Consider the following 221,881-nt stretch of genomic DNA (forward strand, 5'->3'; position numbering starts at 1 on the left):
AGAAGCGGTACTCCTCGAACTCGCCGGTCTCGGTGTAGATCACGGCGAGCGCCGAGGTGGGCGCGTCGGTCGAGGCGACCGAGGGCACGCTGACCCAGCGGATGCCCGCCCGGTGCCCCGCCGCCTTGACCGCGTCGATCGTGCTGCCGCCGCCGAGGCCGACCACCACATCCGAGGCCCGGGCCTTGATGACCTCGACGAGACGGTCGACCTCCTTGGCGGTCGGCATGCCGCCGAACTTCTCGCGCTCGATCGGCAGCCCGGCCGCGGTCAGCGACGCCTCGACGTCGTGGCCGAGGAAGCCCCAGACGACGTCGTCGCTGACGAGCAGCGGGGACGAGCCGATCGGCGCGACGAACTCGCCGATGCGGGCGATCGCGCCGCGCCCCTGCACATAGCGGGACGGACTGATGATGGTGCGCACGGGTAGCGCCTCGGACATGGTGGTACTCCTTCGATCCGCGTCACCGGGTGGGCGGGTCGACCACGCGGCCGCGGCGACTCCGACCGTACGCGCGGGGCGGGCGCGCGGGTCGGGCGTGTCTCACCAGTTGAGAATGCGTGCACGTACACGTCGCCGCCGGGGATGCGCGGCCCCGCGGTTCGCGCACCGCGAGAGTCGCCCCGCCCACCCCGAGGGTGGCCACGAATGCACGCGCACCACGGCGTGTCCCGTGCATCTCTGGCCACCCTCGACCAGCCCGGGCCCGAGGGTGGCCACGAATGAACGCCGCCCTCGGCGTGTCGCGTGCATCTCTGGCCACCCTCGAACGCGGCCTACACGAGCGCGAGGATCGCCCGGCGCCGCCGCGCGCGCACCGCGAGCGGCGTGAGCGCGACGCACAGCACCGTCAGCGCCGCGAGCACCGCGATCGCCCCCGCGATCGGCGCGACCGGTCCTCCGGCGATCGCCGACTGCAGCGCCATGACGGCCGAACTGAACGGCAGATACGGGCTGAGCGCCTGGAACGGCTGCCCGAGCGCCTGCACCGGCCAGAGCCCCGCGGTCGACGCCAGCTGGATCGCCAGCAGCACGAGCGACACGACCCCGCCCGCCCGGCCGAACCGCGCCGAGAGCAGCGTGTGCAGCGCTGTGAAGCCGACCGCGGCGACGAGCAGCAGCGGCAGCGTCGCGCCGATGCGATCCCACGCGACGCCGAATCCGGCGTGCAGCAGCAGCGTCACGGTCGCGCCCTGCAGCAACGCGATCACGAGCGGCTTCGACAGCAGCGCTCCCGCCACGCGCGTCGCCGGCGCCGAGGCGGCGAGCAGGCGGCGGCCGAGGCGCGGCCCGACGAGCAGCAGCACGAGCGCGCCCATCCACAGGGCGAGCGGGATGGCGGTGGTCGCGACGATCTGCGAGGCCGCGCTGACCTCGTGGTCGCGGGTGACCTCGACGCGCACCGGCTTGGCGGCGACCGCCGCGCTGTCCTTGGCCTGGTCGCTGTCGCTCGCCGGGATCTTGGCGGCGCCGTCGGCGAGACCGTCGCTGAGCTGCTGCGCGCCGGTCTGCAGCGAGCCGATGCCCGTCGCGATGCCGGTCGCGCCCGTGTTGAGGTCGGCGCCGCCGCCCGCGAGCTGCGCGGCTCCGCGCGCGCTCGACGCGACGCCCGACGACACCTGGGATGCGCCCGAGGCGAGCTGCGATCCGCCGCCCGCGACCTGCGCGAGCTGTCCGCTGAGCGCCTTCACGGTCGCGACCGCCTGCTGGTCGGCCGGGTTGAGCGGGTCGGCCGAGAGCTGCGCCGACGCGGCCGCGAGGGCCGAGGAGATCTGCGAGACGCCGCCCGTGTACTGCGCGACGCCCGACGAGACGCCCGAGGCGCCCGACTTCAGGCGGCCGAGGCCGGTGCTGAGCTGGCTGACGCCCGAGGTGTACTGCGCGAGCCCGGTCGCGAACTGGTCGGCGCCGCTCTTCGCCGCGCCCGCGCCGTCGGCGAGCTGCTTCGCCCCGTCGGCCGACTGCTGCAGCCCGTCGCCGAGCGAGCCGACGCTCGCGTAGAGCCCCTGGATGTACTGCTCGGTCAGCTGCGTGCCGATCGACGCGGCCAGGCCGTCACCGACCTGCGTCGCGAGGGTGCCCGCCAGGTAGGAGTGCGCGTCGTCGGTGCGCAGCTTCAGCGGCGCGGTCGTCGGAGTGCCGCTCGACAGCGACACGACCGCCTTCGAGAAGCCCTTCGGGATCGTCAGCACGGCCTGCACGTCGCCGTCGGCGAGCATCTGCTGCGCATCCTCGTCGTTCGTGATGGTCCAGCGGATGCCGCCGGCCGCATCCGAGTCGGGGTCGGTCAGCTCGGTGACGAGCAGGCGGCCCGCGAGCACCGGCTGCTCCTCGCCGTCGGCGGTGGTCGAGGTGACCATCTCGTCGTCGTTCACGATGGCGGCCGGGATGCGCGCACTCGAGCTCGTCGAGCCGCTGCCGCTCTTGCCGCCGTCGTCGCCGCCCGAGCCGGTGTCGACGCCCAGCGCCGACACGAACAGCGCCGTCAGCGCCACGGGGATGACCGTGGCCACCGCGAGCAGGGCGAGGCGCCGGCGGCCGCGCGCCTTGGCGGGGTCGCGCACGAGCAGGGGCGCGCGGAAGTCGGTGGCGCTCATCGGGTCGCTCCTTCCGGAGTCAGGTCGAGATCGACGACGGGCCGGGCCGTGCGGCCGAGCAGCGCGAGACGCACTCCCGGGCGCACGCCGAGCACGAGCGTGGTCGAGGGGTCGGCGAGGTCGGCGGCGAGCACGGCGACGCGCGTGGCGGCCGCCGCATCCAAGTCGCCGACGTCGAGCAGCACCACCGGGGTGCCCTCGGCGAGCGCCGCGGCGGCGAGCACGTCGGCCCGCTGCTCGGGGCTGAGTCCGCTGAGGCGGTCGGTCGCCGCGACGGTCGTTCCGGCGGCGGCGAGGCGGTCGAGCAGCTCGGCCGCGCGACGACGGATCGAGCCGGCGCCCGATCCACCCCGCCCGCGCCGCGGCGCGAACCGCATCCGCTCGGCGATCAGCTCGCCCGCGGTCGCGTCGGCCTCGACCCGGGATGCGGCGAGGTCGCCCAGCGCGACCCGTCGGGCCACGTCGGCGGCCTCGGTCGGCAGCGTCTTGCCGGCGACGAGCGCACGGCCCTCGAGCGCCGGAACGCGTCCGGCGACGGTCGCGGCGAGCAGGCGGCGGCGCGCATCCTCGCCCGCGACGACCGCGATCGCCCCGTGCGGCACCCGCAGCGACACCGGCGGCGTCAGCGGACGCGCGGACCCGCGGTCGCCGTGATCGCTCAGGTCGAGCGACCCGGTCACGACGTCGCGGCCGGCCTCGGGCTGCGACGCCGGGGCGGCGACCAGCGCATCCAGCTCGATGGCCGACTCGCGGCCCTCGGCCCAGCGCACGTCGGCGCGGTGCACGGCCAGTCCGGCGCCCTCGATGTCGACGTCGGGCAGGATGCGGTCGAGCCAGCGCGGCAGGTACCAGGCGCGGCGGTGGAACAGCGCCATCACGGCGGGCACGAGCGTCATGCGCACCAGGAAGGCGTCGACCGCGATGCCGACGGCGAGCCCGAGCGCGATGACCTTGATCACGCCCATGCCCTCGGGCACGAACGCGGCGAAGACGAAGAACATGATGAGCGCCGCCGCCGTCACCACGCGGGCCGCGCCGCGGAAGCCGGTCACGACCGCGCGCTTCGCGATCTGCTTGCGCTCGGAGTCGGGCTTGCCGACCGAGCCGTGCACGTAGTCCTCGCGCATGCCCGAGACGAGGAAGACCTCGTAGTCCATCGCGAGCCCGAACAGGATCGCCATGAGCAGCACGGGCATGAAGCTGAGGATCGGGCCCGGCTCGGCGTGCAGCAGCTCGGCGCCCCAGCCCCACTGGAACACGGCCACGACCACGCCGAACGCCGCCAGCACCGACAGCAGGAAGCCCACGGCCGCCTTGATCGGCACCACGATCGAGCGGAACACGAGCGCCAGCAGGATCACCGACAGGCCGACGACGAGGATGCCGAAGGGCAGCAGCGCGCTGTCGAGCCGGTTCGAGACGTCGATCTGCACGGCGGTAGCGCCGCTCACCTGCATCGGCGTGTCGAAGTCCTTCTCGATCTCGGGCGCCAGGCCGCGCAGGCGCTGCACGAGCTCCGAGGTGCGCTGGTCATCCGGAGCCGTCGTCGGCGTGAGCTGGATGATGCCGGTGTCGACGGTCTCGTTCGGCACGCCCGCACCGACCTCGGCGACGCCCTTCACGTCGGCCAGGCGGTCGCCGATCTTCTTCAGGTCGCCGAGCGGATCGGTCGTCTGGGTGATGTCGAGCACGACCACGAGCGGGCCGTTCTTGCCGGGGCCGAACTTGTCGGCGACCGTGTCGTAGGCCTGGCGGGCCGTCGTGTCCTTCGGATCGTGCCCCGCGTTCGGCAGAGCGAGCTGCAGGTCGGCGGCCGGGATCGCGGCCACGCCGAGGATGCCGACGACCAGCACGATCGCGAGCGCCGGCACCTTCGTGACCAGACGCACCCAGCGCTCGCCGAGCGGGATCGGGGCGGGCTTGGCCGGCTTCGCGTCGCCGGAGCTGGAGCCGGATGCGGATGCGGATGCGTCGTTGCCGACGGTCGCGGCGGGCTCGGCGAGGTGAGCGCCCTCGGGCGCGACCGGGGCGGCGTGCGCGGGCACGGCATCCCCCGGATTCGGCGGAGTCGTCGGCAGTGCCGACGGAAGCGCGGTCGTCGACGCCGTGTCGGGCGCGACCGGGGCGGCGTGCGCGGGCACGGCATCCCCCGGATTCGGCGCGGTCGTCGGCAGCGTCGACGAGAGCGCGGTCGTCGCGGTCGTGTCGGGCGCGACCGGCGCCTCGTGCGCGCCGTGGTGCTGGTCGGCGTCGTCCCCGTGCGCCGGGGCGCCGCCCGCGAGCCGGCGCGCCGTGCGCGACCCGGGCTTCGGGATGAGGCGGTGCTTCGCGAGACCGAGCACGGCGGGCAGCAGCGTCAGCGCCGCGAGCATCGCGAGCACGACCGCCGCGGCCGCCGCGATGCCCATGACCGCGAGGAACGGGATGCCCACCACGAGCAGTCCGGCGAGCGCGATCACGACCGTGACGCCCGCGAACACGACGGCGCTGCCCGCCGTGGCGACCGCGGTCGCCGCCGACTCCTCGGGATCCATCCCCCGCGCGAGCTGGGTTCGATGCCGCGACACGATGAACAGCGCGTAGTCGATGCCGACCGCGAGGCCGAGCATGAGCGCCAGCATCGGCCCCGCGCTCGACACGGGCGCGAACGCCGCGACCGCGAGCACGCCGCCCATCGAGACGCCGAGTCCGGCGAAGGCGGTGAGCAGCGGCAGCCCCGCCGCGAGGAACGAGCCGAAGGCCACGATCAGCACGAGCGCCGCGAACAGCACGCCGAGGCCCTCGGTCGGGCTGATCGAGACGGTCTGGTCCTGGAAGGCCTGCCCGCCGAAGTCGACCGTCAGACCGTCGCCCTCGGCCGCATCCCCCAGCTCGGTCAGCTTGTCGAGGGTCGCGTCGGTGACGTCGGCCTGCTGCCCGTCGAACTGCAGCTGGATGATCGCCGTCGTGCCGTCGTCGCTGATCGCCCCCGAGGCGTACTCGCTGTAGGGGCTCAGCGCCTGCGCGATGCCCTTCACGTCGCCGAGCTGCTTCGCCAGATCCTCGACCTGGGTCTTCGCGCTGCCCGACTCGATGCCGTCGGGGTCGCTCACCACGGCCTGGCCGCTCGCGCCGCCCGCCTGCGGGAACACCGCCGAGAGCCGGTCGATCGCGTTCTGCGCCTCGGTTCCGGGGATCGAGAACGACTCGTCGGTCTTGCCGCCGAGCCCGAGACCCGCGCCGAGCGCCGCGCCCATCGCGAGCAGCCAGATCAGCAGCACGAGCAGCGGGCGCCGGTAGGCGGCGCGTCCGAGACGGTAGAGGAGGGTGGCCATGATTCAGCTCCGTCGGGCGATCGAGGTGGGGGCGAGGATCTCGGTCATCACCTGGATGAGCGAGGTGCGCACGGCTTCACCCTCGAAGCCGGTGGATGAGATGAGAGCGGCGGATGCGGCGGTCGCCCCGTCGGGCTCGGGGCCGGTCGCGGCCTCGCTCGCGGGCGAGGATGCCGCATCCCCGTCGAAGGGCCCGTAGTCGCGCGAGGCGGCGATCGCGTAGGCCGAGCCGGCGAGCGCGATCGCGACGCGCACGCGGTCTTCGGGATCGTCGAGGCGCTCCTGGCAGTACTGCGCGATCCCGGTCATGAAGCTCTCGGCGCGCGCAATCGCGGGGATCTCGCGCAGCGAGCGCGACTGGTTGATGAACAGGTGCACCTCGAGCGGACGCCGCAGCAGGAAGTCGACGAACTCGGTGACGAAGGCGCGCACGCCCTCCTCGTCGCCCTGGTCGCCGGCGCGGTGCAGGCGCTCGAGCACGGTCTCGATCTCGTCGAGGGCCGGCTCGATCGCGGCGGTCAGCAGCTCCTCCTTCGACGAGAAGTGATAGAGCACGGCGGCTTTCGAGACGCCCGCCAGATCGGCGATGCGCTGGATGCTGGTGCCCGCGTATCCGGCGGAGGTGAACTCGCGCAGCGCGATGGTCTGCAGCTCGAGGGCGGTGGTCACCTGGCGAGGTTAGCTGACCGATCGGTCAGCTCCTGACCGTTCGGTCAGATTCGCAGGACGCTGCCAGCCTCGGGCTTGGCAGGATCGCCGCACGATCCGCCAGAACGCGTGCGGGACGACGTGTGATATTTCAGTATTGACTTTGAGTGACGTACTGATATTTTAGCTACGAGCCCGGATGGACCGGGCGGAGATGAGCAGCCACCATGTCGCCGAGCACCCGCCGCGCCGTCATCACGGTCGTGATCTCCGTCGTGCTCACGCTCGCCCTCGGTCTGCTGTTCGCGGCGCTCGAGACCGGCGGCGCGCACGCCGCCTCGTTCGGCTCCCTCGCCGATGGCGTCAGCGCGTCCGAGTCAGGGGATGCCGGCGCAGCCGGCGCCGGACTGACCACCCAGCTCGCCGGCATCGGCGCGCTGGCACTGGCCGCCGCATCCGCCCTGATCTACGGCGGCGCCGTCACCCCGCGCCACCGCCGCACGGGTCGCCGCCTCAGCCGCTGAGGCGCCGACCGCCGCTTCTCCACCACCAGCCCGCGTCGACGACGACGCCACCGGATCCCGGTCGCGTCGCGTCTCCCGCGTGCGCGATCGGGAATCGGGCCCGATCGCGAGCGCTTCTCCCGCGTCTCGCCGGGCCCGCCCGGGTCCGTGCCGCATCTCCCGCGGCGCGGGCTCGGGTCACTCGGGGATGCCGGGTCGCGACGGGGGTCGCGGCCCGGCACACGGCTCGCGCGCGTCCGTCCTGCTGAGGCCGCGCATCCATTGCCCTCGACGTGACGAGCATGCAGAATGCCGGAAGGTCAGCATTTCAGTCGACCGGTCTGGAGAACCGTGCCCGTTCCGAGCGAAGCCACCACCTCATCCGCCGAACGCCACCTGCTGCGCGACGTCGTGCTCGAACGACTGCGCGACGCCATCATGGACGGCACGCTGCAGCCCGGCGAATCGCTCAACGACAAGGAGCTGCAGGCCTGGCTCGGCGTCTCGCGCACGCCCATCCGCGACGCGATCAACGAGCTCACCCGCCGCGGCCTGATCGAGATGGAGCCGAACCGGTACACCCGCGTCGCCTCCCCCACTCAGGCCGATGCCCTCGACGCGATGCACACGCTCGGCACCATCTACGGCGGCGCCGTGCGCCTCGGGGCGCTGCATCTCAGCGATGAGGATGCGGCGCTCATCCAGAAGCAGATCGCCGAGATGATCGCGGCGATGGGCGCGCAGGACATCGAGACGCTGCGCTCGCTCGTCTTCCCGACCTTCGACCTGTTCGTGCGGCGCTCGCAGAGCCCGCTGCTCATCAAGCTCGCCGCCGACACGGTCGACGGTCTGGCCTTCCGGGTGCGGGTCGAGCGCGTGCTCGAGCTGGTCGACGTCGAGCAGGTCGCGGCCGACTTCCGCGCGCTGGGCGAGGCCGCCGTCGCGCGCGATGCGATCGCCGCCGAGCTCGCGACCGAGCGCATCTTCCAGCTGCCCGAGACGGCCTAGCCGCATCCACCCACCGCGGCCGTCCGGAGCCGGCGCTCCGAGGGTGGCCAGAAACGCACACCCCGCCCGGCGCGTCGCGGGCATTCGTGGCCACCCTCGCCGGATCACGTGCCGCGAGTGGCCATGAATGAACGGCCCGGTCCGCGTGTCGCGAGCATTCGCGGCCACCTTCGAGGGTGCGACACGGGATGCGTGCTCGAGGCTCCGCGGCGGATCAGCTCGCCGCGCCTAGCCTCGAGCCATGACCCTCGGCATCGACGAACCCGACGCCCGCGGCCGCACCGGCCTCGACCAGGTCGGCCGCGACCTGACCGGCAACCCCGACGTCGTGGTGCGCGACGTCGAGCTGCTGGCGAGCGCCTGGCACGTGCTGCGCCGCACCACGATCGACGTGCGCGACGCCGACGGCGCCTGGAGCACCCAGGTGCGCGAGACCTACGACCGCGGCGACGGCGCGACGATCCTGCTCTACGACGCCGAGCGCCGCACCGTGCTGCTGACGCGGCAGTTCCGCTACCCGGCCTACGTCAACGCGCATCCCGACGGCCTGCTGATCGAGGCGGTCGCCGGCCTGCTCGACGACGATGGCCCCGAGGATGCGATCCGCCGCGAGGCCGAGGAGGAGTCGGGCCACGCGGTCGGCTCGCCCGAGTTCCTGTGGTCGATCTACATGAGCCCCGGCTCGGTGACCGAACGCGTGCACTTCTTCGCCGCCCCGTACTCGGCGGCGACGCGGGTGAGCGCCGGCGGCGGGGTCGCCGAGGAGGGCGAGCGGATCGAGCTGGTCGAGCTCGACGTCGACGCCGCCGTCGCGGCGATCGGCACGAGCATCCTGGACGCGAAGACGATCATGCTGCTGCAGTGGGCCGTGCTGTCGGGCCCCTTCGCCCGCGGCTGATATCGGCGCTCGTCAGGCGCGGTCGCGCGGCCACCAGGTGGGCAGCTGGGCGAGCATGTCGCGCTGCGCCGCCGCGACGGCGGCCGGGTCGTCGGCGGCGTCGGCGGCCTCCGAGGCGAGCCAGGCGAGCGACGCCGCCGCGACCCCGCCCGAGAGCTGCGCGGCGGCGATGCCGGATGCGGCGCCCGGCACCTCGACGCCGGCGCGCCCGAGCGCGTCGATCGCCAGCTGGGCGCGGCGGCCGAGCGTCTCGCGCAGCTTGCGGCCGAACAGCGGCGACTGCGCCATGCTGCGGTACATCTCGCGATGCGCGGCGAGCTCGGCGAGCTGGTCGGCGAGCGCCGTCTCATAGAGCTCGGCGAGCCCGGCCGCGTCGTCGGCCTCGGTGATCGCGGCGTCGTCGACGGCCGCGATGCCGTCGATCACCTCGGCGAGCGCATCGGCGGCCGCCGCATCCACATCGGGCCAGTGCCCGTAGAACGTGACGCGGTGGATGCCCGCCCGGCGACAGATCTCGGCGACCGTGAGCTCGGACAGCGGCACCTCGGCGAGGGCGGTGCGCACCGCATCCAGCACGGCGACGCGGGTGCGCAGCGCGCGCGGCTCGGCACGGTCGGCCGCGTCGCTGCCCGAGCGGGCGGGGCGCGAAGAAGGGATGCTCACGTCGGACATGCTCCCACCGTCGGAGTCGAGACGCGCTCAGCCGCGCGATGCCCGGGCGCCGGGATGCCGTCCGGGGCGCAGGGCGCGGGGGTGCCGGGGGGGCGTGGCCATGCCGGCCCCTCGGGCGGGGATGCGCGCCGGGCGGTGCGCACGGAGTCCGCATCCGGCGTGCATCCTCGCCCGAGGGAGCCGACCGGGCCGGCGTGCCGGCCGGATAAGCGGCCGTGCGCGCCGCTCGGCGAGCCGGCGGGTGAGAGCACGAGGGTGGGGAGCGACGGCGGCACCTCCCAGTGACCGCCGCCGCACCCCGGTCTGGGGTCGGCGCAGGGCGCCGCAGCGCAGCGCGCGCCAGCGCCACGCGCCGCCGGGCGCGTCAGCGCACGGCCGCCTGTCCGCCGTCGACGGGCAGCAACTGGCCGGTGATGAAGCGCGAGGCCTCGCTGGCGAGGAACACCATGACGGGCCCGAGGTCGCGGTCGGGGTCGCCGTACTTCTGGCCGAGGGCGATCGACTGCTCGTTCTGCCAGAAGTTTGCGGTGCGGCCGGCCTCGTCGAGGCGGGCGATCGCCGCGTCGTACATCGGCGTCGCGATCGCGGGCAGGATCGCGTTGACGCGCACGCCATCCTTGCCGAACGCAGCGGCGGCGGTGCGGGTCCACGAGTGCACGGCGCCCTTGGCGGCCGAGTAGGCGGGGGCGACGGGCTCCTGGCGCAAGCCCGAGATCGAGCCGAAGTTGATGATCGAGCCGCGCTTCTGCGGGGCCATGTGCCGGTAGGCGGCCTGGTTGACGAGCATGGTGCCGCGCACGCAGACGGCGAACATGAGGTCCCAGTCCTCGACCGTGACCGAGGCGGCGTCGCCCGAGCGCTGGATCGCGGCGGGGTGCGCGACCGCATCCAGGCCGCCGAGCTGGATGACGGCGGCGTCGAAGGCGGCATCCACCGAGGCCTTGTCGCTGATGTCGACCTTCATGAAGGTCGCGGTGCCGGGGCCGGCGGCGGTCGCGGCCTCGGTGACCTCGAGCCCGGCCTGCTCGTTGACGTCCATGCTGACGACGTCGGCGCCGGCCGCGACGTAGGTGCGCACGGTCGCGGCGCCCATGCCGCTGGCGCCGCCGGTGACGATGATCTTGTAGTCGGAGATCTCCACGATCCCTGCTCCTTCGCTGGTTCCTGGCGGGAATCCCTCCCGTCGGCCATAAACATACGCCTGTAAATCAGCGCGCGTTGACGCGGCGACACGATGCGGCGCAGGCGGACAATGCGTCCAGCGGATGCCGAAACCAGGACAGAATGTCGCTCGCCCCGCGATTCCCCCGCTCGGTACTGTGCCCCGAGTCCGCGCACCGTCGCGCGGACCGGGCCCGGCCCGCATCCATCTCCCCCGCATCCGCCGCCTCGCCGCCCCCGCAGCACCGCGGCGGGCGCACCACCCCCGCACCGCATCCACTGGAGTGATAGCCCGACCTGAGAGGACCGCCGCATGAGCGACGCGCAGCCCACCTCCAGCCTGAAGCGCAACCTCGGCCTGTGGGCCATCGTCGGCCTCGGCCTCGGCTATATGACGCCGACCGTCGTCTTCGACACCTTCGGCATCGTCAGCGAGACCACGAGCGGGGCGGTGCCGTCGTCGTACGTGATCGCGCTGATCATCATGCTGCTCACGGCGATCAGCTACGGGAAGATGGTGCGCGTCTTCCCGAGCGCGGGCTCGGCGTTCACCTATGTGCGCGAGGCCATCCACCCGAACCTCGGCTTCATGGTCGGCTGGTCGTCGCTGCTCGACTACCTGCTGCTGCCGATGGTCAACGCGCTCATCATCCGGCTCTATGTCGAGCAGGTGTTCCCCGACTTCCCGTCGTGGCTCACCGTGCTGCTCTATGCGATCGTCGCCACTGCGATCATCGCCTACTCGATGCGCGGCACCTCGAACATCAACATGGTGCTGCTCATCGGCGCCGTCAGCGTGATCGTGATCTTCGTCGTGATCGTGATCGTGCAGCTCGTGAACGGCGAGGGCGCCGGCACGATCGCCAGCACCACGCCGTTCGCGCACGAGGGCGTCGCCCTGCCGGCGCTGCTGACCGGCGCGACCGTCGTCTGCTTCTCGTTCATCGGCTTCGACGCCGTCACGATGTACACCGAAGAGGCGAAGTCGACCAAGATCATGCCGCGCGCGATCATGCTCACGGTGCTGCTCGGCGGCCTGATCTTCCTGGTCGCGGCCTACTTCACGCAGCTGCGCTTCCCCGACAACAGCCAGTTCGGCGAGTTCACCGACGACCCACTGCCCCAGATCGGACTCATCGTCGGCGGACAGGTCTTCCAGGCCGTGTTCGTCGGGGCCGGCTTCGTCGCGGCGGTCGCCTCGGGTCTCGCCTCGCACGCGAGCGTCGCCCGCATGCTGCTCGTAATGGGCCGCAACAACGTGCTGCCGAAGGCCGTGTTCGGACGCGTGAACTCCACGACCCGCACCCCGATCTTCAACGTCGTGCTCGTCGGCGCCGTCTGCCTGCTGGCGACGTTCATGTCGCTCGAGCTCGTCTCGGCGTTCATCAACTTCGGCGCGCTCATCGCCTTCACGGCGGTGAACCTGTCGGTGATCTTCCAGTTCGCGATCCGCGGCCACCGTGTGCGCACCGCTCGCGAGGTGCTGAGCTACGTGATCATGCCGGGCGTCGCGATGCTGCTGACCGGCATCCTCTGGACCCAGCTGCACTCGGATGCCCTCATCGCCGGCGCGGTCTGGGCGGCCGTCGGGTTCATCTGGCTGCTCGTGATCACGCGCGGCTTCCGCCGCCAGCCGCAGGGCTTCGACGAGGCGCAGCCGGTCACCGGCTTCAACAAGCTCGCGGTGGAGGAGTCGGAGACCGAGTCGGAGGCGGAGTCGGAGTCGGAGGCGCCGCGCGGCTGAGACCGCCGCTGCGCGCGCCCCGCGTGTGCCGCTGCCCGGACCGTCTCAAGGAGTTGCTGTAACGGGAGTGGCCCGTGTTGCTCATCCGCCGCATCCGTTACAGCAACTCCTTGAGATGGTTCGATACGAGCATGAGCGAGCGCCTCTTCGACTACTTCGAGCACGTCGAGCTGGCGACGCCGACGATCGGCGCCGCCGAGGCCGAGCGGCTGCTGCGCAGCGAGTTCGGGCTGGATGCGCGGCTCGAGTCGCTCGGAAGCCAGCAGGACCAGAACTTCCTGGTGTGGGCCGCGGGCGCGGACGTCGTTGCGGATGGCGCGGACGCGGTTTCGGATGACAGGCGCCCCCAAGCCGCATTCGGCCCCGGCGACCCCGCCCATCCGAAACCCGAGACCGGCGGCGCGGCCGGCGACCCCGCCCATCCGAAGCCGGGCGCAGGTGCGCGGCCCGCCGAGCCGCTCGGCGTGCTCAAGCTCAGCAACCCCGTGTTCAGCGCCGCCGAGATCGACCTGCAGACGCGGGCCGCCGAGCGGGTCGCCGCCGCGTGGCCCGAGCTGTGCATCCCGAAGCTGGTGCACGGCGAGCGCGGTGCGTGCACCGGATGGTGGGAGACCTCGCAGGGTCGGCTGAACGCCCGCGTGATCGAGTTCGTCGCGGGCAGCACGCTCACGGGCTCGCGCTACCTCGCTCCCGCGACCGCGGCGCGGATGGGCGAGCTCGCCGCGCAGGTGCAGCTCGCGCTGGCCGGCCTCGAGCATCCCGCCGGCGCCCGCACCCTGCAGTGGGATCTGCAGCACGCGAGCCGCGTGATCGCGACCCTCGCTCCCGACGAGCCCGACGCCGCCGTGCGCGACGAGGTGCTCGCCGCCGCCCGCGACGCCGAGGCCGCCCTCGCCCCGCTCGTCAATCGCCTGCCCCGCCAGCTCGGCCACTTCGACGTGACCGACGACAACATCCTGCGCCCCGACTCCCCCGGAGCCCTGCCCGACGCCGTGATCGACTTCGGCGACGTGCTCGAGTCGTGGGCCGTCGGCGAGCTCGCGGTGACCGTGTCGTCGCTGCTGCACCACGACGGGGCGACGCCGCTCTCGGCGCTGCCCGCGATCCGGGCGTTCCACGCGCGGCGTCCGCTGAGCTCCGACGAGGTGGATGCGCTGTGGCCGCTCGTCGTGCTGCGCGGCGCCGTGCTCGTGCTCAGCGGGCGCGCGCAGGTGCGCCTCGACGACGACAACGCCTACGCGAGCAGCGCGCTCGAGCGCGAGCACCGCATCCTGTCGGTCGCGACGTCGGTGCCGCTCGCGGTCGCGACGCGGGCGATCCGGGATGCGCTGGGCCTGCCGCTCACGCCGGCCCCGACCTGGGGTGGCGGAGCGGTGCTGTCGCTCGACGGCGCGGTCGTGCTCGACGCCGGCACCATGGCGGAGCTCAACGACGAGGGGCGGTGGATGCGCGCCGACGCCCTGGCCGACGCCGCCCTCGGCGCGCTCGCGTCGGGAGCGCCCGCCGTGGTGCTGCCCGCCGGACGCGCGGTGCTGACCGGAGCTCCGATGCGCACGCCGGTCGCGCCGGCGACCGTGCCGACAGCGGCGACGCTGTGGCTCGCCGCGGCGAGGGAGGTGCGCGTCGGCGACGGCGACGCCTCCGCCGAGGTCGCGACGGTGCCGGGCGAGTTCACGCTCAGCCACGGCGGCGTGACCCTGCGCTTCGCCGCCGACGGGCCCGACGGCCTCGACGGTCTCGACGGCGCCACCCTCCCTGCCCGCACCCCGATCGCCGTGAGTCTCGTGCGGCCCGACGCCGGCTCGCGCATCCCGGAGCGCGTCGAAGCCGCATGGGCGACCGGCTGGGCAGCCCTCGTCGGCGACCCTTCTGAAGCGCTCGGGCTGGCCGCACCCGCGGCTTCCGCACCCGCGACCGCCCCCACCTCATCCACCCCCGCACCCGACCCCCTCGCCCGCCGCGAGCGCGTGCTCGCCGAGGTGCAGGAGCACTACTACGCGCGTCCGCCGCAGATCGAGCGCGGCTGGCGCGAGCACCTCGTCGACGTCGACGGACGCGTGTACCTCGACATGGTCAACAACGTGACGTCGGTCGGGCACGCGCATCCCCGCATCGCGGCGGCCGTGCATCGGCAGCTGCGGCTGCTCAACACGAACTCGCGCTTCCACTACGGCGCGATCGTCGACTATGCCGAGCGGCTGACCGCGTTGCTGCCCGGCGAGCTCGACACCGTCTTCTTCGTGAACTCCGGCTCGGAGGCGACCGACCTGGCGATCCGGCTGGCGATGGCCGCGACCGGGCGCACCGACATCGTGGCGATGCGCGAGGCCTATCACGGCTGGACCTACGCGAGCGATGCGGTGTCGACCTCGATCGCCGACAACCCGAACGCGCTCGCGACGCGCCCCGACTGGGTGCACACGGTGGATGCGGCGAACAGCTATCGGGGCAGGCACCGCGGCGACGACGCGGCCCGATACGCGCCGGAGGCGGCCGCGCGCATCCACGAGCTCGCCGCATCCGGACACGCCCCGGCCGGATTCATCGCCGAGACCTACTTCGGCAACGCCGGCGGCGTCGCCCTGCCCGAGGGCTACCTGCGCGAGGTCTACGCGGCCGTGCGCGCCGAGGGCGGGCTCGCGATCGCCGACGAGGTGCAGGTCGGCTTCGGCCGGCTCGGCGAGTGGTTCTGGGGCTTCGAGCAGCAGAATGCGGTGCCCGACGTCGTCGCCGTCGCCAAGTCGATCGGCAACGGTCATCCACTGGGCGCCGTCGTCACCCGCCGCGAGATCGCCGACCGCTACCGCGCGGGCGGCTACTTCTTCTCGTCGACGGGCGGATCCCCCGTGTCGTCGGTGGTCGGGTCGACCGTGCTCGACATCATCCGCGATGAGGGTCTGCAGGCCAACGCCCGCGAGGTCGGCGCGCACCTCGCCGCCCGGCTGCGCGCCCTCGGCGAGCGCCACGAGATCGTGGGCGCCGTGCACGGCTCGGGCCTCTACCTCGGCCTCGAGTTCGTGCGCTCGCGCGCGACGCTCGAGCCGGCCACCGAGGAGACCGCCGCGATCTGCGACCGCCTGCTCGAGCTCGGCGTCATCATGCAGCCGACCGGCGACTTCCAGAACGTGCTCAAGATCAAGCCGCCGCTGTGCCTCACGGCCGAGTCGGCCGACTACTTCGCCGACATGCTCGACCGGGTGCTGACGACGGGGTGGTGAGGGGGCGCAGGACCCCGTCAGTTCGCATCGGCGCGCTCCGCGCGGGTCGACACGCTCACGGTGAGGGGCGCGAGTCGATCCACGTCGCCGAGACGCGCGTAATTCGGGCCGCCGAGCCGCAGCAGCGGGTCGAGCTCGACCGTGTCGATCTTACCGTCGCGCAGCAGGCCGTCGCGCACGTGGAATCGCACGACCTCGCCGACCGTGAACTGGGCCCCGGCTCGACCGAACTCGATGCGTCGTGACAGGCGGCACTCGAGGCTGATCGGCGCCTGCTCGAGTCGCGGCGGCGCGACCAGGTCGCTCGGCACGGTGGCGAGGCCGAGGATGCGCGTCTCGTCTTCGTCGTAGGCGAACTCGCGGGCGCTCTCGTGCACGCGATCGCGCAGCGCCCAGTCGGCGATGTTGACCACGAACTCGCCGGTCTCGTCGATGTTGCGGCCGGTGTCCTTGGCGGCGCCACGTCGCAGTCCGATGTTGATGCCGACCATCGGCGGGTCGTTGGCGACCATCGTGAAGGCGCTGAACGGGGCCAGGTTCACGAGGCCCGCGCGGTCGGCGCCGCCCTCGTCGCGCGCGTCGCCGCGCTCGGCCGGGCCGGCGCCGACCGTGCTGATCCAGGCGATTGGGCGCGGTACGACGATGCCGGTCATCAGCTTGTAGATCGCGACGCTGTCGAAGTCCGCCGGATCCAGCGCGACGTGGCCGGCGGCGGGCGCGCTCACGCCCGCACCTCCTTGGCGCGCACCGGGATGTCGAGCAGCTCGCGCAGCGCATCCACCGTCGTCCCCCAGGTCTCGAGCACCACCGCTTCGCCGCCGCGCAGATCGAACACGGCCTGTTCGGTGAACACGCGAGTCACGCATCCCAGACCGGTGAGCGGATAGCTGCAGGTCGGCACCAGCTTCGGTGCGCCGTCGCGGGTGAGCAGGTTCATCATCACGAACACCTGCTTCGCTCCGATCGCGAGGTCCATCGCCCCGCCGACGGCCGGGATCGCATCCGGTTCACCGGTGTGCCAGTTGGCGAGGTCGCCGCCGACCGAGACCTGGAACGCGCCGAGCACGCAGACATCGAGGTGTCCGCCGCGCATCATCGCGAAGGAGTCGGCGTGGTGGAAGTACGCGGCGCCGGGGAGTTCGGTCACGGGGATCTTGCCCGCGTTGATGAGGTCGCTGTCGATCTCGTCTCCCACGGCCGCCCGGCCCATGCCGAGCATCCCGTTCTCGGTGTGCAGGGTCACCCGCTGATCCGGCGTGAGATGGTCGGCGACGAGCGTCGGCTGCCCGATGCCGAGGTTGACGTAGGCGCCGGTCGGGATGCTGCGGGCGACGACCGCCGCGAGCGCGGTGCGGTCCAGCGGGGCGGCGTCGGGGTGCTCGATGGTCATGCGGGGTCCTCGTCGTGGGTGGCGACGACACGATCGACGTAGATGCCGGGGGTGACGATGGCCTCGGGGTCGAGCGCACCGACCGGCACCACCGCATCCACCTGCACGATGGTGCGACGGGCGGCGGTCGCCATGACGGGCCCGAAGTTGCGGGCGGTCTTGCGGTACACGAGGTTCCCGGCCTCGTCGGCGGTGCGGGCCGCGATGAGGGCGACGTCGCCGTGGATGGGCCGCTCGAGCACCTGCAGACGCCCGTCGAACTCACGCTGCTCTTTGCCCTCGGCCAGCAGCGTGCCGGCGCCGGTGGGGGTGAAGAACGCCCCGATGCCCGCTCCCGCGGCGCGCAGCCGCTCGGCGAGGTTGCCCTGCGGCACCACCTCGAGCTCGATGCGCCCGCTGCGGTAGAGCTCATCGAAGACGTAGGAGTCGGTCTGTCGGGGGAAGGAGCACACGATGCGGCGGACGCGTCCGGCGGCGAGCAGTGCGGCCAGGCCGGTGTCGCCGTTGCCGGCGTTGTTGTTGACGACGGTGAGGTCGGTGGCGCCCTGACGCAGCAGCGCCTCGATCAGGGCGTAGGGCATGCCGGCGGTGCCGAAGCCGCCGATCAGCACGGTCGCGCCGTCGACGATGTCGGCGACGGCCTCGTCGGGGTTCGCGACGATGCGGCTCATGCCGCGACCTCCTCGGCGACGGCGACGTTCTCGAGCACGAGCGCGAGGCCCTGTCCGACGCCGATGCAGATCGCGGCGACGCCCCAGCGCACGCGCTCGGCGCGCATCCGGGCGGCGAGGGTGCCGATCACGCGGGCTCCGGAGGCGCCGAGCGGATGCCCGATCGCGATCGCTCCGCCCCAGGCGTTGACGATGCCCGGATCGATGCCCCAGGCGTCGATGCAGGCGAGGCTCTGCGCGGCGAAGGCCTCGTTGAGCTCGACCGCGCCGACATCGCTCCAGCGGATGCCCGCCCGAGCCAGCGCCCGATCGGCCGCGTCGACCGGTGCGAAGCCGAACCTGGTGGGATCGAGAGCGCTGACACCACGCCCCGCGATGCGGGCGAGCGGCGTCCGGCCGAGCGACGCGGCGGCCGACGCCGAGCCGAGCAGCAGCGCGGCGGCGCCGTCGCTGAGGGGAGAGGCGTTGCCGGCGGTGATGGTGCCATCGGGGCGGAACGCGGGCGCTAACGCGGCGAGCCGGTCGGCGCTCGTGTCGGGCCGGATGCTCTCGTCACGGTCGAGGTCGATGCCCGGCACCGGGGTCACCCCGTCGCTGAAGCGTCCCGCATCCCAGGCGGCGGCGGCACGGCGGTGGGATTCGAGGGCGAACGCATCCTGCCGCTCGCGATCGATGCCGCGCTCGGCGGCGAGCTGCTCGTTGCACTCGCCGAGCGACACCGTCCATTCGGCGGGCATTCGCGGATTCACCAGCCGCCAGCCGAGGGTCGTGGATGCGGCGGGCAGGTCGCCGGCGGGGAACGCGCGCGTCGGCTTCGGCAGCACCCACGGTGCACGGCTCATCGACTCGACGCCGCCCGCGATGATCAGCTCGGCGTCGCAGGTCTCGATCGCGCGGGAGGCGTCGATCGCGGCCTGCAGGCTGGAGCCGCACAGGCGATTGACGGTCGTGCCCGGCACGGTCGTGGGCAGCCCGGCGAGCAGCACCGCCATCCGCGCGACGTCGCGGTTGTCCTCGCCTGCGCCGTTGGCGTCGCCGAGCACGACGTCGTCGATGTCGACGGGATCGAGGTCGGCGCTGCGGTCGACGACAGCGCGCACCACGGTCGCGGCGAGATCGTCGGGACGCACCCCGGCGAGGGCTCCGCCGTAGCGACCGAAGGGGGTGCGAACGGCGTCGAGGAGATACGCCTCGCTCATGCGGCGCCCTCGACGTCGCTCGCGCTGTCGGACCGCATCGGCACCGCATCCAGGATGATCGTCTTGGTCTCGAGGTAGGCGGCGATGCCCTCGCGACCGCCCTCCCGGCCGACTCCCGACTGCTTCACGCCGCCGAAGGCGATGCCGTAGTCGGTGCGGTAGGCGTTGTGGCCGACCGTGCCCGAGCGCAGCCGCCGTGCGACCGCGAGCGCGCGGTCGGCGTCATTCGTGAACACGGACGCGTTGAGGCCGTAGATGGAGTCGTTCGCGATGCGCACGGCATCGTCTTCGCCGTCGGCCGGCAGCACGGTGAGCACGGGACCGAAGACCTCCTCGCGGGCGATCGTGGCCTGGCTGTCGACGCCGGCGAACACGGTCGGCTCGACGAACCAGCCGCGCTCCAGCCCCTCGGGCACGCCGCCGCCGGTCGCGAGACGCGAGCCCTCGGCTTTCGCCTGCGCGACCAGGTCGAGCACGCGGTCGCGCTGACGCTCGATCGCGAGCGGTCCCATTCCCACCCCGTCGGCGAAGGGGTCGCCGACGCGAACGGCGGCGAACTCGGCCGCGAGCGCGTCGACGAAGTCGTCATGCCGGGCTCGGTCGACCACGATGCGGGTGATCGACGAGCACACCTGGCCGCTGAGGAAGCACTCGGCGCCGGCGAGGGTCTTCGCCGCCTGGCCGAGGTCGAAGTCGTCGAGGATGACGGCCGCCGATTTGCCACCGAGCTCGAGCGTGTAGCGCGCGATGCGGTCGCCGGCGATGGCGGCGATGCGGCGCCCCGCCGCCGTCGATCCGGTGAAGGCGATCTTGTCGACGCGGGGGTCGCGCACGAGCCGCTCCGACACCTCCCGATCGGCGGTCACCACGTTGAGCACGCCGGCGGGGAGCCCGACCTGCTCCGCGATCTCGGCGAGCAGATAGGCGCTTCCGGGCGCTTCCGGCGAGGCCTTGAGCACGATCGCGCATCCCGCCAGCAGCGCCGGCGCGATCTTGTGCGCGGCCAGGCCGAGCGGCACGTTCCACGGCACGATCGCGGCGACGACGCCGACCGGCTCGCGCACCAGGAGCCCGTACTCCCCTCCCGCGGTGGGCGCGTGTCGCTCCTCGAAGGGATAGTCGTCGGCGAGGCGCGCGTGCCGGGCGAAGGTCTGCGGCACCCGTGCGACGCTCGCCTGCGCGGCGGCGTGCACGATCCCCGACTCGCGCACCCAGAGGCCCGCCGCATCGGCGAGCCGCGCCTCGAGCGCGTCGGCGATCGCCTGGAGGTATCCCGCGCGCTCGGCGTGGGTCAGCCGCGGCCAGGGCCCGAGATCGAACGCGGTGCGGGCGGCGGCGATCGCCGCATCCACGTCGGCCTCGCGCGCCTCCGCGACGCGCAGGAACACCTCCTCGGTCGTCGCGTCCTCGACCGCGATGGTGGAGTCCGTCGAGGGCACACGCCATTCGCCGTCGATGAAGAGGGCCTCGGGATGCGCGAGCGGCGCCGCGACGCGGGCGCCGCTCACAGCACGACCACCGATCGCACGACCTCGCCCGCTCGCATCCGATCGAAGGCGGCCTCGACGTCGTCGAGTCCGATCTCCTCGCTCACGAAGGCGTCGAGCGGGAGACGGCCCTGAAGATGCAGGTCGACGAGCATCGGGAAGTCGCGGCTCGGCAGGCACTGGCCGTACCGCGAGGAGGTGAGCGAGCCATCGCCCTTGAAGTAGTCGACGAGCGGGATCTCGGGCGCCATGACCCCCGGCGCCGGAACGCCGACGAGCACGACCGTGCCGCCCTGGTCGCGTGAGCGGAAGGCCTGCTCCCAGGTCTCGGCTCGGCCGACGGCGTCGATCACGACGTCGGCGCCGACGCCGTCGGTCGCGGTGCGGATCGCGGCCACGACGTCCTCCTTCGTGGCGTCGACGGTGTGGGTCGCGCCGAAGTCGCGAGCCCAGTCGAGCTTCTTCGCGTCGGTGTCGACGCCGATGATGGTCGTCGCACCGGCCAGGCGGGCGCCGGCGATGGCGGCGTCTCCCACGCCGCCGCACCCGATCACCGCGACGGAGTCGCCCCGGCTGACACGACCCGTGTTGATCGCGGCGCCCAGTCCGGTCATCACTCCGCAGCCGAGCAGGCCGGCCGCCTGCGGGCGGATGCGCGCATCCACCTTCGTGCACTGCCCCGCGGCCACCAGTGTCTTGTCGCTGAACGCGCCGATGCCCATCGCCGTCGACAGCTCGGTGCCGTCCTCGAGCGTCATCTTCCGGCTGGCGGTGCGGGTGTTCGTGCAGTATTCCGGTCGGCCTCGCCGGCAGTTGCGGCACTCGCTGCAGACGGCTCGCCAGTTGAGCACGACGTAGTCTCCGGGCTGCACCTCGGTCACGCCCTCGCCGACCTGCTCGACGATGCCGGCGGCCTCGTGCCCGAGCAGGAACGGGAATTCGCCCGCGATCCCGCCGTTGCGGAAGTGCAGGTCGGAGTGGCAGACGCCGCACGCCTGGATGCGCACGATCGCGTCGCCGGGTCCGGGATCGGGGATGACGATGGTCTCGAGAGTGGCGGGCTCGCCCTTCGTGCGGGCGATGATTCCGCGGACGGTCTGCGGCATGGGGGTGCTCCTCTGGTCGTGCGTGTCGTCGGCGTGGGAATCGGCGGGCGGGCCGGAGCCCGCCCGCCGCTCTCACTTGATCGCGGTGGCGTTCGCCGGGGATCCGGCTGCCCCGGCGAACGGCAGCGGCGAGGCGACGAGCAGGAACTCGTAGACGCCGTCGGCAGCGCAGTCGGCGGCGAGCTCGTCGAGGGCCCACAGCTCGCCGAACGCCATGCCGAGGCGGGCCAGCAGCGGTCGGTGGATCATGCCGTTGTGGTTCGGTCCGCGCTCGGGCGGCGGCAGGCTCGGATCGTAGAAGTCGGAGTCCTGCGCGGGGTAGCGCTCGACGCCGGTGTTGTCGGCGGCCACGAGGGCGACGCCGTGATCCCATAGCCAGCGCACGACCGACTCCTTCTGCGCGAGGCCCGGGGTCGAGCGGCCCTTGTTGAGCTCGCGCCGCTCGGGGTCGGTGAGCGCGAGGTAGCGCCCCGCCCATCCCGTGCGCACCAGCAGGAGGTCGCCCGCCTTCACCTCGACGCCCTGGGCTGCGGCGACCTCGTCGAGCAGCTCGGCGTCGAAGGCGGTGGGGTCGTTGACGCCGAGCGGACGTCCCGCCGCCGCGAGATGCCGGTCGACGTCGAGCAGCACACCGCGGCCGACGAGGCCCGCGTCGGCGTAGTTCTGCACGCCGAGCGTCGTCGTCTGGTCGGTGATCTGCTCTCGCGTGCGCCCGCCGTAGAAGCCGAACGCCGGGTCGCCCACGTGGCGCAGGGCGTCGATCTGCGACGACGACTGCGGGTAGTACGAGTCGACGTACTCGTCGCGGTGCCACGGGTTGTTGGCGAACATGTGGTGCTCGGCCGCGTGTCGGGTCCCGCTCGGGAAGGGCTCGAAGGCGTTGACGGCATGGTCGAGGCTGAAGCGCTTGCCGGTGCGCACCAGCGCGGCGGCCGCGACGATGCGTTCGGGCGTGAGCAGGTTCACCGTGCCGAGCTCGTCGTCGGCGCCCCAGAGTCCCCAGCTCGTCCCTGCTGGTCCGTCGGTTCGGGTGAGGAGGCTGTCGTAGTCGGGCAGGCCGGTGCCGGCGCCGATGACGGTGGATGCGTCGGTCATCGCTTCTCCTCTGCAGTTGCCTCGGCGGCCGCCGCGTCCGCGTCGCCGCTGACGACGTCGGGGTCGTTGCTGTCGGCCTGGATCGAGGTCTGCGTGGCCGCGCCCTCGGTCATGTCGACGCCGCGCGTCTCGGGCAGCAGGACCGCCGCGATCAGACCGAGCAGGCTGACGACGCTCATGACGCCGGCGAGCAGCCAGGGCTGGCCGCCGTTCGCGGTCACGAGCGCCAGTCCGGCGATCGGGGCGATCGACGTGAAGATCGCGGTGCAGAACTCCCGCGACATCGCCACTCCGGTGTAGCGGAACTCCGGCTTGAACAGCTCGGCGAGGAAGGCGGCCTGGGCCCCCGTGAGCGCCTGGGTGAACGGCGCCATGATGAATGCCTGCGCGATCCAGTAGGAGCCGTCGCTGCCGGCGCCGAGCAGCAGGAAGTACGGCAGCGTGCCGACGGCGCCGATGGCAGTCATGGTGATGAAGACGGCTCGGCGTCCGAAACGGTCGGAGAGCTTGCCTGCGATGAGCGTGCAGACGAGGGCCGCCATGGCGCCGAGCAGTGCACCGATGAGCACGCCGGTGGTGCTGACGCCGTGCTCGACGCCGTAGTTGAGGGCGTAGGTGCTCGACATGTAGGCGTTGAACGCGATCGGGGCGGTGAGGAAGATCGCGAGCACCAGGGTGAGGGGCGACTTCTTCAGCACGGCGAGGGCCGGCACGGTGTGGCGTGCCTTGCGCTCCTGGAACTGCTTGAAGACCGGCGACTCGGTGATGCGGAGCCGCATGATGATGCCGATCACGATGAGCACGAAGCTCACGAGGAACGGCAGGCGCCATCCCCAGCTGTAGAGCTGGTCGTCGGGAAGGCGGAACACGGTCAGACCGACCAGGGTGGCCAGGACGATGCCGCCGTAGACGCCGGTGCCGGGTACGGCCGTCCAGAATCCGCGGCTCTTCGGCGGGGTGATCTCGGCGATCATCACGAACGACCCGGAGTACTCCGCGCCCGAGCCGAGGCCCTGGGCGAGGCGCAGGATCACGAGCAGGATCGGCGCGACGAGTCCCGCGGTCGCGTAGGTCGGCAGCACGCCGATGAGCGTGGTCGCGACGCCCATGAGGATGAGGGTGGCGCTCAGCGCGACTTTGCGTCCGAAGCGGTCGCCGACGTAGCCGAACACGATAGCGCCGAGCGGGCGGGCGACGTAGCCGACGCCGAAGGTGGCGAGCGACGCGAGGGTGCCGAGCACCGGGTCGATGTCGGGGAAGAACAGCTTGGCGAAGATGAGCGACGCGGCCTGCGCGTAGACGAACATGTCGTACCACTCGAGCACGGTGCCGATCGTGGCGGCGGGAAGAAGGCGACGGCGCTGCGTGCGCCACGACGACTCTGTCGGGACGGCGGTCATGAGATTCTCCTGGTCGGTCGGATTTCGGATGTGGTGGGCGGGTGGTGCGGAGGACGATCAGCGGGTGGCGGGTCGCGCCGCGGCGATGAGCTCGATCGAGGCGGTGGCGAGCAGCGACGCGTCGTTGCCGGCGACGAAGAACGCGTCGCCGGCATCGAACGCCTGGTGTGCCGACATGGCGCTCGCGCCGGCTGAGCCGACGGGCGTGCCGGCGGCGAGCGCCGCGGCGCGCGCGGACGCCAGCAGTGCGGGGACGTCGGCTTCCGGGCCGACGTCGAGAGTGAGATCCGCCGCACCGAGGAACACGGCGTCGACACCGTCGACCGCGGCGATCTCGCCGGCTGCGGCGATGGCGGCGCCGCTCTCCAGCTGCGGGATGCACAAGACCTGCTCGTTGCCGAAGCGCAGATAGTCGGCACGCCGCAGGGTGCCCCAGCGGCCCGCCGAGCCGGTGGACCCGGCACCGCGGCTTCCCTTCGGCGGGAACCGACACGCCCGCACCGCGGCACGGGCGTCCTCGACGGAGTCGACGTGGGGCACGAGCACGCCCGCAGCGCCCGCATCCAGAACTCGCTGGATGGTCGCGGGCGCGCTGTCGGGCACCCGCACCAGCGGTGCGACACCGGCCGCGTCGGCGAGGGCGATCATGCCGGCCGCCGTCTCGAGCGAGAGCAGGGTGTGCTCGAGGTCGATGACGACGAAGTCGGCGCCCGCGTGGGCGAGGATCTCGATGCTCGCGATGGTCGGCAGCTTGACCCAGACGCCGAGGCTGGGCCCGTCGAGCAGCGCGGCGGTATCGGCGCTCATGACGGCATCGGATAGGTGTCGGCGTTGAGCACCCAGCCGGGCTTCTGCGAGAAGTCGACGCGCGGCGGGGCGAAGATGTCGATCAGCTGATTCGTGCCGGGGCCGACCGCCTCGCTGGTGTGGTCGGTGGGCGGCGGGATGATCGCGACCGAGGGGCTGCCGATGGCATGGTGCACATCGTCGACCCACTGCGAGCGCTTCGTCGTCCACGGGGTGCGGATGTGGTGGACGAACTCGCCCGACACCGCCAGGGAGACCTGCTCGAAGTCGTCGTGGAAGTGCGGCGACAGCTTCTCGGCGTCGCGCGGCCCCTCGTGGGGGAACAGGAAGTTGACCATGAAGCGACGGGTGCGCAGGATGCGCCCGAAGCGGTCGGGGTCGCGCTCGAGCTGACCGACGGGATAGACACGCAGCCGCGCGCCGTCGGCCGGCTCCGGCCAGGCCTCGACGATCGCGACCCGCGGGTGCGGCTCACGGTAGGACTCGGCGTTGGCGGCCTGCGCGGTGAGCGCCGAGCCGTCGGGGTGCACGAGACGTACGAGCTCGCCGTCGCCGCGGACCTCGATCTCGGCGGGCCCGGGCGGCACGACCACGAGACCCTGCCCGGTCAGCTCGACGCTCGTGCCGTCGGCGCGCACGGTGACGGCCGAGTCGGCGTGGGGCAGCAGAACGAGGTGCTCCTCGGGCTCGTCGACGTTCAGGACGGCGCCGAGCGGCGCCGTGACCCACGCGAGGACGACGTTCTGGGCGCGGCTGACCCAGGTGCGGGTCTCGCCGTCGATGATCTGCGGTGCCGTTCCGGCGAAGTCGGCGAACTCGACCGCCGCGATCGGGGCGTCCTTGTCGGGGGTGGCCGTGGTGGACGCGGCGAGCGTCGAACGCGGGTCAGATGCGGTGAACATGCGGTCCTCTCCGTCGAGGTGGATGGGCGTTGCGGATGGGTGCCGGCCGGCTCGAGCCCGGTCGGCACCGCGCTCAGTCGTCGAGGCCGAGCAGGTAGCCGGGGTTGTCGCGGGTCATGCGCTGCAGGTCGCGTTCGCTGACACCGAGGTCGAGCAGGATCTCGCCGACGCGGATGAAGGCGTCGACCGGCAGCGGCCGGTTCGGCTGGCCGAGGTCGGAGGCCAGAGTGGTGTGCTCGGGTCCGATCGTCTCGATCCAGTCGAGCAGGATCTTCGGGTCCCACTTCTTGGTCCCCTCGGGGTCGTACATCGACACCTCGTGCTCGACGTAGGCGCCGAGGTCGACGAGCCGCTGCGCCTGGGCGTAGTCGGCGTCGATGACGAAGTTCGGGTGCGCGACGATCATCCGCTCGACCCCGCGCTCCTTGGCGAGAGTGAAGGCCTCCTCGATCGTCGGGCCGTCCAGGTGGCCGCCCGAGAGCAGAGCACCGCTCTCGGCGACGAGGTCGACGACGCGGGTCATCTCGGGCAGCAGGGCGCCGTCGGCGCCGTGCACCGAGACCTCAGTGTTGCTCAGCTCGACCGATGCGGTCGGGAACCCGCCGCCCTCGGGGTGCGCGGCAATGTGCTGCGCCGACGAGAACGTCGGCAGCCAGACGGCCTTGCCGCCCATGCGCAGCGACATCTCGACGGCGTAGGGATTGATGCCGCCGACCTGGTTGTTCAGCGCGATCCCGCCAAAGGCCTTGGTTCCGATGCCCTCGAACTGCGGCTGCATGGCGAGCAGATCCATCACCGTGTTGTGGTGATGGGACTTGATCAGGATGGCCCGCATCCCGAGTCTCTCCGCGTCGCGCGCCGCCTCGACGTGGCTGAAGCGGCGGGGGAAGGGGCTGGGTCCGGAGTGGACGTGGAGGTCGACCGACCCCCAGAGGATGTCCGTGATCGCTGCCATTCGGTGGAACTCCCATCATCGTTGACGGGTCATTGCTACCACTTCGCGGTACGCGATTCCTCATTACGGGACAAAAAAGCGGCGGCACGCGGCGAGAAGTTGCTCCCTGTCCTGCGATACGGACAGTATGAGGCGCAACGCCCCACGATGAGGTCTGATTGAAGGAGACGACGATGCCTCCCGCATCCCCCGATGTCGCCGCTGGCGACATCCAGGTCATTGCCCGCTGCGTGCAGATCCTGCGCCTGTTCTCGGGGCGCCGACGATCGGTGCGCATCTCCGACGTGACCGCAGAGCTCGGCCTCAGCCGCACGACGATCCACCGGTATCTCTCGTCGATGGTGTCCGCCGGACTGCTCGAGCGCGATGGCACTCACGACTACCGCCTGGGGCCGTTCGCGTCGCAGCTCGGCACCTTGGCGATCAACGGGCTCGATGTCGTCGAGATCGCGGACCCGTATCTGCGCCACCTCGCGGATACGGCGGCCGAGACGAGCGTTCTCGCCGTGTGGGGCGGACGCAGTCCCGTCGTCGTGCGGAGCCACACGCCCAGCACACGCACGCTGACGATCGGCATCCGCGTCGGGCAGAGCCTCAATTTCGACGCAGCCCAATCTGCCGTGTTCTCCGCGTTCCGCGCCGATCGGGGCAACCTCGCCGACGAGGTGCTCGACCAGCTGGGCGAGGTGCAGGCCGGTCGAATCCGGGAGCGGATCGACAGCGCGCGCAAGACCGGCCTGGCGATCAGCGACACAGTCAATCTCGGCGCCCGGGCGGTCGCCGCTCCGATATTCGACCGCCAGGGGATGATCGTCGCCACGATGGGGATCATCGGCACCGTGCACACACTGCCCGCCGAGCCCGGTTCGCCCCAGCTGCGCACTCTCATCGACACCGCACGCGAACTCTCCGAGGCTCTCGGGTTCCGCGCACGCGAACGGGCGCCACGCCCCACCACCTGACGGGCCCCTCCGAGCTCTGCCCGTGGCGCGCATCAACCCGCCAGGATGGGCGCATGAAGACCCTCGACCTCCCGAACCTCGCACAGCCCGCCTCGACGGTGATCCTCGGGCTGATGCGCATCGCCGACCTCGATGACGAGCAGATCCGCACCCTGGTGCGCACCGCCATCGACCACGGGATCAACACCTTCGACCACGCGGACATCTACGGCGGCGAGCGCCACCGCTGCGAGGAGCGCTTCGGCGAGGCCGGCGCGATCAGCCCGGCCGAGCGGGAGTCGGTGATCATCCAGAGCAAGGTCGGCATCCGGCCCGGCATGTTCGACTTCTCGCGCGAGCACATCCTGCGCACGGTCGACGAGTCGCTCGCGGCGCTGCGCACCGACTACCTCGACACGCTGCTGCTGCACCGCCCCGACACCCTCGTCGAGCCCGACGAGGTCGCCGCCGCCTTCGACGAGCTGAAGGCCGCCGGCAAGGTGCGCAGCTTCGGCGTCTCGAACCACACGCCGTTGCAGATCGAGGTGCTGAAGCGCTCGCTGAACGTCTCGCTCGACTACAACCAGGTGCAGCTGAGCATCACGCACGCGCCGATCATCGCGTCGGGCATCGCCGCGAACATGGTGAAGCTCGACCAGTCGATCGACCGCGACAACGGGATGCTCGACTACGCCCGCCTCAACGACATCACCCTGCAGGCGTGGTCGCCGTTCCAGAAGGGCTTCTTCGACGGCGTCTTCGTCGGCGACCGCGACGACTACCCCGAGCTGAACGACGCGCTCGACGAGATCGCCGCCGCGCACGGCATCACCCCGACCGGCGTGGCCGTCGCGTGGATCAGCCGCCACCCGGCCGGCATCCAGACCGTGCTCGGCACCACGAACCCGCAGCGCGTGATCGACTCGGCCGCGGGCGGCGGCGTCGAGCTGAGCCGCGAGGAGTGGTACCGCCTCTTCACGGCGGCCGGGCACATCCTGCCCTGAGCACGAGGGCGGGTGGATGCGCGGCGCTCGTCGCGCCTCCACCCGCCGCCGCACGAGCCGCACGCCGACGGAGGACCTGATGGCCGACGGGACGTGGGCCGACCTGACCCGCGGACTCGATGACGACGACCTCGCGAAGCTCACCGCGTTCCGCGACTTCTGCCGGTCGCTCGGCAGCGGAGGCGGCGGGAGTGACGGCGGCGAGCTGGAGGAGCGCATCCACACGGCCGACATCACGTTCGCCCGCGCGCGCTCCTTCGCCTCGGCGTACATCAAGAGCCACTACCTCGAGCTCGGCATCGAGCTGCGCCGCGAGGTGCACGACCCGAAGCCGCGCACGGCGTTCGCGACGACGAAGGCGATCACGATGCACCGCTACTCGCTGCGCGAGCTCGACCAGTTCGACGACCGCATCCGCGACCTGATCCGCGAGGCGTTCGAGACGGTCGGTCCCGGCGGGCGCTGACGGCGACGCGACACCCCGTCGATTCGTGCGAGATGGTCGGAATGACGCCGTTACAGCGACCATTCGGCACGAATCGACGGCGCTCCTCGAGGGTGGCCACGAATGCACGCGACGCACCGTGCTAGGCGAGCATTGCTGGCCACCCACGAAGCAGCACGCCTCGTGGCTGGCCACGAATGCACGCGACGCGCCGTGCCGCGCGAGCATTCCTGGCCACCCTCGGAACGACGCGCGCCGAGCCGCGGGGCGCGGCTCCCGGCCGACCCTGGCGGCCGAGCCCGACCGCTCGTAAGCTGGGCGGGTCCGGCACGCCGGCGCCCCGGCGCCGCGAGCGGCCGGTGCTCGAAAAAGGGGCACGCGAGACACATACGGAATCTCTGTCCGTCGTCTCGAAGGATGACCATGCCCTCTGTCTCCGCCCACGTCGCCGCCACCCTGGCTCGCCGCATCCACCACGTCTTCGGCGTGATGGGCAACGGCAACGCGCACTTCCTGGATGCCGTGGAGCGCTCCGGCGAGATCCACTTCACCGCGGTGCGCCACGAGGCCGGCGGCGTCGTCGCGGCCGACGCCTTCCACCGCGCGGGCGGCGGCCTCGCGGCGGCGACGGCGACCTACGGCGCCGGCTTCACGAACACGCTGACCGCGCTGGCCGAGGCCGTGCAGGCGCACGTGCCGATGGTGCTCGTGGTCGGCGACGAGCCGACGTCGGGGCCGCGCCCGTGGGACGTCGACCAGATCGCCCTCGCCTCGGCGGTCGGCGCCCGCACCTACACGGTCGGACGCGCCGACGCCGCCGCGACCACGGCGATCGCGATCGAGCACGCGCTGTCGTACCGGGTGCCGACCGTGCTGGCGATCCCCTACGACGTCGCGCGCCGCGACGCCGGCCCGATCGCCGACACGCTCGATCCGGTCGTTCCGGCGCCGCTCGCCCCGGCGGGCGAGTTCGGGGCCGCGGCGCTGCGCGAGCTCGCGCGCGCCCTCGCGACGGCCGAGCGACCGCTGCTGCTGGCCGGCCGCGGTGCCTGGATCTCGGGCGCGGGCGCGGCGCTCGGCCGTCTCGCCGACGCGACCGGCGCGCTCACCGCATCCACGGCCCTGGGCCGCGGCGTCTTCCCGCGCAGCGAGTTCGACCTCGGCGTGACCGGCGGATTCGGCGCCGACCGGGCGATGGCGCTCGTGCGCGAGGCCGACGTCGCGGTCGTGTTCGGCGCCTCGCTGAACCAGTTCACGATGCGCTTCGGCGAGCTCTTCGCGCCCGGCGCCCGCGTCGTGCAGCTCGACGTCGCGCCCGCGGCGACCCACCCGCACGTGGGCGGGTTCATCCGGGCCGACGCGCGGCTCGCCGCCGAGGCGCTCGCCGACGCGCTGACCGACGTGGATGCGCGCCCCTCGGGCTGGCGCGAGAGCCTCGACCTGACCGGGGTGCGCGAGCAGCACCCCGGCGAGGGCACGGCCGCCGACGGCCGCCTCGACCCCCGCACGGTCGCCACCCGGATCGCCGAGCTGCTGCCCGAGGATCGCGTCGTCGTCTCCGACGGCGGGCACTTCATCGGCTGGGCGAACATGTACTGGCCGGTCGCCTCGCCCGACCGGATGCTCATGGTCGGCACCGCCTACCAGTCGATCGGCTTCGGCTTCCCCTCCGTTCCGGGCGCGGCGCTGGCGAAGCCCGACTCGACGATCGTGCTGACCAGCGGCGACGGCGGCGGACTCATGGCGATCGCCGACCTCGAGTCGGCCGTGCGGGTCGCCGGCGGGCGCGGCCTCGCCGTCGTCTGGAACGACGCGGCCTACGGCGCCGAGGTCAACCTCTACGGCCTGCAGGGTCTGGCCGAGGCGCCCATGCGCATCCCCGACGTCGACTTCGCCGGGCTCGCCCGCGCGGTCGGCGCCGAGGGCGTGACCGTGCGCACCCTCGACGACCTGGCGGCGCTCGAGCGCTGGGCGGCGACGCCCCCGACCGAGCGGCCGTTCCTGCTGCTCGACCTCAAGGTCTCGCCGACCGTGGTCGCGCCGTATCAGCGCGAGATCATCCGCGTGAACAGCTGACGCGCATCCCGCCGGCGCGCATCCCGCCGGCGCGCGCCGCATCCGACGCGATGCGCCGACGCGTCAGCCGACGGGATGCGCCGACGCGAGCAGCGGCGCGAAGAACGCGGCCAGCTCGTCGGTCGCGTCGAGCGGCAGCACGGCCGCCACGTACTGGTCGGGGCGCACGACGACCACGGCGCCGCCGGCGTCGATGCCGCGCTCGGCGAAGATGCTCTCGCCCGGCAGGGTCGCGAACACCTTCTCGTCGTCGATGAGCCCGAAGGGTCCCACCCGCGGACGGAACACGTCGGGCGCGTCCGGCATCTCGATCGCGGGGTGCGCCTCGGGGTAGATCACCTTCACGTCGAACCAGGCGTCGGGGTCGAGCCCGGCGGGGGTCGCGGCCAGCGGCGACGCCGGCGAGGTCGCGAGCCAGTCGGCGAGCGCGTCGAGCCCGGGATGCGCGACCCCGGCGCCGTCCGCACCCGCGCCGCCCGCCGCATCCGCACCCGCACCGGCCGCACCCGCATCCGCATCCGCATCCGCATCCGCATCCGCGAACACGTACACCCGCCACCGCCCGTCGGCCGTCGCGTGGTGCCCGAGGTGGATCGCGTTGCCGTCGCAGACGCGCGCGACCCGCGCCGAGCGGAACCGCTTGCCGAGCGGGAACCCCGTCGCGCGCCGCTGGTGCTCGGCCGAGCCGACGACGAGCGACGGCGCGTACTCGGTCATGAACCCGGCCGGGAACTCGGCCGTCGAGACGTAGAAGCGCTCGAGCTCGGCCGGGTCGGCGAACTCCTCGGGCCGCTTCGCCATCATCGATGACCACTCGCGGTCGAAGTCGATCAGGTTCTGCGCCACGACCTGCCGCTCGGCCGAGTAGGTCGACAGCAGCGCCTCGGGGCTGCGGCCCTCGAGCACGTGTCCGAGCTTCCAGGCCAGGTTGAAGCCGTCCTGCATCGACACGTTCATGCCCTGCCCGGCCTTCGCGCTGTGGATGTGGCAGGCGTCGCCCAGGATGAACACCCGCGGCGTACGCGTGCCGATCTCGTCGACCGGCACGTCGTCGAAGCGGTCGGTCACGCGGTGCCCCACCTCGTAGACGCTGTGCCAGGGCACATCTTTCACGTCGAGCGCGTAGGGCGCCAGGATCTGGTTCGCGCGGGCGATGATCTCGTCGAGCGAGGTCTGCCGCACGGCCGCGCCGCCGCCGGGAGCGACCTCGCCGAGGTCGACGTACATGCGGAACAGGTGCCCGCCCTCGCGCGGGATGAGCAGGATGCTGCCGCCGTCGGTCGACTGGATCGCGCACTTGGTGCGGATGTCGGGGAAGTCGGTGACGGCGAGGGTGTCCATCACGCCCCAGGCGTGGTTGGCGCGGTCGCCGGCCATGACGGCGCCGATCGACTCGCGCACCTTCGAGCGCGCCCCGTCGGCCCCGACCACGTAGCGTGCGCGCACCGTGCGGGTCGTGCCCTCCTGCGGTCCGGCCGTGCCGATGAGCGTGACGGTCACGGGATGCGAGGGGCCCGCATCCCCGTCACCGCCGGCCGCGGCGCCGTCGACCGCGGCGATCTCGAGCCCGTCGAACTCCCACCCGTAGTCGGGCCGCGAGCGCGTGGGCGCCTGCGCCATGACCTCGGCGAAGTAGTCGAGCACCCGCGCCTGGTTGACGATGAGGTGCGGGAACTCGCTCACGCCGATCTCGTCGTCGAGCGGACGCGCGGTGCGCACGATGCGCGTCGGGTCGGCGGGGTCGGGCTTCCAGAACGCCATCTCGGTGATGCGATACGCCTCGGCCGTGATGCGCTCGGCGAAGCCGAAGGCCTGGAAGGTCTCGACGCTGCGCGCCTGGATGCCGTCGGCCTGCCCGATCGCGAGGCGGCCGCCGCGCCGCTCGACGATGCGCGTCGTGATGCCGGGGAACTGCGCGAGCTGCGCCGCCGTGATCATGCCCGCCGGCCCGGTGCCGACGATGAGCACGTCGACCTCGTCGGGCAGCTCGTCGGGGCGGTCGACGCCGGTTCCGGCAACGGCCTGCACGCGCGGGTCGCCGGACACGTAGCCGTGGTGGTGGAACTGCATGTCAGCCTCGCGCTCCGTAGAGCGGCGACACCGCCTGCTCGGCCTCGTGGTCGGGGCCGAGCGGGATGCCGCTGCGGTCGCGCAGCAGGAGGGTCGCGAGGAGGCCGAGCACGGTCATGCCGGCCAGGTAGACCGTGACCGAGACGGTCGTGCCGGTCGCCTGCACGAGCGCCGTCGCGATGGTGGGGGCGAAGGCGCCACCGAGGATCGCGCCGATCGCGTAGGAGATCGAGACGCCCGAGAAGCGGATCGACGCGGGGAACAGCTCGGAGTAGAGCGCCGCCTGCGGTCCGTAGGTGAGGCCGAGGCCGAGCGTCAGCAGCACGAGACCGACCGTGAGCAGGCCGATGCTGCCGCTGTTGACGAGCGGGAACAGCGCGAAGACGCCCACGAGCTGCAGGATCCAGCCGGCGATGTAGGTCGTGCGGCGGCCGATGCGGTCGCTGATCCACCCGGCGAACCAGGTCGACAGCAGCCAGGTCACGGCCGAGCCGGCGACCGCCCACAGCACCGGTCCGCGCTCGAAGCCGAGCGGGCCATCCGGGTTCGTGGCGTAGTTCTGGATGTAGCCGCCGGTGGTCATGTAGCCGACGGCGTTGTTGCCGGCGAAGACGAACGCGGCGACGATCACGAGCACGATGTGCTTGCGGAACAGCTGCACGATCGGCATGCGCGTCTGCTCCTTGCGCTCGGCGATCTCCGCGAACACGGGGCTCTCCTCGACGCGGCGGCGCACGTAGTAGCCGATCAGGATGAGCACGACCGACAGCAGGAACGGCACCCGCCAGCCCCACACCAGGAAGGCGTCGCCGGGCGCGATGACCGACATGAGCGCCATGGTGCCCGAGGCGAGCAGCAGGCCGAGCGGCACGCCGATCTGGGGCGAGGCGCCGAAGAGTCCGCGCTTGGCCTTGGGGGCGTGCTCGACGGCCATCAGCACGGCGCCGCCCCACTCGCCGCCGGCCGAGATGCCCTGCACGATGCGCAGGAAGATCAGCAGCAGCGGCGCGCCGATCCCGATCGCGTCGTAGGTCGGCAGCAGTCCGACGAGCGCGGTCGCGAGGCCCATGAGGATGAGCGTGACCATGAGCACGACGCGGCGGCCGTGCTTGTCGCCGAAGTGGCCGGCGAGGAATGCGCCGAGCGGACGGAACAGGAAGCTGATGCCGACCGTCAGGAACGACAGCAGGGTGGCGACGCCGGGACCGGCGGGGCCGAAGAACAGCTGGCCGAACACGAGTCCGGCCGCCGAGGCGTAGATGAAGAAGTCGTACCACTCGACCGTGGTGCCGACCACGGTCGCGAAGACCACGCGGCGGCGATCGCTCGTGAAGGCGATCGTGCCCGTGGGCGTCAGGCTGCTCGAATCGGGGGTGCTCATCGTCGGGTCCCTCTCGTGACGTCGCTGTCATGGATGCGGCCCGTTCCGGGGTGCTGTCCGGTGGGGTGGTTCTGGGGTGGTGATGCAGGGTGTTGCCCGGCCGCATTCGGATCATATACGATTTCGAATACGACACAAGAGCGAGGGAGCTCATGAGCATCGATCCGAGCAGCGCCGCCGATCCGCGCTACGCCGCCCTTCCCGGCCGCCCCGGCACCGTGATCGCCGTGCACCTCTCCTACGCCTCGCGCGCCGCCCAGCGCGGCCGCCACCCCGCCGCCCCCTCCTACTTCGTCAAGCCGTCGAGCTCGGTGCAGGCCTCGGGCGGCACGATCGAGCGCCCCCTCGGCACCGAGCTGCTCGCCTTCGAGGGCGAGGTCGCGCTCGTGATCGGCGCCCCGGCGCACCGCGTCACCGCCGCCGACGCCTGGACCCACGTCGCCGCCGTCACCGCCGCCAACGACTTCGGCCTCTACGACCTGCGCGCCAACGACTCCGGCTCGAACCTGCGCTCGAAGGGCGGACCGGGCTTCACCCCGCTCGGCCCGTCGCGCATCCCGGCCGCCGGCCTCGACCCGGCCGCCCTGCGCGTGCGCACCTGGGTCGACGACGCACTGGTGCAAGACGACACGACGGCCGAGCTGATCTTCCCGCTCGCGCAGATCGTCGCCGACCTGTCGCAGCACCTCGTGCTCGAGCCCGGCGACGTCATCCTGACCGGCACTCCGGCCGGCTCCTCGGTCGTGCAGCCCGGCCAGGTCGTCGCCGTCGAGGTGGATGCGCCCACCGCCCCCGGAGCGCCGACCACGGGTCGTCTCGTCACCACCGTGACGCAGGGCGAGGTCCCGTTCGACGCGAGCCTCGGCTCGCTGCCGGCCGTCGACGACCGGCAACGCAGCGAGGCGTGGGGATCGCGGGAGGCCGCGGGGCTGCCGCCGGTCGAAGAGGCCGAGGGGACCGCCTCCACTGCTGAAGCCCGCGCGCTGGACGCTCCCCCGTCCCTCGCCCCCGAGCTGCGCGCCCTGCTCGAGTCCGTGCCGACCGCCGCGCTCTCGGGCCAGCTGCGCAAGCGCGGACTCGACAACGTCACGATCGAGGGCGTGCGCCCCACCCGCCCCGGCCAGAAGCTCGTCGGCGTCGCGACCACGCTGCGCTTCGTGCCGCTGCGCGAAGACCTGTTCGCGAGCCACGGCGGCGGGCAGAACGCGCAGAAGCAGGCCTTCGACGCCGTGCGCCCCGGCGAGGTCATCGTGATCGAGGCCCGCGGCGAGAGCGGCTCGGGCACCCTCGGCGACGTGCTCGCCCTGCGCGCGCACGCCCGCGGCGCCGCCGGCGTCGTGACCGACGGCGGGGTGCGCGACATCGACGCCGTCGCCGCCGTCGACCTGCCCGTCTTCGCCCGCGGCGGCCACCCCGCCGTGCTCGGCCGCAAGCACGTGCCCTGGGAGGTCGGCGGCACGATCGCCTGCGGCGGCACCACGGTGCAGCCCGGCGACGTCATCGTCGGCGACGCCGACGGCGTGCTCGTCGTTCCGGCCGCGCTCGTGCGCGAGGTTGCCGAGGCGGCCCGCGCGCAGGAGGACGAGGACGCCTGGGTCGCCGAGCAGGTCGAGGCCGGGCATCCCCTCGACGGGCTGTTCCCGATGAACACCGAGTGGCGCGCGAAGTACGAGGCGAGCCGATGAGCCGCCCCGACACCACCCCCGCCGAGGTCACCCTGAGCAAGTCGCAGCGCGCCTACCACTGGGTCAAGGAGCGCATCGCCTCGCAGGAGTTCACCCCCGGCTACCGGCTCGTGCTCGGCACGATCGCGACCGAGCTCGACATGAGCGTCGTGCCCGTGCGCGAGGCGATCCGGCAGCTCGAAGCCGAGGGTCTCGTGACCTTCGAGCGCAACGTCGGCGCGCGCGTCTCGATGGTCGACGACACGCAGTACCGCCACAGCATGCAGGCGCTGAGCATCCTCGAGGGCGGCGCCACCGCACTCGCCTCGCGCGCCCTCACCGCCGACGACATCGCCCACGCCCGGGAGATCAACGCGCAGATGATCGCCACGCTCGACCACTTCGACCCGCGCGCGTTCACGCGGCTGAACCAGCAGTTCCACTCGACGCTGTTCGCCAAGACCGCCAACCCGCGCATGCTCGAGCTCGTCGAGGCCGAGTGGGCCCGCCTCGGGCACCTGCGCGACTCGACCTTCAGCTTCGTTCCCGGCCGCGCCCACGAGTCGGTGCGCGAGCACGAGCAGATCCTGCAGCTCATCGAGCAGCGCGCCTCGCTGCTCGACATCGACACGGCCGCGCGCCGCCACCGCGCCGCGACCCTCGACGCCTACCTGATCCACGAGCACCCGGGCGAAGCGCTCGGCCTGCCCCGCGACTGACCGGATGCGCGGCGCCGACGCCGCGACTCCCCCGCCCCGCCTCCACCGATCCGATCGGAGAACCAGATGACCGACACCAGCACCGCCGCGCGACCGGCCCACGTGCCCGCCGACCTGCCCACGCGCATCCAGCACTACATCGACGGCGAGTTCGTCGACTCGGCCGACGGCGGCACCTTCGACGTGCTCGACCCGGTGTCGAACCAGACCTACCTGCAGGCCGCCGCCGGCAAGAAGGCCGACATCGACCGCGCCGTCGCGGCCGCCCGCCGCGCCTTCACCGAGGGCCCCTGGCCGCGCATGCTGCCGCGCGAGCGCTCGCGCGTGCTCAACCGCATCGCCGACATCGTCGAGTCACGGGATGCGCGGCTCGCCGAGCTCGAGAGCTTCGACTCCGGGCTGCCGATCACCCAGGCGCTGGGTCAGGCGCGGCGCGCGGCCGAGAACTTCCGCTTCTTCGCCGACCTGATCGTCGCGCAGGCCGATGACACCTACAAGGTGCCCGGTCGCCAGATCAACTACGTCAACCGCAAGCCGATCGGCGTCGCCGGGCTCATCACGCCGTGGAACACGCCCTTCATGCTCGAGTCGTGGAAGCTCGCCCCGGCGATCGCCACGGGCAACACGGTCGTGCTGAAGCCGGCCGAGTTCACGCCGCTGTCGGCCTCGCTCTGGGCGGGCATCTTCGAGGAGGCCGGGCTGCCGCAGGGCGTCTTCAACCTCGTCAACGGCCTCGGCGAGGATGCCGGCGACGCGCTCGTGAAGCACCCCGACGTGCCGCTCATCTCGTTCACGGGCGAGTCGAGCACCGGGCAGCTGATCTTCGGCAACGCCGCCCCGTTCCTCAAGGGCCTGTCGATGGAGCTCGGCGGCAAGAGCCCCGCCGTCGTCTTCGCCGACGCCGACCTCGACGCCGCGATCGACGCGACCATCTTCGGGGTGTTCTCGCTCAACGGCGAACGCTGCACCGCCGGCAGCCGCATCCTCGTCGAGCGCCCCGTCTACGACGAGTTCGTGCGCCGCTACGCCGCGCAGGCCGACCGGGTCGTCGTCGGGTACCCGCACGACCCCGCCACCGAGGTCGGCGCGCTCGTGCATCCCGAGCACTACGACAAGGTCATGAGCTACGTCGATCTCGGCAAGACCGAGGGCCGACTGGTCGCCGGCGGCGGCCGACCCGAGGGCTTCGAGACCGGCAACTTCGTGCGCCCCACCGTGTTCGCCGACGTACCCGCCGACGCCCGCATCTTCCAGGAGGAGATCTTCGGCCCCGTCGTCGCGATCACCCCCTTCGACACGGATGCGGAAGCGCTCGAGCTGGCCAACGGCGTCAAGTACGGCCTCGCCGCCTACATCTGGACCAACGACCTCAAGCGGGCGCACAACTTCTCGCAGGCCGTCGAGGCCGGGATGGTCTGGCTCAACTCGAACAACGTGCGCGACCTGCGCACCCCCTTCGGCGGCGTCAAGGCCTCGGGCCTCGGCCACGAGGGCGGCTACCGCTCGATCGACTTCTACACCGACCAGCAGGCCGTGCACATCACGCTCGGCGCTGTGCACAACCCCACCTTCGGCAAGGACGCCTGATGACCCACCACGACAAGACCCTCACCTCCTCCGGCTTCTACGTCAGCCAGGAGGCGCCCATCCACGCCGACGACCCGATCCCGACGCCGACCGCGCCGGCGCCCGACATCCTGCGCTGCGCCTACATGGAGCTCGTGGTCACCGACCTCGCCGCGTCGCGCGTGTTCTACGTCGACATCCTCGGCCTGCACGTCACCGAGGAGGACGACGAGACGATCTACCTGCGGTCGACGGAGGAGTTCATCCACCACAACCTGGTGCTGCGCAAGGGGCCGATCGCCGCGGTCGCCGCGTTCTCGTACCGGGTGCGCAGCGCCGACGACCTCGACAAGGCCGTCGCGTTCTACACCGAGCTGGGATGCCGGGTCGAGCGTCGCGAGGGCGGCTTCACGAAGGGCATCGGCGACTCGGTGCGGGTGACCGACCCGCTCGGATTCCCCTACGAGTTCTTCCACGCCACCGACCACGTCGAGCGCCTGTCGTGGCGCTACGACCTGCACACGCCCGGCGAGCTCGTGCGCCTCGACCACTTCAACCAGATCACGCCCGACGTGCCGCGCGCGGTCAACTTCATGCAGTCGCTCGGCTTCCGGGTGACCGAGGACATCCAAGACGACGAGGGCGTCGTCTACGCCGCGTGGATGCGCCGCAAGCCCACCGTGCACGACACCGCTATGACCGGCGGCGACGGGCCCCGCATGCACCACGTCTGCTTCGCGACGCACGAGAAGCACAACATCCTCGCCATCTGCGACAAGCTCGGGGCTCTGCGCCGCAGCGACGCGATCGAGCGCGGCCCCGGTCGCCACGGCGTCTCGAACGCCTTCTACCTCTACCTGCGCGACCCCGACGGGCACCGCGTCGAGGTCTACACGCAGGACTACTACACGGGCGACCCCGACAACCCCGTCGTCACCTGGGACGTGCACGACAACCAGCGCCGCGACTGGTGGGGCAACCCGGTCGTGCCCAGCTGGTACACCGACGGCTCGCTCGTGCTCGACCTCGACGGGAACCCCCAGCCGGTCGTCGCGCGCGAGCACTCCAGCGAGATGGCCGTCACGATCGGCGCCGACGGGTTCTCGTACACGCGCGCCGACGACGAGCGGGATGCGCTGCCCGAGTGGAAGCAGGGCGAGGCGGCCCCGGCCGCGCCGGCCGCGCCGTCGGAGTTCAAGCTCGGGAACCAGCTCTGACATGGCCGGCGCACTGAACTCCGAGACGATCGCGCTGATCGCCGAGGAGCTCGCGGTCGCCGATCGCGAGCACGCGGTCATGCCGCGCATCACCGCGCGCTGGCCGCAGGCGACCATCGACGACTCGTACGCGATCCAGGGAGTCTGGCGCGATCGCCAGGTCGCGGCCGGGCGCCGGCTCGTGGGGCGCAAGATCGGCCTCACCTCGAAGGCGATGCAGCAGGCCACCGGCATCACCGAGCCCGACTACGGCGTCATGTTCGACGACACCGTCTACGACAGCGGCGCCGACATCCCCGTCGACCACTTCTCGAACGTGCGCATCGAGGTCGAGCTGGCCTTCGTGCTGAAGTCGCCGCTCGAGGGGCCGGGATGCACGCGCGACGACGTGCTCGCCGCGACCGACTACGTCGTGCCCGCCCTCGAGGTGCTCAACTCGCACATCGAGCTCGAGGGCCGCACGATCGTCGACACGATCAGCGACAACGCCGCCTACGGCGCCATGGTGCTCGGCGAGGTGCGCAAGCGGCCCGACGAGATCGACCTGCGCTGGGTGCCGGGCCTGCTCTACAAGAACGGCGAGATCGAGGAGACCGGCGTCGCCGCCGGCGTTCTCGACCACCCCGCGACGGGCGTCGCCTGGCTGGCCGACAAGTTCCACCAGCACGGCGCGCGGCTCGAGGCCGGCGAGATCATCCTCGCCGGATCGTTCACCCGCCCGATGTGGGTCGGCCGCGGCGACGAGGTGCGGTGCGACTATGGCCCGATGGGAGAGATCCGATGCCGCTTCGTCTGACCCCGTCGCTCGGCGCCCGCCTCGTCGCGGAGCCGCAGCGTCCCGTCATCGGCATGTGGGTGTCGTCGGGCAGCCCGCTCGTCGCCGAGATCTGCGCCGGATCGGGACTCGACTGGCTGCTGATCGACATGGAGCACTCCCCCAACGGCCTCGAGGGCGTGCTCGCGCAGCTGCACGCCGTCGCGGGCTACGACGTCACGCCGGTCGTGCGGGTTCCCTCGGCCGACCCGGTCGTGCTCAAGCAGGTGCTCGACCTCGGCGCGCAGACCGTGCTCGTGCCGATGATCGACAGCGCCGCGGCGGCCCGGGATGCGGTGCGCGCCGTGCGCTATCCCCCGCACGGCATCCGCGGGGTCGGCAGCGCGCTCGCCCGCTCCGCGCGCTGGAACCGCGTCGACGGCTACCTCGCCGACGCCTCGTCGCACGTGTCGCTGCTCGTGCAGGTCGAGACGGCGGCCGCCGTCGCCGCGGCCGGCGAGATCGCCGCCGTCGACGGCATCGACGGCGTCTTCGTCGGACCCAGCGACCTGTCGGCATCGATGGGCCTGCTCGGCCAGCAGACGCATCCGGATGTCGTCGCCGCCGTGCAGACCGCGTTCGCCGCGATCCAGGATGCGGGCACCCCGGTCGGCGTGAACGCCTTCGACCCGGAGACCGCCGACGCCTACCTCGCCGCGGGTGCGCGCTTCGTGCTGGTCGGCGCCGACGTCGCCCTGCTCGCTCGCGGATCGGAGGCGCTGGCCGCGCGCTTCTCCGACGGCACCGCGGAGGACCGCGCGAGCTACTGAGCGCCGTCGCCGCCGCGCACGACGGAGGGCGCCCCGCACGATGCGGGGCGCCCTCCGTGGTGCCCTGAGGCGAGCGCTGCGCTCAGTCGGTGCCGAGGTCGAAGGCCGAGCCCTCGTTCGCGGCGTCGGCCGCCGCATCCCCCGTGCCGGAGCCCTCGAGGATGCCGAGCGACTCGCCCGGCTGCGGGTTGCCGACGAGCTCGGCGGTCGCGCCCGGGATGAGGCCGGCGGCGGCGTACTGCTCGAGGCGCTGACGCGAGTCGGCGATGTCGAGGTTGCGCATGGTCAGCTGTCCGACGCGGTCGGTCGGACCGAAGGCGGCATCGCCGACGCGCTCCATCGAGAGCTTGTCGGGCGAGTACGACAGCGACGGGCCCTCGGTGTTCAGGATCGTGTAGTCGTCACCGCGACGCAGACGCAGCGTGACCTCGCCGGTGACGGCCGAGCCGACCCAGCGCTGCAGCGACTCGCGCAGCATGAGCGACTGCGGGTCGAGCCAGCGGCCCTCGTACATCAGACGACCCAGGCGGCGGCCCTCGGCGTGGTAGTTCGCGACCGTGTCCTCGTTGTGGATCGCGTTGAGCAGGCGCTCGTAGACGATGTGCAGCAGGGCCATGCCCGGCGCCTCGTAGATGCCGCGGCTCTTCGCCTCGATGATGCGGTTCTCGATCTGGTCGCTCGCACCGAGACCGTGGCGTCCGCCGATCGCGTTCGCCTCGAGCACGAGGGCCACCGGGTCGTCGAACTCGACCCCGTTGATCGCGACCGGGCGACCGGCCTCGAAGCGCACCGAGACCTCCTCGGTGGCGACCACGACATCCTCCCGCCAGGAGGCGACGCCCATGATCGGGTCCACGATGTCGAGCCCCGAGCTCAGCTCCTCGAGGTTCTTCGCCTCGTGGGTGGCGCCCCAGATGTTGGCGTCGGTCGAGTAGGCCTTCTCCACCGGGTCGCGGTAGGGGTAGCCGCGCGAGACGAGCCATTCGCTCATCTCCTGGCGTCCGCCGAGCTCGCTGACGAAGGCGGCATCCAGCCACGGCTTGTAGATGCGCAGACGCGGGTTGGCCATGAGGCCGTAGCGGTAGAACCGCTCGATGTCGTTGCCCTTGTAGGTCGAGCCGTCGCCCCAGATGTCGACGCCGTCCTCCTTCATGGCCCGCACGAGCATCGTGCCGGTGACGACACGGCCGAGTGGCGTCGTGTTGAAGTAGGTCTTGCCGCCCGAGCGGATGTGGAATGCGCCGCACTGCAGCGCCACCAGACCCTCTTCGACCAGGGCGCGCTTCGCATCCACCAGGCGCGTGATCTCGGCGCCGTACTGGGTGGCGCGACCGGGCACCGCGTCGATGTCGGGCTCGTCGTACTGCCCGATGTCGGCCGTGTAGGTGCAGGGCACGGCGCCCTTCTCGCGCATCCAGGCCACCGCGCAGGAGGTGTCGAGACCTCCCGAGAACGCGATGCCGACACGCTCGCCGACGGGGATGCTGCTCAGTACCTTGGACACGCCTCCCAGGATAGAGGGGCGGGCGCGGGCGGCGTGACCGGGATGCGGGGCTACGTCGGTCGGGAAGCCGGGGCTCCGCGATCCGGCCGCGTCTACTCCAGCCGGCTGTCGACCGCGTCGAGCGACAGCTCCTCCGAGTCGAGGGCTGCGCGCATCACCTCGACCGCCTCGGAGGAGTACGCGCCGCGCTCGTAGGCGTCGCGCAGCGCGGCGCGCTCGGCCTCGAGCTGGATGCGTCGCAGCCGCTGGAACTGCTCCACCGGGTTGTCGGGCTGGGTGAGGTCGGTGCCCGCCCAGATCTCGACCCGGCCGAGCCAGGTCTCGGTCTGCGCGCCGACCTCGTCGATCACGCGCGGGCCGACCGGTCTGTCGACCGCAGCCGCGTCGGCCACCGCCTCGGTGACGGCCGCATCCCCCGCATCCTTCAGCAGTCGACGCAGCTCGAGCACCTCGCCGCGCTCGCCGCCGTCGGCATCCCCGACCGGGCGCAGCCGGCGCACGACGATCGGCAGCAGCAGGCCCTGCACGACGAGCGTGACGATCGCGACGGCGAAGGCGATGAGCACGAGCGCCTCGCGCATCGGCTGCTCGTCGGGGATCGTCTGCACGGCCGCGACCGTGACCACACCGCGCATGCCCGAGAGTCCGAGGATGACGCCGTCGCGCCAGCTGAGCGCCTGGTCGCGCTCGGCGCTGAGGTCGTTGTTCTGCTGCTCGAGCCGGCGGCGGAAGCCTTGGAAGCTGCGCGAGAAACGCGCCCGGGCGGTCTCGTCGAGCTCGACCGGCTCGGTCGGCGGGTTCGCCTCCAGCTCGGCGATGCGGGCGGCCACCCGGTCGCGCTGCTGACGGTCCTTCTCCGTGACGATCCCGAGGCTGGCCCGGATGCCGCGCAGCATGTTGCGCACCGGCGAGCCCTTGATGCCCAGCTGCTGGAAGTTGGCCGCACGCCGCTGGAAGTCCTCCTCGGTCATCCCCTCGAAGCGCTGGTTCACCGCATCCGCCTGGGCTGCCCGCTTGCGGTAGCGACGGCGGATCGTCCAGAGCAGCAGCGGCATCGAGGCGAAGCGGATGCCGACCAGCAGCACGATCACGAGACCCGCGAGCGCGAGCACGCCCGGCAGGTCGCCGTCGCCGGCGACCGATCCGATGACCGGCCACAGCTGGAACCCCATGAAGAGGAAGACGCCGTTCTCGACGATCATCGTGATCGCCCGCCAGGTGTTCGCCTCGGCGAGCCGGAACGAGGCTCGGATTCGGAACCCGCCTGTGTTGCCGACGACGATGCCCGCCACGACCACCGCGACGACGCCCGAGGAGTGCACCAGCTCCCCCGCGAGGAACGCGACGAACGGCACCACGAGCGAGACGGCGGTGTCGAGCACGCCGTCGGTGATGCGCTTGCGCAGCGCGACCGTCAGTCCGCCGAGCAGCACCCCGATGACGAGCGCGCCGACGACCGCCCAGAGGAACGTGAGCACGACCATCCCGCCGCTCGGGGTCTCGGCGTGCACGTCGACGATCGCGAGCATGGTCGACAGCAGCACGAGCGCGGTCGCGTCGTTGACGAGACCCTCGCCCTCGAGGATCGTGACGATGCGCGGCGGCAGTCCGAGGCGCTTGCCGAGGCTGGTCGCGGCTACCGCATCCGGGGGCGCGACGACCGCGCCGAGGGCGATGCCGAGCGCGAGCGGCAGCGCCCAGATCAGGCTCACGGCCGCACCGACCAGCAGCGCCGAGACGACGACCAGCACGATCGCGAGGAAGCCGATCACCCGGATGTTGCGGCGGAAGTCGACGAAGGGCACCTGCCGCGCGGCCGCGTAGAGCAGCGGCGGCAGGATCACCGTCAGCACCAGGTCGGGCTCGACCTCGAAATGCGGGATCGCGGGGATCGCACCCAGCCCCACGCCGACGACGGTCAGGGCGAGCGGGGCGGCGACGCCGATGCGCCCGGCGAAGAACGCGACCACCCCGATGACCAGGATGACCGCGACCGTGACGAGGACGACGAGCTCGATGCTCTCCATCGCCTCAGGCTATCGACGGGGCGGTCCGCTCAGCGCCCGGGCACCACCGCGACGGCCTTGACCTCGACCAGGAAGTCGGGCGAGTTGAGCTGCGCCACGCCGACGGCCGTCCAGGCCGGCAGGTGGGTGGGATCGCCGAAGTGGCGCCGCTTGATCGCCTGGAAGGTCGGCATCTGCGCGGGCACATCGGTGTGATAGCTGACGAGCTCGACGACGTCGTGCGCCGCGCATCCCGCCGCCGCGAGCACGGCCAGCAGGTTGTCGAAGACGGCCTCGATGTGCGCCTCGAGCGAGCTCGTGACCGGCACCAGCGCGCGGTCGCGGCCGACCTGGCCCGACACGTAGAGCAGGTCGCCGACGCGCACGGCCGGCGCGTAGTTGCCCGACTCGACCAGCGTGGCCATGAAGTCGGGCGCGACGATCTCGCGGTCGCGGCTCATCGGGCCGCCGCCTCGGTCGGCGCGGCGTCGCTCAGCGCGGCATCGGAGTGCGCGAGCGCGTCGTCGAGGGTGGATGCGATGCGCTCGAGCTCGGCATCCGTGGCGATCAGCGGCGGGGCGAGGAACAGCGAGGTGGGCTCGTCGCTCGTGCTGACCTTGACCCCGGCGGCCAGCATCGCGCGGGCGACCAGGTCGGAGGGCTGGGTCTCGGTCGAGGTCGACTCCCACTCGCGCCAGTCCATGCCGACGAGCTCGATCGTCCAGTGCAGGCCGTCACCCGCGACGCGCTGCACCGAGGGGTGGCGCTCGGCGATCTCGCGCAGGCGGGCGGCGAGCAGCTCGCCCCCGGCGGCAGCGCGGGCGACCAGACCCTCGTCGCGCACGACCCGCAGGTGGGCGCGCACGGCGTGCACCATCACGGGATGCCCGCGGAACGTCGAGTAGCTCTGCCACTTCACGCCGTCGAGCCGCTCGACGAGCTCCTTCGACAGCACGACCGCGCCGCCGGGCGCGGCGCCGCCCGCGATGGGCTTGCCGAGCGTGACGATGTCGGGTCGGCGCTCGCCCTTCTGGAACGCGAACCAGCTGCCGCCGCGGCCGAGGCCGGTGACGACCTCGTCGGCGATCCAGAGCGCTCCGGCGTCGGCGGCGGCGGTCGCGACCGCGTCCTGATAGGCGGCGTCGTGGTAGCGGCCGCCCTGCGTGTAGTCGACGATCACGGCGGCGGATCCGTCGAGCGCGGCGGCGAGCTGGGTCGGGTCGAGGGATGCGGCCGGCGCGGCCTCGCGCATCCAGATCGCCCCGTCGGGGGCGGCGATCGTGCGCACCTCGACGCCGGGCGCGGGCGCGCTGACGCCGGAGCCGTCGGTGTGCGAGAGCCCGCCGTGCCACTGCGGCTGCAGCGTCACGTCGCGGGCCAGGCCGACCAGCCCGTGGTACGCCCGCTCGCGCGCGACGACCGGCAGGCGGCCGGTCACCGACTGCGCGAGCGTGAGCGCGGTGTCGTTGACCTCGCTGCCCGAGAGCCCGAAGCGCAGGCCGCCGATCCAGTCGCCCTCGCCGGCGAAGGCGATGTCGATGAGCTCCTCGGCCGCAAGCTCGCGCTCGCGCCACGGCTGCGACTCGTTCGCGACCGGGAACCGCGCCGCCGTCACGATCGCCTCGACCATGGCCGGATGCGCGTGGCCCAGAGGCCCGCCGGTGTTCGATGCGTCGAGCAGCTGGCGGCCGTCGGAGGTGCGCAGGTAGGCGCCCTCGCCGCCGACGATCTCGAACGGCGGGGCGGCGAACGGGTCGGCTCCGTGCTGGATGAGGCGCATGCGGCGCTCCTTCGGTGGGTCGAGGTGGTGCGGGTGGGGCGGGTGGGTCACGTGCAAGTCGGTCGGGTGCGGATGGTGCGGGTCGCGTCGGGTGCGGCCGCGCGTCAGACGAAGGCGCTCACGCCGGTCGCCCCGCGCGCGGTCACGAGGGCCGAGATCTCGTTCGTGCCCTCGTAGGTGTAGACGGCCTCGGCGTCGGCGAAGAAGCGCATGACGCCGGTGCTGAGCAGGATGCCGTTGCCCCCGCACAGCTCGCGGGCGAGCGCGACGGTCTCGCGCATCCGGGCGCTGACGAAGTGCTTGGCCATGGCCGAGTCCTCGTCGCGATAGACGCCCTCCTCCTGCAGCTGGGCGAGGCGGGTGCACATGCCGAGGCAGGCGGTGATGTTGCCGAGCATGCGCGCGACCTTCTCCTGCACGAGCTGGAAGCCGGCGAGCGGCCGCCCGAATTGCTCGCGCTCGCGCACGTAGGCGAGCGCGGCCTCGTAGGCGCCGATCTGCACGCCGGTGGCGAGCCAGACGACGCTCGCGCGCATGTGGCGCAGCATCTCGGCCACGTCGCCGAAGCGCTCGACCCGGCCGAGCCGCAGTTCCTCGGGCACGCGCACGCCCTCGAGCGTGATGAGGGCGTTGTCGACGATGCGCAGGCTGCCCTTGCCGGCGATCTTCTCGATGCGCATCCCCGGGGTGCCGGTCGGCACGAGGAAGGCGCGCTGGCCGCGCCCGTCGGGCGAGTCGGCGTCGCGGGCGACGACGCAGACGTGGCTGGCGTAGGCCGCGCTGCCGATCCACATCTTCACGCCGTCGAGCACCCATTCGTCGCCGTCGCGGCGGGCGGTGGTCTGGATGCCGCGGGCCACGTCGCTGCCGTGGTCGGGCTCGGTGATCGCGAAGACGCCGGTCCACTCGTACGAGCGGATGCGGGGCATCCACTCGTCGCGCTGCTCGGGCGTCGCGCCGTGCAGCACGGCCGAGGTGATCATGGTCGCCTGGCCGCTGAAGTAGGTGGCGACCCCGGCATCCACGCGGGCGATCTCCATGATGCGGAAGCCCTCGAACATCGGCCGCGGCACCTCGACGCCGGCCTCGAGCAGCTCGCGCGGCTGCAGCAGGCCGAGCTCGGCGAACTGGGCGGGCAGTCCGGCGGGGAACTCGCCGCGCTCCCAGTGGTCGTCGACGATGGGCGCGACCTCGGTCTCGAGGTGGGCGCGCAGGCGGGCGAGGGCGGCGCGCTCGGGGTCGCTCAGGAGCGACTCGTAGTCGTACACGTCGGCGGTCTCATAGAGCCGGGTCACGGGATGCTCCGCTCGGGTTCGAGGAACAGGACGATGCTGGTGGCGACCGCGACGGGGCGGTCGGTGTCGGCGGCGAGGTCGGCGTGCAGCGCGATCTCGAGGTCGACGCGGGTGCCGCCATCGCGCGGGGTGATGGCGGCGACGCGGGCGGTCAGCGACAGGGCCGAGCCGACGGGGATGCGCTGGATGAAGCGCACCCGGTCGAGGCCGTAGTTGACGGCCTGGGCGACGCCGGTGACCTCGAGCAGCTCGCCCCAGAAGCGGGCGACGAGCGAGAGCGCGAGGAAGCCGTGCACGATCGTGCCGCCGACCGCGGCCGCGCGGGCGGGGTCGACGTGGATCCACTGCTCGTCGCCGGTGAGGCGGGCGAAGTCGTCGACCTGGGCCTGGTCGATCACGACCGCCGAGCTCGGGCCGAGCTCGCGGCCGAGCAGGGTCGGCAGGTCGGCGAGGTCGACGGTCAGGGGGCCGGATGCGGCGGCCCGGTCGGCGACGGTCGTCTCGCTCGCGTCGCCCGACTCACCCGCGCCGACCGAGCTCACAGGTCGAGCCCGCCGTCGACGTAGACGACCTGGCCGGTCACGAAGCCGGCCTCCTCGCTGGCGAGCCAGGCGATCGTCGCGGCGACGTCGGCGGGCTCGCCGACGCGGCGCACCGGCGTGATCGCGGCGGTCTGCGCACGGTACTCGTCAGGCTCCATGCCGACGCGGCGCGCGGTAGCATCCGTCATCTCGGTCGCGATGAACCCCGGGCCGACGGCGTTCGCGGTGATGCCGAAGGGCCCGAGCTCGATCGCGAGCGTCTTGGTGAAGCCCTGCAGTCCGGCCTTCGCGGCGGAGTAGTTCGCCTGCCCGCGGTTGCCGGTCGCGGCGACGCTCGTGAGCGACACGATGCGGCCGTAGCGCGCCGCCACCATGTGCCGCTGGGCGGCGCGCGCCATCAGGAAGGCGCCGCGCAGGTGCACGCCGATCACGGCATCCCAGTCGTCGTCGCCCATGCGGAACAGCAGGTTGTCGCGCGTGATGCCGGCGTTGTTGACGAGCACGTCGACCGAGCCGAGCTCGGCCGCGACCCCGTCGACGGCCGCGTCGACGCCGGCCGCGTCGGTCACGTCGACCGCGAAGCCGAGCGCCCCGGGCAGCTCGGCCGCGGCCGCCTCGGCCGCGTCGCCCGCGCGGTCGAGGATCGCGACCCGCGCGCCCTCGCCCGCCAGCCGCGCCGCGGTCGCCCGGCCGATGCCCCCCGCGCCGCCCGTGACGATCGCGACGCGGCCGTCGAAGCGACCGGTCACGCGATGGCCCCCGCCACCGCATCCACCGGCTCGCCGGCGCGCGTCGCGACGAGCTCGCCGTCCGGGCGCCCGGGCTCGGCGACGACGCTGACGCCGTAGTCGCGCTCGGCTGCCGCGGCGGTGATGTAGCCGTCGTCGAGGTCGGCCTGGATGCTCGCGAGCGAGCGCTGGGCCGGGTCGCCGTATCCGCCCGCCCCCGCGCAGCTCAGCGTGAGCCGCGAGCCGGCGCGGAACGAGGTCGGCGGCGTCTTGCTCGACAGCACCTCGACGCGCCCGTCGGGATGCGTGAGCTCGAAATGGGCGTTGCCGCCGGCCCCGCCGCCGAGCAGGCCGTAAGGCCGGCTGACGTCGCGGTCGGAGACGATCGTGACGGTGACGTCTTCGGTGAACTCGAGCCGGCGGGTGATGCCGCTGCCGCCGCGGGTGCGGCCCGCTCCCCCGCCGTCGGTCGTGATGCCGTAGCCGAGGATGCGCACCGGGTGCGTCGCCTCGAGCAGCTCGTTGGGCGTGTTGCCGGTGTTGCCGATGCTCGTGCGACGGGCGTGGGCGCCGTCGACGCCGAGGCTGGCGCCCTGGCCGGCGCCGTGCACCTCGTACATGATCGCGTCGTCGGCGACGTTCTCGCGGGCGACGAGCAGCACCGTCGCACTGCCGGTGCCGGCCGCGGGAACCCGGTCGGGCACGGCCTGCGCCAGGCAGCCGAGCACGACGTCGGCGATGCGGGCGCTCGTCTCGTGGTTGCCCGAGACGACCGGCGCGGGGGCGTGCGGGTTCACGATCGTGCCCTCGGGCGCGATGATCGTGACCGGCCGGTACGACCCCGAGTTGGAGGCGCTGTGCGGCTCGGCGAGCGCCTTCAGCGCGAAGAACGTGGCCGAGTGGGTGACGCCGAGCGGCGAGTTCATGCCGCCGATCGACTGCTTCGACGAGCCGCCGTAGTCGATCGTGACCTCGTCGTCGGCGACCGTGACGGTGCCGCGGATCGTGATCGGCGCGGGGTCGAAGCTGTCGCCGTCGCAGGTGTCCTCGAAGACGTAGACGCCGTCGGGGATCTCGCGGAACGCCGCGCGGGCGCGCTGCTCGCTCACGTCGAGCACCTGGGCCATGGCCTGCACGACCACGTCGGTGCCGTAGCGCTCGCAGTAGTCGACGAGGCGTCGCTCGGCGGCGAGGCATCCGGCATACTGCGAGCGCATGTCGCCGAGGCGCTCCTGCGGGTTGCGCACGTTGTGGGTGAGGATGTCGAGCACCTCGGTCACGACCTGGCCCTCGCGGTAGAGGCGCACCGGAGGGATGCGGATGCCCTCGCCGAAGATGTCCTTCGCGAGCGTGTAGTAGCTGCCCGGCGCCGGCCCGCCGATGTCGACGTAGTGGCCGCGCACGGCGGCGAAGGCGATGAGCTTCTCGTCGGCGAAGATCGGCTTCGCCATGAAGAAGTCGGGCATGTGGTTGTTGCCCTGATACGGGTCGTTCTGCAGCAGCACGTCGCCCGGACGGATCGTCTCGGCCGGGATGCGGGCGAGCATCCCGCGCAGCGACATCGGCATGCTGGCGAGGTGGATCGGGATGTCGCCGACGCCCTGCGCGACGATGTCGCCGTTCGCGTCAAGCAGCCCGCACGACAGATCGCCGGCCTCGCGCCACAGGTTCGAGTAGGCGGTGCGCAGCACGACGGCCTTCATCTCGGCGACGGCCGTGCGCAGGCCCGCGTCGAGCACCGACAGGGTGATGGGGTCGAGCGGCGCGCGGTGCTGTTCGTCCGTGGGCGCCGGGGCGGTGATGGTCATGCTCGTCCTTCCAGCTGCATCAGGAGGTTGCCGAAGCCGTCGACGCGGGTCACGGTGCGCGGCGGCACGACGACGGTGGTGTTGTCGGAGTCGACGATCGCGGCGCCGCGGATGACGTCGCCGGGGCGCAGGTCGGCGCGCTGGTAGCGCGGCACGGCCGCGGTCTCGGTGGCACTGACGACGAGGTCGCGCGTGCCGTCGGCGACGGGCGTGGTCTCGCCGGTGATCTCGACCGGCGGCACGTCGGTGCGGGTCAGCGTGCCGACACCGCTGACGCGGGCGACGACGACGTCGATCTGCTCGTCGTCGACGCGGAAGCCGTTGACCTGCTCGTGCATGCGGTGGAACCGCTCGGCGACCTCGGCCGACCATCCCGGCGTCAGGGCGCCCGAGACGGGCACCGTGATCGCCGAGTTCTGGCCGGAGTAGTGCAGGTCGAGCGCCTGCACGAACGACTGCGCGCTCACGCCCTCGGCGGTCAGCTCCTCGGCCGCCTTGCCCGCGAGCTCGGCGAAGGTCTGCGCGAGCGCCGACTCGATGCCGTCGCCGAGCGGCGCCATGAAGCTCGCGGCGTGGTTGTGCACGACATCCGAGACGACCAGGCCGACGGCCGAGAGCACGCCCGCGACGGGCGGCACGATGACGGTCGGGATGGCCAGCTCGAGCGCGATGTCGGCGGCGTGCATCGGGCCGGCGCCGCCGAAGGCGCTGAGCGCGAAGCGGCGCGGGTCGTGGCCGCGGCCGACCGAGACGGCGCGCACGGCGCCCGCCATGGCGGCGTTCGAGATGCGGCGGATGCCGAGCGCGGTCTCGACGGCGCTGAGCCCGAGCTCGCGGCCGAGCGTCTCGCAGGCGGCGAGCGCGGCGGCGCGGTCGATGCGCACGTCGTCGCCGAGCAGCGTGCCGTCGGCCAGGATGCCCAGCACGACGTTCGCGTCGGTGACGGTCGGCTGCGTTCCTCCGCGGCCGTAGGCGGCGGGGCCGGGGCGGGCGCCGGCCGACGCGGGGCCGACCAGGAACTGGCCGCCGCTGTCGACGTGGGCGATGCTGCCGCCGCCCGTGCCGATGGTCTCGATGTCGACGGTCGGCACCTGCACGGGCAGATCCATCGACATCGAGGTCGTGGTGAGCGGGATCTGCTGCTCGGCGACGAGGCAGACGTCGAAGCTGGTGCCGCCCATGTCGACGGTGATCGTGTTCGGGATGCCGGTCTGCTGCGAGATCAGACGGCCCGCGACGACGCCGCCGCTGGGGCCCGACAGGAGCAGGTTGACCGGGGTCTCGGCCGCGAGGCGGGTCGAGGTGACGCCGCCGTTCGACTGCATGATCCAGGTGCGCAGCTCGGAGTCGAACTCCTCGACGCGCGCCTCGAGCTCGTCGAGGTAGGGCGCGCAGACCGGCTTGAGGTAGGCGTTGAGCACGGTGGTCGAGGTGCGCTCGAACTCGCGCACCTGCGGCAGCACCTCGCTCGAGAGCGAGATCTGCAGCTCGGGCAGAACGGCGGAGAGGATCTCGGCCGTGCGCTGCTCGTGCCGCGCATCCCGGTAGGAGTAGAGGTAGCTGACGGCGACGCTCGTGATGCCGCGGCGGCGCAGCACCTCGGCGATCTCGGCCACGGCGGCCTCGTCGAGCGGCTCGACCTCGACGCCGTCGCCGTCGAGACGGCCGCCGACCTCGAAGCGGTCGCGGCGGGCGACGAGCGGCGCGCTGCCCGGGTCGAGGAGGTCGTAGAGCGCGTGTGCGGGGCGCGTGAGGCGGCCGATCTCGAGCACGTCGCGGAAGCCCTCGGTCGTGATGAGGGCGATGCGCGGCCCGTTGCGCTCGAGGCTGAGGTTGGTGCCGATCGTCGTGCCGTGCACGAGGTCGCGGATGCCGACGCGCTGCTCGGCGGCGGCCAGCTCGACCACGCGGCGCGCGGCGGCGACGACGGCGCCGGCCGGGTCGTGGGCTCGCGACGAGACCTTGGCGCTCGAGACCAGGCCGGTCTCCTCGTCCCAGAGCACGGCGTCGGTGAACGTCCCGCCCGCGTCGATGCCGATCCGCTTCACGCTGTCTCCCTGCTTGGCTGGCGATCTTCCCATCTAGTGGAAGTCGCGTTCACTCTATAGAATGACGATAGGCGTCGCGGTCTGCGAACGTCAACACCCGTCGCGAAGTCGGCGGCATCCGATCGAAGGAGCACCCGTGTCCGACCCGAACCCCGCCGCCCCGACCTCCCCCGCGACGACCGACGCGAGCCCTGCCGGCACCGTCGACGACCTCGCGGCCGAGACCTGGACCGCGAGCGGCGACTACCGCGACATCTCCTACCGCACGACCGCCGACGGCATCGCCCTCATCACGATCGAGCGGCCCGAGGTGCGCAACGCCTTCCGACCGCTCACGAGCGCCGAGCTCGTGCACGCCGTCGCGCGCGCCCGCCACGACCGCGCCGTGCGCGTCGTGCTGCTGCGCGGCGCCGGCGATCGCGCCTTCTGCTCGGGCGCCGACCTCTCGGCCCGCGCGCACGGCGAGGCGGATGCCGCATCCCCCATCGCCCCCGCCAGCGTGATCGACTTGCAGTTCGCGATCCGCCGCATCGAGAAGCCCGTGATCGCGCTCGTCGCCGGCTACGCGGTCGGCGGCGGCCAGGTGCTGCACCAGGTCTGCGACCTCAGCATCGCCGCCGACAACGCCGTGTTCGGCCAGGTCGGCCCCCGCGTCGGCAGCTTCGACGGCGGCTACGGCATCAACCTGCTCGCCAAGCAGGTCGGCCACAAGCGCGCCAAGGAGATCTGGTTCCTCTGCCGCCGCTACGACGCCGAGCGCGCGCTCGACTGGGGCCTGGTCAACACGGTCGTTCCCGTCGCCGACCTGCTCGCCGAGGGCGTCAGCTGGGCACGCGAGCTGATCGCGATGTCGCCCGCCGCGCTGCGCATGCTCAAGAGCAGCGTCAACGCCGAAGAGGATGGGCTGGGCGGCGTCGCGCAGCTCGCCAACGACGCCTGCACGCTCTACTACGGCACCGACGAGGCCGCCGAGGGCGCCGCCGCGTTCCTCGAGAAGCGGGCGCCCGAGTTCGACGATAAGTTCGCGTTCTGACCCCGCCCGACCGGCCCGACAGCGACGAGGACAGACATGGCTGAACAGCAGGGGATGCTCTCCAAGGGCCTCGCCATCCTGACCGTGCTCGGTGACCACCCGCGCGGGGCGAGCGTCACCGACATCGCCCGCGCGGCCGACCTGCCGATCAGCACCGTGCACCGGCTGCTGGCGCTCGAGATCGAGCACGGCTTCGTCGCCCTCGACCCGGCTACGAAGACCTACCGCCTCGGCGTGCGCGTGTTCGAGCTGGCCAACAAGGTCTCGGGCGTGCGCTCGATCGGCGAGATCGCGCGGCCGCTCATGAGCGAGCTCGCGCACCAGACCGGCGAGACCGTGCAGCTGTCGGTGCTCAGCGACGGCCGCGCCCTGTTCATCGAGAAGGTCGGAACCGAGCAGGCCGTCGGCATCCGCGGCTCGGTCGGCGAGAGCGAGCCGCTGCACGCCACCTCGACCGGCAAGATCCTGCTCGCCACACTGCCGGCCGTGCGTCTCGATGCGCTCGTCGACCAGCATCCGCTCGTCGCCTACACGCCCAACACGATCACCGACCGCGCCGCGCTGCTCGCCGAGATCGAGCGCGTGCGGGCCGACGACGTGTCGACCGCCGACGAGGAGTTCGACGCGGGCGTGCGCGCCATGGGCGTGCCCGTGCGCACGGGCCGCGGCGAGGTGCGCGCGGCGCTGTGCATCTCGGCGCCGGCGTTCCGCGTCTCGCTCGAGCAGCTGCGCTCGTGGCTGCCGCGCCTGCGCGAGACCGCCGCCGCGATCGGCGTGCAGCTGCCCGTCGCGGGCTGACGCGAGGGCAGGAGGGCGGGGCCGGCACCACGCGTGCCGGCCCCGCCCTCCTGCCACGGGCCTCAGGGCCGCCAGCGGGTGACCGCGTCGACGAGCGCGCCGAGCAGCTTCATCGTCAGCAGCGCGAGGGCCGAGAACACGACCGCGACCACGACCATCCGCTCGATGATCGAGAAGCGCAGGGTGTCGTTGAGCATGTAGCCCAGGCCCTCCTGCAGCCCGTACATCTCCGACGCCAGCACGCTCGCCCAGGCGACGATGCCGCCGAAGACCAGCGGCCCGCGGATCTCGGGCAGGATCGCCGGCAGCACCACGCGCGTCCACAGCCGCACGCCCCGCACGCCGAGCGTGCGCGGATACTCGGTGACCTCGGGCCGCAGGTTCGCGACCGCGTTCGAGGTCGCCAGCAGCACGATGAACGCGACGCTGAACACGACGAACACGACGGAGGCCAGCGAGGTCGCGCCGAACCAGATCGTGAACAGCGGCGCCATCGCCAGGGCCGGCAGCATGCGCAGCACCTCCGACACCCCCGACACCGACAGGCGCACGGGACGCACGGCCGCGACCAGCAGCCCGAGCACGATGCCCAGCGCGATCGCGAGCACGAGCCCCACTCCGACCCGCATCAGCGTGACCCCGGCGTTCTCGACCAGCGCGAGCGTCGACGCCAGAGCCGAGCCGTCGCCGCCGGCGGTCGCCACCGAGACGCCGAGCCCGCCCTTGTAGTAGTGGCCGAGGCCCAGGAAGCCGTCGGTCGCGACCTTCGTCAGCGACGGCAGCACCCGGTCGCCCTGCGCGGTCGTGGCGGCCAGGATGCGCGCCGCCACCTCCCACAGCACCAGCGCGACGGCCGTGCCGATCAGCACGCTGCGCACCGTACCGCGCGTGCGCAGCGACAGCACGCGGCCGCGGGTGACGGCGGCGCGGGCGCGACGCGAGCCGCGCATCCCGATCGCGGTCACGACTGCATCCGCGCCGGCGCCTGCAGCACCTCGAGAAGACCCTGGCGCAGCTCGTCGGCGCGCGGGTCCATGCGCAGCTCGTCGCCGCGCGGGCGGTCGAAGTCGACGCTCACATCGAGGCCGACGCGGCCGTCGGTCACGACGATGATGCGGTCGGCGAGCTTGATCGCCTCGTCGACGTCGTGGGTGACGAACACGGTCGTCTTCGCGGTCTCGGCCCACAGCTTCAGCAGCGTCTCGTGCAGGGCCGCGCGGGTGAAGTAGTCGAGCGAGCCGAAGGGCTCGTCCATGAGCAGGATGTCGGGGTCGTTCGCGAAGACGGCCGCGATCGCGACGCGCTTGCGCATGCCGCCCGACAGCTCCTTCGGCCAGGCGCGCTCGCGTCCGGCGAGTCCGACGGCCTCGATGAAGTGGTCGACGCGCGGCCCCCACTCGCTCGCGGGCACGCCGCGCATCCGCGGGCCGAACGAGACGTTGTCGCGCACGCGCAGCCACTGCGGGATCGCATCCTGCTGGAACACCATGCCGAGGTTCGCGTCGGGTCCGGTCACGGCGCGGCCCTCGGCCAGCACCTCGCCGGCGGTCGGCGGCTGCAGCCCGGCCATGACGCGCAGCAGCGTCGACTTGCCCTGCCCCGAGGGGCCGAGGATGCACAGGAACTGCCCGCGCGGCACGTCGAGGTCGAGCCCGCGCAGCGGGGTGACGGTGCGCTCGCGCGTGCGGAACGACACCTCGAGCCCGGTGATGTGGAACGCGGGCGTCGCGGCGGCGGACTCGACGGCGGAGGCGCCGGCGGCGGAGGTCGTGGAGGTCATGTCGATCCGATCTGCGGGGGTCGGGGCGCGGTGGTCAGGTCACTGCCAGCGGACGATGCCGCGGATGATCGCGCGCAGGAGCGCGTCGAGCGCCACGGCGATGGCGCCGAGCGCGAGCGAGAGGCCGATGATGCTCGACAGGTCGCCCTGCGAGGCACGCAGCGCGATGAGGCGGCCGGCGCCGAACTGCGAGCCGAGCAGCTCGATCGTGGTCTGCACGGCGATCGCCGTGGCGAGGGCGATGCGCAGCCCGGCGAGCACGACCGGCAGCGTGCCGGGAACCAGCACGTGCAGGAACCGCGCGCGGGCATCGAGGCCCTGCGTCGCCGCGTACTCCTCTGACGAGGGCGGGAACGCCTGCGCCGCCGACTGGGCGACCAGGCCGACCGAGACGAAGCAGTAGAAGGCGACGAGCACGAGCTTGTTCTCGAGTCCCTGGCCGAACCAGACCGAGAAGAAGGGCGCGAGCACGAGCGCCGGCACGGCGCCGAAGACGAAGAACAGCGGCTCGGAGACCGAGCGGAACAGCTGGATGCGCGCACTCAGCAGCCCGACGACCGCACCGAGCACGCTGCCGATGGCCCAGGCCAGCGCCGAGGCGCCGATCGTGTAGGCGAGGTTGGGCAGATAGCCCGGGGTCTTCACGCCGAGGTAGCGCAGGCCGGCGTCGTCGAAGAAGCTGAAGCCGAAGTCGCGGGCGACCTCGATCGGCGAGGGCAGGATGCCGCGCGAGTCGACGACGAGCGCCGCGAGCTGCCAGGCGACGAGCACCACGGCGATGCCGAGCAGGCGCCAGCCGAGGCCGACGCGCGGCAGCCGCCGCCGGCCCCCGGCCGTGCGCGCAGGCACGGCCGGGGACACGGCGGCGGTGTCGAGCTGGGTGGCGCTCATCAGCCCTGGGCCGCCTGGGCGGCGAAGCGGTAGGCGTCGAGGAAGTCGTACTGGTCGTACAGCGTCTTCGCCTTCGCGAGCAGGTCGGCGTCGCCGTCGCCCGCGTCGAGGAGCTTCTTGGCCTCGGAGCGGTACTTCGCGAGGTCGGCGTAGATCTTGCCGGCGATGCTCAGCTGCTCGGTCGTGTGCTCGCCCTTCAGCACGCCCTTCGCGGTGAGCTCGTCGATCTGCGCGCCGGCGACGGTGTCGAAGTGGAACGGGTCCTTCTTGTCGGTGTACATCGCCTTGGCGTCATCGAAGTCGCGCAGCGAGTAGAGGCCGTCGAAGGTGCCGGCCAGCTCGGCCGCGGTGAGCGACGAGCCGGTGTAGGAGTTGAGGTAGTCGACGTAGTCGGCGGCGGTCGCCTCGGGGTCGGCCTTCATGTCGGCGACGATGCGGTACATCACGCCCGTGAAGCGCAGCAGGGTGTCCCAGTTCTCGTCGGCGTACTTCGTGGTGGTGAGGTAGCCCGAGAAGGTCGCGCGCAGCGAGACCGTGTCCTCCGACGGCAGGTTCTCGATCACCTGGGGCAGCTCGACGAGCGACTCCCAGCCGTCCTGCAGCAGGCGGGTGATCTCGACGGCGCCGGTAGGCGAGACGAAGTCGGCCTGGCCGGCCTGCGCGGCGCGCACGATGTCGGCGTTGGGCAGGTAGGTCACATCCCAGTCGGCCGTGGTGGTTCCGGCCTCCTTGGTGATCAGGTCGTAGAAGGTCGGCACGACACCCTGACGCAGGATGACCTTCTCGCCCTTGATCTGCGCGAGCACGGTCTTGAGGGCCGCCGCGAACGACTTGCCCTTCTTCATCTCCTCGGCGACGGTCTTGTACTCGCCCTTCGGGGCGAGGATGCGGTAGCCGTAGAAGACGTCGCTGATCGCGAAGGCGGTGACGTCGTCGACGTTGTCGAGCTGCGAGACGACCGCCGGCGGGTAGCCGGAGCCGAGCTCGACCTGACCGTTCTGCAGGGGCGCGAGCGACGCGATCAGGTCGGTCTGCGCGCCGTACTCGTCGGGGCCGATCGTGATGCCGGCATCCGCGAAGTAGCCGCGCTTGATCGCCGCGGCGGCGAGCAGCTCGTCGCCGTAGGGCGAGAGCCCGGCCTTGATGGTGACCTCGGGGATGCTGTCGCCGGCGGCCGCGAGACCGGAGGGCGCGGAGGCGGGCTCGGCCGAGCCGGCGGCGCAGCCCGCGAGCAGCGCGGCGGCCGTGACGGTGGCGACCGTGACGCCGAGGAGGCGTCGGAGGCGGTGGGTCATGTGATTCTCCTGGGGAGCGGGTGACGGGTCGGGGTGGTGCGGGGCCGCGCGGGTCATGCTGTGGCGCGGAGTCGGGGAGGCCGGGCGACGATCTCGAGCACGCCCTCGGCGCGGTCGGCGTACACGGCGTCGATCAGGGCGGCGAAGCGGTCGAGAGCGGCGGACCGCACGACCTTGCCGCTCGCGGTGCGCTCGCCGGCGTCGACCGCGAGGCGGTCGGGCACGACGACGGCCCGGCGGATGCGCTCGGGCGGCGAGACGAGCTCGTTGTGCTCGCGCAGGGCGGCGACCAGGGCGTCGGGGTCGAGCATCCCGTCGGGGTCGGTGGCGATCGCGATCAGGTAGGGGCGGCGGTCGCCGACCACGAGCACGTCGTCGACGGCGCAGCGCGAGCGCACCAGGTTCTCGGCGGGCTCGGGCGCGACGTTCTTGCCGGTCGAGGTGACCAGCAGGTTCTTGGTGCGGCCCGTGACGACGAGGTGACCGGCCGCATCCAGCCGACCGAGGTCGCCGGTGCGGAACCAGCCGTCGACGAACGCGGCGGCGGTCGCCGCGGGAGCGTCGAGGTAGCCGGAGAAGACGTTGGCGCCGCGGGCGAGGATCTCGCCGTCGGCGGCGATGTCTCCGCCTCCGGCGATGCGGATCTCGACGCCCGGCAGCGGGCGGCCGACGGTGCCCGGGCGGGAGTCGTGCGGCGTGCCGATCGCGAGGGCGGTGGAGGTCTCGGTGAGCCCGTATCCGTTGACGAGCTCGATGCCGGCCGCGCGGTAGGCGTCGAGCATGCCCGCGTCGATCGGGGCGCCGCCGCTGAGGGCGTAGAGCAGACGGTCGCCGAAGATCGCCCGCAGCGCGGCCGGGTCGCCGCCGACTCGCGCGTGAGCGCTCTCGAACAGGCGCGGCACGCCGGGCACGTAGGTCGGGCGCACCTCGGCGATCTGGCGCAGGATGTCGGCGGTGTCGCCGGTTCCGTAGATGAGCTCGCCGCCCGCGGCGAGCGTCGTCAGCTGCTGCAGCCGGGCCGAGGCGTGGGCGAGCGGCAGGTAGACGAAGGCCGCCGCGCGATGTGCGAGGCCCCGCTCGGGGTGCGTCTCGGCGGCCAGGCACATCTCGAGCACGGCGACCCAGTTCGCGTGGGTGAGCAGGCATCCCTTCGGCTCGCCGGTCGAGCCCGACGAGAAGGCGATCGTGAAGAGGTCGGTCGCGGCAGGCGCCGGCGGGAGTGCGCGGAGTGCGGCGGCGGGTGCGGAGTCGGCGCCCGCCTGGCCGGCGCCCGCCTGGCCGGCGCCTGCCGGGTCGAGGTCGCCGAGGTCGCCGTCGGCGTCGCCGAGGCGCAGGATGCGAACCGCAGGATCGAGCGGCGGCAGCGGCATGCCGGTCGGAGCGATCAGGATGGCCGGGCTCGAGCGCCGCACGATGTCGGCGATCTGCGCGGGTGCGGCGGTCGGGTAGATCGGCACCAGCGGGGCGCCGAGGCGGGCGCAGGCGAGGTCGACGACGGTCCAGTCGGCGCGCGTCGGCGCGATGAGCGCGACGCGGGCTCCGGCCGCGGCGCCCGCGGAGAGCAGCACGCCGGCGACGCCGTCGACCAGGGCGCTCAGCTCGCCATAGCTGCGGCGCATCCACCCCTGCTCGGTGGGGAATCGCTGCGCGGGCGCGTCGGAGTCCGCCCGCAGGTGCGGGGCGAGGAGCTCGGTGACGTTCGCAACCATTCTTCCACCTGATGAAAAGGATGTTTACTGAGTGGTAGGAGGCTACGTCGCGACCCGGATGCCGACAAGAGCACCGCCCGATCCGTAACAGGGCGGAAACACGCGCCGGCCGCGCGCGACGGCATCCTCGCACCGCGGCGTTTCCAACACGTGTCGCCGGAGGCCCGTCGGACACCCGGGCGGGCCGGGCTCGCGACTGCGCGCGATATACCTGGGGGATGCCCGCCGCCGCGTCGTCCACCGCCTCGACCGCCCCCGCGCGCTCGATCTCGCTCAACGCCGACGTCGGCGAGGGCTTCGGCACCTGGACCTTCGGCGACGACGACGCCCTGCTCGCGCGGATCAGCGACGCGAACGTGGCCTGCGGCTTCCACGGCGGCGACCCCGGCACCATGCGCCGCGTCACGGCCGCGGCCGCCGCATCCGGCATCGGGATCGGCGCGCACGTCTCCTACCGCGACCTCGCCGGCTTCGGCCGCCGCCCGATGACCGTGTCGCCGCCGGAGCTGCGCGACGACGTGGTCGCGCAGATCGGCGCGCTGCAGGCGTTCGCGCGGCTGGCCGGTGCCGAGGTCGGCTACGTCAAGCCGCACGGCGCGCTCTACAACACGATCGCCGTCGACGAGGTGCAGGCCCGGGCCGTGATCGAGGCCGTCGCCGAGGCGCTGCCCGGCGCTCGCCTGCTCTGCCAGCCCGGCACGGTCGTGGCGCGCCTCGCGACCGAGGCCGGCATCCCGGTCGTCGCCGAGGTCTTCGCCGACCGCGGCTACCTCGCCGACGGACGCCTCGCCCCGCGTCGCGAGCCGGGCTCGCTCTTCACCGACCCCGAGCTCATCGCCGCCCGCGTCAGGCGCATGGTCGTATCCGGCGAGGTCGAGGCCGTCGACGGCACGGTGCACGTCTTCGCCGCACCGCCGCAGAGCGTGTGCGTGCACAGCGACACCCCGGGCGCCGGTGAGATCGCGGGCGTCGTGCGGTCCGCGCTCGAGGCGGCCGGGATGCGCGTCGACAGCCTGCTGCGGCGATGAGCGCGAGCGGCCCTCCGGCCTCGAGTGCGCCGGGAGCTCCGCGAGCTCCGGGATCGCCGGAGGTGCCGAATCCGCTGCGCCTGCTGCGCGCGGGTGAGCGCGGCGTGCTGATCGAGACCGAGGCGGCGCGGACTCACGACGTCGTGCGCCTGCTGTCGTCGAGCCCGTGGGATGCGCTGCTCGAGTCGACCGTGCCGACGCGCGCGACCGTGCTCGCCGTGCTGCGCCGCTCGGAGGACGTGCCGGCGCTCGTCGCATTCCTCGCGTCCAGCTCCGCGTCCGCATCCGCGCCGGTCTCGGCGGATGCGATTCGCGAGTTGCCCAGTTCTGCTGGGTTCGACGGCGCCAACCCGACCGAAATGGGCAACTCGCGACCTACGTCGAGCACGGGGAGCGGGGACTCAGCGCTGGGCGGGAGCGCCGCATCCACCGAACCCCTGCCGCGCGAGATCGAGGTCGTCTACGACGGACCCGATCTGGATGCGGTCGCCGAGCTCAGCGGACTCCCCCGTGACGAGGTCATCGCCGCGCACAGCGGGGCCGAGCACCGCGTCGGCTGGTTCGGGTTCGCGCCCGGCTTCGCCTACCTCGACACGGACTATCCCGACAGCGCGGCACCCGCCCTCGCGCTGCCGCGACGTGCATCGCCGCGCGTGCGCATCGACGCCGGCTCGGTCGCGATCGCCGGAGGGCAGACCGTGATCTACCCGGGCGGGACCCCGGGCGGCTGGCACCTCATCGGCCGGACGGATGCGCGGCTCTGGGATCTCGAGCGCGATCCGCCCGCGCTGCTCGACGTCGGCGAGCGCGTGCGCTTTGTTCCCGTCGAGCGTCTGACCGATCATCTGCAGCGCGCGGAAGCGACCCCGCCCGACGCGCGCGACTCGAGCGGGCCCGAGCTTCGTATCCTCGCCGCTCGTCCGGGTGCGACCGTGCAGGACGGCGGCCGCACCGGCTGGACCCGCTTCGGCGTCACGGTCTCGGGCCCGGCCGACCGCGCCGCGTTCGACCTCGCGAACCGCCTCGTCGGCAACCCGGCCGGGACCGCGGCGATCGAGGTCACGCTCGGCGGGCTCGCCGCCGTCGCCGACGCGGGCGCCGACGCGGGGCGGTGGATGTCGCTCACCGGCGCCCCGGCCCCGGTCACCCTCGACGATCACCCGGTCGCCGACACGGCGCTGTTCTGGGTTCCCGCCGGCGCGCGGCTCGAGCTCGGCACCCCGCCGATCGGCGTGCGCAGCTACCTCGCGGTCGCCGGCGGAGTCGTGACCGCCCGCGTGCTGGGCTCGATGAGCACCGACACGCTCGCCGGCCTCGGCCCGGCGCCGCTCGCGGCGGGCGCGTCGCTCGCCCTGGGCGATCCGAGCGGCGTCGACCCCGACTCGCCCGCCGCCAGCAGCGCGTCCGCCGCCGACAGCGCAGCCGCCGCCGCCGGCACCGCCAGCATCGCCACCGCGGCCGACTCCGCCGGCGCGGCCCGCCGCATCCCCGTCGGCCCGACGACCGTGCGCTTCACCTGGGGTCCGCGGGATGCGCTGCTCACGCCGCACGACCGGGCGACGCTCACCGCGTCGACGTGGCGGGTGAGCGCGCAGGCCGACCGGGTCGGGGTGCGGCTCGAGGGCGCGATCGTGGGCAGCGCATCCGGGGACCTGCCGAGCGAGGGGATCGCGGAGGGCGCGATCCAGCTGCCGCCGTCGGGTGAGCCGATCGTGTTCCTGGCCGATCATCCGGTGACCGGCGGCTACCCGGTGGTGGGCGTGGTGGTCGCCGCCGATCTCGGACTGCTGGCGCAGGCACGGCCGGGCGTCGAGGTGCGGCTGCGTCCGGTCGGCGGCGCGGGCCTGCTGCACGACGGGATGCGCGTCGCATGCTGACCGCCGCGCCGCGCCGCGCGGCCGGATGCCCGCGAGGGACACCCGGCCGCGCATCCACTCAGAGCGTGATCGTCTGCCCGTCGGCCAGGGTCACGAGCTCCTGCCCGGTGAGCTGCTGCGCGAACTGCGCGAACGAGCTCTTGCCGGCGTCGCTGAGCATGAGGTCGTGGATCTGGATCGCGCGGGCCGGCTTCACGGCGCGCACGAAGTCGACGAGCTCGCCGAGCTTCGTCCACGGGCCCGAGGTCGGCACGAGCAGCGTCGCGACCGACGCCTCGGGCACGAAGTAGGCGTCGCCGGGGTGGTAGACCTCGCCGGCGATGAGGTAGCCGACGTTGCTCATCTCGGGCACGTCGGCGTGGATGACGGCGTGGGATCCGCCGACGGCCTCGACCGGGAATCCGGCGGCCTCGAAGGTGTCGCCCGCGGCGACGGCGGTGACGCGCCCGTCGTGCGCGCCGAGTTCGGCGGCCACGTTCGCGGGGGCCCAGACGTGCAGCTCGGGCTGCGCATCCAGGGCGGCCGTGAGGATGCCGGCGTCGAAGTGGTCGGGGTGGTCGTGGGTGATGAGCACGGCGCTCGTGCCGGCGACGAGCTCGGCGGAGTTCGGCGTGTAGGCGCCCGGGTCGATGACGAGGGAGCGGTCGCCGTCGGTCAGCACGATGGTGGCGTGGGTGTGCTTGGTGAGTTCCATGCGCGCCACTATATACAGATTGACTGTATAGTTTCGGGATGCGCGAGGATGAGCCGATGCCCGACTTCACGCTCGACGACGCCAACGCCTTCCGCGCGGCGATCGGCGACAGCGTGCGGGCCATCCGCCGCACCGAGACAACCCCCGCGGGGCAGATCGAGGTGCTCGGCTATCTCGCCCGCGACGGAGCGCAGAGCATCGCGACGCTCGCCCGGCTGCGCCGGGTGCGGCACCAGACCATGAGCGCGACGGTCGCCGACCTCGAGCGAGCCGGACTCGTCTCACGCGCACCCGACCCCGCCGACGCGCGCGGCGTGCTCATCACGGCGACGGATGCGGGCCTCGCCACGATCGTCGAGCTGCGCCTCCGCCGCTCGACCGAGCTGCACGATGCGGCGCACGCGGTGCTCACGCAAGAGGAGCGCGCGGCGCTCGTCACCGCGACGACCGCGCTGCACAAGCTGACCGCGTCGCTGCACGCGCGCGCGGAGGAGTAGGGAAGGCCACTGAGCGGGAGATCTGGCGAGCGTCGTGCCCTCAGTCGCGAGAGCCGCGCTCTTCCAGCTCGTCGATGACGGCCTGCTCCGCGGCAGTGACGGAGCCGTCGATGTTGGCGATCAGCTCCGCAGCCTTCACCAGGTCGCTGAGATCACCGGTCTCGGCGTCGACTCGCGCCCACACCTCGTCTTCATCGACATCGATGACTCGAGCGAGCTGGTCGTCGGTCACTTCGTGCCGCTCCTTGACCAGGCGCGTGAGCTGGCGGAACAGCAGAGCCTCATCGTCGGCGATCTTCTCATCGGCCTGCACGACCAACCAGGCGATCCAGAGCAACAGCTGCGGGTGTGCCGTACGGTCAGCGATGCGTTCGGCGGCCTCGATCACGCGAGCCTGGTTGCGGTAGACCTGCCGCGCATGCCGACCGGCCATCCGGGTCGTCCAGAAGTTCAGTGCGGTCGCGAGTGGGATCCCGACGAGCGGGATGCCGATCTTGATCAGATTGCGCTGAAGCAGATAGGTGCCGAGCACCGGAATGCTCTGCACCGCCGCAAGCGTCGCGCCGGAGAAGATCTTCTTGATCGCCGGCCGGATCACGACCGGGACCGCCTTGAGCGCGCCCTCCCGCAGCAGCTCGCCGCCCTTGATGGAGAAGGCGACCTTCACGAGGTCCCAGAGATCATCGGGGTCATTGATGTCGATCGGGACCCGATAGAGCACCGCCAGATCATGCGCGAGTCGGATCTGCAGCTGAGTCGTGAACGCGAGGTCGATCACGAAGGTGACGCCGGCGGCGGGAAGCGTCAGAGGCGATGCCCCTCCCGCGGACCCGATCGTCGCGACGACAGCCGCCGAGTACGCTGCCGCCGATGCTGCCCCCTCGAGCGCCGCATAGCGCGCCGCCATCTTGATGCGCTGGTCGACGATCACATCCGCCGGAGCGCCTTCGTACTTCTCCTGGAACCATTCGTAGGTGGCTGTCTTCGTGTAGGTCTCGAGCGCGTGGGCAATCAGCTTGGAGAACCAGTTCCCTGACTTCAGGTCGTCGCCAGTGAGGCCCTTCACCCACTCACGAAGATCTTCGGTCTCCTCCTCGACCTCCGCCCGCTCGATATCCGTGAACTCGCGAGGGAGCTTCGGGTCATCGACAGCGTCGGCTTGGCTCTCGCTATCGGATTCCGGGTGCTGGGGCATGAGTCGTTCCTTCGTCGTTCGGGCTTGTTCGACAGACTCTCAGGTGCCAGCGACACCGACTGCTTCTCGCGTGCGCTTCACCCGCTTTTCACCCGCGGACTGGGGTACCGCCGGCGCCGCGTCAGCGGTGCGCCGCGTACTGCTCCCGGATGATCGGCTCGGCCGGCTCGTCGTAGGTCGCCTCGGCGGGCACGGTCCACTCGGGTCGAACGCCGGTGAGCGCCCAGGCGGCCTGCGCCGCCGCGCCCGCGGCGACGTACTCCCCCGGCGTCGGCACGATGACCGGCCGGCCGAAGACCTGCGCCGCGATCGTGGCGACGGCGGTGCTCTGGGCGGCGCCGCCGACGAGCAGGATGCGCCGCACATCCACCCCCTGGGCGAGCACGGCGTCGAGTCCCTCGGCCAGTCCGCACAGCATCCCCTCGATCGCGGCGCGGGCGAGGTTCTCGCGGGTCGTGCCGGCGAGGGTGAGGCCGAACAGGGATGCGGTGGCGTCGGGCAGGTTCGGAGTGCGCTCGCCCTCGAACCACGGCTGCAGCACCAGACCACCCGAGCCGGGTGCGGCGGCGAGCGCGAGGCGTCCGAGCTCGTCGTGGTCGACGCCCAGCAGGCGCGCGGTCGCGTCGAGCACCCGGGCCGCGTTGAGCGTCGCGACGAGCGGCAGGAACGCGCCGGAGGCATCGGCGAAGCCCGCGACCGTGCCCGTCTCGTCGGTCACGACCTGCTCGGTCACGGCGAAGACGGTGCCGCTCGTGCCGAGCGAGACGACCACGTCTCCTTCCCGCGCGCCGAGACCGAGGGCCGCCCCGGCGTTGTCGCCGGCACCCGGGCCGACGACAAGACCGGCCGGGATGCCGGGCAGCTGGGCGGTGACGCCCGCCGACTCCCCCGGGCCGAGCACGCGCGGCAGCACGACCTCGTCGTCAGCGGCTCCGCGGCCGAGCGCGGCGACCAGGAGTCCGCGATCCCACGCCTCGTCCGACGGCGACCAGTACCCGGTTCCGCTCGCGTCGGAGCGATCCGTCGTCAGCTCGGCGAGATCGCGCGAGCCGCGCAGCCGCCAGCTCAGCCAGTCGTGCGGCAGCGCGACCGCCGCGACGCGGCCCGCGTTCTCGGGCTCCGCATCCCGCAGCCAGCGCAGCTTCGTCGCCGTGAACGACGCCACCGGAACGCTGCCCGTGCGCCGCGCCAGCTCCGCCGCGCCGAGCTCGGCGATCAGGTCGGCCGCGGCGCCGGCCGAGCGGGTGTCGTTCCACAGCAGCGCCGGTCGGATCACGTCGCCCGCCGCATCCAGTACCACCATGCCGTGCTGCTGCGCCGCGACCGAGATCGCCGCCACGTCGTCGAGGCCGCCCGCGTCGGCGACCGCCGCCAGCAGCGCCTCCCACCAGGCATCGGGGTGCACCTCGGTGCCATCGGGATGCGCGGCGCGCCCCGAGCGCACGACCGCGCCGCTCGCGGCATCGCGCACGACGACCTTGCACGACTGGGTCGACGAGTCGACTCCGGCGACCAGGACAGCAGCGTCACTCACGCGGGACATCCTCTCGCGATCGCGCGTCAGCGTGCGCCGAGGAGGTGCTCGGTGGCGAGCTGCTGCAGGCGCACGAAGCCGAAGCCCTTGCCGCCGAGATAGGCGTCGGCGTCGAAGTCCTCGAACGCCGTGCGGTCGGCGAGCAGGTCGTCGTAGCTCTCACCGGCGCCGAGAGTCGGCGTCGACAAGGCTTCGACCTGGGCGGCCTCGAGCGCCTGCTGCACCTCGGGGTCGGCGCGGAAGGCGGCGGCGCGCTCCTTGAGCAGCAGGTAGGTGCGCATGTTGGCCGCGGCGGAGTCCCAGACTCCGCTCTCGTCTTCGGTGCGGCTGGGCTTGTAGTCGAAGTGGCGCGGACCGTCGTAGGCGGGCACACCCCCGGGGCCGCCGTTCTCGAGCAGGTCGACCAGCGAGAAGGCGTTGTGCAGGTCGCCGTGGCCGAAGACGAGGTCCTGGTCGTACTTGATTCCGCGCTGACCGTTCAGGTCGATGTGGAAGAGCTTTCCGTGGTAGAGCGCCTGGGCGATGCCGGCGGTGAAGTTGAGCCCGGCCATCTGCTCGTGCCCGACCTCGGGGTTCACGCCGACGAGCTCGGGGCGCTCGAGCGAGTCGATGAAGGCGATCGCGTGACCGAGGGTGGGCAGCAGGATGTCGCCGCGGGGCTCGTTCGGCTTCGGCTCGATGGCGAAGCGGATGTCGTATCCCTTGTCGGTGACGTAGTCGCCGAGCAGGTTCACGGCCTCGCGGTAGCGCTCGAGCGCCTGACGGATGTCTTTGGCCGTGTCGTATTCGGCACCCTCGCGACCGCCCCACATGACGAAGGTCTTCGCGCCGAGTTCGGCGGCGAGGTCGAGGTTGCGCAGCACCTTCCGCAGCGCGAAGCGTCGCACGGCCCGGTCGTTGGAGGTGAAGCCGCCGTCTTTGAAGACCGGCGCGCTGAACAGGTTGGTGGTGACCATGGGCACGACCATCCCGGTGTCGGCGAGGGCGCCCGTCAGCCGGTCGATCTGCGTCTGACGTTCGGCATCGCTGGAGCCGAACGCGAACAGGTCGTCGTCGTGGAAGGTCAGGCCGTAGGCGCCGAGTTCGCGGAGCTTCTCGACCGCGTGCACGACGTCGAGCGGCGGGCGCGTGGGGCCGCCGAAGGGGTCGGTGCCGTTGTAGCCGACGGTCCAGAGGCCGAAGGAGAACTTGTCGGCGGGGGTGGGCTGAGGCATCGGATGCTCCCGTATTCGTCATCGAACAATAAGTTGCGCTCGTCAACATATAGCGTCGGCGGCGGTTCCGCCACTCATTAGGGTGAAGCCGTGACGACCAGCGAGCGAGGAGCCGACAGCGTGCGGCGACGCAACCTCTCCCGGGTGCTCGCACTCGTGCACGAAGGCCGCGGCGTCGCACGATCGGGACTGACCGCGCAGACCGGACTGAACCGGTCGACCGTGGCCGCGCTCGTGGCCGAGCTGATCGATCTCGGCCTGCTGCGCGAGACCGATCCTGTGCCCGTCGGCCGCGTCGGACGACCTTCGCCGGCCGTGCAGCCGCATCCCGACGTCGTCGCCCTCGCGATCAACCCTGAGCTCGACGCGGTGACCGTCGGCGTGGTCGGCCTCGGCGCCCGCGTCGACGCCCGCGTTCGACATGCGGTCGGCCATCCGGTCACCGCCGACGAGACCGTGTCGATCGTGCGAGACGTGGTGGCGCGACTCCGGCGGGGTGCACTGCGAGGTCGACGGCTGATCGGCGCCGGGATCGCGGTCCCCGGTCTCGTGCGCGACGACGGCCTGGTGCGATGGGCACCCCACCTCGACTGGACCGACGAGCCCCTCTCCGATGCGATCGCCGCCGCCCTGGGCGTGCCGGCATTCGCCGCGAACGACGCCACCCTCGGCGCCCGCGCCGAGCACATCTTCGGCGCCGGGCGCGGACTCGAGCACCTCGTCTACCTCAACGGCGGAGCCAGCGGAATCGGCGGCGGCGTCGTGGCCGCCGGCCGTCTCCTCGTCGGCGCCCGCGGCTACGCCGGCGAGTTCGGCCGCAACCGGCCGGGACTCATCGACGAACGGGATCGGCGCACCGAGCAGGGGACGCTCGAAGACGAGGCGAGCAGGGCGCACCTGCTCCAGGCGACCGGGCTCGACGATGCCGACGAGCAGCAGCTCGCCGACGCGATCAGCTCGACCGATGATCGCGCCGTGCTCGACGAGGTCGCCCGCCAGCGCCGGGTCCTGGCCGTCGCGATCGGCGACGCCGTCAACGCGCTCGACCCCGAGGCCCTCGTGCTCGGCGGATTCCTGGCGGCGATCCTCGAATCCGACCCCGCCGACATGCACGCGCTGGTGCGCCGGCAGGTCAGCGGGCCCGCCGGCGAGCGGGTCGCGCTGCGGTCCGCGGCGCTGGGGCCGGAGCGACTGCTCATCGGCGCCGCCGAGCTCGCCTTCGCCCCGTTGCTCGCCGACCCCGCAGGCGCCTGACCGTTCAGGCCCGGCCCTCGACGCCGCACCCCGTCGTCACGGGTGAGATGCCGACCTCGCGGACCCCGCGGCGACCGGATACGACACGTAGGAGAAGCGCCGCGCATCCGGAGCCCAGCTGTTCACGTTGATCGTGCCCTGACCGCCCGGCACCGGGATGCGCGCCAGCGGCGCCGCCCAGTCGTCGGTCGCGACGACGACGAGGTGCACGGGAAGGTCGGCGGGATGCCCCTCCGTTCCCGGCGGGAACTCGAGGTAGACGGCGTACCGGCCGTCGGGTGCGAGGTGCGGGAACCAGTCGACGGTCTCGCTCTCGACGAGACGCTCGACCTCGGCGGCGGCGTCCCGCCCGGCGGCGTCACCGGTCGCCGCGGACTCGCCGGCCGCCGCGGACTCACCGGTCGCTACGTTGCCGCGGATCCGCGCGAGCTGCGCGTGCCCGGGTCGGGTCGCCCAGCGCTCGGTGTTGAACAGGATCCACTCGCCATCGGGCGACCACTCCGGCCCGTCGATGTGGCCGTCGCCGGTGTCGACGAACGTCGAGGGCCCGCCGGTCGCCGGCATGATCGCGAGCACGCCCGGATGCGCGAAGTCGGTCATGCGCACATAGGCGAGCCGTCGCCCGTCGGGACTCACCCCGTGCAGGAAGCGCCAGACGCCGTCGTCGCTCGTGACACGGCGCACGGCCCCGCCGCTCAGCGCGCCGCGATAGATGTGCCCGTCCTGAGCGGACATGAACACCTGGTCGCCGTCGGGGTCGAGCACGTGATCGTTGTTGATCGGCGGCAGGCCCTCGTGCGCGATGCGGCGCAGGGCCGGGCGATCGGCGTTCTCCGCGCCTGCATCGAGATCGAGCATCCACAGCGCGCCGTCGCCGTTGACCACGAGCCCGGCGCCGTCGAGGGTCCAGTTCGGCGCCTCGACGAGCATGTCGTCGCTCGCGAAGACGACCTCGTCGCGGCCGCTCTCGATGTCGTAGACGTGGATGCGCGCGGTCTGCCCGCGCGCGAGGACGCGGCCGGGCAGGTCCTCGTCGTCAGCCGCGTCGCTCATCACGCTCACGCTATCCGCGCCGCGCGCCGATCCCGAGAGTCGCCCTCAGCGCTCGTCGTCGGCGAGCACCTCGCGGGCGACGCCGATCGCCGTCATCGCCTTGGGCCAGCCGGTGTAGAACGCGAGGTGTGTGATCGCCTCGATCAGCTCGCTCGGCTCGACCCCGTTCTCGACGGCGCGCCCCAGATGGAACCGCAGCTGCTGCGCATCCCCGCCGGCGACGAGCGCCGCGACCGTGATCAGGCTGCGGTCGCGAGCGGCGAGACCCTCGCGGTTCCAGACGTCGGCGAACAGCACGTCGTCGGTGAGCTCGGCGAGCTTCGGGGCGACGTCGCCGATGCTCGTCCGGCCGCCGCCGACCTGCAGCGGCTGGTCCGGCCGCCCGGGCGCAGCCGGGGTCATCGCGCGCCGCCTTCGTACTCGGCATCCGTGATGTGCTCGGCCCAGATGGTGGTCGTCGCCGGATCGTCGCCGAGCTCGAGCAGGGCGAGGTGCTCCATGAAGGTGCCCTGGGCGGAGGCGTGCCAGTGCTCCTGCCCGGGCGGCGTGTAGAGCGTCTGCCCCGGGTGCAGCTCGAGGATCTCGCCGTCGCGCGTGCCGAAGCGGGCCACACCGGCGGTCACGTGGAGGTACTGCCCGCGGGCATGCGAGTGCCAGGCCGTGCGGGCGCCCGGCGCGAAGCGCACGCGCGCCATCGTGGCGCGCTGGTCGCCGTCGTGCGGTGCGACGATCGGGTCGACCCAGACGTCGCCGGCGAACTGCTCGGGCGGGTTCTTCGCGGTCGGCTGGGCGGGTTCGATGTTCATGTCGGTCGACTCCTCTGATCGGATGCGGCGGATGGGGGCGGTCGCGCGCGCGGCACGCGAGCGCAGCCGGACCATCGCATCCAGTCGAGCGCGGCCGCGCCCGGAAAGGGAGTCCCGGCCGAGACGTGTACTCCCGGGGTACCCCTACCCCGCGACCACGTCCGTGCTCGCGCTCAGCTCGCGCCACGCATCCACGTCGCCGTCGCGGGCCCCGCGCGCGGTCGCGTAGGCCTGCAGCGCATCGCTGCCGAGCAGCGCGAACGCGGGCGGCTCCTCCGCTTCGGCGAGCCGGATGAGCGCCACGGCGGCGCGGGCCGGGTCGCCGGGGGGTGCCGGCGGGCTCGGCGTCGTCGGCGAGAAGCCGCCGCCGGGAACGAGAGAAGCGGGCCACCCGAAGGTGACCCGCTTCTCTTCTGTCTCAACCAGAGTGCGCCCGGAGGGATTCGAACCCCCAACCTTCTGATCCGTAGTCAGATGCTCTATCCGTTGAGCTACGGGCGCATGTCGTCCGCCGGCCGAGGCCGCCGAAGCAACCTGACGACTATATCAGCGCGCGGAGGGTGCTCGTGACCACTCCTGACCGCCGACCTCGGCCGCGTCCCGCACCGACCCGGCCGCCGCGGGGTCCCCGCCGACCGCCGCGCCCGGTCCCACCGCCTCGACCGCATCCCGCGAGTGGCCACGAATGCACAGGACGCGCCGCTCGATCCGGACGTTTGTGGCCACCCTCGAACACCAGCGGGCCGAGGGTGGCCACGAATGCACGAAACACGCCGGGGGTCACGTGCACTTCTGGCCACCCTCGAGACGGCGCGAGGCGAAGGCGGTCACGAGACGCGTGGGTCCGCGACCGCGGCGCTCACACGTCGCCGACGCGCGCGCCCGACCAGAGGTCGACGCCGGCCGTGTCGCCGGCGAGCGTGTCGATCTCGGCGAGCTCAGCATCCGTGAACGTCAGGTTCGACAGGGCCGCCACGTTCTGCTCCAGCTGCTCGACGCGCGAGGCGCCGATCACGAGCGAGGTGACGCGCTCGTCGCGCAGCGCCCAGGCGAGGGCGAGCTGCGCGAGCGACTGGCCGCGGCGCTGGGCGACCGCATCCAGGCCGTTGAGGCGGGCGACGAGCTCGGGCGTGATCACGTCCGCATCCAGCGAGCTGCCGGCCGCGGCGCGCGAGTCGGCGGGAACGCCGTCGAGGTACTTGCCGGTGAGCAGACCCTGGGCGAGGGCGGTGAAGCCGATGACGCCCGCGCCGACCTCGGCGGCCGCATCCAGCAGCCCCTCGGTCTCGATCCAGCGGTTGAGCATCGAGTACGAGGGCTGGTGGATGAGCAGCGGGGTGCCCAGCTCGCGCAGGATCGCCGCCGCCTGCCGCGTGCGCTCGGCGTCGTACGACGAGATGCCGACGTAGAGCGCCTTGCCCTGCTGCACGGCCGTGTGCAGCGCGCCCATCGTCTCCTCCAGGGGCGTGGATGCGTCGAGCCGGTGCGAGTAGAAGATGTCGACGTAGTCGAGCCCCATGCGCTCGAGCGACTGGTCGAGCGAGGCGAGCACGTACTTGCGCGAGCCGCCGCCCTGACCGTAGGGGCCGGGCCACATGTCCCAGCCGGCCTTCGTCGAGATGACCATCTCGTCGCGGTAAGGCTTGAAGTCCTCCCGCATGAGGCGGCCGAAGTTGACCTCCGCGGCCCCGTAGGGCGGGCCGTAGTTGTTCGCCAGATCGTGGTGCGTGATGCCGAGGTCGAAGGCACGACGGCTGATCGCGCGCTGCATCTCGAAGGGGCGGTCGTCGCCGAAGTTGTGCCAGTAGCCGAGCGAGAGCAGCGGCAGGTCGAGGCCGGAGCGTCCGGTGCGGCGGTAGGGCATCGACGCGTAGCGGCCGGGATGAGCGACGTAGGTCATGACTCGACGCTAGCGCCGCGCATCCCGGGAGCGCACTGCACATCGGTCAGCGGGCACTCGACCACGGCGAGCAGACTCGACGCGGCCCGGCGCCCCGCGCGCCCGGCCGCACCGCCGAACGAAGGAGCACCATGCGCGCCGTCACCCACACCCGTTTCGCCGAGCCCGACGAGGTGCTCGAGGTCACCGAGGTGCCGACCGGCGAGCCGGGGCCGCGCGAGGTTCGCATCCGGATGCTGCTGTCGCCGATCCACAACCACGACCTGTGGACGGTGCGCGGCACCTACGGATTCAAGCCCGAACTCCCGGCGCGGGCCGGCACCGAGGCGGTCGGCGTGATCGAGGCGGTCGGCGACGAGGTCACCGGGCTCAGCGTCGGCCAGCGCGTCGCGACCGGCGGCAGCTTCGGCGCCTGGGCCGAGACCTTCGTCACCCGCGCGGGCGGGCTCATCCCGGTCGACGACGCGCTGCCCGACGAGGCCGCGGCGCAGCTGGTCGCGATGCCGTTCAGCGCGATCAGCCTGCTGCACTCGCTCGATCTCGCCCCGGGGTCGTGGCTCGTGCAGAACGCCGCCAACGGCGCGGTCGGGCGGATGGTCGCCCAGATCGCGGCCGCGCGCGGCGTCAACGTGATCGGACTCGTGCGGCGCACCGCGGCCGTCGCCGAGCTGGCCGAGCAGGGCATCCAGCGGATCGTCGCGACGAGAGACGACGACGGCACCGGCGGCGCCGACTGGCGCGACCGCGTCGCCGAGCTGACCGGCGGCGCCCCGATCGCGGCCGGCGTCGACTCCGTCGGCGGCCCCGCGACGGCCGACGTGGCGTCCGTGCTCGGCGACGACGCGCACCTCGTCATCTTCGGATCGATGGGCGCGCCCGAGATCTGCCTGCCCGCGGGCCCGGTGATCTTCCGCCAGCTGACGATCTCGGGATTCTGGGGCAGCCGGGTGAGCCGCGAGATGGATGCGACGACCCGCGGCGAGCTCTTCGCCGAGCTGGGCCGCCTGCTCGCCTCGGGTGAGCTGACGCTGCCGGTCGCGGCCATCCACCCCCTCGACGAGATCGTGGATGCGGTTCGCGCGAGCCAGACGCCGGGTCGCGTCGGCAAGGTGCTGCTGCGCCCCTGAGCGCGGGGGCTCGCGGCGAGCGCCGCGCATCCTGTGCGTACCAGGCCTGAACCGGCTCGCGCCACCCCCGGCCCGCCGCCCCGGCGGGAACACCCGCCCGTTCTAGGCTGTGCTCACCGACGACGGTGCCGGAAGGAGACCCCCGTGACCGCGCTGAACGCCGACGCCGCCCGCGACCTCGAGACGATCCGCGACGCGCTGCTCAGCGGCGACCGCGAGTTCGACCGCCGCCTCGACGAGCACTTCGCCCGCCTGCATGGCCTCTTCTTCCGCCTCTACGGCGAGCGCCTCGACGGGCTCGACGCCCTGCGCGACACGATCCTGGTCGCCGCCGACAGCTGGGATGCGCGCCCCACCGCACTGCGCAGCCGCGACGCCGAGCGCGAGCTGCCGAGCGAGACCCACGCCGACAGCGGCACCTCCGACACCCTCAGCGTCACCTCGGGCGCAGCGCGGCAGCCGTGGTTCGCCGACAACCGCCTGATCGGCGGCGTCGCCTACGTCGACCGCTACGCCGGCGACCTGGCGGGGCTGCGGGAGCGCATCCCCGACTTCCGCGAGCTCGGGCTGGGCTGGCTGCACCTCATGCCGCTGTTCCGCACGCCCGCGCCCGAGAGCGACGACGACGGCGGCTATGCGGTCAGCAGCTATCGCGAGGTGGATGCGCGGCTCGGCACGATCGACGACCTGCGCGCCGCGATCGCCGACCTGCACGAGAGCGGCATCTCGACCGTGCTCGACTTCGTCTTCAACCACACCTCGAACGAGCACGAGTGGGCGCAGAAGGCCGTCGCCGGCGAGCCCGGCTTCGAGGACTTCTACCTGATCTTCGACGACCGCGAGCTGCCCGACCGCTACGAGCAGACGGTGCGCGAGATCTTCCCCGACGACCACCCGGGCAGCTTCGTGCAGCTGCCCGACGGACGCTGGATCTGGTCGACGTTCCACCACTACCAGTGGGACCTCAACTACGCGAACCCCGCCGTGTTCCGCGCGATGGCGGGCGAGATGCTGTTCCTGGCGAACCTCGGCGTCGACGTGCTGCGCATGGATGCGGTGGCGTTCATCTGGAAGCGCCTCGGCACCCCGAGCGAGTCGCTGCCCGAGGCGCACCTGCTGCTGCAGGCGTTCAACGCGGTGCTGGCGATCGCGGCGCCGGGGGTGGTGTTCCTGTCGGAGGCGATCGTGCATCCCGACGAGGTCGTCGACTACGTCTCGACCGAGGAGTGCCGCCTCAGCTACAACCCGCTGCAGATGGCGCTGACCTGGGAGGCGCTGGCGACGCGCGACCCGCGGATGCTCGGCCAGGCGCTCGAGCGCCGGCACGCGCTCCCCGCCGGCACCGCGTGGGTGAACTACGTGCGCGGCCACGACGACATCGGCTGGACCTTCGACGACGCGGATGCGGCCGAGTTCGGCATCGACGGCCGCGAGCACCGGCGCTTCCTCAACGACTTCTACTCGGGCAGCTTCGAGGGCAGCTTCGCGCGCGGCGTGCTCTTCCAGGAGAACCCGCGCACCGGGGATGCCCGCGTCGCCGGCACCACCGCATCCCTCGCCGGCGTCGAGGCGCGCGACCCGGGCGGCGTCGAGCGCGTCGTGCTGGCGCACGCGATCGCCTTCAGCACCGGCGGCGTGCCGTTGATCTACCTGGGCGACGAGGTCGGGCAGCTCAACGACGCCTCCTACGCCGACGACCCGGCGCTCGCCGCGGATGCGCGCTGGATCCACCGCCCCGCCTACCCCGCGGAGGCTTACGCCACGCGCGACGACGACCGCACGGTCGCCGGCTGGATCAACCGGTGGATGCGCCGCCTGGTCGAGGTGCGCCAGACCACCCCCGAGCTGGCCGGCACCACGCTGCTGCCCTTCGACGCGCGCACCCCGCACGTGCTGGCGTTCCAGCGCACCTCCGACGACGCCCCCGAGACGACCGTGCTCGTGCTGGCGAATTTCGGCGACGAGGATGCCGTGATCGGCGCCGAGGTGCTGTCGGGCTTCGCCCCGATCGCGACCGAGCTCATCACCGGGCGCCTCGCGAACCTCGCCCAGGGCATCGCCCTCGCGCCGCGGCACTTCGCCTGGCTGCGCGTGCACCCGGCGTCGGCGGTCGGGCCGGAGCGCTTCTAGGTCGATCCTCTACGACGATTCGAGTCGCCATTAATCGCACTGACGGCTATTATTCTCGTCAGAGACCAAGGAGCGGATCGTGTCCAGTGACGTCAGCCCCGCCATCCAACGTTCCGCGACGCGGCTCGGCGACGACTTCGCCGGCTGGCGACGCGTCCTGGGTCTGACCGCGGCGCAGGTCGCCGAACGCGCGGGGGTGACGCGCGACACCCTGCGCAAGCTGGAGCACGGCGACCCGTCGGTCGGGTTCCACGTCGTGCTGCGCGTCGCGCGAGCCCTCGGGGTGCTCGACCAGCTGACGTCGTCGATCGATCCGCTCTCGACCGACTTGGGTCGAGCGCGGGCTGACATGCTGAACCGGCGGCGTGTGCGATGAGCCCGGTCGACCGGCTCGAGGTGCACATCGAGCTGACGAGCGGACTCACGATGGCGGGCGTCGCGCAGTTCCATCGGCGGCGCGGCCCACTCGACTCGACCACGTTCCAGTACAGCGGCGACTACCTCGCGCGACCCGACGCGTATGCGATCGACCCGGCCCTGCCGCTGGTCAGCGGAACGCAGCACAGCGGCGGCCTTCCCGGCGCCTTCAGCGACGCGGCACCGGATCGCTGGGGGCGCACGCTGATCCAGAAGCGCGAGCGAGCCGCAGCGCTCGAGGAAGGGCGCGCCCCGCGAGCGCTCGACGATGTCGACTTCCTGCTCGGCGTCAGCGACTCGACGAGGCAGGGCGCTCTGCGCTTCCGGGAGTCGCCGACCGGCTCATTCCTCGACCCGCGGTCGTCGATCCCGCGGCTCATCTCCCTGCCGACCCTTCTCCGCGCCGCCGATGCCGCCGACGGCGACGCCTCCGGGTTCGCCGCGGTGAAGGTGCTCCTGGATGCGGGGACCGGGTCGCTCGGCGGCGCACGGCCGAAGGCCTCGGTCGTCGACGCCGACGGGCGTCAGCTGATCGCCAAGTTCCCGCATCACTCCGACGCGTGGGACGTCATGGGCTGGGAGGCTACAGCCCTCGACCTGGCGTCGCGGTGCGGGATCGATGTGCCGGATCACCGGCTGACGCAGGTCGACGGCCGCGGCGTGCTGCTCGTGACCCGCTTCGACCGCGCACCGGACGGCGACGGGACGGCCCGCATCGGGTACGCCAGTGCGATGACGCAGCTCGAGCTGAGAGACGGCGAGCCAGCCGACTACGTCGACCTCGCCGAGACGCTGACGACTGTCGGCTCACGCGCGCGATCCGACGCCGTGCAGCTCTTCCGCCGCGCCGCGTTCGGGGTCGCGATCAACAACACGGATGACCACGCGCGGAACCACGGCTTCCTGCGGGAGCCGGGCGGATGGCGGCTGAGTCCGGCCTTCGACCTGAACCCGAATCCCCTCGCCGCCGCACGCCAGACCACGATCGGCGGCTCCGCGACCGCCGACGACGCCGCCGCGGGACTCAGGGAGCTGGCCCGCGCGTGCCGACTCACCCCGAGTGGCGCGACCGAGATCGCCTCCGACTGTGCCGATGCCACCGCCGGATGGCGCGAGGTCGCCACCTCGAACGGCATCCCCACGAGCGGGTTCGAACGATTCGCCGAGTCACTGCGTCGCGGCATCGAAGCCGTGCGCTCGGTCTGACGCCGCGACGCTCGCTCGGTCGCCGAGCTCGCGCGCGGCGTCGCGCAGCGCATCCGGGCCCTGGATGCGGAACCCCGCGTCGAACCCGGCGAACCGCGCCGCGAGTGCACCCCACGACCAGGAGCCGAGCGTGATGCGGCTCGTTTCGGCGTCGAGCTCCTCGATCTCGGCACCCGGGTCGAGGAACGGGGCGAGGCGACGGGCCGGCGCGGCGACGTCGGCCGTGCCGACGCAGGGCCAGCCGCCGGCGGCACCGCCCACGGCCCCGCTCGCGCTGCTCGCTCCCTTGAACCGCGCCTCCACGAACGCGACCGCGTCGCCGCCGGGGATCGGCCGCGGCGCGAAGCGCAGGCGCGTCGGCGGGCGCGGATGCATCCGGTCGAGCCGGAAGGTCGACCAGTCGTCGGCCTCGTCGTTCCAGGCGAGCAGGTACCACCGCCCGCCGCGGGCGATCACGGCGTGCGGCTCAACTCGTCGTGCCGGGCGGTCGACGGCCTCGCCCCAGGCGGGGTCGTAGTCGAAGCGCAGAACCTCGTGATTGCGAGCGGCCTCGCTGGCGGCGACGAGGACCTCGGGGTCGACGAGGGTCGCTGCGGCTCGGCCCGAGCCAGCGCCGGCACCGGAGCTGTCCGCGGTCGCGACGCGCACCGCATCCACGCGATGGCGCAGCCGCGACGGCATGACCTGACGCACGGCGGCGAGCGCCCGGGTCGACGCCTCGGCGATGTCGGCTCCGGATGCGGGGGCCACCGCCAGGGCGAGGGCGATCGCCACGGCCTGCTCGTCGTCGAAGAGGAGCGGCGGCAGGTCGGAGCCGGCTTCGAGGCGGTATCCGCCCGAGGGACCCTTCGCCGCGACGATGCGGTAGCCGAGCTCGCGCAGGCGGTCGACATCGCGGCGCACGGTGCGCGGGCTGACGTCGAGACGCTCGGCCAGCACCTCGCCGGCCCAGTCGCGGTGCACCTGCAGCAGCGAGAGCAGGGCGAGCATGCGCGACGAGGGGGTGGACATGGATCGATTCTCGTCGAAGAAGCGGCCATGATCTGACCGCTTCTATCGAGAGAGTGATCTCAGCGCGACCGACCGGGCCGCGCGGCGGCCGACCGGCCGCATCCCGCTCACCACCGAGCTCTCGACGCCAGGAGACGACATGACCATCGCCACGACCCCGCACCTGAACTTCGCCGGCCAGGCCCGCGAGGCCCTCGAGTTCTACGGCACCGCCCTCGGCGCGCAGCCGGTCATGATGACCTACGGCCAGATGGGCGCGGTCGACGACCCGGCGTGGGCCGACCGCATCGTCTGGGGTCAGGTCGAGACCGCCTCGGGCGTGCGCGTCATGGCCTTCGACGTGTGGCCGCACCAGACGTGGAACCAGGGCGAGAACGCCTTCTACGTCTACCTCAGCGGCGACGACGCCGACGAGATCACCGCGATCTGGGAGGGGCTGGTCGACGGCGCCGAGATCCGTCAGCCGCTCGGCGCCTCGGCCTGGTCGCCGCTCGCAGGCCAGCTGAAGGACCGCTTCGGCGTGATCTGGGCGCTCGACGTGCGGAGCGCATCCACCGAGGGCTGATCAGTCGGCAGGACGCCGCCCGGCGGGGAGGGCTACTCCTCCTCGCCGGCCTCCTCGGCCTCGTCGCGCGGCTCGGTGCGCAGGGTCTCGGCGACCATCTCGCGGTCGCTCGTGCCCTGCCCGGTGAGGCTGCTCTCGATGTCGTCCGACTGCCCCGAGTTCACCGAATCCCAGGTCTGAGCCGAGTCGCCGCTCTGGTTGCCGCTCGCGTTGTGTGCCATGAGCCCAGGGTGCTCCGCCTGCGCCGTCGACGGGTCCTCCTCACAGGGGACGTGCATCCGACCCCCGCCGAGTCCTACGCTCTTAGAGCGGACGCACGACGAGCGGACGCGACTCGATCAAAGGGGTTCCATGTTCCGCTCGCGACTGTCCGGAGTGCGCGCGTTCCTGTTCGACCTCGACGGCGTGCTCACCCCCACCGCCGAGGTGCATCGCCGCGCCTGGTCGCGCCTGTTCACCGAGTACCTGGATGCGCGCGGAGCCGAGCCCTACACCGAGGCCGATTACTTCCGGCACATCGACGGTAAGCCGCGTTTCGACGGCGTGCGCGACCTGCTGACCTCGCGCGGAATCCGCCTGCCCGAGGGCACGCACGATGACGCGCCCGAGCTCGACACGGTCGGCGGGCTCGGCAACCGCAAGAACGCCGCGTTCACGGCCGAGCTGACCGAGCACGGCGTCGCCGCCTACCCCGGATCGCTCGCCTTCCTCGACGCGGCCGAGGCCGCCGGCTACGGGATGGCCGTGGTGTCGAGCTCGCGCAACGCCCCCGCCGTGCTCGCCGCCGCCGGCATCGCCGACCGCTTCGAGATCGTCGTCGATGGCGTCGTCGCCGCCCGCGACGGCCTGCCGGGCAAGCCCGCCCCCGACACCTACCTCGCCGGCGCCGAGCGCCTCGGGCTCACCGCCGCCGACTGCGTCGTCGTCGAGGATGCCGAGTCGGGCGTGCAGGCCGGTCGCGCCGGCGACTTCGGGCTGGTGCTCGGCGTCGACCGCGGAGTCGGGGCCGACGCCCTGCTGCGGTTCGGCGCCGACCTGGTCGTGCCCGACCTCGGCGAGCTCGCGGCCGACGTCGCCTCCGTTCCGAACCCCCACCACAGCAGCACGAACATCCACGGAGAGAACGCCTGATGCAGCTCACCGACGCGCACGACCCGATCGACCGCGGCCGATTCCCCCTCGACGACTGGGCTCTGGTCGAGACCGGGTTCGACCCGCGCATCCAGGGCCGCACCGAGACCCTGTTCGCGGTCGGCAACGGCTACCTCGGGATGCGCGGCAACCTCGACGAGGGCCGCGACGCCGAGAGCCACGGCTCGTTCATCAACGGCTTCCACGAGACCTGGCCGATCCGTCACGCCGAGGAGGCCTACGGCTTCGCGCGCGTCGGGCAGACGATCGTCAACGTGCCCGACGCGAAGGTCGTGCGCCTCTACGTCGACGACGAGCCGTTCATCCTGACCGAGGCCGACCTCGACCGCTACACGCGCCGGCTCGACTTCCGCGCCGGGCGCCTCGAGCGCGAGGTCATCTGGCGCACCCCCACCGGCAAGCGGGTGCGCATCCGCTCGAAGCGCATGGTGTCGTTCACCGAGCGCCACCTCGCCGTCGTCGAGTACGAGGTGACGGTGCTGGATGCCGACGCCGCCGTGCTGCTGTCGAGCCAGCTGCTCAACCGGCAGGACGGCGTCGACGAGTTCCACAACGGCGGCACCGCGACCACCACCTTCGACCCGCGCAAGGGCGAGGCGTTCACCGACCGCGTGCTGCAGCCGCGGATGGCGCGCGAGCACGAGCACCGCTCGCTGCTCGGCTACCGCACCACCAACTCGGGCATGACGATCGCCGCCGCGATGGACCACCGCCTCGTCACCGACAACGACTGGGATCACTCCTCGTCGATCGGCGACGACATCGCCAAGCAGGTGTTCCGCATCCGGGCGAAGGCGAACGTGCCGATCCTGCTCGAGAAGCGCATCAGCTACCACTCCTCGCGCGGGGTGCCCGTGCGCGAGCTCGCCGACCGCTGCGACCGCACGATCGACCGCGCGAACGAGCTCACCCTCGCCCAGCACTACGAAGCCCAGGAGGGCTGGCTGGCCGACTTCTGGCAGAACTCCGACGTCGCGATCGAGGGCGCCCCCGAGGTGCAGCAGGCCGCGCGCTGGAACCTGTTCCAGCTCATCCAGGCCAGCGCCCGCACCGACGGCGGCGGCATCGCCGCCAAGGGCGTCAGCGGCTCCGGCTACGGCGGGCACTACTTCTGGGACACCGAGGTCTATGTGCTCCCGTTCCTCAGCTACACCCGCCCGATCGCGGCACGCAACGCGCTGCGCTTCCGCGAGGGGATGCTGGATGCGGCCCGCGACCGCGCCGCCGAGATGAACCAGCAGGGCGCGCTGTTCCCGTGGCGCACGATCAACGGGCTCGAGTCGAGCGCCTACTACGCCGCCGGCACCGCGCAGTATCACATCGACGCCGACATCGCGCATGCGCTGCAGCAGTACGTGTCGGCCACCGGCGACGAGGAGTTCCTCGCCGCGGGCGCCGTCGACATCCTCGTCGAGACCGCCCGGCTCTGGGCCGACCTCGGCTTCTGGCGCAGCAACGGCGACACCGCCTTCCACATCCACGGCGTCACCGGGCCCGACGAGTACACGACCGTCGTCAACGACAACCTCTATACGAACCTCATGGCCAAGGCGAACCTGCGGGATGCCGTCGCGGCCGTGCGCCGGCTGCAGGCGACCGACGTGCCCGCCTACGACCGCATGGTGTCGCGCCTCGGGCTCAGCGACGACGAGCTGCTCGAGTGGGCGGCGGCCGCCGACGCGATGCACATCCCCTATGACGCGGGGATGCGCATCCACCCCCAGGATCAGAACTTCCTCGAGAAGGAGGTCTGGGACCTCGACAACACCCCCGAGTCGCAGCGCCCGCTGCTGCTGCACTACCACCCGCTCGTGATCTACCGTCACCAGGTTCTGAAGCAGGCCGACGTCGTGCTGGCGCTGCTGCTGCAGGGCCACGAGTTCACGGCCGACGAGAAGCGCCGCGACTTCGAGTACTACGACGCGCTCACGACCGGCGACTCGACCCTGTCGGCGGTCGTGCAGTCGACGATCGCGGCCGAGGTCGGCTACTCGGCGCTCGCGCTGCGCTACTTCTACTCGGCGGCCTTCGTCGATCTGGCCGACCTGCACCGCAACACGAGCGACGGCATCCACGTCGCCTCGACCGGCGGCGTCTGGACGGCGCTCGTCTACGGCTTCGCCGGGATGCGCGACCACAGCGGCCGGATCACCTTCGACCCGCGTCTGCCGGCCGAGTGGGGCGCGCTCGAGTTCGCGCTGACGCTGCGCGGCTCGCGCATCCGCGTGCGGGTCGCGCGCGAGTCGATCACGTTCACGGTCGAGACCGGGCGCGGTGCCGACCTGCTCGTGCGCGGCACGGCCGTGTCGGTGCGTCCGGATGCGCCGGCCACCGTCGCGCTCGAGCACCACGGCGCCCTGCTCACGGGCGAGCCGTCGACGAGCGACCTCGAGGGCATGCAGCGCACCGACGGATCGCTCATCACGACGACCATGCCGACGCTCGTCGTCATGGAGCGCGACGACGAGGGTGAGACGCCGCTGCTGTAGGGCACGCGCCCCGTCCCGCTGTCAGATCCGAGAGGGGTCGCAAAGGCCCCGCCGACGACGCGAAATCCGCGTCTGACGGGGCCTTTGCGACCCTTCAGCAGACCTGACGGCGGATCCAGCGGGGCGCGCCGCTCAGAACTCCTCGTGCTCGTCGGGGTCCTGGCCCCAGATGCGGCCGCGGTCGAGCTCCGAGATCGCGGCGACCTCGTCGTCGCTCAGCGAGAACCCGCCGAGCTCGAGGTTGGCGGCGCGACGGGCCGGGTTCGACGACATCGGGATCGGCACGATGCCCTGCTGCACGTGCCAGCGCAGCACGACCTGGCCGGTCGTGACGCCGTTCTTCTCGGCGAGCTCACGGATGACCGGCTCGTCGAGCAGGCCGGTGCCGCGGCCGAGCGGGCTCCACGCCTCGGTCACGATGCCGAGCTCGTCATGGGCAGCGCGCAGCTCCGACTGGATGAACGCGGGATGCAGCTCGACCTGGTTGACCGCCGGCGTCACGCCGGTCGCGTCGATGATCTTCTCCAGGTTCTCGGGCGTGAAGTTCGAGACGCCGATCGAGCGCAGCAGACCCTCGTCGCGCAGCTCGACCAGGGTCTTCCAGGTGTCGACGTACTTGCCCTGCTTCGGCAGCGGCCAGTGGATGAGGAACAGGTCGATCTGCTCGAGACCGAGGTTCTTGAGCGACTGGGCGACGCCCTCGCGCGCCTCGGCGGCGCCGTGGTGGCGGCCGGCGAGCTTCGAGGTGACGACGATCTCCGAGCGCGGAACCGACGAGCGCCGCACGGCCGCGCCGACCTCGGCCTCGTTCTCGTAGCGCAGCGCGGTGTCGATCAGGCGGTAGCCCAGGTCGAGCGCGCTGGTCGTCATCTCGTCGGAGTCCTCGCCGTGGTGCGGGAAGCTGCCGAACCCGATGGGCGGGATGACGTTGCCGTCGTTCAGGGTGCGGGGCGCGAGCGCGTCGGTCATGCGGGGGTCCTCCTCGACTGTGGATGCGCGGCGCGAGGGGCACGGGATGCGGGCACCGCGCATCCACGCTAGCGACTTTGTACTGACATGCGCACGCCCTGCCGCTGAGATTCTCCGTCGCCGGGAGTCTTCGTCGCCGGGAGTTCAGTGCGCGGAGATCGCGAGGAAGGAGGCGATCCAGATCAGGGCGATCGCCGCAGCGAACCAGAGCGGCAGGAGCAGGATGCGACGACGCAGGCGCACGGGCGCGAGCGGCATGGGCGGAACGCGCGTCGCGTGGGGCGCGGCGTCGGGCATCCCGCGCGCATCGCCAGGGTCGGGCTCGGCGATCAGCGGGCCGGTGACGGGCTCGAGTTCGGACATCGGATCTCCTCGCGCGAAGTTCGGGTCGACGGCGGGCAGCACCCACACCGTAGAGCCGAGCGACGAAGGCTGACAATGAGTCGACTTCCCCCAGTTCGAGCGACATCCGTCGGATAGCGCCCAGCTCCGACGGCCCGAGCGAGGCCGGCTCGCCCCGGTCGGGCGACGAGCTCAGCGCGCCGCAGCGTGCGTCGACACCTCGCTCGCGCTCAGCGCGCGCGAGTAGATCGCGACCTCGTCGAGGTATCCGCGGTAGTAGTTCATGCCGGTCTGCAGTCGACCGAAGTCGATGTTCGTCGAGGCGGTGAGGGCGGCCGTGCTGCCGGTGACCGAGCCGCCCGTGGCCGTGCCGTCGACATAGAGGCGCACGACGCCCGAGGCGCGGGTCATGACCACGTGGTGCCACGCACCGTCATTGACCTTGACGGCGCTGGTGACCGAGACGTCGGGGTTGCCGGTGCCGGCGGCGACGTAGCCGCCGCCCATCAGCGCGATGCCGAAGTCGTTCTGCACACCGGGCGTCTCGGCGTCGACGAGCCCGAGACCGTTCCACCAGTTGCCGGTGCCGCGGCCGGCGGAGGTCGAGCTCATCCAGAACTCGATCGTGAAGTCGTTCTGGATGGTGCGGCTGACCCGCGCGAAGTCGTCGACGCCGTCGAAGAAGAGCGCCGTGTTCCCGTCGGCCGTCGCGCCGGCCGAGCCGGTCGTCGCACCCGAGATCGCGCCCGCGTTCGCTCCGGCGGCCGAGTCGGCCGCCGTGGTGCCGCTGTCGTCGAGTCGCCAGAGGCTCAGCAGCCCCGAGGTGCCGAGCACCGTGGCGGCGTAGCGGCCGACGGCCTTCACCGTCGCGCCGCTGGTCGTGATCGTCTGATTGCCCACCGCATCCTGGATCACGGCCCGGTACTGGGAGCAGCGGCCGGCGGTGATCGACGGCGAGTAGGAGAAGGCGTTGTCGCCCGAGTAGCCGACGACGTCGCCCCATGCACCGTAGGCGGCGCAGGTGGTTCCCGTGAGGGTCGCGGTGCGGCTCTGCAGGGTGCGCTTCGCCACACCGGAACCGCCGCCGTCGCCGACGGCGGCGATCGTGACGGCGACGGTGGAGGCGCTGGTGACGCCGTCCGCGTAGCCGATCGCGCCGCCGGTCGGCGCGGTCGAGTCGTTCGCGAACGTGAACGTCGCGGCGGCGCGGTTGCCCGCCTGGTCGAAGCCGTCGACGCCCCACATCGGGGTCGAGGTGGTGGCGGCGGTCCAGCTGACGGGCGCCGAGACGAAGGGCGGGCCGGCGGCCACGTTCGACTGCGCGTGGCTGAAGCCGGCGCCCAGGATCTCGCCCGTCGACATCGAGGCGGGCCCCGAGCCGGCGTCGGTCATCGCGTTCACCAGGGTGAACGAGCCGGCGGCGGAGCCACGATAGAAGATCGTCGAGCCGGCGAGGGCCGCGCCGGTCACGGAGCCGAGGCTGAAGCTGTTCGTCGGCGGCGTCGTGTCGGCGTTCGCGACGGCCACGGTCGCGCTCGCGGGCCCCTCGGTTCCGACCCAGCTCTTGTAGCGCGGGGTGATCGTGTAGCGCCAGGTGCCGACGGGAGTGGCGCCCTCGACGCAGGATGCGGCGGTGACGACCCCCGCGCATCCCCCGGTCGCGGCGACGGCCGTGCCGCCGCTCGCGCCCGCGTACCGGGTCACGACGTAGCCGTCGGCGGGGTCGGATGCCGCCCACGTCACGGTCACGCTCGTGCCGGCAGCGCTGACCGTCGGGCGGGCACCCGTGCCGAGCGTCGCCGCCGCGCCCGCGCCGCCCGCACCGCTCAGGGTCGTCGGGGTCCAGAACGCCCCGGCGACGCCGGGCACGACGACCGCGCCGGCGATCATCGTCAGCACCAGCGCGGCCGCGGCCGCGACGCCGCCGCCGGGCAGACGGCGGCTCACGATCCCACCGCCAGGGCGACCGTCGCGACCGCGCCCTGGCAGCCGCTCGGCGCCGAGGCCGAGAGGCCGAGAGCGCCCGGCAGCGTGATCGCGGTCGAGCCCGTCGCTGCGACATCCCAGCCGGTCGACGAGGGCGTGAAGGCGAAGTTCGAGGCGGGGCAGGCGGTGCGGTGCGCGGCATCGACCGTGATGCCGGCCGCACCGAGCTTCAGCGACGGGATGCGCACCGCACCCGAGCCGGAGGTCGCCGTCGCGCGCACCGAGGTGGTTCCCCCGGGGAGCAGGTCGGCGGTCGCCGTCGCCGGCGTCAGCTCGACCGTCGAGCCGGCCCCGCTCGAGGCGGCGCCGCCCGCCGATCCGCTCGTCGACCAGAACGCCCAGGCGCCCGAGCCCACGGCGAGCAGGGCCACGACGAGCGCCGCGGTCGCCAGTGCCCGGGTCGGGACGCGCCCCCGATCCGACGCGGTCGTCGCGCTCATCAGCGGACCTCCCCGTCGGCACGGTAGGCGAGGCTCAGCTCGACGCCGCGGCACGCCTCGGGAGCCCGGGTCGCCGACGCGAGCGCGATGCGCGGCCACTCGGCGGAGGGCACGGCGAGCTGCGACAGCGTGCGCGTCGCGCCCTCGGGCACCCGCACCTCGGCCGCGCTCTGCACGACCGTGAAGTCGTCGGCCGAGCAGCCCTCGACGGCGAGACCGCCCGACAGCACCGCGGTGACGTCGACCTGGATGCCCGTCACGCGCAGCTCGCCGGCATACGGGTTCTCGACCCGCACGTCGACCGGCGCATCCACGCCCGGCGCGACCGGAATGGCGACCGAGCCCGTCACGCGGAATCCGGCGAGGCCGTCGACCATGGCGCCGTCGCCCGTGCCCGACCCCGAGACCGCCCCGCGGTCGGCGTCGACCGGACCTCGCGCGCCCGTGAGCTGCAGCGCCGTGCACGACGCCAGCCACGCGAGCAGCACGACGCCGAGCAGCGCCAGCGGCACCACGACGCGGCGGCGTCGAAGGCGCGGCGCTGCCGTCGCGGACTCGGGTGAGGTCATCGGCTTTCCGTCGGGTCGGAGAGTGCGGATGCGGCACGCGGCGAGGCGGGGAGCTCTCGTGGCGTGATCAGAGCAGGAGCGATCGCCGAGGCGGAGCTCCTGCGGGGGCGCCCTCGACGGTCCGGCCGGGCCGGGTGGGCCCAGCCGGATCGTCGTCAGCGCTCAGCTGGCGGTGGCGGCTCAGCTGGCGGCGTAGCTGAAGTTGACCTTCGCGCCCTTGCAGGCGTCCTGGTTCGTTTCCTTGTTGTTGAAGCCGATCGTCGCGCCGGTGAAGGTCGCGCTCGCGCCCTTCGCGATGTCGGAGCCGACGCTCATGGCGGCGTTCGTCAGCGTGTAGTTGCTGGAGTCGCAGGTGGCCGAGGTGCCGGTCGTTCCGTCGGCGAGCGTGACCGAGCTGATCGACACGGTGACCTTGGCGACGTAGACCGACGAGCTCGCCGCGGCCGGGTTGCTCACCGTGCCGGAGATCGTCTGCGCGGCAGCGCCGGGCGCGAGGTTCGCGTGGGTGCTGGTCTGGGCGATGGTCACCGTTCCGCTGGTGCCGGTCGTCGCCGAGCCGGTGCCGGTGCCGGTGGTCGACCAGTAGGCGAACGCGGCGGTTCCGGTGCCGAGAACGAGGGCGGCGGCGACCGCGATGGCCGCGATCTTCTTCTTGTTGCGCATAGCGGAGGTCCTGTTCGGGTTCAGCTGCTCGGCGACGCGCGGAACGCGTGCGAACGGCCCGCGCCGGGCAGCGCGGAGGCCGGCCGCGACGGTGGCGGCGCGAGCGGATCGGGTGGTGGCCCGGGCCTCGGGAGCGCGGGCATGGCGCGGCTTTCGGGACCGCGCGCATCCACGGTAGGTCCGGCTCCGCGCTGTTGACAACAGGTCAGCTGGCCCCACTTCGGGCCACAGATGTCGGGTATCTCGCAGCGGCACGACCGCGCGCCGCCCCTGCGCAGCCGGCCGGCGTGCTCGGCCGCTCTGCCCACAGCAGATCTGCGCAGGGCAGATTCCGGCGACAGGATGCACCGCCGCGCGCGAGCGTGAGCACATGAGCGACAACAAGATCCCCGTGTTCGACATGGCGGTGCGGCGCGAGCTGTTCGAGCGGCGCGTGCTCGTGCTCGACGGCGTGCTCGACGACGACAACGGCACGCTGCTGGCGACCCAGATGATCGCGCTGGCGAGCGCCGACGAGAGCCGCGACATCGCCCTCTGGATCCACTCGCCGGGCGGCAGCGTTCCCGCGATGCTGGCGATCCGGGATGTGATGCGCACGATCCCGAACGACGTCTCGACCCTCGTGCTGGGCATCGCCTACAGCGCCGGGCAGTTCCTGCTCTCGGCCGGGACTCGCGGGAAGCGGAAGGCCCTGCCGCACGCCCGGGTGCTGCTGCACCAGGGCTCGTCGGGCATCGGCGGCTCGGCGGTCGACATCGAGCTGCAGGCCGACGACCTGCGCCACACTCGCGACACCGTGCTCGGTCTCATCAGCGACGACATCGGCCAGCCGCGCGAGCGCGTCTTCGACGACTCGCTGCACGACCACTGGTTCACCGCGCGGCAGGCGCTCGACTACGGCCTCGTGGATGCGATCGTCAGCTCCTTCGACGACTACCGGCCGGGCGAGCGGCTCGGTTCGGCGCCGGTCGGGTTCGCGCCGGCGGTCGCGCCGGCGTCGTCGGTCGTGGGCGCGGGATCCGGCGACGGGTCGGGCGCGAGTGCGGTCGTGTTCCGGCCCGCCACCGACGCGGCCCCGCGCATCCCGGCCACTGCGGAGCCGACCCGATGAGCACCTACACGATCCCGAACGTCATCGCCCGCGACCCCCGCGGTGACCGGGTCATGGACGTCTACTCGCACCTGCTCACCGAGCGCATCATCTACCTCGGCACCGGGGTGGATGCGGGCGTCGCCAACGCGCTCATCGCCCAGCTGCTGCACCTGGCCTCCGACAGCGGCGACAGCGACATCCAGCTCTACATCAACTGCGAGGGCGGCGACCCGAGCGCGATGCTGGCGATCTACGACACGATGCGCTTCATCCAGCCGGATGTCGTGACGACCTGCATCGGCCAGGCGGTCGGCGTGGGCGCGGCCCTGCTGGCGGCGGGTGCCGCGGGCAAGCGGGCGGCGCTGCCGCACGCGCGGGTCGTGCTGCACCAGCCGGCGGCGCAGGGGCGCGGGGCGATCCCCGAGCTGATCCTGCAGGCCGACGAGGTCGTGCGCATCCGCAGCGACATGGAGGGGATCCTGGCCGAGCACACCGGCCAGACGGTCGAGACGCTGCGCGCCGACACCGACCACGACCGCGTCTTCACGGCGCGCGCCGCCCGCGACTACGGCCTCGTCGACCACGTGCTCGCCCGCGCCCCGCGCTGATGCGCCATGAGGGGTCGCAAAGGCCCCGCCGGGCGCCCGAAACGGGGTCCGCGCGGGGCCTTTGCGACCCCTCACGAAAAGGGATGCGCGGCCCGAGCCTCCGAGGAGGTCGAGCCGCGCATCCACTCGGCCTCAGCCCTGCGCGGGGCCCGCCGGGGTCGGCACCGGAGCCGGCACGAGGGTCTCGCGCGGGTTCTCGATCGGGGCGACCGACTCGCGCACGCGGCGGCCGAGCTCGGGGTCGACCGAGTCCCAGTACTTGAACGCGCGCTCGCGGATCTCGGGGATCGCCGTCTTGCCGACGTGCCCGGCGATGTTGCCGACCAGACGCTCACGCGCGGCGTCGTCGAGCACCTCGTTGACGAGGGTGCGGGCCTGGCCGAAGTCGTCGTCCTCGGGGTGCAGCGTCGCGGCGGCGCGCACGAGCTCGCCGTCGTTCTGCCAGCCGCTGTCGTCACCGTGCGCGGCGGCGTCGGCGTGGGCTCCGCCGAAGCTGTTCGGCGCGTAGACCGGAACGTCCGGCGCCGAGAAGCCGAAGCGCGAGGCGCCGTCCTTCGAGTAGCTGTGCACCTCGTTTTTGGGCGCGTTCACCGGCAGCTGGGCGTGGTTCGTGCCGACACGGTAGCGGTGCGCATCCGCGTAGCTGAAGATGCGGGCCTGCAGCATCTTGTCGGGACTCGCGGCGATGCCGGGCACGAAGTTCGACGGCGCGAACGCGGCCTGCTCGATCTCGGCGAAGTAGTTGGCAGGGTTGCGGTTCAGCGTCATCGTGCCGACCGGGATGAGCGGGTAGTCGCTCTTGGGCCACACCTTCGTCAGGTCGAAGGGGTTGAAGCGGTACTCGGCCGCGTCGGCGTAGGGCATGACCTGCACGCTGAGATCCCACTTCGGGAAGTCGCCCCCGTCGATCGCCTCGTAGAGGTCGCGGATGTGCAGGTCGGCGTCCGAGCCGGCCAGACGGTCCGCCTCCTCCTGAGGCAGGAACTCGTTGCCCTGCTGCGTGCGGAAGTGATACTTGACCCAGAAGCGCTCGCCGGCGGCGTTGATCCACTGGTAGGTGTGCGAGCCGAAGCCGTCCATGTGGCGCCAGCTCTTCGGCAGGCCGCGGTCGCCCATGAGCCAGGTGACCTGGTGCGCGCTCTCGGGCTGCAGGGTCCAGAAGTCCCACTGCATGTCGTTGTCGCGCAGGTGGCTGCCGGGCAGGCGCTTCTGCGAGCGGATGAAGTCGGGGAACTTGATGCCGTCCTTGATGAAGAAGACGGGGGTGTTGTTGCCGACGAGGTCGTAGTTGCCCTCGCTCGTGTAGAACTTCACGGCGAAGCCGCGCGGATCGCGCCAGGTGTCGGGGCTGCCCTGCTCGCCGGCGACGGTCGAGAAGCGGATCAGCAGCTCGGTCTCGACGCCGGGCTGGAACAGCGCCGCGCGGGTGTACTGCGACACGTCGTGCGTGGTCTCGAAGGTGCCGAAGGCGCCGCCGCCCTTGGCGTGCACGACGCGCTCGGGAACGCGCTCGCGGTTGAACTGCGCGAGCTTCTCGACGAGGTAGTGGTCGGTCAGCGCGATGGCGCCGTCCGGGCCGACGGACTGGGAGTGCTGGTCGCTGGCGACGGGGGCGCCGGAGTTGGTCGTGGTCTTCGCGTCGGTCACGTTCATCCTCGTTTCATTCGGAGCAAGCCCTGCCAGCCGGACGTCGGCAGGGCGAGGGGATGCGCATCCCCTGTCGCGGACGCGGCCCGGGGCGGAGTCCCCGGCCGCGCGATCAGCGGCAGTTCGCGCACAGCCCCCAGAAGACGACCTCGGCGGTGTCGATCGCGAACCCGCCCACGTCGCTCGGCGTCAGGCACGGGGCGTGCCCGACGACGCAGTCGACGTCGGCGACGGCGCCGCACGAGCGACAGACCACGTGGTGGTGGTTGTCGCCGACGCGACGCTCGTAGGGGGCGGGTGAGCGCTCGGGCTCGATGCGCCGCAGCAGTCCGGCCCGCGTGAGGTCGGTCAGCACGTTGTGCATCGACTGCACCGAGAGCGTGGGCTCGTCGGTCACCGCGTGGCGGTGGAGGGTCTCGGCGTCGCTGTGCGGCATCCGCTGCAGCAGACGCAGGGCCGCCAGGCGACCTCGCGTGACCTTGAGTCCGGCGGATCGCAGAGCGGCCGTGTCGGCCTCCACCACGATGTCGTCCATGCGAGCGACGCTAGCAGTTGTTTTGAGGGATTCCGATTAACAGGATGCGAATCCCCGGTGAGCGGGCGTGTCGGCGACGGCCGGAGAGAGGCCCGCCTCAGACCACCCGCACCTCGAGCGACGCGACGCCCTCGATCGTCGCGCGCACCGCATCCCCGCGCTCGAGCGGGCCGACGCCCGCGGGCGTGCCCGTGAAGATCAGGTCGCCGGGGCGCAGGGCGATCTCGCGCGAGAGCTCGGCGACGATCTCGGGCACGCTCCAGATCTGCTGGTCGAGATCGCCGTCCTGGCGGGTCGCGCCGTTGACCTCGAGGTGGATGCGCGCCGCCGCCGGGTGCCCGAGGCGCTCCGCCGGCACGAGCGCGCCGACCGGGCCCGAGGCGTCGAAGCCCTTCGCGAGATCCCACGGTCGCCCGCTCGACTTCGCCACGGCCTGCCGGTCGCGGCGGGTCAGGTCGATGCCGACCGTGTAGCCCCACACCGCATCCAGCGCCGCGGCCGGGTCGAGGTCGACGAGCTCGCGGTCGCCGCCGATCGCGACGACCAGCTCGACCTCGTGGTGCAGCTCCTCGGTGCGCGGCGGGTAGGGCGTGGTGCCGGGCGCGACGCCCGTGGCGCCCGCGGCGCCGCTGCTCGCCGCGTCGCCGCCGCCGGCCGGGATGCCCTCCGACGCCGCATACACTGCATCCGCCGGCTTGCTGAAGAAGAACGGCGGCTCGCGGTCGGGGTCCGATCCCATCTCGCGCGCGTGGTCGGCGTAGTTGCGGCCGACGCAGTAGACGCGGCGGATCGGCCAGCGCTCGGCGCTCCCCTCGATCGGCAGGGTGGATGCGGCGACCGTGGGCAGGGCGAGCGACGTCATGTCTCGAGTGTGCCAGCCGGGCCGCCGAACGGTCCGCGCCCCGGGCCGGCGCCCGGCCCGCGCTCGGGCCCCGGCAGCGCCGTGCGCTCCCCCGCCGGGCCGGCCGCCACGCGCGGGATCACCGCCGCGAGCACGAGGCAGGCGAGCGACGCGACGAGTCCGATCACGAGCGTCGTGATGAACCCCTCGGCGCTCGGGCCGGTGCCCTCGCCGACCGCCGAGCGCGCCAGAACCGCGCCGATCACGGCGGCGGCCGAGCTCGTGCCGAGCGAGCGCATGAGGGCGTTGAGTCCGTTGGCGGCACCGGTCTCGTGCGGCGGCACCGCCTGCATGATGAGCGCCGGCATCGCCGCGTAGCCGAGGCCGATGCCCACGCCGATGATCGCGTTGACGAGCACGAGCTGCCACACCTCGTGATGCAGCACGAGGGCGACCGCATACGACACCGCGATGACCGCGGCCCCCGCGACCAGCAGCGGCTTCGGCCCCGACCGGCGTTCGAGCCGCCCGGCGAGCGGCGACATCGCCATCATCACGAGTCCGGCCGGCGCGAGCGCGAGCGACGAGGTGAGCAGCGACTGCCCCAGTCCGATGCCGGTGGATGCCGGCAGCTCGAGCAGCTGCGGGAAGACGACGTTCGACGCGAACAGCGCGAAGCCCATCGCGAGCGAGGCGAGGTTGGTCAGCAGCACCGCCGGGCGCGCGCTGACCCGCAGGTCGACGAGCGGGTCGCGCACGCGCAGCTCGAGCACGCCCCACGCGACGAGCACGGCCAGACCGCCGAGCCCGATGATCAGGATGCGCGGGTCGGTCCATCCCCATTCGCCCCCGCGCGACACCGCGATGAGCACGGCCAGGAGCCCGATCGCGAGGCCGGCGATGCCCGGCACGTCGAGCCGTGCGGCGACCCGCAGCGTGCTCGGCGGGACGATCATCCCGAACAGCCCGAGGGCGACGAGGGCGAGCGCGGCCGCGACCCAGAACACCGCACGCCAGTCGGCGTTCTCGGCGATGACGGCGCTGAGCGGCAGGCCGAGCGCGGCGCCGACGCCGAGGGTCGCGCTGACGAGCGCGATGCCCGTGCCGAGCCGGCGGGGCGGCAGCACGTCGCGCAGGATCGAGATGCCGAGCGGGATGACGCCCATCGCCATGCCCTGCAGTGCCCGCCCGACGATGAGCGGCACGAGGGAGTCCGAGAGCGCGGCGACGACCGCGCCCACGACCTGGATCATGAGCAGCGCCATCGCGATGCGGCGCTTGCCGTACATGTCGCCGAGGCGTCCGGCGATCGGCGTGGTCACCGCGCCGGCGACGAGCGTCGCCGTGATGACCCAGGCCGCGTCGTCACGGGTGACGCCGATCAGCTCGGGCAGCTGCGACTGGATGGGCAGCACGATCGTCTGCATGAACGAGGCCCCGAGGCCCGCGAAGGCGAGCACGGTGACGATCGCACCCGGGCTCGCCGGGCCACGCGGTCGGCGAGCGGCGCGGCCGGAGCCCGAGGCGCCGCCGGGACCACGGGGACGGGCGGGGCCGTCGCCGGCCCCGCCCTGTCTCCCGTCGCCCGGCACGCCCGAGCTCAGCGGGAGTACGGGCCGGCGGCGGTGGCCCCGGTCGCACCACCGGTGCGGAACGCCGTCGCGCCGGCGGCGGTGACGGCGCCGATGGTGCCGAGGTCACCGCCCTGCAGCACGAAGTCGAAGCCGAGGTCGATCATCTCTCGAGAGTAGCCGGGGTCCGCGGTGAAGATGCCCGCGCGCAGTCCATGGCGACCCGCCGCATCCAGCACCGTGCGGTAGTTCGCCAGCACGGCCTCGTCGCGGCTGTCGAACTGGAAGCCGAGGCCGTGCGTGCCCGCGAGATCGCTCGGACCGATCACGACGCCGGCGAGGTGCGGCACCGAGAAGATGTCGTCGAGGTTCGACATGCCCTCGACCGTCTCGATCATGACGAAGGGCAGGATCGTGTCGTTCGCGGTGCCGTGGAAGTCGTCGGTGGGGCCGTAGGCCCAGGGACGCGTCGGGCCGTTGCTGCGGCCGCCGAGCGGCGGGTAGAAGCAGGCGTCGACGAGCGCCTCGGCCTCGGCGCGCACGTTGACGAGCGGGCAGATGATGCCGAAGGCGCCCGCATCCAGGGCCTTCATCACGATCCACGGATCGGCCGAGGGCACGCGCACGAACGGAGTTCCGCCGAGGTTGCCGACCGTCTGGCACAGCCCGACGAGCGACTGCACGTCGATGTGCCCGTGCTGCATGTCGAACAGCACGCCGTCGACGCCGCTGCGCTGCAGCGTCTCGGCCACGAGCGTGCTCGGGATCATGGCCGTCGACAGCACGGCCGGCTCGCCGGCCTGCCAGCGGGTGGTCATCGGGTGGGATGCGGCGGTCATCGGGTTCCTGCCTTCCGGGCGCGCGGGCGCGCCGACGTGGTGATCGTGCTGGTGGTGCTGGTCGCGCTCGGCTCCGCGAGCGGAGCGGGGGTGGATGCGGACTCGGACGCGGTCGACGCCAGCCGCGTGTACCGCGACACGAGGGTCACGTGCTCGGGCCGCAGCTCGTCGATCGACGTGACCCCGAGCAGCGCCATGGTGGTGCGGATCTCGGCCCGCAGGATCTGCACGGCCCGGTCGACCCCGGCCTCGCCGCCCGCCATGAGCGCGTAGAGGTAGGCGCGGCCGAGCAGCACGAACTTCGCGCCGAGGGCGATCGCGGCCACGACGTCGGCGCCGGTGCGCACGCCGGTGTCGAGCATGACCTCGGTGGATGCGCCGACTCGCGCGGCGACGCTCGGCAGCAGGTGCAGCGGGGGGATCGCGCGGTCGAGCTGGCGCCCGCCGTGGTTCGAGAGCACGATGCCGTCGACACCGGAGTCGGCCGCGCGCACGGCGTCGTCGAGGGTCTGGATGCCCTTCAGCACGATCGGCCCCGACCAGGCCTCGCGCATCCACGCCAGGTCGTCGAAGGTGACCGAGCTGTCGGTGAAGCCCTTGACCGCGGTGAGCTGCGAGCGCGGCACGCCGGGCTCCTCGTAGGTGAAGCGGTAGGGCTCGGTGGTGAGCAGGTTCGTCCACCACTCGACCCGGTACGAGGCGTCGAGGAAGGTCTTCACGGTCAGCTGCGGCGGATACGACATGCCGTAGCGCGCATCCCTCAGCCGGTTGCCGACGACGGCCGAGTCGACCGTGACGACGAGGGTGTCGAAGCCGTTCGCCTGCGCCTCGGCGAGCATGCGCAGCGAGCGCTCGCGGTCGCTCAGCAGGTACATCTGGAACCAGTGCCGCGCGCCCGGCGCCGCCGCGGCGAAGTCGGCGATCGAGGTCGTGCCGACGGTCGACAGGCCGTACGGGATGCCCGCCCGCTCCGCCGCCCGCGCGACGGCGCTCTCGCCGGCCGCGTGCATCATCCGGGTGCCGCCCGTCGGGCCGAAGCCGAAGGGCAGCGCGCTCTGCTTGCCGAGCACGGTCGTGGTCGTGTCGACCTCGTGTACGTCGCGCAGGATCTCGGGGTTGAACTCGAGGTCGTCGAAGGCCTCGCGCGCCCGGCGCATGCTGATCTCGCTCTCGGCGCCGCCGTCGACGTAGTGGAACGGCCCGGCCGGGGTGCGGCGCTTCGCGAGCCGCCGCAGATCCTCGATCGTGTGCGCGTCGGCGACGCGGCGCTCGGCCCGGCTCAGGCCCGACCGCGACTTCAGGCGCAGGAACGGCGTGATGTCGCTCGGCTGCGGGATGCGCCGCGCGAGCGGCGGGTACTTCGCCATGTCGTTCCTCCTCAGGCCGCGGTCTCGCGCTCGATCTGGTTGACCGGGTTGCGCGGGTGCTCGCCGCGCAGGATGCGCGCCGCCTCCTCGAGCACCTTGCGACGGGTCTCGTTCCACGACTCCTCGCTCCAGTGCGCGGCGTGGGGGCTCAGGATGATGTTGTCGAGGTCGCGCAGGGGGCTCTCGGCCTCGAGCGGCTCGTTGCCGAAGGCGTCGATGCCCGCGCCGAACAGGTGCCCGCTGCGCAGCGCGTCGGCGAGCGCCGCCTCGTCGATCAGGCCGCCACGCGAGACGTTGATCAGCACGCTGCCCTTCTTCATGCGGGCGAGCGCGGCGGCGTCGATGATGTTCCGCGTCGACTCCATGAGCGGCACGTGGATCGAGACGATGTCCGCCCGCTCGAGCACCGCATCCTTCGACACCAGCTCGACGCCGAGGTCGGCGGCGTCGGCGGCCGAGACGACCGGGTCGAAGGCGATCACGGTGTAGCCGATCGCCTGCGCCATGGTCGCGACGCGGCGGCCGATGCGGCCGAGGCCGAGGAGTCCGAACACCTGGTCGTCGGGGCGGCGCACGCCGGGGAAGAACGACGACGCCCATCCCTCGGTGCGGATGCCCGCATCCAGCGCCGGCAGCCGCCGGGTCACCGACAGGGCGAGCGCGATCGCGTGCACGGCGACCTCGCGGTAGTTCGCGTCGGGCACGTTCGTGACCCAGATGCCGCGCTCGGTCGCGGCCGGCACGTCGATCGTGTCGTAGCCGATGCCGAAGCGCGTCAGCGAGCGGCAGTGCTCGAGGTTGTCGATCACGGTCTTCGTGAACTGCTCGGCCAGGATGATGACCGCGTCGGCGTCGCGGGTGCCGTCGAGCAGGGCCTGCTCGCTCGTGCCCTCGATGATCTGGAAGTCGACGTCGAGGCCGTCGAAGGCCTTCAGATCCTCGTCGGTGATCGGCACCATCGTGTTGGTCATGACGACCTTCATGGGGTCCTCCTCGTGGTTCGGGGTGTGTCGTATGCGGCTGCGTCGATCGGCAGCCGTCTCGGTTCGTTCCGTGGATGCGCGGCTCACGCGAGCGCGGCATCGCGGTGTCGTCGGGGTGACCGCGGGCCGGGCGACCGGTCGCCCGACCCGCAGAACGAGGTGCCGTTCAGTCCTCGCGCGGGGTGATGCCGGCGAGCGCGGGCGTCTCGGCCTTCTCGGCGGCGCTGACCCACGGCTTGGCGATGAGGACGCCGACGAGTGTCAGCAGCTGCGCGACGACGATCAGTCCGGCCGCGCCCCAGGGTGCGCCGCCGGTGGCGACGACGATCGCGGTCGCGATGAGCGGCGCCGGGCCGGCGACGAGCGCGCCCTGCAGCTCACGAGAGGAGAACAGGCCCGCCGAGCGGAACTCGGCCTTGAAGAACGCGGGCATGAGCACCGTGTGGGCGGCCGATCCCGCAGCCCAGCCGAGGGCGAGCATGACGCCGCTGGCGAGGATGATGAAGGCCAGGTTGCCCGTGTTGAGGATCAGGTAATAGGGAACGGCCCACACGATCGCGCCGATCACGCTGATGTAGATCACGCGCTTCGAGCCGATGCGGTCGCTGACCGCACCGAACACGGCGACGAAGATCAGCATCACGAGCGAGCACGACAGGCTCACGAACAGCGCCTGGTTCTGCGGCAGCCCGACGGTGCCGACGAGGTAGCTGATGCCGAAGGCGGTGACGATGTAGCCGGTCACGTTGAGTCCCGAGGGGATCAGGAAGCCGGCGATCCAGTTGCGGGGGCTGGCCTTGAACGCGCGGGCGAAGGCGATGAAGGGGTTTCGGCGGGCCTCGCGCACGAGCCCGGCCTTGCGCTCCTTCTCGACGGCCTCGAACTCGGGCGACTCGTGCAGCTTGCGCCGCAGCACGACGCCGATGATCGTCAGCACGGCGCTGAACAGGAACGGGATGCGCCATCCCCAGCTGCTGAACTCGTCGGGCCCGAGCATGGTGCTCGACGTCGTGAAGATGATGAGCGCGAGCAAGCCGCCCGCGCCGGCGCCGGCCATCGCGAGCGAGGAGAAGAAGCCCTTGCGCTTGAGCTGCGCGCTCTCGTTCACGAGCGTGATCGCTCCGGCGAGCTCGGCGCCGGCACCGAAGCCCTGGATGAGACGCAGGATCACGAGCAGGATCGGCGCGGTGACGCCGATGGCCGCGTAGGGCGGCAGGCAGCCGATGAGCGTGGTGGCGATGCCGATCATCAGGATCGAGAGCATCAGCACCGGACGGCGACCCCAGCGGTCAGCGAGGGCGCCGAGCACGAGTCCGCCGATCGGCCGGGCGACGAAGCCGACCGCGAAGGTGCCGAAGGAGGCGAGCAGACCGACGGCGCCGGTCGTGCCCGAGAAAAACAGGGGCGCGATGATCAGGCCGGCCACGAAGGCGTAGAGACCGTAGTCGTACCACTCGATCGCCGAGCCGAAGCCGACGGCGAGCGCGGCGCGGATCGACCCGCGGCGGGTGGGCTTGACGACCTCGGAGCCGGAATCGCTGCCGGCGCCGCTGGGGTTCGCGGTGCCGGGGGGCATCGTTTCAGTCACGGGAGCTCCTTTGCTCTCGGAAGATATTCCGCCGGGTGACGGACCGTCGACATCGGCGGCTGGCGAGACAGTAGCAGTGTCGATCGCATTCTGTCGACAGTCTTCAGAATGCGAGTCGTCGGCGTATGCTGACCGCATGGACGACGCGCTCACCGACGACGCCACGGCGCTTTTCGAGTCGATCACCACGACCTCGCTCGTCGACCGGGCCCACAGCCAGATCCGCGCGCTGATCATCGCCGGCCGCCTGGCGCCCGGCGAGCCGCTCAAGGACTCCGTGCTCGCCGAGCAGATGGGCATCAGCCGCTCCCCTGTGCGCGAGGCTCTGCGCCGGCTCGAGCAGTCGGGGCTCGTCGAGAAGTCGGCCAACCGCTCCTACCGCATCTCGCTGCTCGCGGCTGACGACATCCCCGAGCTCGCCGCCCTGCGTCTCGCCGACGAGACCCTCGCCGTGCGCACGATCGTGCATGGGCGCACTCCGCTCGAGCCGCTCGAGCCGTACATCGCGGCGCTCGTCGCGGCGATGGGCGACGCGCAGGCCGCCGCGGCGGCCGATGCCGCCTTCCACCGCGCCGTCGTCGGGCTGGCCGGACTCCCCCGGCTCACGGCCCGTTACGACGACCTCACCGACCAGATCCGCCTCGCCCTGCTCGCGAGCGACATCGAGACCTGGGGCCGCGGCGAGATGCTCGTCGAGAACCACACGATGCTGGTGGATGCGCTGCGCGAGGCCCTCGAGACCGGCGACGCCCGCCGCGTCGTGCGCATGTGGGAGGTGCACGTGCTGGCCGGCATGACGGCCGACGGCATCCTCGAGCCGCTCAGCTGAGTCGGGCCCATTCGAGGGGACTCCGGCCGCCCGACCCAGGAATCTTGTTCCGTCGCGTCAGCGCGCCGCGCGCATCTCCTCGCGCGCCCGCGTGACGATCTGCCCGCGCGCCGAGTCGGGGAAGCGCTCGAGCATCGCCCGCACCTCGGCGGCATCGACGTCGGCACCGAACAGCTCGGTGTGCGGCTCCATCCGCACGCCCTCCGCGAGCGGCCCGGCGACCACGGGATCGAAGCCGAGGTCGTCGACGACGCGGACCACCGCATCCACCTCGGGTTCGGGTCCGGCGATCGCGATCGCCTTGCGACCCGGTGCGCCGTGCGGCCGCGCCTCGTCCTCCAGGTCGTGGTAGCCCATGTGGTTGAAGGCCTTCACGACCGTCGAGTCGGGCAGGAAGGCCTGCACCAGCTCGCTCGTCGAGGTGCGCGGGTCGTCGAAGTCGTCGCGCACCCCGTCGACCTCCCACCAGTAGTTCATGGCGTCGATCACGGTCTTGCCGCCCAGGGCCGCGACCGGGATGCTCGGATGCTTGCCGAGCGGCAGCGCCAGGATCACGACCTCGGCGCGCTCGGCCGCGTCGGCCGCGGTCGTCGCCTCGGCACCCGGCGCCAGCACCTCGACGATGAGCTCGATGCGTGACGTCGCCCCCGAACCGGCGATCAGCACCGGGTAGCCGGCCGCACGCGCGAGCCGCGCGAGCACCGTGCCGACCTTCCCCGCTCCGAGGATGCCGAGCACCGGCTTGCCGTCGTCCATCGATTCCGCCTTGTCGTCCGGGTCGCCTCGGGCGCCGGTCTCGGTGCCCGAGTGCCTCAACCGTCGAGGGGGCGCATCCATGCCCGCGCCGTGTGATCGCGTCGCCCGACCCGCGCGGTCGCGTCGCGCGACCCGCGCGGTCGCGTCGCGCGACTGCGCTGACCGCGCTCAGCTCTCGGGGTCGAACATGAATTCGCGCAGCTCCTGATCGCAGCGACACGCGGCGGCGAAGCGTCGCGCCCACTCGAGGGCGGCGGCGCGATCGGGCAGCTCGAGCACGAGCAGCCCGCCGTCGAGCTCGCGGGTCTGCTCATAGGGCTCGGCACTCTGAGCGCCGTCGCCGGCGACGCGCACCGGCGCGACGGTCGCGTCGAGGCCGCCGCCGAAGACGTAGACGCCCGCCTCCTTCGCCGCACGGATCTCCGCGTGCGAATCGCGGCCCGCGGCCTCGAACTCCTCGGGCGTCAGCCGCATCGCCGCCGCCGGGAAGGTGAACAGGTACTTGGTCATCGCATCCTCGCTCTCTCGGCCGTCAGGGCCGTGTCTCGGCGGTGCGCCCGGCGCCGCATCACGCCCAGGTCACGAACCGGAATCGACTCCGGTTCCGGCCAGCGCCGCGCCACCCGACGGGTGTACTACAGACAGAGTGACCGACAAGCTGACGAAAGACGAGGTCTCCGGCGCCACCGCCGCCCCCGCCGCATCCACCACCCTCTCCGCCGACACCGTCTCCGACGACCTCATGCACCCCGAGGTCAACGTGCAGCGCATCATGTGGACGGGCACGATCTGGTTCGGCGTCATCGTCGGCGCGATCGCGCTCACCCTCGGGCCGCTGCTCTCGTCGGGCTGGCGGCCCGACCAGCTGCCGCCGGTGCTCGAGGCGATCTGGTGGATCGGCGCCGCCGTCATGACGCTCAGCGTCGGACTCGTCGGATGGTCGGGCTGCCCGATCCTCGAAGACAGCGTGCGCGTCGCCGATCACAACAAGTCGCGCACGATGCAGTTCGGCACGGCCCTCTTCATCGGCAGCGGTGCGATCACCCTCGCGGCGGTGCTGCTGGGCTGAGGCCGGCTCGCCGCCGCTTCGACCGGGTCGTCACCACGTCTCCGGTCGCAGGGGTGTGCCGTCTTCGTCGAGGACGAAGCCCCAGGGCCACTGCACCCAGCGACCGATCCCGACCTCCGGGCAGTTCTCGAGCATGGCGTCCCGGGTGACCGCGTAGTCGGCCGGTGCGCGTCGATACATCAGCGCTCCGAGATCGACATCGTGCTCGACGTGTCCGTCTGCCCACCTCGCATCGAAGCGCACGCGCCGCCGCGGCCTGCGCAGCCAGCGCGACGGTTCGATCGACGCCGTCGCGCGGAAGACCTCCGGATCGAAGCGGGTCACGAGCGCATCACCCTGCCGACGGTAGTCGGCGACGCAGCGGCACCTCGCGCTAGAGCAGGTTCGCGGCGGCCACGGCGGCGAGGAACAGGACAGCGACGATCGCGATGACGACCACATCGCTGCCGGGCCGCAGGCGCAGTCGGCGCCCCTCGAAGGGTGTCGGCCGTTCGGCGCCGTCGGGGGCCTCTGCTTCAGGCCCGGCAGCACCGGCCGTGGTCGGCATCCGGTCGTCACGCCACCGCGACCACCGCACGATGCGGTCGTCGAGCGCGTCGACGACATCGGCGATGGCGCGCCAGCGATCGACCGCGGTCGTGACGAGCACGCGCGGCGAGGCCAGGATCATCCACCTGTCGACGATCTCGACGTCGAGCCCACGTGCATGGTCCAGAAGACGGCTCATGACGTCGGGAGTGAAGAGGTAGAGCGCGTCGCGCTCGTACCCGGCCGGGCAGTGCAGGTGGAAATACGTGTCGAAGGCGCCCTCGAGCTCGAGCCGCTGCGTGCCGAGCGGAACCGCCGCAGAGCTGACCACGCGCCGCGGGCCGTCCTGCGCGCGCAGGATGAGGTGCGGCAGCGCGAGGGGAAGGCGGATCGCGATGTAGCCGCCGAACTGCGGCGCGGTGTTGCGGCGATTGCCCCTGATCTCGTAGTCGGCGATCTCGATGCGGTGATCGGGCAGCTGCTTCGCGCGCGTCCACGGATCGTCATCGTCGACGCGGCGGGAGCGCAGCACGCGATTCAGGTTGAGGGCGCCGCGACCGAGCCATGGGCCGTCCGGCTGCGGCCCGACCGGTCCGGCGAAGTAGTCGAGGCCGTTCGCGTCGGCGAAGGTCGCGAGTCGGTGGTGGGCCATCGGACTCGTGCGCCGCATCCAGAGCTTGACGGCCGTGCGCAGCAGCACCGCCGTCGCGACGGTCATGATCAGCGCGAACGACCCGATCCCGAAGAACTGCCCCAGCGACTCGCTCGTGCCCTCGCGCAGGAAGCCGATCGCCGTTGCGGCCATCGTCGGGAAGACCAGGAGCCCACCAGCGCCGGCGACCGTCATCACGACGCGGCGCACGGTGTCGATGAAGTCGCCGCCACGCTGCTCGGCCATCAGCGCCCGCCAGGTGCGCCGTGCCTCGCCGCGCCGCACCCGGGCTGTCAGCGGGGCGACGTCGAGCGGCGACGGGAGAAGCGGCGGATCAGGCGCCCAGGGCAGAGACACCCGCGTCATGCTACCCAGCGCTGGCGGCCCGTCGGCCTCACCCGTCTCGTCAGCGCGGGAGCCTGGCGATCGTGCGAGCCGTCCAGGTTGCGCCTTCGCTGAGTTCCGTCGGCAGCGGTGGACAGACGGGATGACGATGGTGCGAGCAGCCGGAGTGGAGGGCGTCGATGGCAGATCAGATCACTGTGGGCACGCGGGTGTCGTGGGCGACCTCGCAGGGCCGCACGCGCGGCCGGGTCGTGGAGCGCAAGACCGCCGACTTCCAGTTCGACGGGCAGAAGTTCACCGCGTCGCGCGACGAGCCGGCATTCATCGTCGAGTCGGAGAAGACCAACGCGCGGGCGGCCCACAAGGGGTCAGCCCTGCGGGCGCTGACGAGCTGACGGGCGACGCGACGCAGCAGGGCGCGGCCGCAGACGCTTCACCCCGATCCCGCGCCCGAGCCCGCGCTCAGCGCGCCGCGAGCAGCTTGTCGGCCGTGCGCAGCGCGAGCGCCATGATCGTGAGCGCGGGGTTCGCGATCAGCGAGCTCGGGAACACCGAGTTGTCGCAGATCCAGAGGTTCGGCACGTCCCACGAGCGCCCGTCCGGGTCGACGACCGAGTCGCTCGGATCCGAGCCCATGCGCGCCGTGCCGATCGTGTGGGCCGTGCGGGACAGCACGAGGGTCTCGCGCGCTCCCGCGGCTTCGACGATCGCCCGCATCGTGCGCACCGCGTGCGCCTCCATCCGCTTCTCGTTCTCGCCGGCGCTGAAGTCCACGCGCACGCGCGGCAGGCCGTCGGCGGCGATCTCGTCGGTCAGTGTGAGGCGGTTGGCGTCGGCGGGCAGGCATTCGCCGTTCATGCCGACGCCGGCGAGGTGACGGTAGTCGCGCATCCACCCGACTAGCTCGGCGCCGCGTAGCCCGCCGCCGCGCACGAGCGTGGTCGCGAGGGTCTGCGGCATCACGCCGAGGCTCTGGATGAGGTAGCCGCCCGCGAAGTCGGCATCGGCCGGGCGCACGGTGTCTTCGGTGATGATCGACGACGGGTAGCCGCGGTAGGCGCGCATGTCGTCGTCGAAGCGGCCCCAGACCTGGGTCGCGCCGTGGGCGAGGAAGTCGCGGCCGACGCGGCCGCTGCTGTTCGCGAGTCCCGTGTGCAGCAGCAGTCGCGGCGTCTCGACGCCGCCGGCGGCGAGCACGAGCGCGGACGTGCGCTGCCGGTGCGTCGCGCCGTCGCGACGGTAGACGACCGCCTCGACGTGGCCGCGCACATCCGTCTCGATGTCGACGACCATCGAGCCCGGCCGGATCTCGGCACCGCGGGCGACCGCGAGCGGCAGGTAGGTGGTGTCCATCGTGACCTTGGCGCCGGTACGGCAGCCCTGGTGACACGCTCCGCAGCTGACGCAGGCGTGGCGCAGGCCCCAATGCTCCTGCTCCCGATCGCGCGTGGCGACGGCGACGGGTCCGTCGGTCGCGCGGATGCCGAGCTCGGCGCAGCCGCGCAGCATCGCCTCCGACGAGGCGTTGCGAGCGACGGGCGGCATCGCGTACCGGCGGGAGGGATCCCACGGGTAGTGCTCGGGCCCGGCGACGCCGACGAAGGCCTCGACCTGCTGGATGCGCTGCACGAGCTCCGCGTGCGGGATCGGCCAGTCGCGGCCGAGGCCGGTCTCGGTGCGCAGCTGCAGATCGCGGGGGTCGGGTCGCGGCGCGAAGGCGCCCCAGTGCAGCATCGATCCCCCGACGCCGCGCCCGGAGTTGTTCGGGCCGAAGGCGGTCGGGTCGTCGCCGCCGCTGAGCCGGTCGTCCATCCAGTTGATCTGCTGCGCGGCGAGCATCTCGTCGGGCGTGTGATCGCGCGGCTCGGTGTTGTCGCCCGCCTCGAGCGCGACGACGCGCAGGCCGTGCCCCGCGAGCGAGGCGAGCAGGGGCGCTCCGCCGGCGCCGGTGCCGACCACCACGACGTCGACGACCTCGTCGTCGGAGTAGCGGCGCTGGTGGTCGAGCTTCACGAGCGAGCCTCCGCGTCGGTGTCGGCCGCCGGTCCCGCCCCGGCACCCGACTCGGGGCGCGCGGCCGTGCTCGGCGTCAGCGGCTCCCAGCTCTCGAGGCGGCCGGCCCGCAGCTCGACGAATCCCTGCTGCCGCTCGCCGTCGCCGCCGTTGGCGATGCCGTCGAAGCCGACCTCGGCCATGGTCGCCGGATGCGCGAGCCACTGCCGCGCCAGGTCGACGGCGACGTCCTCGAGCCAGGAGGCGAGCTCGCCCGAGCCGAGCCGGTCGAGCGCCTCGCCGCGCGCATCGGCGTCGGGGATGCGCGCCCACTCGGCGAGCGCGTCGAGCGCGCGCCGGTACGCCTCGGCGTCGGGCGGCGCGTCGGCCGGACGCCAGCCGTCGCCGACGCCGGTCGCGAGCTGCGCATCCACCCGGGCGGCCAGGTCGATCGCCGGACCGGTCTGCGGCACGAGGTGGTCGGCGAGCAGCCGCAGTCGATCGAGCTGGTCCCGGTCGAGCACGACCGGAGCGTAGTCGGGGTCGTCGGCGAGCGCGCGCTCGGCGAGCACCGCGCGCGTGCGGGCGCTCGTGCGGTCGGAGGCGAGTACGCGCGCGAAGTCGCGCGGCACCGCACGCCCGAGACCGGCGCGCTCGCGCCAGAAGCGCCGCACCGCGCCGGCGAGGGCCTCGGGACGCTCGGCGGGGATGAGGTGCGCGACGCGGTCGATCTCGGCCAGCTCCGGGTTCGCGAACGCGGGCGCGGTGAGGCGGCGCTGTGCATCGAGGTCGAGGTCGCCGTCCTCGGCTCCGGCGAGGATCAGCGCCGGAACCGGGAGCCCGGAGATCCGCTCCGACCAGTCCTCCTGACTGCCGCGCTCGAGCCACGCCCGCCATGCCTCGGGGTTCGTGCGGCGCACGTCGGCGACGGTCGCCTCGAGACGGCCGGGGTCGAGCGAGTCGGTGTCGGCGAGATCGCCGAGGATGAAGGTGCGCGCGTGCAGATCGCCGATGCCGCCCTGCTCGGCCCAGCCGATCATCGTCGTGCGGCGCGCCTCATCCATCGGCTCGGGGCTCAGCGGCGACGCGGCGACGAGCACGACGCCGGCGAGCCCGAACAGCGGCGCCGAGCCGTCGAGCACGCGAGAGGCGACCACGGTCGCGACCTTGCCGCCCATGCTGTGCCCGAGCAGCATCCATCGCGCCGGGGCGATCTCGGCGATGCGCGCGACGACCGACCGGGCCATCGCGTCGACGTCGGTTCCGGATGCGGTGCCGGTGCGGTCGGCGAGGTCGCCAAACCCGGGCAGGTCGAGAGCGACGACATCGACCTCGTCGGCGAGCAGCTCGCGCACGCGGTCGAACTCCCGCGCGCTCGAGCCGAGCGAGTGGAGGGCGAAGAGCACGGGGCGCCCGTCGCCGCCGTCCGTGTCCTGCACGGCGGCGTCGGCGGGCGCGGTGGCGCTCAGCGACGCTCCTCGCTGCGCAGGGCCAGGCCGAGGGCGAAGAACGTCGGCGCCCAGTGGCCGACGAACAGGCCCCAGCGGTCGGACTGCGCCCGGTCGTCGCCCGGCTTCGCCCGGGAGCCGAGCCAGGCCAGGAAGGTCAGGGCGATCGAGCCGAAGCCGGCGACGAACGCCCACTCGCTGCGGAAGCCGCCGCGGTGCAGGGCGCCGATCGGGTCGAGCGGCCCGGCCTCGGCGGCCTTCTTGAGACGCTTCTTCGCTTCGCGCTGTACAGAGCTCATGGGGTGTCCTTTCGAGGATGTCGGATCGGGGGAGGGAAGGGCAGGGGTCGGGATGCGCGCCTCAGGCCGCCGAGAAGGCGCCCACGAGCTCGCGGGTGAAGTCGTCGAGGTCGTCGGGGTCGCGCGAGGTCACGAGCGTCCAGCCGCCCTCGTCGTCGACGCGCACCGACTCGTCGACCCAGCTCGCTCCGGCGTTGAGCAGGTCGGTGCGCAACGAGGGGTAGCTCGTGAGCGTCTTGCCGCCGACCTTGCCGGCCTCCACGAGAGCCCACGGGCCGTGGCAGATCGCCGCGACCGGCTTCTTCGCCTCGACGATGCGGGCGACGAACTCGATCGCGGCGGTCTCGAGCCGCAGCGAGTCGGCATTGATGGTGCCGCCGGGCAGGATGAGCGCGTCGAACGAGTCGGGGTCGGCGTCGCCGATGACCTGGTCGACCGCGAACGTCTGCCCGGGATTCTTGTCGCCGACCAGGGTAGTCACCTCGCCGTCCTCGATCGCGACGATCACGGCGGTGCCGCCGGCCTCGATCACCGCATCGCGGGGTCGCGCCAGCTCGTCCTGCTCGATGCCGTAGTTCGTGACGACGATCGCGACCGTCGTGCCGTCGAGTTCTGCCATGGCGTTCCTTCCGGTGAGGTCGTGGATGCGCATCCCGCGATGTGTCGGACCGACGGAGCGAGGGGATCGTCGCGCCGCGAACCGTTGAAGGGTGCGGGGTCGGATGCGACGCTACGAGCGCCGCGCGCGCGCGGCGGCGGTTCCCAGCGTGCGCGGATCGAGCGATCACCTCACGTCCGGGCGCGGGACATGGATGACGGGGTGACGCAGCTCCCGCCGCAGCTCACCCGACTGCGCGCCGACCGACGGCTGAGCGCCACCCGTGACGATCGGTCGCGGCCGGCATGACGGGCGTCTCATGGAGGAGACCACGAGCGGAAGGAGTGGACATGACCGACCCGCAGAGCACCGACCCGGGCATCGATCCCGAGAGCGAGGGTCCCGCCGAGGAGCTGGAGGACAGCGAGGTGGTGCCGCACGGCACGCCGAGCTCGGTTCCGAATGACGACGGCGACCACACGAGCGGCACCGACCCGGACATCCTGCCCGACGGCTCCGCTCCCGACACCGAGGGCGACGACGACCCGACCTCGGGCGGCGCGCCGCAGCCCTGAGCCCCGGTCGCGTGCGATCCGCACGACCCGAGAGCCCGCCCGATCACGTCCCCGATCGGGCGGGCTCTCGTCTGCCGTCGGCGCGGGGAGCTGGGGACTCGCGGCACGAGGCCCACGATCGAGGGCGCATGTGGGTGATTGCTCCGCGGGCGATAACGAGACGCTTCGGATGCAGCCGAGCGCGAACAGCAGTAGCGCCGTCTCAGGCTCCGCCGATGTCAGTCATTACAACGCCGTCACTATGGCAATGACCACTGCGCCCGTCCCCATCGCGAGGAACATGGCTCCGACGAACGCCATCGTGGCTGACGAATTGCGCAGTTTCAGCCCGAAGGCTCTCCGGTTTGCTTCCGCGATGAACCGGGCTGCCCATGCCCGGCCGATGATGATGGCGAGTCCGATGGCGACCATCACGAGGCCGCCGATCAGGAACGGCAGCCAGCGCGCGGCGTTCATGTCAGGTGCTCCATGCGTAAGAGGTTCCCACTCCGTGAATCCATCCACCTCAGCGGGGAGCGGGATGGTCTGCGCTGAATCAGGGCGTGATCATCCCGCCGTTCACGTTGAGGGTCGCGCCGACCGTGAAGCTCGACTCGCCCGAGGCGAGGTAGACGTAGGCGGGCGCGAGCTCGGCAGGCTGGCCCGCACGCCCGATCGGGGCCTCGCTCGCGCCGAAGTCGGGCAGCGTCTCGGGGTCCACGCCCTGCGTGACCTGCAGCACCGTCCAGGTCGGTCCGGGTGCCACGACGTTGACCCGGATGCCGCGGCCGATCAGCTGCTGGGCGAGCCCCTTCGACAGGTTGTTGATCGCGCCCTTCGTGGCGGCGTAGTCGAGCCTGTCCGGAGCCGGCGAGTAGGCCTCGGCCGACGCGGTGTTGATGATCGTCGAGCCGGGAGCGAGATGCGGCACAGCCGCCTTGACGATCGCGAAAGCCGCGAACACGTTCGTGCGGAACGTCGCCTCGAACTGCTCTTCGCTGAGGTCGTCGATGTCGGGAACCCAGAGCTGGCGTCCGGCGACGTTGACCACCGCATCCAGGCCGCCGAGCTCGGCGACCGCCCGCTCGACCAGCTCGGCCGGGAAGCCGGGGCGACTCAGATCCCCCGGGATGCCCACGCCGACGCGTCCGGCCGCCCGCACCTGCTCGAGCACGTGGTCGGCGTCGCTCTGCTCCTCGGGCAGGTAGCTGATCGCGACATCGGCGCCCTCGCGGGCGTAGGCGATCGCGACCGCGCCGCCGATGCCGGAGTCGCCGCCCGTGATGAGCGCGCGGCGCCCCGCGAGGCGACCCGTGCCGCGATACGTGCTCTCGCCGAGATCGGGCACGGGGTCGGCCTGCGACTGCAGGCCCGGCTCGGGCTGCTGCTGCACCGGCGGCCGGATGCGCGGGTACGCGCTGCGCGGGTCGGTGAAGCGGTACTGGTCCGTCATAGCTCCTCCTCGGAGTTCGTGGTGCGAGTGGGCGGTCGCGGTCGCGCCGCCGACATGATGTGACTCAGCCCAGGTCGCGGATCTTGATGGCGGCGTCGATGAGCGCCAGATGGCTCAGCGCCTGCGGGAAGTTGCCGCGGAATGCTCCGTCGACCGTCACCATCTCGGCGAGCAGCCCGACGTCGTTCACGTCCGATACGAGCGAGTCCATGCGCTCCCGCGCCTCGGGCACGCGCCCGACGCAGGCGAGCGCCGCCGTCGCCCAGAACCCGCAGGCGACGAAGGGATGCTCCTCCTCGCGCATGCCGGAGTAGCGCCAGAGCCGACCGCGACCGGCGCCGAGCTCGGCATCCAGCGCGTCGATCGTGCGCGACATGCGCTCCCCGCGGTCGAAGCCGCTCGGCGCATGCAGCAGCACCGACACGTCGAGCTCGGTCGACCCCGGCCACATCGTGTAGGCGCCGCGCCGCTCATCCCAGCAGTTCTCGCCGATCCAGTCGCGGATGCGCTCGCGCTCGGGCACCCAGCGGGCACGACGGTCGACGATCTGCCCGCGCTCGGCGAGATCGATCGCGGCGTCGAGGGCCTGCCAGCAGCCCATCTTCGATGAGGTGTGGTGCTGCGTCTCCGGCAGCTCCCACATGCCGCTGTCGCGACTGCGCCAGCTGTCGCAGACGCGATCGGCGAGGTCGGCGAGCAGCTCGCCGGTGCCGACGTCGAGCACGTTGCCGTCGGCTTCGGCCACGTAGGCGCGCACGATGCCGAACAGGTCGCCGTAGACGCCGAGCTGCAGCTGGTCCTTCGCCGGGTTGCCGGTCACGACGGGCCCGAGGCCGTTCCATCCGGCGGTGTCGGGATGCTCGGTCACCTCGCCGTCGACCGAGCCGTCGAGGCGGTAGAAGATCTGCAGGTCGGGCGCGGAGGCCTTGATCGCGCGCAGCAGCCAGGAGAGCGCGGCGTGGGTCTCTTCGCGCAGGCCGAACTGCACCAGCGCGCCGACCGTGTAGGCGAGGTCGCGCACCCAGGCGAAGCGGTAGTCCCAGTTCTTGCCGCCGGAGTCGGTCTCGGGCAGCGAGGTCGTCGCCGCCGCCGCGATCGAGCCGTAGGGGGCGTGGATGAGCAGCTTCAACGCGAGCGCGCTGCGCTGCACGGTCTCGCGCCACGGGCCGTCGTAGGCGAACTCCTTCGACCACGTGCGCCAGCCGTCGATCGTGCGGTCGATCGCCTCGCCCGCGCGCAGCGGATCGGGCAGGTGGAGCGGCTCGCGCTCGGTCGCCGAGAGACCCAGCACGTGCACGGATCCGGGCGAAGTGCGGAATCGCGCGCCCAGCGCATCCGACGACGAGTGGTCGACCGGGTCGGGCGTGCCGACGTTGCCGGTGACCACGCCCAGCGTGAGATCGCCGGCCCGGATGACGCCCTGCTCGGCATCGGCGATCCACGGCGAGCGGGTGCCGAACGCTGTGCCCGGGGCCACGCGCCACGCCATCACGACGCGCCCGTCGACGCCCTCGACGCGGCGCACCAGCTCGGCCCACGGCAGACGACCGGCGACCCCGGTCACGAGCGCGTCGCGCACGACGGCGACACCGTGCTCGGTCTCGTACCGGGTCTCGAGCACGTTCGTTCCCGCGACATAGCAACGCGTCATGCGGTGGGCTGCGACGGGGGCGAGCTCGATGCAGCCGCCGTCGGTCTCGTCGAGCAGGCGCGCGAACATCGGCGAGGCGTCGAGACCGGGCAGCGGGAGCCAGTCGATCGTGCCGCTCCGATCGACGAGCGCGACCGTACGTCCGTCGCCGAGCGCCGCGTGATCCTCGATCGGAGTGGAGCGCCCGTCGCCGGGTCTCGCGGGGGCGGACCCGGGATGCGCGGGGTCCCGGCTCGCGCTCACGGGCGGATCGCGCCGATCAGCTCATCGCGCGTCGCCGGCGGATCGGCCAGCACCGCCCGCGCCGCATCCGTGCGGTCGGCGACCGCCCACAGCAGCACCCCGACGGGCGTCGCGCCGTCGAGGTAGTAGACGACGGCGCTCGCGCCGGGCTCGATCCAGTCCTCGAGGGTCTCGAGGCCCGCATCCAGCTCGCCGACCGCCTCCCACCGCACGCCGAAGACCTGCGAGTAGAGGAACGGCGTGTGCTGGTAGGCCTCCTGCGCGCCCGCCATGGCGCGACCGGCCGTGCGTCCCGAGGCCGTCGCGTGATCGACGTGCTCGACGCGCGTCGGCCCGAGGATCGCGTCGGGGTAGAGCGCGATGTCGCCCGCGGCCCAGACGCGCTCATCGGCCGTGCGCAGGTGCGCATCGACGACGACGCCGTCCTCGACGTCGAGCCCGGCCTCCTCGGCCAGATCGGTCGCGGGCGAGACGCCGAGTCCGGCGACCACGAGGTCGGCGCCGACCGCCGTGCCGTCATCGAGCTGCAGCACGATCCCGTCGCCCTCGACCATGGCACGTTCGGCTCGTCGCCCGGCGATCAGGTTCACGCCCGCATCGACGAACAGCTTCTCGTAGACCTCGGCGACCGAGGCCGGGAACGTCGCCCCGCCGAGCACGTCGTCGGGATGCACGAGCGTGACCCGCGCGCCGTTCTGCACGAGCGCCGCGGCGAGCTCGGCCCCGATGTAGCCGCCGCCCACCACGGCGACGTGCGTGCCCTTGCCCGCCTCGCGGCGCAGCCGCAGGTAGTCGTCCTCCGAGCGGAAGTGGATGATGCGGTCGTCATCCGGCGCGTCGAGCCGGTGCGGCACGCTGCCGGTCGCGAGCAGGAGCTTGCCGTAGCCGACGACGTCGCCATCACTCGTCGACACCTGCCGCTCGTCGCGGTCGAGCGCCGACACGAGCGTCTCCAGCGTCAGATCCGCGCCGGTCTCCTCGGCCGTGTTCAACGGCACCTGATCCCACTCGAAGTCGGGATCGGTCCACAGTTTCTTCGACAGCGCCGGGCGCGTGTACGGCGGGTCGACGTCGGCGCTGAGGATGCCGATCGAGCCCGAGTGGTCGAGCTCGCGGATGCCGCGGGCGGCGGCATCCGCCACCATCCCGCCGCCCACGATCAGGTAGTCGTAGTGCTTGTGCGTCATCGCGCCCCGCTCAGGCCGAGGGGGTGCGGTTCTCGGCGCTGACCATCCAGGCCAGCTGCTCGAGGCGCTCGATGATGCCGTGCAGGATGTCCGCGCTCGTCGGGTCCTCGTCGTCGACCGCGTCGTGCACCTCGCGCATCGTGGCGACCGTGGCCTCGAGGCGCTGGGTGATCAGGTCGACGGTCTCGGCGGTGTCGATCTCGCCGTGCGGGTAGTTCGGCAGCGAGGTCGTCGCGGCGATCGTGTCGCTGCGACCGTCGGGCACCGCGTGCAGGGCGCGCAGGCGCTCGGCGACGGTGTCGCTGAACTCGCGCGCGTCCTCGACGATCTCGTCGAGCTGCAGATGCAGGTCGCGGAAGTTCTTGCCCACGACATTCCAGTGCGCCTGCTTGCCCTGCAGGTGCAGCTCGATCAGGTCGACGTGCACGCGCTGCAGCGACGCGATCAGCTGCTCCGAGGCGGTGAAGCCGTGCTCGGCGTTCTCGCGGCGGCTGCTGCGGGCGCCGGCGTCGCCGGGGGCGCTCGCGCTGTGGGCGTTGTCCTGGGTGGTCTGGGTGCGGTCGAGGGTGTCGGTCATGACACGCTCCTTCCGATCTCGGGGTGCCCGCGTCGGATCGTCCGGTCGTGGCGGGACCGGGCCGGTGCGGGCCGTCGACAGCCACGTTAAGAACGCGACGGGGATGCCCAGCCGAGTGACCAGCCGACACCCAGACGGCGCTCACCCGGTGTTGTGATTCGCGCGACGCTCCGCACGGCAGGTGGATGCGCGACGTGCATCCCCTGAGAACGCGGGCGTCGCGCATCCCGACGCCGCCTAGCGTCGCCGCATGACCGACACCTCCTCCGACACCGCCACTCGCGACCAGTTCACGTTCTCCGATCCGACGAAGCTCTATGCCCGCATCGACACCGAGGAGCAGTATCAGAGCGGACCCGGTCTGGACCGCGACATGCAGGAGCGCGCCGACCTCGGCGAGCAGACCTATCGCGGCAGCGGCCGCCTCGTCGGCCGCAAGGCGCTCATCACGGGCGGCGACTCGGGCATCGGCGGCGCGACCGCGATCGCCTTCGCGCGCGAGGGTGCCGATGTCGCGATCTCGTACCTGCCCGAGGAGGAGCCGGATGCGCAGCGCATCGCCGCGCTCATCCACGACGCCGGCCGCACCGCCGTCTGCCTGCCGGGCGACATCACCGACCCCGCGTTCTGCCGTGACCTCGTGCAGCAGGCCGCGACCCAGCTCGACGGCCTCGACATCCTCGTCAACAACGCCGGCAAGCAGCAGAACCGGCCGTCGCTCGAGGAGATCAGCGACGAGCAGCTCGACGAGACCCTGCGAACGAACATCTCCGCCATGTTCTGGATCACGAAGGCGGCGCTGAAGCACCTGCCCGCCGGAGCGACCATCGTGAACACGACGTCGATCCAGGCCTACTCCCCCTCGCCGACGCTGCTCGACTACGCGGCGACGAAGGGCGCCATCAACAACTTCACGAAGGGCCTGGCCGCCTCGCTCGCCCCGAAGGGCATCCGGGTCAACGCGGTCGCGCCCGGTCCGATCTGGACGCCGCTGCAGACCGCCGGCGGCCAGCCGCCCGAGGAGCTGCCGTCGGTCGGCGAGGGCACCGGCCTCGGCCGCTGGGGGCAGCCCGCCGAGCTCGCGCCGGCCTTCGTCTTCCTCGCGTCGCCCGAGTCGAGCTACGTCGTGGGCGAGACGCTCAACGTCAACGGCGGCATGACGTCGCCGTGAGCCGCCGTCCGCATCGGCCCGCTCGCTGAGTCCCGCGAGGTCCCGCGAGCGGGCTGGTGCGGCGCCCGTCAGTCGAGCAGTTCGGCGCGCAGGTCGGCGACGCCGTCGACCACGCGGCGCGCGCCGGCCTCCGCGAGCTCGTCGCGGCCGATGCCGCCCGAGCGCACCGCGAGCGCGGGAACGCCCGCGCGTCCGGCGGCCACGACATCCCAGACCGCGTCGCCGATCATGACCGACTCGGCCGCGGTCGCCCCGCCGCGCTCCAGCGCGACGGCGATGATTCCAGGATGCGGCTTGGCCGTGTCGACGTCGTCGGCGTTCGTCGTCGCGACGTCGCCCTCGTCGAGGCCGAGCACGTCCATGAGGATGCGCAGCTCGTCTTCGGGCGCCGAGGTCGCCAGCACGACGGTCGTGCCCGCCGCGCGCAGCTCGTCGATCAGCTCGCGGGCTCCGGGCAGCGGCCGCAGGCGGTCCGTGCTGTCGAGGTAGGCCGACTTGTGGCCGCCCGATGCGCGGTCGCGCACCTCCTGACCGGCGCCCTCGGGCAGCAGGTCGTCGAGCAGGGCCTCGGAGTCCATGCCGATCGAGCGGTGCACGCGCCACGCGGGCGCGGGATGTCCGGCCTGCTCGAGGCCGCGCATCCACGCGTCGACGTGCAGGTAATTCGAATCGACGAGGGTGCCGTCGATGTCGAACAGCACGGCCTTCGGGCGGCGGCCGAGGGCGGTGCGCCGCGGTGCGGCGAGGCCGGTGCGGCGCGCTGCAGCCGCGCCCTCAGCCACGGCGCCACTCCCCCGAGGTCAGGTGCGAGCCGGCCTGCGGGCCCATGTTGTTCATGCCGCCGTCGACCGTCCACGAGGCCCCGGTGACGTAGCTCGCGGCGGGCGAGGCGAGGAAGGCGATGACGGCGGCGATCTCGTCGACGTGGCCGGGGCGGCCGAGCGGGATGCCGGGCCGGTCGACCTCGTAGGGGTCCTGGCCGCCCGACTCGGCCATGTCGGTCGCGATCTCGCCGGGAGCCACGCAGTTGGCGGTGATGCCGTGCTCGCCGAGCTCGAGCGCGAGCGTCTTCATCAGCCCGCCGAGGCCGTGCTTGGCGGCGTCGTAGGCCGAGGAGCCGACCCGCGGCTGGGTCTCGTGCACGCTCGTCACGGCGATGAGACGGCCCGGCACATGGCGGTCGACCATGTCGAGGGCCGCGCGCTGCAGCACCGTGAAGGCGCCGTCGAGGTCGGTCGACACGGTCAGTCGCCACTCGTCCCAGTCCATCTCGAGGAAGGGCGTGCCGCCGCCGGCACCCGCGTTGTTGACGAACACGTCGACGCCGCCGAGACCGTCGATCAGCCGGTCGATCGTGGCGACCGCACTGTCGCGGTCGGTCACGTCGAGTCGCTCGACGAGGGCGGTCGAGCCGGCCTCCTCGATCTGGCGCGCGGTCTCGCGGGCGCCGTCCTCGTCGCTGTGCCAGGTCACGCCGACCTTCATCCCCGCGCGGGCGAGGGCGACGGCGGTCGCGCGGCCGATGCCGGAATCGGAGGCGGTGACGATCGCGGTCGTCGGCTGGAAGCTGCGGGAGTCGGTCATGCGCGGCACGCTACGGGCGGGCGGTGGATGCGCGGCCGCGCGTCCAGCGGACACGGAGCGGACGCGGAGCCGGCGCGACGCCGACGCCGATGCGCTCGCCGTCGCCGCGGTCGCGCGGGCGGGTGAGCGGGACGCTCCGGCGCTCAGCTCAGCTCGACGCCCTCGCGCACGTCGTCGTCGGGCAGCGTGTCGGCGACCGCGGTGACCTCCATCCTCTCGAGCGTGACGGCGGCGCCGCGGCTCGTCAGGAAGGCGGTGTCGGCCGCGTCGCGCCCGGTCGCGATGCGCACGAGGCTGCTGCGCGGGGCGAGCGTCGTGGCGTCGACGACCAGCCAGCGCTCGTCGATGAGCGCCTCGGCGACGGCGTGGAAGTCCATGGGGTCGAGCCCCGGCGCGTAGACCGAGACGAGTCGGGCCGGCACGCCGCGCGCCCGCAGCAGCGCGACGACGAGGTGCGCGTAGTCGCGGCAGACGCCGGTGCGCTGCAGCAGCGTCTGCACCGCGCCGTCGGTCGGGCCGCTCGAGCCGGGCACGTACTCGAGCCGGGTGCCGACCCAGGAGCTGACGGCATCCAGCAGGTCGACGCCTGCCAGCCCGTCGAACTCGGCCTGCGCGGTTGCGGCCAGTCGGTCGGATTCGCAGTAACGGCTGGGCCGCGTGAAGGTCCAGGCGTCGAGGGCCCCGACGCTCGCGGTCGGCGCGACGTCGACGGTCGCCGCGTAGCTCACCCGCGTGACGCCCGCGCCGAGATCGAGTTCGTGCAGTCGGGCGCCGTGAGGTCCGACGAGCTCGTCGACGGGCTGTTCGACGCCGTCGCGCGTCACCGCCAGCGACTCGGCGATCAGCGGATGCGCGGAGCTCACCGCGATCGACAGCAGCGCCGTCGCGTCACCCTCGGTGCGCAGCTCGAGCTCGGCGCCGACCTCCCGCCGCATCAGGCGAGCGCTCGCAGCTTCTCGAGCAGCGGCTCGGCCGCCTCCGCCAGGAAGCGCTCCTGGCCCTCGTCGCCCACCTGCACGAATGCGATGTCGGTGAATCCCGCATCCAGGAACGGCCGCGCGCTCTCGGCGAGCTCGTCGAGGTCGGGGCCGCAGGCGATCGCCTCGGCCACATCGTCGGGCCGCACGAACTTCGACGCGGCGGCGAAACCGGCCGGGGTCGGCAGGTCGGCGTTCACGCCCCACCCTCCGCCGAACCAGCGGAACTGCGCGTGCGCCTGCTCGATCGCGGCGTCCTTGTCGGGGCCCCAGCAGATCGGCAGCTGGCCGATCACGCGCGACGGGCCGTCGTGGGCGCCGGTCCACCGCTGCACGACATCCGCATCCGGCTGCACCTGGATGAGGTGGTCGGCGAGCGGCGCGAAGGCATCGACCGACTTCTCGCCCGACACCGCGACCGCGATCGGCACGCCCTCGTCGGGCAGGTCCCAGATGCGGGCCGAGTCGACGCGGAAGTACTGCCCGTCGTAGGTCACGAGATCGCCGGTGTGCAGCGCGTGGATGATCTCCAGCGCCTCTTCGAGCATGTCGTGCCGCGCATCCACCGCCGGCCAGCCCTCGCCGACGACGTGCTCGTTGAGGTTCTCGCCCGAGCCGACGCCGAGCGTGAACCTACCTTCGGCCAGCAGCTGCAGCGTCGCGGCCTTCTGCGCCACGACCGCCGGGTGGTAGCGCACGGTCGGGCAGGTCACGTAGGTCATCAGCTCGACCCGCTCGGTCGCCTGCGCCACCGCGCCGAGCACTGTCCAGGCGTAGGGCGCGTGCCCCTGCTCGGTCAGCCACGGCGAGTAGTGGTCGCTCGACACCTCGAAATCGAAGCCGGCCCGCTCGGCCGCCTGCGCATAGCCGACGAGCTCGCGCGGCCCGCTCTGCTCGGTCATCAGCGTGTAACCCCAGTTCGTCATGCGGCGAACGTAGGCGGCTCGGCGCGCGGGGCCCGCTCCCGCTCGGCGCGCTCTCAGCGGGTGGTCGGGCGGCGTGGATGCGCGGCGCCCGTCGGCCGCCCCGACTCACTTCTTCGGGTCGTGCCCCCAGTTCATGAGCGAGTAGCGCCAGGGCGTGTCGGTGACGTCGCCCGAGGGCCGCTGCTTGCTGTGCCGGGCGACGTAGCCGACCACCTTGCGCATCCAGGCGATGTCGTCGCGGGTCAGATCGCCCTTGTGCTTGCGCAGCAGAGTGACGATGCGACGTCCGGAACGATGACCCGTCGACTCGCCGTCGTCCTTGTCGCCGACGCTCTTCGACTCGTCGGTGTCGAGCCACTCCTTCAGCTCGGCCGGCGCCATGTTGACGGCATCGCGCCAGTCGTCCCAGACCTCGGCGAGCTCATCATCGCGCTCGGTCATGCCGAGGCGCCGGGCTCGGCGTCGTCAATCTCGGCGACGGGTTGCTTGTCGCCCTCGCCGGCGTCACGGTCTTCGCTCTCGTCGACCGCGACATCCAGGCCGGCCTGGTGCTCGCGCACCGCGCGGTCGATGTCGGCGCCCGCCGTGTCGCCGCGGTGGTCGACGGCGATCTGCTCCTCCAGGCCCTCGCGCTTCTGGGCCGCGGTCGCCTCGGTCGCGCCGTCCATGATGGGTTGATTCTGTTCGTCGGTCATGCCGGTCTCCTCGTGCTCTCGTCGTGCGGTGCTGCTCGTCGTGCGGTGCGCCGCTCAGCGCAGCCGCTCGGGTATCTCGCCGTGGTCGGGGGCCAGATGCTCGAGCACCCGGTGCCAGTGGTCGATGATCGGCCGGTCGGAGTTCGTCAGCACCGCACGAGCGTGCCTGAGGTGCCGCCGGAACCAGCGCGAATCCGCCTCGCCCGAGCTCAGCGGATCGCGGCGGTGCACGAGCAGCGTCTCGGCGTCGATGCCGCGCATCCCCGCCGCCCAGTCGCGCGGCAGCAGAGCCCGGGCATCGGCGATGCGACCGGCCGCGCCCTGCTCATCGGCGGCGTCGATCGCGTGCTGGCGACGTCGCAGCGTCGCCGGGTCGTCGCCGATCTCGATCGCCGGGTCGTCGCGCTCGGCCACCGCGAGGGACGCGAGGCGGCGCGGGCTCGGCGTCTCCACGATCACGAGGCGGTCGACCCGTGCTCCGAGCCGCGCGGCGAGCGCGATCGCGAAGGCACCGCCGCCGCCCCAGCCGAGCACGCCGATCGTGTCACGGTAGGCCGCGGGGGCCTTCTCCGCCGCCTCTCTCAGGTCGCTCTCGACGGCGGTGCCGACGTCGTCCGCCCACCGCGCGACCGAGGGCGCTTCGCCCTCGGGCCACGGATCGGACGCGGCGTAACCGGGCCGGTCGTAGCCGAGGATGTGCACACCCCAGTGCTGCGTCAGCAGCGGGTCGGGGTCGAATCCACCGGCCATTCCGAGCGGATGACAGGTCACGACCAGCCGCCGCGAGATCGGGTCGCCGAGACCGCTCACCCCGGCTGCTCGACCGCTGGGCAGCTCGACCCGGCGCGCTGAGGTCACGCCGACGGCCCGGTGGCGCTCTGCTCGGGATCGGTCTGCGGCTCGGGTGGCTCGTCCGGCGAGTCCGGCAGCTCGCCCGGCCCGAGCGGATCGATCGGCTCATCCGGAGCACCGGCGGAGCTGACGTCCGGCGGGTTCGCGTCCGGCGGCACGATGGATGCGGCCGTCGCCGTTCCGCTCGGTCCGATCGTTCCGCCGGCCGCGACGCCCTGCGCTGCATCCGCCAGACGTTCGAGGTCGCTCTCGTCGGTCATGGTCGTCCTCCGTTCCCCGGAGTCGACGCCGACGGATCCGTTGCGGCGCGCATCCGGTCTTCTCAGTGCACCCCGCGGTCAGCGTGAGCGCCCGCGCGCTTCGGCAGACGCACAGGCGACGCGGATCCGGCTCGCGGTCTCAGCGCTCGCGGCCGCTGCGCTCGCAGCCGATCGTCACTCCATGTCCTTCGCCGTCGCGACCCGGTTGCCCTCGACGAGCTTGTCGGGATGGGGCTCCGAGCGCTCGACCTCGGGACGCTTGTTCTCGGGCACCTCGACATCTGCGCCCGTGCCGGCGCCGTCGGCTTCGCTCGTGGGCGCCAGGGTGTCATCGTCGAGCGCTGCCGACTCCGGCAGCGCATCCGAGGGGCGCGAACTGGCCGTCATGCCGGAGTCGTCGCGATCGGGAGCGGGGGTTCCGTCGGTCGAGGTCATGCGGCGACGCTAGGCCCGCTCGCGACGCGGGTTGTCGATGCCCGGTCGCCGTCCAGCTTCGACGCCACGTCTCCCGCGGGGGGGTCACTCGCTCGGCTGGTCGCTCGGTCGACTGCTCGCTCGATGAACAAGCGACCAGCGAGGCTAGCGGCGAAGAGGAGAGACCACGGGCGTGGCGAGGCCGACACGACGAAGCGGACCCCGTCGGCGACGGGATCCGCTTCGATGGTCACACGCTCGCGGCGGTGTCCGCGGCGAGCAGCTCGCTGATGTCGATCGGCTCGGTCGGCGGGAGCGCCGACGCCGATCCGGCCTGCTCAGGCACGCGCACCGCGACGGCCGACGATGAGGCCGTAGACGAGGAGCACGATGATCGCTCCGACGATGGCCGCGATCCACGCGCTCAGCGAGAAGAAGCTGGTGTAGACGTTCTGATCGAAGAACCCGGCGATCCACCCGCCGACCATGGCGCCGATCACGCCGAGGATCAGCGTCACGATGATGCCGCCCGGCTGCTTGCCCGGCAGGATCAGCTTGGCGATGGCGCCGGCGATGAGGCCGAGGACGAGGAATGCGATGAAGCTCATGGGAGCGTTCCTTTCAGAGGGGTCGGGTCGGGGAGGAGAGGTTCGTCAGCTCGCCGCGGCGAGCGGCACGACCGACTCGGAACGAGCGGCGGGGGCCGAAGCGCCGCCGACGCGGGCGTGGATCGTGTCGGCATATCCACGCAGCACGCCGATCTGGCGCAGCTTGCGCATCCGCGCTGAGATCCGGTCGAGGTAGGCGGCGTCCGCCGGAACGGTCGCGCCGTTGCCGAGCTGCAGAGGCAGGGTGTTGGTGATCTGATCGGCGTGCATGAGGGTGAGCTGGATGCGCTCGAAATGCTCAAGCGCCTGGCCGACGCTCTGCGCCCATCCCGAGAATTCGTCGTCGGCGCCGGCGACGAGCTCGCCGCGGTCGCGCAGTGCTTCGAGCTGCAGAGCGGCCACCGCCAGGTTGCCGTAGGCGCACATCATGGTGCGGTCGGCTCGGGGGCTCATGTGGATGCTCATGCGATCACTCCGTCGGCGTAGGTGTCGAGCACCGCGCGGGCGGCGCTGCGATGGTCGGGGAAGACGTCGATCCGTCGGTCGAGGCGGTCGCGGGCGTCGTAGCCGTCGGGCGTGCGCTGCACGAGCCCGATGTGCTCCGCGCCGCCACGCACGGTGGCGACCCAGAGAGCCGAGTCGACGTGCTTCCAGCGTCCCGCGATGACCGCGTTCGGCTGGGCGATGGCGGCGCTCATACGCCCAGCACCAGCAGGAGGCCGGTGGCGGACGCGGCGAACGCCGCGACGCCGGCGACGGCGGCGCTCGCGATGAGCGCGCGATCACGGCCACGGGGGCTGGGAACGAGCGGAGGCAGCTGGTCGGCTCGACCGCGGTGCGCGACGAGTGCGACCGGGACCGCGGGGCCTTCGACGGTGAGTGTCATGGCGTCCTTTCGACGTCACGACGTTACAACTAGTTAGGCGAACTAGTCAAATCGCTAGTTTCTCTAACTACGTTGCTGTCGAAGCAGTTGCGCACGAGCCGGTTCGGCCCGTGAGTCCATCGCGTCCAGCTCATCGGCGAGCGCGCGGAGGAAGATGCCGATCGCCTCCTCGTGGCCCGGAGCGATGCGGGCCACCGCGCTGGCGACGGCGGATTCGAGCGGGCTGTCAGCGGCATCCTGCGACGGCACGATGAGCTTCTTGCGAGCATCGTCGGGATGCGGCACCCGCGTCACCAGGCCGGCGGCGGCGAGTCGGTCGACGATGGCGACCCCAGATGGCGAGGACACGCCGAGATAGGTGGTCACATCCGTGCTCGTCGACGGGATGCCCTGTCGTCGTCGTTCGTAGAGGAACGAGAGCGCGGCCTGATCGGTGACGCCGATGCCCGGCGCAGCCTGGTTGCGACGCAGATACTGACCATACGAGCGCAGCAGCGCGCCCGCCTCGAGCGAGAGCGTGCCCGCGACGCCGCGATCGGCTTCATCGCCCTGATCGGCGCCGGTGTCTCGAAGTACGTCGCTCATGACCTCTCCGCTCGCTTCGACTGCCGTCGATTATCGAGGAGTCGGGGATGTGTCGACAACTTCTTCAGCGCGCGTCCGAGATTCGACCACGAGGCATCCAGGCGGCGATCAGCGCGCGGTGGGATCTCCGGCATCCTCGCCGTCGTTCATCTGACGCACGACGTCGCGCAGCTCCTGATCCAGATCCTCGGTGTCGGACACCGCGTGGATCATCCCGCTGAGGAACCGCGCGACCACCGCCAGCTCGTCCTCGACGAGCTCATCGGTGATCTGCACCATGCGCTGATGCATCCGCCCGAGCGTCTGCCGCACCTCGGCGTCGGTCTCGACGGTCGGCACGATGACCTGCATCCGACGATCCGTGGGATGCGGGGCCCGGGCGATGTGGTGACCGCGCTCGAGTCGGTCGACGAGCGCCGTGGTCGAGGCCGAGCTGATGCGCAGCAGCGCGCTCAGATCGCGGGCCGTCATGACGCGGCCTTCCTTCTCTGCCTTGAGCAGGTAGCGCAGGGCCAGCAGGTCGGTCTCGCCCATGCCCATCGAGTCGCGGGTGCGGCGGCGCATGTCGGCCTCGGCCTGCCGGTACTGACGCATCAGATTCAGCACGTCGACGCTGGTCGCGCGACGATGCTCGTCGTACCAGTAGCCGGAGCTGGAGTGATCGTCGGTCATCAGTGCGATTCTAGAGACGCGTAGAGCGATCCCCTCGCCCGGCTAGCTAACCCCCGCCCGGTCCCGCGCACCGTCTAGGCTCAGGGCATGACGACGGCCGAATCCTACGACGCAGCCGCCGCCCGACTCTCGGCGCAATACCCCCAGCTCACCGCGGGCCGCATCCTCGGGATCATGTCGGAGGAGCACGATCTCCTCCTCGGCTTCGACCCCGCCGACGTCATCGCGCCGATCGTGATCGAGGCCACCCTCGAGCGCATCCAGATGGAGCTCGATCGGATCGTCGGTCCCGACGAGCTCGCAGGCTGACTCAGCGACAGTCCTCGTCCACGGCGACGACGACGCGGCGCAGGAACGACGCGACGATCCGCGCCTCATCACCCGAGAGACTCTGCGCGATCCCGCGGATCTCCGTCGTCAGGGGATCGACCAGGTCGGGATCGTCATTGCGGTCCACCGGCACGACGAGTTTGCTGCGTCGATCGTCGGGATTCGCGCGCACCTGGAGCAGCGACGCCGCCTCCATGCGCTGCAGCAGCTTCGTCGTGGATGCGGTCGTGATGCCGAGGTGATCGGCGAGCTGCTTCGGTGTCGTGGTCTCTCCGGCATCGGAGCGCTCGAGCACGAAGCGCCAGGCCTGGCGGTCGGTGTCCGACGGGCCGCATCGCGACTGCCGGCGGCGCGCGAGGTGAGCCTCGGCGCGCCGGAGCTCCTCGGCTGCCCAGGCTGCGTCGTCGATCGCGTCGCTCTCGCGGCGGGGCGTGGTCGCGGATGAATCGATCGACATGAGCCGAGTCTTCTCTGCGAGGGAATGCGCGGACGTGGACTCCGAGGCGACGGCCAGGCGCCGCCTCGCGCGCTCACCGCATCGGCGCTGGACTGAAGTCGGATCGGGATGGCACCGCCGCCGGGTCATAACATCGGAGTCGTGCCCGCCGAGCAGCCGACGACGAGCGCCGCGACACGGCGCCTTCTCGAGCTGCTCGACGCCCACGCGGAGTCCCGCGCCGCGGCGCTCATCGCCGCCCGCGAGAAGCTGGCGATCACGCAGATGGACGCCCGCGCCCTGGAGTTCATCGCCCGCCATCCGGGGATCCGGCCGTCAGGCCTGCGCGAGCACCTCCACATCACGTCCGCGAGCGTCTCGACTCTCACCGATCGCCTTGTGCGGCGCGGACTCGTGCGACGCGACCCCGATGAGGAGGATCGTCGAGCGACGCGGCTCACCGCCCTGATCGACTGGAGCGCCGATCCGTGGAGCACGCTCTCGGCGCTCGACAGCCGACTGGAGCGAGCGATCGCGCAGGCGGATCCCGCCGACGTCGACCGGGCCGCAGCCCTGCTCGAGACTCTGCTCGATGCCGTCGACGACGGCCGCTGACGCTCAGGAAGGATGCGCCCCGAGATAGGTCGATGACTTGGCCTGGAGGAAATCGCCCAGGTTGGCGACGAGGCGGAGTCCCGACGACATCCTCGCCACACCCTCGGGCGTCAGCGAGAACGCCTCTTCTCGACCTTCGAACGTCACGGTCCACGCGGGGTCGCGCGGAGCAGACGGCTGCAGGTAGATCACCGTCGACGCGTCGTCGAGCATCACCGTGATCAGCCCGGTGTCCGACCCGTCCGAGCCGTCCTGGTCGATGACCCTGATGACCCCTCCGACACCGCGCCCGCTTGCGGCGAACTCGGCCACCCACCCCTCGAGCAGAGGCTTCGTGCGAAACGGCATGACCAGCCTCCTCACGCGCCGCACCGCGACGCCGGCGTCAGTATGTCGCACCCGAGGCGGGCTCCGCGCAGGGGTGACAGGAGTCGACTGAACTGGTATGAGGGCTAGAGCTCTGTCCCGCCGGGGGCTGTCTCGGATGTCAGAGCGTCCTGCTCGGATCGGTGCGGCGCGAGAGAGGCAGAAGCCCGCTCCCCCGCACCGTCGCGCATCCCGTCCAGCAGCTCACGCAGCGCATCGCGCGCGTCGACGCGCGGCGTCCAGCCGAGCTCCGTCCGGGCCCGCGCCGTCGACATCCGGGGCACCTGGGCTGCCAGATCGATCCATCCCGGCGCCGTCGGCTGCAGACGGAGCCGCCAGGTGAGCGCGGCGAGCGCGCGCAGCACCGACAGCGGAAGCGGCACGCGGCGACCGCCGAGCAGTCGCGCCAGACCGGCGGGGCGGATGCCGGGCTCGCCGGCGAGATTGAATGCGCCGGTCGCGCGCTGCTCGACGATGCGGGCGACCCCGTCGGCGAGGTCGTCGGCGTGGATGACCTGCAGGTTCAGCTGCGCGGGCAGCGGGACGAGCGGGGAGCGGACGCGGCCGATGAGGGTCGGCGGCACGGCGCCGACGAACAGGCGCGTGATCTCCGACGCGGCGGCGCGCTGGAAAACGAGTGCGGGCCGCACGCGAGCGACCCGGATGTGCGGATGCTCGGCCTCGAAGCGATCGAGGAGGCGCTCGACCTCGACCTTGTGGCGGGAGTACGACGAGGTCGGGATGCCCGACGTGGGCCACTCCTCGTCGACAGCCGGTTCGACCGGCCCCGCGGAATAGGCGCCGACCGACGAGATGACGACCACCTGCGGCACCCGGGCTGCTCCCGCCGCTCTCAGCACGACCTCGGCTCCGTCGACGTTGGTGCGGTGCAGCTCCGCCTCGTCGCGCTGGGGCTGCAGCTTCCAGGCCAGATGGATCACGGCATCCGCGCCGGTCAGCAGCGGCACGAGCAGACCGTCGGCGGCATCCGCGGCGAGATCGATCTCGTGCCACTCCGCGCCCGCGTAGGGGTGCTCGTCGCGCGGCGCCCGCCGCGAGACGCCGATCAGCTCGTGCCCCTCGTCGACCAGCCGTCTGAGGATGGCCGTGCCGAGGTTGCCCGTCGCGCCGGTGATCACGATCCGCATGTCGCTCCCTTCGATCCGCATCCCAGTCGAGCGCATCGGGTGCGACGCGCACCGCTCCATTCGGGCGGCGTTCAGCAGACACCGAGTCGGCGTGATGCGGCGGACGCCTCGCGGGCGCGTTGCGCGTCCCGATGTCGATGGCAACCCCCTCGGCGGCAGCGCTCGACCGGATTAGCCTCGGTCGCGACCCAGCCGCCCCGCGGAAAGGAGACCGCATGCGAGCCCTCACCTGGCAGGCCGACCGCGAGGTCAGCGTCGAGACCGTCGAGGATGCGCGCATCCTCGAACCCACCGATGCCGTCGTGCGCATCACGTCGACGGCGATCTGCGGCAGCGACCTGCACCTCTACGACGTGCTCGGGCCGTTCCTCGACAAGGGCGACGTGCTCGGCCACGAGCCCATGGGCGTGGTCGAGGACGTCGGCTCGGCGGTGACGCGCATCAAGCGCGGCGACCGCGTCGTCGTGCCGTTCGTGATCGCATGCGGCGAATGCTGGATGTGCCGGCACGGCCGCAGCTCGCAGTGCGAGACGACGCAGCAGCGCGAGACCGACTCGGGCGCGGCGCTCTACGGCTACACCCGCCTCTACGGCTCGATCCCGGGCGGACAGGCCGAGGCCCTGCGGGTGCATCGCGCCGACGCGAATCTGATCGTCGTCGGCACCGATCTCCCCGATGACCGCTACCTGTTTCTCAGCGACATCCTGCCGACCGCCTGGCAAGGCGTGCAGTACGCGGATGTGCCCGAGGGCGGCACGCTCGCGATCGTCGGGCTCGGTCCGGTCGGCCAGCTCGCCGTGCGCATCGGCCACCACCTCGGCTACCGGGTGCTGGGCGTCGACCCGGTACCGGAGCGACGAGCGATGGCCGAGAAGCATGGCGCCGAGGTCTACGACGGCGACGGCGAGATCGCGGCCGAGCTCCGCAAGGTCACGAACGGACGCGGCCCGGATGCGGTGCTCGACGCCGTCGGCATGGAGGCGCACGGGAGCGGCATCGCCTCGTTCCTGCAGAACGCCTCCACCGTGCTGCCCGCCCCGCTCGGCCGCGCGGTCGCGCAGACCGCCGGGGTCGATCGCCTGGCGGCGCTCGAGCTCGCCATCGACGCCGTGCAGCGCGGCGGCACGGTCTCGCTCAGCGGCGTCTACGCCGGGGCGAAGGACGCGCTGCCGATGCTCTCGATGTTCGACAAGGGGCTGACGCTGCGCATGGGTCAGTGCAACGTGCATCGTTGGCGCGACGAGCTGCTGCCGCTCGTCGAGGACGAGCGCGACCCGCTGGGCATCGACGACCTCGTCACGCACGAGGCCTCGCTCGAGGAGGCTCCTGAGATGTACGAGGTGTTCAAGCAGAAGGTCGACGGCTGCGTGAAGGTCGTGCTGCACCCCTGACCCTCGCGAGTCGTCACCCTAAACTCACCCCATGGGTCGACTCAGGTACGGTGCCCGCGGTACGACGGTCACCATGGACGACAGGATGCTCGCGCACGTGCAGGCGGTGACGGTCGCTCGCCTCCGGCGCAACGAGCCGTTCCAGCTCGCCTGGGATGAGCAGGTCAGACACGGCAGCGGCCGCCGGGCGATCTGGATGGCGCCGTCGGTCGAGCTGCTGTGGGAGTTCGACGGAGGCTCCGAGCCGGAGCTCGATCGCGAGCTGCTCGAGACGATGATGCAGAAAGCGGGTTCGACGGCCGGCCTCCACGTCGACCACCACGCGCACGTCTCGTCGCTCTGAGCGAGTCGCCCTCGCGACGCATCCGATCCGAGCACCTCGCACACCAGCCGGACGCGGGCTTAGGCCGGGCTGGACGTCTCGTCAACCCGGTGCCGCATCCCGGCGATCGGGTGAATCGTGGGTGAGATGAAGCGGATCACCTACGCCGGAGCCACCTTCGTGACCACCGACCGCGTCGCCGACGAGCTCGCCGCCTTCGCGGTCGAACTGGCCAATGCCGGTCACGCGGACTCGATCGCAGTCCCCGGCATCACCGCCGACGGCGAGCGCTCCGACTTCACGCTCGTGATCGGGCCGGCGAGTCAACTGGTCGTCGACGACCTCACGGGACCGTTCGCGTTGACGGCACCGGAAGCAGAGGAACTGCTGCACGAGCGCCGGATCCGGTCGTTGCGTGGGCCCGGCAGCTCCGGCGGGTCCGGTGCGACGGGCGGAGCGTCCGCGTGACCGCGAGCGGACCGGTGACCCTCGATGCCGTCGACGCGTGGTGGCGCGCGGCGAACTACCTGTCGGCCGCGCAGCTGTACCTGGTCGACGACGTCCTGCTGACGCGACCGCTGGAGCAGCGCGACGTGAAGCGCCGCCTGCTCGGGCACTGGGGAACCGTGCCGGCGCTCAATCTGGTCTACGCCCACGCCAGCCGGGCCGTCATCGACCACGACCTGGAGGCACTGTTCGTCTGCGGTCCCGGGCACGGCGGCCAGGCGATGCTCGCGAACGCCTGGCTCGACGGATCCCTCTCGCAGCTCGAACCGGAGACGTCGCGTGACGCCGAGGGCATCGCCCGGATGTGCCGCCGCTTCTCCTTCCCGGGTGGGGTCGCCTCGCACGCCGCACCGACCACGCCCGGCTCGATCAACGAGGGCGGCGAGCTCGGCTACTCGCTCGCCCACGCCGTCGGCGCCGCACTCGACGACCCCGAGCTCGTGGTGTTCTGCGTCATCGGCGACGGGGAAGCCGAGACCGCCACTCTCGCCGCCAGTTGGCAGCTGCCGCGGCTGCTCGACCCGGAGCACGACGGCCGCGTGGTGCCCGTTCTCAACCTGAACGGCTGGAAGATCGCGAACCCGACCCTGCTCTCGCGCATCCCCGAGGAGGAGCTGCGGGCTCTGCTGCACGGCGGCGGGTGGGAGCCCCTCTTCGTCGACGCGACAGCCGACGAGCCGGCGTCGGCCGTGCATCCGCGGCTCGCAGCGGCCATGGATGCCGCCGTGACGCGACACCCGGCCCGCGGCGAGCGCCGCCCGATGATCGTGCTGCGCACACCCAAGGGCTGGACGGGCCCGGCCGAGGTCGACGGCGAGCCGGTCGAAGGCACGTGGCGGTCGCACCAGATCCCTCTCGACGGCGTGCACGACGATCCGACGCGGCGCGCGAAGCTCGAGGCGTGGATGCGGTCCTACCGGCCCGAGGAGCTCTTCGAATCAGACGGACGGCCGATCGATCTCATCGAGAGGCTGCGCCCGGCCCCCGAGCGGAGCATGAGCGCCTCACCGCGCGCGAACGGCGGCGTGCGGACTCCGCTGGACCTGCCCGACACCTGCACCGCCGCCGCGGGCGTGGACTCGCGCCGGGACACGCGCGCCAGCGCGACTGGGACCGCCGGACCGTGGCTGGCCGACGTGATCCGCCGCAATCCCGATTCGTTCCGGCTCTTCGGTGCCGACGAGGTCGAATCGAACCGGCTCGAGGCGGTGCTCGACGCGTCACCGCGACAGTGGGCGGCGCGCATCGAGCCGATCGATGAAGGCCTCGCGCCGCACGGGCGCATCATCGAGCTGCTGAGCGAGAACCTGCTGCAGGGTCTGGCCGAGGGATACGCGCTGACCGGACGGCATCCCCTCTTCACCTCGTATGAGGCGTTCATCCACATCGTCGACTCGATGTTCAACCAGTACGCGAAGTGGATCGAGAGCGCACGCGACGTCGCCTGGCGCGAGCCGCTGCCCGCTTTCACGTACCTTCTGAGCTCGCACGTCTGGCGGCAGGACCACAACGGCTTCTCGCACCAGGACCCCGGCTTCCTCGACGTCGTCGCCGACAAGCGGGCGGAGCTCACCCGCATCTACCTCCCCGCCGACGCGAACACCCTGCTCGCCGTGCTCGAGCACGCCCTGCCGTCGCGCGATGTCGTCAACCTGGTTGTCGCCGGCAAGCACGAGCAGCCGGCCTGGCTCGACCTCGTGGAGGCGCGCGACCACCTCGAGCGGGGAGCTTCGGTCTGGCCCTGGGCCGGCAGCGACGGCGAGCCGGATGTCGTGCTCGCCTGCGCCGGCGACGTGCCGACGATCGAGGCGGTCGCGGCCGCGCAGCTGATCCGCGACGAGGTGCCGTGGCTCGATGTGCGCGTGGTCAACATCGTCGACCTGATGCGGCTCGTCTCCGACGACCGCCACCCGCACGGCATGTCGGAGGCGGACTGGCAGCGGCTGTTCCCGATCGACGTACCCGTCGTGTTCGCGTTCCACGGCTATCCCGCTCTGGTGCACCGCCTGCTGCACGGCCGCGAGCAGACCGAGCGGTTCCACGTGCACGGCTTCCAGGAGAAGGGCGCCACCACGACGCCGTTCGACATGCTCATGCTCAACGATCTGGACCGCTTCACCCTGGCCGCCGACGCCGTGCAGCGCGCGGTCGGCACCGGGTCGCCGGATGAGCCGGCCGCGGGCGCGGATGTCGTCGCCGGGTGGATGCGCCGCCGCGACCAGAACCGCGAGCACGCCTACCGCGAGGGCGTCGACCTGCCCGAGATCGAGGAGTGGCGCTTCAGCGTTCGCGAGCCGTGAGCGGCCGTTCGGCTCGCTCGCTCCCGAGCTCTCCCGATCGCACCTCGCTCCGACCCGACCGCATCACCCCGACCTCACCCGACCCGAGAGGACGACCATGACCGACATCCTGCTCACCGGCGCTTCCGGCTCGACCGGAGGCGCGATCGCGCAGGCGCTCACCGAACGCGGCGAGACCTATCGCGCCCTCAGCCGCCGCGATCGGCTCGCGCTGCCCGCTGGCGGAACGCACGTGCGCGCCGACCTCGACGACAAGGCCGCGCTCGCGGCGGCGCTCGACGGCGTGAGGGCGGCGTTCCTCGTGACGCCGTCGACCGAGCAGGCCGAATCGCAGCAGCGGAGCTTCATCGACACGGCGGTCGCCGCCGGGGCCGAGCACATCGTGCTGCTGTCGCAGTTCGCCGCCGCCGCCGAGTCGCCGGTGCGATTCCTGCGGTACCACGCGGCCGTCGAGGAGCATCTGTCGGCGAGCGGCATCGGGGCGACCATCCTGCGGCCCAACCTGTTCATGCAGGGTCTGCTGATGTTCGCCGACCAGTTGCGCGAGGGCATCCTCGCGGCGCCGATCGGCGACGCGTCGGTCAGCGCCGTCGACGTGCGCGACATCGGCGCCGTCGGCGCAGCAGCTCTCACCGGACCACCGCGCGGCGTGCTCGAGCTGACCGGACCCGCGGCGCTCACACACGCCGAGATGGCGCACGAGCTCGCCGCGGCGAGCGACATCCCGATCCGGTTCGCGGATGCGCCGCCGGCGGAGTTCGCCGCCGCGCTGCGCGGGCTCATCCCCGACTGGCAGGTCGAGGGTCTCGTGGAGGATTACGCGCACTACGCCGCGGGCGAGGCGTCACGCGTCGGCTCGGGGGTGCGCGACGTGCTCGGCCGCGATCCGCTCGACTTCTCGCGTTTCGCCGTCGAGGTGGCAGCACCCGTCCTGTCGGAGTCGCCGGACTCGCATGGCGAGTGAGCGGCGTCGCACGGTGCGGACCCGGTGAACGGCGCGATGGACGGCGCACGACGACACGGCGGGATCCGACGGCTGGTCGGCCGGTCGCGCGCCGCCGCGGTCCGCGCGGTGGGCGGCGAGCGGCTGCTGCTGGCCGCGAAGACCGCCGGGGCCGCGACGGCAGCCTGGGCGCTCGGCCATCAGCTGCCCGGACAGCTCGACGACTACGCCTACTACGCGCCGTTCGGCGCCGTCATCGCCATGACGCCGACGCTCATCAGCTCGGCGCGCTCGACGCTGCACACGGTGGCGGGCACGGCGGTCGGCATCCTGCTCGCGTGGGCGCTCTTCCTGCTGCACGCGCCGGGATGGGTCGCAGTACCGGTCGCGGCCGCGGTGGGCGTGGTCGTCGCCGGGCTCTTCTCCCCCGGGCCCGCGCGTGACTACGTGCCCGTCGCCGCGCTCTTCGTGCTGACCGTCGGAGGCGCCGACGCCGGCGACTACTCGATGGGCTACCTGCTGCAGCTGGCGCTCGGGATGCTCACCGCGCTCGTCGTGAACCTGCTCATCCCCCCGCCGTCGGGCGTGCGCGAGGCTGCCACGTCGGCGGAGCGCCTGCGCGGTGAGGTCGCCGCCGTGCTGCGGACTGCGGCCGACGCGACCGAGAGCGCCGACGACGAGAATCCCGAGATCGGCGCGACGGCGAGAGTGCGCGTCGCGCTGGATGCCGCGCAGGACGCGCTCTCGTGGGCGCAGGAGAGCGCGCGGGGCAACGCGCGCGGCTTCCTGAGCCGACGCCGGCTGGCGTCTGAGCGCCGGCAGCTGATCGCGCTGCAGCGCATCGCACGGCGCACCGAGGAGCTCGTCGACTTGCTGACCCCCGGTCCGGCGGCGGATCGCGGTCTGCGCGACCTCAGCGACCCGGTGCGCGCGGAAGCCGCGGTCGCGATCCGATTCGCGGCCGACGCCGTCGAGCGCTGGCCGGATGATGAGGAGAATGCCGCCGAGGTGCGCGCCCGGGTCGACGATCAGCTGGCGCGACTCGCTGAGGCCGCACGTCGCAGCGACGACGGCGATTCCGATCGACTGGTGGGCATGACGCTCACGACCCTCCTCGGTCGCATGTCCGCCGGTGCCACCACGCCCCGCGGAGTGACACCTCCACGCTCGATCAGAGCCGAGCGCGTCGCAGCCCCGAGGTGCTTATCGTCGGATCGGACAGAGAGGCGAGACCCATGAGCGACCCCACCCCCGACCGCACCGACACCGACGCCGACGCCGTCGACGACGCATCCACCTCGGATGAGGTCACCGAGCCGAACCCACCGCTGCCCCAGCTCTACGGTCGCGACATGCAGGGGCACGACACGGCGGCCGCCGAGCGCGGCGAGGACGTCGCGCGAGCCGATCTCGAGCCCGGTGATGACGAGGCCGAGTGATCCCGTGAGCGATGAGATGAGCGACGACGAGAAGCGCCACGACCAGCTGACGCGCGCGCCGAAGTCCGACGAGTCCGATGCGGCGCCGCGCATCGAGGTCAGCGACGGAGACGACGGGCGCACCCGCATCGACGTGGCGGAGACGGCGGCGGTGCGGCCGGGCAACCCGGACAAGCAGTAGCGGGGCTGTGGGACGCCAGCGCGATGTCGCCGAGCGCACCGAATGTGTGTGCGCTCGATGCGGGCGGCGGATGCCGGCGGGCGCCGGTCCGCATCGGCGATGGTGCTCAGAGCGGTGCCGGCGCCAGAAGCTCACGGACCTCGACCGGCGGATCGAGGCCGAGCTGCGTGCACGGTTGGACCGTCTCGCGTCGGGCGCGACGCTCTGTCCGAGCGAGGTCGCGCGCGCCGTGGCCGGCACGGATTCCGAGGAATGGCGCGAGCTGATGGAGCCGACCCGCCAGGCCGGTCGTCGCCTGGTCGCGGCCGGCGTCGCCGAGATCACGCAGCGCGGCCAAGTCGTCGACCCCTCGACGGCGCGGGGGCCGATCCGCATCCGTCGCGCCCGATAGACGAGCGACATCTCCGGCAGTCGCGGGCTCCCGTCCCGCCGACATCCGATTCGCTGAGAGCCGCATCCGCGGGGCCGCCGTCGCGCCGATACTGAACCGCCAGCCCTGCGATCGAAGGAGTCATCGATGGTCGCATCCGACACCGGAGACGGTGCCCTCATCTGGTCTCGCGTCGAACCCGGCTTCTACGTCGGCAGCCGCGGGGGCGAGTTCCTCGGCTACATCGATCGCCGGCCCGATCGCGGGTACGTCGCGTTCGACCTCCACTCCAGCGAGCTCGGCGCCTTCGACTCGCGCGACGACGCCATCGCCGCGGTGGAGTCGCAGACCTCGCGCCATTCGAGCGGGGCCGAGGCGTGAGCGAGCGCGACATCTTCACGTCGCTCTACTCGAGCAACGCCACCGCGCCGATGACCTCGTCCGACCTCACCGCACTGCTCGAGCAGAGTCGCGCCGCCAATCGAGACCGCGCGATCACCGGCATGCTGCTCTACGACCGAGGTCGGTTCATCCAGATCCTCGAGGGGCCGATGGATGCGGTCCGCGACCTCCTGGATCGCATCCGCGAGGATCCGCGCCACAGCGGCATGCGCGTGCTCATGGACGAGGTGATCGACCGTCGGCAGTTCGCCGAGTGGTCGATGGGCTTCCTCCCCGCCCCCGACGCCGACGGCCCGCCTCCCGAGGGATTCCGTGACACCTTCGCGGACCTGGATGCCGCGGACGGCTACGCCACTCACCGCGCGGCCCGCGAGCTGAGCATGTGGTTCCGCGTGCGTTCGGGCGAGACGGCGACGCCCGCCCGCGCGCGGGTCGCCGCCGAGCCGCAGGGCTGAGCCGCAGCGCGACGCGACCGCTTCCGCCGCGCTCGCCGATCATCGGTCGACCATGCGCTCCGGGCGCTTCTTGCGGGCGAACTCGACCGGTCGATCCTCGCCGTTCCAGACGCCGACGACCTTCCAGGCGACCGCGGTGAGCGGAACCGAGAGGATGGCGCCCACGATGCCGCCGAGCACGGTTCCGATGGTCAGGGCGATGAGGATCACCATCGGATGCAGGCTCAGCGTGCGCCCCATCACGACCGGCTGCAGGAAGTTGCCCTCGAGCTGGTTGACGATCACGACGATGATGACGACGATGAGCGCGGCGAGCGGCCCGGACGTGACCAGCGCGACCAGGGCGGCGACGATGCCGGCCGCGGTCGCGCCGACGATCGGGATGAACGCGGCGATGAACACGACCACCGCGATCGGCAGCACGAGCGGGACCTCGAGGCCGAACAGGTTCATGATCAGCAGTCCGCCGCCGATGCCGATCGCATCCACCAGGGCGACGGTCGCCGTGCCGCGCACGTAGCCGCCGAAGGTCCCTACCGCGACCTCGCCGATACGGCGCACGCGGCGGTAGCCCGCGCCCGTGAACGGCCGGCAGAGGAAGTCCCAGATCATGGGCCCGTCGCGCAGGAAGAAGAACAGCGCGACCACGAAGACCGCGAGCCCGGTGAGGAAGTTCCCGGCCGCCGAGACGCCGGCCAGCGCGCCCGTGCCGAACTGCGACGAGGTGACGAAGTCGAGGGCCGCCTGCTTCGCATCCTCGATCTGGGCGTCGCTGATGTCGAACGGCAGGTTCGTCACCAGCGAGGTCAGCTGCTTCGCGCCGTCCGCCGCCGAGTCGGCGAGGTCATCCCACTGGTTCTCGACGGCGAGCACGATGGCCCAGATGAGGCCGCCGACGACGATGACGGCGGCCGCGAGCACCGCGAGCGTCGCGACGATCGAGGGCCAGCCGTGCCGACGCAGGAACGAGACCAGCGGCGCCAGCGCCGACGCGATGATGAGCGCCAGTAGCACCGGGATCACGACGACGGTCAGCTGACGCAGCGCGATGACGATGAGCGACACCACGGCGAGCACGAGCAGCAGCTGCAGGCAGCGGATGCCGAGGCGGCCGAGGCTGTCGGACCAGATGGTGCGCTGCTCGCGGGGCTCCCCCGACGGATCGCTCGGCGGGACCACGCCTCGGCCAGCAGGGGATGCGGGGCGGAGGAACAGGGGCATGGCTCCTCCTCGTCACCGCGCCGACGCGCGGTTCGGGTTCCACCCTGGCAGAACGACGAAACCCCCTGCTCGGCAGGGGGTTTACGCGGCCGCTTCGGGCATCGAGCTCTCGGACGAGGTGCTCGCGGCCGTGGATGCGGCGCTCGGCGACGCGCCGGGCGCGCAGCCGGGACGGCTAGGCGGTCTCGACGTCGAGGAAGAGGCCGGTGATCTTGCCGTCGGTCGCGACGACGACCGCGCCGAAGAAGGCGCCGCCCTCCGCAGTCGCCGTCGCTGCGGAGGCCTCCTCGTAGCCGTCGAAGCTCAGCGCCAATGTGCGGTAGGCCGGAGTGGCCGTGCCGTCGTCCTTCGGCCAGACGCGACTCGACTCGAGTCCGCGCAGTCCGGGCAGGGCTCGCGCCGCTTCGAGGATGCCGGGCAGGGCGGCCTCGAAGGCGGCCGGGTCGTCGAGGTTGTCGATGATGATCTCGACCTTGGTGGTCATGATGGTTCCTTTCGTGGGCGGGTGGGTGTCAGTCGGCGGCGGTGACGCGCTGCGGGCGGCCGTAGGCCTCCAGCAGCCGCAGCCAGATCTCGCTGATGGTCGGGTAGGAGGGCACGGCGTGCCAGAGACGATCGATCGGCACTTCGCCGACGATCGCGACCGTCGCGGAATGCAGCAGTTCGGCGACGTCCTGGCCGACGAAGGTGGCGCCGATGACGACGCCACGGCTCTCGTCGACCACGAGCTTCGCGCGCCCCGTGTACCCGTCGGCGTGCAGTTTCGCGCCCGCGACCCAGCCGAGGTCGTACTCGACGGCGCGCACGTCCAGCCCGCGCTCGCGGGCCTGCGCCTCGGTGAGCCCCACGCTGGCGACCTCGGGATCGGTGAACACGACGTGGGGCACAGCGGCGTGGTCGGCGGTGGCGACGTGGGCACCCCAGGGAGCGTCGTCGACCGGCTCGCCGGCCAGCCGGGCGGCGATCGCCTCGCCGGCGGCTCTGGCCTGGTACTTGCCCTGATGGGTCAGCAGGGCGCGACCGTTCACATCGCCGACCGCGTAGAGCCAGTCGGTGCCCGCGACGAGCATCGTCTCGTCGACCGCGATCGCGGTGCGCGCATCCAGTCCGACCACGTCGAGACCGAGATCGCCGGTGTTGGGGCGACGCCCCGTCGAGACCAGGATCTCGTCAGCCGACACCTCGGCACCGGTCGAGAGCTGGATGCGCACGGTGCCATCGGCATCGCGATCCACTCGCTCGAAACCCACGCCGATGCGCACATCGATCCCTTCGTCGGCTGCCGCGGCCGCCAGCAGTTCGCTCACGAACGGCTCCTCGCGGTCGAGGAGACCGTCACGGGAGAGCAGAGTCACTCTGGAGCCGAGCGAGGCGAAGGCGAAGGCGAGCTCGGTGCCGGCGACGCCGCCGCCGACGACGACGAGTCGCGTGGGGACGAGCTGCGACTCCGTCGCCTCGCGGGTGCCCCACGGCGCCGCTTCGGCGAGACCGGGGATCGGCGGCAGAACCGGCACGGAGCCGGTCGCGATCGCGACGGCCGCGGCGGTGTAGACGCGGTCGCCCACGCTCACCGCGCGCGGTCCGGCGAGTCGCCCGCGCCCGCGGATCAGCTCGATTCCGACCGAGTCGAGCCAGGCGACCTGGCCGTCGTCCTTCCATCCGCTCGTGAACTCGGTTCGTCGCGCCAGCACGGCCGCGACATCGAGGCCGCCGGTGATGGGTTCCTTCGATCCGGCGAGGCGGCGGGCCGCGCGCAGCGCATGCCCGCTGCGCAGCAGAGCCTTCGACGGCATGCAGGCCCAGTACGAGCATTCGCCGCCGACCAGTTCCGATTCGACGATCGCGACGCGCAGGTCGTTCCCGGCGCGCACAGCGTAGTCGGCGATGTTCTCGCCCACCGGACCGGCGCCGATCACGATGAGGTCGTAGTCGTACTCCGTGGCGCTCATGCGTGCTTCCGCAGCAGAAGGCTGAGCCGGATGGCGGCGATCAGGAAGAAGATGCCGCCGAGGATCGCGTAGCCGCCGACGCCCATCGCGCCGGTGCCGCCGCCGATCCCCTGGAAGAAGAAGCCGAGACCGGCCGGGATGGAGATGACGCCGCTGATCACGAGCGGGATCTGGCCACCTGCGCGGCGTCGCAGCAGGGCTGTGAGCAGCTGCGCGATGCCGGAGACGACCGCCCAGGCACCCCAGACGGCGAGCACCGCGGAGACCGAGACGGCCGAGGCCCAGCCGAGGCCGATCGCGGCGACGATGCTCATGACCACGTTGAGCCACTCGGCCGCTTTCGAGGACGAACCGGCGGGCGCCGAGCGCAGCTGCCAGATGACGGCGGCGGCGTCGACGAGCGGGTACACGATCAGCAGTGTGGTGAAAACGGGTCCGGGGGCCGCACCCGTGGCGAAGATCCCGATCGCCCAGATCAGCGCGAAGGCGAAGCGGATGAAGTAGAGCCTCCGAAGGGCGGGGGCGAGAGGCGGCAGCGTCGAGCTGCCGGCGGTGGAGTCAGTCATGAGTTCCTTCTCTGGGATGAGGTCCGATCAGATGATCGCGTTGTAGAGTTACTAGTACGTCTACACGAGGACCATAGACTGCATTCCGGCACAATCGCAAGGGCGACGCAGAATCGAGGCACCAGATGAACGCCGACACGACCGCCGCCGCGCCCTCGCCGACGCGGGGCACCGCGACACGAGAGCGGCTGCTCGACGCCGCCGCCGAGCGCTTCTACGCCCAGGGCATCCGGGCCACGAGCGCCGACCGCATCATCGACGATGTCGGCGTGACGAAGGTCACGTTCTATCGGCACTTCCGCACCAAGAGCGACCTGGTGGTCGCCTACCTCGAGCGCCAGTCCGCCGCCGAGCGCGCGTGGATGCTGTCGACGCGTCAGCAAAGCGACCCCCGTGGCTCACTGCGCGAACTGGCGACGGGGATCGGCGAGGCCAGCTGCCAGGCCGGGTTCCGCGGCTGCGCCTTCATCAACGCGGCCGCCGAGTTCCCCGACGCCGACGACCCGGTGCGCGCTGTCGTCGCCGCGCACCGATCGTGGATGCGGGATCAGTTCGCCGAGATCGCCGCCGAGGCGGGCGCATCCGACGCCCGAGCGGTGGCGGACCAGCTGATGCTGCTGCGCGACGGCGCCATGGTGAACGGCTATCTCGCGCACCCCGAGTCGGTCGCGAGCACGCTCGGGCGGGCCTTCGAGGCGGTCATCGACGAACGCTACTGAAGGCGCTCGCCGGGGATCAGCACCAGGCGAGCCGAGCGTGCACGTCGGCAACCAGCCGACGTGCGGTAACCACGTGCATCATCAGGTGGCCGCGGCCTTCTTCGAAGGCGCTGCGTGGGGACTTCTGGCCGGCGCGATCGGAACCTTCATCGGAGGAATGAAGGGCAAGGTCGCCTCCATCATCATCGGTCTTGTCTAGGGGCTCGGGGTCGTGAACGTCCAGCCAAGGAGATCAAGGTCGTGACCGTCACTGGACCCCTCGTATTCGGCAGCGTCGGTCTCGTCATCGGCGTCGCGTTCGCGATCGCCGCGGCGACACTCTCTATCCGCCACCACGGGCTCGGGAACCAGCAGTGGGCACCACGAGCCAAGGGGCTGACCATTGTTGCGTGCGTCGTGCTCGGAGCGACACTGGCCATCACTGGATTCTGGCTGTATGCGCTCTAGACGGAGCAGCTCGGCCCCACACAGAGAAGCGCAGAATCTCCGATCCTTGCGGCGACCGCGAAAGACTGAGCGACCGCGAAAGACTGGTCGACTCCTGAGATGAAAACGTTGCGACCAGCCCTCGCGATCGCAATCGGATGTGTCCTCTTTGTGGTCGGATGCGTGCTCGTTTTCAGCGGACACGCCAGCGGTCCGATCATCACGCTGGCCATCGCGAGCGTGATGCTGGGCACCGCGCTTGTCATCCTCGGCGCACGCGCGAGCAGGCGGAACTCGCTAGCGGCTCAACCGGCGACTCTGGGCGCTTGAGGTAAAGTCCCGCGCTGATGCGCTGGTCACCGTTGTTCACGGTTCCGCGGACGTCCGGCGTGCCAGGCGGCTAGCGCTCGCGCCCGTCACCGTGACGCCCGATCTCAAGTTCGCGCTGCTCCTGAGCGGAGCGCTGCTGCTGATCACGGACCTGCTGTTCCCGCTGGCGGCGGTCAGCCTCGCGTCGCTTCAGCGACTGGTCGTTGGAACGCGCTGCATCTCGTTCCTCCTCAGCCGAAGCGAACGGACGGTCCGAGGTCGAACCATCGGGGCGGCGGACGTACTTGAGGGGCGCGCGAGTCTCCTCGTCGCGCTGCAGTCGCGATGGCGGCCGCGACGGGCCGGCGTCGGCGCGCAGTGCGGGGTCACGCTCCGCGAGACGGGCGCGCACCGCCGTGAGGTCGGCCACGGTCTGATCCGCATAACGCTGACGCGCGGACTCCTCGAGCGGGGTCGCCGTGGTGAGTTCGGCGGCCTTGTGCAGGGCGGTGACGCGCTCCTGCAGCCGGTCGGCGACGTCGTTGCCGCGCAGCTTGACCGGGATCGCCTCGGTCTCGTTCGGGTCGATGCGGTACTTCGCACGGAGGAGGTCGATTTCCGCCGCGGTGTGGTGCCATTCGAACATCCGCCGCGGATGCGCCGGCACGTCGCCGAGGTCCTGTGTCCATGCGGGCCGTTCGAGGGCGAGGGCGGCGCCGCGCTCGCGCATCCGCGCGCCGATGTACTGGTGGCGTTCGGCGAGCTGTTCCCGCCATTCGGCGGGCAGCTGCTCGTCGTGGTGGCGGCGCCCGTCGGCGACCCATGCGGGGACGGTGTCGATCGCGGGGCGGTCCATGATCGACACGGCCGGCTCGCCGCGCTTCGCGAGCGCGACTTCGATGCGGTGCTGCAGCACGGCGGGCACATCTTCGACGGTGTCGAGCTCGCGCAGGTCGCGCGCCTGACGGAGCGTCTCGATCGGGTCGTGGCCGTGGTCCTCCGCATGCCGGAGCGCGGCCGCGAGGGCACCCCACGATTCCTGCTGCTCGAGCGCGGTCGCCCAGTCGGCGCCGAGAGCGGTGGTGGTGGTGCGGCCGGCGCGGATCTTGTCGGCTTCGGCGACGATGTCGGCGTGCTCGTCGACGAGGGTGACCAGGTCGTCGACGCGGGTCTGCTCGGCGCGGATGGTCTCGTGTGCGGAGAGCAGCCGGTCGGAGTTGTTGGCTCCAAGTCCTGGTGGCTGAGCGCACTGAAGGAAGCTGAGCTCGGTCACAAGTCCGCCGCAATGACACTCGACATCTACGCGGACCTCTTCGAAGACGATCTGGACGGCGTCGCAGAGGCGCTGGAACTGGCAGCCATGGAAGTGCGTCGATAGCCCCGCAGGCTCATTAGGCCCGCACTCGCTCACCACAACGGTGGGCAAGATGTGGGCAACAGCCCGGCGAAGGTCGCCGCACAACAACGAAACCCCCTGAAAATCAGGGGGTTTCGGGACGTGGTCTGTGCGGAGACGGCGGGATTTGAACCCGCGGTCCCCTTGCGGGGACTCCACCTTAGCAGGGTGGTGCACTCGACCGGACTATGCGACGTCTCCTGGCGAATCGCCTCGGCCATCATAACCGCACGCGGGCACGGCCCGAGAACAGCGGATGACCGCGCGACTCAGTTGTTGGCGTGACTGCAGGTCTGCTGCGCCGCCGTCTGCCCCTTCAGGCCGGAGATGACCTCCGGTCCGTCGGTCGCCGCCGGGTCGGACGCCGTGTCGCTGGGCGTGCCCGATGCAGGAATCGAGGGGTCTGACGACGGAGTGCCGGTGGCCGGCGCATCCGGATCGGCGACCGAGCCGCCGAACCCGGTGTCGAGCGCCTCCGAGTCGAGAGCGATCGCCCGGTCCTCCTGCAGCGCCGCGAAGAGCTTCGTCGCGGCGTACTTGTTCGGCTGCACCTTGCCGGCGTAGATGCCGGTGCCCCCGGTGGTGCCGGGATACTGCACGAAGGTGATGCGGTCGAGCGAGATGTTGCGCATGGCCTTGGCGATCGACACCATCGTGTCGAGCTGGGCGAGTGAGGTCGAGAGCTTCATGTGCTCCGAGGCGCCCTCGGCGATCTGGTAGAGCTTGCCGACGTCGCCGAGGGTGCCCTCGCTCGTGAGCTTGCGCGCGAGCGCCGACATGAACACCTGCTGCGAGCTGATGCGCCCCAGGTCGCTGCCGTCGCCGACGCCGTGGCGGGTGCGGACGAACTGCTGGGCCTGAACCCCCTGGATCGTGTACTTTCCGGCGGCCGGGAAGGTGAGCCCGGTGTACTTGTCGTGCACGGGACCGTCGACGCAGACCTCGACGCCGCCGACGATGTCGGACATGTCGATCACGCCCTGGAAGGTGATGACCGCGGCGAAGGGGATCTCGAGGCCGGTCAGGTCGGAGACGGTGTCGGTGACGCACTTGAGTCCGCCGTAGTAGTAGGCCTCGTTGATCGGGCGACCCGACATGGCGCTGCTCTTGGTCTTGCCGTCTTCCGACGTGCACGACGGGATCGGCACGATCAGGTCGCGCGGAAGGCTGACCGCCGTCGCCGAGGTGTGATCGGCTGAGACGTGCAGCAGGATGTTGACGTCGTTCAGGGTGCCGTCGCGCTTGCCATAGATGTCACCTTGCGACGGGTCGTTGTCGACGCCGACGAGCATGATGTTGAAGCCGCCGTCGAAGTCGCCGATCTGGGGCAGCTTCTCGCCCTTCTCGCCGATGTCGACCGCGTTGGCCTGCACCTGGCTCTGGATGCGCCAGAACGCGATGCCGGCCAGCGAGACGCCGGCGACCATCACCACGGCGAGCGAGATCGCGACGAAGGCGGCGATGCTGCGGCCGAGCCGGGCCCGGCGGAGTCGGCCGTGGTTCATGGCCGGGGCGGTCGTGTCGGCGCCGGAGGTGCTCCGGTTTCGGCGCGGCTCGCTCATGGCGATGGTCCTCTCAGTCGGTCGGCTGCGGGGCGGGTGGATGCGCATCCCGAACAGGATGCGGAACCCGGTTGACACGGCGGGCGGTAGCGCACGACGCCGAGGTCGAATGCTCGATGATACTTCGACACCCTCGTATCTCCTGGGAGCGCGGTGGCCATCGCGTCGGCGGCAGGGCGTAGCTTCGCGGCATGACGGTGCAGCTGACCCGCGATCAGGCGCGGCGGATCGCCGTGCGGGCGGCGCGGCTCGACGCCGAGCCGGTCGCCGACCTCGACGCGCTCGCGCACGACCTGGACTGCGTGCGGGTCGAGCTCACGTCGATCGTCGCGCCGGCCGCCGAGCACGTGGCGCTCTCGCGGCGCATTCCGGGATTCCGGCCCGCCGACCTCGATCGGGCGCTCGCGAACGGGCGGCTGTTCGAGCGGGGCTGGATGCTGCGGCCGATCGACCGGCTCCCCCTCTTCCTGGCCGGGATGCGCACCTGGCTCGACCGCTCGGGATCGCGCGGGTGGGTGGAGGCGAACGCGACGTTCCGGCAGCGCATCCTGGATCGGCTCGGCGACCTGGGTCCGCTGACCTCGCGCGATGTGCCCGACGAGGCGACCGTGCCGTGGCCGTCGTCGGGGTGGACGAACGACCGCAACGTGACGAAGATGCTCGACTGCCTGCACATGGCCGGCGACCTGGCGGTGGTCGGCCGCGTCGGGCGGCTGCGCGTGTGGGACCTGGCGGCGAACGTGCTGCCGCCGGTCGCCGAGGTGCCCGCCGGCGAGGCGCGACGACGCCGCAGCGAAAACCTGCTGCGCGCCTTCGGCGTCGCGCGCGACAGCATCGCCATCGTGCCGAGCGAGCTGCACGGCTTCGACCGCACGGTCGGAGTCGCGGCCGAGATCGAGGGCGTCGCGGGGCGCTGGCGCGTCGATCCGGCCTATCTCGACGGCGACGAGCGGGACGGCTTCTCGGGCCGCACGGTCGTGCTCTCGCCCTTCGACCGCCTGCTGAGCGACCGTGTGCGGGTCGAGCGGCTGTTCGACTTCGACTACGCGCTCGAGATCTACAAGCCGCAGCGCACCCGGCGCTGGGGCGACTTCGGGCTGCCGGTGCTGCACGACGAGCGGCTGGTCGGCAAGGTGGATGCGCGGGCCGACCGCGACGCGGGAACGCTCACGGTGCACGCCGTGCACGAGGACGATCGCTTCTCACCGGAGATGCGCGACGGGCTGGATGCGGAGCTCGAGCGCTTCGCCCGAGGACTCGGGCTGGCGCTGCGGCGCGCGTAGGCGGACGAGCGGGAGCGGCGGGAGCGGCCTGGGCGACCCTCGACGCCGGTGTCGGTGGCGCGGAGGAGACTCGCCGCATCCCCTCCCCCGACTCGCAGGAGCATCCCATGTCGTTCGCGTCCATCCGCATCGTCACCGACGACCTCGACCGGCTCGTCGCCTTCTACGAGCTCGTGACCGGCGAGACGGCCGCGCGGCCGGCTCCGGTCTTTGCCCAGTTCGGCGCCAGCGCGCCCGCGCTCGCCCTGACGACCCCGGCGACCGTCGCGATGCTGGGCGCCGCGACGCCCGTCGCGGGCGCGAACAGCTCGGTCATCGTCGAGTTCGAGGTCGACGACGTGGATGCGCAGTTCGCGCGCCTGAGCGACCAGCTCGACGACATCGTGCTCGAGCCGACGACCATGCCGTGGGGCAACCGCTCGACCCTGTTCCGCGACCCCGACGGCAACCTCGTGAACCTGTTCAGCCGGCCGGCCGGCTGAGCACGGTCAGAGCGCGACCGCGCCGCCGCCCCAGCCGGCGCGGATCGCGTCGAGCAGGCGCAGCGTCTGCTCGGTGGCGAGCTGATCCGGCTCGGCGGCCGCGGCATCCCCGCCCCCGACGAGGGCGACGAAGCGCTCGACTTCGCCGGTGAGCGCGTGCTGCGGGCCGTCGATCGGCAGCTCGTGCACGACCTCGTCGCCGCCGGCGGGCTGCAGCGTGAGCACGCGCGGGCTGGCGATGTGGTCGATGACGAGCGTTCCGCGCTCGCCGCGGATCTCGCTGAACTGCGACGACGTCGTGATCTTCGAGTAGCTGAGGTCGGCGTCGAAGTCGTCGTAGCTCGCGATGGCGACGCCGGCGCCGTCGACGCCGGGGCTGTCATCGCGCACGGCGACCTGCACATGCGAGGAGCGCACCTCGCGCGGCAGCCCGAACAGCGCGATGAGCGGATGCGCCGTGTAGCAGCCGAGGTCGAACAGCACGCCGCCGGCCAGCTCGGGGTCGAACATGTTCACGCGCTCGCCGGCGAGCACCTTGTCGTAGCGGCTCGACAGCGACTCGTAGCGGAACGAGACGCGCCGCACGGTGCCGAGCTGCGGCAGCAGCTCGCGCACGGCCTGGAGTCCGGGGTCGTAGGCGGTGCGGATGCCCTCGATCATGACCACGCCGGCCGCGCGGGCGGCGGCCGCGAGCTCGCGCCACTCGGCGGCGGTCGTGACGGCGGGCTTCTCGACCAGGATGTGCACGCCCGCGCGGATCGCCGCGCGCACCTGCTCGGCGTGCACGCTGTTGGGGCTGGCGATGTAGACGGCGTCGATGTCGCCCGAGTGCAGCAGCGCATCCAGGTCGCCGGCGGCCTGCGGGGCCGCGGCATCGGGCGCGAGCTCGGCGATCTCGGCGGCGAACGCGGCCGCGCGCTCGAGGTCGCGCGAGAACACGTGCGTGACCTGGATGCCGGCGACCCCCGCGACGTCGCGGGAGAGCGTGCGGGTGATCGAGCTGGTGCCGATCGTGGCGAGACGGATCATGCGAGACCTCCTGGATGCGCGGAGGGCGCCTGCGGAGTCGCGGCACCGCAGCGAGACTACGCCCGGGCCGGAGGCGACCCGCACGGCGCGGGAGCGGGACGTCCCACCAGAAGACATCATCACCGGCACGCGTCGCTCGGCCGGTCGAGCGCCGACACGACCGCCTGCGACCGGAGCCGGGTGATAATGTCCTCACAAATCCACACCCCGCGGAAGGTGGCCGCTGCATGGACGCAGAGCCGACCCTCCCCGCGTCGCTCTTCCTCGACGTGGACCGCTCCGGTCCCGTGCCCCTCTACTTCCAGGTCGCCAGCCGCATCGAGCAGGCGATCTCCGATGGAACCGTGGCCGCGGGCTCCCGCATCGACAACGAGATCGCGCTCGCGACGCGCCTCGGCCTGTCCCGTCCCACGATCCGCCGCGCGATCCAGGAGCTGGTCGACAAGGGCCTGCTCGTGCGCCGCCGCGGCATCGGCACGCAGGTCGTGCACGGCGGCGTGACGCGCACGGTCGAGGTCAGCAGTCTGTTCGAAGACCTCGCGGCCTCGTCGCGGCATCCGCGCACCGATCTGCTGCTGCACGAGATCGTGCCCGCCGACGCCGCCACCGCCGAGCGCCTGGCGATCGCCGAGGGATCCGACGTGCTGCACGTGCGCCGCGTGCGCTTCGCCGACGACGTGCCGCTCGCGCTGCTCGAGAACTACCTGCCGGCCGACTTCGCCGACATCACGGCCGAGCAGCTGCGCGAGCACGGGATGTACCAGCTGCTGCGCGGCCGCGGCGTCGCGATGCGAGTGGCCCGGCAGCGCATCGGCGCCCGCTCGGCGACCGGCGAGGAGTCGAAGCTGCTCGAGCTCGAGAAGAACTCGGCCGTGCTGACGATGGACCGCACCGCCTACGACGACAACGCCCGCGTGGTCGAGTTCGGCCACCACTCGTACCGGCCCGACCTCTACTCCTTCGAGGTGACACTGGTCGACCGGTAGGTCGACGGCGACGGCACTGTGACCGGTAGGTCGACGGCGACGGCGCTGTGACCGCCAGGTCGACGGCGACAGCACTGTGACCGTCAGGTCGACTCCCGCTCGCCCAGCGACTCCTGGAACCGCACGAGGTAACCGTCGGGGTCGGTGACGAGGAACTGCCGCACGCCGGCCTCGCGCCGCGCGCCGACGCGGTACCAGCGCGTCTCGGGTTCGAGGAACAGTGGATGCCCGACCTCCGCCATCCGCCGCAGGATCGGGTCGAGCGTCGGCACCGAGATCTGCAGGTTGATGCCGCGGCCGAAGGGATGCACGGCCTCGGCCGTGATCCAGTCGCGCCCGATGCCGCGCTGGTCGAGCATGACGTGCGCGGAGCCGAGCGCGAGGTAGGCGAAGCCCTCCTCGGGCCGGTCGTAGACGACGGCGAAGCCGCACAGCTCGCGCCAGAACGCGAGGCTCGCGGCGAGATCGGTGACGGTGAGCTCGGGCACGAGCGTCGGCTCGGGCGGCGCGCTCCGGTCGGAAGCCGGCTCGGAGGTCGGGTCGGTCATCCGGTCACTCGGGCGTCGCGGTGCTCTCGGGCGCGGCGCCGCCCTCGAGCAGCGGCCCCAGGTCGCGCGCGAGGAACTCGGCCAGGCGCTCGGCCCTGCGCTCCTCGTCGTCGTCGCGCTGCTCGATCGTCGTGAGCGCCTCGGCGCGACGCTCGAACGACGTCGCGATCTCGGCCCAGGCATCCGCTCGGGCGCGTTCGACGAGCTCGTCGAGGTGCTCGGGGTCGTCGGCGAGCTCGCGCAGGCGCGCGACGAGCACGGGTCGCACGCGCTCCGATGCCGCGTCGATCGCCTCACCGCGACCCGCGCCGTCGCCGACGTAGCGCGGCTTCGGCTTGCCCGCGGCCTGGGCCACGGCATCGCGCACCCGCTCCATCGCGGCCACCTCGCGGTCGGCCGCCGCGCGCAGCTCGTCGGCCGCGTGCGCGGCGAGCGAGGCGCGGTCGAGGTCGAGCCGATCGCGCAGCGCGCTGAGGATCACCGCGTTCTTGACCGACATGCGCACGGCCGTCTCGGTGATGAGCACGCCTTCGTCGACGACGCGCTCGAGGGGCGCGATCTCGGTCGGCGTCGGCTCGTAGCGGCCGACGTCGACGCGACGGCGACGGCGGAACAGACCCACAGCCTCATTCTCGCGCAGGGCGCGCGGTCCGGCGCGCCGCCGCGCACGCGCACCGCCGGGGCGATCTCCGCCGACGGCGGTACGTCCGTCGGCCCCGAGCAGACCTCATCCTCATCGGGCGCGAACCGTCTCACGGAGTTGCTGTCGCTGCTGAGGCTGGTGTTGCTCATTCGCCCTGTGAGTTGCAGCGACTCCTTGAGATGGTCCGGTCAGTTCGGGGATCTTCCGTCAGTTCGGGGATCTTCGGTCAGTTCTGGGGGAAGCCGAGGTTGATGCCGCCGTGGCTCGGATCGAGCCAGCGGGAGGTGATGGCCTTCTCCTGGGTGAAGAAGTCGAACCCGGCGGGGCCGTAGGCCTTGTTCGCGCCGAACAGCGAGTCCTTCCAACCGCCGAAGCTGTAGTACGCGACGGGGACGGGGATGGGCACGTTGATGCCGATCATGCCGACCTGGATCTCGGTCTGGAAGCGGCGGGCGGCGCCTCCGTCGTTGGTGAAGATCGCGGTGCCGTTACCGAACTGGCCCGAGTTGATCAGCTCGACGCCCTGCTCGTACGACTCGACGCGCACGACGCTGAGGACGGGTCCGAAGATCTCCTCCGTGTATGCACGGGAGGTCGTGGGCACGTTGTCGAGCAGGGTCGGTCCGAGCCAGAACCCGTCGGCCTCGCCGTCGACCTCGATGCCGCGGCCGTCGACGACGACCGTCGCGCCATCCGCGGCGGCGATGTCGATGTAGCTGGCGACCTTGTCGCGGTGCGCCTCGGTCACCAGCGGGCCCATGTCGGGCTCGCGGCGGCCGTCGCCGATGCGCAGCGTCGCGATGCGCTCCTCGATCTTGCCGATCAGCTCATCCGCGACCGGCTCGACCGCGAGCAGCACCGACACGGCCATGCAGCGCTCACCGGCCGAGCCGAAGCCCGCGTTGATCGCGCTGTCGGCGACCAGGTCGAGGTCCGCATCCGGCAGCACCAGCATGTGGTTCTTCGCCCCACCCAGGGCCTGAACGCGCTTGCCGTTCTTCGCGGCGGTTTCATAGATGTACTGCGCGATCGGCGTCGAGCCGACGAACGAGATCGAGCGCACCTCCGGAGCGTTCAGCAGGCCGTCGACGGCGAGCTTGTCACCCTGGAGGACGTTGAACACGCCATCAGGCAGGCCGGCCTCCTTCCACAGCTCGGCCATCCAGATCGCCGCGGACGGGTCCTTCTCGCTCGGCTTCAGCACGACCGTGTTGCCCGCCGCGATCGCGATCGGGAAGAACCACAGCGGCACCATCGCCGGGAAGTTGAACGGGCTGATGATCCCGACCACGCCGAGCGGCTGCTTGATCGAGTACACGTCGACACCGGTCGACACGTTCGAGCTGTAGCCGCCCTTGATCAGGTGCGGGAACCCCGTCGCCAGATCCACGACCTCGAGACCGCGCGCGACCTCGCCCGCCGCATCCGACACGACCTTGCCGTGCTCCGACGTGATGATCTCGGCCAGCTCGCGGCTGCGCGCGTTCAGCAGCTCGCGGAACCTGAACACGATCGCCTGGCGCTTCGCCAGCGACAGGTCGCGCCAGGCCGGGAACGCGGCCGAGGCGGCGACGATCGCCGCATCGATCTCCGACCGGTCGGCCAGCGCGACCGACTTGGTCTGCTTGCCGAGCGCGGGGTCGTAGACCGGGGCCGTGCGGCCCGAGTTCGAGTCGACGGTCGCGCCGCCGATCCAGTGCTGGACGATGGGGAGGTTCTCAGGCATGGCTTCCTCGATGTCGGTGTCCGTGATCCTAGATCGGCCCGAAGCTCACCGGAGCCTGAGCAGCGCCTCGCGCACGATCTCCTCCACCGGCACCGACACGTCGATCACGATCGCCCGCTCGTCGGGCTGCGGCGGCTCGAACACCGCCAGCTGCGAGTCGAGCAGCGCCGCGGGCATGAAGTGCCCCTGCCGCCCGCCGATGCGCTGCGCCAGAAGATCGCGCGTGCCCTGCAGCGACAGGAACAGCGTCGACGGCGCGAGCTGCCGCAGCCGGTCGCGATAGACGCGGCGCAGCGCCGAGCACGCCACGACGATCCCATCGGGCACGGCGCCGTGCGCGAGCGTCGCGCCCACCGCATCCAGCCACGGCGCGCGGTCGGCGTCGTCGAGCGGGATGCCGGCCGCCATCTTGGCGATGTTCGCGGGCGGATGCAGCGCATCTCCGTCGACGAAGGCCACCCCGAGCGCGGCGGCGAGCCCCGCGCCCACCGTGCTCTTGCCCGAGCCGCTCACGCCCATGACGACGATCGGATCGGTCATGCGCCCAGTCTCCACCGGTAGCGCGCGACCGCCTGCAGCGACTGCACGAGATCGTCGGTCGCCGCGCTCGCGTCGACCGCGGTGACGGCGCCGATCACGCGACGAGCCGCCGGATGCGCGATCGGCACCTCGACCGCGTCGTCGTCGCCGGGCGAGCCCGCGGGCAGGATCGTCACGCCCGCGCCGGCCGCCGCCAGACCGCGCGCGATGCGGTAGTCGTCGACCTCGAACGCTCCCGTCGCGGCGCGCTCGCCCGCGATGCGCCGGATCGAGTCGTGCAGTCCGAAGCCGCGGCCGAGGGCGATCAGCTCCTCCCCCGCGAAATCCTCGGGGCGCGCCGGGCGGCCGAGAGCGGCGAGCGGATGCGCGCGCGCGACCACGAGGAACAGCGGCTCGCTGTAGAGCGCCTCGGTGCGCAGACCCGGCTCGTGCAGCGGATCGGCCACGACGGCGACGTCGACCGAACCCGAGCGCACCGCATCCAGGCAGCCCGTGCGCGCGCCGTGCACGAGCCGGAACCGAACGCCCGGGCGACGCTGACGGTGCCGGGCGAGCGCCCGCGGCAGGAAGCTCTCGCCGAGAGCGGTCTGGTAGGCGACGGCGACGAGCGCATCGGCCGGCTCGGCGGCGGTGCGGGCCGCGGCGAGGCCGTCGTGCAGCGTCTCGAGCGCATCCGCCCCGGCATCGGCGAGCGCCCGACCCGCCTCGGTGAGCTCGACGCCGCGGCCGGCGCGGGCGGTGAGCGGCGTTCCGACGCGCTCGGCCAGGCGGGCGATCGCCCGGCTCGCCGAGGGCTGCGGGATGCCGAGCTCGTCGGCGGCGCCGGTCACGGTTCCGGTGCGGGCCAGCTCGACGAGCACCTGCACGTCGCCGAGCAGGGTGCGCACCTCGCGAGCATCCATGCGCTCATCGTATGGTTCGCGCACCGATTCGCATTAGTCATGCGCCGAGCGCGTGGCTACCGTGGCGACGTGACTCTCGGATCGGCGACCGGCTCCCTGCCCTTGGGCGGCGCCGGCGACTCCGCAGCGGGGTCGCCCTCCGCCGGCCAGTCCCCCGCCGAGCGTCGCCGCTACCGGCGCATGATGCTCGCCCTGCTCGCCGCCGGCATCGCGACCTTCGCCGAGCTGTACGCCGTGCAGGGCGTGCTGCCCGAGCTGGCACGATCGCTGAGCGTCACCCCAGCGGATGCCGCGCTCACCGTCTCGGCCGCGACGACGGGTCTCGCAGTCGGCGTGCTCGGCTGGGCCTCCATCGCCGACCGCATCGGCCGCCTGCGCTCGATGCGCATCGCCGTGCTCGCCGCCGTGATCCTCGGCGGCGTCGCGTGCCTCGTGCCCGACCTCGGCACGCTCGTCGCGCTCCGCTTCCTCAGCGGCGCCGTGCTCGGCGCCGTTCCCGTGCTCGCGGTCGCCTACGTGCACGAGAACCTCACGGCCCGGCGCGCGGCCGCGGCGGCGGCCGTCTACATCTCGGGCACGACGATCGGCGGCGCCGCAGGCCGTCTGCTCGCCGGCCCGCTGGGCGAGCCGCTCGGCTGGCGCGGGGCCCTGCTGGTCGTGGGCGCCGTGAGCCTCGCGGCCGCGCTGGTCTTCATCCTGCTCGCGCCGACCTCGCCGGCCGTGCCGCCGGTCACCCGACCGCTGACGGCCGAGCCCGTCGCGGCCGAAGCGGCCGCCGCATCCACCCCCTCGACCGTGACCGGGCGGCTCACCCAGCGGCAGCGCATCCACCGGGCCCTGCGCGCGCCGCTGCTGCGGCTCGACCTGCAGGCGCTGCTGCTCACCGGATGCTTCGTCGCCGTCTACAACTTCCTCGCCTTCCGGCTCGAGGCGGCCCCGTTCCACCTCGACCCGGGCTGGGTGTCGCTGCTGTTCCTGGCCTACGGCGCCGGCACGATCACCTCGCGCCTCGCCGGGCGCTGGCTGCCGCGCGTCGGCGCCGAGCGCGTCATCCTCGTCGGTCTCGCCGCGCTGCTGGCGGGGCTCGGGATCATGGCGATCGACAGCGTCCCGGTCATCGTGGCCGGACTCATCCTGTTCACCGGCGGGCAGTTCCTGGCGCACGCGGCGGCCGTCGCCGCCACCGGGCACCGCGCCACCCACGATCACCGCGCCCAGGCGAGCGCGCTCTACAACATCGCCTTCTACCTGGGATCGGGCGTCGGCGGATGGGCGCTCGGCCTCGTCTTCCAGCAGCTCGGCTGGGCCGCCATGTCGATCACGATCGGCATCGTGCTGGTCGCGCTGGCGATCTTCACCGCGACCGCCCTCCGCCGCCGCGCCTCCGCGTGACCGCCGCCTCCCCCGCCTGAAACCGCCCGCGAGCCGCCCGCGAGCGAGTCCGCGCCGCGAAGCAGAGCCGTCTCAAGGAGTTGCTGTGACTCCAGTGGCGCGTGAGCAACATCCGCCACTCCCGTGACAGCGACTCCTTGAGACGGTTCGGATCGAGTCGGCGACGAGTTGCGGATCTCGCGCGTCGGGAATAATCTTGCACCGTCTAAAAATTTGCAGTTCATGCAATTCGATGCCAGCGTCGGCGTCACGTCCACCATCCGGCCCGACGCCCACCCGTCGCGGCATCCGCACTCACGAAGGATCCCCATGTCATCGGCCACCTCCTCGGTCGCCTCCGCACCCGCCGGCACCGGCGCGACCACCGGCGACGGCGGATCGCCCCTGATGAGCCACCGCGAGATCATGTTCGTGATCTACGGCCTGCTCGCGGGCATGTTCCTCTCCTCGCTCGGCCAAACCGTGTTCGGCACCGCCATCCGCACGATCGGCGACGACCTGCACGGCCTCGACCAGCAGGCCTGGGTCACGACCGCCTACCTGATCACCAGCACGATCGCGACGCCGATCTACGGCAAGCTCAGCGACATCTTCGGCCGCCGCCCGCTGTTCATCTTCGGCATCAGCGTCTTCATCCTCGGCGCCCTGCTCTCGGCGTTCTCGACCTCGATGCTCATGCTCGCCGGCTTCCGCGCGATCCAGGGCATCGGCGCCGGCGCCCTCATGTCGCTGCCGCTCGCGATCCTCGGCGACATCCTCGCCCCGCGCGAGCGCGCCAAGTACCAGGGCTACTTCCTCGCCGTGTTCGGCGTCGCCTCGGTCATCGGGCCGCTGCTCGGCGGGCTCCTCGCCGGCAGCGACGAGATCCTCTTCATCACCGGCTGGCGCTGGGTGCTGCTGATCAACATCCCGATCGGCCTCATCGCCCTCGGCATGGTCATCCGCTTCCTGCACCTGCCGAAGGTGCACGACCGCGCCCACGGCCCGCGCATCGACTGGTGGGGCGCCGCCGCGATCATCGTCGGCCTGGTGCCGCTGCTGCTCGTCGCCGAGCAGGGCCGCACCTGGGGCTGGGGCTCCGTCGGCTCGATCGCCTGCTACGTGATCGGCGCGCTCGGTCTGGTGGCCTTCGTGATCATCGAGACCCGGATGGGCGACGACGCGATCCTGCCGATCAAGCTGTTCCGCTCGGGCACGTTCTCGATGGCCGCGCTGCTCGGCTTCCTCGTCGGCTTCGCCATGTTCGGCGCGATGCTGACCCTGCCGCTCTACCTGCAGATCGTCATCGGCCTCGACCCGACGGCCGCCGGCTTCGCGACGCTCCCGCTGGTGCTCGGACTCATGGTCGCCTCGATCGCGTCGGGCCAGATCATCTCCCGCGTCGGCAAGTACCGCGCCTTCCCGATCATCGGCACCGCGTTCACGGCGGTGGGCTACATCCTGCTGACGTCCATGACGATCGACCGCCCGCTGTGGTTCCTGCTGATCGCGATGTTCGTCATCGGCCTGGGCCTCGGCCAGCTGATGCAGACGCTGACCTTCGCCGCGCAGGGCTCGGTCGAGCCGCGCGACATGGGCGTGGCGACGAGCTCGGCGACGTTCTTCCGCCAGATCGGCGGCACGCTCGGCGTGGCCGTGCTGCTGTCGGTGCTGTTCTCGGCGCTGCCGACGAACATCGCCAGCTCGATGGGCGACGAGAAGCAGCTGACCACGTCGCTCGGCGCGGCTCTCGACCCCGCCGTCGCGGGCGCGAAGCAGAACGCCGGCGTCATGAAGCAGATCTGGACGCCGATCGTCTCCCCGGTGAAGCAGCAGGTGCAGGAGGGCCTCGACCAGGCCACCCAGCAGGTGCTCGCAAGCGTGCCCGCCGCGGCCGCGCAGCCCGCCCTCGAGGCGGCCGCGACGAAGGCGCACGCCTCGGTCATCGACGGCGAGCTCGCCGTCGACTGGGCCGATGACGACCAGCGCGCCTACTGGGTCGACCAGCTCGCGCCGAAGCTCGCCGACAAGATCGCGGATGCCGACTCGTCGAGCGACTCCTCGTCGAGCTCGAGCGACACCTCGTTCCTCAACGGCGCCGACCCGCGCCTGACCCGCCCGTTCCTCAGCGGCTTCAACGACTCCGCCGTGATCGTGTTCTGGGTCGGCTTCGGCGTGATCGTGCTGGCCTTCCTGCTCACCTGGTTCTTCAAGGTGCCGCCGCTGCGTCAGCGCTCGGCGCTGCAGGAGCGCGCCGACCGTCACCGCGAGGCGACCGAGGAGCTGGAGCAGGAGGCCGTGCTGGCCGCCAACGAGTCGGGGTCGCTGGTCGCCCCGATGACCGGTTCGATCGACGTCGTGCGGCGGTGATCCGGATGCGCGGCGAGGCCTCTACAGCCACCGGCCCTCTCACGGGGTCGCTCGACCTGACGGGCGAGGAGGTCTCGCTGCGCGAACGCAAGAAGCAGCGCACCTGGCTCGCGATCCACGAGTCGGCGCGCTCGCTCATCCTCGAGCGCGGTGTCGACGGCGTCACGATCGAGGAGATCTGCGAGCAGGCCGAGGTCTCGCCGCGCACCTTCTTCAACTACTTCGCCTCGAAGGCCGAGGCCGCGCTCGGCGTGCGCGAGCCGTCGATGCCGGCCGCCGCGCTCGAGCGCTTCGCCGCCCGACACGGCGAGCCGGGCGCGGTCGGCGACGTCTGCGATCTGCTGGCGTCGATGATCGACCTGCCGCCCGATCCGCTGCGCACGAAGGAGCTCGCGCGCCGACGCCCCGAGATCGCTCCGGCCATCCACCACTGGATGTCGCTGCTGCGCACCGCGATCAGCGACGCGGCCATCGAGCGGCTGGGCGAGCGCGACGGCCGCCTCGCGGTCGCGCTCGTGTTCGCGGGGCTCTTCGAGTCGATGCACGACGCCGCGGCGACCTCGACCGATGATCTCGCCGTGCGGCTGCGCGAGCGCGTCGCGGCGATGGTCGCGATCGCGCAGGCGTAGCGCGGCGGCACCGGTCAGTTCTTGCCGGTGAGCTTGTCCTTCACGTCGGAGACGACCTTCTTGGCGCCGGCCGACGCCTGATCGACCTGGCCCTCCGCCTTCAGCCGGTCGTTGCCGGTCGCCGCGCCCACGGCCTCCTTGGCCTGCCCGCCGATCTTCTGGGCGGTGTTCTTGATGTCGTCGCTCAGGGCCATGATGTGTCCTCTCATCGGCACGCCCCGGTCGGGCGCTCTCGCCGATGAGACGGCCCCCGCGGCCGATTCGTCACGCGCCGGCGCCTGGCAGATCCCTGATAGCGCAGAGTCAGCCCTCCGCGTCGTCGTGGAACGACGGCAGGTACGAGAGCCCGACCAGGATCCCCTCCGGGCTCAGCAGTCGCGCCGTCGACTGACCCCACGGCTCGACCTTCGACCCGACCAGGATGCGCTGCCCCTTGTCCGCGAGCTCGGCGGCGCCGGAGGCGACCTCCTCCGGCGATCCCAGCTCGAACTCGATCCACGACTGCGGCACCGGGAGGTCGTCGGGCCACTCGGTCGAGCCGAAGGTCGCCTCCGCTGCCTGAGACAAGGGCCACAGCCCGAAGACCTTGGCGCCGTCGAGCGCACGCGCGTGGAGGTAGTCGGGCGCGATCTCGTCGAACTCGAGCCCGAGGGTGTCGCCCCAGAACCGTCGAGTCGCCACGGGGTCGGGGCCGATCGGGCCGTACCCGGCGATGAACTGGATCTCCATGCCGGCGACGCTAGCGCGAGGGTCCGACCTCGACCAGGGGCGGGGTCGGCGGGCTCAGACCTCGGGCGGCTCAGACCTGGGCCGACTCAGACCTCGGCGACGTCGATCAGCACCTTGCCGACGATCCCGCCCTCGACCGCGTCGTGCGCGGCGGCGGTGTCGTCGAGGGCGAAGCGGGTCAGGGGCAGGCCGGTCGCGTCGCCGACCTCGAGGGCTCCGGCGGCGGCCGCGGCAGTGACATCCTCGACCCCGGCGCGCAGCGCCTCGTCGCCGACCGTGTAGAGCAGCACGAACTGCAGGCGCGCGTTGAGGCCCATCCAGTCGCGGATCGGCATCACGATGTCGGCGCCGCTGTTCGCGTAGATCGCGACCGAGCCGCGCGTCGACACGACCTTCGCGATCAGCCCGACGTTGCGGATGAAGTCGACGTCGACCACGATGTCGACCCCGTCGGGCGCGAGCTCGCGGATCGCCGCCGCCGGATCGCCCTGCGTGTAGTCGACCGCGTGGTGCGCGCCCGCCGCCGTGGCCAGAGCGCCTTTCGCGTCGCTCGAGATCGTCGTGATGACGGTCGCGCCGGCCCAGCGGGCGAGCTGGATGGCGGCGTGGCCGACTGCGCCGGCACCACCGGTGACGAGCACGGTGCGCCCGTCGAGCGCGCCCGGCGCGAGCCGCAGCGGTCCGTCTTCGTGCACGGTCAGCGCCCGGTGAGCCGTCATCGCCGGCACTCCGAGGCTCGCGCCCACGTCGAAGCTCACCCCGTCGGGCAGCTTCGCGGCCTTCCACGCCTCGACGACGGCGAACTCCTGCGCGGTGCCGTCGGGCGACTCGTGCTGGGCCAGGAACAGCCACACGCGATCGCCCGCCGCGAGCCCCGTCACGCCGTCGCCGACCTCATCGACCACGCCCGCGCCATCCTGGTTCGGGATGATCGGCTCCGCCAGCTCGGCCGGCCCCGTCTGCGCGGCCCGGCGCTTCCAGTCGGTCGGGTTGACCCCGCTGACCGCGATGCGCACGCGCACCTGACCGGGCCCGGCGTGCGGCTCGTCGCGCTCGACGAGCTGGAGGACGGACGAGTCGCCGGTGCGGGAGTACTGGATCGAGCGCATGCTCCGACGGTAGTCAGGGCAGTGGATGCGGCGCTGGGTCGAGCGGGTCAGCCGCGCACGCCCGCCTGGATCGCGCGGATCGTCGCGGCCAGGTCGCCGCGGGCGAGCAGGCCCGGGCCGAGCGGACCGCTGTCCGGCTCGCCGACGAGCGGGAGGGCCGCGAGTGCGGCGCGAGCCTCGGGCGTGAGCCGGTCGAGCTGCCACGCGACCTCGGCGGCGGCCACCGCATCCGGGTCGGGGAGCGCTCCCGCGCCCGCGCTGGCGCCCGCCGGCGCACTCGACGTCGCCGCGAGTCGTGCCGCCCGCACCGCGTACGCGGCGGCGCCGAGCGCGTGCGCCGCGAGGTGCGGCACCCCCGCGAGCTGCCCCGCGGCCCGCGCCGCCGCCACGGCAGCCGGCGCGCTCACCGCCGACGCCGCGCGCCCCGCGTGGAACCGCCGTCGGATCTCCTCGGCCGTGTCGAGGCCGCCGCCCGAGTACGCCCGAGCGCGATCGACCGCGTCCCGGGGCCGGGCATCGTCCGGCGACTCCGACTCGAACAGCGGCAGCACGCGCTCGACGCAGTCCGCCGCCCAGCCCGCGAGCACACGCCGCTCGGCCTCCGAGAGCGTCTGCGGCGAGGTCATGCCGCCGAGCGGTACGTGTTCAGCACGACCCCGCCCGGCAACGGCTCGCTGCTCACCAGGCTCAGATCCCGCGCGAGGGATGCGGCGGCCAGGTCCGCGGCCGGGTTGGCGCTCGGGCCGCTCGCGGCGGCACCCCGACGCCCGAACAGCGGGATGCCGTCGCCGAGCACGAGCGGGTTCACCTTGACCTGCACCTCGTCGATCAGCGGCATCAGCTGGGCGGCCAGATCGCCGCCGCCGGCGAGCCAGATGTCGCGGCCGGGCTCGGCCTTCAACTCCGCGACGCGCGCGAGGATGGACGCGCTGTCGCCGGCGACCGTCTCGACGCCATCGGCCGGGTCGAGCGCGCGATGCGTGGCGACCACCTGCCGCAGGTGCGGATACGCACCGCCGATGAGTCCCGCATCCAGGCCGGGCGCGAAGGTGCCGCTGCCCATGATCACGGTGTCGAAGCGGCGCGGCTCGGCGGTGATTCCCAGGGCGGCGCGCACGTGCGTCGGGCACGTCTCCGGGTACCGCTCGAACAGCACGGCGAGCGTCGCCGGGTCGACCGGGAAGCGCGAGAAGTCGCCCGTCGGGTCGGCGATGAGCCCGTCGATGGATGCGGCGATGAAGTAGACGAGGTCGCGCACGGGGGTCCTCCGGTCGTCGGCGATCGGTATCAGGGTTCGGCTCTACGGTAGCCATCCGCCCTGATTCGACCGCAGATGGCCCGACCGCGCCCCCGATCGGGGAATGGCCGGCCGAACGGTCGTGACAGAGACTCAGACTCGTGAGCCATCATCTCCTCGACCATGAGGCCATCCGCTCGATCCTGCAGACGGCGCAGCTGCTCGACGAGCACGGCCCCGCGCTCACCTGGGCGATCGACGACCTCGGCACGATCAAGAGGTTCCGGTTCTCGCCTGAGACGGCGCCGGTGATCGGGCAGGCGCTGGTCGACGAGAACGAGAAGTTCTTCGAGGCGTACTACGGCGAGCGCCCCGAAGCGCGCTACGAGCATCGACTCCCGCAGGACACCGGGCGCACCGTCGCAGCCATCAGCGAAGACCTCGACGACTGGGTGCGCGAATCGCTGAGCCCGGACGACATCGAAGAGCATCACGGCATGATCGTCGAGCTGCAGTTCATGGCAGCGGTGCGGCGTCGCCTGCCGTCGCTGCAGCAGGACCTCCCGATCGCGGAGGCCATCGCGGCGTCGCCAGTGGCCCCGGTTCCACCGAACCGGAAGACCGAGAACAAGCGCGCGAAGAAGCCGGCCGCGGCCGCCGAGTCGGCCGCGCCGCGCGATCCCGCCTATCTGGCCGAAGGGATCGCGCGATTCCCCCTTCGTGTCACTCGCGAGGTCGACACGTCGGGATGGCTGCGGCGCCGACTCGGCGACCTCGACTTCGCGGTGCCGCCCGACTGGCAGGCGCGCATCTCGGGCGCCGACCGCATCCGCGACCAGCAGATCTTCGAGGTGAAGGGGCGCGTACCCGACGGCGCACCCGTCGACTGGGACACCTGGCCCGAGTTCTCACGCTACTTGCGCGGCGTCGACTTCCTGCGCGGCAAACCGCTCATCACCCGCGGCCAGATCGCCGACGGCGGCAGCTTCCACCGGCTGGAGGTGCCGGGCGTGGACTTCGCCGTGTTGCACCTCGGCCCGCACTTCACACCGAAGCCGGAGTGGCCTGCCGGATATCAGCGTGCGTGGGTGTGGCTGGCGACGCTCACCGGAGAGCTCTACGCGGTGTGGGTGCGATACCCGCTGAACCCCGGCGACGATCCGGATGACGACGACGTGCTCAACGGCATCCTCGGTTCGCTGCGGCTCGGGCCGCCGATCGAGCGGACGGCGCCCCTCGACGACCCCGCGGCTCTTCCGGCCGCGGGCGCGGCGTCGACGCCGTCGCGCGACTGGCTGCCGGACGCCCCGACTCGGGTAGCCCGGACGAAGGGAGCCCGCCCTTCGGGTCCAGTGGCATGGATGCTGCTGGAATCGAGCGTTCCGCCGGTCTGGGTCTGGCATCCCGACGACGGCTTCCTCCGCCTCGCCGACCTCGAGCGCGACCGGGAAGCGGGCCCGCCCTGGAACTTCGTGGCCTCCGAGCCGCTGTCACGCGACGGGCGACGGGTCCTGCACGAGGAACACGATGCCTACCCCGACTTCACCCACCGCGAGATCTCCGACGACCTCGTGACCGGCGAGCGCCACGCTCGCGTGCTCCCGCGCGAGGGGATCTATACCTACACGTCGCCTTCGGGCGTCATCGTGCGCGTCGACAGCACGTCTGATCCCGGCGACAACGGCCGCCGGGTGACCGTGATCGCCGACGGACGCAGCACGGAGGTCACGCTCTCCGGCTGGGTCTCCGTCGGCGGCCGCGCGGTTCAGTTCTCGCCCGATGGCCGCACCGCAGCGTTCTCGATCACATCGCGCCCCCACGAGTACCCCGAGTTGTGCGTGATCGACCTCGAGACCGCCGCCGTGCTGGAGCGCTACCCATCGGCGGGTGCCGCCAGCACTGACCCGTGGAGCCCTGACGGGACCCGATTACTGGTGCGGCCGACCCGATGGATCATCGATCAGGTGCCCGATCTGCTGGATCGTCGCAGCGGCCGCCGTGTCTCGCTGGCGCCGCTGTTCTCGACCCGCACGGAGACGCGCGAGATCCACGTCGCGGGCTGGATCGACGACGGCATGCTGCTCGCCGCCGAGCTGCGCGAGCGACGCCTCATCCTGCTCGCCACCGACCTGGCGACCGGCGAGCACCATGAGCTGCTCGACCTGCCATATCCGGCGGGCCGCAGCTACGGCTTCCGCGAGCTGGTGCTCGCCTCGGATCTCGTCCGCGCCGACCCGAGCGTGCTCGTGAAGCGCACCGGGGGTCGCCCGCGGCGGCGCTGACCTCGACCGTCGCCCGCCCCGCCCCGCCCGAATCCGGGTCTAGGGTGACCGCATGCCCGCCCGATGAGGGCGACTAACAGCCCCGCGACAAGCAGACTGCGGTTGTCCGGGCTCACGACACCACCTTCCAGAGCATTCGCATGCCAGCTCGGAGCCCACCAGGAACATCGTGGCGGAGGGCGGGGGATTCGAACTATCGCGGCACCCCCGCAGCACCGGGCCTCGATAAGAACCTACATAGTAAATTCAGCCTACGCATCGGTTGGTGATCATTTGCTAGCAGGCCCCGGGCCCTGGAGTTGTGGGCAGAATGTGGGCAGAGACGCCGCTCGCGCCGCCCTGGGACGACCGCGGGGCTTCTGACGAGGCATTGGGGTGGCCAAGTAACATCTACAGCTCGTCAAGTCGCCGCAAGGCCACGTTGATGGCCTCGTGCAGCTCCTCAAGCCCGATATACGGTGCCCTGCCTCCAGGCTCATAGAGGGCTAGCGCATCAATGAGACCCTCGACCCGTTCGAATGTGGTGTTGTCGCTCTCCCAATAGGCGGCGACGAGAGCGTCTTCGAGCGCCTTGGCGGCAGCCATGGAGTCGTCGCCATTGAGCATTGCTTTCGCAGCAGCAATTACAGCCAAGGGGACGGTCATCGGACCACCATGACACTGGCAATGTGTGGCGGCAACGTCGTGGCGTTCACGGCCACCCATTCCCGTCCCTGGTAGACGCGAATGCTCGCACGGATCTCGCCGTCCTTTGGACGATCCGCGATGTATCGGATCCGAGTCGGGGAGTCGAGGATCTCGTCTACTCGCGAGAGATTGGTCGCCGGCCGGCCGGCCGCACCACTAACGATCCGATCGGCTGCATGCGCGCTCACGGATCTGCCGCCCGGAGTGACCGCGAAACCTGAGCCCCCTTGGGATAGCAGCTGGCGAGATGCGAACTCGGGCGAATATGGCACGACATCAGTACCACCACCTCGGGATAACGTTGTCCGCGCCGCGGACGAGAGCCCGGACCGCGCGGTGATTGCCGCGTTCCGCACTCCGGAGGCCGCTGTGGTGACGGTTCGCTTGGCCGCGGCGACGACGGTCTTCGCGACAGCCTTGACCCCTACCTTTGCCGCCATCCGCAGGCCAGCGGCTGCGAGTCCGACACCCGGGATGGCGATCATCGCGACCGAGACGACCGTCGAGGCGATCTGCCCAGCAGTGAACGCTCCCTGGTGGTCCGCAACGAAGCAGTCGTATCCGGGGACGACGGCGCCGAGGATGATCGAGGAGAGCCCACCCGTGGTGTCGTCGAGGAATCCGGCGCCGAACGCGAGTGCGTTCTGGCCGAAGTCGTTCCAAAAGTCGAGCCCGGTGTGGTCGGTGTTCTGCAACGGATTGTTGCTGGCGTAGGCGTACGGCTGATGGGTGGTGTCCACCGCGGGGTCGACACGGAGAAACTGCATGGTGGCGGGGTCGTAGTCCCGTGCGCGGAGGTAGATCAGCCCGGTGACCGCGTCCGTCCAATTGCCAGTGAACCCGAAAGCGGATGCCACGCCCGATGTCCCGGTCCGGTTGCCATGGTCGTCGAAGCTTGCCGCGCCGACCGCGGCGCCGGCCTCGTCGGTGATGGTGCGCACGCTTCCGAGGGCGTCAGCGTGGAGATACTCGGTTTCCCCCGTTGCTCTATCGACTTGCGCGAGGGGTGTGACGCCTGTGCCGTAGATGTACCAATGGTCGCCATCGTCGAGCAGCAGCGGGAGACCCGCTGCGGTGTCCCACAAGAAGTGTTCAGTCGCGCCGGATTCCGTTCGAGTCTGGCGGAGTCCGTCGCCATCGCTGGCGTAGTCGACGGCACCCGAGGACGTGGTGAAGTGGTCGAGGGAGCCGGACTGGCTCCAGCCGTAGGTCGCGGTGGCTGGAGTTCCAGTGCCAGTCTGAGCTTGTGCGATGCGGGCGCCATTCGCGTCGTAGGAGAACTCGGTGACGCCCCCCGTGTTCGATTGGGTCAACTGGAGGAGTTGCTCGGCGGAGCCGTAGTTCAGGGTAGAGCCGTCGCTTGCCGCGGTGATTGATCCCGCCGCGGTGGTCTGCAACATGTTGGCGCCGCCATTGCCGGAGAGTTGGCCTCGGCCGTCGTAGGTGTACGGCGTCGCGGCGCCGGCGGTGAGAGGGTCGGATCGCGTTGCGGAGGACAGCTGACCCGCGTCGTCGTACGTGTACCCGTAGGACGCGAGGGTGGCTGTGGTGGTGGAGCTGGTGATGGTGAGCGGTTGGCCGGCGAGGTCGTAGCTGGTGGTGTCCGCGACGCCGTTGGGGCGGGCTTGTGCTGTGCTCAGCCCGTCGAGGTTGCGGGTGATCTGAGTCGTGTGGTCGTTCCAGTCGGTGACCGTGGTCATCTGACCGGCGAGGTCGTAGCCGTAGGTCACGGTCTTCGATCCCGGGTAGGTGAGAGACGTCCGGCGGCTCGCGGCGTCGTACCCGTAGCTGATCGTGTCGCCGCTACCGTCAGTGACTGCCGATGTCCGGCCGACCGTGTCGTAGGCGTACGTCGTCGTGCCCGTGCGATCGGTCATGCTCGAGCGAGCTCCGTCAGCGTCGTAGGTATACGAGACGTCGGACGCGGTGCCCGCATAGTCGAGAGCGGTCAGTTGCCCGGTGGGATCGTACGCGTACGAAACTGTCGTCGAATCAGGGCGAGTGAGCTGATGAATCCGTGCGGCACTGTCGTAGGTGACGGTCGACGTGCGCCCGCCGGGCTCGGTCTTGCCCGTCAACATGCCCGATGGGTCGTAGCTGTAGGTGGTGACCCTGCCGTCGGCATTGGTGTAGCTGGCAACTTGACCGAGCAACGTGTAGGTCCACTGCTCCGCACTCCCACCAGGGGCGGTCACCGCGGTCACTTCGTCGTCGACGGAATAGGTCGTCGTCGTGGTTCGGCCCAGCGGATCCGTTGCGCTGATCTGCCTGCCTGCTGCGTCATACGCGAAGGTGGTGACTTTGCCGAGCGGGTCGGTGCTTGTGAGTTGCTCGCCAGCAGCGTCATAGGTAGCACCAGTGGTGGCGCCCGATGGGCTCGTGGTGCCCAGGATGGCGTCGGCCGCGTCGAAGGTGCGCGTGCTCACTCTGCCGAGCGGATCCGTGCTGAAAATCCCGCGGCCAAGTACGTCGTAGCCGTAGGTCGCTGTGCGGCCGAGCGGGTCGCTGGTCGCCGCGATCTGACCGGCGGCGTTGTACGAATACGTCGTGGTCCCTGCGGCGTCTGTGCTACTGAGACGCTGCCCTGCAGCATCGTAAGTGAACGTGGTCTGGCGACCGGACGGTGTCGTCACCGTGGCGAGGTTGCCAGCGGCGTCGTAGGTATTCGTGGTCGTGTGGGCGTTCGCGTCGGTGCTAGTGACGATGCGCCCGGCGGGGTCGAAGGTCTGTGTCGATGTACTCGCATCCGGAGCCGTCCGGGTGATGGGACGGCCCGCGGCGTCGTAGACGCTACATGAGGTGCGGTCGCTGGGGTCGGTGACGCATTTCACCTGCCCTGCAGGTGTGTACGTGAATCGGGTGACGCCGCCGCCGGCGTCAATAGACTCACGGACGGTGCCATCGTCGTTGTGGGTCCATGTCAGCTCTCGCCCACCGGGCGTAGTCGACTTTATCAGCGCGGAGTTTGTGCCGTACTCGTAGCTGGTGACGTGCCCGAGCGGATCGGTGACGGTAAGCGTGTTGCCTTCGGAGTCGAAGGTGCGTGTCGTTGTACGGCCGAGGGGATCCGTGCTCGTGAGCTCGTTGCCGCCGACGTCGTAGGTCGAACTCGTCTTCCGTCCGAGGGGGTCGGTGGCCGCGAGAAGATTGCCCGAGTCGTCGTAGGTGAAGGTCGACGTGCGTTGGAGTGGGGTTCCGAATGCTTCAGTGATCGAGGCGATCACAGCGTTGCTGTATCGCTCGACAGTGAATGAGCCGTCTGGATGCCCTGTCGTCGTCGACGACGCAGCGTAGGCGAAACTGGTGCGTCGTCCGATCGGATCGATCTGGGACGTGACTCGGTCGGATCCGTCGTAGGCGTTGGTGGTCATCCCGCCGCCCGGGCGGGTCAGGGTGATCATCCGGTGCTGAGTGTCGTAGCCGTAGGCCCAGGTGCTGCCATCGACACCGGTGACGGTGGTGAGGTCGGACCCGCTGTAGACGTAGGTAACTGTTCGGCCTGCGGAGTCCTGGGCCTCGATGATCCGGCTTCCTGACCAGGTCAGATCGATGGTCCGGCCAGCGGAGCCCTCGATCGAGGTGGCCCGACCGCTGGGGTCGCGGTGGTAGGTGACGGTGTTGCCGGAGCGATCGCTATGTGAAGAGAGCGCTCCGGTTTCGTCGAAGCGGAAGATGTCGCGGTGGTTGCGGGTCAAGATCCAGGTGCCCGGGCCGGTTCGCTCGAGCTTCGCAATCGACCTCGGGCCCGCCGCGTACACGCCGCCTTCGAAGTTGAAGTAACTGGCGGATCCGTTCTCCTGGACCACCTTGACCAGCTGGGGCGGCGCGTTCGGCGTCGCTCCGGACTGGAGCACCTCGACGCGCGCATCGAGCACCGAAGCCCATCCGTGCCCGAAGGACCCCGCGCGGCCCGCCGAGCTGACCGTGTACGTGCGGGGCAGCGCGACCGCAGGTCCCGCGCCCGGGAGGTCCAGGTCGAGGGCTGGCAGGTAGAACTCGCCCGTCAGAGTGTTGACAGGATCCGCCTGGCTGCATTGGCACCCGCGCTCGGATGGATTCCCTCCACCAGCGAAAGTATCTGAGCGCACTGTCCGGACCGGAATTGAGGGGGATCCGAGGGTGCCGTAGGCGCTAGTTATTTCCGCGCGGACCGAGGTGATCGCGCTGCTGTCCACGATGGCGCGGAGGCTGACTGTCGTGGGGAACGCTGGCTCGGATCCGTTTGGAAAGAACTCGCGGGTCTCGAGATACCCGACCGTGGTTTCGCCCCCATCCGCGGTCTTGCCGATCACGCGGAGGTTGCAGCCAAAGAGGAACGCATTTCGACAGACGGCGTCGGGCAGGTTGTAGAAGCTTGCGCTGACGTCCGTTTCGACTAGGGTGCGAGTGCCGTCGGAGGTGGCGGATACGGCTGTGACTGCGACTTTCGGAATTGGATAGAGGTCTTCGATTGCGTAGCCGGGTGAGCTCAGTTCGCGCCCCGGAGAGCGGACCAGGCCAGTGATGGAAGTCACGTGGATCGACGGCACTATGCCGTGGAACGAGAACGTCTGAGGGTACTGGGGGGCACCGTTCGTCGGGATCGGGGACGAAGCGATAGCAAGTTGCGTGCCGTCGTCGCGCTGAGCAACGACGGCGACCTCACACTGGGTCGTCTGCTCGCAGACAGCGCCGGGGTCTCGATAGCCCGAGTACTCCATCGTGCCTTGAACGTCGACGTAGCCCTGATCGGTGCGAACTGCAGAGATGCCAGCCAATGACACAGCGGGGCTGACGTAAGGATCCTGAACCGAATACGTCGCGGACTCGAGCGTTGTACCTGCTCCTTGCACTCGAGCTACAAGCCCGACCACCTTGCGCGAGGCAGTCGTCCCGGTGAAGTGATGCTGACGAGGGTACGAGGGCGGCGTGGAGCGGATATCGTCGTGCCAGGCCAGGAACTTTTCTTCGCCATCGGCGAGGACCGCAGACAACGAGACACCGCAGCTCGACCCGTTCGCACACACGCTGCCCGGAAGCTGATGCCCGAAAATGGACACATCCGCTTCGAAGGTGAGATACCCCGTGATGGGATCACGGCTCAGGTGAGAGCCAGCTACCGACACGTTGCTGCCTGGCATCTCGTCTTCAACTGAGACCCAATCGCCGGCCTTGTTCGCACCCCAGGGCCCGTAGACGAGTGTCCGCACCGCGTCGATCTTTTCGACATCGACTGCGCCAGCGAAGCTGTGAGCGGTATTGCTGGCCTGCGGAGAGATCGCCCACTGATCGAGTTCGCGGACGGCGCCTCCCAGCGTTCTCCCCTCCAGGATCAGCGTGCACGTGCCGCCGTCGTAGCAGAACCCGTCGCCGTCAACCGTTCGATAGCCCGACGCGGCCGACGTCGCCTCAAATTCCAGATAGCCCGTCGTCGAGTTGCGTGCCACAACTGCCGCGCTGGTAGCTACGGTGGTCGCAGCCAGAGCAGGAGTGGCCCCCACGAGAGCCGGAATCGCAGCGACCGCGACGGCTGCCGCGATCGTTGGGAGGAATCGCATCCGCTTGGCACCTAACCGTAAGTGATTCAAAGTTAGATTCAAGTGGAAGGCCTGCCACATCCCTCTTTAGGGGGCCGAGGATGAACCTCTACCTCGCCCACGATGCCTCCCCGGGAGTGGGAGCGATGCCCCCGGTACATCAGGGCGCTGCTGTCGCCGAACGTTTGGACAGTCCACACGCCCTTTCGCTGCCCCGCGAGGCGCCCACCGGGCTGGGCGCAGTCAGCGCGAACGACGAGGAGGCCCCACCGAGCAATAGTTCGGTCGAGGCGAAGTAGCTAGGCGGTGGCGGATCGTGCGAGCACGATTGTGAGCCGTGTGCGACTAACGCGCGGCCTTTCGGCGCCGGCAGCTCCGAGATTATCAGCGAGATACCCCCATGGAGATCACAGACGAAGCACCGTGATTCGCGCGAAATGTGTCCATTTCGCGTCCAGGCGAACGGCCAGGAGCCGAACTCGTGGGGCGGTCGACTGTGTTGCACGCTGGCATCAACTCCACACGCACATCTCGGCCGCAACGGACGAGCGCTACCCCGCGCGGGTGGACGCACGGATCGACGAGCGTCCACCGGTCTCGCTCCCCGGCGAGGTCCTGAAATTGGGCGCGGATGCGCTCATGACCTGTCCTCGGGCGAGCCCCGTTTCGGTGACCGTGCTTGCTGGCGCGGAGGTCGTGCTCCTCGATGCGGCGCTATGCGCATCCTCGACGCAAGCGTGTGCGGTGCGTACACGTCTCGCGTCGGGGCGCAATCTGCAGCTGTGGGTGTGGGTGTGGGTGTGGTCCAGCTCAGTGGAGGCGCGGCGCGCCCAGTCGTCTATCGACGCGTTAGCCAGACGCTCGCGTCCCGTCCGAACGGTTCTTCCGGATGCCGGAGACGACCCATGATCGCCGGCGTGCAGCTCACTGCTCGGCGCGCAGTGTGGATCCGGTCTTCGTGGCGAGGCGAGTCAGCTCCGTCTCGATCGCATCCCATTCGGGCCCGGTCGCTTCGGCTGCCTCGATGACGAGACCGCGGAGTCTCCCCCCTGCCGAAATGGCGGTGACCGCGACGAGGTCGTCGCCGATGACGTACTCGCCGCCGTTGCGGATCTCGTCTCCGACGGGGGCGCCGGTGTCGGCGGAGAGCGTGCCGAGGAACCGCAGGATTGGAATCACGGCCCGATGGTCGAGCTGGGGGCTCATTTCATCGAGTTGCTCGTTAGCTCCGACCGGCGCGAGCTGCACTTCGACGCTCACTCCGCGACGCGGTTCGGGTTCAGGCGAGTCCTTTGATTTCAGGGTTGAGAAGAACGAAGGAACAGCTTCGTCTTCGTACGGCTTCTCATCCTCGGCAAGTAGCGGAGCCAGGATCGACTCTTCTGCGCCGACGAACTCGCGGCCAGTATCGCGAATGACCTGATAGCCGAAGAGCTCCCGCAGTCTTGGCGGTCCGATTCCGTCTCCAACGAAGAGGTCGTAGGCGCATCCCTGCACGACCTGCTCCGCGATGAAGGGGATGCTGCCGTCGTAGAGGATTGTCGGCGCGTTCTCATCCATCCACTTGGCTCTGCCCTTCGGCTTCGGCCATAGGCCCCAGCGCGCGTCCGGATATTCGAGTCGGATCACCTGCATCAGATAGTGAACGACCCGATCCGACGCGTATTGCACGCGCAGCACCTCTGTGAAGGGTTCCCCGAAGAATCGGGCATGGGCGGACATCGCGCCCGCAGGCACTCCCGGCAGGCCCTTCTGAATCTGATCCGCAAACCACTCGGTCAACGGGAGGATGCTCGCCGCGCTGCCGTCCATCGTGTCAAGGGGGCCGCCGGTCCGATCCAGCTGGTGCGCTAGCGCGACGAGGTAGTCGTGCTCGCGCTCGCGAACGCTCGCAATGTAAGACTCGGCCTGGGCGCGAGTGAGTTCCCGAAAGTTCACGTGCGCGGCCAATGAATCTCGAACGGGATACCGGCCTTATTGAGAGCGTTCAGGATCATTTCCGAGGGCCCGATGCGATTGGTCTCGTTGCTCGCGAGGAACACCCACTTGATCTGGTTCCCAGTCGTAGCCTTCATCTGTTTGTCCTTGTAGATCTGCGCGATCGCGCTCGCAAACGTTGGGGTTCCCGTCTTCACCTCAACGAACATCGTCTTGCCATTCGCCAGCGGCACGTGGAGATCGTAGTATCGATACCGCACGAAGCTAGGTGGGTTGACGAGGGTTCGGACTCGGCCCGGCAACGCCACATTGAACGCGCCAGCTGCATACTCTTCACCCGCAGCACCCCGAAGCCTGAAGTTGTCTCCGTGGATGAACTTCGGCAGCTCGGCTCCCGGGTGCAACGTGGTCGGCTCGGCTTCATCGATGAAGCGCTTGAGCAACTTGGGATCCACGCTCTGCACCAGGCGGGCCATCGACTCAGTGCTGGTCATTCCAGCGGCGCCGAGCTTGGACCGAAGCCCGTTGTCGAGTCCGTCGAGCATTCGAGCTCCGAAGGGCAGCGCTCCCGATGCGGAGACTGACGCCCTGCCGACGGCCGCTGGCGCCGCCCGGAATGCGGAACCGCTGCCGAGGATCGCTGTGCCGAGTCGATAGGCAGCGAGCTTCTGCTTGAAGGCGACTCGGGCCATGTAGCGGATGATCTTGACGACCGTTGCTTCGATGTCGCCGACGGCGGGGATCAAACCGAAGATGATCAAGCCAGCGGACAGGAAGTCGGCTTCGCCGAGGAAGCTGACCGCGTCGCGAACGTCGCCGAAGATCAGATAGCCACTGATCAGATTGCCGATGAGCCAGCCAAGCGAATCGCTGGGGCAGTACTCGCCGCAGATGAATCCGACGGAAATGTCCTGCAGCAGCGCGATATCGGAGACTCGATCGGTGAAAACGATGGGGTCGTAGCCGTTGCCGATTCCGTCGATCTCGACGTTGTCGGTGTAGCCGTCGCTGTCCGAGTCGGTACGCAGCGGGTCCGAGCCCCACGTGAGTTCGCGACCGTCGTTGGCTCCGTCGTAGTCCATGTCCGGCTGAAGCGCGTTCATGCCCAGGTCGACTTCGTCGAAGTCGGATGCGCCGTCGCTGTCGCTGTCGACCTTCTTGGGGTTGGCGGTGACGTAATAGCCGGCGGTCTTGGACGTTGTCGGAACGGCAAGGTCGGATTGGGTTGCCTTCAGCCCGACTTCCTCGCCATCGGTGAGGCCGTCGCCGTCGGTGTCGGCCTTGTTCGGGTTGCTGGTGACGCGTCCGAGCTTCGTGGCGCCGAAGCCGGACATGACGGGGACGACGCCGACGGTTTCAATCCAGTCGTTCAGGCCGTCGCCGTCGGAGTCGACGTTGGGGTCGGCGTCGCTGTTGTCGACGAACGGGGTGACTTCGTCGACCCAGTTTGCGATGTCGCCGGCGGTGGGCACGTAGGAGTAGGTGCCGCCGCTGTTGGTAGCGAGCGCCTGCATCCACAGGGCGTCATCGGGGTTGTCGGAACCGACATCGAGGACGTGGACCGGCGCGTCGGTGCGGTCGCGGAAGACGGTGTAGTCGCTGCCCCAGGCGTCTTCGTCTTCGTCGCTGAGCTCTGCCAGCGGGACGAGCTTCCCGTCGGTGACCAGCACGACGGTGTGGATGCGGCAGACCGCTGCGGCAGATGCCGGGTCACCATAGGTGTTCTGGTCCGCGTCTCCGAAGAGAGACTCCCCGAGCCAGGACGGCTCCGACCAGCCGCTCCAGTAGTACTCGTCGATGAGACCGCTTGCGGATCGGTACTCGTCGACCTTCGCCTTGGCTTGCGAGACCGGGAGAAGTTCGGTGCTCTGGGCCCATGGGATCAGGAAGTTCCAGTCCGGCGGGTGGTTGCCCATCGCCCGGCCGGTGAAGCTGGACTGGCCACCGGCACCGCGGGCGATGCCGCCGATCAGGCCGACCTCGCGGACCGAGGCGCGGTCGCCAGGCTTCAACGCGTCGAGGATCTCGTCGACCGCGTTGAGTCGCTCGTTGGTCGGGTCGGAGTCGGTGACGCTCCAGGTCTGGTCGAGGATGATCTGGACGTCCATCGCGGGATGCCCATCGAGTGCCGCCTGGCACTGGTTGGCGTTCCCACGCCACTCGGCCATGTCAACGATTGCGTAGCGCAGGCCGAGCTCGGGCGAGTGGATGGTGATGGTGTGCGCAGCAGTCGACACGGAGACGTTCTTGTTGGTGAACTCCCAAGTGGCGGTCGCGTCGTTCCACACGATCGGGGCGAGGCTCGCCAGACGTTCCTGGGCGTAGCTGGCGGGGTAGCCGAGAGTGAGCGACGTGGCTGCAGTCGGCATCGAGGTGGTAGCGACGCCTCTCCGCGCGACCGGACCCGACGGGTCCGCATCGTCGTCAGTGTTCTCGGTCTCGACGGTGGTGATCGCGGCGGTGGCGGTGATGATGCCGGCGATGTCCTCCGGCGGGGTCGATTCGACGCGGAGCGTGGACGCATCGCGTCCGCTTGCGTCGACCTCGGCCACTGCTGTCAGCTCGGTGAAGTCCCCGGAGGGGTTCGGCCCGGCGTAGGGATCGAGCGGCGCTGCAGAGAGGGTGTAGGTGCCGACCTCGTCGCCGTCGAGGGTCCCGTTGCCGTCGGTGTCGGCCAGCAGCGGGCTTGTGCCTAGAGCGATCTCGTCGCCGTCGGAGAGTCCATCACCGTCGGAGTCCGCGAGGAGGGGGTCGGTCCCGGAAGCGATCTCGCCTCCGTCGGGGAGGCCGTCGCCGTCGGTGTCTCGGTCGGCCGGTTTCGTGCCCGCCGCGAACTCGGCGCTGTTGATCGCGCCGTCGTTGTCGGAGTCCTCATCGGCGTCGCCGATTCCGTCGCCGTCGGTGTCGTCATTGCGGGGGTCGGTGAGGCCGGAGAGATTCAGCACCTCTTCGGCGTCGCTCAGTCCGTCGTTGTCGCTGTCGACGAGTGTCGGCTCGGTTCCGACTCTCTGCTCTGCGGCGTCGGAGAGCCCGTCGCCGTCGGTGTCGATGCCGCCGGCGCTGGGCGTAGCGGTCGCCGTCGTCGCGACCGCTCCCCATCCGGCGTCGTTCTTTGCTCGGACGGTGAAGGTGTATTCCGTGCCGTTGGCAAGGCCGTCGATGGTGGCGCCCTGCGTCGTCCACGTGCTGGTCGCGGGCACGGTCTTGGTGATGTTGCTCGGCGTCGCGGTGACTTCGTATTCGGTGACGGGTGAGCCGTTGTCGTACGCGGGCGTCCAGTAGATGTCGACTTCGCCGTCTCCAGGGCGAGCGGTGGCGACTTCGGGAGCGGCGGGAACGTCGTACGCGACGAAGCTGATGTAGGCGGCGTTGCCTCCGCCGGCGCTGTTGTTGGCCCAGACGACGGTGGCGTAACTGCACCCTGCGGTGAGCCCGGGGTAGTTGATCGAGGTCTCGATCTGGTTCGTGAGGGGCCCGTCCCACGTGCAGTAGTCGTCGGAGCGGACGCTGTAGTCGATGATGGGCGCCCCGCCATCGTCGGTTGGCGGGTCCCAGCTGACAGTCGCGTCGGTCCCGCTGCCGTTGAAGGTGACCGCGATGTTCTCGGGTGCTTCGGCGACGGTGGGGAGCACCTCGATCGCGAGCGAGCGGGCAGGACCGGTTCCGAGGGCGTTCGTGTAGGCGATGGTCGCGGTGTAGCTGCCGATTGGGAGGTCATCGAATGTGATGCTGCCGGACCCGTTGACGGGGCTGGTCTGCGTCAGCCCGCCGGGGTCGAGGGTGACGGTCGCGCTCTGGATCGGCGCATAGGGAGGATCCTGCGGCGAGAACCAGGAGACGGTGGCGGAGTTCTTGCCGCTACTCGCGCTGACGTAGTTCGGCTCTCCGGGGACCCGGCTCACCGTGTACGTGTGCCATTCGGTCCATTGGGAGACGTTCTCGGTGTAGGTGAGCGCCCTCCACCGGAAGGCGCCGACGCCGAGCCACGAAGGGTAGAAGCTGAGCTCTGTGTCTCCCGGTTCGAGGGTGGCCCACCAGCTTGCGGCGTACTGGCTGGTCCCGTCCTCGTAGGTGCGCTCGACTTCGAAGGCGGCGTCCAGGCCTGCGGAGGCGTCGGTGTCGCTGACGTTAATGATCAGCTCGGGGGCGGTCGTGGAGATTGCCCCGTTGGCGGGCGCGACGACGTCGGGCGGATCGATGTTCTCGTTGATGTGAATGCGGATCGCGCTCGACCACGGGCCTTCGCTCCCATCGACGATTGCGCGCGCGGTGAGGAAGTAGTTGTCGCCCGCGGTGAACGTGTTCGCGGCCGGAATCCACTCAGCCCAGGAGTCTTCGTCATAGGGCTCGTCGTTGCGGGTGGCGGCCACGGTGACGGAGTCGACGACGATCGCGCTATCGGAGTCGACGACGTGGATTTCGTAGCTGTAGTCGGGGCGAGAGTCGTCGGCGTCGGAGGTCCCGAGCTGGATGATCGCGCCATCTTCGGGAATGAAGGTCCAACCACTGGCCGTCATGAAGCCACTGACCCACGTCACCGCGGGCACGACCGACGGCGACGACGAGTCGGCGTGGGCCGCGTCGTCGGGTGTCGGAAGAATCGCCCCGGTAATCGCCACGGCCGCAGCCACGAAAAGGCCGATCGTTGCCCTGAGCTTGTTCGTGGCTTTCGCGCGCGTTTGAGACACGTCAGACCCCCATGATCCAACCGCGCCACGCATGCGCGACGCCCCCGAGACAAGCCAAATGCGAGGATTCACCGGCTCCTGTCGAGACAGTAGCCACAAGCCGGGACGACCGGTCTCCCCCACTACGAGGTACACGTGCCCGGACCGGGCGTCAGCCTCGCCGCCCCGCCGCATCCGCGCTTCCCAACTCGCGAGCTGACTGCGACTTCGGTTGCGAATAGCGCAAGCGCTCAACTCGCGGTACCCCTCTTGTTATCCGTGTGCGAAGAACTCGCCCTGAGATGGAGGGGGCGAGGTCTTGTTTTCCGGCATCCATGACCAAGTCAAAACGAGGTGATGCCGTTCAGTTGCACTCGTTTGTGGTCAAATCATGGTCACGTTCTCGGTGGGATCGTCAATCCCGCGGACCGAGGCCGAGCGACCGGTTCATGACCGCCAGCATCAACGACCGAGAACGCCGTAGGGGCTCAAGGTCAATCGCGAGCACAGTGGAGACGTTTCCGGCTGCCTGGGTCGAATGGATCCGATCAAGCACCGCTTCGTGATATCGACCTGCGCAGTTTCTAACGGCGTCCGGTCCGAGAAGCACTACGCGCGACTGGGCTCGTTGCACTTCCTCTGCGATCACTTCACCACGTGCCTCGAGTTGCTCCACGGACTCCCCAGCGGCGACATGCTCCACCCACGACGTGCAAAGCAAATCCATCCAGGTGTCCAGCGCCGCAAGGAAATCTCCATATGCCTGAAGACGTGCGGCGCGTGCCCAGCGCATCTGTTCTCGCCTCCCCTGGATCACCGAGCCCACGAGGCTGAATGCTCCGCTCAGGAGCGCGCCAGCGACCACTCCACTCAGTCCAACAAGCAGCGTCCATCCCTGTTCCGGCACTACGCCAGTGTCCTAGATCATCGTCAACACTGAGGGACCTCTTCCAACGACTTATTTTTGGGGGGGGCACCAACCGGGATTCGTATCGCTGCTCAGTCGCCGGCGGCAACAATCGCATTCCCAACGCCGCGTCGCCCTCGTGTGTGTCGATCCCTGCCAGCATCCGCCGCCATCCCTGCCTCTACACTTCCGCCATGCGCATGCAGGGAGGGGCAGACGAAGAGCTGCGATGGGTCAAGAAGCCTGAGGGAGCATACCGATCCCGCTCCAACCGCACGGCTGGGTACGAAACAGAGCTGATCCGCGATAGCGAGGGCAGGCTGCTGGGCCCCAGTGAGTCGCGCGCAGCAATCTTCGATGAGGTCTCGGAGCCCGGCAAGCGACACACCGCTCGACCCGACCCTCGTCAGCAAGTGGCCGAAGCGATGCTGGACGCTGCGATCGCTGCCGCCTCGCCCTACTTAAGAAAGGCAATAGAGGCCGGCGTCGAGATGGGGCTCGACGCCATCGTTCAGCTCGTAGGGTGGGCGCGCCGCAGGGCGGAAGAACATAAGGCCGTCTCGATGAACGAGAAGCAGCCCTCGCCTCCGCGAACGCGGTCTCTCAAGGTCATGGACGTTGAGTTCGTCGACGACGAGCCGGGCTCAGCGATCGAGGCGAACCGACCGCTCATCAGCGGTGATGAATACCGAGGGCGGTTCCTGTCAGCTCTCGCTGCGGAACGGTATGCAGCCGAGGAGAAGCGACGCCTCGCGCGCGTACGAGTCGCAGACGAGGCGCTATCCCCAGAGCTTCGAGTCGCCCTTCGCGCTGCGCTGGTCAAACCCGCAATTGAGCTGGATGAAGAGACGTTGGCCGTTGTGGTCGAGTTCCTAAATGGATCGCAAATCGAGGGCGGCCCGTACCTGTTGCTCCCAGCGACGGACGAAGACCCTTCCGGCGGCGGCGAAATCGGGAGAAGCTAGCCGTACGAGGACATGATGTTGCTGCTACGTCCCCGAGCAGGGGAGGTTGGTCGTCTCGCGCGGCACACGAGCCGGTCGTTGGCACCGATCGCCTCCTTCGGACGGTCTAGCTCGTCCTTCAGCAGCGGTTGGGGCGGCGGGCAACTTCCGAGTCTGGCGTGAGTGGATCGTGACCCCGTTAAGTGGTGGAGCGGGTCTGCGTTGGAGTTGATGCTGAGAAGGCGACCGACAACGACGTCCATATTGACCCACAGGGCCGATGAGCCGATTCGGCCCAGCGCCACCGGCGATAAGTGTTACAGCCCTGTCCCGATCGACATCACCAAGCCGAAGTAGTTGCGAGCGTGAGAAGCTTCTTCACATGCGGATCGAAGGAACCGACGGGGTCGCGGAGTTCCGAGACAACGACGTGCGATTCGAGTTCTCGGCGAAGGCGGCCAAGAAGAAGCGTGCGAGCGACATAACATTCCCACTCAACCGCATTCAGAGCGTCGAGTACCGGCCTGGACGAGGCAGCGAAGGGCAACTCGTGATATTTGCCCGTGGTTATAGCGGTCACGTTGGTGCGGCGAGCTCGGCCACGATCGTCGTCGGCCCACATCAGGCAGGACAGGTCTTCGCGGCCTCCGTCTCAGCAGCAGTCGGCGCGACAAAATCAGTGGCCGAAGTGAACGCCGAACGAGCGGCCGAGTCGGCCGAGTTGGCACGCACCTACGACCAGACCGTGAGACGCGAGCGGCAAGAGGTCCGTGAGGATCCTGCCACCGCAACGTTCCGCGGCTTCTCAGTACGTAGCGGCCGCTTGTGGAAGGGGACGACCGCCTCGTGGCCGCTAGGCGGCGCCGACGTCCATCTTGATGGCACGACGTCATCACGGATGAGCTTCGGGCGCATGGTCGGGGGCGCTGCGGTCGGCACCGTCATTGCGCCGGGCCTCGGCACTGCCGCGGGCGCGGTCATCGGGGCCTCCGCGCGCAGAGACACCTCACGGCGCTTCCTTAGCATCCACACCAGCAGCGGAACCATCACGATCGAGTACACACCAGCGGAAGAGTCAGCCGCTCGACGGTTTGCGGACAGTGTCGAGCGCTCTGCCGCGGTTTCCGAGTAGCTGCGCGAAGGACGTTACAAGCTGCCGCTGAGATCAGCTTCTCCCTGAGTACAGCACTCCACTGTGCCGCCCGGGCGGATGGCGAAACAGCCTGACAGCAGTCAGGCACGCTGCCTCGGAGACTGGCCTACAGGCGATCGAGCGTTCGGTAGAAGTCATTTCGATGAGCGCGGGCGTTTGGGCCGACGTCGAAGAAGATGACGTGACATGCGGGATCGAACTCTCGCACGAGCAGCGGTGCCGGATACTCATCCCCGAAGCCGAGCGAGACCGGGTAAATGAGGGCGACGCGATCGGTTCGGAGGTTTGAGTGACGCGCGTACGCAACCGCCTGATAGATATCAGCTCGCCTCACTCTGACTCGCTGCCCACGAGCGGGTGCGATGGCTACCGAGTCCTCAGCTCTGGCAACAGACGCGGCAGGCAGAACATCTTTGTACTTGGCGTCGAGCACCAATTGGGCACCGTCGCCGCGCCGGACGACGTAGTCGGGTTTCACGGGAGTCGAGCCGTTGACCCGACCGACGGCATCAACGAGCGTTGCCCGACTACGCGTCTTCAGCAGCGATGCGCCGGGCCATGCCTGCAATACGTTTCCGAGGGCTTCTTCGTACAGACTGTTGAGCGACCACATGATGGCGTCTTGGACGTGGCCGCCGACTTCAGTGGACACGTAGGTTCCTTCGAGCAAGGCGGTCGTGAACCTGACGATGGGGCCATAGTGGCGGAGCGGACCCGAGATGTTGAAGCGATTGACATCCCCGGGCCTCGCTGGCGCGTCGGCGACGCCGACGAAAAGAGTGAGGGCGCGTCGGGTGAGCTCGGCCAATGCACTTCGGGCGCCCTCGACGGGAAGCGTCCGCGCGAGAACAGCAACTTGCCGCAGTCCGGCCTTCAGATACCTGTTGGTGGGGGTGTCGAGCGATGACTCAGCGAAGCGAGTGGGGATCACGTGGGGCCGCGCGCGGCTAGCCGATCTATCGAGGTAGCGGGCAACGTCTATGTGCCCGCGAACCCGCCCCACAAGTTCGTCTTCCCGGATGACATATCCGCGCCGAAGCCAGCGTGTCGCGAAAGCAATCACCTCGGCGACATACCAACCGAGCAGACAGGCGGCGGGTTCGGTGCGCAGCGCTGCTAGGTTCGCTCGCGCGTCGCGGAGCTTCTTTCCTACGCTCTGTGTGCCGTAGGCCCAGTCAGCGAGGAAGAACAGGTCCAGCCCCTCGATCTTTGGAGCGACGCGAAGGTGAGCCTGCTGTCCTGCGATTTCGAGGCGCGCAATGCCGGTCAGATCGCCGGCGCGGACCGTCCAGTCATCGTCTCCGGGTGTCTTCTGGAAGGCAAGGCCAAGTTCCTTCCACCGGTCGCGTGAAAGAGCACTGACGAGGTCATCGGCGGCACGCGCGGTCGACTGCTCGGAGATCTCGAGCAGAGGTTGCCCGAGCTGCCACCTTGCGGCGAGAGCCTCGTCTGTCACGGCTGGTCGACGTCGTCCGAATGACTAGTGGCGAGCCAGGCGGACAGCGCCGACTCGACTGCATCTTGGTCGCCGTCCTCGGCATCGATGCCGAGTGCGCCGAGCACGTCCGCCAGCTTGCCGGCATCGACGAGTCCCTCCGCTGCGTATTCGTGGAGCAGCGGGACGACCTCGTATGCGAATCGTCGAGCGATTGAGGCGAGCGAGCCGGCTTCGTCGGCGGCGTCACCAGACGGCAGGAAGTAGCTGTGACCGACTGCGAGGGAGGCGTTGTTGTCGGCGGCAGTGAACAGGGCGGAGACCGCTTCGAACAGGTGCAGCGCTGCAGCTTTGTCCGCTGTTCCGAACCAATCCGCGCCGTCGATAACGGAGGCGTCGGGGATGAGGGTGATGAATGTGAAACGCCGTCTGAGCGCGTAGTCGATGAGCGCAATCGAGCGGTCCGCCGTATTCATCGTCCCGAGCAGAATGAAGTTCGAGGGGAGGACCATCGAGGCGTTGCCATCAATCGTGTACGGGGTGCGCACCGGAGCGTCACGGTACTCGAGCGCGTAAAGCAACTCGCCAAACACCCTCGCGATATCGGCTCGGTTCACCTCGTCGACGATCAGGATAATGTCGCAGTCGTTGCCAGCGTCACGAAGCTGAACGGCGACTGCGGCGAGGAAGCTGAGCACACGGTGCTCAGCCCGGAACGTAACACCGCCCGCCGTAGGCACCGGCGCGAGCGTGCGGACGAAGTCTTCGTAGCCGTAGGAAGGGTGAAACTGCGCGATGTCCCAAAGCGCGGTAAGGCCTCGCCTAATAACGGCTTGCGCCACATCGTAGGGAGTGCGTTCATTGGCCGGCAGCTCGTCGAGAACGTTCGAAAGATTCGACTCACCTCCCCGGTCCGAAGCGGCCCAATCGACGTAACTCTTTGCGACGTGCGTCTTGCCCGTACCGGGTGCTCCCTGAAGCACGATCTGCTTACGACGGCGCGCCTCCTCATGGAGCACGCGGAGGCTATCTGGCAGTGCAGCGCGAGACGAAAGCGGAGTGGCGACGCGCGGCCGCGCTGCCGAACGGAACTCGTCCTTCGTGAGCCCTAACCAGCGATTCGCCTTCCAGAGCAGAGCGAGTTCAACGGCATCACCGCGGGCGGCGACCACCGGGCTCACTTGCGCCCGAATCCTCTCCTCGAGGAACTCGATCAGAGCAGGAACGAACTGCGCGGTGCGGTGGAACCTCGCCGTTCCGATGATGGCCGCCCCGTGGCGCTCTGGATCGAACAGAGGCACTGCGGTGGCTTGGTTGAGCAGCGACGAAGCCGCCTTCCGAGCTTGCTCCCCGACACCGAGTCGAGCGAATGCCTGCTCGACTGCGTCGGTAGCGAAACCGGCCGGATCGAAGTGGCCGTCGCCTGTTGCGAGCGTCTCTTCCACTACCTGCGCGATGCGCGGCTCGGCGAAGACTCGAGCAGCCCACGCCAAAGCGTTTGCGGTGTCGTTGTCTCCGTCGCGCGCCGCACGAAGCCACGCGTCGTCGATGAGGGCATCGTCCTGGAAGGTGAACATGCTCTTGATCCAGCTCGACGCTGACTCGGCGCTGTTGGACTCGGCGACGTCCATCACCTGCGACACCGTCATGCCCGGCGCCAACTGAGCGGCCGTGGTCGTCAGACTTTGAAGAGTGGTGTTCCTCGTCAACGACATATGTTCGAGACCAACGTCCATGGGCCGATGCTACCGACCCGTCGATGCGCCTGAACGGTTCGCGACACTCGCGGGCGCAACGCTAGAAGGTGCCGCCCAAGATCTAAAGTAGGCTCGCTCCCAAGATCTAAATGGAGACCACCATGACATTGACGGTTGAACCTACCCCGGTGCGGGCGCGTGCCGCTGAGCCGCTTCGCGATGAGCAGGCACCGCCTCCGCTGCCGTCAATCGCCGGGGGGTTTCAGACGGTCTACGCCGATCCGCCGTGGCAGTTCCAGAACCGGACAGGCAAGGTCGCGCCCGAGCATCGCCGGCTCGATCGCTACTCGACGATGACTCTCGACACGATCAAAGCACTCCCGGTCGCGGATCACGTCGCCAAGAACGCACACCTGTACCTCTGGGTTCCGAATGCGCTCCTGCCGGAAGGTCTCGCGGTCATGGAGGCGTGGGGCTTCCGCTACGTGAGCAACATTATCTGGGCAAAGCGGCGTAAAGACGGTGGCCCGGATGGGCGAGGGGTCGGCTTCTACTTCCGCAACGTCACCGAGATTCTGCTTTTCGGGGTTCGGGGCTCTTTGCGGACGCTGGCGCCGGCACGTTCGCAAGTCAACATGGTGGAAACGCGCAAGCGTGAGCACAGCCGCAAGCCCGATGAATTTTATCCCCTCATCGAGGCATGCTCGCCTGGTCCATTCCTCGAGATGTTCGCGCGCCGCGCACAGCCCGGGTGGCACGCTTTCGGGGACGAAGCTGCGGACGAGGTCGAGCCTCGCGGCCGCGAGCAGAAGGGATACAGCGGCGGCGCGATCGAACGAACCTGGCAGCCGGAGCCCACGCCCCAACTCGCGCCCCACCAGCGCCTCGACGCGGCCGCGGCCGACGAACTAGCCAAGGTGGTCCGATCCTTCTACGACACGGGTCAGAGCATTCGAGACATAGCGCGGACCACCGGCTACAGCATTCAGCGGGTTCGATCGCTACTTCAACACGCGGGAGCAGACCTCCGCCCGCGCGGAGGAACACACGGCTCAGTTGACGATTAGGCAAGCTTGAACGAAGATCGAACGCATGTTCGAATCAGTCATGGTCGCGCGGCCGGGCGCTGACTCACGAATTCCCATCAACGTCTGGACTGTCGACGGTCGCCCGTCTCGCCTGGTGGCGGGCGCGGAGCGCTTCACCGTGATCAATTCGCCCACGCCCTTGGCGGAGGCGGACCTGATCCTCAGCGCTGGCGTGACGCACCCGCCGACGTCATCGGCGTGGCGGTTCACGGTCCGCGCCGCCGATGGCGAGTCGTCGGTGCTGGATGTGGCGTGCACGCCAGAGGGCTGGTTCCTACTGCGTCGGTGGGAGTGAACCGGGTTCCGGACTGGCATCCGCGGCAGAACGCGTATCCGGTGCGGTGGTTGCTCTCGAACGGACGCTATGCCGACCCGTACGCCGAGCTCCGACTGATTCACGTGATTCGGGGGCAAGCGAAGCACCACTATGAGCTGCGGCACGTCGGGAACGAGTCGCTGTCGGGCGTGTTCGAGACGGGCGATGCGGCGGCGGAGTTCGCTTGGGATTGGTATCTGCGGCAGCAGCGCGGAGAACGCTGACCGGCGGAGCCTTTCGGGGGAGCGCGAGGGGGTCGCCCCTCGCGTGCCGGCGCAGCTGGCACACCGGCTTTGGGGTGCGGGCGGGGCGACTGGATGCCGCCCCGCCCGTACTCCTACTCGGTTACCTCGTCCTCTCGGTTGATCGCGGGGAGGTCGGCCGCGATCCGCTCGACGTCGGAGAGCGTGTAGCCCCACGCTTCCAACTGCCGCAGGTAGTCGCGATCTGCCGCGTTGGGGGTGCGCCAGGATTCGCGGCTGGTGTGGTTCTCTCGTGCCGACAGGGCGGTGGCGAGGACGACGTGTCCGGCGCGGGTCGGGGTGTCGGTGGCGACCTTCGCGATCACGTCGCGGGTGTATCCGGTGCCGTCGAGGTTGAGGAACTCGCGCGTGTGGGTGTGGTGGTCGTTGCCGACCTCGTAGGTGTAGGTCGTGAAGGTCACGGCCTCGAACAGCGCCGCACCCTTGGGCAGGTTCTTCCGGCTCAGGAGTGTCGCGATCCAGGCGCGGCGCACCGGTTCGGCGGCGTCCCATGCCTTGTTGTTCGCGATCAGGGTGCGGCGCTCGGCGCGGCGCGCTTTGGCTTCCTCGTCGGGGAGGTCGGCGATCTTCACCTTCGCGACGTTGCTGCTGTAGGCGTAGCGCTCGTGGTGGAGGTCGGGGCGGGTGCAGTACGGGTCGGCGTCGTGCTCGTCGTCGCCGAAGCCCCAGACCTGCACGCGGAGGACGTGGCCTGCGCATCCGGTGTGCTCGGCGGCGGTGATCGCGGGCCGCTCGTTCGCGTCGTCGGCGGCGTCGGTCAGCGACTGCAGGCGACGGCATCCCTCAGGCCATTCGGTTGTCGCGGTGATCCCCTCCCCTGCGTATGCGGCGATGATCTCCTCGGCACGCTGCGCGAGCGCGCCGTCGTGGCGGAGCCGTCCGGCGACGTGGTCGAGTTCCTCGTCGCAGGCTTCCGCGATCGTCGCGAGGGCGTCGTCGTTACCCTCGAACTCCGCGATCAGGATCGCCCGGTCGAGACTGACCGCTGTGTCCGCGAGTGCGTTCCGCGCACCCGCCGACTTCGCGACGGTGAGGGACTTCTCCACCGTGGCCTTGTCCTCGCCAGTGGCTTTGGCGATCTTCGCCACGGTCAGCCCTTCCAGGGCCAACTGCTCGTAGGCGATGACGCGCTCGGTGCCGGTGAGGTCGGTGCGGCGGTCGTTGGTGATCAACTGCTGCGTGATCCGCTGCGTGGTGGTGAGCGCTCCCGCACCGAAGTACGCGGGGATCGTCGGCAGTCCTGCTTCGCGGGCGGCGAGGGTGCGGCGCTGGCCGTCGCGGACGTACACGGTGCCGTCGTCGCCGCGTCAGGCGAGGACGGGCAGGAGCACGCCCTCGGCCTTGATGGACGCGAGGAAGGCGGGGTCGAGGTGGATGTCGGTGCGGATATTGTCCTCGAACTCGACGGTGGTCGGGTCGATGTGCTCGACCTGCGCGACCGGCACCGTCACCGGGGCTGTCTGGGTGGTGTTATCAGTCATGGGCTTATACGTCCTTAGATCTCGTTATGGTGGTGGGGATGTGGGCCGGAGCCCGGAAACACTTGCCTTGTTTCCGGGCTCCGGCTTTCGTCATCTTCTGGCGCGGGTCGGGAAGAGGAACTCGAACATGAACCGGTACTCGGCCGGTTCGCGCTTGCGCGACCAGTCCTGAACGATCCCGGCGCGCTCCCCCGGCGTCAGCGACCGCGACTCACCGCTCGTGTGGTCGATGCCGAGGAACAGCCCGGTGCCGAACCAGGCACCCTGTCCGGCGAACCGCTCACGGCGGAGCATCACGGACAGTTCCGCATTCACGCTCGAGCGATAGAGCCCTTCGTCATCGACCCACACATCGACCGTGTCGGTGTAGCCGACGACGTCGTAGGTGTGGCACCCGATCGCCCGGTGCATGCCCTCCATCCGCGCATCCGCAGTGGTGTCGTCGATCTCGACCGAGGACAGGACCCCATCGATACCGACCTTCAAACCTCGCAACATGTGTGCTTCTCCAATCCCCTTCACGTTTTCTTGCCGTGAAGGCGACTTGTCGCCGGTAGGGCGACCGGGCGGAGTGCAACCCGCAGGGCGGCAGGGGAGAGAGTTTCCGGCCGGAATCAGGGAGCGCAGCGACCGCGGTCGGAAAGTCTCGGAGGAGCCGGCGGCGCAGCCGCTTGAACGCAGCCCGGGCGCCCGTATCCTGCCGCAGGCTTCACGGTAAGAAAACGACGCCCCGCGTCGACGGGTACCGTGCCGGCCACCGGCCGGCTCCGACCAGTGAGCGCAGCGCCGGCCCCCGCCGGCACCGCATCCCCCGGCCCCGGGATCCAAGCGCTCTCGCTCGAACCCCGGGGTGTCGGTCAGTGCTCCTTCTGCTCAAGGACGCGCATCGCGATCTCCATCGCCCGATCCGGCTTGATCGCCACCGTCCGGGCCGGATCCCACGAGTTCCGGCGCTTCTTCGAACGACGGTGCAGGTTGTAGAAGGTGCGGATCAGATGATCCGGAGTCCGCTCCCCTGTCGGGTGCATCGCCAACCACAACTCCGGACACGGACGCCGCCGCGCCCGCTCCGCGAGCACCGCCACCGGCACACACCGCAGACGACCCCGCTCGAGCGCCGCCCAATAGCGTCGACCCGCCAGCTCGTCCCGTTGACGCTCCTCCGCGCTCCGCCGGCCCGCCATCGCACGTCGCTTCTCAATCAGCGCGAACTTCGCCTTCCGCTCTTTTCTCTCACGCGCCACCTCAGGCCCCGGGGTCTCCCCCCACCGCGCATCGAGGCGGGCGATCATCGCGATCTTCTCGTCGATGTCGAGACTCGCCACCAACTCCTGACGCCGCTTCCAAGTGATGCCTTTGACAAACTCGTCCCAGGTGACCGCTCCGCTGTTCCCGACCATGTCGGTTCCTCCCGCTCGTTTTTCTTGCCCTTCCGGCGGGGTGATCAAGAGCGAGCGGAAGGAGCGAAGTCACGAACGGATGCGGTTGCTAAGCGAAGTCTGCAAAGAGCAGCCGGGCGGGACGCAGCGACGAGAGCGAGCTACGATCGACGGCCGAAAAGGGCAGAAATCCCAGAGAGACACAGCGCCGCGCGTCGGCTCCGCTCCGACGTGGCCAGCGTCGAGATCAGTTGAGAGACGGCGTGCGGTCGTATCGTCATCCCCATGACCAAGCGAGACCCAGCTACCCTGCCGACTGCAGAGTCTGCGTCGCCACTGGAAGGCACGGAGGACTGGCTCGACTTCGGGGAGACCGAGAGTCTCTCGGCCCCGGACGCGAAGCCGTCCTCTGGGCCCAACAAGCGGGCCAACTAGGTCAAGGCGCGCCCCGCCGACTGCTCGTACCGCAGTCGGGGGATTGGACGGGACGACTGCGAGCAATACTCTGCGGAATAGCGCACGCGCCCGACGAGCGCCACTCGCTAATCGAGAGGTCAATCAACGGCACGTGCTGCGCCGAGAGTAACGCCCGCAATCTGCTCGCCAAGGAACCGCATTGACCCACAGCCCGCTCTCCGCCGAAGACCTCCTCCGAGACGAACCACTTGATGTCATCGCGGCGGGTGGCTCGATCCCCGACAGTCTGGATCTACTCAACCACCGCAGCACAGCGCGGCGCGTGGCCGAACTTGCGGCAACCGCCACTACCCACATGAACATCGCCATCTTCGGCCCGTGGGGGTCGGGGAAGAGCAGTTTCTTCGGCTTGCTCGAGAAAGAGCTCGCGAAACTGCCGGAACAACCGACTGCGCTGCGGTTCGACGCATGGAAGAACGCGGGCGACAACTTCCAGGCCAACTTCCTCGCTGAGGTCGGCCGCCAACTGGACCAAAACGACGTCGACGAGCGGCTTTTCACATCGAAGAGATCCGTCAGATTGCCATTCGGGCTTCATCGTCTTGACAAGACGAAACGGCGCAGAGCCGTCGTTGCAACTTCGCTGATCGGCGCCGCGATCGTCCTTGGTCTCCCCGCACTGTGGGCCCGAATCGCGATGCTCTCGGACCCGAAGCTTGAGTTCGTCCCGACGTTCGCGGCGAACGTGCTCGGCTTCGCGGGTGTTGCCGCAAGCGGATCGCTGATCTTCGTACTACTCGGGCTTCTCATGACTCTGACCCGGGTTGACGTTGAGGAATCTCGCCCGAGCTCGGTCGCCCAGTTCCGTCAGATCTTCGACTCGATGTTGAAGAAAAAGCGGCGCTACGTCGTACTCGTCGATGAGCTGGACCGCTGTGATCCGGACGCTGTCATGGACACCTTGGAGGGCCTGAGAACCTTTCTCGGCCACGATCGCTGCGTCTTCGTGGTCGCTTTCGATCGAGCAGCAGTAGCAGCGACAATCGCCCGGCATCATCGAGGCGGAGCTCCTGTAGAGCCCAGCGCGCCGTACTACGCAACTTCGGGTGAATACCTCGACAAGATCTTCCAGTTTCAGATCTCTCTTCCGCCGCAGCCACGGCATGTTGCGCGGCGCTATGCACTTTCACTCGTCGCCGACAAGGGCGGGATATGGGCAGAACTACGCGCGTCCGGAAATCAGAGGCTTGAACGTGTTGTGAACGCGGTCTCCCCGATTCACCTACGGAGTCCGCGCCGGACGAAGGTACTGCTCAACGATTTCGCAGTGAACGCGCGACTCTACGAGTCCATGGGGTTCGATTGGCTCGGCAGGTCTGAGGAGATCGCAGTCTGGACAGCGATCCAGACCGAGTTCCCCACGCTCGCGCGCGAGATGGAGATCGAGCCACGAGCGCTCGACCGCAACCTGGAAGCCGCCCGCGCCAACGACTCCGCTGAACTGATTCAGCCGGTCGACGAAGTCGTTGCGCCCGAACCAAGCGCAGAGGGAGCAAGCAAGTTCCGAGAAGGCGTCGCCCTTGATCTCGCGGCTGAACTTGGCCAGTACCTTCGCCGGTTGAGTGAGAGCGGTTACGCCCTTCCCCGTCAAGACCTGGTGCTCATGCACGCCGGCGGCGACCTCCTTAACTTCGACGACCCAGCGATCTACAACATGGTGCTCGACGTAGAGGGCCCTGCGAGATCCGATCTAACTCAAGCTCTCATGGACGCGTCCGATCACGATCGCGAAGGCGCGCTTCGCTACTTGCTGGAACAGCGAGAAGGCGCGTTTTTTTCGGAATCCTGTCTGGTTCGGTCACTCAGCCCATCCGAGATCAGTACTCGGCTGAGCTCTCGCGCATCGTGTCTGCCGGGCTCACCTCCACCGTCGTCGACGCCAATTCGATGTCCGGGTATCTGCTCAGTGCTCTGGATCAACCGCAGATGCTCTCGACGGCACTCGCCGCGGCGATCGACCGAATCGACACCGACACGCTTCTCAGAAGTGTCGTCCCTGAAATGAGCGACGAGCAGCTGGGCGCAGCGGCAGAAGCACTCCTCGACGCGGCAGTTCCGCATGGCGCGGACGAAGGCGCGTACCTCCCCGAACTCCTTCGCAGGCTTGGCAGGTCTGTCGAGGAGGTGGATTCGAGCATGATTCTGCAGGCGTTGAATCGCGCCTTCCGGGTGCCCGAACTCATCATTCATGAGCCAGCTAGCACCGCGACTGTCGCAGTCAATGAAGCGAAGGTCCTCAATGAAGCCGAGAAGAATGACCGAGCAGCACGAATTCTCGAACTCTCCACAAGAGCCAGCGATATCGCGGACGTACGAGCCGATGTCGCCGAACATTCCGAGGTATTCGGGGCCATCCAGCAGTTCCTGCTCGAAGTGGGCGAGCTGGACGAAAAGACCCTTCTGAACCAACACGATGAAGTCTTCAACGGCGGCGTTCCGAACATCGCGCCCGAGCACCAGTTGCGATTGGCGCTCGTCGCGATCGCACGGCGTCCGTCGGGGGCCGCTTGGCGATGGATCTCGACGGTAGAACGGCTGGCGGGTGTTACTGCCGATACAGAACTCACCGAGAATGCAATCGAGACTGTTGCACGACGCTTCGTTGGGGGATTTGCGGCGGACGTGCGCGCGAACGCGCTCAGTAACTACCGGCACTTGAAGCTCGTTGCAACGCCGACTCCGGTCTCGCACAGTGGCGTGCTCAGTATCCTCGACATGCACGTAGCTGGCGCGGACTCGGAATGGGACGCATCAATGCTGAGCGACACTGCTGACTTCCTCGATGCCGGCGAGAGCGCGGAACCCGGCATCGGCTTCTCAGCGCTGCAGGCAACTCTCGTTCTCAACATCCTCGAGTCCGGCGCCGAAGACGCTCAGACGGACGGCCTTCTAGCCATATCTGAGAGGGCCGCTGCCCCCGCCGAGTTCTCTCTTGCTTTGAAGAGCAACGTAGAGATGAGCATCGAGGCGAATCCGCTTCTAGGCCGAATGATCGCAAGGGCGGATGCCGCCGCCTCTGCCATTTCGAATAAGCCCCACGCCTCGTTGACGGCAGATGAAGTGACGGTGCTCACGGAGTACGAGCCCAGCATCGCCGACACCTGGGCGAGGTCCGGTCCGACCGCGGATGAAATCATTGCGGTCGCGGACGAGAGCGACATCCTCGTATCAACCGCAGCCCTCCGAACGTGGGCGCAACGAGTGAGTGTCGAGGAGCGAAGTCAGCTCTGGTTCCACTTCGCGAACGTCGACGCCCTCCAGCGAGCGCGCGCGAGCGCGGGAGACGAGATCACTATTTCCTCGAGCCGTCCTTTCATGACTCAACTATCCAACGCGTCGAATGCCGCCTCGCGAAGCGCACTAGCCGACCGGCTGCGCACGATTCCACCTAGAACAGCGGGGCTCAAGGCTGTACTGATCGACGCGATAGACCTGCTCAGTACACGCGGTGCGAACCAGGACCTAGCGGTCGCGGCCCAGCTCGCGCTCTCCCTCCCGACGCTCTCCGGGCCGGAACGGGGCCGCATGCAACGGTTGTTCGGCGACTGGATAGAGCGCGACTCGCGCGTGCTCAGCAAGCAGCGCGTCGCGGAACTCCGAGATCAAGGTCTGCTCGCGAAGCAACGAACGACGAGCTTCCTGGACACTGTGTTCGGCCGGAAGAAGCGCTAGACGTAAGCGATGTCAACGTGCAGGTGGTTGCAGGTGTCGTCGAACTCCGCGAAGTGCTGCAATGCGAGCCGCACGTCGGCTTTCGCGCGGCACTGCTTCTGACCGATACGCGCCTTCGCCTGGACAACGGCATCGAGTGCGCCGATGAGGCGGATGGCATTGCCGTCTGCGCCGGTGGTGGGTGTGGCAGCGAGGCTGTAGAAATCGACGGCCCCGCCGCCGCCGTTGATCCAGTGGGATGACTTGGTGCCGCCGCCGAGGATCTGGCCGGTGCATTTGCGGTTGATGTCGCTCACGCCGATGCGGTGGAAGGTGTTGAGGGCGATGGTGATGATCTGCAGAATACGGACGTCGATGTCGCAGTCGGGGACGGTCTGGCCTTGGGCGATCCAGCGGATCTCTTTGATGTGGTCCGGGGTGAGGCCTTTGAGGCGTCCTTCGTCGGCGGCTGTGACGAGGTTCTGCGCGAGCTCGATCTTGTCGCCGGAGATGCCGCAGCCGGTGCCTCGTGTGGTGGCGGCGAGGGCTTGGACGACGGCGGTGGCGGGCTGGTAGTAGCGGGTGTAGTGGTCGGGGTCGGCGTTGCCCTGGACTTTGTGCGCGGCCGCTGACGGGGCGAGTTGCTCCCATCCGGTGATGGTCTTGAGCTTGGTGAAGAACAGGGTCGCGGACTGCTCGGCATCCATGCGTTGGGCGAGGGTGCCCCATTTGTCACGCTGCTGGAAGAGGCCGCGGGAGTCGGGGCCGGCAGTGTCGCCGTGGTCGAGGACGCGGAGTGAGGACTCACCCATGGCGGTCATGACGCCGAGGGTCTGTCCGGCGGTGTCGAGGCCGAGGGCGGTGGCAGCGTTGATGATGTGAGCGGCGTTGGTGAGCTGGGTGCCGGAGTACCCGGCTACTGCCGCCACCTTCCCTGCCGTGGCGGGATCGACGGTCTGAGTCGTGCAGGCGGATGCTTGGCCGGTGCCGGAGGAGAGGGTGAAGCTGCCGGCGAGGAGCGCGAGGATGGCGCCGCCGGCGAGGGCGGTTCTGGTGATGAGGTTCATCAGTTCGCGACGGCCTCGAAGGCTTCGTCGGTGTTGGTCAGGCGGGTCTCCCAGGGGGAGCGGATGTGTTCGACCCAGATCTCGGGGCGGGAGCCGATCTTGTCGTAGCGCTGCCCGTCGCGCAGTTGCGTGATGCGTTCGGCGGCGTCGGGGGCGAAGCCGAAGACGCGCTGGCACCAGGCGGCGTCCTCGTGGAGGGATTGGCGGTAGACGTGGACGGTCTGTGCTTCCTGGAGCATCGCGATGGAGGGTGAGCCGTCGGGGATGTCGGTGCCTTTGTGGAAGACGAATACGTTCGACAGCGCGAGTCCGCGGGAGAGCTTCTGGTTGGAGCGGGCGAGCGCGGCGGAGGGGCCGGCGGCGATGTGCCAGCCCTCTTCGTAGATGCAGTTCGTCGCCCAGCCGCGGTCGTTGCGCAGCCGGCCGAGGAGCCACATGTGCCCGATCGCCATCACCGCCGGGACGGCGGGACCGTCTTCGTCGAGCTGGGAGATGTCGAACGAGGTCAGCTTCCCGGTGAGGTCGACTTCCTTGGAGGTCTCGCCGTCGAGGAGCCCGGCGTAGTCCTGCAGGAGCGAGTTCAGGGTGAAGCGGACGGAGAGGCCGGCCTGGTGGAGGGCGTCGATCGCCGTCGGCGACAGATCCGCATACTCCGGCAGATCCGTCACCCGCGACAGGTTCGGCAGCACATCCGCGAGCACCGGGGTGCGGTTCCCGTCCTGGGTGGCGCGGGTGCGGGTGAGGGCGGCGCGGAGGGCTTCTTCTTCCCATTCGGTGAGGGCTTGCCCGTCGCGGGCAAGGCGGACGATCACGTTCAGCAGCCTCATCTGCCCTTGCCCGCCGGCGCCGTGGGCGATGAGCGGGTCGAGGAGATTCACCCGGGTGCCGGTGCCGTCGGTGGTGAAGCGGATCGGTTCGGCGCCGAAGCGGCGGGCGAGTTCGGAGTACTCCCCCTCCCCGCCGCGGTCCTTGCGGTCGAACACGACCGCGCGGCGCTTGTTCAGCAGCAGAGGGCGCAGCACGTAGGAGGTCTTGGTGTGGGAGCTCTTGCCGGAGCCGACGTCGCCGACGATGACGACGTTCGGCGACGACACCGCCCGCGGGGTCGCGTTGTAGGCGGTGACCGGGTCGTGGGCGATCGAGGTCTGCGACAGCACATCCCGACCGGTCACGATCCCCGCCGTGCCGGTGGGTGCGCCGATGGTGGCGGTGTTGAGGATCTCCGCCTGCCGGGTCGTCGTCGGCGCCCCCGCCAGCTTGGGCCCGTAGAACCCGCGCCGCGCCCGCCCCGGCTTGACTCGCAGCTGCGATCCGGGGCGTCCCCAGGGTGTCTGCTCGAGCAGCGCCTCCCCCGGCTCCGGAACTGCAGCTGGGGCGGGCGGGGCGATGAGGCGGAGGACGGGGAGGTTCCAGACGGTCTTCTTCTGGTTGTCGGTGGTGGTCATGAGAGGGAGTCCTTGTCGCTGCGGCCGGCCATCCGGTTCACGGTGCGGGTGGCGAAAGAGGGGGTGCCGGGGTTGAGTCCGCGGGCGATCGGCCACGTGGTTCCGGAGGCGGCGGCCTGGTAGGAGTCGAGCCAGTCGAGGCGGGTCACGCCGAGCTGTGTCGCGCAGGCGTCCTCGAGGATCCGGGATCCGCGCATGAGGTCGTCGCGGCTGCGTTCGGAGATCGTGACGAACCCGACCCACTCGACGCCCTGGTGCGGGGACCCGTGCGCGAGATCCGCCGCGCGGCGTTTCGCGGCGGACATGTTCGACCCGGTCTCGTCCGCGACCAGGCGGCCCTTCTCGCGGGCGGCGCGGACGTCGGCGGTGTCGCGGACGACATCCGCCCGCGCCGCCGACGATGCTTCCCCCTTGGGGATGAGGCGGAGGTGGAAGGACAGGGTGCGGACGGTGCGGGTCTCGTTGCCGAGCAGCAGCGGCAGCGCCCACAGCGGGGTGCGGGCACCCATGGCCATGTTCTCCGACGTGATCGCCGCAGTCCGATGCCACCAGGTCACAGTCTCGCCGGTGACCGGATCGGAGTCGTCGACGACGTGGGCGGAGAACTCGTCATGCGAGGACAGGCCGAGGCTGGTGGGGTCGATGTCGGCGACGTAGTCGATCGGGCGGGACGGGTTCTGCTGGTGCAGGATCATCGCCGCCAGCCGACGCGCGGAGAGCACCTCGACCTCGCCGAGGCGTGCGTCACGGAGGCCGGTGATGGTGGAGGAGATCTCCTGCCGCATGAGCCCGCGCCAGCCGTCGCGGCCGGTACCGTACTTCAGGGCGGCGTCGCGGAACTGCTCCGTGACCTGCCACCGGAGAACGATGTAGTGCCGCTGCACCATCGCGTTCTCCCCCGTCAGCCGCAGCACGTCCTCATAGGACTGGACCGCATCCGCCGGGGCCGCGTCGTCGAGGGCGGAGAGGACCCAGAACTCCTGCATCGCCGAATCCGGCGGCAGCACCCGCGTGATCGTCTGCACGCTCGAGGCGAGGTTCGACGCGGACGCCTTCGACTCCAGGAACGCACCCCACGCCGCCGCGGCCTGCCGCATCGCCGACGGCGACTCGAGACCAGACGCCTGCCCGGTGACGGTGAACGCGACCGACAGGTACTCCGGCTCCCCCGACGGGGCATGCCAGGCAATGCCCGGCTCACGGGGCGCGAGCTGCAGCCACCCGAGCCCGTCGGCACCGTCCGGGACGGCGCGCATCGCCGCGACCTCCCGCGCTGCGGCAGTGCGCGCCTTCCGGCCGCGGGCGTTCGCGAGTGCGGAAGTCCGCACCTCCCACTCGGCCTCATCGAACGGGTCGAACCGATCGGTCCCGGCGGCGGTGCGCCGCTTCCACCGGGAGCGGCGGATGCGGCGATCGATGATCGACCCCCGGTGTGTGCGGGCGGTGAGGAGGACCGTCGTCAGGCCGCCGGCGGCGGCGATGACGACACCCCAGACCCCGATCAGGGGCGTCGCGACCAGCATCACCAGGAAGCAGACCGCGAGGGCTGGGATGCGGCCCTTGGGTTGGGTGCGGCCGAAGAAGCTCCGGTGCGCGGACTCGCCACCGATGTGGCGGTCGCTGTCGACGGTCGAGGCGATCGGTGCGCTCATCACTCCCCCTCACCGTCGTCCATCGCCGCAGTCGCCTGCTGCCCGGCGGCTTCGGTGACCTCAGCCACCTTCGCCCCACCGGCGACCACACCGGCCGCGATCAGCGTCGGAACGCCGATCACCGCACCGGCACCGGTAGCGGACTCCGCCGCACCTGCGGCGGCGACGCTCTCTGCCGCGGTCGTCGCGCCCGCTGCCGATGAGGCTCCGGCGGCGGCACTGGATGCCCCGGCCCGCGCGGCAGCCGCTTCGCCGAGCCCACCCGCGCTGCTACGCGCGGCCACGGGGGCCGCGTCAGCCGGTCCGCCCGAAGAGGCCGGAGTCGGCGCATCCGGGGTGCGGCGGTTGCCGAACCGGGCCGCCGCGTCGGAGAGGGATGGGGCGCCCCAGGAGCCGGGTGAGATCGATGGGCCGGAGGCGCCGCCAAGGCCAGTCGGGATGAGGGGTGCGAACTTCATCAGCAGCAGCGGGGAGAACGCGGCCATGAACATCGCGATGATCGCCACCACGAGCTCGACCGTCTTCTTCAGACTCGCCGAGTTCCCCAGCACGTCGATGTTCGACGCGAGCAACGAGAACGCGACCCCGAGCAGGAAGAACAGCAGCGGGTGCGCGGCGAGTATCCCCACCCACACCGCGAGCAGCTTCGTGCCGAAGCCGCGCCGCTGCGGATCCAGGATCCACACCAGCGACAGCGGCACCAGCACCCCCACGAAGTACAGGGTCACCAGCTGCACGATCAGCACCAGCAGCACGCAGATCAGGCCGAGGAGCATGCACAGCATCAGCACCGTCGCCAACGGCAGCCCGCCGGCGATCGCGGCGCCGTCGCTCTCGTCGATCATCTTCGAGAACTGGGACGTGACCTTGTCCACCGACGACGTGATCCCCCACGACGCGAGCGAGTTCGACAGAGCGTGGAAGAACTCCACCAACACCCGACCGAACGCCGGACCGAAGATCGCCCCAACCAAGAACAGCGGGAAGTACAGCCCGAGAGACTCGAGCGTGTCCCGCCCCGACTGCGTCCCACGGGCGGTCCGGTAGAGCTGCGGGATCATCAGGACCACCGCGGCGAGGATCGCCATCGCGAACGAGATCTTGTACGCGTTCAGAAACCACTCCGCGCTCAGATCCGGCAGCGTCGCCTTCGTCACCGCCGGCAGCAACTCCGACGACAGACTCTTCGACGCATCCTTCAACGCCTTGAACGTGTTCCCCCACGGGTCCGACCAATAGCTCACGGCGCCGACGGCGCCGTTGACCGCATCTCCGACACCACCCGCGATGCATCCGAGCGGGTTGCTACCGCAGTCCGCGGCCGCCATCAGCAACCTCCGGTGAATGTCGTTCCGAGGGAGAACAGCTCCTGCGTCGGTCGCGGCGACTCGCCCTTGACCAGGCGCCAGGCGTCGCGCTCCCACGCGAGTTCGAAGGTCGTCGACGAGCGCAGCTGCGGGCTCAGCTCGCCGTCGATCACATAGCCGCCGCCGACCGACACGGTGGCGGTGTCGTCGGTGTACGACTCGAGGTGCCAGACGCCGGGGATCGTGGAGATGTAGAAGTCGCGGCCCTCTTCGACGATTCCGCCGCTGGGGTTGGGCGAAGTCTCGTACGCCGAAGCGAGGTCGCGGAACTGTGCGTTCGCCTGGTCGGAGAACAGCTCGCCCTCGACTGAGGCGATCTCATCGGGCGCGGGAACGGGTGCGCGGTACATCCAGCGCACGATCGCGGCCGTCACCTCGACGGCGCCGTTGCTGGTGTGCGGGGCGTCGGCCTGGGCGGTGAGGAGCATGTCGGCGTCGCGGTTCTGGCCACCGAGGCATCCGGTGGGCTCGGCGTCGGTGGTTGCGGACTTCGACGGTTCCGGGCTCGAGCTCGTCGACGGTGCGGTGGTGGGGTCGTCTTGGCCGGCGCGGAGTGCGCCGGCGATGACCGCCCCGGTGATCGCGAGGGCGATGACGACGACCACGGCGATGAGGATCCAGAGGATGCGGCGGCGCGGGCGGGGCGTGGTGGCGGCCATGCGTCTACCCCACCACGGCGAGGACGGCGCCGACGATGACCGCGAGGGCGGCCAGCAGCACGAGCGAGATCGCGCACCAGATGGCTTGGGTTCGGCCGGTCTGGTAGGCCATCGGGTTGGAGTTTGCGGAGGCGGTGGCCATGGAGGCGAGGGCGACGATGAGGAAGACGATCGCCATGACGATGGCGATGCCCCAGATGCCGGCGAGGAGCTTCTGCCAGAGCTCGGTGAACTCGGTGCCGAAGATGGTGAAGTTCGGCAGGACGCCGTCGAGGGGGTTGTCGATGAGTCGAACGATGTGGTGCACGGTGCTGCTTCCTCTTACTTCTCGGTGATCGGCTGGTCGGTCAGGGTGCGGATGATCGCGGCGGTCGCGGCGGTGAACGCGGCCCGGGTGGCGGGCGCGAGCTTGGCGAGGGTGATGGGTCCGCGTTCGGCGATGTGGGCGTCGTAGGGGATCTCGTAGGTGCGGTCGATGCCGTGCTGGGCGAGGATCCCGGTGATGTTCGCGCCGAGCTGCGGGTTCTCGACCCGCCCGTCCGTGAGGCGGAGCACGATCGCCTGATCGGCGAGGGCCGCGATGCGGCCGCCATGATTCCGGAGGTGGTCGAGCAGGGCGATGGCCTCGCCGACCGCTTCGGCGGAGTTGAGCACGGGGATGACGAGGGCGTCGGTGACGGCGAGGGCGCCGTCGAAGGCGTCGGACGAGGGCTGGTTGCCGGAGTCCATGACGCGGATGCCGTAGTACTTATCGACCACGGCCGCGGTCGTCTCGACCGCGTCCCGGTCCAAGCGTGAGCGGGGGCCGGTGGTGCCGATGATCGAGGCGAACGAGGTCTGCGGAGCGGTGTACGAGGCGAGCTGTCCGGCGGAGCGGATCTGGTTCGCGTCGGTGACGAGTTCGCCGATGCCACGCTGCGGGGTGCCTTCGGCGCGGAAGGTGAGGGTGCCGGGGTCGTCGGAGACTTCCATGATCGCGACGGAGCCGCCGCGGATGGCGGCGAGGGTACCGCCGAGGATGACTGACGTGGGGGTCTTCCCGACGCCGCCCTTGCGGTTGGCGACGAGGATCCCGACCGCCCGCGGGAACGTCGTCTGCCGGATCGTCGCCTCGTCCTGCTCGAGCAGCGCGGCCTGCTCCCGGTGGGCGAGTTCGGCTGGGCTCGGGGCGACCTTCACGCCGAGCTTCCCGAGCAGCCCGCGGACGCCCTCACGGGCGGGGTCCGGCTGTCCGGTTCCGGTGAGCGTGGTGAGGTCGATCGGCGCGGCCGGCTCGACAACCTCGACCTCTGCCGCCTCGAGCTCGACGGGCTCGGGCGCTTCCGCGGCCGCGGGCGCCTCGGGGGTGGGCGGTGCGGTGGTGGGGGTGTCGGTTTCGGTGTAGCCGGCGGCGCGGGCGGAGCCGGGGAATGGGGCGGTGGTGCTCATGCTGTTCCTTCTTCTTCCTGATCGACAGTCGTGATCTCATCCGCAGCGTCCTCGTCAAGATGGCCGACCGGTGCAGGCTCGACGGGCGTGGGGGCGGGTTGGGCTTGCGGGAGGGCGCGGAATGCGGCGATGGCTCCGGCTTGGACCAGCCAGAAGGCGCCGTCGGCGGCTTCGCGGACGTCTTGCGGTGGGATGACCCAGGTGTGCTGTGCGCGGGCGGAGCGGAGCTCGTCGCCTTGGGCGGTGCCGGAGGCTTCCATCTGCATGACCGTTCCCGCGTACTGCACGACATCCTCGGGGTCCTTGGAGCGGCCGAAGATCAGCGCGGCACCGGAGGTGAGGGCGCGGCGGCGGCGGGTCTCGTCGTTCGACAGCCCCGCGGGCGACTGCGTCGCCAGCACCAGCCCGACCCCCGCGCTGCGGGCGGTCTCAAAGAGAGAGCCGGCGGTGTCGCCGGGGTCGGAGGTGTCGGTGACCAGCTGCGGGAACTCGTCCACGACGACCAGCACCGGGGTCTTGTCGCCCCGGCGAAGTCGGGTGGCGAGGAAGTTCCGCAGATCCAACAGGAGCAGGTCGCCGAGGCGGGCTTGGGCGTCATCGACCGGAGACAGCGGCACGATCGTGATGTCTCCGGCGGGGCGGTCGTAGGTCCACCCGTCCTCGGACAGCCACGGCTCGAGCGGCCGCAGCGCGACGAGGAGGGCTTGGAGGGCGCGTTCACCGGCGGTGGTGCCTTCGCGGTCGACGACGTTGTTCACCATCCGCAGGTCGTACTGATCCCGCACATGCTCGCCCGGGTTCAGGAGCCGGTCGCGGAGGTCGGCGATGCCGGTCACCGGGGTGCGGTCTTGGACGGCTTGAAGGACGCCGCGGATCTCGTCGAGATAGTGCTGATTCGCGCCATCCGGCGAGGGCATGAGGCGCATGAGCTTCGCGGTGACCTGGTCGGTGGTGCCGGTGAACAGGTTCCACCCGTCGGCGACGCCGGCGCTCTTGCCCTGGGAGCGGGCGAGGGCGGCGAGGTGGGTGGCGTCGGCAGGGTCGCCCTTCGCGTCGAGGAAGAACACCGGCCACCCATAGGCGAGGGCGCAGAGGATCATCCCGTTCAGCAGCACCGTCTTCCCCGACCCGGACTCAGCGATCACCAAAGCCCGCACCGACGACGACGTCCCCGGCAGCACGAGCATCCGGTTCGGTGCGTCGATCCAGTCCCGGACCGCGCGCCGGTCGCGGAAGCGTTCCGCGGCGGTGGTGACGGTCTGCTCGACCGTCACCGCGAACGCCGACCCGCCACCCGGGATCGGGTGGGGTGCGGTGTGGCCGCCGGGGGTGATGCCAGTGATCTTGCCGGTGACGGTGTCGAGGTGGACGCCGATCCGGCGGGCGGCGGTGGCGTCGGCGGCGACCTTGCGGGCGGTCTCGATGCGGGTCTGGTTCACCACGTCGGAGATCTGCCTGGCCCGGACGAGCCCGGCGATCTTCCGGCGGCGCAGCAGCCACGCCGCCGGCACCAACAGCACCCCTGCAAAGAGGCTCACGACCAGCCACGGGATGACCGTCTGGACGGTGTCCCACGACGTGGTCAGCTCCCCCGTCTGGATCCCGTGGGCGAGCAGCAGCACCTCGATCGTGACGAGGGCGGTGACGGCGGCGATGCCGCCGAGCGCGGCGGGGAGGTGCCAGCGGGCGGAGATCCAGAACCACGCCCTGGTCGCGACACCCTCCCCCGCGATCCGGACGGTCATGACGGGGATCAGCAGTGGGAGCAGGGCCAGGATCAGGGCTGCGGCGATCGCGGTCGCGATCAGGCGCTCGATGCCGCCGCCGACCGGGTCGGCGGCCGGCGCCCCCGACTGCGTCGGGGCGGTGGTGCCGGTCATGCCGTCACCGCCGGAACGGTCGTCCGGCCGGTGGCCGGGCGGCGCCTGACGGAGCAGGCGCAGTCCTGGGTACCGGCCACAAGGGCCGGGGTTTGACCTTTCCGGCGGCCGATCGTAGCTCGGTCCTCGGCTGCGCACCCGTGGTGGCTGACGCGCCCTGCGGGCTTATTTCGCCCTCCCCTGCCGGGGCTTCGCCGCGTCTCCTCGCACTCGATCTCTCTGCCGGAAGGCAAACAAAATGATTGATCCGAGAGGAGCGCGTGATGATTCGGCTTCACGCTCCCGTCCGCCTGTCCACCCCCGATACGACCGCCCGCGTCGCCCTGGCCTGCGCTGGTCTCAGCGGCAACCGCCACCTCGGCCGCACCCTGCAGAACACTCCAGCGGAGGAGGTGGTCGCCGCCTGCATGGACGGCACCAACCACGGCCTCCCGGACGCAGTCGCGTTCCGGGTGCGAACCCTGGTGAACCCAGCCCTGGTCGCCGCGGTGCTCACCTCCACCGCCCGCGATGGACTCACGCTGCTCACTCCGGCGGATCCGCGCTGGCCGCAGAGCCTTCAGCGGTTGGGCGCTGCCGCTCCCGTCGTGCTCTGGGTCGCCGGCGACCCGGACCTCCTTCGTGAGGAGCCCGTCGTGATCACCGGCGGGACGCGTCCGGATGCGCAGCTGCGGCATCAGGTGATCGAGGTCACCACCGCGACCGCGCAGTCCGGTCGCCTCGTGGCCGCCGCGGCCCGGCACGGTGTCGACGACCTGGTCGGGCGTGCGACGCTCGCGCTCGAGGGACGCCTGCTGACCGTCGCGACCACACCCCGCCTCCTCGACCCGGGCCCGGGTCAGGTGGTGGTGAGTGAGAACCCGCCCTACCTGCCCGCGGTCATGGCCTCCCAGGTCCGCACCCCGGTCCTCCTCGCAGCTCTCGCGGAGAAGGTCCTCGTCGCCGATGCCCGCCCCGGCACCGGCGCCTACCGCACCGCGGTCGCCGCGCACGCCCTCGAACGTCCCCTCGGCGTCCTCGGCGACCCCGCCCATGGGGTGCGGGGGAAGCGGGTGTCGACGCTGGTCGAGGTCGAGCGTCTGGTCTGAGGTGCTCATGCGGTGACCTCCCAGAGCGCCGGCTCCGCACCCTGAAGGGTCGGGGCCGGCGCCATCAGATGCGCCACCCAGGCGGCATCGTCGTCGCCCGTCCAGGCGCCGCGGGCGTCCATTACCGGCACCGCGACCAGCCGCGGGCGGAGGTCGCGGAACAGCCACCGGTCGGCTTCCTTCACGACCAGCCGCGCGGACGCGGGAGTTGCGAGGTAGACGACGCGGGAGAAGCCTTCGCGGGTGAGGCGCTCGGCGTGGTTGGAGTGGATCGCCTTGTAGCGGATCGGGGTCTTCGGCGTCAGCTCCACCTCGACCAGCTCTGCCATCCCGTCCCGGATCGCAACCCCGTCCGCCTGATGATCGCGACGGGTGCGCGGGCGGCGGTCGCGGCGCCACTCGTAGCCGCGGGCGAGGTAGCGGGCGGCGACCGTCGCGACCGCGAGATCATGCCGCGCCGTCTGCCGATACAGATCCGGCACCCGTCCCGACATCGTGTTCGCCGGCCAGACCACGGACCCCTGCTGGAACACCGGACGGCCCCGTCCGACCAGCCCGGCGGCGAGCATCCGGGTGATCCAGTTCTGCGCCATGCGCGCACTCAACGGACCCTCCGGGACCTCACTGTCTCCGAGCCCTGCGAGGGCCCAGCGGACGGCCTCCGTGTCGGCCATCCGCACCACCCGCAACCAGTCGAGCATCGCCTCATCGCGACCCGTCACCTGCACCATGTCGAGCTCGCTCCCCTCCGGTCCGTTCGCCTGTTCTTCTACTTCTTCACTTGCACTTGCCTGTGTTCCCGGCCTCCTGAACTCCCCAACCTCTGTCAGTCACCAGCTCTTTCGGTGAGTGGCAGAGGTTGGGGAGTTCAGGAGGCCGGGAACACAGGCAAGTGCGCACCGCACCCCTGCGGTTACCCATTCGCACCCGGCGAACGACCAACCGCACGACCACAACGAGGCACCACCCAATCGTTCTGCCCCCTGAACGGGGGTAGAACGACACGCCGAATCGCCACATCGGTCGCGAAAAGACCTCAACTCCGGGTTGAGACTCCACGCGCCGCGAGAGCGCGGCGTAGAAAGAAATCGGCCGAAACTTGTCTCGTCCCGCAGACGTGGAAAGCGGCTTTCGATGTCGAGCGCGAGCATCAGTGGACCTCGATCAGGAGCGACTTGCGCAGCTCGTCCTCGTCGTCACCGATGGCGTTGAACACCCGGTCGAGAAGGAGGTCGACGCCGATGCGGATGAGGGTGTTCTCGGTGATCCGGACGCCCCCGGTCTTCGCGCGGTTCAGGCGCCGGGCGTGGACAGTCAGAGCGGCGAGTTGGTCTTCGCGCAGCCGGGTGTCCTTGCGCACCAGTGACAGGTAGTGCGGGGTCTCCGCCGACGCCTCGACGGCCTTCGGCTCGCGCTTCGCGGTGCGCTTGGCCGGCGCGTCCGGCGCGGGCTTCTCGGCGACCTCGGCGCCCGGTTCGGCGGGTGCCGGGACGGGGTCGGTGGTCGGGAGGCGGCCGACGAGGTCGCCGAGGTTGCGGCGAGGCATCAGTGGTCTCCGTGGGCCCAGATCGACATGAGCTCGAGCGCGACGGCGCGGTAGTCGTCGATGGCTTTCGCGGTCTGCCGCGACTCCGGGTACTGGGTCACGACGACGCCGTCGATGGGGGCGTCGGCGTGGACCTTGTAGCGGCGGATCGGTCGCGTGAAGCGCGGGAGGCTGATCTGCTCGAGCAGGGCTTCGGCGTTCTCGAGCTGCCCGGCGGTGCGCATGTCGACCTTCGACAGCAGCACCCGGAACGGCACCCGTGCGGGTTCGATCAGCTCGCGGATCGTGCGCACCATCGGCGGCACGCACAGCGCTTCCGCCTCGGTCGGGACGATGACGAAGTCCGCCGCCGTGAGGACCGAGCTGAGGATCGCCGAGTCGGTCAGGTTGCCCGGGGTGTCGACGAAGATCACGTCGTAGTCCAGGGCCCGCATCTGGGCGAGCTCGGCCGGGTCCGCGGCGGTGGCGAAGTCGAACGGGAGGGTCTCGCCGGCGGTGTCGGCCCACCAGGTCGTCGACTGCTGCGGATCGACATCCACCACCATCACGCGTGAGTGCTCGGAGGCGACCGCGGCGAGGTTCATCGTCGTGGTGGTCTTGCCCGCGCCGCCCTTCTGGTTCGCGACCGCGACGATCCTCATCGCAGCACCCCCGCGATGGCGAGGAATCGAACTCCCGTTGCTCCGTCGTTCCGCACTCCGCGACTTCCGAACTCCCGACCTCCGGCGCTGCGCGAGTTCGGCAGTGCCGCACTCGGGAACTCCCGAGCACGGTCAGCACCCCCGGGGCGCACCTCGGGGGTGCGGGTGTTCGGGTCTGCGTGAGTTGCCGAGTTCCGAAGTCCCGCACTGCGGGAGACCGGAACAGCGGAACCCGCCAGCGCGGCTCGCGCGCGTCCTGCTTCGTAACTGGTCATTCCTGTTTCTCTTCCTGTTAAGGGGGTCAGTTTCCGACCCGGCCCAGGGTCACTTTCCGACCCCCTCGGGGTGTCGGTTTCCGTACCCCTTGGGGGGTCAGAAACTGACCCCCGGTGTCTTCCACTCGGTCGCGCCCTCGTGGGCGAGGAACGGCAGCGGCACCGGCCCGCCGCCCTCTCGGCGCATGTGCCGGACGTCAACCTTCAGCTCGTACTCCGCCGGCTTCCCCGTCCCGCCTCGACGGATCACCGTGATCGCGCCCTTGGACACGAGTTCGCGGGTCGCACGCTTCACCGCCTGGAACGCGGCATCGGTCGCGTTCGTCGGGGCCATGTACCCCAGCGCGATCGCGGAGAGCTCGCGGCGGCCGAAGTAGCGCAGCGGCGTCGCGCCGGCCGGGTTGTCGTCGAAGTCCCAGCACTCCAGCGCCATGTGCAGGAACAGCCGGGTCGCGGCATTGCCCAGATCCAGCTGCGCGGACGCGAGCACGGCCTTCTTCGCAGCGAACAAGCCCACGAGGTCCTCGCTTCGCTCCATCAGGAGCGAACTCACGCGATCGCAGCTTCGCCGGTGCGCGACTGCGCGGACGCCTCGATCCACGCCAGCACCTCGGACCGCTTGTACAGCACCGTCCGCGGCGTCGGCTTGTAGAACCGCGGACCATCCCCCCGGTAGCGCAGCTGCGCCAGCGCCGGCGTCCGAATCCCGGTCAGCTCCTCGACCACGTCCGGCTTGATGAAGTCGTCATCCATAATCGTTTCCCGTCGTTTCGACAACCACAACGCCATCGCGTTGTCATATCGACGGTAAACCCATCTCCGTCATTTTGACAAGAGCAAGTTGTCGTAGCCTGTCGAAATGGCGGGATACGCGGCGCAACGCAGCATCGGAGCACGGATTGCCGCCGCCCGCCGCTCGCGCGGGTATCGCAGCGCGGACGCCCTCGCCGCCGCCCTCTACGGCACGGGGATCACGGCGTCGATCATTGAGAACATCGAGGCCGGCCGACGCGCGAACCTCGACGTCAGCATCGTGCTCAACATCGCCCGCGTCCTCGGCGTCCCCGTCAGCGCTCTTCTCGCGCCGATCGCCCGACCCGACGACCCCCTCGATCTCGCCAACCTCGGACCCGCGTTCGACGGGATGTCCGCCAGCGAATTCGACACCTGGATGTCGACGGCGCCCAACAGCGACCATCTCGCCGCCAGCGCCGCAGAACGGAACGATCGTGCCGAACTACGTGCGCTCCGAGAACTGCAACTACAACGCCGCGAGCTCGACCGACTCCGCCAGGCAGACGCGATCGAAGAAGCATCAGGGCGCCCCGAAGCACTCGCCGCGGCGAGCCACAACCGCATTGCCGCGATCGAGAACGACATCACCGAACTTCGGAAGTACCTAGCTTCCGCAGGTTGGGAGCTGTAGCAGTGGCCACGATCGAGCCTTATGAGACAAAGCAGGGGCGTCGATACCGGGTCCGATACCGCACCCCGGACCGACGCCAGACGGACAAACGAGGATTCAAGACCAAGCGAGAGGCGGAGCTCCATCTAGCTTCGGTCGAGGTCTCGAAGGCCCGCGGCGAATACGTCGACGTCAGTGCGTCTCGCGCTCGAGTCGAAACGCTCGGCGCTAATTGGCTCGCGACCCAGACTCACCTCAAGCCGTCCGCGTCCCGCTCGATAGAGATCGCCTGGCGCGTTCATGTCGAACCCCGCTGGGGCCGGGTGTCCGTTGCGGATGTCCAGCACAGCGAAGTCCAGCGATGGGTTTCTGAACTGTCGAAGTCGCGGAGCGCCACGACGGTCATCCGCGCGTACGGGGTACTAGCAGCCATTCTGGATGTGGCTATCCGCGATCGGCGACTCGCGGCGAATCCCGCCCGCGGAGTGAAGCTGCCGCGCAAGCAGAAACGTGCGCATATCTACCTTTCGGCCGAAGAGGTCGCCAAGCTGGCCGAGCAAGTCGGCGACCAGAAGCTATTCATCCTGACACTGAGCTACTGCGGGCTGCGGTGGGGCGAAGCCACCGCGCTGCGACGTTGCGATATCGACCTCGCGCGGAGGCGTCTCGAGGTGCGTCTTAACGCAGTCGAGGTGGGGAGCGAAATCGTGATCGGGACGCCCAAGTCGCATGAGCAGCGTTCGGTCCCATTCCCGCCGTCTCTGGCTGAACTGTTCGCCACAGCTTGCGACGGCAAGGCGGCGAACGACTTGGTCTTTACGGGGAGCAAGGGACAACGCCTACTCCGACCGAAGACGGACGCCGGGTGGTTCGGCACCTCAGTCAAACGGGCGGGTCTTGCTCGAATGACACCCCACGACCTGAGGCACACCGCCGCGAGCCTCGCGGTCAGCGCCGGCGCCAACGTCAAAGCAGTACAGCGGATGCTCGGGCACGCGTCGGCGACGATGACGCTCGACGTCTATGCGGATCTCTTCGAAGACGACCTCGACGAGGTCGCGCTCCGCCTCGACGAGAGGTTGCTCGCAAGCGGGGCGGCGGCCCTCGCTTGATGCCTGCGGCGCCACCCACCTGGCCGCGATCGCCTGCGAATGTGGGCGCAGTGTGGGCACAGATCCTTCTTGACGGTTGAGGCAATCGCCAAGAAGCCCGCGAAATCGAGCCAAACGACTCGATCGAGTTGGCGGAGGGCGGGGGATTCGAACCCCCGAGGCATTTCTGCCTGCCGGTTTTCAAGACCGGATCCTTCGGCCGCTCGGACAGCCCTCCAGGTGCGTCCGAGGCTACCGGACGGCTCTCCGCGCGGGCGTCGTCAGCTCACCCCTCCTGGTCGCGCATCCGCTGGCCCAGCGCGTCGGCCGCGACCAGCACCCTCAGCTGCGCCGGAGTGAACAGCTCGATCATCACGGTCGCGACCGTCTCCTCGAAAACCACCGGATCGAGCTCCGACCCCGCGCTCGGAATCTCGAGCCAGGGGTAGCGCCGCTGGCTGTCGAGGATCTCGGGCACCATGCGCTCGGCCAGCTCGGCGATCTGCTGGTCGTCGGCGTCATCGGGCAGCGCATCGAAATCGTCGTCGATCGCGGTGCGTCCGCGAAAGGTCGCGTGCAGGTCGCCGAGCGCCGACTCGTCGAACAGCCGCGAGAGCACGAGGACGAGCACCCGCTCCGACGCCGACAGCTGGTCGGCGACATCGGCGAAGCGCGGCGGCAGCTCGAGAGGCGCCGACGTGGCCGACAGCGCCGCGAGCTCGGCGCGCACACGGGTGAGCCGCACGATCTCGGCAGCGAGCGACGCATCCAGCTCGGCGACGGCCTCGTCGCGGTTCTCGGCCGTGAAGGCGCCGAGCTGCGCGAGCGGGATGCCGAGCTCGCTCATCCGGCGGATCTGCAGCAGTCGCACCAGATGGTCGGTGCGGTACTGCTTGTAGCCGTTCGCGGTGCGCTCGGGTTCGTCGAGCAGGCCGGCGCGGTGGTAGTACCGAATCGCCTTCACCGTGGTGCCGGCGATCTCTGCCAGTCGGCGGGTGCTCCAGGTCACGGTTCCTCCTCGCCGTCCGCCCGACCCCCGTCCATCGTCGCGCGTGCGGCACCGAACCGCGACAAGATCGGGCGCACGCGCACTCCCTCTGCGTGTGCTCGGCTTGACCGTGCCCCCGGGGCCGACCCGACCCTGAGCGCATGATTCCGACCATCGCATCCCGCCCGACCGTGCCCTTGCCGCACCGACGACCCGGCTGGCTCGAGCTCGGCGTCGCGACCCTCGTCGCCGTCGTGCTCTACCTCGCGTCCGGGCTCGTGACGGCCCTGCCCGCAGGATTCCCCCTCGCGCCCGGACTCGTCGCGTTCGCCGTCTCGGCTCTCGTGCCGGGTGTCGCCTTCGCCGTGGCGCTGCTGCTGCGCATCCGCCGCGGGTCGTCGTTCGGCCTGCGCTCGGTCGACGTCCGCTGGATCCTGGCGGGCGCCGGGCTCGGCCTGATCGCCGTCCTGCTGACCTGGCCGGTGAGCTGGCTCGTCGACCCGCTGCTGCCCGGCGGCGACGTGCAGCAGAGCTACCGCGATGCCGCCCAGGGCGGGTCGCTGATGCTCGCGGCGACGCTCGTGCTCGGCGGCGTGCTCACGCCGATCGGCGAGGAGCTGCTGTTCCGCGGCGTGATCGCGAACGTGTTGCTGCGCTGGGGCACGGTCGTCGGGGTGCTCGGCAGCGCACTGGTGTTCGCCCTCGCCCACGGCATCAACGACGTGACGCCGATGGCGTTCGTGATCGGCCTCATCACCGGCGCACTGATGCGCCTCACCGGATCGATCGTGCCGGGCATCCTGGTGCACGTCACCTACAACACGACGGGGATGATCGTGCATGCGCTCGGACTCTGATGGTCGCGACCGCACGAGACAACGCCGAGCATGAGCATCCTCGACGCCCTGCAGAGCGCGGCCGACACGGTCCCGCTGCTGCTGCAGCCCGTGATCGTCGCGGCGGCGGGAGCGATCCCGTTCGTCGACGCCGAGCTGGCCACCGTGATCGGCGTGCTCGCAGGACTGCCGCCCCTGGTCGCCGGGTCCACCGCCGCCGCCGGCAACCTGCTGTCCGTCGCCGCGGTCGTCGTGTTCGGCGAGCGGGTGCGCGCCGTCTGGCGTGCTCGACGAGCGGCCCGGCGCGAGCTCGCGGATGCCGACGCACGATCGGAGACGAGCGCGGCGTCCCCAGGCGCGGGCTCCGACTCCGCACGCGACGACGACCGCGTGGAATCGAGCAGCCGCCGCCGCTTCCGCGGCTACCTGGAGCGCTTCGGCGTCCCGGTCGCGTGCCTGCTCGGGCCGCTCGCCCTCCCGGCCCAGTTCACCTCGATGATCCTGGTCGGCGCGGGTGTGCCGCGCCGACGCATCCTGATCTGGCAGGCGGTCTCGATCGTGCTGTGGACGACCGCCATCTGCCTCGCGGCGACCGGCGCGCTCGCCGTGCTCGGCGGCGGCTGAGCGCGGCGGCTGGCCGGCGCGCGGGCGAGTCCGGGCGACGACGCGGCCCGCCGCGCTCACCCCTCCGGCAGGTGCCGCCGCGACGAGACCCGCACGGCCGCGATCGCCACGACCGCGAGCAGCAACACCGTCACGAGGATGTCGATCGCCGGCACGACGAGCGCGAGCGCCGAGATCAGCGTCGGCAGCAGGAAGCCGGCGTAGGCGAGCGCGTAGAACACGCCGGTCAGGCCGGCCAGGTCGCGGCCGCCGGCGATGCGCTGCACCTCGAGAAGCCCCGAGACGAGCGAGATGCCGAAGCCGCATCCCAGCACCGCGTTCGCGACGAGTCCGAGCACGGGCGAGCCGACGACGATCGCGAGCACGACGAGCACGAGCCCGGCCGCGATGCCGGTCGTGCCGACGCCGAGTCCGCGCGCCGATTCGAGCGAGTGGATGCGGCGCGCCAGCGGCTGGATCGCACTCGACGCCCCGAGCGCGATGACCGTCGCGGCCGTCGCGTAGGCGATGCCCCACGGCGCGGTCTGGTCGGCGAGCCGCGTCGGCAGGTAGCCGTAGCCCATCGCGGCGGCGGCGAAGATCCACGGCGCCGCGACCGCGACGACGCGCACGAAGCGGCGATGCGCGGCGCTCGGGATGCGCAGCTGAGCCCACCACGGACCGCCGACGCCCGGCACTCCCCCGGACCCGGCACGCACGGCGCCGACCGCCGTCTCGGGCAGGCGCGCCACGAGCACGAGGAACGGCAGCGCGACGGCGAGGTGGATGAGGAACGGCAGCATCCGCGGGATCGGCCCCCACTGCGCCAGCACCCCGGCGACGAGCGCGCCGAACGCCGAGCCGAGCGTGAACGCGAGCGAGCCGCGCCGCGCGCCCGACGCCGCCTCCGCCCTCGGATCGTGGGGCGACTGCGAGAGCTCCTTCATCCAGCTCATGCCCGCCGACATCGCGACGCCGACGGTCACGCCGGAGAGCAGGCGGCCGGCCATGAGCCAGCTGAATCCGAGCGGGCCGAGGGCGAGCATCCCGCTGCCGATCAGTGCCGCGACGACGCCGACGACCATGACGGGGCGCCGGCCGTGGCGGTCGCTCAGCGACCCCGCCAGCAGCAGGGCCGGGATGAGCCCGAGCACGTAGACGCCGAGCAGCGTCGTGACGGCGACCTCGCTGAAGTGCTGCTCGTGCACGTACATGAGCAGCAGCGGGCTGAACTGGTTGCCGCCCCACGAGCAGGCGAACATCGCGCCCCAGAGCAGGCGCCAGGGGCGGGCGCGCGACGGCGACTCCGCCGGCGCGGTGAGGTCGGCGCCGGCGATGGGCGTCGAGAGTCTGGCGCTCACAGCACGCCCCGGTTGCGGTCGACGTGGCGGCGCAGCACGGCCGCGTACTCGCCGGCGTCGCGGGCTTCGATCGCCGCGACGAGGGCCGCGTGCTCGTCGAATGCGGCCGCCATCTGCCCGGCTTTCACGCGGATCAGCAGGTTGCGCATCCGCTGCTGCCGATCGTGCAGCAGGGTCGCGAACTGGGATGCGACCGGGTTGCGCGCCCCCGCGACGACCGCGGCGTGCAGGCCGTCATCGGCCGCGATGAAGCGGTCGAGGTCGTCGGCGGCGACCGCGGCGCGCTGCTCCTCGAGCAGGGAGCGCAGCGTCGGCAGCACCTCGTCGACGCGATCGCTCGCGATGATGCGGGCCGCGCACGCGGCCTCGACGGCCTCGCGCATCTCGAGCACGTCATCCGCCTCGCTCGGCGACAGCGGACGCACGACGGCCCCGCGACGCGACTCGAGCGTCAGCAGCCCCTCGGCCGCGAGCCGCAGGAACGCCTCGTGCACGGGGGTGCGCGAGATGCCCAGCTCTCCCGCGATCACGGCCTCGCTGAGCAGCGCACCCGACGCGAGATCGCCGCGGATGATCGACTCCTTCGTCGCCGCATAGGCCCGGTCGGCCGCCGTCAGCGCGCCCGCCGAGCGGTCGTCGGGCGCGATGGCGTCCGTCGCGCCGAGAGCGGTGGATGCGGTGGTCGCGTCGGCGACGATCGGCTCGGTCACGCGGCGACTCTACCCCTTGCATGCAAGCTTGCGCGCAAGCGCTGCATTCTCGGCCGAGCCTTCCGCGACACGCCGACGAAGCCGCGGAATGCTTGCCTTCCCCCGCGAGACGGGCCTACGGTGGGCACCGATCGCCGAACAGGAAAGGAGCCAGCCATGATGATCACCACCGCATTCGCCGGAATGCCCGCAGCATTCCGCCCTCGTGCTGGCTTCGTCGGCGTCCTCACCGCAGGCACCTGCTAGGCGCTTCCCGCCCCGCGTTCCCGCGGTGGCGACGCCTTCGAAGCCGACGCGCACGTCGCCCCGCCACGATCCGGAGCACCCGCTCGCAAGACCTCGAGCACTCGAGATCCCGCCCGCGCACCTGTGATCGATGCCCCGCCGGCCGCCGACCGCGGCGCCCCGGCATCCCCTGCGGCTTCTTCGCCGCGCCTGCGACCCGGTCACCGCATCTCCAATGGATGCGCGACCCGGTCCGAACCGTGAGGACACCCCGTGACGACGTCACTGTCGACCAGCTCGACCACCACCGAGCGCGAGCACCGCGCTCAGACCACCGCCCATCCGCCGCAACAGACCGCGCACGACAGCGCGCAGCACACCACCCCGGCCGCCGTGCCGGCCGACCGGCACCACGCCCAGCGCCCGACGCTGAGCGCGCCGGAGCTGCGCCGCCACCGCGGTCTGGCCGACCGGCTCGCCCTGCGTCTCGGTCTGGCGCTGATCACCTGGAGCCGCCGGCCCCTCGTGCTCAGCGACCGCACCCCGTGGCGCAACAACCCCCTGGAGCTGCGCCGCGCGCAGCTCCAGCGCCAGGAGGCCGACCGCCTCCGCTACGCGCTCCACACCCGCTGATCGGTCGCCTCCGATGACCGCCCAGCCGATTCCCGGGCACGAGCTGCCCGCAACCGCGGCGGCGCGAGCGCTCCTCGCGCCGCCGCCCCGGCGGTAAGAAGCCGCGAGCGCGACGAGCGAGCGCGCTAGCGAACGTGCGCGCGCGATGCCCGAGACTCAGGCCGGGAAGTGCCCCGCCAGCGCGCGCGCCAGCCCCTGCTGCTCGACCGGGTACGTGACCTCGGTCGCCACGGCCTTGACCTCATCCGGCGCCTGGCCCATCGCGACCGCGATGCCGCCGCGCGCATCCGCCCACTCGAGCATCTCGATGTCGTTGCGCCCGTCGCCGGCGACCAGCAGATTCGCCTCGATCGCGAACGGGGATGCGGCGATCACGTGCTCGAGGCCGGTCGCCTTGTTCACACCCTCGGGCGCGATGTCGAGCCACGCCGTCCAGCCGATGTTGTAGCTGACCTGATGCAGCCCCATCTGGTCGACGATGCGCAGGAACTCCTCGGTGTCGTGCTGCGGCGACAGCACGACGACGCGGGTCGCCTCCAGCTCGAGCAGCCCCTCGAACGGCGTCTCGACGCTCGACGGGAGCAGCACGCCCTCGGGGAACGCGCCCGTGTAGTGGTAGACGCCGTCGGCATCCTCGACCGCGTAGCTGGCGCCCTCGAGCGCCGCGCCGATCGTGGTGAGCACGTCACGCGGGGCGAAGGTCTCGACGTGCATGCGGCTGTAGCCGACCGGGGCCTCCGGGTCGCGCCGCAGCACGAGCGCGCCGTTCGCGCAGACCAGGAACTCGGGCGCGATGCCGAGCCGGTCGACGATCGGCAGGGTCATGGATGCGCTGCGTCCGGTCGCGAGCATGACCTCGTGCCCGGCGGCGCTCACGCGGGCGACCTCGGCGATGACCTGCTCGTCGAGGCTGCCGTCTTCGCCCAGCACGGTGCCGTCGACGTCGAGGGCGATGAGCCAGCGCTGCGCCGGCGCCTCAGCGGACGAGTCGCCGTCGGCCGCCACGGCGGCATCGGCATCGCCCGCGGCCGGCGCGCCGCTCTCGCCCGCGCCGCTCATCGGACGGGCTCGAGGATCTCGAGTCCGCCGAGGTAGGGCCGCAGCGGCTCGGGCACCCAGACCGAACCGTCTTCGCGCTGGTGCGTCTCGAGGATCGCCACCAGCCAGCGGGTCGTGGCGAGCGTGCCGTTGAGGGTCGCGACCGGCGCCGTCTTGCCGTCCTCCCCGCGCTGGCGGATGTCGAGGCGGCGCGCCTGGAACGTCGTGCAGTTCGAGGTCGACGTGAGCTCGCGGTACTTGTCCTGCGTGGGCACCCAGGCCTCGACGTCGAACTTGCGGGCGGCGCTCGAGCCGAGGTCGCCGGCGGCGGTGTCGATCACGCGGTAGCTGAGGCCGAGCGACTGCAGCATGCGCTCCTGGGCGGCGAGCAGGCGCTCGTGCTCGGCCTCCGCATCCTCGGGTCGCGTGTAGACGAACATCTCGAGCTTCTGGAACTGGTGCACGCGGATGATGCCGCGGTTGTCCTTGCCGTGCGATCCGGCCTCGCGGCGGTAGCAGGTCGACCAGCCGGCGTAGCGCAGCGGACCGCCGGCCAGGTCGAGGATCTCGTCCTTGTGGTACCCGGCGAGGGCGACCTCGCTGGTGCCGGTCAGATAGAGGTCGTCGTCATCCAGGTGGTAGATCTCGTCGGCGTGCGCGCCGAGGAAGCCGGTGCCCTGCATGATGTCGGGTCGCACGAGCGTCGGCGGGATCATCGGGATGAAGCCCTCGTCGAGCGCGGTCTGCAGGCCGTAGCTGAGCAGCGCGTACTCGAGGCGCGCGCCGATGCCCTTGAGGAAGTAGAAGCGGGCGCCCGACACCTTCGTGCCGCGGTCCATGTCGATCGCGTCGAGCTTCTCGCCGATCTCGAGGTGGTCGCGCGCCGCGAAGTCGAAGGTCGGGATGGCGCCGACCTCGCGCAGCACGACGTAGTCGTCCTCGCCGCCGGCGGGCACGCCCTCGATCGGCACGTTGCCGAGCGAGCCGACGATGCGCGTGAACTCGGCCTCGGCCTCGGTCACCTGCGCCTGCGCGGCCTTCACCTGAGCGGCGAGCTCCTGCGCCTGCGCGACCAGGGCGGCCTTCTCGTCTCTGGGCGCCTTCGCGACGGTCTTGCCGAAGGCGTTCTGCTCGGCGCGCAGCGCCTCGAACGCGGTGATCGCGGTGCGGCGGGCGGTATCGGCGGCGACGGCCTCGTCGACGAGCTCGACGCTGGCCCCGCGGGAGCGCTGCGACTCCTTCACCAGCTCGGGGTTCTCGCGCAGCAGCTGGGGGTCGATCACGGGGTCAGTCTATTCATCGCCGGTGACAGGCGAATGCTGAGCCTCCGCCCCGCGCCCATGCCGCCGCGCGCATGCATGCCCTAATTTGGTGCCATGACGGCCCCCTCCGCCCCCGCATCCCGCCGCGCCGCCATCGTCTTCAACCCGATCAAGGTGGATGAGGCGCACCTGCGCCAGGCCATCGCCGACGCCGAGAGGCAGCATGGCTGGGACGAGACGCTGTGGCTCGAGACGAGCGTCGAGGACCCCGGGCAGGGGCCGACGAAGAAAGCCGTCGCCGAGGGCGTCGAGGTCGTGATCGCCGCCGGCGGCGACGGGACCGTGCGCGCGGTCGCCGAGGCGCTGCGTGACACCGAGGTTCCGCTCGCCCTGCTGCCGAGCGGAACCGGTAACCTGCTCGCCCGCAACCTCGACCTCAACCTCGCTCATGTGGCCGGCTCGATCGAGACCGCGTTCACGGGCGACGACCGCAAGATCGACCTCGGCATCGCCCGTCTCGAGCGCGAGGACGGCTCGCGTGAGGAGCACGCCTTCCTGGTGATGGCCGGCATCGGCATCGACGCGCAGATGGTCGTCAACACGAACACCGAGCTGAAGAAGAAGGTCGGCTGGATCGCCTACGTGGATGCGATCGTGCGGTCGCTGCGTGACCGCGACCGGCTGCGCATCCGCTACGAACTCGACGATGGTCCGGCCGGGGCGATGAGCGTGCACACCCTGCTCGTGGGCAACTGCGGATCGCTGCCCGGCAACATCCTGCTGCTGCCCGAGGCGGCCGTCGACGACGGCGAGTTCGACATCGTCGCGCTGCGCCCCGAGGGCTTCTTCGGCTGGCTGCAGATCTGGACCAAGATCGTGTGGGAGAACGGCGTGCTGCGCCGCAGCCAGGCCGGCCGCAAGCTCATGTCGCTGACCAAGGAGGTGCGCACGCTGCGCTACCTCAAGGGCAGGCAGTTCACGGTGCGCATCGAGAAGCCCGACGAGTTCGAGCTCGACGGGGATGTGTTCGGCGAGGTGGTCGCGTTCCGCACCACGGTCGATCCGCTCGCCCTCGCGGTGCGCCTGCCCCAGGGGCACAAGCTCAGCACCGACCAGCCCGCGGCGGCCGTTCAGGCCTGAGGCCGGCGCGGCGTCCACTGCGCCGAGACCGGATGGGTCACGGCGCGGACACATCCGGATCCGAGGGATGGGCGGCCTGCGCGGTGCGCCGCGCTCCGTTCCAGACGACCGCGTGCCCGGCGAGCAGGGCGACCAGCACCACGGGCACCAGCACGGTGAGCGCCTCGCGCGCCGGGCGCGCCGCCTCGGCGGTCGCCCAGAAGCGCTGCGCCTCGCTGAACGAGTTCGGGTCCTGCGCCGACTGCGCCGCCCAGTAGGCGCTCTGGTAGTCGAACCAGAGGGCGCCGATCACCAGCGCGGCGAGGATCGCGAAGGTGATCCACCCGACCACGAAAGGCGCTCGGGATGCGCGGATCACGGGTCGCGTCGACACGGGCGTCGGCTCCGGCGCCGACATCAGCGCCTCCGCAGCGCGACCAGCAGCGCGACCGTGGATGCGGCGCCGAGCACGCCGACGCCGTAGAGCGGAGCCGCGAGGTTCGGCGCAGCCTGCGACAGGAAGAACGCCCAGACCATCGCGCCGCCGTCGGCGTCGCGATCGCTGTCGTACCCGTACCCGGTGTCGGCGATCAGCGCGTAGGAGTGCATCGACAGGGCGATCGCGGTCACCAGCGCGACGACGCTGACGATCGCGAGCGCGATCACGAAGGGATTGCGCCAGGGCGCGGGCCCGGATGCGCCGAGGCGGTCGAGCTCGTCGGCCTCGTCGAGCACGTCGTCGGGCCCGACCGCGACGCGGACCGGGATCGGGGATCCGGAGCGCGGCGCCACCGGGTCGGCGGCCGGTGCCGCGGGGTAGGCCGGAGCCGCCGCGGAGGACGGGCGCGTCAGGTCGGCCCGGGGTGCGGATGCCGGTGCGGACGCGGATGTGGAGGAGGCGGCCGACGGTCGAGCGAAGGGCGATGCGGCGGGCGGGTCGCCCACCGGCAGCGGCGCCCGCGTCGCTGGCGCACCCGCGGCATCCGAAGCCGGTGTCGCGTCATCCGCCGGCGGCGCCGTCGCCGGCGCGACCGCACCCGTCGCATCCACCGCCCCCTGCTCGCGCGGGTCGTAGCCGCGCTGGAACTGCGCGGCGTAGCGGGGGTCGACGTTCATCGGGTCACTCCGTCCCGTGCTCCGTGGCGGGCTCGCCCGAGAGGATGCCGCGCAGCCAGTCGCGGGCCTCGATGAAGACCTCGTCGCGGTAGCGCTCCTCGTGCTCGACGGGGCGTCCGTCGGCACGTGGGTACGAGCCCAGGAACGTGACGCGGGGGCTGAAGCGCTTGAGGCCCAGCAGCGCATCCGCGACCCGCTCGTCGCGCACATGCCCGTCGAGGTCGATGTTGAAGCGGTAGCGGCCCAGCTCGTCGCCGATCGGACGCGACTCGAGCAGGCTCATGTTCACCCCGCGGGTGGCGAACTGCTCGAGCATGTCGAGCAGCGATCCGGCGCGGTCGCTCGGCAGCTCGACGATGATGCTCGTCTTGTCGGCGCCGGTGCGCTCGGGGATGCGGCCTGAGCGTGTGACCATGATGAACCGCGTCACGGCGGTCGCGTTGTCGCCCACGTGCTCGGCGAGCGTCGCGAGCTCGAGGTGCTGCGTGATGCCGTGCGGCGCGATCGCGGCGTCGGCCGGCGAGTCAGCCAGCAGCGCGCGGGGCGCGGCGACGTTCGACGTGGCCGGCAGGTGCGCGTGCTTCGGCAGGGCCTGGTCGAGCCAGCGGTGGGTCTGCGCATAGGCGACGGGATGCGCGGCCACCGTCGTCACGTCGGCGAGCGCCGTTCCCGGCCGCGCCACCAGGTCGAAGTCGACGCGCACCAGGTACTCGCCGGTGATGCGCACTCCGGGGATCGCGGCGAGCGCATCCTGAGTCGCACTGACCCCGCCCTCGACGCTGTTCTCGATCGCGATCATCGCGCCGACGCTGCGGCCGCTCGTGACGTCGTCGAGCGCCTCGCCCACGTTGTTCACGCTGCGCCACTCGGCTCCGGCGGCCTCGGGCGCCTGGTTCAGTGCGCTCCAGGTGAAGGTGCCGACCGGGCCCAGGTAGCTGTAGACCGGGGATGCGGAGGGCTGGGCGGGCATGCGGCGAGCCTAGCGAGCGCGGCCGGGGCGCGGTTCGCGTGCACGGAAACCGGTGGAGAGCGACGTCGAGCCGCATGACAGCTCGACGGGGTTCGTGACCTGCTTCCGTGCACGGAGTCGACGGCCGGCACGGACCGTGGACCGTGCCGGCGGCTCGGGCTCAGCGACCGGACTCGAGCAGCTGCGCGATCTCCTGGTCGAAGGTGAGGGCTCCGTCGACGGCGGCCGCGTCGGGCGCGAGGGTCGCGGAGAACATGTCGTCGAGACTCGGGGCGGCGAACGCGGCGGGAGCCGCGACGAACGACGGCTCGGGCGCGGCCGGGGGCTCGGGCGAGAAGTCGGCGGCGAGCTGCGCCTCGAAGTCGGCGAGCGCGGCCATGTCGAGCGTTCCGTCGAGTCCTCCGCCGATGCGGTCGGCGGCCGAGGGCGCGGGCAGGTCGAGGTTCGCGGGCAGGGGCACGGGCTCGGCGACGGGCGGGACCGCGACGGGCGGGAACGCGGAGGCCGGGGCGACGGTCGCCGCCGGCGCGACCGGCTCGTCGATGAAGGCGCTCTCGAAGTCGGCGAAGGTGGGGGCCGCAAAGGTCGGCGCGGCCGGAGCGGCGGCGACCGGCTCAGCGGCGGCGGGCTCGGCGACCGCAGCGACGACGGCGATCGGCTCGACCGGCACCGGCTCGGGCGCGGCCGGCGTGAGCAGCGCAGTCGCGACCTCGGTCTGGGCGTCGTCCTCCACGTCGGAGATCAGGTCGGTGAACTGCTTGCCGTTCCACCAGCGCAGCTGTCGTGCTCCGCTCGGGTCCGGGTACCAGCCGGCCTGCTGACGCTCGTCGCTCATCGGGTCTCCTCCGCGGGTCGCTCGACCCGTGTCGAGGCTAGGCGGGCCCCGGGATGCGGCGCGCCTCCGCGTTCGGGGGACGGATCGCCCTGATCAGGGGCGGATTCTGCCCTCGCTCGGGGTACATCCGCGGCTCGGTCGCGGCGGTCGGGCGCCGGCCGGGCGGCGGCCGGGCGACGGCGGCCCCGCCTCTCCTTCCCAGCTCCGCGTCTGCTGGCATCCGCTCACAGCCCCGCCCGATCCCTACCGGCCATCGGGGCCTCCTGCCAGACTGACCCCATGACGGACCGCGCCGGCTCCCCCGCCCAGGAATCCGACCTCATCGACGTGCGCGAGCTGGTGGATGCGTACTACCAGCGGGTGCCCGACGTCGCCGATCCGGCGCAGAAGGTCGCCTTCGGCACGAGCGGCCACCGCGGCTCGAGCCTCGACACGGCGTTCAACGAGACGCACATCGCGGCGATCACGCAGGCGATCGTCGACTACCGCACCGAGCAGGGCATCACCGGTCCGCTGTTCATCGGCAGCGACACCCACGGCCTCTCGCGCCCCGCCGAGACGACGGCGCTCGAGGTGCTCGAGGCGAACGGCGTGCACGCGCTCACCGACTCCTACTCCGACTGGGTGCCGACGCCCGCGCTGAGCCGCGCGATCATCCGCTACAACCGCGCTCTCGGCTCGAACGGCACGACGATCACGCCCGGCCTCGCCGACGGCATCGTCATCACGCCGAGTCACAACCCGCCGCGCGACGGCGGCTTCAAGTACAACCCGCCGCACGGCGGCCCCGCCGACAGCGACGCCACGAGCTGGATCGCCGGCCGCGCGAACGAGCTCATCGCGGGCGGGCTGCGCGACGTGAAGCGCGCCGAGCCGAGCGCGGTCGACGGCTACGACTTCCGCGGGGAGTACGTCGACGACCTGGCGAACATCATCGACGTCGCGGCGATCCGCACCGCGAAGCTGCACGTCGGCGCCGACCCGCTGGGCGGGGCGAGCGTGAACTACTGGGCGCTCATCGCCGAGAAGCACGGCATCGACCTGACCGTCGTGAACCCCGAGGTCGATCCGCGCTGGGGCTTCATGACGCTCGACTGGGACGGCAAGATCCGCATGGATCCGTCCTCGCCGTCGGCCATGGCCTCGGTGCTGAAGAATCGCGCCGACTACGCGCTGCTCACGGGCAACGACGCCGACGCCGACCGGCACGGCATCGTGACCCCGGATGCGGGGCTCATGAACCCGAACCACTATCTGGCCGTCGCGATCCAGTACCTCTACACGCACCGCCCCGACTGGCGCGCGGATGCCGCGATCGGCAAGACGCTCGTCTCGAGCTCGATGATCGACCGCGTCGCCGCGTCGCTCGGCCGCCGCCTCTGGGAGGTGCCGGTCGGCTTCAAGTGGTTCGTGCCCGGACTCGTCGACGGCAGCGTCGGCTTCGGCGGCGAGGAGAGCGCGGGAGCGAGCTTCCTCGAGTTCGACGGCTCGGCCTGGACGACCGACAAAGACGGCATCCTGCTGGCCCTGCTGGCGAGCGAGATCACGGCCGTCACGGGCAAGACCCCGTCGCAGCTCTACTCCGAGCTCACCGCCGAGTTCGGGGCGCCCGCCTACGCCCGCGTGGATGCGGCCGCATCCAAGGAGCAGAAGGCGCGCCTGGGCAAGCTCAGCGGCGCCGACATCACGGCCGACACCCTCGCCGGCGAGCCGATCACGGCCCGCCTCTCGGAGGCGCCCGGCAACGGCGCCGCGATCGGCGGCGTGAAGGTGCAGAGCGAGAGCGCCTGGTTCGCCGCGCGCCCCTCGGGCACCGAAGACGTCTACAAGATCTACGCCGAGTCGTTCCGCGGCCCCGACCACCTGGCCGAGGTGCAGGCCGAGGCCAAGAAGATCGTGGATCAGGCGCTGGGCGGATGAGCGAGGGCCACGTGACGCACGACGGAGTGATTCACGAGCGACTGCCGCAGGCGGAAGGCGCCTCGGCTGCCGGCGCGCCGGTGGCAGGCACCCCGCGCCTGCGCTGGGTGCGGCGCTGGGAGACGCAGCTCGACGACGGCGAGCTCGATCGCATCCGCGAGTTCCTGACGCGGGTGTTCCCGAACCACCCGGGCGGCATCCAGAAGGCGTGGGCCGGGTCGCGGCCCGAGGTGCGTCTGCTGGGCTTCGACCCCGCCGACCCGGCATCGGGCGGCGACCCCGACAGCACCGCGGGCGAGCTGCTGGCGCACATCGGCATCACGCGCCGCTTCCTGCGCTCGCGCCAGACCGGCGAGTCGGTGCTGATCGGCGACGTCGGACTCGTCGGGGTCTCGCCCGACCGCCAGGGCCAGGGCCTCGGCAAGGAGCTCATGCGCCAGACGGATGCGTCGCTCGCCGAACTCGGCGTCGCCTTCGGCACGCTCACCACCGGCGAGAACCAGATCCCGTTCTACTCCCGCGCCGGCTGGCAGATCGCACCCGAGAAGCTGCACGCGATCGACCTCGACGACCACCGCGAGGTGTTCGACGGACCGTTCTTCTTCCGCCCCGTGCTCGCCCCGGCTGCCGCCTGGCTGCCCGGCGAGCTCGAGCGCAACGGCCGCGAGATCTAGGCTGCTCTGCGCCCGGGGACCGGGTCACCGATATCGCTGTAGGCCTCGTCCTGCTCCTTGAGGATTGAAACCATGAGGTTGCGCGTCGAGATCGCGACGGTGACCGCGTCCCGGTTCCTCGGGTCCCCCGCGCAAACCTGCCCGACCAGCTTCATGTTGGTTATGACGGTCTCGTAGGTTCCGCGATACGAATCGAGCGGAGTCGCATCCTCCAACTGGTCCGCCATGTATGACACGTAGCTGCAGTCTTCGCTCGAATAAGTTTCCACCCATCCGTAGAGCGCCCCTCCCCCGATCTGCAGTGCGCTCAGCGCGGCCGAATCATCAACGTTCGAGTTGTCACTGCTAGCCCCGTCCTCGCTTGACGATGGCGAAGGGGCTGTCGCGTTCGGAGCAGGGACGTTGATAGTGACGCAACCCGCAAGAACGACAGCACTTGTCGCGGCAAGTGCTGTCACGAGGACAAATCGGGCAAGCACGTCGCAAGCCTACGAATCATGCACGGAACCGAGAAGGCCCCACGTTTGGGGCCGACCGGCGAAGTGAAGAGCTACGCGTAGTCGGGGGCGGCCGGCAGGCCGAAGAACTGCTCGAGGGTCTGCACGCCGGTGTCGTGCATCTCGGTCGCGAGCTCGACGCCGACGTAACGGTAATGCCAGGGCTCGAACTCGAAGCCCGTGACCGGGGTGAGGCCCTGCGGGTAGCGCAGGATGAAGCCCCACTTGTAGGCGTTCGAGGCGAGCCAGAGGCCCTGCGGGGTGTCGGCGAAGCAGGCGTTGAGTCCGCACTTCGCAGGCACGCCGACCAGGTCGACGGCCAGGCCGGTCTGGTGCTCGCTGAAGCCCGGGCGTGCGCTCGTCAGGTCGGCGGCGGCCTGCCCCTTCGACGCGACCCAGCCGTTGTAGACCTTCACCTGCGAGGCGTAGCTGCGGTAGTCGCTCTGGATCTGGATCGAGAGCCCGGTCTCGGCCGTGTACTGCTGGGTCATCGCCGTCAGCGCATCCGCCGCCGGCTGCCGCAGGTAGGGCACCGCCCCCCAGGTCGTGGGGATCGGCATCGCCTTCAGGTCGGCGGGCGCGTAGTCGACCGGGTTGAGCGGGCGCAGCTTGTCGCTGACAACCCAGATGCTCGCGGGGTCGTCGATCGAGAACTGCGTCTTGTCGAAGCCGGGCGGGGTCAGCGACTCGGACGGGCTCGGGGTCGCGCTCGGGCTGGCGCTGCGGCTCGGCTTCGCGCTCAAGCTGCTGCTCGCACTCGGCGTGCCGCTCGCGGTGTCGTCGCCCTTCGGCGCGAGCGCGGCGATCAGACCCGCGACGAGCGCGATCACGACGACCGCGGCTCCGGCGATCACGAGGATGCGGCGACGACGGATCACCTTCGGATCCGGCCGACGGCGCCCGTCACGCGGACGGCGCGGCGGCTCCTCAGGCTCGATCAGCACGTTGCTCACCGGGTCATCGTAATGACGGCATCCGGGCGCTTCCTCCTGGTTCGCCCTTCACCCCACCCCCGGTGCGGGGCGAGGCGTACGGTCGCCTCATGAGCGATGACCCGGACCCGAACGGCGACGACACGAGCGGAACCCAGGTCGTGAACCGACCCGACGACCAGCGCTTCGCCCTCACCCGCGACGGCGACGACCTCGGGTTCATCGCCTATCGGCAGAGCGGCGACGTGATCACGCTGACGCACACCGAGATCGATCCCGAGATCCAGGAGCGCGGCCTCGGCTCGCTGCTCGTGAAGGGCACGCTGGATGCGCTGCGCACCGGGTCGAGCGATCGCGTCGTCGCGCAGTGCCCGTTCGTCGCGGCGTGGATCGAGAAGCACCCGGACTACCGCGACCTGCTCGAGCGCTGACGCCGCCCGCAGTTTCGTGAGGGGTCGCAAAGGCCCCAGGATCGACTCGAATCGGCCGGTTCGCGGGGCCTTTGCGACCCCTCAGCAGAAAGCCGAGACGAGGCCCCGGACGTGGGCGAGCGCAGTCAGATGGCGGCGAGCTCGTCGAGCTTCGCCTGCAGGTCCTTATCGCTCGGCTCGACCTGGTGCGAGCCGTCGGGGAAGAGCAGCACCGGGATGTTCATGCGCCCGCTGATCTCCTGCGCCCGCTCGGGGCCGCCATCCACTTTCTCGATGTCGATGTACTCGTAGTCCGCGCCGACGCGGTCGAGCAGCGCCTTCGAACGGCGGCAGTCGCTGCACCAGTCGGCGCCGAACATCTGGATCTTCGTGGTCTCGGCCATGTCAGAAGGGTAGATCGGCACCCCGACCCACCGCTGGGTGCCGCTCAGGCGGCGTGCCGCCCGCGGTGCGCGTCGACCGGCGGCAGGTCGAGGCGGATGCGGATCGCGCCCGTGAGCAGAGGCTCCGGTCGGCTCGGCACGTGGGGGGTGCGAGCGGAGCCGACCGGAGGCGTGGGGGTCGCGGACGTCGCGGCGAGCGCCGGCGCGGCCGGAGCCCCGAGCACGGGAGCCGCGAGCACCGGAGTGCCGAGAGCGAAGCCGCCCGGCAGGCGGGCGGGGTCGCCGGGCAGCGGGGCCGGCGCGCTGAGGCGGGTCTGCGCATCCAGCTCGATCGCGGCCTCGTGGCGGGTCGGGCTGAACACCTCGTCGGCGGCGCCGAGGGCGCCCATCGAGCCGCCGGGGCGCTCGACGCCGCGCAGCTCGATCCAGCCGCGACGCTGCGCGAGCACGAGGACGGGGATCGCCACGATGACGATACCGAGGAAGATCACCCAGTCCATGCCCTGAACGGTAGGCGGGCACGTCTACCACGGGCATCCTCCTTCCGGAGGATCCCGGTCAGTGCTCGCCCTGAACCTGCGCCCGACTCGATCTCTGAGGGGTCGCAAAGGCCCCGAGATGCGCCCGGATCGGCCCGATCCGGGGGCCTTTGCGACCCCTCAGCGAAGTACGACGGGATGCGGCGGCGCGGCGAGCGCGGGCCGGCAGAGGGGGCGGGAAGCCCGGCTCAGGGAACCCGGTTCAGCCAGTCGTCGGTCGCGAACTTCGTCGAGACGAGCTCGGCGGCGGCCGCGTACTCCTCGGGAGTGATCTCGCCCTCGGTCATCCCGTGCTGCTGGCGGAAGGTGTCGATCATGCGCTGGATGACGTCCTCCCGCGGCAGGCCGGTCTGGCTGCGCAGCGGGTCGACGCGCTTCGCCGCGCTCGCGATGCCCTTGTCGCTGAGCTTCTCGCGGCCGATGCGCAGCACGCGCGCCATCTTCTCGCCGTCCATGTCGTAGCTCATGGTCACGTGGTGCAGCACGCCGCCGGCGCCGAGGCGCTTCTGCGCGGCGCCGCCGATCTTGCCCGAGGGCGAGGTGATGTCGTTGAGCGGCTGGTAGCTCGCATCCACCCCCAGGCTCTGCAGGGCCTGGATGACCCACTCGTCGAGGAAGGCATAGCTGTCGGCGAAGGTCATGCCCTGCACGAGATCGGTGGGCGCGTAGATCGAGTAGGTGATCGCGTTGCCCGGCTCGACGAACATCGCGCCGCCGCCCGAGATGCGGCGTACGACGTGGAAGCCCTCGGCCGCGGCCTGTTCGGGATCGACCTCGTTGCGCACC

General features: G+C 71.1%; 218 protein-coding genes, 3 tRNA genes and 1 pseudogene (1 of these 222 cut by a window edge). 75 read left to right on the forward strand and 147 right to left on the reverse strand.

The window, feature by feature from the left end:
• The 4 genes from FJ658_RS00005 to FJ658_RS00020 form a co-directional block, all read right to left on the reverse strand.
• Window positions 1-424: iron-containing alcohol dehydrogenase (locus FJ658_RS00005; protein WP_255447470.1), on the reverse strand; the 424-nt coding region annotated here is incomplete at its 3' end.
• Window positions 425-777: 353 nt separating this feature from the next.
• On the reverse strand, window positions 778-2,598 hold the full coding sequence (locus FJ658_RS00010) for a YhgE/Pip family protein (protein ID WP_141143332.1): 1,821 nt from the start codon (window positions 2,596-2,598) through the stop codon (window positions 778-780).
• A complete protein-coding gene (locus FJ658_RS00015) occupies window positions 2,595-5,912 on the reverse strand; it encodes an MMPL family transporter (RefSeq protein ID WP_141143333.1) in 3,318 nt (1,105 codons plus the stop codon). Before FJ658_RS00015 ends, FJ658_RS00010 begins: the two co-directional genes overlap by 4 nt.
• Before the next feature lie 3 nt (window positions 5,913-5,915).
• Window positions 5,916-6,581, reverse strand: coding sequence for a TetR/AcrR family transcriptional regulator (locus FJ658_RS00020; protein WP_141143334.1), 666 nt, complete (start codon window positions 6,579-6,581; stop codon window positions 5,916-5,918).
• Between the two features lie 206 nt (window positions 6,582-6,787).
• Here FJ658_RS00020 and FJ658_RS00025 point away from each other — a divergent pair, with 206 nt between their 5' ends.
• The 3 genes from FJ658_RS00025 (at window position 6,788) to FJ658_RS00035 (ending at window position 8,969) form a co-directional block, all read left to right on the forward strand.
• Complete coding sequence (locus FJ658_RS00025) at window positions 6,788-7,084, forward strand: hypothetical protein (protein ID WP_141143335.1); 297 nt, start codon at window positions 6,788-6,790, stop codon at window positions 7,082-7,084.
• Between the two features lie 330 nt (window positions 7,085-7,414).
• Entirely contained in the window at window positions 7,415-8,071 is a 657-nt protein-coding gene (locus FJ658_RS00030; RefSeq protein WP_181408254.1) for a GntR family transcriptional regulator, read from the forward strand.
• A 241-nt stretch (window positions 8,072-8,312) separates the two neighbouring features.
• Window positions 8,313-8,969 carry an NUDIX domain-containing protein gene (locus FJ658_RS00035; protein WP_141143337.1) on the forward strand — a complete coding sequence of 219 codons (657 nt, stop codon included), beginning with the start codon at window positions 8,313-8,315 and terminating at the stop codon, window positions 8,967-8,969.
• A 12-nt stretch (window positions 8,970-8,981) separates the two neighbouring features.
• Here the strand turns inward: FJ658_RS00035 and FJ658_RS00040 are convergent, their stop codons facing one another.
• Complete coding sequence (locus FJ658_RS00040; protein ID WP_181408255.1) at window positions 8,982-9,632, reverse strand: TetR/AcrR family transcriptional regulator; 651 nt, start codon at window positions 9,630-9,632, stop codon at window positions 8,982-8,984.
• Window positions 9,633-10,005: 373 nt separating this feature from the next.
• Window positions 10,006-10,782 carry an SDR family NAD(P)-dependent oxidoreductase gene (locus FJ658_RS00045; RefSeq protein ID WP_141143339.1) on the reverse strand — a complete coding sequence of 259 codons (777 nt, stop codon included), beginning with the start codon at window positions 10,780-10,782 and terminating at the stop codon, window positions 10,006-10,008.
• Window positions 10,783-11,115: 333 nt separating this feature from the next.
• On the opposite strand from FJ658_RS00045, the gene FJ658_RS00050 reads away from it, so the two are divergent.
• Entirely contained in the window at window positions 11,116-12,546 is a 1,431-nt protein-coding gene (locus tag FJ658_RS00050; protein WP_141143340.1) for an APC family permease, read from the forward strand.
• Between the two features lie 131 nt (window positions 12,547-12,677).
• Window positions 12,678-15,764, forward strand: coding sequence for an aminotransferase (locus tag FJ658_RS00055; RefSeq protein ID WP_141143341.1), 3,087 nt, complete (start codon window positions 12,678-12,680; stop codon window positions 15,762-15,764).
• Between the two features lie 17 nt (window positions 15,765-15,781).
• Here FJ658_RS00055 and FJ658_RS00060 read toward each other — a convergent pair whose 3' ends face one another.
• The 11 genes from FJ658_RS00060 to FJ658_RS00110 all read right to left on the reverse strand — a co-directional run bounded on the left by FJ658_RS00060 (window position 15,782) and on the right by FJ658_RS00110 (window position 26,776).
• Window positions 15,782-16,489: a flavin reductase family protein gene (locus tag FJ658_RS00060; protein WP_219995672.1), complete on the reverse strand. Its 708-nt coding sequence runs from the start codon at window positions 16,487-16,489 to the stop codon at window positions 15,782-15,784.
• Window positions 16,486-17,154 carry a 3-oxoacid CoA-transferase subunit B gene (locus FJ658_RS00065; protein WP_141143342.1) on the reverse strand — a complete coding sequence of 223 codons (669 nt, stop codon included), beginning with the start codon at window positions 17,152-17,154 and terminating at the stop codon, window positions 16,486-16,488. The genes FJ658_RS00060 and FJ658_RS00065 overlap by 4 nt, the downstream gene beginning before the upstream one ends.
• Window positions 17,151-17,825 carry a 3-oxoacid CoA-transferase subunit A gene (locus FJ658_RS00070; RefSeq protein ID WP_141143343.1) on the reverse strand — a complete coding sequence of 225 codons (675 nt, stop codon included), beginning with the start codon at window positions 17,823-17,825 and terminating at the stop codon, window positions 17,151-17,153. The genes FJ658_RS00065 and FJ658_RS00070 overlap by 4 nt, the downstream gene beginning before the upstream one ends.
• Entirely contained in the window at window positions 17,822-19,024 is a 1,203-nt protein-coding gene (locus FJ658_RS00075) for a thiolase family protein (protein WP_141143344.1), read from the reverse strand. The genes FJ658_RS00070 and FJ658_RS00075 overlap by 4 nt, the downstream gene beginning before the upstream one ends.
• Window positions 19,021-20,532: an aldehyde dehydrogenase gene (locus FJ658_RS00080; RefSeq protein WP_141143345.1), complete on the reverse strand. Its 1,512-nt coding sequence runs from the start codon at window positions 20,530-20,532 to the stop codon at window positions 19,021-19,023. The genes FJ658_RS00075 and FJ658_RS00080 overlap by 4 nt, the downstream gene beginning before the upstream one ends.
• Window positions 20,529-21,617, reverse strand: coding sequence for an S-(hydroxymethyl)mycothiol dehydrogenase (locus FJ658_RS00085; protein ID WP_141143346.1), 1,089 nt, complete (start codon window positions 21,615-21,617; stop codon window positions 20,529-20,531). Before FJ658_RS00085 ends, FJ658_RS00080 begins: the two co-directional genes overlap by 4 nt.
• Before the next feature lie 72 nt (window positions 21,618-21,689).
• Complete coding sequence (locus tag FJ658_RS00090; RefSeq protein WP_141143347.1) at window positions 21,690-22,712, reverse strand: cyclase family protein; 1,023 nt, start codon at window positions 22,710-22,712, stop codon at window positions 21,690-21,692.
• Window positions 22,709-24,112 carry an MFS transporter gene (locus FJ658_RS00095; protein WP_141143348.1) on the reverse strand — a complete coding sequence of 468 codons (1,404 nt, stop codon included), beginning with the start codon at window positions 24,110-24,112 and terminating at the stop codon, window positions 22,709-22,711. The genes FJ658_RS00090 and FJ658_RS00095 overlap by 4 nt, the downstream gene beginning before the upstream one ends.
• Before the next feature lie 57 nt (window positions 24,113-24,169).
• Window positions 24,170-24,919 carry an HpcH/HpaI aldolase/citrate lyase family protein gene (locus tag FJ658_RS00100; RefSeq protein WP_141143349.1) on the reverse strand — a complete coding sequence of 250 codons (750 nt, stop codon included), beginning with the start codon at window positions 24,917-24,919 and terminating at the stop codon, window positions 24,170-24,172.
• Window positions 24,916-25,821, reverse strand: coding sequence for a hypothetical protein (locus FJ658_RS00105; RefSeq protein ID WP_141143350.1), 906 nt, complete (start codon window positions 25,819-25,821; stop codon window positions 24,916-24,918). The genes FJ658_RS00100 and FJ658_RS00105 overlap by 4 nt, the downstream gene beginning before the upstream one ends.
• Before the next feature lie 73 nt (window positions 25,822-25,894).
• Window positions 25,895-26,776 (reverse strand): DUF6282 family protein, encoded by an 882-nt coding sequence (locus tag FJ658_RS00110; protein ID WP_141143351.1) that lies wholly within the window; start codon window positions 26,774-26,776, stop codon window positions 25,895-25,897.
• 173 nt (window positions 26,777-26,949) lie between these two features.
• Between FJ658_RS00110 and FJ658_RS00115 the strand changes: the two genes are divergently transcribed.
• The 4 genes from FJ658_RS00115 to FJ658_RS00130 all read left to right on the forward strand — a co-directional run bounded on the left by FJ658_RS00115 (window position 26,950) and on the right by FJ658_RS00130 (window position 31,242).
• The gene (locus FJ658_RS00115) at window positions 26,950-27,738 is read left to right on the forward strand and encodes an IclR family transcriptional regulator (protein ID WP_141143352.1); all 789 of its coding nucleotides are present in this window, start codon (window positions 26,950-26,952) and stop codon (window positions 27,736-27,738) included.
• Between the two features lie 53 nt (window positions 27,739-27,791).
• A complete protein-coding gene (locus FJ658_RS00120; RefSeq protein WP_141143353.1) occupies window positions 27,792-28,721 on the forward strand; it encodes an aldo/keto reductase family oxidoreductase in 930 nt (309 codons plus the stop codon).
• 79 nt (window positions 28,722-28,800) lie between these two features.
• Window positions 28,801-29,187: a DUF5655 domain-containing protein gene (locus FJ658_RS00125; RefSeq protein ID WP_141143354.1), complete on the forward strand. Its 387-nt coding sequence runs from the start codon at window positions 28,801-28,803 to the stop codon at window positions 29,185-29,187.
• Between the two features lie 402 nt (window positions 29,188-29,589).
• Window positions 29,590-31,242: a thiamine pyrophosphate-binding protein gene (locus FJ658_RS00130; RefSeq protein WP_141143355.1), complete on the forward strand. Its 1,653-nt coding sequence runs from the start codon at window positions 29,590-29,592 to the stop codon at window positions 31,240-31,242.
• A 63-nt stretch (window positions 31,243-31,305) separates the two neighbouring features.
• Here the strand turns inward: FJ658_RS00130 and FJ658_RS00135 are convergent, their stop codons facing one another.
• Both FJ658_RS00135 and FJ658_RS00140 read right to left on the reverse strand, forming a co-directional pair.
• Window positions 31,306-33,312, reverse strand: coding sequence for an FAD-binding monooxygenase (locus FJ658_RS00135; protein WP_141143356.1), 2,007 nt, complete (start codon window positions 33,310-33,312; stop codon window positions 31,306-31,308).
• Between the two features lies 1 nt (window position 33,313).
• Complete coding sequence (locus FJ658_RS00140; protein ID WP_141143357.1) at window positions 33,314-34,693, reverse strand: MFS transporter; 1,380 nt, start codon at window positions 34,691-34,693, stop codon at window positions 33,314-33,316.
• A gap of 152 nt (window positions 34,694-34,845) precedes the next feature.
• Between FJ658_RS00140 and FJ658_RS00145 the strand changes: the two genes are divergently transcribed.
• The 6 genes from FJ658_RS00145 (at window position 34,846) to FJ658_RS00170 (ending at window position 41,443) form a co-directional block, all read left to right on the forward strand.
• Complete coding sequence (locus FJ658_RS00145; RefSeq protein ID WP_141143358.1) at window positions 34,846-36,378, forward strand: fumarylacetoacetate hydrolase family protein; 1,533 nt, start codon at window positions 34,846-34,848, stop codon at window positions 36,376-36,378.
• Complete coding sequence (locus tag FJ658_RS00150) at window positions 36,375-37,076, forward strand: GntR family transcriptional regulator (protein WP_141143359.1); 702 nt, start codon at window positions 36,375-36,377, stop codon at window positions 37,074-37,076. Before FJ658_RS00145 ends, FJ658_RS00150 begins: the two co-directional genes overlap by 4 nt.
• Window positions 37,077-37,142: 66 nt before the next feature.
• Complete coding sequence (gene hpaE, locus FJ658_RS00155) at window positions 37,143-38,663, forward strand: 5-carboxymethyl-2-hydroxymuconate semialdehyde dehydrogenase (protein WP_141143360.1); 1,521 nt, start codon at window positions 37,143-37,145, stop codon at window positions 38,661-38,663.
• Entirely contained in the window at window positions 38,663-39,859 is a 1,197-nt protein-coding gene (gene hpaD / locus FJ658_RS00160) for a 3,4-dihydroxyphenylacetate 2,3-dioxygenase (protein ID WP_141143361.1), read from the forward strand. The genes hpaE and hpaD overlap by 1 nt, the downstream gene beginning before the upstream one ends.
• Window position 39,860: 1 nt before the next feature.
• Window positions 39,861-40,655, forward strand: a complete 795-nt coding sequence (locus tag FJ658_RS00165; RefSeq protein WP_141143362.1) for a 2-keto-4-pentenoate hydratase — start codon at window positions 39,861-39,863, stop codon at window positions 40,653-40,655.
• Window positions 40,640-41,443 (forward strand): aldolase/citrate lyase family protein, encoded by an 804-nt coding sequence (locus FJ658_RS00170; RefSeq protein WP_141143363.1) that lies wholly within the window; start codon window positions 40,640-40,642, stop codon window positions 41,441-41,443. Before FJ658_RS00165 ends, FJ658_RS00170 begins: the two co-directional genes overlap by 16 nt.
• Window positions 41,444-41,525: 82 nt before the next feature.
• On the opposite strand, the gene argG is transcribed toward FJ658_RS00170, so the two are convergent.
• From argG to FJ658_RS00215, 9 genes are all read right to left on the reverse strand, one after another.
• The gene (gene argG, locus FJ658_RS00175) at window positions 41,526-42,947 is read right to left on the reverse strand and encodes an argininosuccinate synthase (protein WP_141143364.1); all 1,422 of its coding nucleotides are present in this window, start codon (window positions 42,945-42,947) and stop codon (window positions 41,526-41,528) included.
• Window positions 42,948-43,039: 92 nt separating this feature from the next.
• Complete coding sequence (locus FJ658_RS00180) at window positions 43,040-44,974, reverse strand: sodium:proton antiporter (protein ID WP_141143365.1); 1,935 nt, start codon at window positions 44,972-44,974, stop codon at window positions 43,040-43,042.
• Window positions 44,975-45,003: 29 nt separating this feature from the next.
• On the reverse strand, window positions 45,004-45,414 hold the full coding sequence (locus tag FJ658_RS00185) for a Rid family hydrolase (RefSeq protein WP_219995673.1): 411 nt from the start codon (window positions 45,412-45,414) through the stop codon (window positions 45,004-45,006).
• The gene (locus FJ658_RS00190) at window positions 45,411-46,733 is read right to left on the reverse strand and encodes an aminotransferase class III-fold pyridoxal phosphate-dependent enzyme (protein ID WP_141143366.1); all 1,323 of its coding nucleotides are present in this window, start codon (window positions 46,731-46,733) and stop codon (window positions 45,411-45,413) included. The genes FJ658_RS00185 and FJ658_RS00190 overlap by 4 nt, the downstream gene beginning before the upstream one ends.
• 104 nt (window positions 46,734-46,837) lie before the next feature.
• Window positions 46,838-48,028, reverse strand: a complete 1,191-nt coding sequence (locus tag FJ658_RS00195; protein WP_141143367.1) for an acyl-CoA dehydrogenase family protein — start codon at window positions 48,026-48,028, stop codon at window positions 46,838-46,840.
• A complete protein-coding gene (locus FJ658_RS00200) occupies window positions 48,025-48,570 on the reverse strand; it encodes a MaoC family dehydratase (RefSeq protein ID WP_181408256.1) in 546 nt (181 codons plus the stop codon). Before FJ658_RS00200 ends, FJ658_RS00195 begins: the two co-directional genes overlap by 4 nt.
• The gene (fabG, locus tag FJ658_RS00205) at window positions 48,567-49,319 is read right to left on the reverse strand and encodes a 3-oxoacyl-ACP reductase FabG (RefSeq protein WP_141143369.1); all 753 of its coding nucleotides are present in this window, start codon (window positions 49,317-49,319) and stop codon (window positions 48,567-48,569) included. Before fabG ends, FJ658_RS00200 begins: the two co-directional genes overlap by 4 nt.
• Window positions 49,316-51,106 (reverse strand): hydantoinase B/oxoprolinase family protein, encoded by a 1,791-nt coding sequence (locus tag FJ658_RS00210; RefSeq protein ID WP_181408257.1) that lies wholly within the window; start codon window positions 51,104-51,106, stop codon window positions 49,316-49,318. The genes fabG and FJ658_RS00210 overlap by 4 nt, the downstream gene beginning before the upstream one ends.
• A complete protein-coding gene (locus tag FJ658_RS00215; protein WP_181408258.1) occupies window positions 51,103-53,154 on the reverse strand; it encodes a hydantoinase/oxoprolinase family protein in 2,052 nt (683 codons plus the stop codon). Before FJ658_RS00215 ends, FJ658_RS00210 begins: the two co-directional genes overlap by 4 nt.
• A gap of 136 nt (window positions 53,155-53,290) precedes the next feature.
• Between FJ658_RS00215 and FJ658_RS00220 the strand changes: the two genes are divergently transcribed.
• A complete protein-coding gene (locus tag FJ658_RS00220; protein ID WP_370454737.1) occupies window positions 53,291-54,187 on the forward strand; it encodes an enoyl-CoA hydratase-related protein in 897 nt (298 codons plus the stop codon).
• A 36-nt stretch (window positions 54,188-54,223) separates the two neighbouring features.
• Complete coding sequence (locus FJ658_RS00225) at window positions 54,224-54,985, forward strand: IclR family transcriptional regulator (protein ID WP_141143373.1); 762 nt, start codon at window positions 54,224-54,226, stop codon at window positions 54,983-54,985.
• Between the two features lie 62 nt (window positions 54,986-55,047).
• Here the strand turns inward: FJ658_RS00225 and FJ658_RS00230 are convergent, their stop codons facing one another.
• From FJ658_RS00230 to FJ658_RS00250, 5 genes are read right to left on the reverse strand one after another with little or no spacing between them, the layout of a single operon-like run.
• A complete protein-coding gene (locus tag FJ658_RS00230; RefSeq protein ID WP_141143374.1) occupies window positions 55,048-55,950 on the reverse strand; it encodes an ABC transporter permease in 903 nt (300 codons plus the stop codon).
• Entirely contained in the window at window positions 55,947-56,765 is an 819-nt protein-coding gene (locus tag FJ658_RS00235; protein WP_141143375.1) for an ABC transporter ATP-binding protein, read from the reverse strand. Before FJ658_RS00235 ends, FJ658_RS00230 begins: the two co-directional genes overlap by 4 nt.
• 39 nt (window positions 56,766-56,804) lie before the next feature.
• Complete coding sequence (locus FJ658_RS00240; protein ID WP_141143376.1) at window positions 56,805-57,656, reverse strand: ABC transporter permease; 852 nt, start codon at window positions 57,654-57,656, stop codon at window positions 56,805-56,807.
• Window positions 57,656-58,951: an ABC transporter substrate-binding protein gene (locus tag FJ658_RS00245; RefSeq protein WP_141143377.1), complete on the reverse strand. Its 1,296-nt coding sequence runs from the start codon at window positions 58,949-58,951 to the stop codon at window positions 57,656-57,658. The genes FJ658_RS00240 and FJ658_RS00245 overlap by 1 nt, the downstream gene beginning before the upstream one ends.
• A gap of 53 nt (window positions 58,952-59,004) precedes the next feature.
• Window positions 59,005-60,660, reverse strand: coding sequence for an AMP-binding protein (locus FJ658_RS00250; RefSeq protein WP_141143378.1), 1,656 nt, complete (start codon window positions 60,658-60,660; stop codon window positions 59,005-59,007).
• A gap of 218 nt (window positions 60,661-60,878) precedes the next feature.
• Between FJ658_RS00250 and FJ658_RS00255 the strand changes: the two genes are divergently transcribed.
• A complete protein-coding gene (locus tag FJ658_RS00255) occupies window positions 60,879-61,688 on the forward strand; it encodes a LamB/YcsF family protein (RefSeq protein ID WP_141143379.1) in 810 nt (269 codons plus the stop codon).
• Window positions 61,689-61,750: 62 nt separating this feature from the next.
• The gene (locus FJ658_RS00260) at window positions 61,751-63,565 is read left to right on the forward strand and encodes a 5-oxoprolinase/urea amidolyase family protein (protein WP_181408259.1); all 1,815 of its coding nucleotides are present in this window, start codon (window positions 61,751-61,753) and stop codon (window positions 63,563-63,565) included.
• Window positions 63,566-63,623: 58 nt separating this feature from the next.
• Here FJ658_RS00260 and FJ658_RS00265 read toward each other — a convergent pair whose 3' ends face one another.
• Complete coding sequence (locus tag FJ658_RS00265; protein ID WP_141143381.1) at window positions 63,624-64,259, reverse strand: MBL fold metallo-hydrolase; 636 nt, start codon at window positions 64,257-64,259, stop codon at window positions 63,624-63,626.
• 56 nt (window positions 64,260-64,315) lie between these two features.
• Between FJ658_RS00265 and FJ658_RS00270 the strand changes: the two genes are divergently transcribed.
• Window positions 64,316-64,756 carry a MarR family winged helix-turn-helix transcriptional regulator gene (locus FJ658_RS00270; protein WP_181408260.1) on the forward strand — a complete coding sequence of 147 codons (441 nt, stop codon included), beginning with the start codon at window positions 64,316-64,318 and terminating at the stop codon, window positions 64,754-64,756.
• 40 nt (window positions 64,757-64,796) lie between these two features.
• Here FJ658_RS00270 and FJ658_RS16600 read toward each other — a convergent pair whose 3' ends face one another.
• The 3 genes from FJ658_RS16600 to xylA form a co-directional block, all read right to left on the reverse strand.
• Window positions 64,797-65,951 (reverse strand): hypothetical protein, encoded by a 1,155-nt coding sequence (locus FJ658_RS16600; RefSeq protein ID WP_219995674.1) that lies wholly within the window; start codon window positions 65,949-65,951, stop codon window positions 64,797-64,799.
• A 121-nt stretch (window positions 65,952-66,072) separates the two neighbouring features.
• Window positions 66,073-67,494, reverse strand: coding sequence for a xylulokinase (xylB, locus tag FJ658_RS00280; RefSeq protein ID WP_141143383.1), 1,422 nt, complete (start codon window positions 67,492-67,494; stop codon window positions 66,073-66,075).
• A 17-nt stretch (window positions 67,495-67,511) separates the two neighbouring features.
• Window positions 67,512-68,699: a xylose isomerase gene (gene xylA / locus FJ658_RS00285; RefSeq protein ID WP_141143384.1), complete on the reverse strand. Its 1,188-nt coding sequence runs from the start codon at window positions 68,697-68,699 to the stop codon at window positions 67,512-67,514.
• Window positions 68,700-68,789: 90 nt separating this feature from the next.
• Between xylA and FJ658_RS00290 the strand changes: the two genes are divergently transcribed.
• Window positions 68,790-69,953, forward strand: coding sequence for an ROK family protein (locus FJ658_RS00290; RefSeq protein ID WP_141143385.1), 1,164 nt, complete (start codon window positions 68,790-68,792; stop codon window positions 69,951-69,953).
• A 36-nt stretch (window positions 69,954-69,989) separates the two neighbouring features.
• Here FJ658_RS00290 and FJ658_RS00295 read toward each other — a convergent pair whose 3' ends face one another.
• From FJ658_RS00295 to mgrA, 6 genes are all read right to left on the reverse strand, one after another.
• Window positions 69,990-71,006: a PD40 domain-containing protein gene (locus FJ658_RS00295; protein WP_141143386.1), complete on the reverse strand. Its 1,017-nt coding sequence runs from the start codon at window positions 71,004-71,006 to the stop codon at window positions 69,990-69,992.
• A 45-nt stretch (window positions 71,007-71,051) separates the two neighbouring features.
• On the reverse strand, window positions 71,052-71,408 hold the full coding sequence (locus FJ658_RS00300; protein ID WP_141143387.1) for a carboxymuconolactone decarboxylase family protein: 357 nt from the start codon (window positions 71,406-71,408) through the stop codon (window positions 71,052-71,054).
• A complete protein-coding gene (locus tag FJ658_RS00305; RefSeq protein WP_141143388.1) occupies window positions 71,405-71,812 on the reverse strand; it encodes a cupin domain-containing protein in 408 nt (135 codons plus the stop codon). The genes FJ658_RS00300 and FJ658_RS00305 overlap by 4 nt, the downstream gene beginning before the upstream one ends.
• Window positions 71,813-71,956: 144 nt before the next feature.
• Entirely contained in the window at window positions 71,957-72,115 is a 159-nt protein-coding gene (locus FJ658_RS15910; protein WP_181408261.1) for a hypothetical protein, read from the reverse strand.
• A 125-nt stretch (window positions 72,116-72,240) separates the two neighbouring features.
• A tRNA-Arg gene (locus tag FJ658_RS00310) sits at window positions 72,241-72,313 on the reverse strand.
• 358 nt (window positions 72,314-72,671) lie between these two features.
• Complete coding sequence (gene mgrA, locus FJ658_RS00315; protein ID WP_141143389.1) at window positions 72,672-73,712, reverse strand: L-glyceraldehyde 3-phosphate reductase; 1,041 nt, start codon at window positions 73,710-73,712, stop codon at window positions 72,672-72,674.
• 131 nt (window positions 73,713-73,843) lie between these two features.
• Here mgrA and FJ658_RS00320 point away from each other — a divergent pair, with 131 nt between their 5' ends.
• From FJ658_RS00320 to FJ658_RS00335, 4 genes are all read left to right on the forward strand, one after another.
• Window positions 73,844-74,839, forward strand: coding sequence for a zinc-binding dehydrogenase (locus FJ658_RS00320; protein ID WP_141143390.1), 996 nt, complete (start codon window positions 73,844-73,846; stop codon window positions 74,837-74,839).
• Window positions 74,840-74,983: 144 nt separating this feature from the next.
• Complete coding sequence (locus FJ658_RS00325) at window positions 74,984-76,969, forward strand: amylosucrase (protein WP_141143391.1); 1,986 nt, start codon at window positions 74,984-74,986, stop codon at window positions 76,967-76,969.
• 79 nt (window positions 76,970-77,048) lie between these two features.
• Window positions 77,049-77,345, forward strand: coding sequence for a helix-turn-helix domain-containing protein (locus FJ658_RS00330; RefSeq protein ID WP_255447472.1), 297 nt, complete (start codon window positions 77,049-77,051; stop codon window positions 77,343-77,345).
• The gene (locus FJ658_RS00335; RefSeq protein ID WP_141143392.1) at window positions 77,342-78,592 is read left to right on the forward strand and encodes a type II toxin-antitoxin system HipA family toxin; all 1,251 of its coding nucleotides are present in this window, start codon (window positions 77,342-77,344) and stop codon (window positions 78,590-78,592) included. The genes FJ658_RS00330 and FJ658_RS00335 overlap by 4 nt, the downstream gene beginning before the upstream one ends.
• On the opposite strand, the gene FJ658_RS00340 is transcribed toward FJ658_RS00335, so the two are convergent.
• Window positions 78,554-79,603 (reverse strand): YafY family protein, encoded by a 1,050-nt coding sequence (locus FJ658_RS00340; protein WP_141143393.1) that lies wholly within the window; start codon window positions 79,601-79,603, stop codon window positions 78,554-78,556. The genes FJ658_RS00335 and FJ658_RS00340 overlap by 39 nt on opposite strands.
• Window positions 79,604-79,742: 139 nt before the next feature.
• Here FJ658_RS00340 and FJ658_RS00345 point away from each other — a divergent pair, with 139 nt between their 5' ends.
• A complete protein-coding gene (locus FJ658_RS00345) occupies window positions 79,743-80,168 on the forward strand; it encodes a VOC family protein (protein ID WP_141143394.1) in 426 nt (141 codons plus the stop codon).
• A gap of 32 nt (window positions 80,169-80,200) precedes the next feature.
• Here FJ658_RS00345 and FJ658_RS00350 read toward each other — a convergent pair whose 3' ends face one another.
• The gene (locus FJ658_RS00350) at window positions 80,201-80,389 is read right to left on the reverse strand and encodes a hypothetical protein (RefSeq protein WP_141143395.1); all 189 of its coding nucleotides are present in this window, start codon (window positions 80,387-80,389) and stop codon (window positions 80,201-80,203) included.
• A 130-nt stretch (window positions 80,390-80,519) separates the two neighbouring features.
• Between FJ658_RS00350 and FJ658_RS00355 the strand changes: the two genes are divergently transcribed.
• A complete protein-coding gene (locus FJ658_RS00355) occupies window positions 80,520-81,299 on the forward strand; it encodes an HAD family phosphatase (RefSeq protein ID WP_141143396.1) in 780 nt (259 codons plus the stop codon).
• On the forward strand, window positions 81,299-83,809 hold the full coding sequence (locus tag FJ658_RS00360) for a glycoside hydrolase family 65 protein (RefSeq protein ID WP_141143397.1): 2,511 nt from the start codon (window positions 81,299-81,301) through the stop codon (window positions 83,807-83,809). The genes FJ658_RS00355 and FJ658_RS00360 overlap by 1 nt, the downstream gene beginning before the upstream one ends.
• A gap of 132 nt (window positions 83,810-83,941) precedes the next feature.
• On the opposite strand, the gene FJ658_RS00365 is transcribed toward FJ658_RS00360, so the two are convergent.
• From FJ658_RS00365 to FJ658_RS00390, 6 genes are all read right to left on the reverse strand, one after another.
• A complete protein-coding gene (locus FJ658_RS00365; protein ID WP_141143398.1) occupies window positions 83,942-84,778 on the reverse strand; it encodes an aldo/keto reductase in 837 nt (278 codons plus the stop codon).
• Window positions 84,779-84,922: 144 nt separating this feature from the next.
• Window positions 84,923-85,141: a hypothetical protein gene (locus FJ658_RS00370; protein ID WP_141143399.1), complete on the reverse strand. Its 219-nt coding sequence runs from the start codon at window positions 85,139-85,141 to the stop codon at window positions 84,923-84,925.
• A gap of 171 nt (window positions 85,142-85,312) precedes the next feature.
• Window positions 85,313-87,067 carry a LamG domain-containing protein gene (locus tag FJ658_RS00375; RefSeq protein WP_141143400.1) on the reverse strand — a complete coding sequence of 585 codons (1,755 nt, stop codon included), beginning with the start codon at window positions 87,065-87,067 and terminating at the stop codon, window positions 85,313-85,315.
• Window positions 87,064-87,546 carry a hypothetical protein gene (locus FJ658_RS00380; RefSeq protein WP_141143401.1) on the reverse strand — a complete coding sequence of 161 codons (483 nt, stop codon included), beginning with the start codon at window positions 87,544-87,546 and terminating at the stop codon, window positions 87,064-87,066. The genes FJ658_RS00375 and FJ658_RS00380 overlap by 4 nt, the downstream gene beginning before the upstream one ends.
• Window positions 87,546-88,115, reverse strand: a complete 570-nt coding sequence (locus FJ658_RS00385) for a hypothetical protein (protein ID WP_141143402.1) — start codon at window positions 88,113-88,115, stop codon at window positions 87,546-87,548. Before FJ658_RS00385 ends, FJ658_RS00380 begins: the two co-directional genes overlap by 1 nt.
• A 180-nt stretch (window positions 88,116-88,295) precedes the next feature.
• Window positions 88,296-88,778 (reverse strand): hypothetical protein, encoded by a 483-nt coding sequence (locus tag FJ658_RS00390; RefSeq protein WP_141143403.1) that lies wholly within the window; start codon window positions 88,776-88,778, stop codon window positions 88,296-88,298.
• Between the two features lie 370 nt (window positions 88,779-89,148).
• On the opposite strand from FJ658_RS00390, the pseudogene FJ658_RS00395 reads away from it, so the two are divergent.
• Together FJ658_RS00395 and FJ658_RS00400 are read left to right on the forward strand one after the other, a co-directional pair.
• Window positions 89,149-89,730, forward strand: a pseudogene (locus FJ658_RS00395) (ClpP family protease); the annotation flags it as partial.
• A gap of 155 nt (window positions 89,731-89,885) precedes the next feature.
• Window positions 89,886-90,479 carry a ClpP family protease gene (locus FJ658_RS00400; protein ID WP_141143405.1) on the forward strand — a complete coding sequence of 198 codons (594 nt, stop codon included), beginning with the start codon at window positions 89,886-89,888 and terminating at the stop codon, window positions 90,477-90,479.
• 132 nt (window positions 90,480-90,611) lie between these two features.
• On the opposite strand, the gene FJ658_RS00405 is transcribed toward FJ658_RS00400, so the two are convergent.
• The 8 genes from FJ658_RS00405 to FJ658_RS00440 form a co-directional block, all read right to left on the reverse strand.
• Window positions 90,612-92,132, reverse strand: coding sequence for a catalase (locus tag FJ658_RS00405; protein WP_181408262.1), 1,521 nt, complete (start codon window positions 92,130-92,132; stop codon window positions 90,612-90,614).
• A 106-nt stretch (window positions 92,133-92,238) separates the two neighbouring features.
• Complete coding sequence (locus tag FJ658_RS00410; RefSeq protein ID WP_141143407.1) at window positions 92,239-92,661, reverse strand: Fur family transcriptional regulator; 423 nt, start codon at window positions 92,659-92,661, stop codon at window positions 92,239-92,241.
• Between the two features lie 97 nt (window positions 92,662-92,758).
• Window positions 92,759-93,523, reverse strand: coding sequence for a fumarylacetoacetate hydrolase family protein (locus FJ658_RS00415; RefSeq protein ID WP_141143408.1), 765 nt, complete (start codon window positions 93,521-93,523; stop codon window positions 92,759-92,761).
• A complete protein-coding gene (locus FJ658_RS00420; RefSeq protein ID WP_255447473.1) occupies window positions 93,520-94,962 on the reverse strand; it encodes an MFS transporter in 1,443 nt (480 codons plus the stop codon). Before FJ658_RS00420 ends, FJ658_RS00415 begins: the two co-directional genes overlap by 4 nt.
• Before the next feature lie 140 nt (window positions 94,963-95,102).
• Window positions 95,103-95,912, reverse strand: coding sequence for an HpcH/HpaI aldolase/citrate lyase family protein (locus tag FJ658_RS00425; RefSeq protein ID WP_141143409.1), 810 nt, complete (start codon window positions 95,910-95,912; stop codon window positions 95,103-95,105).
• Complete coding sequence (locus FJ658_RS00430; RefSeq protein WP_141143410.1) at window positions 95,909-97,279, reverse strand: alpha-hydroxy acid oxidase; 1,371 nt, start codon at window positions 97,277-97,279, stop codon at window positions 95,909-95,911. The genes FJ658_RS00425 and FJ658_RS00430 overlap by 4 nt, the downstream gene beginning before the upstream one ends.
• Window positions 97,280-97,290: 11 nt before the next feature.
• Complete coding sequence (locus FJ658_RS00435) at window positions 97,291-98,262, reverse strand: C-terminal binding protein (protein WP_141143411.1); 972 nt, start codon at window positions 98,260-98,262, stop codon at window positions 97,291-97,293.
• A gap of 166 nt (window positions 98,263-98,428) precedes the next feature.
• Window positions 98,429-99,838, reverse strand: a complete 1,410-nt coding sequence (locus tag FJ658_RS00440; protein ID WP_181408263.1) for an MFS transporter — start codon at window positions 99,836-99,838, stop codon at window positions 98,429-98,431.
• Window positions 99,839-99,986: 148 nt separating this feature from the next.
• Here FJ658_RS00440 and FJ658_RS00445 point away from each other — a divergent pair, with 148 nt between their 5' ends.
• The gene (locus tag FJ658_RS00445) at window positions 99,987-100,679 is read left to right on the forward strand and encodes a GntR family transcriptional regulator (protein ID WP_141143413.1); all 693 of its coding nucleotides are present in this window, start codon (window positions 99,987-99,989) and stop codon (window positions 100,677-100,679) included.
• 57 nt (window positions 100,680-100,736) lie between these two features.
• On the opposite strand, the gene FJ658_RS00450 is transcribed toward FJ658_RS00445, so the two are convergent.
• On the reverse strand, window positions 100,737-101,435 hold the full coding sequence (locus tag FJ658_RS00450) for an NADPH-dependent F420 reductase (protein WP_141143414.1): 699 nt from the start codon (window positions 101,433-101,435) through the stop codon (window positions 100,737-100,739).
• Window positions 101,436-101,603: 168 nt separating this feature from the next.
• Window positions 101,604-101,945 carry a YciI family protein gene (locus tag FJ658_RS00455; protein ID WP_141143415.1) on the reverse strand — a complete coding sequence of 114 codons (342 nt, stop codon included), beginning with the start codon at window positions 101,943-101,945 and terminating at the stop codon, window positions 101,604-101,606.
• Window positions 101,946-102,081: 136 nt separating this feature from the next.
• Between FJ658_RS00455 and FJ658_RS00460 the strand changes: the two genes are divergently transcribed.
• Complete coding sequence (locus FJ658_RS00460; protein WP_141143416.1) at window positions 102,082-102,504, forward strand: hypothetical protein; 423 nt, start codon at window positions 102,082-102,084, stop codon at window positions 102,502-102,504.
• Window positions 102,505-102,534: 30 nt separating this feature from the next.
• Here the strand turns inward: FJ658_RS00460 and FJ658_RS00465 are convergent, their stop codons facing one another.
• Together FJ658_RS00465 and FJ658_RS00470 are read right to left on the reverse strand one after the other, a co-directional pair.
• Window positions 102,535-102,828: a hypothetical protein gene (locus FJ658_RS00465; RefSeq protein ID WP_141143417.1), complete on the reverse strand. Its 294-nt coding sequence runs from the start codon at window positions 102,826-102,828 to the stop codon at window positions 102,535-102,537.
• A 49-nt stretch (window positions 102,829-102,877) separates the two neighbouring features.
• Window positions 102,878-104,041 (reverse strand): hypothetical protein, encoded by a 1,164-nt coding sequence (locus tag FJ658_RS00470; protein ID WP_141143418.1) that lies wholly within the window; start codon window positions 104,039-104,041, stop codon window positions 102,878-102,880.
• A 167-nt stretch (window positions 104,042-104,208) separates the two neighbouring features.
• Here FJ658_RS00470 and FJ658_RS00475 point away from each other — a divergent pair, with 167 nt between their 5' ends.
• Window positions 104,209-104,424, forward strand: coding sequence for a DUF2945 domain-containing protein (locus tag FJ658_RS00475; protein WP_141143419.1), 216 nt, complete (start codon window positions 104,209-104,211; stop codon window positions 104,422-104,424).
• 67 nt (window positions 104,425-104,491) lie between these two features.
• Here the strand turns inward: FJ658_RS00475 and FJ658_RS00480 are convergent, their stop codons facing one another.
• The 4 genes from FJ658_RS00480 to FJ658_RS00490 all read right to left on the reverse strand — a co-directional run bounded on the left by FJ658_RS00480 (window position 104,492) and on the right by FJ658_RS00490 (window position 108,387).
• Window positions 104,492-106,042: a GMC family oxidoreductase gene (locus FJ658_RS00480; protein ID WP_141143420.1), complete on the reverse strand. Its 1,551-nt coding sequence runs from the start codon at window positions 106,040-106,042 to the stop codon at window positions 104,492-104,494.
• On the reverse strand, window positions 106,039-107,460 hold the full coding sequence (locus FJ658_RS00485) for an alpha/beta hydrolase (protein WP_181408264.1): 1,422 nt from the start codon (window positions 107,458-107,460) through the stop codon (window positions 106,039-106,041). The genes FJ658_RS00480 and FJ658_RS00485 overlap by 4 nt, the downstream gene beginning before the upstream one ends.
• Window positions 107,461-107,486: 26 nt before the next feature.
• Window positions 107,487-107,768 (reverse strand): hypothetical protein, encoded by a 282-nt coding sequence (locus FJ658_RS15915; protein ID WP_255447474.1) that lies wholly within the window; start codon window positions 107,766-107,768, stop codon window positions 107,487-107,489.
• A gap of 61 nt (window positions 107,769-107,829) precedes the next feature.
• Entirely contained in the window at window positions 107,830-108,387 is a 558-nt protein-coding gene (locus tag FJ658_RS00490) for a DJ-1/PfpI family protein (RefSeq protein ID WP_219995675.1), read from the reverse strand.
• Between the two features lie 329 nt (window positions 108,388-108,716).
• Between FJ658_RS00490 and FJ658_RS00495 the strand changes: the two genes are divergently transcribed.
• Complete coding sequence (locus FJ658_RS00495) at window positions 108,717-108,941, forward strand: hypothetical protein (RefSeq protein ID WP_141143423.1); 225 nt, start codon at window positions 108,717-108,719, stop codon at window positions 108,939-108,941.
• Between the two features lie 225 nt (window positions 108,942-109,166).
• Here FJ658_RS00495 and FJ658_RS00500 read toward each other — a convergent pair whose 3' ends face one another.
• The 5 genes from FJ658_RS00500 to FJ658_RS00520 all read right to left on the reverse strand — a co-directional run bounded on the left by FJ658_RS00500 (window position 109,167) and on the right by FJ658_RS00520 (window position 114,031).
• Window positions 109,167-109,397 carry a hypothetical protein gene (locus FJ658_RS00500; RefSeq protein ID WP_141143424.1) on the reverse strand — a complete coding sequence of 77 codons (231 nt, stop codon included), beginning with the start codon at window positions 109,395-109,397 and terminating at the stop codon, window positions 109,167-109,169.
• 79 nt (window positions 109,398-109,476) lie between these two features.
• Window positions 109,477-110,373, reverse strand: coding sequence for an SDR family oxidoreductase (locus FJ658_RS00505; RefSeq protein ID WP_141143425.1), 897 nt, complete (start codon window positions 110,371-110,373; stop codon window positions 109,477-109,479).
• 64 nt (window positions 110,374-110,437) lie between these two features.
• The gene (locus tag FJ658_RS00510) at window positions 110,438-112,267 is read right to left on the reverse strand and encodes a glycoside hydrolase family 15 protein (protein WP_370454738.1); all 1,830 of its coding nucleotides are present in this window, start codon (window positions 112,265-112,267) and stop codon (window positions 110,438-110,440) included.
• Window positions 112,264-113,454, reverse strand: a complete 1,191-nt coding sequence (locus FJ658_RS00515; RefSeq protein WP_141143426.1) for an NAD(P)/FAD-dependent oxidoreductase — start codon at window positions 113,452-113,454, stop codon at window positions 112,264-112,266. The genes FJ658_RS00510 and FJ658_RS00515 overlap by 4 nt, the downstream gene beginning before the upstream one ends.
• Window positions 113,455-113,464: 10 nt before the next feature.
• Complete coding sequence (locus FJ658_RS00520) at window positions 113,465-114,031, reverse strand: Dps family protein (RefSeq protein ID WP_141143427.1); 567 nt, start codon at window positions 114,029-114,031, stop codon at window positions 113,465-113,467.
• Window positions 114,032-114,281: 250 nt separating this feature from the next.
• Here FJ658_RS00520 and FJ658_RS00525 point away from each other — a divergent pair, with 250 nt between their 5' ends.
• Window positions 114,282-115,202, forward strand: coding sequence for an SDR family oxidoreductase (locus tag FJ658_RS00525; RefSeq protein ID WP_141143428.1), 921 nt, complete (start codon window positions 114,282-114,284; stop codon window positions 115,200-115,202).
• Window positions 115,203-115,270: 68 nt separating this feature from the next.
• Here the strand turns inward: FJ658_RS00525 and FJ658_RS00530 are convergent, their stop codons facing one another.
• The 15 genes from FJ658_RS00530 to FJ658_RS00600 form a co-directional block, all read right to left on the reverse strand.
• Complete coding sequence (locus FJ658_RS00530; protein WP_141143429.1) at window positions 115,271-115,984, reverse strand: HAD family hydrolase; 714 nt, start codon at window positions 115,982-115,984, stop codon at window positions 115,271-115,273.
• Window positions 115,977-116,786 (reverse strand): SDR family oxidoreductase, encoded by an 810-nt coding sequence (locus tag FJ658_RS00535; RefSeq protein ID WP_141143430.1) that lies wholly within the window; start codon window positions 116,784-116,786, stop codon window positions 115,977-115,979. Before FJ658_RS00535 ends, FJ658_RS00530 begins: the two co-directional genes overlap by 8 nt.
• A gap of 143 nt (window positions 116,787-116,929) precedes the next feature.
• On the reverse strand, window positions 116,930-117,721 hold the full coding sequence (locus FJ658_RS00540; protein WP_141143431.1) for a transglutaminase family protein: 792 nt from the start codon (window positions 117,719-117,721) through the stop codon (window positions 116,930-116,932).
• Complete coding sequence (locus FJ658_RS00545) at window positions 117,721-118,689, reverse strand: TIGR03557 family F420-dependent LLM class oxidoreductase (RefSeq protein ID WP_141143432.1); 969 nt, start codon at window positions 118,687-118,689, stop codon at window positions 117,721-117,723. Before FJ658_RS00545 ends, FJ658_RS00540 begins: the two co-directional genes overlap by 1 nt.
• 105 nt (window positions 118,690-118,794) lie before the next feature.
• Complete coding sequence (locus tag FJ658_RS00550) at window positions 118,795-119,130, reverse strand: DUF3140 domain-containing protein (RefSeq protein ID WP_141143433.1); 336 nt, start codon at window positions 119,128-119,130, stop codon at window positions 118,795-118,797.
• A complete protein-coding gene (locus FJ658_RS00555) occupies window positions 119,127-119,384 on the reverse strand; it encodes a hypothetical protein (protein ID WP_141143434.1) in 258 nt (85 codons plus the stop codon). Before FJ658_RS00555 ends, FJ658_RS00550 begins: the two co-directional genes overlap by 4 nt.
• Before the next feature lie 54 nt (window positions 119,385-119,438).
• The gene (locus tag FJ658_RS00560; protein WP_141143435.1) at window positions 119,439-120,194 is read right to left on the reverse strand and encodes a hypothetical protein; all 756 of its coding nucleotides are present in this window, start codon (window positions 120,192-120,194) and stop codon (window positions 119,439-119,441) included.
• A gap of 44 nt (window positions 120,195-120,238) precedes the next feature.
• Window positions 120,239-120,496, reverse strand: a complete 258-nt coding sequence (locus FJ658_RS00565) for a hypothetical protein (RefSeq protein WP_141143436.1) — start codon at window positions 120,494-120,496, stop codon at window positions 120,239-120,241.
• Between the two features lie 174 nt (window positions 120,497-120,670).
• Complete coding sequence (locus FJ658_RS00570; RefSeq protein WP_141143437.1) at window positions 120,671-120,931, reverse strand: hypothetical protein; 261 nt, start codon at window positions 120,929-120,931, stop codon at window positions 120,671-120,673.
• A 317-nt stretch (window positions 120,932-121,248) separates the two neighbouring features.
• On the reverse strand, window positions 121,249-121,518 hold the full coding sequence (locus tag FJ658_RS00575; protein ID WP_141143438.1) for a GlsB/YeaQ/YmgE family stress response membrane protein: 270 nt from the start codon (window positions 121,516-121,518) through the stop codon (window positions 121,249-121,251).
• A 45-nt stretch (window positions 121,519-121,563) separates the two neighbouring features.
• Complete coding sequence (locus tag FJ658_RS00580) at window positions 121,564-121,971, reverse strand: hypothetical protein (RefSeq protein WP_141143439.1); 408 nt, start codon at window positions 121,969-121,971, stop codon at window positions 121,564-121,566.
• A gap of 8 nt (window positions 121,972-121,979) precedes the next feature.
• Complete coding sequence (locus FJ658_RS00585) at window positions 121,980-122,216, reverse strand: hypothetical protein (protein WP_141143440.1); 237 nt, start codon at window positions 122,214-122,216, stop codon at window positions 121,980-121,982.
• On the reverse strand, window positions 122,213-122,404 hold the full coding sequence (locus FJ658_RS00590) for a hypothetical protein (protein WP_141143441.1): 192 nt from the start codon (window positions 122,402-122,404) through the stop codon (window positions 122,213-122,215). The genes FJ658_RS00585 and FJ658_RS00590 overlap by 4 nt, the downstream gene beginning before the upstream one ends.
• Window positions 122,405-122,467: 63 nt before the next feature.
• A complete protein-coding gene (locus tag FJ658_RS00595; RefSeq protein WP_141143442.1) occupies window positions 122,468-122,989 on the reverse strand; it encodes a MarR family winged helix-turn-helix transcriptional regulator in 522 nt (173 codons plus the stop codon).
• 108 nt (window positions 122,990-123,097) lie between these two features.
• Window positions 123,098-123,661: a MarR family winged helix-turn-helix transcriptional regulator gene (locus tag FJ658_RS00600; RefSeq protein ID WP_141143443.1), complete on the reverse strand. Its 564-nt coding sequence runs from the start codon at window positions 123,659-123,661 to the stop codon at window positions 123,098-123,100.
• Window positions 123,662-123,748: 87 nt separating this feature from the next.
• Here FJ658_RS00600 and FJ658_RS00605 point away from each other — a divergent pair, with 87 nt between their 5' ends.
• Window positions 123,749-123,970, forward strand: coding sequence for a hypothetical protein (locus FJ658_RS00605; protein ID WP_141143444.1), 222 nt, complete (start codon window positions 123,749-123,751; stop codon window positions 123,968-123,970).
• A 1-nt stretch (window position 123,971) separates the two neighbouring features.
• Here the strand turns inward: FJ658_RS00605 and FJ658_RS00610 are convergent, their stop codons facing one another.
• Entirely contained in the window at window positions 123,972-124,448 is a 477-nt protein-coding gene (locus FJ658_RS00610; RefSeq protein ID WP_141143445.1) for a MarR family winged helix-turn-helix transcriptional regulator, read from the reverse strand.
• A 141-nt stretch (window positions 124,449-124,589) separates the two neighbouring features.
• Between FJ658_RS00610 and FJ658_RS00615 the strand changes: the two genes are divergently transcribed.
• Window positions 124,590-125,042, forward strand: coding sequence for a MarR family transcriptional regulator (locus FJ658_RS00615; RefSeq protein WP_255447475.1), 453 nt, complete (start codon window positions 124,590-124,592; stop codon window positions 125,040-125,042).
• 3 nt (window positions 125,043-125,045) lie between these two features.
• Here the strand turns inward: FJ658_RS00615 and FJ658_RS00620 are convergent, their stop codons facing one another.
• A complete protein-coding gene (locus FJ658_RS00620) occupies window positions 125,046-125,390 on the reverse strand; it encodes a hypothetical protein (RefSeq protein WP_141143447.1) in 345 nt (114 codons plus the stop codon).
• Between the two features lie 104 nt (window positions 125,391-125,494).
• Window positions 125,495-126,556 (reverse strand): NAD-dependent epimerase/dehydratase family protein, encoded by a 1,062-nt coding sequence (locus FJ658_RS00625; RefSeq protein ID WP_141143448.1) that lies wholly within the window; start codon window positions 126,554-126,556, stop codon window positions 125,495-125,497.
• A 215-nt stretch (window positions 126,557-126,771) separates the two neighbouring features.
• On the opposite strand from FJ658_RS00625, the gene FJ658_RS00630 reads away from it, so the two are divergent.
• The 11 genes from FJ658_RS00630 (at window position 126,772) to FJ658_RS00680 (ending at window position 134,866) form a co-directional block, all read left to right on the forward strand.
• The gene (locus FJ658_RS00630) at window positions 126,772-127,947 is read left to right on the forward strand and encodes an alcohol dehydrogenase catalytic domain-containing protein (protein ID WP_141143449.1); all 1,176 of its coding nucleotides are present in this window, start codon (window positions 126,772-126,774) and stop codon (window positions 127,945-127,947) included.
• Between the two features lie 31 nt (window positions 127,948-127,978).
• Window positions 127,979-128,290 carry an ATP-dependent DNA ligase gene (locus tag FJ658_RS00635; RefSeq protein WP_141143450.1) on the forward strand — a complete coding sequence of 104 codons (312 nt, stop codon included), beginning with the start codon at window positions 127,979-127,981 and terminating at the stop codon, window positions 128,288-128,290.
• A gap of 159 nt (window positions 128,291-128,449) precedes the next feature.
• Window positions 128,450-128,737: a hypothetical protein gene (locus tag FJ658_RS00640; protein WP_141143451.1), complete on the forward strand. Its 288-nt coding sequence runs from the start codon at window positions 128,450-128,452 to the stop codon at window positions 128,735-128,737.
• Window positions 128,734-131,076: a phosphoketolase gene (locus tag FJ658_RS00645; RefSeq protein ID WP_219995676.1), complete on the forward strand. Its 2,343-nt coding sequence runs from the start codon at window positions 128,734-128,736 to the stop codon at window positions 131,074-131,076. The genes FJ658_RS00640 and FJ658_RS00645 overlap by 4 nt, the downstream gene beginning before the upstream one ends.
• A 97-nt stretch (window positions 131,077-131,173) precedes the next feature.
• Window positions 131,174-132,040, forward strand: a complete 867-nt coding sequence (locus FJ658_RS00650; protein WP_141143452.1) for an NmrA family NAD(P)-binding protein — start codon at window positions 131,174-131,176, stop codon at window positions 132,038-132,040.
• A gap of 108 nt (window positions 132,041-132,148) precedes the next feature.
• Window positions 132,149-133,258: an FUSC family protein gene (locus FJ658_RS00655; protein WP_219995677.1), complete on the forward strand. Its 1,110-nt coding sequence runs from the start codon at window positions 132,149-132,151 to the stop codon at window positions 133,256-133,258.
• Window positions 133,255-133,458 (forward strand): hypothetical protein, encoded by a 204-nt coding sequence (locus FJ658_RS00660; protein WP_141143454.1) that lies wholly within the window; start codon window positions 133,255-133,257, stop codon window positions 133,456-133,458. Before FJ658_RS00655 ends, FJ658_RS00660 begins: the two co-directional genes overlap by 4 nt.
• A gap of 4 nt (window positions 133,459-133,462) precedes the next feature.
• The gene (locus FJ658_RS00665; RefSeq protein ID WP_255447476.1) at window positions 133,463-133,639 is read left to right on the forward strand and encodes a hypothetical protein; all 177 of its coding nucleotides are present in this window, start codon (window positions 133,463-133,465) and stop codon (window positions 133,637-133,639) included.
• A gap of 7 nt (window positions 133,640-133,646) precedes the next feature.
• Window positions 133,647-134,030 carry a DUF3253 domain-containing protein gene (locus tag FJ658_RS00670; protein ID WP_255447477.1) on the forward strand — a complete coding sequence of 128 codons (384 nt, stop codon included), beginning with the start codon at window positions 133,647-133,649 and terminating at the stop codon, window positions 134,028-134,030.
• Window positions 134,031-134,156: 126 nt separating this feature from the next.
• On the forward strand, window positions 134,157-134,390 hold the full coding sequence (locus FJ658_RS00675) for a hypothetical protein (protein WP_141143456.1): 234 nt from the start codon (window positions 134,157-134,159) through the stop codon (window positions 134,388-134,390).
• Window positions 134,387-134,866, forward strand: coding sequence for a BLUF domain-containing protein (locus FJ658_RS00680; protein ID WP_255447478.1), 480 nt, complete (start codon window positions 134,387-134,389; stop codon window positions 134,864-134,866). Before FJ658_RS00675 ends, FJ658_RS00680 begins: the two co-directional genes overlap by 4 nt.
• A gap of 39 nt (window positions 134,867-134,905) precedes the next feature.
• On the opposite strand, the gene FJ658_RS00685 is transcribed toward FJ658_RS00680, so the two are convergent.
• The 4 genes from FJ658_RS00685 to FJ658_RS00700 form a co-directional block, all read right to left on the reverse strand.
• On the reverse strand, window positions 134,906-136,087 hold the full coding sequence (locus FJ658_RS00685; protein WP_141143457.1) for an AI-2E family transporter: 1,182 nt from the start codon (window positions 136,085-136,087) through the stop codon (window positions 134,906-134,908).
• Between the two features lie 175 nt (window positions 136,088-136,262).
• Window positions 136,263-136,571 (reverse strand): EthD family reductase, encoded by a 309-nt coding sequence (locus tag FJ658_RS00690; protein ID WP_141143458.1) that lies wholly within the window; start codon window positions 136,569-136,571, stop codon window positions 136,263-136,265.
• 28 nt (window positions 136,572-136,599) lie between these two features.
• On the reverse strand, window positions 136,600-138,036 hold the full coding sequence (locus FJ658_RS00695; protein WP_141143459.1) for an NAD(P)/FAD-dependent oxidoreductase: 1,437 nt from the start codon (window positions 138,034-138,036) through the stop codon (window positions 136,600-136,602).
• Window positions 138,033-138,602 (reverse strand): hypothetical protein, encoded by a 570-nt coding sequence (locus FJ658_RS00700; protein ID WP_141143460.1) that lies wholly within the window; start codon window positions 138,600-138,602, stop codon window positions 138,033-138,035. The genes FJ658_RS00695 and FJ658_RS00700 overlap by 4 nt, the downstream gene beginning before the upstream one ends.
• Before the next feature lie 125 nt (window positions 138,603-138,727).
• Between FJ658_RS00700 and FJ658_RS00705 the strand changes: the two genes are divergently transcribed.
• Genes FJ658_RS00705 through FJ658_RS00710 form a run of 3 tightly spaced genes read left to right on the forward strand, consistent with a single transcriptional unit; the run spans window position 138,728 to window position 139,768 of the window.
• Window positions 138,728-139,321, forward strand: coding sequence for a TetR/AcrR family transcriptional regulator (locus FJ658_RS00705; RefSeq protein WP_141143461.1), 594 nt, complete (start codon window positions 138,728-138,730; stop codon window positions 139,319-139,321).
• Window positions 139,322-139,358: 37 nt separating this feature from the next.
• On the forward strand, window positions 139,359-139,520 hold the full coding sequence (locus tag FJ658_RS15920) for a hypothetical protein (protein WP_181408266.1): 162 nt from the start codon (window positions 139,359-139,361) through the stop codon (window positions 139,518-139,520).
• Window positions 139,521-139,561: 41 nt separating this feature from the next.
• Entirely contained in the window at window positions 139,562-139,768 is a 207-nt protein-coding gene (locus FJ658_RS00710) for a hypothetical protein (protein WP_141143462.1), read from the forward strand.
• A 379-nt stretch (window positions 139,769-140,147) separates the two neighbouring features.
• On the opposite strand, the gene FJ658_RS15925 is transcribed toward FJ658_RS00710, so the two are convergent.
• The 3 genes from FJ658_RS15925 to FJ658_RS00730 all read right to left on the reverse strand — a co-directional run bounded on the left by FJ658_RS15925 (window position 140,148) and on the right by FJ658_RS00730 (window position 143,014).
• Window positions 140,148-141,521, reverse strand: coding sequence for a hypothetical protein (locus FJ658_RS15925; protein WP_181408267.1), 1,374 nt, complete (start codon window positions 141,519-141,521; stop codon window positions 140,148-140,150).
• A 43-nt stretch (window positions 141,522-141,564) separates the two neighbouring features.
• Window positions 141,565-141,653 (reverse strand) — tRNA-Ser (locus FJ658_RS00725).
• A 68-nt stretch (window positions 141,654-141,721) separates the two neighbouring features.
• Window positions 141,722-143,014 carry an LCP family protein gene (locus tag FJ658_RS00730; protein ID WP_141143465.1) on the reverse strand — a complete coding sequence of 431 codons (1,293 nt, stop codon included), beginning with the start codon at window positions 143,012-143,014 and terminating at the stop codon, window positions 141,722-141,724.
• A 191-nt stretch (window positions 143,015-143,205) separates the two neighbouring features.
• On the opposite strand from FJ658_RS00730, the gene FJ658_RS00735 reads away from it, so the two are divergent.
• Together FJ658_RS00735 and FJ658_RS00740 are read left to right on the forward strand one after the other, a co-directional pair.
• The gene (locus FJ658_RS00735; protein WP_141143466.1) at window positions 143,206-144,297 is read left to right on the forward strand and encodes a DNA glycosylase AlkZ-like family protein; all 1,092 of its coding nucleotides are present in this window, start codon (window positions 143,206-143,208) and stop codon (window positions 144,295-144,297) included.
• A gap of 107 nt (window positions 144,298-144,404) precedes the next feature.
• Window positions 144,405-144,779, forward strand: a complete 375-nt coding sequence (locus FJ658_RS00740) for a VOC family protein (protein WP_141143467.1) — start codon at window positions 144,405-144,407, stop codon at window positions 144,777-144,779.
• A 6-nt stretch (window positions 144,780-144,785) separates the two neighbouring features.
• On the opposite strand, the gene FJ658_RS00745 is transcribed toward FJ658_RS00740, so the two are convergent.
• Window positions 144,786-145,808 carry a Gfo/Idh/MocA family protein gene (locus FJ658_RS00745; protein WP_141143468.1) on the reverse strand — a complete coding sequence of 341 codons (1,023 nt, stop codon included), beginning with the start codon at window positions 145,806-145,808 and terminating at the stop codon, window positions 144,786-144,788.
• 227 nt (window positions 145,809-146,035) lie between these two features.
• Here FJ658_RS00745 and FJ658_RS00750 point away from each other — a divergent pair, with 227 nt between their 5' ends.
• On the forward strand, window positions 146,036-146,794 hold the full coding sequence (locus FJ658_RS00750; protein ID WP_141143469.1) for a GntR family transcriptional regulator: 759 nt from the start codon (window positions 146,036-146,038) through the stop codon (window positions 146,792-146,794).
• Window positions 146,795-146,877: 83 nt separating this feature from the next.
• On the opposite strand, the gene FJ658_RS00755 is transcribed toward FJ658_RS00750, so the two are convergent.
• From FJ658_RS00755 to FJ658_RS00775, 5 genes are all read right to left on the reverse strand, one after another.
• On the reverse strand, window positions 146,878-147,342 hold the full coding sequence (locus FJ658_RS00755; protein ID WP_141143470.1) for a VOC family protein: 465 nt from the start codon (window positions 147,340-147,342) through the stop codon (window positions 146,878-146,880).
• Window positions 147,343-147,346: 4 nt separating this feature from the next.
• The gene (locus FJ658_RS00760) at window positions 147,347-147,964 is read right to left on the reverse strand and encodes a hypothetical protein (protein WP_141143471.1); all 618 of its coding nucleotides are present in this window, start codon (window positions 147,962-147,964) and stop codon (window positions 147,347-147,349) included.
• Window positions 147,965-148,211: 247 nt separating this feature from the next.
• The gene (locus FJ658_RS00765; RefSeq protein ID WP_141143472.1) at window positions 148,212-149,711 is read right to left on the reverse strand and encodes a CoA-acylating methylmalonate-semialdehyde dehydrogenase; all 1,500 of its coding nucleotides are present in this window, start codon (window positions 149,709-149,711) and stop codon (window positions 148,212-148,214) included.
• A gap of 45 nt (window positions 149,712-149,756) precedes the next feature.
• Window positions 149,757-150,251 (reverse strand): gluconokinase, encoded by a 495-nt coding sequence (locus FJ658_RS00770; RefSeq protein WP_141143473.1) that lies wholly within the window; start codon window positions 150,249-150,251, stop codon window positions 149,757-149,759.
• On the reverse strand, window positions 150,248-151,153 hold the full coding sequence (locus tag FJ658_RS00775) for a LysR family transcriptional regulator (RefSeq protein WP_141143474.1): 906 nt from the start codon (window positions 151,151-151,153) through the stop codon (window positions 150,248-150,250). The genes FJ658_RS00770 and FJ658_RS00775 overlap by 4 nt, the downstream gene beginning before the upstream one ends.
• Before the next feature lie 69 nt (window positions 151,154-151,222).
• Here FJ658_RS00775 and FJ658_RS00780 point away from each other — a divergent pair, with 69 nt between their 5' ends.
• The 3 genes from FJ658_RS00780 (at window position 151,223) to FJ658_RS00790 (ending at window position 155,523) form a co-directional block, all read left to right on the forward strand.
• Window positions 151,223-152,545, forward strand: a complete 1,323-nt coding sequence (locus FJ658_RS00780; RefSeq protein WP_255447479.1) for an MFS transporter — start codon at window positions 151,223-151,225, stop codon at window positions 152,543-152,545.
• Between the two features lie 309 nt (window positions 152,546-152,854).
• Window positions 152,855-154,894, forward strand: coding sequence for an MDR family MFS transporter (locus tag FJ658_RS00785; RefSeq protein ID WP_141143476.1), 2,040 nt, complete (start codon window positions 152,855-152,857; stop codon window positions 154,892-154,894).
• A 5-nt stretch (window positions 154,895-154,899) separates the two neighbouring features.
• Window positions 154,900-155,523, forward strand: a complete 624-nt coding sequence (locus FJ658_RS00790; RefSeq protein ID WP_141143477.1) for a TetR/AcrR family transcriptional regulator — start codon at window positions 154,900-154,902, stop codon at window positions 155,521-155,523.
• A gap of 14 nt (window positions 155,524-155,537) precedes the next feature.
• Here FJ658_RS00790 and FJ658_RS00795 read toward each other — a convergent pair whose 3' ends face one another.
• From FJ658_RS00795 to FJ658_RS00815, 5 genes are all read right to left on the reverse strand, one after another.
• A complete protein-coding gene (locus tag FJ658_RS00795) occupies window positions 155,538-155,717 on the reverse strand; it encodes a CsbD family protein (RefSeq protein ID WP_141143478.1) in 180 nt (59 codons plus the stop codon).
• A gap of 109 nt (window positions 155,718-155,826) precedes the next feature.
• Complete coding sequence (locus FJ658_RS00800) at window positions 155,827-156,252, reverse strand: glyoxalase (protein ID WP_141143479.1); 426 nt, start codon at window positions 156,250-156,252, stop codon at window positions 155,827-155,829.
• A gap of 86 nt (window positions 156,253-156,338) precedes the next feature.
• A complete protein-coding gene (locus tag FJ658_RS00805) occupies window positions 156,339-157,361 on the reverse strand; it encodes an NADPH:quinone reductase (RefSeq protein WP_141143480.1) in 1,023 nt (340 codons plus the stop codon).
• A 47-nt stretch (window positions 157,362-157,408) separates the two neighbouring features.
• Window positions 157,409-157,987 carry a putative immunity protein gene (locus FJ658_RS00810; protein ID WP_141143481.1) on the reverse strand — a complete coding sequence of 193 codons (579 nt, stop codon included), beginning with the start codon at window positions 157,985-157,987 and terminating at the stop codon, window positions 157,409-157,411.
• A complete protein-coding gene (locus tag FJ658_RS00815) occupies window positions 157,984-158,619 on the reverse strand; it encodes a dihydrofolate reductase family protein (protein ID WP_141143482.1) in 636 nt (211 codons plus the stop codon). The genes FJ658_RS00810 and FJ658_RS00815 overlap by 4 nt, the downstream gene beginning before the upstream one ends.
• 140 nt (window positions 158,620-158,759) lie before the next feature.
• On the opposite strand from FJ658_RS00815, the gene FJ658_RS00820 reads away from it, so the two are divergent.
• Window positions 158,760-160,880, forward strand: coding sequence for a hypothetical protein (locus FJ658_RS00820; protein ID WP_141143483.1), 2,121 nt, complete (start codon window positions 158,760-158,762; stop codon window positions 160,878-160,880).
• A 390-nt stretch (window positions 160,881-161,270) separates the two neighbouring features.
• Here the strand turns inward: FJ658_RS00820 and FJ658_RS00825 are convergent, their stop codons facing one another.
• From FJ658_RS00825 to FJ658_RS00845, 5 genes are all read right to left on the reverse strand, one after another.
• Window positions 161,271-161,525: a hypothetical protein gene (locus FJ658_RS00825; RefSeq protein WP_141143484.1), complete on the reverse strand. Its 255-nt coding sequence runs from the start codon at window positions 161,523-161,525 to the stop codon at window positions 161,271-161,273.
• On the reverse strand, window positions 161,522-166,993 hold the full coding sequence (locus FJ658_RS00830; protein ID WP_181408268.1) for an RHS repeat-associated core domain-containing protein: 5,472 nt from the start codon (window positions 166,991-166,993) through the stop codon (window positions 161,522-161,524). The genes FJ658_RS00825 and FJ658_RS00830 overlap by 4 nt, the downstream gene beginning before the upstream one ends.
• Before the next feature lie 1,014 nt (window positions 166,994-168,007).
• On the reverse strand, window positions 168,008-169,021 hold the full coding sequence (locus tag FJ658_RS00835; protein WP_181408269.1) for a hypothetical protein: 1,014 nt from the start codon (window positions 169,019-169,021) through the stop codon (window positions 168,008-168,010).
• Entirely contained in the window at window positions 169,018-173,652 is a 4,635-nt protein-coding gene (locus tag FJ658_RS00840; protein ID WP_181408270.1) for a fibronectin type III domain-containing protein, read from the reverse strand. Before FJ658_RS00840 ends, FJ658_RS00835 begins: the two co-directional genes overlap by 4 nt.
• A gap of 451 nt (window positions 173,653-174,103) precedes the next feature.
• On the reverse strand, window positions 174,104-174,595 hold the full coding sequence (locus tag FJ658_RS00845; RefSeq protein ID WP_141143488.1) for a hypothetical protein: 492 nt from the start codon (window positions 174,593-174,595) through the stop codon (window positions 174,104-174,106).
• A gap of 194 nt (window positions 174,596-174,789) precedes the next feature.
• Between FJ658_RS00845 and FJ658_RS00850 the strand changes: the two genes are divergently transcribed.
• Both FJ658_RS00850 and FJ658_RS00855 read left to right on the forward strand, forming a co-directional pair.
• The gene (locus FJ658_RS00850; protein ID WP_141143489.1) at window positions 174,790-175,560 is read left to right on the forward strand and encodes a hypothetical protein; all 771 of its coding nucleotides are present in this window, start codon (window positions 174,790-174,792) and stop codon (window positions 175,558-175,560) included.
• 361 nt (window positions 175,561-175,921) lie between these two features.
• Window positions 175,922-176,671, forward strand: a complete 750-nt coding sequence (locus tag FJ658_RS00855) for a DUF4429 domain-containing protein (RefSeq protein WP_181408271.1) — start codon at window positions 175,922-175,924, stop codon at window positions 176,669-176,671.
• Between the two features lie 127 nt (window positions 176,672-176,798).
• On the opposite strand, the gene FJ658_RS00860 is transcribed toward FJ658_RS00855, so the two are convergent.
• Entirely contained in the window at window positions 176,799-178,148 is a 1,350-nt protein-coding gene (locus tag FJ658_RS00860) for a hypothetical protein (RefSeq protein WP_141143491.1), read from the reverse strand.
• A complete protein-coding gene (locus tag FJ658_RS00865) occupies window positions 178,145-179,863 on the reverse strand; it encodes an McrB family protein (RefSeq protein ID WP_141143492.1) in 1,719 nt (572 codons plus the stop codon). The genes FJ658_RS00860 and FJ658_RS00865 overlap by 4 nt, the downstream gene beginning before the upstream one ends.
• A 110-nt stretch (window positions 179,864-179,973) precedes the next feature.
• Between FJ658_RS00865 and FJ658_RS00870 the strand changes: the two genes are divergently transcribed.
• The 3 genes from FJ658_RS00870 to FJ658_RS00880 are packed head-to-tail and all read left to right on the forward strand — an operon-like array spanning window position 179,974 to window position 181,452.
• Entirely contained in the window at window positions 179,974-180,891 is a 918-nt protein-coding gene (locus FJ658_RS00870) for an MT-A70 family methyltransferase (protein WP_255447480.1), read from the forward strand.
• Between the two features lie 25 nt (window positions 180,892-180,916).
• A complete protein-coding gene (locus FJ658_RS00875) occupies window positions 180,917-181,207 on the forward strand; it encodes a hypothetical protein (RefSeq protein ID WP_141143493.1) in 291 nt (96 codons plus the stop codon).
• The gene (locus FJ658_RS00880) at window positions 181,198-181,452 is read left to right on the forward strand and encodes a hypothetical protein (protein WP_141143494.1); all 255 of its coding nucleotides are present in this window, start codon (window positions 181,198-181,200) and stop codon (window positions 181,450-181,452) included. The genes FJ658_RS00875 and FJ658_RS00880 overlap by 10 nt, the downstream gene beginning before the upstream one ends.
• A gap of 113 nt (window positions 181,453-181,565) precedes the next feature.
• On the opposite strand, the gene FJ658_RS00885 is transcribed toward FJ658_RS00880, so the two are convergent.
• From FJ658_RS00885 to FJ658_RS00895, 4 genes are all read right to left on the reverse strand, one after another.
• Window positions 181,566-182,780, reverse strand: a complete 1,215-nt coding sequence (locus FJ658_RS00885) for a hypothetical protein (protein WP_141143495.1) — start codon at window positions 182,778-182,780, stop codon at window positions 181,566-181,568.
• A gap of 18 nt (window positions 182,781-182,798) precedes the next feature.
• Window positions 182,799-182,972 carry a hypothetical protein gene (locus FJ658_RS15930; protein ID WP_181408272.1) on the reverse strand — a complete coding sequence of 58 codons (174 nt, stop codon included), beginning with the start codon at window positions 182,970-182,972 and terminating at the stop codon, window positions 182,799-182,801.
• A 90-nt stretch (window positions 182,973-183,062) separates the two neighbouring features.
• Entirely contained in the window at window positions 183,063-183,470 is a 408-nt protein-coding gene (locus tag FJ658_RS00890; protein ID WP_141143496.1) for a DUF3846 domain-containing protein, read from the reverse strand.
• Between the two features lie 359 nt (window positions 183,471-183,829).
• Window positions 183,830-184,372, reverse strand: coding sequence for a hypothetical protein (locus tag FJ658_RS00895; protein WP_141143497.1), 543 nt, complete (start codon window positions 184,370-184,372; stop codon window positions 183,830-183,832).
• 595 nt (window positions 184,373-184,967) lie between these two features.
• Here FJ658_RS00895 and FJ658_RS00900 point away from each other — a divergent pair.
• Entirely contained in the window at window positions 184,968-186,833 is a 1,866-nt protein-coding gene (locus FJ658_RS00900; protein ID WP_141143498.1) for a P-loop NTPase fold protein, read from the forward strand.
• Window positions 186,755-188,500 carry a hypothetical protein gene (locus tag FJ658_RS00905; RefSeq protein ID WP_141143499.1) on the forward strand — a complete coding sequence of 582 codons (1,746 nt, stop codon included), beginning with the start codon at window positions 186,755-186,757 and terminating at the stop codon, window positions 188,498-188,500. Before FJ658_RS00900 ends, FJ658_RS00905 begins: the two co-directional genes overlap by 79 nt.
• On the opposite strand, the gene FJ658_RS00910 is transcribed toward FJ658_RS00905, so the two are convergent.
• The 8 genes from FJ658_RS00910 to FJ658_RS00945 are packed head-to-tail and all read right to left on the reverse strand — an operon-like array spanning window position 188,497 to window position 197,977.
• The gene (locus tag FJ658_RS00910) at window positions 188,497-189,546 is read right to left on the reverse strand and encodes a hypothetical protein (protein WP_141143500.1); all 1,050 of its coding nucleotides are present in this window, start codon (window positions 189,544-189,546) and stop codon (window positions 188,497-188,499) included. The two genes, FJ658_RS00905 and FJ658_RS00910, sit on opposite strands and share 4 nt — an antisense overlap.
• Complete coding sequence (locus tag FJ658_RS00915; RefSeq protein WP_141143501.1) at window positions 189,546-190,991, reverse strand: ATP/GTP-binding protein; 1,446 nt, start codon at window positions 190,989-190,991, stop codon at window positions 189,546-189,548. The genes FJ658_RS00910 and FJ658_RS00915 overlap by 1 nt, the downstream gene beginning before the upstream one ends.
• A complete protein-coding gene (locus FJ658_RS00920) occupies window positions 190,988-192,643 on the reverse strand; it encodes a hypothetical protein (RefSeq protein WP_141143502.1) in 1,656 nt (551 codons plus the stop codon). Before FJ658_RS00920 ends, FJ658_RS00915 begins: the two co-directional genes overlap by 4 nt.
• A complete protein-coding gene (locus FJ658_RS00925; protein WP_141143503.1) occupies window positions 192,643-193,971 on the reverse strand; it encodes a hypothetical protein in 1,329 nt (442 codons plus the stop codon). Before FJ658_RS00925 ends, FJ658_RS00920 begins: the two co-directional genes overlap by 1 nt.
• Window positions 193,971-194,669 (reverse strand): hypothetical protein, encoded by a 699-nt coding sequence (locus FJ658_RS00930; RefSeq protein ID WP_141143504.1) that lies wholly within the window; start codon window positions 194,667-194,669, stop codon window positions 193,971-193,973. Before FJ658_RS00930 ends, FJ658_RS00925 begins: the two co-directional genes overlap by 1 nt.
• Before the next feature lie 4 nt (window positions 194,670-194,673).
• Window positions 194,674-194,976 carry a hypothetical protein gene (locus FJ658_RS00935; protein WP_255447481.1) on the reverse strand — a complete coding sequence of 101 codons (303 nt, stop codon included), beginning with the start codon at window positions 194,974-194,976 and terminating at the stop codon, window positions 194,674-194,676.
• 14 nt (window positions 194,977-194,990) lie between these two features.
• Window positions 194,991-196,097, reverse strand: a complete 1,107-nt coding sequence (locus FJ658_RS00940; RefSeq protein WP_141143505.1) for a ParA family protein — start codon at window positions 196,095-196,097, stop codon at window positions 194,991-194,993.
• Window positions 196,094-197,977, reverse strand: a complete 1,884-nt coding sequence (locus FJ658_RS00945; RefSeq protein ID WP_141143506.1) for an ATP-binding protein — start codon at window positions 197,975-197,977, stop codon at window positions 196,094-196,096. The genes FJ658_RS00940 and FJ658_RS00945 overlap by 4 nt, the downstream gene beginning before the upstream one ends.
• A 263-nt stretch (window positions 197,978-198,240) precedes the next feature.
• Between FJ658_RS00945 and FJ658_RS00950 the strand changes: the two genes are divergently transcribed.
• Window positions 198,241-199,065, forward strand: a complete 825-nt coding sequence (locus FJ658_RS00950; protein WP_141143507.1) for a DNA-processing protein DprA — start codon at window positions 198,241-198,243, stop codon at window positions 199,063-199,065.
• A 5-nt stretch (window positions 199,066-199,070) separates the two neighbouring features.
• Here FJ658_RS00950 and FJ658_RS00955 read toward each other — a convergent pair whose 3' ends face one another.
• The 5 genes from FJ658_RS00955 to FJ658_RS00975 form a co-directional block, all read right to left on the reverse strand.
• Entirely contained in the window at window positions 199,071-199,796 is a 726-nt protein-coding gene (locus FJ658_RS00955; RefSeq protein ID WP_141143508.1) for a hypothetical protein, read from the reverse strand.
• 419 nt (window positions 199,797-200,215) lie between these two features.
• Window positions 200,216-200,611, reverse strand: coding sequence for a hypothetical protein (locus FJ658_RS16605; protein WP_219995678.1), 396 nt, complete (start codon window positions 200,609-200,611; stop codon window positions 200,216-200,218).
• Complete coding sequence (locus FJ658_RS00965) at window positions 200,611-201,252, reverse strand: ParA family protein (RefSeq protein ID WP_141143509.1); 642 nt, start codon at window positions 201,250-201,252, stop codon at window positions 200,611-200,613. The genes FJ658_RS16605 and FJ658_RS00965 overlap by 1 nt, the downstream gene beginning before the upstream one ends.
• A 372-nt stretch (window positions 201,253-201,624) precedes the next feature.
• Window positions 201,625-202,080, reverse strand: a complete 456-nt coding sequence (locus tag FJ658_RS00970) for a hypothetical protein (RefSeq protein ID WP_141143510.1) — start codon at window positions 202,078-202,080, stop codon at window positions 201,625-201,627.
• Window positions 202,077-202,280 (reverse strand): AlpA family transcriptional regulator, encoded by a 204-nt coding sequence (locus FJ658_RS00975; RefSeq protein ID WP_141143511.1) that lies wholly within the window; start codon window positions 202,278-202,280, stop codon window positions 202,077-202,079. The genes FJ658_RS00970 and FJ658_RS00975 overlap by 4 nt, the downstream gene beginning before the upstream one ends.
• Before the next feature lie 106 nt (window positions 202,281-202,386).
• On the opposite strand from FJ658_RS00975, the gene FJ658_RS00980 reads away from it, so the two are divergent.
• Together FJ658_RS00980 and FJ658_RS00985 are read left to right on the forward strand one after the other, a co-directional pair.
• Complete coding sequence (locus tag FJ658_RS00980) at window positions 202,387-202,953, forward strand: hypothetical protein (RefSeq protein ID WP_141143512.1); 567 nt, start codon at window positions 202,387-202,389, stop codon at window positions 202,951-202,953.
• A gap of 2 nt (window positions 202,954-202,955) precedes the next feature.
• Window positions 202,956-204,044: a site-specific integrase gene (locus FJ658_RS00985; protein ID WP_141143513.1), complete on the forward strand. Its 1,089-nt coding sequence runs from the start codon at window positions 202,956-202,958 to the stop codon at window positions 204,042-204,044.
• A 129-nt stretch (window positions 204,045-204,173) separates the two neighbouring features.
• Here the strand turns inward: FJ658_RS00985 and FJ658_RS00990 are convergent.
• Window positions 204,174-204,261, reverse strand: a tRNA-Ser gene (locus FJ658_RS00990).
• Window positions 204,262-204,309: 48 nt separating this feature from the next.
• Window positions 204,310-205,032: a MerR family transcriptional regulator gene (locus FJ658_RS00995; protein WP_141143514.1), complete on the reverse strand. Its 723-nt coding sequence runs from the start codon at window positions 205,030-205,032 to the stop codon at window positions 204,310-204,312.
• A gap of 140 nt (window positions 205,033-205,172) precedes the next feature.
• On the opposite strand from FJ658_RS00995, the gene FJ658_RS01000 reads away from it, so the two are divergent.
• On the forward strand, window positions 205,173-205,868 hold the full coding sequence (locus tag FJ658_RS01000; RefSeq protein ID WP_141143515.1) for a CPBP family intramembrane glutamic endopeptidase: 696 nt from the start codon (window positions 205,173-205,175) through the stop codon (window positions 205,866-205,868).
• Between the two features lie 30 nt (window positions 205,869-205,898).
• The gene (locus tag FJ658_RS01005; RefSeq protein WP_141143516.1) at window positions 205,899-206,471 is read left to right on the forward strand and encodes a small multidrug efflux protein; all 573 of its coding nucleotides are present in this window, start codon (window positions 205,899-205,901) and stop codon (window positions 206,469-206,471) included.
• Between the two features lie 56 nt (window positions 206,472-206,527).
• Here the strand turns inward: FJ658_RS01005 and FJ658_RS01010 are convergent, their stop codons facing one another.
• The gene (locus FJ658_RS01010) at window positions 206,528-207,811 is read right to left on the reverse strand and encodes an MFS transporter (protein WP_219995679.1); all 1,284 of its coding nucleotides are present in this window, start codon (window positions 207,809-207,811) and stop codon (window positions 206,528-206,530) included.
• Window positions 207,808-208,521: a GntR family transcriptional regulator gene (locus FJ658_RS01015; RefSeq protein WP_141143517.1), complete on the reverse strand. Its 714-nt coding sequence runs from the start codon at window positions 208,519-208,521 to the stop codon at window positions 207,808-207,810. Before FJ658_RS01015 ends, FJ658_RS01010 begins: the two co-directional genes overlap by 4 nt.
• A gap of 498 nt (window positions 208,522-209,019) precedes the next feature.
• On the opposite strand from FJ658_RS01015, the gene FJ658_RS01020 reads away from it, so the two are divergent.
• Window positions 209,020-209,379, forward strand: a complete 360-nt coding sequence (locus tag FJ658_RS01020; protein WP_141143518.1) for a hypothetical protein — start codon at window positions 209,020-209,022, stop codon at window positions 209,377-209,379.
• A 156-nt stretch (window positions 209,380-209,535) separates the two neighbouring features.
• Here FJ658_RS01020 and FJ658_RS01025 read toward each other — a convergent pair whose 3' ends face one another.
• Together FJ658_RS01025 and serS are read right to left on the reverse strand one after the other, a co-directional pair.
• Window positions 209,536-210,438, reverse strand: a complete 903-nt coding sequence (locus FJ658_RS01025; protein WP_141143519.1) for an HAD family hydrolase — start codon at window positions 210,436-210,438, stop codon at window positions 209,536-209,538.
• On the reverse strand, window positions 210,435-211,700 hold the full coding sequence (serS, locus tag FJ658_RS01030) for a serine--tRNA ligase (protein WP_141143520.1): 1,266 nt from the start codon (window positions 211,698-211,700) through the stop codon (window positions 210,435-210,437). The genes FJ658_RS01025 and serS overlap by 4 nt, the downstream gene beginning before the upstream one ends.
• 93 nt (window positions 211,701-211,793) lie before the next feature.
• Here serS and FJ658_RS01035 point away from each other — a divergent pair, with 93 nt between their 5' ends.
• Window positions 211,794-212,819 carry a diacylglycerol kinase family protein gene (locus FJ658_RS01035; protein ID WP_141143521.1) on the forward strand — a complete coding sequence of 342 codons (1,026 nt, stop codon included), beginning with the start codon at window positions 211,794-211,796 and terminating at the stop codon, window positions 212,817-212,819.
• Window positions 212,820-212,856: 37 nt separating this feature from the next.
• On the opposite strand, the gene FJ658_RS01040 is transcribed toward FJ658_RS01035, so the two are convergent.
• The 4 genes from FJ658_RS01040 to FJ658_RS01055 all read right to left on the reverse strand — a co-directional run bounded on the left by FJ658_RS01040 (window position 212,857) and on the right by FJ658_RS01055 (window position 215,719).
• Window positions 212,857-213,192, reverse strand: a complete 336-nt coding sequence (locus FJ658_RS01040; RefSeq protein ID WP_141143522.1) for a hypothetical protein — start codon at window positions 213,190-213,192, stop codon at window positions 212,857-212,859.
• A gap of 23 nt (window positions 213,193-213,215) precedes the next feature.
• Window positions 213,216-213,914, reverse strand: coding sequence for a hypothetical protein (locus FJ658_RS01045; RefSeq protein ID WP_141143523.1), 699 nt, complete (start codon window positions 213,912-213,914; stop codon window positions 213,216-213,218).
• 4 nt (window positions 213,915-213,918) lie between these two features.
• Window positions 213,919-214,884, reverse strand: coding sequence for a prephenate dehydratase (gene pheA / locus FJ658_RS01050; RefSeq protein ID WP_141143524.1), 966 nt, complete (start codon window positions 214,882-214,884; stop codon window positions 213,919-213,921).
• Between the two features lie 160 nt (window positions 214,885-215,044).
• On the reverse strand, window positions 215,045-215,719 hold the full coding sequence (locus FJ658_RS01055) for a DUF2510 domain-containing protein (RefSeq protein ID WP_141143525.1): 675 nt from the start codon (window positions 215,717-215,719) through the stop codon (window positions 215,045-215,047).
• Window positions 215,720-215,998: 279 nt separating this feature from the next.
• Between FJ658_RS01055 and pgm the strand changes: the two genes are divergently transcribed.
• Together pgm and FJ658_RS01065 are read left to right on the forward strand one after the other, a co-directional pair.
• The gene (gene pgm, locus FJ658_RS01060) at window positions 215,999-217,639 is read left to right on the forward strand and encodes a phosphoglucomutase (alpha-D-glucose-1,6-bisphosphate-dependent) (RefSeq protein WP_141143526.1); all 1,641 of its coding nucleotides are present in this window, start codon (window positions 215,999-216,001) and stop codon (window positions 217,637-217,639) included.
• Window positions 217,636-218,313, forward strand: a complete 678-nt coding sequence (locus FJ658_RS01065; protein ID WP_141143527.1) for a GNAT family N-acetyltransferase — start codon at window positions 217,636-217,638, stop codon at window positions 218,311-218,313. The genes pgm and FJ658_RS01065 overlap by 4 nt, the downstream gene beginning before the upstream one ends.
• On the opposite strand, the gene FJ658_RS01070 is transcribed toward FJ658_RS01065, so the two are convergent.
• Both FJ658_RS01070 and FJ658_RS01075 read right to left on the reverse strand, forming a co-directional pair.
• Window positions 218,310-218,792, reverse strand: coding sequence for a hypothetical protein (locus FJ658_RS01070; RefSeq protein WP_141143528.1), 483 nt, complete (start codon window positions 218,790-218,792; stop codon window positions 218,310-218,312). The genes FJ658_RS01065 and FJ658_RS01070 overlap by 4 nt on opposite strands.
• A 71-nt stretch (window positions 218,793-218,863) precedes the next feature.
• Window positions 218,864-219,763: a M15 family metallopeptidase gene (locus FJ658_RS01075; protein WP_255447482.1), complete on the reverse strand. Its 900-nt coding sequence runs from the start codon at window positions 219,761-219,763 to the stop codon at window positions 218,864-218,866.
• An 89-nt stretch (window positions 219,764-219,852) separates the two neighbouring features.
• Here FJ658_RS01075 and FJ658_RS01080 point away from each other — a divergent pair, with 89 nt between their 5' ends.
• The gene (locus tag FJ658_RS01080; RefSeq protein ID WP_141143529.1) at window positions 219,853-220,173 is read left to right on the forward strand and encodes a GNAT family N-acetyltransferase; all 321 of its coding nucleotides are present in this window, start codon (window positions 219,853-219,855) and stop codon (window positions 220,171-220,173) included.
• 125 nt (window positions 220,174-220,298) lie between these two features.
• On the opposite strand, the gene FJ658_RS01085 is transcribed toward FJ658_RS01080, so the two are convergent.
• From FJ658_RS01085 to FJ658_RS01095, 3 genes are all read right to left on the reverse strand, one after another.
• Window positions 220,299-220,556 (reverse strand): glutaredoxin domain-containing protein, encoded by a 258-nt coding sequence (locus tag FJ658_RS01085; RefSeq protein WP_141143530.1) that lies wholly within the window; start codon window positions 220,554-220,556, stop codon window positions 220,299-220,301.
• 44 nt (window positions 220,557-220,600) lie between these two features.
• On the reverse strand, window positions 220,601-221,056 hold the full coding sequence (locus tag FJ658_RS01090) for a hypothetical protein (protein WP_141143531.1): 456 nt from the start codon (window positions 221,054-221,056) through the stop codon (window positions 220,601-220,603).
• A gap of 227 nt (window positions 221,057-221,283) precedes the next feature.
• Window positions 221,284-221,881, reverse strand: the 3' portion of a protein-coding gene (locus FJ658_RS01095) for a biotin/lipoate A/B protein ligase family protein (RefSeq protein WP_141143532.1). Its footprint extends 452 nt past the window's final position; 598 of the gene's 1,050 nt are visible here — the last part of the coding sequence; its start codon lies beyond the right edge, outside the window; the stop codon is at window positions 221,284-221,286.

The sequence above is a fragment of the Schumannella sp. 10F1B-5-1 genome (assembly GCF_006517535.1).
Taxonomy (GTDB): domain Bacteria; phylum Actinomycetota; class Actinomycetes; order Actinomycetales; family Microbacteriaceae; genus Schumannella.

What these genes read in the sequence shown, in the direction of transcription:
- FJ658_RS00010 (WP_141143332.1), bottom strand. Translation starts at nt 2,598, where the DNA reads ATGAGCGCCACCGACTTCCGCGCGCCCCTGCTCGTGCGCGACCCCGCC.
- FJ658_RS00015 (WP_141143333.1), bottom strand. Translation starts at nt 5,912, where the DNA reads ATGGCCACCCTCCTCTACCGTCTCGGACGCGCCGCCTACCGGCGCCCG.
- FJ658_RS00025 (WP_141143335.1), top strand. Translation starts at nt 6,788, where the DNA reads ATGTCGCCGAGCACCCGCCGCGCCGTCATCACGGTCGTGATCTCCGTC.
- FJ658_RS00035 (WP_141143337.1), top strand. Translation starts at nt 8,313, where the DNA reads ATGACCCTCGGCATCGACGAACCCGACGCCCGCGGCCGCACCGGCCTC.
- FJ658_RS00050 (WP_141143340.1), top strand. Translation starts at nt 11,116, where the DNA reads ATGAGCGACGCGCAGCCCACCTCCAGCCTGAAGCGCAACCTCGGCCTG.
- FJ658_RS00055 (WP_141143341.1), top strand. Translation starts at nt 12,678, where the DNA reads ATGAGCGAGCGCCTCTTCGACTACTTCGAGCACGTCGAGCTGGCGACG.
- FJ658_RS00065 (WP_141143342.1), bottom strand. Translation starts at nt 17,154, where the DNA reads ATGACCATCGAGCACCCCGACGCCGCCCCGCTGGACCGCACCGCGCTC.
- FJ658_RS00070 (WP_141143343.1), bottom strand. Translation starts at nt 17,825, where the DNA reads ATGAGCCGCATCGTCGCGAACCCCGACGAGGCCGTCGCCGACATCGTC.
- FJ658_RS00075 (WP_141143344.1), bottom strand. Translation starts at nt 19,024, where the DNA reads ATGAGCGAGGCGTATCTCCTCGACGCCGTTCGCACCCCCTTCGGTCGC.
- FJ658_RS00085 (WP_141143346.1), bottom strand. Translation starts at nt 21,617, where the DNA reads ATGCCGCAGACCGTCCGCGGAATCATCGCCCGCACGAAGGGCGAGCCC.
- FJ658_RS00090 (WP_141143347.1), bottom strand. Translation starts at nt 22,712, where the DNA reads ATGACCGACGCATCCACCGTCATCGGCGCCGGCACCGGCCTGCCCGAC.
- FJ658_RS00095 (WP_141143348.1), bottom strand. Translation starts at nt 24,112, where the DNA reads ATGACCGCCGTCCCGACAGAGTCGTCGTGGCGCACGCAGCGCCGTCGC.
- FJ658_RS00100 (WP_141143349.1), bottom strand. Translation starts at nt 24,919, where the DNA reads ATGAGCGCCGATACCGCCGCGCTGCTCGACGGGCCCAGCCTCGGCGTC.
- FJ658_RS00105 (WP_141143350.1), bottom strand. Translation starts at nt 25,821, where the DNA reads ATGTTCACCGCATCTGACCCGCGTTCGACGCTCGCCGCGTCCACCACG.
- FJ658_RS00110 (WP_141143351.1), bottom strand. Translation starts at nt 26,776, where the DNA reads ATGGCAGCGATCACGGACATCCTCTGGGGGTCGGTCGACCTCCACGTC.
- FJ658_RS00115 (WP_141143352.1), top strand. Translation starts at nt 26,950, where the DNA reads ATGCCTCCCGCATCCCCCGATGTCGCCGCTGGCGACATCCAGGTCATT.
- FJ658_RS00120 (WP_141143353.1), top strand. Translation starts at nt 27,792, where the DNA reads ATGAAGACCCTCGACCTCCCGAACCTCGCACAGCCCGCCTCGACGGTG.
- FJ658_RS00125 (WP_141143354.1), top strand. Translation starts at nt 28,801, where the DNA reads ATGGCCGACGGGACGTGGGCCGACCTGACCCGCGGACTCGATGACGAC.
- FJ658_RS00130 (WP_141143355.1), top strand. Translation starts at nt 29,590, where the DNA reads ATGCCCTCTGTCTCCGCCCACGTCGCCGCCACCCTGGCTCGCCGCATC.
- FJ658_RS00135 (WP_141143356.1), bottom strand. Translation starts at nt 33,312, where the DNA reads ATGCAGTTCCACCACCACGGCTACGTGTCCGGCGACCCGCGCGTGCAG.
- FJ658_RS00140 (WP_141143357.1), bottom strand. Translation starts at nt 34,693, where the DNA reads ATGAGCACCCCCGATTCGAGCAGCCTGACGCCCACGGGCACGATCGCC.
- FJ658_RS00145 (WP_141143358.1), top strand. Translation starts at nt 34,846, where the DNA reads ATGAGCATCGATCCGAGCAGCGCCGCCGATCCGCGCTACGCCGCCCTT.
- FJ658_RS00150 (WP_141143359.1), top strand. Translation starts at nt 36,375, where the DNA reads ATGAGCCGCCCCGACACCACCCCCGCCGAGGTCACCCTGAGCAAGTCG.
- hpaE (WP_141143360.1), top strand. Translation starts at nt 37,143, where the DNA reads ATGACCGACACCAGCACCGCCGCGCGACCGGCCCACGTGCCCGCCGAC.
- hpaD (WP_141143361.1), top strand. Translation starts at nt 38,663, where the DNA reads ATGACCCACCACGACAAGACCCTCACCTCCTCCGGCTTCTACGTCAGC.
- FJ658_RS00165 (WP_141143362.1), top strand. Translation starts at nt 39,861, where the DNA reads ATGGCCGGCGCACTGAACTCCGAGACGATCGCGCTGATCGCCGAGGAG.
- FJ658_RS00170 (WP_141143363.1), top strand. Translation starts at nt 40,640, where the DNA reads ATGCCGCTTCGTCTGACCCCGTCGCTCGGCGCCCGCCTCGTCGCGGAG.
- FJ658_RS00180 (WP_141143365.1), bottom strand. Translation starts at nt 44,974, where the DNA reads ATGGAGAGCATCGAGCTCGTCGTCCTCGTCACGGTCGCGGTCATCCTG.
- FJ658_RS00185 (WP_219995673.1), bottom strand. Translation starts at nt 45,414, where the DNA reads ATGAGCCGCGACCGCGAGATCGTCGCGCCCGACTTCATGGCCACGCTG.
- FJ658_RS00190 (WP_141143366.1), bottom strand. Translation starts at nt 46,733, where the DNA reads ATGCGCCTCATCCAGCACGGAGCCGACCCGTTCGCCGCCCCGCCGTTC.
- FJ658_RS00210 (WP_181408257.1), bottom strand. Translation starts at nt 51,106, where the DNA reads ATGACCATCACCGCCCCGGCGCCCACGGACGAACAGCACCGCGCGCCG.
- FJ658_RS00225 (WP_141143373.1), top strand. Translation starts at nt 54,224, where the DNA reads ATGGCTGAACAGCAGGGGATGCTCTCCAAGGGCCTCGCCATCCTGACC.
- FJ658_RS00235 (WP_141143375.1), bottom strand. Translation starts at nt 56,765, where the DNA reads ATGACCTCCACGACCTCCGCCGCCGGCGCCTCCGCCGTCGAGTCCGCC.
- FJ658_RS00240 (WP_141143376.1), bottom strand. Translation starts at nt 57,656, where the DNA reads ATGAGCGCCACCCAGCTCGACACCGCCGCCGTGTCCCCGGCCGTGCCT.
- FJ658_RS00245 (WP_141143377.1), bottom strand. Translation starts at nt 58,951, where the DNA reads ATGACCCACCGCCTCCGACGCCTCCTCGGCGTCACGGTCGCCACCGTC.
- FJ658_RS00250 (WP_141143378.1), bottom strand. Translation starts at nt 60,660, where the DNA reads ATGGTTGCGAACGTCACCGAGCTCCTCGCCCCGCACCTGCGGGCGGAC.
- FJ658_RS00255 (WP_141143379.1), top strand. Translation starts at nt 60,879, where the DNA reads ATGCCCGCCGCCGCGTCGTCCACCGCCTCGACCGCCCCCGCGCGCTCG.
- FJ658_RS00265 (WP_141143381.1), bottom strand. Translation starts at nt 64,259, where the DNA reads ATGGAACTCACCAAGCACACCCACGCCACCATCGTGCTGACCGACGGC.
- FJ658_RS00270 (WP_181408260.1), top strand. Translation starts at nt 64,316, where the DNA reads ATGCCCGACTTCACGCTCGACGACGCCAACGCCTTCCGCGCGGCGATC.
- FJ658_RS16600 (WP_219995674.1), bottom strand. Translation starts at nt 65,951, where the DNA reads ATGCCCCAGCACCCGGAATCCGATAGCGAGAGCCAAGCCGACGCTGTC.
- xylB (WP_141143383.1), bottom strand. Translation starts at nt 67,494, where the DNA reads ATGTCCCGCGTGAGTGACGCTGCTGTCCTGGTCGCCGGAGTCGACTCG.
- xylA (WP_141143384.1), bottom strand. Translation starts at nt 68,699, where the DNA reads ATGCCTCAGCCCACCCCCGCCGACAAGTTCTCCTTCGGCCTCTGGACC.
- FJ658_RS00295 (WP_141143386.1), bottom strand. Translation starts at nt 71,006, where the DNA reads ATGAGCGACGCGGCTGACGACGAGGACCTGCCCGGCCGCGTCCTCGCG.
- FJ658_RS00300 (WP_141143387.1), bottom strand. Translation starts at nt 71,408, where the DNA reads ATGACCCCGGCTGCGCCCGGGCGGCCGGACCAGCCGCTGCAGGTCGGC.
- FJ658_RS00305 (WP_141143388.1), bottom strand. Translation starts at nt 71,812, where the DNA reads ATGAACATCGAACCCGCCCAGCCGACCGCGAAGAACCCGCCCGAGCAG.
- mgrA (WP_141143389.1), bottom strand. Translation starts at nt 73,712, where the DNA reads ATGACCTACGTCGCTCATCCCGGCCGCTACGCGTCGATGCCCTACCGC.
- FJ658_RS00320 (WP_141143390.1), top strand. Translation starts at nt 73,844, where the DNA reads ATGCGCGCCGTCACCCACACCCGTTTCGCCGAGCCCGACGAGGTGCTC.
- FJ658_RS00335 (WP_141143392.1), top strand. Translation starts at nt 77,342, where the DNA reads ATGAGCCCGGTCGACCGGCTCGAGGTGCACATCGAGCTGACGAGCGGA.
- FJ658_RS00340 (WP_141143393.1), bottom strand. Translation starts at nt 79,603, where the DNA reads ATGTCCACCCCCTCGTCGCGCATGCTCGCCCTGCTCTCGCTGCTGCAG.
- FJ658_RS00345 (WP_141143394.1), top strand. Translation starts at nt 79,743, where the DNA reads ATGACCATCGCCACGACCCCGCACCTGAACTTCGCCGGCCAGGCCCGC.
- FJ658_RS00350 (WP_141143395.1), bottom strand. Translation starts at nt 80,389, where the DNA reads ATGGCACACAACGCGAGCGGCAACCAGAGCGGCGACTCGGCTCAGACC.
- FJ658_RS00355 (WP_141143396.1), top strand. Translation starts at nt 80,520, where the DNA reads ATGTTCCGCTCGCGACTGTCCGGAGTGCGCGCGTTCCTGTTCGACCTC.
- FJ658_RS00360 (WP_141143397.1), top strand. Translation starts at nt 81,299, where the DNA reads ATGCAGCTCACCGACGCGCACGACCCGATCGACCGCGGCCGATTCCCC.
- FJ658_RS00365 (WP_141143398.1), bottom strand. Translation starts at nt 84,778, where the DNA reads ATGACCGACGCGCTCGCGCCCCGCACCCTGAACGACGGCAACGTCATC.
- FJ658_RS00370 (WP_141143399.1), bottom strand. Translation starts at nt 85,141, where the DNA reads ATGTCCGAACTCGAGCCCGTCACCGGCCCGCTGATCGCCGAGCCCGAC.
- FJ658_RS00380 (WP_141143401.1), bottom strand. Translation starts at nt 87,546, where the DNA reads ATGAGCGCGACGACCGCGTCGGATCGGGGGCGCGTCCCGACCCGGGCA.
- FJ658_RS00385 (WP_141143402.1), bottom strand. Translation starts at nt 88,115, where the DNA reads ATGACCTCACCCGAGTCCGCGACGGCAGCGCCGCGCCTTCGACGCCGC.
- FJ658_RS00390 (WP_141143403.1), bottom strand. Translation starts at nt 88,778, where the DNA reads ATGCGCAACAAGAAGAAGATCGCGGCCATCGCGGTCGCCGCCGCCCTC.
- FJ658_RS00400 (WP_141143405.1), top strand. Translation starts at nt 89,886, where the DNA reads ATGAGCACCTACACGATCCCGAACGTCATCGCCCGCGACCCCCGCGGT.
- FJ658_RS00405 (WP_181408262.1), bottom strand. Translation starts at nt 92,132, where the DNA reads ATGAACGTGACCGACGCGAAGACCACGACCAACTCCGGCGCCCCCGTC.
- FJ658_RS00410 (WP_141143407.1), bottom strand. Translation starts at nt 92,661, where the DNA reads ATGGACGACATCGTGGTGGAGGCCGACACGGCCGCTCTGCGATCCGCC.
- FJ658_RS00415 (WP_141143408.1), bottom strand. Translation starts at nt 93,523, where the DNA reads ATGACGTCGCTCGCCCTGCCCACGGTCGCCGCATCCACCCTGCCGATC.
- FJ658_RS00425 (WP_141143409.1), bottom strand. Translation starts at nt 95,912, where the DNA reads ATGACCGCCGCATCCCACCCGATGACCACCCGCTGGCAGGCCGGCGAG.
- FJ658_RS00430 (WP_141143410.1), bottom strand. Translation starts at nt 97,279, where the DNA reads ATGGCGAAGTACCCGCCGCTCGCGCGGCGCATCCCGCAGCCGAGCGAC.
- FJ658_RS00435 (WP_141143411.1), bottom strand. Translation starts at nt 98,262, where the DNA reads ATGAAGGTCGTCATGACCAACACGATGGTGCCGATCACCGACGAGGAT.
- FJ658_RS00440 (WP_181408263.1), bottom strand. Translation starts at nt 99,838, where the DNA reads ATGCCCCCCGGCACCGCGAACCCCAGCGGCGCCGGCAGCGATTCCGGC.
- FJ658_RS00445 (WP_141143413.1), top strand. Translation starts at nt 99,987, where the DNA reads ATGGACGACGCGCTCACCGACGACGCCACGGCGCTTTTCGAGTCGATC.
- FJ658_RS00450 (WP_141143414.1), bottom strand. Translation starts at nt 101,435, where the DNA reads ATGGACGACGGCAAGCCGGTGCTCGGCATCCTCGGAGCGGGGAAGGTC.
- FJ658_RS00455 (WP_141143415.1), bottom strand. Translation starts at nt 101,945, where the DNA reads ATGACCAAGTACCTGTTCACCTTCCCGGCGGCGGCGATGCGGCTGACG.
- FJ658_RS00475 (WP_141143419.1), top strand. Translation starts at nt 104,209, where the DNA reads ATGGCAGATCAGATCACTGTGGGCACGCGGGTGTCGTGGGCGACCTCG.
- FJ658_RS15915 (WP_255447474.1), bottom strand. Translation starts at nt 107,768, where the DNA reads ATGAGCTCTGTACAGCGCGAAGCGAAGAAGCGTCTCAAGAAGGCCGCC.
- FJ658_RS00490 (WP_219995675.1), bottom strand. Translation starts at nt 108,387, where the DNA reads ATGGCAGAACTCGACGGCACGACGGTCGCGATCGTCGTCACGAACTAC.
- FJ658_RS00495 (WP_141143423.1), top strand. Translation starts at nt 108,717, where the DNA reads ATGACCGACCCGCAGAGCACCGACCCGGGCATCGATCCCGAGAGCGAG.
- FJ658_RS00500 (WP_141143424.1), bottom strand. Translation starts at nt 109,397, where the DNA reads ATGAACGCCGCGCGCTGGCTGCCGTTCCTGATCGGCGGCCTCGTGATG.
- FJ658_RS00505 (WP_141143425.1), bottom strand. Translation starts at nt 110,373, where the DNA reads ATGACGGACCAGTACCGCTTCACCGACCCGCGCAGCGCGTACCCGCGC.
- FJ658_RS00515 (WP_141143426.1), bottom strand. Translation starts at nt 113,454, where the DNA reads ATGACGCACAAGCACTACGACTACCTGATCGTGGGCGGCGGGATGGTG.
- FJ658_RS00520 (WP_141143427.1), bottom strand. Translation starts at nt 114,031, where the DNA reads ATGACCGACACCCTCGACCGCACCCAGACCACCCAGGACAACGCCCAC.
- FJ658_RS00525 (WP_141143428.1), top strand. Translation starts at nt 114,282, where the DNA reads ATGACCGACACCTCCTCCGACACCGCCACTCGCGACCAGTTCACGTTC.
- FJ658_RS00535 (WP_141143430.1), bottom strand. Translation starts at nt 116,786, where the DNA reads ATGACCGACTCCCGCAGCTTCCAGCCGACGACCGCGATCGTCACCGCC.
- FJ658_RS00540 (WP_141143431.1), bottom strand. Translation starts at nt 117,721, where the DNA reads ATGCGGCGGGAGGTCGGCGCCGAGCTCGAGCTGCGCACCGAGGGTGAC.
- FJ658_RS00545 (WP_141143432.1), bottom strand. Translation starts at nt 118,689, where the DNA reads ATGACGAACTGGGGTTACACGCTGATGACCGAGCAGAGCGGGCCGCGC.
- FJ658_RS00550 (WP_141143433.1), bottom strand. Translation starts at nt 119,130, where the DNA reads ATGACCGAGCGCGATGATGAGCTCGCCGAGGTCTGGGACGACTGGCGC.
- FJ658_RS00555 (WP_141143434.1), bottom strand. Translation starts at nt 119,384, where the DNA reads ATGACCGACGAACAGAATCAACCCATCATGGACGGCGCGACCGAGGCG.
- FJ658_RS00565 (WP_141143436.1), bottom strand. Translation starts at nt 120,496, where the DNA reads ATGACCGACGAGAGCGACCTCGAACGTCTGGCGGATGCAGCGCAGGGC.
- FJ658_RS00570 (WP_141143437.1), bottom strand. Translation starts at nt 120,931, where the DNA reads ATGACCTCGACCGACGGAACCCCCGCTCCCGATCGCGACGACTCCGGC.
- FJ658_RS00575 (WP_141143438.1), bottom strand. Translation starts at nt 121,518, where the DNA reads ATGAGCTTCATCGCATTCCTCGTCCTCGGCCTCATCGCCGGCGCCATC.
- FJ658_RS00580 (WP_141143439.1), bottom strand. Translation starts at nt 121,971, where the DNA reads ATGAGCCCCCGAGCCGACCGCACCATGATGTGCGCCTACGGCAACCTG.
- FJ658_RS00585 (WP_141143440.1), bottom strand. Translation starts at nt 122,216, where the DNA reads ATGAGCGCCGCCATCGCCCAGCCGAACGCGGTCATCGCGGGACGCTGG.
- FJ658_RS00590 (WP_141143441.1), bottom strand. Translation starts at nt 122,404, where the DNA reads ATGACACTCACCGTCGAAGGCCCCGCGGTCCCGGTCGCACTCGTCGCG.
- FJ658_RS00595 (WP_141143442.1), bottom strand. Translation starts at nt 122,989, where the DNA reads ATGAGCGACGTACTTCGAGACACCGGCGCCGATCAGGGCGATGAAGCC.
- FJ658_RS00600 (WP_141143443.1), bottom strand. Translation starts at nt 123,661, where the DNA reads ATGACCGACGATCACTCCAGCTCCGGCTACTGGTACGACGAGCATCGT.
- FJ658_RS00605 (WP_141143444.1), top strand. Translation starts at nt 123,749, where the DNA reads ATGACGACGGCCGAATCCTACGACGCAGCCGCCGCCCGACTCTCGGCG.
- FJ658_RS00610 (WP_141143445.1), bottom strand. Translation starts at nt 124,448, where the DNA reads ATGTCGATCGATTCATCCGCGACCACGCCCCGCCGCGAGAGCGACGCG.
- FJ658_RS00620 (WP_141143447.1), bottom strand. Translation starts at nt 125,390, where the DNA reads ATGCCGTTTCGCACGAAGCCTCTGCTCGAGGGGTGGGTGGCCGAGTTC.
- FJ658_RS00625 (WP_141143448.1), bottom strand. Translation starts at nt 126,556, where the DNA reads ATGCGGATCGTGATCACCGGCGCGACGGGCAACCTCGGCACGGCCATC.
- FJ658_RS00630 (WP_141143449.1), top strand. Translation starts at nt 126,772, where the DNA reads ATGCGAGCCCTCACCTGGCAGGCCGACCGCGAGGTCAGCGTCGAGACC.
- FJ658_RS00635 (WP_141143450.1), top strand. Translation starts at nt 127,979, where the DNA reads ATGGGTCGACTCAGGTACGGTGCCCGCGGTACGACGGTCACCATGGAC.
- FJ658_RS00650 (WP_141143452.1), top strand. Translation starts at nt 131,174, where the DNA reads ATGACCGACATCCTGCTCACCGGCGCTTCCGGCTCGACCGGAGGCGCG.
- FJ658_RS00660 (WP_141143454.1), top strand. Translation starts at nt 133,255, where the DNA reads ATGAGCGACCCCACCCCCGACCGCACCGACACCGACGCCGACGCCGTC.
- FJ658_RS00675 (WP_141143456.1), top strand. Translation starts at nt 134,157, where the DNA reads ATGGTCGCATCCGACACCGGAGACGGTGCCCTCATCTGGTCTCGCGTC.
- FJ658_RS00685 (WP_141143457.1), bottom strand. Translation starts at nt 136,087, where the DNA reads ATGCCCCTGTTCCTCCGCCCCGCATCCCCTGCTGGCCGAGGCGTGGTC.
- FJ658_RS00690 (WP_141143458.1), bottom strand. Translation starts at nt 136,571, where the DNA reads ATGACCACCAAGGTCGAGATCATCATCGACAACCTCGACGACCCGGCC.
- FJ658_RS00695 (WP_141143459.1), bottom strand. Translation starts at nt 138,036, where the DNA reads ATGAGCGCCACGGAGTACGACTACGACCTCATCGTGATCGGCGCCGGT.
- FJ658_RS00700 (WP_141143460.1), bottom strand. Translation starts at nt 138,602, where the DNA reads ATGACTGACTCCACCGCCGGCAGCTCGACGCTGCCGCCTCTCGCCCCC.
- FJ658_RS00705 (WP_141143461.1), top strand. Translation starts at nt 138,728, where the DNA reads ATGAACGCCGACACGACCGCCGCCGCGCCCTCGCCGACGCGGGGCACC.
- FJ658_RS00730 (WP_141143465.1), bottom strand. Translation starts at nt 143,014, where the DNA reads ATGAGCGAGCCGCGCCGAAACCGGAGCACCTCCGGCGCCGACACGACC.
- FJ658_RS00735 (WP_141143466.1), top strand. Translation starts at nt 143,206, where the DNA reads ATGACGGTGCAGCTGACCCGCGATCAGGCGCGGCGGATCGCCGTGCGG.
- FJ658_RS00740 (WP_141143467.1), top strand. Translation starts at nt 144,405, where the DNA reads ATGTCGTTCGCGTCCATCCGCATCGTCACCGACGACCTCGACCGGCTC.
- FJ658_RS00745 (WP_141143468.1), bottom strand. Translation starts at nt 145,808, where the DNA reads ATGATCCGTCTCGCCACGATCGGCACCAGCTCGATCACCCGCACGCTC.
- FJ658_RS00750 (WP_141143469.1), top strand. Translation starts at nt 146,036, where the DNA reads ATGGACGCAGAGCCGACCCTCCCCGCGTCGCTCTTCCTCGACGTGGAC.
- FJ658_RS00755 (WP_141143470.1), bottom strand. Translation starts at nt 147,342, where the DNA reads ATGACCGACCCGACCTCCGAGCCGGCTTCCGACCGGAGCGCGCCGCCC.
- FJ658_RS00765 (WP_141143472.1), bottom strand. Translation starts at nt 149,711, where the DNA reads ATGCCTGAGAACCTCCCCATCGTCCAGCACTGGATCGGCGGCGCGACC.
- FJ658_RS00770 (WP_141143473.1), bottom strand. Translation starts at nt 150,251, where the DNA reads ATGACCGATCCGATCGTCGTCATGGGCGTGAGCGGCTCGGGCAAGAGC.
- FJ658_RS00775 (WP_141143474.1), bottom strand. Translation starts at nt 151,153, where the DNA reads ATGGATGCTCGCGAGGTGCGCACCCTGCTCGGCGACGTGCAGGTGCTC.
- FJ658_RS00785 (WP_141143476.1), top strand. Translation starts at nt 152,855, where the DNA reads ATGTCATCGGCCACCTCCTCGGTCGCCTCCGCACCCGCCGGCACCGGC.
- FJ658_RS00790 (WP_141143477.1), top strand. Translation starts at nt 154,900, where the DNA reads ATGCGCGGCGAGGCCTCTACAGCCACCGGCCCTCTCACGGGGTCGCTC.
- FJ658_RS00795 (WP_141143478.1), bottom strand. Translation starts at nt 155,717, where the DNA reads ATGGCCCTGAGCGACGACATCAAGAACACCGCCCAGAAGATCGGCGGG.
- FJ658_RS00800 (WP_141143479.1), bottom strand. Translation starts at nt 156,252, where the DNA reads ATGGAGATCCAGTTCATCGCCGGGTACGGCCCGATCGGCCCCGACCCC.
- FJ658_RS00805 (WP_141143480.1), bottom strand. Translation starts at nt 157,361, where the DNA reads ATGCGCTCGATCCAGTACTCCCGCACCGGCGACTCGTCCGTCCTCCAG.
- FJ658_RS00810 (WP_141143481.1), bottom strand. Translation starts at nt 157,987, where the DNA reads ATGACCTCGCCGCAGACGCTCTCGGAGGCCGAGCGGCGTGTGCTCGCG.
- FJ658_RS00825 (WP_141143484.1), bottom strand. Translation starts at nt 161,525, where the DNA reads ATGACCGTCCCCTTGGCTGTAATTGCTGCTGCGAAAGCAATGCTCAAT.
- FJ658_RS00850 (WP_141143489.1), top strand. Translation starts at nt 174,790, where the DNA reads ATGCGCATGCAGGGAGGGGCAGACGAAGAGCTGCGATGGGTCAAGAAG.
- FJ658_RS00855 (WP_181408271.1), top strand. Translation starts at nt 175,922, where the DNA reads ATGCGGATCGAAGGAACCGACGGGGTCGCGGAGTTCCGAGACAACGAC.
- FJ658_RS00865 (WP_141143492.1), bottom strand. Translation starts at nt 179,863, where the DNA reads ATGGACGTTGGTCTCGAACATATGTCGTTGACGAGGAACACCACTCTT.
- FJ658_RS00870 (WP_255447480.1), top strand. Translation starts at nt 179,974, where the DNA reads ATGGAGACCACCATGACATTGACGGTTGAACCTACCCCGGTGCGGGCG.
- FJ658_RS00875 (WP_141143493.1), top strand. Translation starts at nt 180,917, where the DNA reads ATGTTCGAATCAGTCATGGTCGCGCGGCCGGGCGCTGACTCACGAATT.
- FJ658_RS15930 (WP_181408272.1), bottom strand. Translation starts at nt 182,972, where the DNA reads ATGACTGATAACACCACCCAGACAGCCCCGGTGACGGTGCCGGTCGCG.
- FJ658_RS00890 (WP_141143496.1), bottom strand. Translation starts at nt 183,470, where the DNA reads ATGTTGCGAGGTTTGAAGGTCGGTATCGATGGGGTCCTGTCCTCGGTC.
- FJ658_RS00895 (WP_141143497.1), bottom strand. Translation starts at nt 184,372, where the DNA reads ATGGTCGGGAACAGCGGAGCGGTCACCTGGGACGAGTTTGTCAAAGGC.
- FJ658_RS00905 (WP_141143499.1), top strand. Translation starts at nt 186,755, where the DNA reads ATGCTCTCGACGGCACTCGCCGCGGCGATCGACCGAATCGACACCGAC.
- FJ658_RS00910 (WP_141143500.1), bottom strand. Translation starts at nt 189,546, where the DNA reads ATGAACCTCATCACCAGAACCGCCCTCGCCGGCGGCGCCATCCTCGCG.
- FJ658_RS00915 (WP_141143501.1), bottom strand. Translation starts at nt 190,991, where the DNA reads ATGACCACCACCGACAACCAGAAGAAGACCGTCTGGAACCTCCCCGTC.
- FJ658_RS00920 (WP_141143502.1), bottom strand. Translation starts at nt 192,643, where the DNA reads ATGAGCGCACCGATCGCCTCGACCGTCGACAGCGACCGCCACATCGGT.
- FJ658_RS00925 (WP_141143503.1), bottom strand. Translation starts at nt 193,971, where the DNA reads ATGGCGGCCGCGGACTGCGGTAGCAACCCGCTCGGATGCATCGCGGGT.
- FJ658_RS00930 (WP_141143504.1), bottom strand. Translation starts at nt 194,669, where the DNA reads ATGGCCGCCACCACGCCCCGCCCGCGCCGCCGCATCCTCTGGATCCTC.
- FJ658_RS00940 (WP_141143505.1), bottom strand. Translation starts at nt 196,097, where the DNA reads ATGAGCACCACCGCCCCATTCCCCGGCTCCGCCCGCGCCGCCGGCTAC.
- FJ658_RS00945 (WP_141143506.1), bottom strand. Translation starts at nt 197,977, where the DNA reads ATGACCGGCACCACCGCCCCGACGCAGTCGGGGGCGCCGGCCGCCGAC.
- FJ658_RS00950 (WP_141143507.1), top strand. Translation starts at nt 198,241, where the DNA reads ATGATTCGGCTTCACGCTCCCGTCCGCCTGTCCACCCCCGATACGACC.
- FJ658_RS00955 (WP_141143508.1), bottom strand. Translation starts at nt 199,796, where the DNA reads ATGGTGCAGGTGACGGGTCGCGATGAGGCGATGCTCGACTGGTTGCGG.
- FJ658_RS16605 (WP_219995678.1), bottom strand. Translation starts at nt 200,611, where the DNA reads ATGCCTCGCCGCAACCTCGGCGACCTCGTCGGCCGCCTCCCGACCACC.
- FJ658_RS00965 (WP_141143509.1), bottom strand. Translation starts at nt 201,252, where the DNA reads ATGAGGATCGTCGCGGTCGCGAACCAGAAGGGCGGCGCGGGCAAGACC.
- FJ658_RS00975 (WP_141143511.1), bottom strand. Translation starts at nt 202,280, where the DNA reads ATGGATGACGACTTCATCAAGCCGGACGTGGTCGAGGAGCTGACCGGG.
- FJ658_RS00980 (WP_141143512.1), top strand. Translation starts at nt 202,387, where the DNA reads ATGGCGGGATACGCGGCGCAACGCAGCATCGGAGCACGGATTGCCGCC.
- FJ658_RS01000 (WP_141143515.1), top strand. Translation starts at nt 205,173, where the DNA reads ATGATTCCGACCATCGCATCCCGCCCGACCGTGCCCTTGCCGCACCGA.
- FJ658_RS01005 (WP_141143516.1), top strand. Translation starts at nt 205,899, where the DNA reads ATGAGCATCCTCGACGCCCTGCAGAGCGCGGCCGACACGGTCCCGCTG.
- FJ658_RS01025 (WP_141143519.1), bottom strand. Translation starts at nt 210,438, where the DNA reads ATGAGCGGCGCGGGCGAGAGCGGCGCGCCGGCCGCGGGCGATGCCGAT.
- FJ658_RS01035 (WP_141143521.1), top strand. Translation starts at nt 211,794, where the DNA reads ATGACGGCCCCCTCCGCCCCCGCATCCCGCCGCGCCGCCATCGTCTTC.
- FJ658_RS01045 (WP_141143523.1), bottom strand. Translation starts at nt 213,914, where the DNA reads ATGAACGTCGACCCCCGCTACGCCGCGCAGTTCCAGCGCGGCTACGAC.
- pheA (WP_141143524.1), bottom strand. Translation starts at nt 214,884, where the DNA reads ATGCCCGCCCAGCCCTCCGCATCCCCGGTCTACAGCTACCTGGGCCCG.
- FJ658_RS01055 (WP_141143525.1), bottom strand. Translation starts at nt 215,719, where the DNA reads ATGAGCGACGAGCGTCAGCAGGCCGGCTGGTACCCGGACCCGAGCGGA.
- pgm (WP_141143526.1), top strand. Translation starts at nt 215,999, where the DNA reads ATGACGGACCGCGCCGGCTCCCCCGCCCAGGAATCCGACCTCATCGAC.
- FJ658_RS01065 (WP_141143527.1), top strand. Translation starts at nt 217,636, where the DNA reads ATGAGCGAGGGCCACGTGACGCACGACGGAGTGATTCACGAGCGACTG.
- FJ658_RS01080 (WP_141143529.1), top strand. Translation starts at nt 219,853, where the DNA reads ATGAGCGATGACCCGGACCCGAACGGCGACGACACGAGCGGAACCCAG.
- FJ658_RS01085 (WP_141143530.1), bottom strand. Translation starts at nt 220,556, where the DNA reads ATGGCCGAGACCACGAAGATCCAGATGTTCGGCGCCGACTGGTGCAGC.
- FJ658_RS01090 (WP_141143531.1), bottom strand. Translation starts at nt 221,056, where the DNA reads ATGGACTGGGTGATCTTCCTCGGTATCGTCATCGTGGCGATCCCCGTC.